The organism is Citrobacter sp. Cpo074 (genome assembly GCF_030332745.1).
GTDB classification, from domain to species: domain Bacteria; phylum Pseudomonadota; class Gammaproteobacteria; order Enterobacterales; family Enterobacteriaceae; genus Citrobacter; species Citrobacter portucalensis.
In genome coordinates this window covers 1265209-1495894 of record NZ_JAOWHG010000027.1, presented here as the reverse complement: position 1 = coordinate 1495894, position 230686 = coordinate 1265209, and the positions used below count along the sequence as shown (strand labels likewise).

Annotated in this window: 198 protein-coding genes, 8 tRNA genes and 2 pseudogenes (1 of these 208 cut by a window edge); 85 read left to right on the top strand and 123 right to left on the bottom strand. The window is 52.4% G+C overall.

Annotation, left to right across the window (positions count from 1 at the left end; translation table 11 throughout):
- Both ybaL and fsr read right to left on the bottom strand, forming a co-directional pair.
- Nucleotides 1-1634, bottom strand: the 5' portion of a protein-coding gene (ybaL, locus tag OGX83_RS11785; protein ID WP_048214776.1) for a YbaL family putative K(+) efflux transporter. The gene continues 46 nt to the left of window position 1, outside the view; only the first 1634 of its 1680 coding nucleotides appear in the window; its start codon is at nt 1632-1634; its stop codon lies off the left edge, out of view.
- 225 nt (nt 1635-1859) lie between these two features.
- The gene (gene fsr, locus OGX83_RS11780; protein ID WP_003021788.1) at nt 1860-3080 is read right to left on the bottom strand and encodes a fosmidomycin MFS transporter; all 1221 of its coding nucleotides are present in this window, start codon (nt 3078-3080) and stop codon (nt 1860-1862) included.
- A 174-nt stretch (nt 3081-3254) separates the two neighbouring features.
- On the opposite strand from fsr, the gene ushA reads away from it, so the two are divergent.
- The gene (ushA, locus tag OGX83_RS11775; protein ID WP_057067773.1) at nt 3255-4907 is read left to right on the top strand and encodes a bifunctional UDP-sugar hydrolase/5'-nucleotidase UshA; all 1653 of its coding nucleotides are present in this window, start codon (nt 3255-3257) and stop codon (nt 4905-4907) included.
- 181 nt (nt 4908-5088) lie between these two features.
- Here the strand turns inward: ushA and ybaK are convergent, their stop codons facing one another.
- The 10 genes from ybaK to OGX83_RS11725 form a co-directional block, all read right to left on the bottom strand.
- Nucleotides 5089-5568 (bottom strand): Cys-tRNA(Pro)/Cys-tRNA(Cys) deacylase YbaK, encoded by a 480-nt coding sequence (gene ybaK, locus OGX83_RS11770; protein ID WP_286588080.1) that lies wholly within the window; start codon nt 5566-5568, stop codon nt 5089-5091.
- A gap of 201 nt (nt 5569-5769) precedes the next feature.
- Nucleotides 5770-6564 carry a TraB/GumN family protein gene (locus tag OGX83_RS11765; protein WP_003831057.1) on the bottom strand — a complete coding sequence of 265 codons (795 nt, stop codon included), beginning with the start codon at nt 6562-6564 and terminating at the stop codon, nt 5770-5772.
- Between the two features lie 153 nt (nt 6565-6717).
- Nucleotides 6718-9219: a copper-exporting P-type ATPase CopA gene (gene copA, locus OGX83_RS11760; RefSeq protein WP_032942557.1), complete on the bottom strand. Its 2502-nt coding sequence runs from the start codon at nt 9217-9219 to the stop codon at nt 6718-6720.
- A gap of 147 nt (nt 9220-9366) precedes the next feature.
- Nucleotides 9367-10137: a heme ABC transporter ATP-binding protein gene (locus OGX83_RS11755; protein ID WP_008783976.1), complete on the bottom strand. Its 771-nt coding sequence runs from the start codon at nt 10135-10137 to the stop codon at nt 9367-9369.
- Nucleotides 10134-11126 carry a FecCD family ABC transporter permease gene (locus tag OGX83_RS11750; protein WP_048235958.1) on the bottom strand — a complete coding sequence of 331 codons (993 nt, stop codon included), beginning with the start codon at nt 11124-11126 and terminating at the stop codon, nt 10134-10136. Before OGX83_RS11750 ends, OGX83_RS11755 begins: the two co-directional genes overlap by 4 nt.
- 51 nt (nt 11127-11177) lie before the next feature.
- A complete protein-coding gene (gene chuY / locus OGX83_RS11745) occupies nt 11178-11801 on the bottom strand; it encodes an anaerobilin reductase (protein ID WP_032942560.1) in 624 nt (207 codons plus the stop codon).
- Nucleotides 11801-12295, bottom strand: coding sequence for a heme utilization cystosolic carrier protein HutX (hutX, locus tag OGX83_RS11740; protein ID WP_032942563.1), 495 nt, complete (start codon nt 12293-12295; stop codon nt 11801-11803). Before hutX ends, chuY begins: the two co-directional genes overlap by 1 nt.
- A gap of 12 nt (nt 12296-12307) precedes the next feature.
- The gene (gene hutW, locus OGX83_RS11735; RefSeq protein ID WP_008783980.1) at nt 12308-13645 is read right to left on the bottom strand and encodes a heme anaerobic degradation radical SAM methyltransferase ChuW/HutW; all 1338 of its coding nucleotides are present in this window, start codon (nt 13643-13645) and stop codon (nt 12308-12310) included.
- Between the two features lie 18 nt (nt 13646-13663).
- The gene (locus tag OGX83_RS11730) at nt 13664-14488 is read right to left on the bottom strand and encodes a heme/hemin ABC transporter substrate-binding protein (protein WP_032942568.1); all 825 of its coding nucleotides are present in this window, start codon (nt 14486-14488) and stop codon (nt 13664-13666) included.
- Between the two features lie 2 nt (nt 14489-14490).
- Nucleotides 14491-16635, bottom strand: coding sequence for a TonB-dependent receptor plug domain-containing protein (locus tag OGX83_RS11725; RefSeq protein ID WP_100272827.1), 2145 nt, complete (start codon nt 16633-16635; stop codon nt 14491-14493).
- Nucleotides 16636-16925: 290 nt separating this feature from the next.
- Between OGX83_RS11725 and cueR the strand changes: the two genes are divergently transcribed.
- The gene (cueR, locus tag OGX83_RS11720; protein WP_008783984.1) at nt 16926-17336 is read left to right on the top strand and encodes a Cu(I)-responsive transcriptional regulator; all 411 of its coding nucleotides are present in this window, start codon (nt 16926-16928) and stop codon (nt 17334-17336) included.
- On the opposite strand, the gene OGX83_RS11715 is transcribed toward cueR, so the two are convergent.
- From OGX83_RS11715 to OGX83_RS11700, 4 genes are read right to left on the bottom strand one after another with little or no spacing between them, the layout of a single operon-like run.
- Nucleotides 17333-18049, bottom strand: coding sequence for a DUF3142 domain-containing protein (locus OGX83_RS11715; RefSeq protein WP_048235953.1), 717 nt, complete (start codon nt 18047-18049; stop codon nt 17333-17335). The two genes, cueR and OGX83_RS11715, sit on opposite strands and share 4 nt — an antisense overlap.
- The gene (locus OGX83_RS11710; RefSeq protein WP_286588078.1) at nt 18019-20163 is read right to left on the bottom strand and encodes a PA5441 family protein; all 2145 of its coding nucleotides are present in this window, start codon (nt 20161-20163) and stop codon (nt 18019-18021) included. The genes OGX83_RS11715 and OGX83_RS11710 overlap by 31 nt, the downstream gene beginning before the upstream one ends.
- A gap of 19 nt (nt 20164-20182) precedes the next feature.
- Entirely contained in the window at nt 20183-20641 is a 459-nt protein-coding gene (locus OGX83_RS11705; RefSeq protein ID WP_032942572.1) for an NfeD family protein, read from the bottom strand.
- Nucleotides 20638-21555, bottom strand: coding sequence for an SPFH domain-containing protein (locus OGX83_RS11700; protein WP_003831073.1), 918 nt, complete (start codon nt 21553-21555; stop codon nt 20638-20640). Before OGX83_RS11700 ends, OGX83_RS11705 begins: the two co-directional genes overlap by 4 nt.
- A 133-nt stretch (nt 21556-21688) precedes the next feature.
- Between OGX83_RS11700 and fetA the strand changes: the two genes are divergently transcribed.
- On the top strand, nt 21689-22366 hold the full coding sequence (gene fetA / locus OGX83_RS11695; RefSeq protein WP_008783988.1) for an iron efflux ABC transporter ATP-binding subunit FetA: 678 nt from the start codon (nt 21689-21691) through the stop codon (nt 22364-22366).
- Nucleotides 22353-23132, top strand: coding sequence for an iron efflux ABC transporter permease subunit FetB (gene fetB / locus OGX83_RS11690; protein ID WP_008783989.1), 780 nt, complete (start codon nt 22353-22355; stop codon nt 23130-23132). Before fetA ends, fetB begins: the two co-directional genes overlap by 14 nt.
- 105 nt (nt 23133-23237) lie before the next feature.
- Here fetB and OGX83_RS11685 read toward each other — a convergent pair whose 3' ends face one another.
- From OGX83_RS11685 to tesA, 3 genes are read right to left on the bottom strand one after another with little or no spacing between them, the layout of a single operon-like run.
- Nucleotides 23238-24092, bottom strand: a complete 855-nt coding sequence (locus OGX83_RS11685; RefSeq protein ID WP_286588076.1) for a co-chaperone YbbN — start codon at nt 24090-24092, stop codon at nt 23238-23240.
- A gap of 58 nt (nt 24093-24150) precedes the next feature.
- The gene (locus OGX83_RS11680; protein WP_003835790.1) at nt 24151-24921 is read right to left on the bottom strand and encodes an SDR family oxidoreductase; all 771 of its coding nucleotides are present in this window, start codon (nt 24919-24921) and stop codon (nt 24151-24153) included.
- A 28-nt stretch (nt 24922-24949) separates the two neighbouring features.
- Nucleotides 24950-25573 (bottom strand): multifunctional acyl-CoA thioesterase I/protease I/lysophospholipase L1, encoded by a 624-nt coding sequence (gene tesA, locus OGX83_RS11675; protein WP_032932667.1) that lies wholly within the window; start codon nt 25571-25573, stop codon nt 24950-24952.
- Between tesA and ybbA the strand changes: the two genes are divergently transcribed.
- From ybbA to OGX83_RS11645, 6 genes are all read left to right on the top strand, one after another.
- Nucleotides 25544-26230, top strand: coding sequence for a putative ABC transporter ATP-binding protein YbbA (gene ybbA, locus OGX83_RS11670; protein WP_008783992.1), 687 nt, complete (start codon nt 25544-25546; stop codon nt 26228-26230). The genes tesA and ybbA overlap by 30 nt on opposite strands.
- Nucleotides 26227-28641, top strand: coding sequence for a putative ABC transporter permease subunit YbbP (gene ybbP, locus OGX83_RS11665; RefSeq protein ID WP_286588075.1), 2415 nt, complete (start codon nt 26227-26229; stop codon nt 28639-28641). The genes ybbA and ybbP overlap by 4 nt, the downstream gene beginning before the upstream one ends.
- A 186-nt stretch (nt 28642-28827) precedes the next feature.
- A complete protein-coding gene (locus tag OGX83_RS11660) occupies nt 28828-29961 on the top strand; it encodes a porin (protein WP_008783995.1) in 1134 nt (377 codons plus the stop codon).
- 261 nt (nt 29962-30222) lie between these two features.
- Nucleotides 30223-31053: a MetQ/NlpA family ABC transporter substrate-binding protein gene (locus tag OGX83_RS11655; RefSeq protein ID WP_032942580.1), complete on the top strand. Its 831-nt coding sequence runs from the start codon at nt 30223-30225 to the stop codon at nt 31051-31053.
- 63 nt (nt 31054-31116) lie between these two features.
- Nucleotides 31117-32133 carry a virulence-associated ABC transporter ATP-binding protein SfbB gene (sfbB, locus tag OGX83_RS11650; RefSeq protein ID WP_032942581.1) on the top strand — a complete coding sequence of 339 codons (1017 nt, stop codon included), beginning with the start codon at nt 31117-31119 and terminating at the stop codon, nt 32131-32133.
- Nucleotides 32126-32785, top strand: a complete 660-nt coding sequence (locus OGX83_RS11645) for a methionine ABC transporter permease (RefSeq protein ID WP_003831085.1) — start codon at nt 32126-32128, stop codon at nt 32783-32785. Before sfbB ends, OGX83_RS11645 begins: the two co-directional genes overlap by 8 nt.
- Here the strand turns inward: OGX83_RS11645 and mnmH are convergent, their stop codons facing one another.
- From mnmH to ppiB, 5 genes are all read right to left on the bottom strand, one after another.
- A complete protein-coding gene (gene mnmH / locus OGX83_RS11640; RefSeq protein ID WP_252430777.1) occupies nt 32786-33871 on the bottom strand; it encodes a tRNA 2-selenouridine(34) synthase MnmH in 1086 nt (361 codons plus the stop codon).
- A gap of 96 nt (nt 33872-33967) precedes the next feature.
- Complete coding sequence (gene purK, locus OGX83_RS11635; RefSeq protein ID WP_149607762.1) at nt 33968-35035, bottom strand: 5-(carboxyamino)imidazole ribonucleotide synthase; 1068 nt, start codon at nt 35033-35035, stop codon at nt 33968-33970.
- The gene (purE, locus tag OGX83_RS11630) at nt 35032-35541 is read right to left on the bottom strand and encodes a 5-(carboxyamino)imidazole ribonucleotide mutase (protein WP_008784000.1); all 510 of its coding nucleotides are present in this window, start codon (nt 35539-35541) and stop codon (nt 35032-35034) included. Before purE ends, purK begins: the two co-directional genes overlap by 4 nt.
- Nucleotides 35542-35779: 238 nt before the next feature.
- Nucleotides 35780-36502 (bottom strand): UDP-2,3-diacylglucosamine diphosphatase, encoded by a 723-nt coding sequence (gene lpxH / locus OGX83_RS11625; RefSeq protein ID WP_060682629.1) that lies wholly within the window; start codon nt 36500-36502, stop codon nt 35780-35782.
- A 2-nt stretch (nt 36503-36504) separates the two neighbouring features.
- A complete protein-coding gene (gene ppiB / locus OGX83_RS11620; RefSeq protein WP_003021875.1) occupies nt 36505-36999 on the bottom strand; it encodes a peptidylprolyl isomerase B in 495 nt (164 codons plus the stop codon).
- A gap of 173 nt (nt 37000-37172) precedes the next feature.
- Here ppiB and cysS point away from each other — a divergent pair, with 173 nt between their 5' ends.
- The gene (cysS, locus tag OGX83_RS11615; RefSeq protein WP_003831109.1) at nt 37173-38558 is read left to right on the top strand and encodes a cysteine--tRNA ligase; all 1386 of its coding nucleotides are present in this window, start codon (nt 37173-37175) and stop codon (nt 38556-38558) included.
- Nucleotides 38559-38635: 77 nt separating this feature from the next.
- Here the strand turns inward: cysS and OGX83_RS11610 are convergent, their stop codons facing one another.
- The 3 genes from OGX83_RS11610 to folD form a co-directional block, all read right to left on the bottom strand.
- Complete coding sequence (locus OGX83_RS11610; RefSeq protein ID WP_048214760.1) at nt 38636-39160, bottom strand: metal-dependent hydrolase; 525 nt, start codon at nt 39158-39160, stop codon at nt 38636-38638.
- 125 nt (nt 39161-39285) lie between these two features.
- Nucleotides 39286-39498, bottom strand: a complete 213-nt coding sequence (ybcJ, locus tag OGX83_RS11605) for a ribosome-associated protein YbcJ (protein ID WP_003831111.1) — start codon at nt 39496-39498, stop codon at nt 39286-39288.
- A gap of 1 nt (nt 39499) precedes the next feature.
- The gene (folD, locus tag OGX83_RS11600; protein WP_003831112.1) at nt 39500-40366 is read right to left on the bottom strand and encodes a bifunctional methylenetetrahydrofolate dehydrogenase/methenyltetrahydrofolate cyclohydrolase FolD; all 867 of its coding nucleotides are present in this window, start codon (nt 40364-40366) and stop codon (nt 39500-39502) included.
- A 575-nt stretch (nt 40367-40941) separates the two neighbouring features.
- Between folD and fimA the strand changes: the two genes are divergently transcribed.
- From fimA to sfmF, 6 genes are all read left to right on the top strand, one after another.
- A complete protein-coding gene (fimA, locus tag OGX83_RS11595; protein ID WP_286588072.1) occupies nt 40942-41496 on the top strand; it encodes a type 1 fimbrial major subunit FimA in 555 nt (184 codons plus the stop codon).
- 77 nt (nt 41497-41573) lie between these two features.
- Nucleotides 41574-42107: a type 1 fimbrial protein subunit FimI gene (gene fimI, locus OGX83_RS11590; protein WP_032942585.1), complete on the top strand. Its 534-nt coding sequence runs from the start codon at nt 41574-41576 to the stop codon at nt 42105-42107.
- A gap of 41 nt (nt 42108-42148) precedes the next feature.
- Entirely contained in the window at nt 42149-42841 is a 693-nt protein-coding gene (gene fimC / locus OGX83_RS11585; RefSeq protein WP_008784004.1) for a type 1 fimbria chaperone FimC, read from the top strand.
- A gap of 7 nt (nt 42842-42848) precedes the next feature.
- Nucleotides 42849-45470, top strand: a complete 2622-nt coding sequence (locus OGX83_RS11580; RefSeq protein ID WP_057067808.1) for a fimbrial biogenesis usher protein — start codon at nt 42849-42851, stop codon at nt 45468-45470.
- Nucleotides 45471-45474: 4 nt separating this feature from the next.
- On the top strand, nt 45475-46482 hold the full coding sequence (fimH, locus tag OGX83_RS11575) for a type 1 fimbria D-mannose specific adhesin FimH (RefSeq protein ID WP_218659490.1): 1008 nt from the start codon (nt 45475-45477) through the stop codon (nt 46480-46482).
- Nucleotides 46483-46516: 34 nt separating this feature from the next.
- Nucleotides 46517-47011, top strand: coding sequence for a fimbria assembly protein (gene sfmF, locus OGX83_RS11570; protein ID WP_187392937.1), 495 nt, complete (start codon nt 46517-46519; stop codon nt 47009-47011).
- A gap of 49 nt (nt 47012-47060) precedes the next feature.
- Here the strand turns inward: sfmF and fimZ are convergent, their stop codons facing one another.
- The 3 genes from fimZ to fimW all read right to left on the bottom strand — a co-directional run bounded on the left by fimZ (nt 47061) and on the right by fimW (nt 49982).
- Complete coding sequence (gene fimZ / locus OGX83_RS11565) at nt 47061-47693, bottom strand: fimbria biosynthesis transcriptional regulator FimZ (protein ID WP_003831119.1); 633 nt, start codon at nt 47691-47693, stop codon at nt 47061-47063.
- Between the two features lie 586 nt (nt 47694-48279).
- A complete protein-coding gene (gene fimY / locus OGX83_RS11560) occupies nt 48280-49002 on the bottom strand; it encodes a fimbria biosynthesis regulator FimY (protein WP_220709063.1) in 723 nt (240 codons plus the stop codon).
- Nucleotides 49003-49388: 386 nt separating this feature from the next.
- Nucleotides 49389-49982 (bottom strand): fimbria biosynthesis transcriptional regulator FimW, encoded by a 594-nt coding sequence (fimW, locus tag OGX83_RS11555; protein ID WP_008784010.1) that lies wholly within the window; start codon nt 49980-49982, stop codon nt 49389-49391.
- Nucleotides 49983-50016: 34 nt separating this feature from the next.
- Between fimW and OGX83_RS11550 the strand changes: the two genes are divergently transcribed.
- Complete coding sequence (locus tag OGX83_RS11550) at nt 50017-50196, top strand: hypothetical protein (RefSeq protein ID WP_048235938.1); 180 nt, start codon at nt 50017-50019, stop codon at nt 50194-50196.
- A 39-nt stretch (nt 50197-50235) separates the two neighbouring features.
- Nucleotides 50236-50312, top strand: a tRNA-Arg gene (locus tag OGX83_RS11545).
- A 37-nt stretch (nt 50313-50349) separates the two neighbouring features.
- Here OGX83_RS11545 and torS read toward each other — a convergent pair.
- Entirely contained in the window at nt 50350-53115 is a 2766-nt protein-coding gene (gene torS, locus OGX83_RS11540; protein WP_286588069.1) for a TMAO reductase system sensor histidine kinase/response regulator TorS, read from the bottom strand.
- 82 nt (nt 53116-53197) lie between these two features.
- Between torS and torT the strand changes: the two genes are divergently transcribed.
- Nucleotides 53198-54229, top strand: a complete 1032-nt coding sequence (gene torT / locus OGX83_RS11535) for a TMAO reductase system periplasmic protein TorT (protein ID WP_286588067.1) — start codon at nt 53198-53200, stop codon at nt 54227-54229.
- On the opposite strand, the gene torR is transcribed toward torT, so the two are convergent.
- A complete protein-coding gene (gene torR, locus OGX83_RS11530; RefSeq protein WP_020996565.1) occupies nt 54202-54894 on the bottom strand; it encodes a two-component system response regulator TorR in 693 nt (230 codons plus the stop codon). The genes torT and torR overlap by 28 nt on opposite strands.
- Before the next feature lie 131 nt (nt 54895-55025).
- Here torR and torC point away from each other — a divergent pair, with 131 nt between their 5' ends.
- From torC to torD, 3 genes are read left to right on the top strand one after another with little or no spacing between them, the layout of a single operon-like run.
- On the top strand, nt 55026-56204 hold the full coding sequence (gene torC, locus OGX83_RS11525) for a pentaheme c-type cytochrome TorC (RefSeq protein WP_003831126.1): 1179 nt from the start codon (nt 55026-55028) through the stop codon (nt 56202-56204).
- Nucleotides 56194-58734, top strand: coding sequence for a trimethylamine-N-oxide reductase TorA (gene torA, locus OGX83_RS11520; RefSeq protein WP_286588065.1), 2541 nt, complete (start codon nt 56194-56196; stop codon nt 58732-58734). The genes torC and torA overlap by 11 nt, the downstream gene beginning before the upstream one ends.
- Nucleotides 58731-59345, top strand: a complete 615-nt coding sequence (gene torD, locus OGX83_RS11515) for a molecular chaperone TorD (protein WP_111465964.1) — start codon at nt 58731-58733, stop codon at nt 59343-59345. The genes torA and torD overlap by 4 nt, the downstream gene beginning before the upstream one ends.
- A 55-nt stretch (nt 59346-59400) precedes the next feature.
- Here torD and uspF read toward each other — a convergent pair whose 3' ends face one another.
- Nucleotides 59401-59829 (bottom strand): universal stress protein UspF, encoded by a 429-nt coding sequence (gene uspF, locus OGX83_RS11510; RefSeq protein WP_003831130.1) that lies wholly within the window; start codon nt 59827-59829, stop codon nt 59401-59403.
- Between the two features lie 527 nt (nt 59830-60356).
- Here uspF and OGX83_RS11505 point away from each other — a divergent pair.
- Together OGX83_RS11505 and OGX83_RS11500 are read left to right on the top strand one after the other, a co-directional pair.
- Nucleotides 60357-61451 carry a NapC/NirT family cytochrome c gene (locus OGX83_RS11505; protein WP_048235934.1) on the top strand — a complete coding sequence of 365 codons (1095 nt, stop codon included), beginning with the start codon at nt 60357-60359 and terminating at the stop codon, nt 61449-61451.
- Between the two features lie 20 nt (nt 61452-61471).
- A complete protein-coding gene (locus OGX83_RS11500) occupies nt 61472-63916 on the top strand; it encodes a trimethylamine-N-oxide reductase 2 (protein WP_032942601.1) in 2445 nt (814 codons plus the stop codon).
- 69 nt (nt 63917-63985) lie between these two features.
- Here OGX83_RS11500 and OGX83_RS11495 read toward each other — a convergent pair whose 3' ends face one another.
- The 5 genes from OGX83_RS11495 to cusR form a co-directional block, all read right to left on the bottom strand.
- On the bottom strand, nt 63986-64789 hold the full coding sequence (locus OGX83_RS11495; RefSeq protein ID WP_286566674.1) for an MBL fold metallo-hydrolase: 804 nt from the start codon (nt 64787-64789) through the stop codon (nt 63986-63988).
- Between the two features lie 83 nt (nt 64790-64872).
- The gene (locus tag OGX83_RS11490) at nt 64873-65376 is read right to left on the bottom strand and encodes a hypothetical protein (RefSeq protein ID WP_008784020.1); all 504 of its coding nucleotides are present in this window, start codon (nt 65374-65376) and stop codon (nt 64873-64875) included.
- 372 nt (nt 65377-65748) lie between these two features.
- Nucleotides 65749-66075, bottom strand: coding sequence for a PcoE/SilE family metal-binding protein (locus OGX83_RS11485; protein ID WP_020996562.1), 327 nt, complete (start codon nt 66073-66075; stop codon nt 65749-65751).
- Between the two features lie 125 nt (nt 66076-66200).
- The gene (locus OGX83_RS11480) at nt 66201-67652 is read right to left on the bottom strand and encodes a Cu(+)/Ag(+) sensor histidine kinase (RefSeq protein ID WP_003831136.1); all 1452 of its coding nucleotides are present in this window, start codon (nt 67650-67652) and stop codon (nt 66201-66203) included.
- On the bottom strand, nt 67642-68325 hold the full coding sequence (gene cusR, locus OGX83_RS11475; protein WP_003831137.1) for a copper response regulator transcription factor CusR: 684 nt from the start codon (nt 68323-68325) through the stop codon (nt 67642-67644). Before cusR ends, OGX83_RS11480 begins: the two co-directional genes overlap by 11 nt.
- 195 nt (nt 68326-68520) lie before the next feature.
- On the opposite strand from cusR, the gene OGX83_RS11470 reads away from it, so the two are divergent.
- The 4 genes from OGX83_RS11470 (at nt 68521) to OGX83_RS11455 (ending at nt 74807) form a co-directional block, all read left to right on the top strand.
- Nucleotides 68521-69903, top strand: a complete 1383-nt coding sequence (locus OGX83_RS11470; protein WP_008784022.1) for an efflux transporter outer membrane subunit — start codon at nt 68521-68523, stop codon at nt 69901-69903.
- Nucleotides 69904-69935: 32 nt separating this feature from the next.
- Nucleotides 69936-70283, top strand: coding sequence for a cation efflux system protein CusF (cusF, locus tag OGX83_RS11465; protein ID WP_008784023.1), 348 nt, complete (start codon nt 69936-69938; stop codon nt 70281-70283).
- Between the two features lie 76 nt (nt 70284-70359).
- Entirely contained in the window at nt 70360-71652 is a 1293-nt protein-coding gene (locus tag OGX83_RS11460; RefSeq protein ID WP_008784024.1) for an efflux RND transporter periplasmic adaptor subunit, read from the top strand.
- An 11-nt stretch (nt 71653-71663) separates the two neighbouring features.
- Complete coding sequence (locus OGX83_RS11455) at nt 71664-74807, top strand: CusA/CzcA family heavy metal efflux RND transporter (RefSeq protein WP_137377129.1); 3144 nt, start codon at nt 71664-71666, stop codon at nt 74805-74807.
- A gap of 52 nt (nt 74808-74859) precedes the next feature.
- Here OGX83_RS11455 and rclR read toward each other — a convergent pair whose 3' ends face one another.
- The gene (rclR, locus tag OGX83_RS11450) at nt 74860-75714 is read right to left on the bottom strand and encodes a reactive chlorine-specific transcriptional regulator RclR (protein ID WP_252430753.1); all 855 of its coding nucleotides are present in this window, start codon (nt 75712-75714) and stop codon (nt 74860-74862) included.
- A 238-nt stretch (nt 75715-75952) separates the two neighbouring features.
- Here rclR and rclA point away from each other — a divergent pair, with 238 nt between their 5' ends.
- The 6 genes from rclA (at nt 75953) to OGX83_RS11420 (ending at nt 80990) form a co-directional block, all read left to right on the top strand.
- Entirely contained in the window at nt 75953-77278 is a 1326-nt protein-coding gene (gene rclA / locus OGX83_RS11445) for a reactive chlorine resistance oxidoreductase RclA (protein ID WP_137377131.1), read from the top strand.
- 172 nt (nt 77279-77450) lie between these two features.
- Nucleotides 77451-77681: a reactive chlorine resistance periplasmic protein RclB gene (gene rclB, locus OGX83_RS11440; RefSeq protein WP_032944326.1), complete on the top strand. Its 231-nt coding sequence runs from the start codon at nt 77451-77453 to the stop codon at nt 77679-77681.
- Nucleotides 77682-77692: 11 nt separating this feature from the next.
- Nucleotides 77693-78253, top strand: a complete 561-nt coding sequence (rclC, locus tag OGX83_RS11435) for a reactive chlorine resistance membrane protein RclC (protein ID WP_008784029.1) — start codon at nt 77693-77695, stop codon at nt 78251-78253.
- A gap of 570 nt (nt 78254-78823) precedes the next feature.
- Entirely contained in the window at nt 78824-79519 is a 696-nt protein-coding gene (locus OGX83_RS11430) for a flagellar brake protein (RefSeq protein ID WP_286588063.1), read from the top strand.
- A 21-nt stretch (nt 79520-79540) separates the two neighbouring features.
- The gene (locus tag OGX83_RS11425; protein WP_003831148.1) at nt 79541-80122 is read left to right on the top strand and encodes a helix-turn-helix transcriptional regulator; all 582 of its coding nucleotides are present in this window, start codon (nt 79541-79543) and stop codon (nt 80120-80122) included.
- A gap of 100 nt (nt 80123-80222) precedes the next feature.
- Nucleotides 80223-80990, top strand: a complete 768-nt coding sequence (locus OGX83_RS11420) for a putative bifunctional diguanylate cyclase/phosphodiesterase (protein WP_003831149.1) — start codon at nt 80223-80225, stop codon at nt 80988-80990.
- A gap of 144 nt (nt 80991-81134) precedes the next feature.
- Here the strand turns inward: OGX83_RS11420 and OGX83_RS11415 are convergent, their stop codons facing one another.
- From OGX83_RS11415 to OGX83_RS11405, 3 genes are all read right to left on the bottom strand, one after another.
- Entirely contained in the window at nt 81135-90479 is a 9345-nt protein-coding gene (locus OGX83_RS11415; RefSeq protein WP_286588061.1) for an autotransporter outer membrane beta-barrel domain-containing protein, read from the bottom strand.
- Between the two features lie 196 nt (nt 90480-90675).
- Nucleotides 90676-91254 carry a helix-turn-helix transcriptional regulator gene (locus tag OGX83_RS11410; RefSeq protein WP_008784033.1) on the bottom strand — a complete coding sequence of 193 codons (579 nt, stop codon included), beginning with the start codon at nt 91252-91254 and terminating at the stop codon, nt 90676-90678.
- Nucleotides 91255-91871: 617 nt separating this feature from the next.
- Nucleotides 91872-93047: a coiled-coil domain-containing protein gene (locus tag OGX83_RS11405; protein ID WP_219987799.1), complete on the bottom strand. Its 1176-nt coding sequence runs from the start codon at nt 93045-93047 to the stop codon at nt 91872-91874.
- 299 nt (nt 93048-93346) lie between these two features.
- Between OGX83_RS11405 and OGX83_RS11400 the strand changes: the two genes are divergently transcribed.
- From OGX83_RS11400 to OGX83_RS11375, 6 genes are all read left to right on the top strand, one after another.
- Nucleotides 93347-94432 carry a YncE family protein gene (locus OGX83_RS11400; RefSeq protein WP_060682617.1) on the top strand — a complete coding sequence of 362 codons (1086 nt, stop codon included), beginning with the start codon at nt 93347-93349 and terminating at the stop codon, nt 94430-94432.
- Nucleotides 94433-94578: 146 nt separating this feature from the next.
- Nucleotides 94579-95973: a phenylalanine transporter gene (gene pheP / locus OGX83_RS11395; protein ID WP_286588058.1), complete on the top strand. Its 1395-nt coding sequence runs from the start codon at nt 94579-94581 to the stop codon at nt 95971-95973.
- 180 nt (nt 95974-96153) lie between these two features.
- Nucleotides 96154-97395, top strand: coding sequence for an MFS transporter (locus tag OGX83_RS11390; protein ID WP_286588056.1), 1242 nt, complete (start codon nt 96154-96156; stop codon nt 97393-97395).
- A gap of 15 nt (nt 97396-97410) precedes the next feature.
- A complete protein-coding gene (locus OGX83_RS11385) occupies nt 97411-98439 on the top strand; it encodes a sugar phosphate isomerase/epimerase family protein (protein ID WP_286588053.1) in 1029 nt (342 codons plus the stop codon).
- A complete protein-coding gene (locus tag OGX83_RS11380) occupies nt 98436-99587 on the top strand; it encodes a Gfo/Idh/MocA family protein (RefSeq protein WP_286588051.1) in 1152 nt (383 codons plus the stop codon). Before OGX83_RS11385 ends, OGX83_RS11380 begins: the two co-directional genes overlap by 4 nt.
- A gap of 77 nt (nt 99588-99664) precedes the next feature.
- On the top strand, nt 99665-100645 hold the full coding sequence (locus tag OGX83_RS11375) for a LacI family DNA-binding transcriptional regulator (RefSeq protein WP_003831159.1): 981 nt from the start codon (nt 99665-99667) through the stop codon (nt 100643-100645).
- A gap of 3 nt (nt 100646-100648) precedes the next feature.
- Here the strand turns inward: OGX83_RS11375 and OGX83_RS11370 are convergent, their stop codons facing one another.
- From OGX83_RS11370 to OGX83_RS11355, 4 genes are all read right to left on the bottom strand, one after another.
- Nucleotides 100649-101893 carry a mechanosensitive ion channel family protein gene (locus OGX83_RS11370; protein WP_111465953.1) on the bottom strand — a complete coding sequence of 415 codons (1245 nt, stop codon included), beginning with the start codon at nt 101891-101893 and terminating at the stop codon, nt 100649-100651.
- 65 nt (nt 101894-101958) lie between these two features.
- A complete protein-coding gene (gene nfsB, locus OGX83_RS11365; RefSeq protein WP_003831162.1) occupies nt 101959-102612 on the bottom strand; it encodes an oxygen-insensitive NAD(P)H nitroreductase in 654 nt (217 codons plus the stop codon).
- Between the two features lie 119 nt (nt 102613-102731).
- Complete coding sequence (locus tag OGX83_RS11360; RefSeq protein ID WP_008784040.1) at nt 102732-103100, bottom strand: MmcQ/YjbR family DNA-binding protein; 369 nt, start codon at nt 103098-103100, stop codon at nt 102732-102734.
- Nucleotides 103100-103681, bottom strand: a complete 582-nt coding sequence (locus tag OGX83_RS11355) for a TetR/AcrR family transcriptional regulator (RefSeq protein ID WP_071445801.1) — start codon at nt 103679-103681, stop codon at nt 103100-103102. Before OGX83_RS11355 ends, OGX83_RS11360 begins: the two co-directional genes overlap by 1 nt.
- A gap of 190 nt (nt 103682-103871) precedes the next feature.
- Between OGX83_RS11355 and OGX83_RS11350 the strand changes: the two genes are divergently transcribed.
- Together OGX83_RS11350 and OGX83_RS11345 are read left to right on the top strand one after the other, a co-directional pair.
- Nucleotides 103872-104984: an MBL fold metallo-hydrolase gene (locus OGX83_RS11350; protein WP_008784042.1), complete on the top strand. Its 1113-nt coding sequence runs from the start codon at nt 103872-103874 to the stop codon at nt 104982-104984.
- A gap of 17 nt (nt 104985-105001) precedes the next feature.
- Complete coding sequence (locus OGX83_RS11345) at nt 105002-105343, top strand: RamA family antibiotic efflux transcriptional regulator (RefSeq protein ID WP_003021996.1); 342 nt, start codon at nt 105002-105004, stop codon at nt 105341-105343.
- Nucleotides 105344-105364: 21 nt separating this feature from the next.
- Here OGX83_RS11345 and OGX83_RS11340 read toward each other — a convergent pair whose 3' ends face one another.
- Both OGX83_RS11340 and OGX83_RS11335 read right to left on the bottom strand, forming a co-directional pair.
- A complete protein-coding gene (locus tag OGX83_RS11340) occupies nt 105365-105613 on the bottom strand; it encodes a DUF1158 domain-containing protein (protein WP_008784044.1) in 249 nt (82 codons plus the stop codon).
- A gap of 67 nt (nt 105614-105680) precedes the next feature.
- On the bottom strand, nt 105681-106799 hold the full coding sequence (locus tag OGX83_RS11335; protein ID WP_286588049.1) for a YbdK family carboxylate-amine ligase: 1119 nt from the start codon (nt 106797-106799) through the stop codon (nt 105681-105683).
- Between the two features lie 142 nt (nt 106800-106941).
- Between OGX83_RS11335 and OGX83_RS11330 the strand changes: the two are divergent.
- Nucleotides 106942-107631: pseudogene (locus tag OGX83_RS11330) on the top strand (GNAT family N-acetyltransferase); the annotation flags it as partial.
- Complete coding sequence (locus OGX83_RS11325; protein WP_353622191.1) at nt 107623-108639, top strand: alpha/beta hydrolase; 1017 nt, start codon at nt 107623-107625, stop codon at nt 108637-108639. The pseudogene OGX83_RS11330 and the gene OGX83_RS11325, both read left to right, overlap by 9 nt.
- Here the strand turns inward: OGX83_RS11325 and entD are convergent.
- Complete coding sequence (gene entD / locus OGX83_RS11320; RefSeq protein ID WP_286588153.1) at nt 108629-109282, bottom strand: enterobactin synthase subunit EntD; 654 nt, start codon at nt 109280-109282, stop codon at nt 108629-108631. The genes OGX83_RS11325 and entD overlap by 11 nt on opposite strands.
- A 48-nt stretch (nt 109283-109330) precedes the next feature.
- Nucleotides 109331-111604, bottom strand: coding sequence for a TonB-dependent siderophore receptor (locus tag OGX83_RS11315; protein ID WP_286588047.1), 2274 nt, complete (start codon nt 111602-111604; stop codon nt 109331-109333).
- Nucleotides 111605-111857: 253 nt separating this feature from the next.
- Here OGX83_RS11315 and fes point away from each other — a divergent pair, with 253 nt between their 5' ends.
- The 4 genes from fes (at nt 111858) to wzz(fepE) (ending at nt 118574) form a co-directional block, all read left to right on the top strand.
- On the top strand, nt 111858-113075 hold the full coding sequence (fes, locus tag OGX83_RS11310; protein WP_286574338.1) for an enterochelin esterase: 1218 nt from the start codon (nt 111858-111860) through the stop codon (nt 113073-113075).
- A 30-nt stretch (nt 113076-113105) separates the two neighbouring features.
- Nucleotides 113106-113324 (top strand): MbtH family protein, encoded by a 219-nt coding sequence (locus tag OGX83_RS11305; RefSeq protein ID WP_032941816.1) that lies wholly within the window; start codon nt 113106-113108, stop codon nt 113322-113324.
- Nucleotides 113321-117211, top strand: coding sequence for an enterobactin non-ribosomal peptide synthetase EntF (gene entF / locus OGX83_RS11300; RefSeq protein ID WP_286588045.1), 3891 nt, complete (start codon nt 113321-113323; stop codon nt 117209-117211). The genes OGX83_RS11305 and entF overlap by 4 nt, the downstream gene beginning before the upstream one ends.
- Before the next feature lie 229 nt (nt 117212-117440).
- Nucleotides 117441-118574: an LPS O-antigen length regulator Wzz(fepE) gene (wzz(fepE), locus tag OGX83_RS11295; protein WP_286588043.1), complete on the top strand. Its 1134-nt coding sequence runs from the start codon at nt 117441-117443 to the stop codon at nt 118572-118574.
- Between the two features lie 46 nt (nt 118575-118620).
- On the opposite strand, the gene fepC is transcribed toward wzz(fepE), so the two are convergent.
- The 3 genes from fepC to fepD are packed head-to-tail and all read right to left on the bottom strand — an operon-like array spanning nt 118621 to nt 121411.
- The gene (gene fepC, locus OGX83_RS11290; protein ID WP_286588040.1) at nt 118621-119418 is read right to left on the bottom strand and encodes an iron-enterobactin ABC transporter ATP-binding protein; all 798 of its coding nucleotides are present in this window, start codon (nt 119416-119418) and stop codon (nt 118621-118623) included.
- A complete protein-coding gene (gene fepG / locus OGX83_RS11285) occupies nt 119415-120407 on the bottom strand; it encodes an iron-enterobactin ABC transporter permease (protein ID WP_008784056.1) in 993 nt (330 codons plus the stop codon). The genes fepC and fepG overlap by 4 nt, the downstream gene beginning before the upstream one ends.
- A complete protein-coding gene (fepD, locus tag OGX83_RS11280) occupies nt 120404-121411 on the bottom strand; it encodes a Fe(3+)-siderophore ABC transporter permease (protein WP_032942654.1) in 1008 nt (335 codons plus the stop codon). The genes fepG and fepD overlap by 4 nt, the downstream gene beginning before the upstream one ends.
- A 109-nt stretch (nt 121412-121520) precedes the next feature.
- Between fepD and entS the strand changes: the two genes are divergently transcribed.
- A complete protein-coding gene (gene entS, locus OGX83_RS11275) occupies nt 121521-122756 on the top strand; it encodes an enterobactin transporter EntS (RefSeq protein ID WP_111465939.1) in 1236 nt (411 codons plus the stop codon).
- Between the two features lie 61 nt (nt 122757-122817).
- On the opposite strand, the gene fepB is transcribed toward entS, so the two are convergent.
- Nucleotides 122818-123774, bottom strand: a complete 957-nt coding sequence (gene fepB / locus OGX83_RS11270) for a Fe2+-enterobactin ABC transporter substrate-binding protein (RefSeq protein ID WP_079934792.1) — start codon at nt 123772-123774, stop codon at nt 122818-122820.
- 187 nt (nt 123775-123961) lie between these two features.
- Here fepB and entC point away from each other — a divergent pair, with 187 nt between their 5' ends.
- Genes entC through entH form a run of 5 tightly spaced genes read left to right on the top strand, consistent with a single transcriptional unit; the run spans nt 123962 to nt 128821 of the window.
- Nucleotides 123962-125137 (top strand): isochorismate synthase EntC, encoded by a 1176-nt coding sequence (entC, locus tag OGX83_RS11265; RefSeq protein ID WP_048235908.1) that lies wholly within the window; start codon nt 123962-123964, stop codon nt 125135-125137.
- A gap of 31 nt (nt 125138-125168) precedes the next feature.
- Nucleotides 125169-126779, top strand: coding sequence for a (2,3-dihydroxybenzoyl)adenylate synthase EntE (gene entE / locus OGX83_RS11260; RefSeq protein ID WP_286588038.1), 1611 nt, complete (start codon nt 125169-125171; stop codon nt 126777-126779).
- A gap of 13 nt (nt 126780-126792) precedes the next feature.
- A complete protein-coding gene (locus OGX83_RS11255) occupies nt 126793-127650 on the top strand; it encodes an isochorismatase (protein ID WP_003831197.1) in 858 nt (285 codons plus the stop codon).
- On the top strand, nt 127650-128405 hold the full coding sequence (gene entA, locus OGX83_RS11250) for a 2,3-dihydro-2,3-dihydroxybenzoate dehydrogenase EntA (protein WP_137377145.1): 756 nt from the start codon (nt 127650-127652) through the stop codon (nt 128403-128405). Before OGX83_RS11255 ends, entA begins: the two co-directional genes overlap by 1 nt.
- 2 nt (nt 128406-128407) lie before the next feature.
- On the top strand, nt 128408-128821 hold the full coding sequence (gene entH, locus OGX83_RS11245) for a proofreading thioesterase EntH (protein ID WP_286574469.1): 414 nt from the start codon (nt 128408-128410) through the stop codon (nt 128819-128821).
- 38 nt (nt 128822-128859) lie between these two features.
- On the opposite strand, the gene OGX83_RS11240 is transcribed toward entH, so the two are convergent.
- Nucleotides 128860-133275 carry an autotransporter outer membrane beta-barrel domain-containing protein gene (locus OGX83_RS11240; protein ID WP_286588036.1) on the bottom strand — a complete coding sequence of 1472 codons (4416 nt, stop codon included), beginning with the start codon at nt 133273-133275 and terminating at the stop codon, nt 128860-128862.
- A 494-nt stretch (nt 133276-133769) separates the two neighbouring features.
- On the opposite strand from OGX83_RS11240, the gene cstA reads away from it, so the two are divergent.
- Both cstA and OGX83_RS11230 read left to right on the top strand, forming a co-directional pair.
- Nucleotides 133770-135875: a pyruvate/proton symporter CstA gene (cstA, locus tag OGX83_RS11235; protein WP_008784063.1), complete on the top strand. Its 2106-nt coding sequence runs from the start codon at nt 133770-133772 to the stop codon at nt 135873-135875.
- 63 nt (nt 135876-135938) lie between these two features.
- On the top strand, nt 135939-136136 hold the full coding sequence (locus OGX83_RS11230) for a YbdD/YjiX family protein (protein WP_003022064.1): 198 nt from the start codon (nt 135939-135941) through the stop codon (nt 136134-136136).
- A gap of 110 nt (nt 136137-136246) precedes the next feature.
- Here the strand turns inward: OGX83_RS11230 and OGX83_RS11225 are convergent, their stop codons facing one another.
- Nucleotides 136247-137335 (bottom strand): oxidoreductase, encoded by a 1089-nt coding sequence (locus OGX83_RS11225; protein WP_267445195.1) that lies wholly within the window; start codon nt 137333-137335, stop codon nt 136247-136249.
- Nucleotides 137336-137467: 132 nt separating this feature from the next.
- Here OGX83_RS11225 and OGX83_RS11220 point away from each other — a divergent pair, with 132 nt between their 5' ends.
- Nucleotides 137468-138628: a pyridoxal phosphate-dependent aminotransferase gene (locus OGX83_RS11220; protein ID WP_128611424.1), complete on the top strand. Its 1161-nt coding sequence runs from the start codon at nt 137468-137470 to the stop codon at nt 138626-138628.
- On the opposite strand, the gene OGX83_RS11215 is transcribed toward OGX83_RS11220, so the two are convergent.
- From OGX83_RS11215 to dsbG, 4 genes and pseudogenes are all read right to left on the bottom strand, one after another.
- Nucleotides 138629-139246: an IbrB-like domain-containing protein gene (locus OGX83_RS11215; protein WP_032942666.1), complete on the bottom strand. Its 618-nt coding sequence runs from the start codon at nt 139244-139246 to the stop codon at nt 138629-138631. It abuts the gene before it with no gap.
- Nucleotides 139231-140454, bottom strand: a pseudogene (locus OGX83_RS11210) (phosphoadenosine phosphosulfate reductase). Before OGX83_RS11210 ends, OGX83_RS11215 begins: the two are co-directional and overlap by 16 nt.
- Nucleotides 140455-140619: 165 nt before the next feature.
- The gene (gene citR / locus OGX83_RS11205; RefSeq protein ID WP_167820329.1) at nt 140620-141522 is read right to left on the bottom strand and encodes a DNA-binding transcriptional repressor CitR; all 903 of its coding nucleotides are present in this window, start codon (nt 141520-141522) and stop codon (nt 140620-140622) included.
- Nucleotides 141523-141725: 203 nt separating this feature from the next.
- Nucleotides 141726-142472 carry a thiol:disulfide interchange protein DsbG gene (gene dsbG / locus OGX83_RS11200; RefSeq protein ID WP_208744566.1) on the bottom strand — a complete coding sequence of 249 codons (747 nt, stop codon included), beginning with the start codon at nt 142470-142472 and terminating at the stop codon, nt 141726-141728.
- Nucleotides 142473-142846: 374 nt separating this feature from the next.
- On the opposite strand from dsbG, the gene ahpC reads away from it, so the two are divergent.
- From ahpC to OGX83_RS11170, 6 genes are all read left to right on the top strand, one after another.
- Nucleotides 142847-143410 (top strand): alkyl hydroperoxide reductase subunit C, encoded by a 564-nt coding sequence (ahpC, locus tag OGX83_RS11195; protein WP_002894394.1) that lies wholly within the window; start codon nt 142847-142849, stop codon nt 143408-143410.
- Nucleotides 143411-143564: 154 nt separating this feature from the next.
- Nucleotides 143565-145130, top strand: coding sequence for an alkyl hydroperoxide reductase subunit F (gene ahpF, locus OGX83_RS11190; RefSeq protein ID WP_286588033.1), 1566 nt, complete (start codon nt 143565-143567; stop codon nt 145128-145130).
- Nucleotides 145131-145353: 223 nt separating this feature from the next.
- On the top strand, nt 145354-145908 hold the full coding sequence (locus OGX83_RS11185; protein ID WP_174770574.1) for a TorD/DmsD family molecular chaperone: 555 nt from the start codon (nt 145354-145356) through the stop codon (nt 145906-145908).
- Nucleotides 145905-148175 carry a molybdopterin-dependent oxidoreductase gene (locus OGX83_RS11180; protein ID WP_286588030.1) on the top strand — a complete coding sequence of 757 codons (2271 nt, stop codon included), beginning with the start codon at nt 145905-145907 and terminating at the stop codon, nt 148173-148175. Before OGX83_RS11185 ends, OGX83_RS11180 begins: the two co-directional genes overlap by 4 nt.
- Entirely contained in the window at nt 148172-148729 is a 558-nt protein-coding gene (locus OGX83_RS11175) for a 4Fe-4S dicluster domain-containing protein (protein WP_286588028.1), read from the top strand. Before OGX83_RS11180 ends, OGX83_RS11175 begins: the two co-directional genes overlap by 4 nt.
- Nucleotides 148729-149496, top strand: coding sequence for a dimethyl sulfoxide reductase anchor subunit family protein (locus OGX83_RS11170; protein WP_286588026.1), 768 nt, complete (start codon nt 148729-148731; stop codon nt 149494-149496). The genes OGX83_RS11175 and OGX83_RS11170 overlap by 1 nt, the downstream gene beginning before the upstream one ends.
- A gap of 69 nt (nt 149497-149565) precedes the next feature.
- On the opposite strand, the gene uspG is transcribed toward OGX83_RS11170, so the two are convergent.
- Nucleotides 149566-149994, bottom strand: coding sequence for a universal stress protein UspG (uspG, locus tag OGX83_RS11165; RefSeq protein ID WP_003022101.1), 429 nt, complete (start codon nt 149992-149994; stop codon nt 149566-149568).
- 183 nt (nt 149995-150177) lie between these two features.
- On the bottom strand, nt 150178-150588 hold the full coding sequence (gene rnk, locus OGX83_RS11160) for a nucleoside diphosphate kinase regulator (protein WP_003831264.1): 411 nt from the start codon (nt 150586-150588) through the stop codon (nt 150178-150180).
- Between the two features lie 275 nt (nt 150589-150863).
- On the opposite strand from rnk, the gene OGX83_RS11155 reads away from it, so the two are divergent.
- Complete coding sequence (locus OGX83_RS11155; protein WP_003831266.1) at nt 150864-151694, top strand: alpha/beta fold hydrolase; 831 nt, start codon at nt 150864-150866, stop codon at nt 151692-151694.
- 96 nt (nt 151695-151790) lie between these two features.
- Nucleotides 151791-152414, top strand: a complete 624-nt coding sequence (locus OGX83_RS11150; RefSeq protein WP_032942675.1) for a flavin reductase family protein — start codon at nt 151791-151793, stop codon at nt 152412-152414.
- 41 nt (nt 152415-152455) lie between these two features.
- Here OGX83_RS11150 and rna read toward each other — a convergent pair whose 3' ends face one another.
- The 8 genes from rna to citC form a co-directional block, all read right to left on the bottom strand.
- Nucleotides 152456-153262 carry a ribonuclease I gene (gene rna / locus OGX83_RS11145; RefSeq protein WP_286588025.1) on the bottom strand — a complete coding sequence of 269 codons (807 nt, stop codon included), beginning with the start codon at nt 153260-153262 and terminating at the stop codon, nt 152456-152458.
- Nucleotides 153263-153372: 110 nt separating this feature from the next.
- Nucleotides 153373-154836: a citrate/succinate antiporter CitT gene (citT, locus tag OGX83_RS11140; protein WP_003831271.1), complete on the bottom strand. Its 1464-nt coding sequence runs from the start codon at nt 154834-154836 to the stop codon at nt 153373-153375.
- Nucleotides 154837-154861: 25 nt separating this feature from the next.
- Nucleotides 154862-155767: a triphosphoribosyl-dephospho-CoA synthase CitG gene (gene citG, locus OGX83_RS11135; RefSeq protein WP_003831272.1), complete on the bottom strand. Its 906-nt coding sequence runs from the start codon at nt 155765-155767 to the stop codon at nt 154862-154864.
- Nucleotides 155736-156290 carry a citrate lyase holo-[acyl-carrier protein] synthase gene (gene citX / locus OGX83_RS11130; protein ID WP_003831273.1) on the bottom strand — a complete coding sequence of 185 codons (555 nt, stop codon included), beginning with the start codon at nt 156288-156290 and terminating at the stop codon, nt 155736-155738. Before citX ends, citG begins: the two co-directional genes overlap by 32 nt.
- Nucleotides 156291-156293: 3 nt before the next feature.
- Nucleotides 156294-157826, bottom strand: coding sequence for a citrate lyase subunit alpha (gene citF / locus OGX83_RS11125; RefSeq protein WP_003831274.1), 1533 nt, complete (start codon nt 157824-157826; stop codon nt 156294-156296).
- 9 nt (nt 157827-157835) lie between these two features.
- Complete coding sequence (locus OGX83_RS11120; RefSeq protein ID WP_003831275.1) at nt 157836-158744, bottom strand: aldolase/citrate lyase family protein; 909 nt, start codon at nt 158742-158744, stop codon at nt 157836-157838.
- Nucleotides 158741-159037, bottom strand: a complete 297-nt coding sequence (gene citD / locus OGX83_RS11115; protein WP_003831276.1) for a citrate lyase acyl carrier protein — start codon at nt 159035-159037, stop codon at nt 158741-158743. Before citD ends, OGX83_RS11120 begins: the two co-directional genes overlap by 4 nt.
- Nucleotides 159034-160110, bottom strand: a complete 1077-nt coding sequence (gene citC, locus OGX83_RS11110; RefSeq protein WP_003831277.1) for a [citrate (pro-3S)-lyase] ligase — start codon at nt 160108-160110, stop codon at nt 159034-159036. Before citC ends, citD begins: the two co-directional genes overlap by 4 nt.
- A 391-nt stretch (nt 160111-160501) precedes the next feature.
- On the opposite strand from citC, the gene dpiB reads away from it, so the two are divergent.
- Both dpiB and dpiA read left to right on the top strand, forming a co-directional pair.
- Nucleotides 160502-162163 (top strand): sensor histidine kinase DpiB, encoded by a 1662-nt coding sequence (dpiB, locus tag OGX83_RS11105; RefSeq protein WP_008784080.1) that lies wholly within the window; start codon nt 160502-160504, stop codon nt 162161-162163.
- Complete coding sequence (gene dpiA, locus OGX83_RS11100) at nt 162132-162812, top strand: two-component response regulator DpiA (RefSeq protein ID WP_003831279.1); 681 nt, start codon at nt 162132-162134, stop codon at nt 162810-162812. Before dpiB ends, dpiA begins: the two co-directional genes overlap by 32 nt.
- 116 nt (nt 162813-162928) lie before the next feature.
- Here dpiA and dcuC read toward each other — a convergent pair whose 3' ends face one another.
- Nucleotides 162929-164314 (bottom strand): anaerobic C4-dicarboxylate transporter DcuC, encoded by a 1386-nt coding sequence (gene dcuC / locus OGX83_RS11095; RefSeq protein ID WP_003022136.1) that lies wholly within the window; start codon nt 164312-164314, stop codon nt 162929-162931.
- Nucleotides 164315-164776: 462 nt separating this feature from the next.
- On the opposite strand from dcuC, the gene pagP reads away from it, so the two are divergent.
- Nucleotides 164777-165340, top strand: a complete 564-nt coding sequence (pagP, locus tag OGX83_RS11090) for a lipid IV(A) palmitoyltransferase PagP (protein WP_003831280.1) — start codon at nt 164777-164779, stop codon at nt 165338-165340.
- A gap of 189 nt (nt 165341-165529) precedes the next feature.
- Nucleotides 165530-165739 carry a transcription antiterminator/RNA stability regulator CspE gene (gene cspE / locus OGX83_RS11085; RefSeq protein ID WP_000034825.1) on the top strand — a complete coding sequence of 70 codons (210 nt, stop codon included), beginning with the start codon at nt 165530-165532 and terminating at the stop codon, nt 165737-165739.
- A gap of 52 nt (nt 165740-165791) precedes the next feature.
- Here the strand turns inward: cspE and crcB are convergent, their stop codons facing one another.
- Nucleotides 165792-166175 (bottom strand): fluoride efflux transporter CrcB, encoded by a 384-nt coding sequence (gene crcB, locus OGX83_RS11080; protein WP_003831281.1) that lies wholly within the window; start codon nt 166173-166175, stop codon nt 165792-165794.
- 90 nt (nt 166176-166265) lie between these two features.
- Here crcB and OGX83_RS11075 point away from each other — a divergent pair, with 90 nt between their 5' ends.
- Nucleotides 166266-167054, top strand: coding sequence for a deaminated glutathione amidase (locus tag OGX83_RS11075; protein WP_103015082.1), 789 nt, complete (start codon nt 166266-166268; stop codon nt 167052-167054).
- Nucleotides 167055-167182: 128 nt separating this feature from the next.
- Complete coding sequence (gene tatE, locus OGX83_RS11070; RefSeq protein ID WP_003022699.1) at nt 167183-167386, top strand: twin-arginine translocase subunit TatE; 204 nt, start codon at nt 167183-167185, stop codon at nt 167384-167386.
- 98 nt (nt 167387-167484) lie between these two features.
- On the opposite strand, the gene lipA is transcribed toward tatE, so the two are convergent.
- The 10 genes from lipA to OGX83_RS11020 all read right to left on the bottom strand — a co-directional run bounded on the left by lipA (nt 167485) and on the right by OGX83_RS11020 (nt 176958).
- On the bottom strand, nt 167485-168450 hold the full coding sequence (gene lipA / locus OGX83_RS11065; protein ID WP_003022702.1) for a lipoyl synthase: 966 nt from the start codon (nt 168448-168450) through the stop codon (nt 167485-167487).
- A 206-nt stretch (nt 168451-168656) separates the two neighbouring features.
- On the bottom strand, nt 168657-169298 hold the full coding sequence (gene lipB / locus OGX83_RS11060; protein ID WP_003831286.1) for a lipoyl(octanoyl) transferase LipB: 642 nt from the start codon (nt 169296-169298) through the stop codon (nt 168657-168659).
- Between the two features lie 114 nt (nt 169299-169412).
- A complete protein-coding gene (ybeD, locus tag OGX83_RS11055; protein ID WP_003022706.1) occupies nt 169413-169676 on the bottom strand; it encodes a DUF493 family protein YbeD in 264 nt (87 codons plus the stop codon).
- 106 nt (nt 169677-169782) lie between these two features.
- Nucleotides 169783-170994 carry a D-alanyl-D-alanine carboxypeptidase DacA gene (dacA, locus tag OGX83_RS11050; protein ID WP_003022711.1) on the bottom strand — a complete coding sequence of 404 codons (1212 nt, stop codon included), beginning with the start codon at nt 170992-170994 and terminating at the stop codon, nt 169783-169785.
- A gap of 142 nt (nt 170995-171136) precedes the next feature.
- Nucleotides 171137-172246, bottom strand: a complete 1110-nt coding sequence (gene rlpA / locus OGX83_RS11045; protein ID WP_153753551.1) for an endolytic peptidoglycan transglycosylase RlpA — start codon at nt 172244-172246, stop codon at nt 171137-171139.
- Nucleotides 172247-172256: 10 nt separating this feature from the next.
- Nucleotides 172257-173369 (bottom strand): peptidoglycan glycosyltransferase MrdB, encoded by a 1113-nt coding sequence (gene mrdB / locus OGX83_RS11040; protein ID WP_003022718.1) that lies wholly within the window; start codon nt 173367-173369, stop codon nt 172257-172259.
- A gap of 2 nt (nt 173370-173371) precedes the next feature.
- Entirely contained in the window at nt 173372-175273 is a 1902-nt protein-coding gene (gene mrdA / locus OGX83_RS11035) for a peptidoglycan DD-transpeptidase MrdA (protein ID WP_003831292.1), read from the bottom strand.
- A 30-nt stretch (nt 175274-175303) separates the two neighbouring features.
- On the bottom strand, nt 175304-175771 hold the full coding sequence (rlmH, locus tag OGX83_RS11030) for a 23S rRNA (pseudouridine(1915)-N(3))-methyltransferase RlmH (RefSeq protein WP_003022725.1): 468 nt from the start codon (nt 175769-175771) through the stop codon (nt 175304-175306).
- Nucleotides 175772-175774: 3 nt separating this feature from the next.
- Complete coding sequence (gene rsfS, locus OGX83_RS11025; RefSeq protein ID WP_003022728.1) at nt 175775-176092, bottom strand: ribosome silencing factor; 318 nt, start codon at nt 176090-176092, stop codon at nt 175775-175777.
- A gap of 254 nt (nt 176093-176346) precedes the next feature.
- Nucleotides 176347-176958 (bottom strand): adenosylcobalamin/alpha-ribazole phosphatase, encoded by a 612-nt coding sequence (locus OGX83_RS11020; protein ID WP_286588022.1) that lies wholly within the window; start codon nt 176956-176958, stop codon nt 176347-176349.
- Nucleotides 176959-177054: 96 nt separating this feature from the next.
- On the opposite strand from OGX83_RS11020, the gene cobD reads away from it, so the two are divergent.
- Nucleotides 177055-178149: a threonine-phosphate decarboxylase CobD gene (gene cobD / locus OGX83_RS11015; RefSeq protein WP_008784087.1), complete on the top strand. Its 1095-nt coding sequence runs from the start codon at nt 177055-177057 to the stop codon at nt 178147-178149.
- On the opposite strand, the gene nadD is transcribed toward cobD, so the two are convergent.
- From nadD to leuS, 4 genes are read right to left on the bottom strand one after another with little or no spacing between them, the layout of a single operon-like run.
- A complete protein-coding gene (gene nadD, locus OGX83_RS11010; protein ID WP_100247219.1) occupies nt 178124-178765 on the bottom strand; it encodes a nicotinate-nucleotide adenylyltransferase in 642 nt (213 codons plus the stop codon). The two genes, cobD and nadD, sit on opposite strands and share 26 nt — an antisense overlap.
- Nucleotide 178766: 1 nt before the next feature.
- On the bottom strand, nt 178767-179798 hold the full coding sequence (gene holA, locus OGX83_RS11005) for a DNA polymerase III subunit delta (RefSeq protein ID WP_286588021.1): 1032 nt from the start codon (nt 179796-179798) through the stop codon (nt 178767-178769).
- Nucleotides 179798-180397: an LPS assembly lipoprotein LptE gene (gene lptE, locus OGX83_RS11000; RefSeq protein ID WP_286588020.1), complete on the bottom strand. Its 600-nt coding sequence runs from the start codon at nt 180395-180397 to the stop codon at nt 179798-179800. The genes holA and lptE overlap by 1 nt, the downstream gene beginning before the upstream one ends.
- A 14-nt stretch (nt 180398-180411) precedes the next feature.
- A complete protein-coding gene (leuS, locus tag OGX83_RS10995) occupies nt 180412-182994 on the bottom strand; it encodes a leucine--tRNA ligase (protein WP_125362501.1) in 2583 nt (860 codons plus the stop codon).
- Between the two features lie 235 nt (nt 182995-183229).
- On the opposite strand from leuS, the gene OGX83_RS10990 reads away from it, so the two are divergent.
- Nucleotides 183230-183712, top strand: a complete 483-nt coding sequence (locus OGX83_RS10990) for a zinc ribbon-containing protein (protein WP_003022748.1) — start codon at nt 183230-183232, stop codon at nt 183710-183712.
- A gap of 96 nt (nt 183713-183808) precedes the next feature.
- Here the strand turns inward: OGX83_RS10990 and rihA are convergent, their stop codons facing one another.
- The 10 genes from rihA to miaB form a co-directional block, all read right to left on the bottom strand.
- On the bottom strand, nt 183809-184744 hold the full coding sequence (gene rihA, locus OGX83_RS10985) for a pyrimidine-specific ribonucleoside hydrolase RihA (RefSeq protein WP_128611436.1): 936 nt from the start codon (nt 184742-184744) through the stop codon (nt 183809-183811).
- Nucleotides 184745-184860: 116 nt separating this feature from the next.
- Complete coding sequence (gene gltL / locus OGX83_RS10980) at nt 184861-185586, bottom strand: glutamate/aspartate ABC transporter ATP-binding protein GltL (protein WP_003022754.1); 726 nt, start codon at nt 185584-185586, stop codon at nt 184861-184863.
- Nucleotides 185586-186260: a glutamate/aspartate ABC transporter permease GltK gene (gltK, locus tag OGX83_RS10975; RefSeq protein WP_038638772.1), complete on the bottom strand. Its 675-nt coding sequence runs from the start codon at nt 186258-186260 to the stop codon at nt 185586-185588. The genes gltL and gltK overlap by 1 nt, the downstream gene beginning before the upstream one ends.
- Nucleotides 186260-187000 carry a glutamate/aspartate ABC transporter permease GltJ gene (gltJ, locus tag OGX83_RS10970; RefSeq protein ID WP_003831316.1) on the bottom strand — a complete coding sequence of 247 codons (741 nt, stop codon included), beginning with the start codon at nt 186998-187000 and terminating at the stop codon, nt 186260-186262. The genes gltK and gltJ overlap by 1 nt, the downstream gene beginning before the upstream one ends.
- A gap of 159 nt (nt 187001-187159) precedes the next feature.
- Complete coding sequence (gltI, locus tag OGX83_RS10965; protein ID WP_003022762.1) at nt 187160-188068, bottom strand: glutamate/aspartate ABC transporter substrate-binding protein GltI; 909 nt, start codon at nt 188066-188068, stop codon at nt 187160-187162.
- Between the two features lie 412 nt (nt 188069-188480).
- A complete protein-coding gene (lnt, locus tag OGX83_RS10960) occupies nt 188481-190019 on the bottom strand; it encodes an apolipoprotein N-acyltransferase (protein ID WP_071445754.1) in 1539 nt (512 codons plus the stop codon).
- 24 nt (nt 190020-190043) lie between these two features.
- On the bottom strand, nt 190044-190922 hold the full coding sequence (corC, locus tag OGX83_RS10955; RefSeq protein WP_003022770.1) for a CNNM family magnesium/cobalt transport protein CorC: 879 nt from the start codon (nt 190920-190922) through the stop codon (nt 190044-190046).
- 158 nt (nt 190923-191080) lie between these two features.
- The gene (ybeY, locus tag OGX83_RS10950; RefSeq protein WP_048214688.1) at nt 191081-191554 is read right to left on the bottom strand and encodes an rRNA maturation RNase YbeY; all 474 of its coding nucleotides are present in this window, start codon (nt 191552-191554) and stop codon (nt 191081-191083) included.
- The gene (locus tag OGX83_RS10945; protein ID WP_003022776.1) at nt 191551-192597 is read right to left on the bottom strand and encodes a PhoH family protein; all 1047 of its coding nucleotides are present in this window, start codon (nt 192595-192597) and stop codon (nt 191551-191553) included. The genes ybeY and OGX83_RS10945 overlap by 4 nt, the downstream gene beginning before the upstream one ends.
- A gap of 206 nt (nt 192598-192803) precedes the next feature.
- The gene (gene miaB / locus OGX83_RS10940; RefSeq protein ID WP_003022779.1) at nt 192804-194234 is read right to left on the bottom strand and encodes a tRNA (N6-isopentenyl adenosine(37)-C2)-methylthiotransferase MiaB; all 1431 of its coding nucleotides are present in this window, start codon (nt 194232-194234) and stop codon (nt 192804-192806) included.
- Nucleotides 194235-194379: 145 nt separating this feature from the next.
- Between miaB and ubiF the strand changes: the two genes are divergently transcribed.
- Nucleotides 194380-195555, top strand: coding sequence for a 3-demethoxyubiquinol 3-hydroxylase (gene ubiF, locus OGX83_RS10935; RefSeq protein ID WP_250671181.1), 1176 nt, complete (start codon nt 194380-194382; stop codon nt 195553-195555).
- A gap of 104 nt (nt 195556-195659) precedes the next feature.
- Here the strand turns inward: ubiF and OGX83_RS10930 are convergent.
- The 12 genes from OGX83_RS10930 to nagB form a co-directional block, all read right to left on the bottom strand.
- Nucleotides 195660-195734: transfer RNA gene (locus OGX83_RS10930), tRNA-Gln, on the bottom strand.
- Between the two features lie 35 nt (nt 195735-195769).
- Nucleotides 195770-195844 (bottom strand) — tRNA-Gln (locus tag OGX83_RS10925).
- A 43-nt stretch (nt 195845-195887) separates the two neighbouring features.
- A tRNA-Met gene (locus OGX83_RS10920) sits at nt 195888-195964 on the bottom strand.
- 21 nt (nt 195965-195985) lie between these two features.
- Nucleotides 195986-196060: transfer RNA gene (locus OGX83_RS10915), tRNA-Gln, on the bottom strand.
- A 38-nt stretch (nt 196061-196098) separates the two neighbouring features.
- A tRNA-Gln gene (locus OGX83_RS10910) sits at nt 196099-196173 on the bottom strand.
- Nucleotides 196174-196196: 23 nt separating this feature from the next.
- A tRNA-Leu gene (locus OGX83_RS10905) sits at nt 196197-196281 on the bottom strand.
- Between the two features lie 8 nt (nt 196282-196289).
- A tRNA-Met gene (locus OGX83_RS10900) sits at nt 196290-196366 on the bottom strand.
- 223 nt (nt 196367-196589) lie between these two features.
- The gene (asnB, locus tag OGX83_RS10895; RefSeq protein ID WP_003831332.1) at nt 196590-198254 is read right to left on the bottom strand and encodes an asparagine synthase B; all 1665 of its coding nucleotides are present in this window, start codon (nt 198252-198254) and stop codon (nt 196590-196592) included.
- A gap of 251 nt (nt 198255-198505) precedes the next feature.
- Nucleotides 198506-199258: a ribonucleotide monophosphatase NagD gene (nagD, locus tag OGX83_RS10890; protein ID WP_003022792.1), complete on the bottom strand. Its 753-nt coding sequence runs from the start codon at nt 199256-199258 to the stop codon at nt 198506-198508.
- 151 nt (nt 199259-199409) lie between these two features.
- On the bottom strand, nt 199410-200630 hold the full coding sequence (nagC, locus tag OGX83_RS10885; protein ID WP_048235883.1) for a DNA-binding transcriptional regulator NagC: 1221 nt from the start codon (nt 200628-200630) through the stop codon (nt 199410-199412).
- A gap of 8 nt (nt 200631-200638) precedes the next feature.
- A complete protein-coding gene (gene nagA / locus OGX83_RS10880) occupies nt 200639-201787 on the bottom strand; it encodes an N-acetylglucosamine-6-phosphate deacetylase (protein WP_003831339.1) in 1149 nt (382 codons plus the stop codon).
- A gap of 61 nt (nt 201788-201848) precedes the next feature.
- A complete protein-coding gene (gene nagB, locus OGX83_RS10875; protein WP_003022803.1) occupies nt 201849-202649 on the bottom strand; it encodes a glucosamine-6-phosphate deaminase in 801 nt (266 codons plus the stop codon).
- A 342-nt stretch (nt 202650-202991) separates the two neighbouring features.
- Here nagB and nagE point away from each other — a divergent pair, with 342 nt between their 5' ends.
- From nagE to OGX83_RS10855, 4 genes are all read left to right on the top strand, one after another.
- Nucleotides 202992-204941: a PTS N-acetyl glucosamine transporter subunit IIABC gene (gene nagE, locus OGX83_RS10870; RefSeq protein ID WP_048235881.1), complete on the top strand. Its 1950-nt coding sequence runs from the start codon at nt 202992-202994 to the stop codon at nt 204939-204941.
- A gap of 187 nt (nt 204942-205128) precedes the next feature.
- Nucleotides 205129-206796, top strand: coding sequence for a glutamine--tRNA ligase (gene glnS, locus OGX83_RS10865; protein WP_008784103.1), 1668 nt, complete (start codon nt 205129-205131; stop codon nt 206794-206796).
- A gap of 436 nt (nt 206797-207232) precedes the next feature.
- The gene (gene chiP, locus OGX83_RS10860; RefSeq protein WP_286588019.1) at nt 207233-208639 is read left to right on the top strand and encodes a chitoporin ChiP; all 1407 of its coding nucleotides are present in this window, start codon (nt 207233-207235) and stop codon (nt 208637-208639) included.
- Between the two features lie 49 nt (nt 208640-208688).
- Nucleotides 208689-209021: a ChiQ/YbfN family lipoprotein gene (locus OGX83_RS10855; protein WP_008784106.1), complete on the top strand. Its 333-nt coding sequence runs from the start codon at nt 208689-208691 to the stop codon at nt 209019-209021.
- A gap of 50 nt (nt 209022-209071) precedes the next feature.
- Here the strand turns inward: OGX83_RS10855 and OGX83_RS10850 are convergent, their stop codons facing one another.
- The 9 genes from OGX83_RS10850 to ybfF form a co-directional block, all read right to left on the bottom strand.
- Nucleotides 209072-210367: an MFS transporter gene (locus OGX83_RS10850; protein ID WP_286588018.1), complete on the bottom strand. Its 1296-nt coding sequence runs from the start codon at nt 210365-210367 to the stop codon at nt 209072-209074.
- 53 nt (nt 210368-210420) lie between these two features.
- The gene (gene tcuB, locus OGX83_RS10845; protein ID WP_103284882.1) at nt 210421-211560 is read right to left on the bottom strand and encodes a tricarballylate utilization 4Fe-4S protein TcuB; all 1140 of its coding nucleotides are present in this window, start codon (nt 211558-211560) and stop codon (nt 210421-210423) included.
- A complete protein-coding gene (gene tcuA / locus OGX83_RS10840) occupies nt 211547-212950 on the bottom strand; it encodes an FAD-dependent tricarballylate dehydrogenase TcuA (protein WP_057067715.1) in 1404 nt (467 codons plus the stop codon). Before tcuA ends, tcuB begins: the two co-directional genes overlap by 14 nt.
- A 97-nt stretch (nt 212951-213047) precedes the next feature.
- A complete protein-coding gene (gene tcuR, locus OGX83_RS10835) occupies nt 213048-213974 on the bottom strand; it encodes a tricarballylate utilization LysR family transcriptional regulator TcuR (protein ID WP_286588017.1) in 927 nt (308 codons plus the stop codon).
- A 128-nt stretch (nt 213975-214102) separates the two neighbouring features.
- Complete coding sequence (fur, locus tag OGX83_RS10830; RefSeq protein ID WP_003022836.1) at nt 214103-214549, bottom strand: ferric iron uptake transcriptional regulator; 447 nt, start codon at nt 214547-214549, stop codon at nt 214103-214105.
- The gene (locus OGX83_RS10825) at nt 214542-214628 is read right to left on the bottom strand and encodes a ryhB-regulated fur leader peptide (RefSeq protein WP_100247215.1); all 87 of its coding nucleotides are present in this window, start codon (nt 214626-214628) and stop codon (nt 214542-214544) included. The genes fur and OGX83_RS10825 overlap by 8 nt, the downstream gene beginning before the upstream one ends.
- Before the next feature lie 210 nt (nt 214629-214838).
- Entirely contained in the window at nt 214839-215369 is a 531-nt protein-coding gene (fldA, locus tag OGX83_RS10820; RefSeq protein ID WP_003022839.1) for a flavodoxin FldA, read from the bottom strand.
- 155 nt (nt 215370-215524) lie between these two features.
- A complete protein-coding gene (gene ybfE, locus OGX83_RS10815) occupies nt 215525-215812 on the bottom strand; it encodes a LexA regulated protein (protein WP_003831362.1) in 288 nt (95 codons plus the stop codon).
- A 128-nt stretch (nt 215813-215940) separates the two neighbouring features.
- Nucleotides 215941-216714, bottom strand: coding sequence for an esterase (gene ybfF, locus OGX83_RS10810; RefSeq protein WP_286588016.1), 774 nt, complete (start codon nt 216712-216714; stop codon nt 215941-215943).
- Nucleotides 216715-216908: 194 nt separating this feature from the next.
- Between ybfF and seqA the strand changes: the two genes are divergently transcribed.
- Together seqA and pgm are read left to right on the top strand one after the other, a co-directional pair.
- Complete coding sequence (seqA, locus tag OGX83_RS10805) at nt 216909-217451, top strand: replication initiation negative regulator SeqA (protein ID WP_048214679.1); 543 nt, start codon at nt 216909-216911, stop codon at nt 217449-217451.
- Between the two features lie 24 nt (nt 217452-217475).
- Nucleotides 217476-219116, top strand: coding sequence for a phosphoglucomutase (alpha-D-glucose-1,6-bisphosphate-dependent) (gene pgm / locus OGX83_RS10800; protein ID WP_008784117.1), 1641 nt, complete (start codon nt 217476-217478; stop codon nt 219114-219116).
- Nucleotides 219117-219212: 96 nt separating this feature from the next.
- On the opposite strand, the gene kdpE is transcribed toward pgm, so the two are convergent.
- From kdpE to kdpF, 6 genes are read right to left on the bottom strand one after another with little or no spacing between them, the layout of a single operon-like run.
- Nucleotides 219213-219890, bottom strand: a complete 678-nt coding sequence (kdpE, locus tag OGX83_RS10795; protein ID WP_048226088.1) for a two-component system response regulator KdpE — start codon at nt 219888-219890, stop codon at nt 219213-219215.
- Nucleotides 219887-222571 carry a two-component system sensor histidine kinase KdpD gene (gene kdpD, locus OGX83_RS10790; protein WP_258882477.1) on the bottom strand — a complete coding sequence of 895 codons (2685 nt, stop codon included), beginning with the start codon at nt 222569-222571 and terminating at the stop codon, nt 219887-219889. Before kdpD ends, kdpE begins: the two co-directional genes overlap by 4 nt.
- Before the next feature lie 10 nt (nt 222572-222581).
- Nucleotides 222582-223148: a potassium-transporting ATPase subunit KdpC gene (kdpC, locus tag OGX83_RS10785; protein WP_048226085.1), complete on the bottom strand. Its 567-nt coding sequence runs from the start codon at nt 223146-223148 to the stop codon at nt 222582-222584.
- A gap of 8 nt (nt 223149-223156) precedes the next feature.
- Nucleotides 223157-225205: a potassium-transporting ATPase subunit KdpB gene (kdpB, locus tag OGX83_RS10780; RefSeq protein WP_020996545.1), complete on the bottom strand. Its 2049-nt coding sequence runs from the start codon at nt 225203-225205 to the stop codon at nt 223157-223159.
- 20 nt (nt 225206-225225) lie between these two features.
- Nucleotides 225226-226905, bottom strand: coding sequence for a potassium-transporting ATPase subunit KdpA (kdpA, locus tag OGX83_RS10775; protein WP_032942710.1), 1680 nt, complete (start codon nt 226903-226905; stop codon nt 225226-225228).
- A complete protein-coding gene (gene kdpF / locus OGX83_RS10770) occupies nt 226905-226994 on the bottom strand; it encodes a K(+)-transporting ATPase subunit F (protein ID WP_001670793.1) in 90 nt (29 codons plus the stop codon). The genes kdpA and kdpF overlap by 1 nt, the downstream gene beginning before the upstream one ends.
- A gap of 308 nt (nt 226995-227302) precedes the next feature.
- Between kdpF and OGX83_RS10765 the strand changes: the two genes are divergently transcribed.
- The 4 genes from OGX83_RS10765 to OGX83_RS10750 all read left to right on the top strand — a co-directional run bounded on the left by OGX83_RS10765 (nt 227303) and on the right by OGX83_RS10750 (nt 230663).
- Nucleotides 227303-227509, top strand: coding sequence for a YbfA family protein (locus OGX83_RS10765; protein WP_003022870.1), 207 nt, complete (start codon nt 227303-227305; stop codon nt 227507-227509).
- 97 nt (nt 227510-227606) lie between these two features.
- Complete coding sequence (locus tag OGX83_RS10760) at nt 227607-228161, top strand: DUF1722 domain-containing protein (protein WP_122973777.1); 555 nt, start codon at nt 227607-227609, stop codon at nt 228159-228161.
- Between the two features lie 18 nt (nt 228162-228179).
- The gene (gene phrB / locus OGX83_RS10755) at nt 228180-229598 is read left to right on the top strand and encodes a deoxyribodipyrimidine photo-lyase (protein WP_286588015.1); all 1419 of its coding nucleotides are present in this window, start codon (nt 228180-228182) and stop codon (nt 229596-229598) included.
- 162 nt (nt 229599-229760) lie between these two features.
- Nucleotides 229761-230663 (top strand): Rpn family recombination-promoting nuclease/putative transposase, encoded by a 903-nt coding sequence (locus OGX83_RS10750; RefSeq protein ID WP_234692219.1) that lies wholly within the window; start codon nt 229761-229763, stop codon nt 230661-230663.
- The last annotated feature ends 23 nt before the right edge of the window (nt 230664-230686 follow it).

Sequence of the window (230686 nt, the reverse complement as noted above, 5' to 3'; positions counted from 1 at the left end):
TCCAGCATGGTGCGGGCGATTTCACGCTCACCCATGACGACCTGGTTGGCGCCGCGTTCGGTAATATATTCCACCTCATCGTCATAATGTGCGCGGGCGATAATCTCAATCGACGGGCATTTCTCACGTGCAGAAGCGACAATTTCACCCGCTTCATAACCATTGGGGATGGTCAACAGCAGCCAGCGCGCGCAATCCAGATGCGCCAGATTCATAATCTCTTCGTTGGCGGCATTTCCCAGTACCGCGCGGATCCCACGCTCGCGCAGTTCATCCACCCGGGTACGCGAGGTTTCGATCACCACCAGCGGGATCCCTGCAGCCATCAATTTCTCACCCAGCAGGCTGCCGACGCGACCAAAGCCAACCAGCAAGGCATGATTGCAGATATCCACCGGAATTTGCTTCTCTTCTTCGATAGCCTCTTCCAGCGTCTGCTCCTCCAGCGTTTCTGTTTTGGCGAGGTATTTTTCTAACACCGCAAACAGCACCGGGTTGAGCATGATGGACAGGATTGCCCCCGCCAGCACCAGATTCTGTCCGGCCTGTGGCAGCAGGTTCAACGCCATTCCCAGACCCGCCAGGATAAAGGCAAATTCACCAATCTGCGCGAGGCTGGTGGCAATGGTGAGCGCCGTGCGTTGGGAGTGACCAAACAGGCGCACCAGGAAATAGGCGGCAAGGGATTTACCAAAGATGATAATCGCCAGCGTGCCCAGTACCGCCAACGGCTGCTGGATCAGAACTAACGGATCGAACAGCATCCCGACGGAGACGAAGAACAGCACGGCGAACGCATCGCGCAGCGGCAGAGTATCATGCGCCGCACGGTGGCTTAGTTCAGATTCATTCAGCACCATACCGGCGAAGAACGCGCCCAGCGCAAAGGAGACATCGAACAGCTCTACTGCGCCAAAGGCGATACCTAAGGCGAGGGCGAGGACAGAGAGGGTAAACAGTTCGCGTGAACCGGTTGCGGCGCTGCGGGCCATAATCCACGGTACCAGGCGACGACCCACCAGCATCATAATCGCGATAAACGCCACCACCTTACCGATGGTAATGCCCATATCGACGGCCAGCGAGGCGAAGCCGACGTCTTCTTTTTCCAGCATCCCGGCGACGGCTGGCAGGAGAACCAGCGTCAGCACCATCATCAGATCTTCGACAATCAACCAGCCAATGGCAATTTGCCCGCGCTGGCTGTCAATGAGCTGTCGTTCTTCAAGCGCACGCAGTAGCACCACGGTACTGGCGGTTGAAAGACACAGACCAAAGACGATACCCACCATCAGTGACCAGCCCAATATGGCGGAAAGCGCCATACCCAGCAGCGTTGCCACCGCTATCTGGGCAATCGCGCCGGGAATGGCGATAGACTTTACCGCCATCAAATCCTTCAACGAAAAGTGCAGCCCCACGCCAAACATCAGCAGAATAACGCCAAGCTCGGCCAGCTCAGGCGCGAGCTTAGTATCAGCAACAAAACCAGGTGTAAATGGACCGGCCAGAACGCCCGCTAACAGATATCCCACCAGAGGAGAAATACGCAGTTTATTGGCAATCATGCCTAATATAAAAGCGAGCACAAGGCCGCCGACAATGGTGGTGATAAGCGGGGTGGCGTGATGCATTCCGTCTCCTTTGGTTGCTGTGATAATCCTAAAAACCCAAACTACGAGTAATAGTTTATGACAATTTTAATGTTTATGTTTATGAATAATTGTTGAATTTTGAAGAAAACGGGATTTTAAGCGTAAAAAAGCACGGATCGGAAAAGTACGGTGATATGTGAGAGGTAAAGGCTGATGGCTACTGCAAGTAATGACGGCCAAAATTTACTTTTGGCCGTCAGAAAATCAGGCTTTGTGTCGGTTATCAGGTAAGAATATGGTCAGTATCCCCAGAAGTGGCAGGAAAGCACATATTTTGTAGACCAAATCGATGCTGGTATGGTCGGCTATCAGCCCTAGCACCGCGGCTCCCAAGCCGCCCATGCCGAAGGCAAACCCGAAAAATAGCCCAGAAACCATGCCGATACGCCCAGGAAGCAGCTCCTGCGCGTAGACCAAAATAGCAGAAAACGCCGATGCGAGGATAAAACCAATGATCACGGTTAAAATCCCGGTCCATTCCAGCGTTGCGTAGGGTAAAACGAGGGTAAATGGCGCAACGCCGAGGATAGAGCCCCAAATAACATATTTTCTGCCAATTTTATCGCCTAATGGTCCGCCAATCACCGTCCCGGCCGCGACGGCAAACAGGAAGGCAAACAGATGAAACTGGGCGTTTTGTACCGATAATCCGAATTTTTGCATCAGATAAAAGGTGTAATAGCTGCTGATGCTCGCCATATAGAAGTATTTGGAGAAAATCAGCACCAGCAGGATGCTTACCGCCAGCACCACTTTATTGCGCGGTAACGGATTTACGATGGCGACTTTCGGTTTTCCTTTACTCATCCGATGCTGCGCGGCATACCAACGGCTGATTTGTGCCAGGACGACAATCGCTAATAACGCAGCCAGAACAAACCAGGCCACATTACCCTTACCATATGGCGCGATGATGACAGCTGCCAGCAAGGGTCCCAGAGAGCTGCCGAAGTTGCCGCCAACCTGGAAAATTGACTGCGCCAGGCCGTGACGACCGCCGGAGGCCATGCGCGCCACGCGGGACGATTCCGGATGAAATACCGAAGAGCCGGTGCCAACCAGCGCCGCGGCGAGCAGCACCATATGGAAACTACCGGCCATGGCCAGCAAAACAAGCCCACTCAGCGTGAAGCACATCCCAATGGGCAGCGACCACGGCATCGGGTATTTGTCCGTCCAGTAACCCACCACCGGTTGCAGCAGCGAGGAAGCAAGCTGGAAGGTTAGGGTGATCATCCCGATCTGCATGAACGTTAGCGAGAACTCTGACTGCAATAGCGGATAAATCGCCAGGATCAGCGACTGAATCATATCGTTTAGCAGATGGGAGAGGCTGATCGCTCCTAAAATGCCAAATGAGGTGCGTGCTTTAGCAACCGACGCTGACGCGCCAGCCACAGGCTGGGTTGGTTCACTTATTGCCATAGAAAGTCACTTCTGTTTGGGTTGCGATTATGAGGGTAATCTATTTTGTTATTATTACCTGACTAACATACCTGCGGAAGGTGTTTGAAGGAAGTCTCATTTCTGAAAACATTTTCGACTATTATTTCATATCATTGTAATTTCAGTCGTTGATTTTGGCTCAGGGAGAGAAATATGAAGTTTTTAAAACGGGGCGTGGCGCTGGCGCTATTAGCCGCATTTACGCTGGCAGGTCAGCCTGCACAAGCGTACGAAAAAGATAAAACCTACAAAATTACCATTCTGCATACCAACGATCATCACGGTCACTTCTGGCGCAGCGAATACGGAGAATACGGACTGGCGGCGCAAAAAACGCTGGTGGACGGTATTCGTAAAGAGGTGGCAGAGGAAGGGGGCAGCGTACTGCTGCTTTCCGGTGGCGACATTAATACCGGTGTACCGGAGTCCGATCTGCAGGATGCGGAACCTGATTTTCGTGGGATGAACCTGATTGGCTATGACGCGATGGCGGTCGGAAACCACGAGTTTGATAATCCCATGACCGTACTGCGCCAGCAGGAAAAATGGTCCAAATTCCCGTTTCTCTCGGCCAATATCTATCAGAAAAGCACCGGCGAGCGTTTGTTTAAGCCGTGGGCCATCTTTAAGCGGCAGGATTTAAAAATTGCCGTACTCGGTTTAACCACCGACGATACGGCAAAAATAGGCAACCCCGAGTTCTTTACCGATATTGAGTTCCGTAAACCTGCTGATGAAGCCAAACTGGTTATCCAGGAACTGAATATGGGTGAAAAGCCAGACATCATTATCGCGACCACCCATATGGGACATTATGACAACGGCAACCACGGCTCGAATGCCCCTGGCGATGTCGAAATGGCGCGTAGCCTGCCGGCGGGATCGCTGGCGATGATTGTCGGTGGTCACTCGCAGGATCCGGTGTGTATGGCTTCAGAGAACAAGAAGCAGGTTGATTACGTACCAGGTACGCCGTGTGCGCCAGACAAGCAAAATGGGATCTGGATTGTGCAGGCGCACGAGTGGGGGAAATATGTGGGCCGGGCGGACTTTGAGTTCCGTAACGGCGAAATGAAAATGGTCAACTACCAGCTCATTCCCGTCAACCTGAAGAAAAAAGTGACCTGGGACAACGGTAAAAGTGAGCGCGTACTCTACACCCCGGAAATAGCTGAAAATCAGCAAATGCTTTCGCTGCTGACGCCGTTCCAGAATAAAGGTAAAGCGCAGCTCGACGTGAAAATAGGTAGCGTCAATGCGCGCCTCGAAGGCGACCGAAGCAAAGTCCGTTTCGTGCAGACCAACATGGGACATTTGCTGCTGGCTGCGCAAATGGCGCGAACCAGCGCTGATTTTGGCGTGATGAGCGGCGGTGGCATCCGTGATTCCATCGAAGGCGGCGATATCACTTATAAGAGCGTGCTGAAAGTACAGCCGTTCGGAAACATCGTGGTGTATGCCGACATGAGCGGGAAAGAGGTGATTGACTATCTGACCGCCGTGGCGCAAATGAAGCCGGACTCCGGGGCCTATCCGCAGTTTGCTAACGTCAGCTTTGTGGCGAAAGACGGCAAGCTTAACGATTTGAAAATCAAAGGCGAACCCGTTGACCCAGCCAAAAACTATCGTATGGCAACGCTAAGCTTCAACGCAACCGGCGGCGATGGCTATCCGCGAATTGATAACAAACCAGGCTATGTGAATACCGGGTTTATTGATGCAGAAGTGCTGAAAGAGTTCGTGCAGAAGAACTCACCGCTGGATGCCAGTGTGTATGAGCCGAAGGGTGAAGTTACCTGGCAGTAATAGGGCTATTTTGTTCGCCATTTTGAACGCGGGCAGTGCTCGGAATCCTCACGTACTACATGTACGCTCCGGTTCCTGCGCGCTGGCCGAGTCCAAACTGCCTTCACCAATAACGCCCTGTTGAGTATTCGGTTTGTAGGCCTTAAAGCTGCGCGCCATCAGGCAATCAGTCTATAACCGCTTAATCGCGACGAGCGATGTCGGCGAATTTCGCATCCAGAATTTTCGCCAGGTCGCCCGCTGCCAGTTCGATATCCAGCCCGCGTTTGCCGCCGGAAACATAAATGGTGTCAAACGTCTGGGCAGGGGCATCAATGAGCGTTGGCAATCTCTTTTTTTGTCCTAATGGGCTGATCCCCCCCACCAGATAACCGGTGGTTCGTTGCGCAACCATTGGATCGGCCATATCGACCTTTTTAGCCCCCAGCGCCTTAGCGACCTTTTTGAGATCCAATTGACCGGCTACAGGCGTGACCGCAACCGCCAGATGCTTCATATCGCCATTCACGGCAACCAGCAGCGTTTTGTAGACCTGGTCCGGATTCAGACCTAACTTGCGTACCACTTCATCACCAAAGTTCGTCTCGGACGGGTCGTGATCGTAGGTGTGAATCTGGAAAGAAATTTTGTTTTTTTCGAGTAATTTAACGGCGGGTGTCATAGCAATTTTCCTGGACCAGACAAAATACGACTCAAGCATACGCCTGATGTCTGTCTAAAAAATAGTACCATCTTGCGCAATAGTATTGGCAGGATGATGACTTTGAGCGACAATCGAACTACACCGATGCTTTAAGCATTGGGATCATAATAATGATGAAATTCCTCTTTGACGGGCCAATAGAAATATTGGCCATTTTTTTTACCGTAACATCTCCGGCAAATTTCCCTCTCCGTACAGATGCAACGCGCCAACGGCCACGACGTAATGACCAGCAGGCATCGCCCTGAGCCGATCGCGCCAGGCTGTGTTGCGTTGATGCATCAATACGTCATACAACGACTGGCTAAAGGTATTGGGAAGCGTCAGTTCGCTATTGCGTGGCGGTGTTTTAAGCCACCAGCCCATCATCTGTTGCAACAATCTGGCATTGGTATGCCAGTGCGTCAGAGTATCGTCCAACAGAGCCAGTCCGTTATCAGGCAACTGACATAACAGCTCGATTTGACTGGATGCGCCCTCCAGTTCGATAACGGGTTTATGCGCTTGTTTTGCCGCTTTCAGCAATTGGTAATCAATCCCGTATTCTGCCCGTAGACCCAACTGCTGTGCCTGTGTCGCCTGTAATACCATGGCGATTTGCCACAACGGCTGAGTAGATAACAGCGATGGGGAAATACCCAGTTCGTTGGTGACTTTACGCAGGTTTTCTAACTGCTCCGGGCTGATACGTTCTTCGAGTGCGGCAAATGTAGGAAGGTTAGCAAACGGCGCGTCGTCACCGGAAACATCCGCTTCGACAATCAGCGCGTCGGCATGGTTGAGTTTTTTGAGTAATTTGGCAGGCAGAGGTGCCATATCGCGACTGCCCATGTGAATACTGCCAATCAGATGAAAATGGCGGTTGCCGGGCAATGAAATGTCGATGGCAGGCCAGGTATAGTGGTTGCCGCGTAGCGCGGTGAAAAATGTTTTTACCCGGTATAACAGATCCATACGACCTCCCTAAGTAGACTTTCATGCTAGCGCGAGGTCCGGGAAGGTGCAATGCGCGAATTGCCGGATGGCGACGCGAAATCGTCTTATCCAGCCTACAATGTTACCTGCACTTTGTAGGCCGGATAAGCGTGAGCGCCATGCGGCAGAGGGTTACTCTTTCGGTTTGAAGCGCAGCAGTCGGTTAGCGTTGCTCACCACAGTAATGGAGGAGAGCGCCATCGCCGCCCCGGCAACGACCGGATTCAGCAGTGTTCCGGTGAACGGCCACAGGATCCCCGCGGCAACGGGAATACCGATGCTGTTATAAATAAACGCGCCGACCAGGTTCTGCTTCATATTACGCAACGTTGCCCGGGAGATAGACAGTGCATCCGCAACACCCATCAGGCTATGGCGCATCAGCGTAATCGCGGCGGTTTCAATCGCTACATCGCTGCCGCCACCCATGGCAATCCCTACATCGGCCTGAGCCAGCGCAGGTGCATCGTTGATACCGTCACCCACCATGGCAACCTGACGCCCCTGGCTTTGCAGACGTTTAATCGCCTCGGCTTTACCGTCCGGCAGAACACCGGCAATCACCTCATCAATACCGGCTTCTTTGGCAATAGCGTTAGCCGTGGTCGGGTTGTCACCGGTAAGCATCACCAGACGATATCCGTTGCGGTGCAGGCGCTGAAGTGCTGCCACGCTGTCGCTACGCAGCGGATCACGCACCGCTAACAGAGCAGCCGCTTTACCATCAATCGCCAACAGGACCGGGGTTGAACCCTGGGATGCCTGAGCGGTGATTTCAGCTTCCATTTCAGTGGTATCTACCTGTTGCTCATTGAGCAGCGCCTGGTTGCCCAGCAGCAGCGTATGACCTTCCGTTTCACCGCTTACGCCTAAACCGCGCAGCGTACGGAAACCATTGACCTGTGGCAGCGTAACATCACCGGCTTTGTCCAGTATCGCTCTGGCCAGCGGGTGGCTGGATCCCTGTTCAAGGGCTGCTGCCAGACGAATTGCCAGTGCTTCATCGGTGTTGCCAAACGTTTTGATGGCGACAACCTGCGGTTTACCTTCAGTCAATGTCCCGGTTTTATCAAATACGACGGTGTCGAGCGTACTGGCACGCTGCAGCGCATCGGCATCACGTACCAGAACCCCAAACTCAGCGGCACGACCCACACCAGAAATAATCGACATTGGTGTTGCCAGGCCCAGCGCACAAGGGCAGGCAATAATCAGTACGGTAGTGGCAATCACCAGCGTATAAACAATTTGTGGTGCCGGCCCGAAGAAATACCAGATTGCCGCACTCACCAGCGCAATGACGACGACGACCGGAACGAACACTGAGGAGATACGGTCGGCTAGTTTGCCAATCTCCGGTTTACTGCTTTGCGCCTGGCGCACCATACGAATAATGCGTGAAAGCGTGGTGTGGCTGCCAACGGCACTGGCGCGGAATAGCACGCTGCCGTCCTGTACGACCGTACCGGCGTGGACGCTATCGCCTTCGCCTTTTTGTTGCGGAATAGGCTCTCCGGTCAGCATGGCTTCATCCAGCCAGGCTTCGCCCTGAGTGATTTCGCCATCTACCGGAACGCGGTCACCGGTGGTCAGGCGCAGCAACATTCCCGCCTGAACGTCTGCCAGCGGCACGTTCTTTTCACCTTCGTCAGTAACAACACGCGCGGTCGGCGGCGTCAGATCGAGTAATTTTTCCAGTGCTTTGGACGAACGCTGGCGAGCCCGCGCTTCCAGCATGTGCCCGAGGTTAATCAGACCGATAATCATCGCACTGGCTTCATAATAGAGGTGTCGCGCTTCCATCGGGAACCATTGCGGCCAGAGGTTGACGCTCATGGAATAAAGCCATGCCACCCCCGTACCCAGCGCCACCAGCGTATCCATAGTCGCGGTGCCGTTCATCAGGCTTTTCCACGCGTTGCGGTAAAAATGACCGCCCGCGAAAACCATCACGGCAAGCGTTGCCAGACCAATCGTCAGCCACAGGCTGCGGTTGTCGGCAGTGACCATCATGTTTTCGCCAATCATTCCCCATACCATGACAGGGATACCCAGCAGCAGCGCGACGGCCGCCTGCCAGCGAAAACGTTTCATGGTTGCTACGGCGGTTTCTTGCTGACGCTCGCGGCGCTTAACATCATCTTCAATGGCTTCTGCGCCGTAGCCCGCTTTTTCCACCGCTTTCACTAACTGGTCGGCGGACGCACTGCCCATTACCAGCGCAGTACGTTCCGCCAGGTTTACCCGTGCCTGCGTGACACCCGGTACGCTTTGCAGAGCATCTTGTACGCGGATAACACAGCTGGCGCAGCTCATGCCGTTTAACAGCAACTGTTGGCTGTCATCATCAGCCGTAGCTGCCGGAAGCTCGGAAGGGACCGCTGCCAGTGCTTCCGACGGGATTGATGACTCCGTCAGCGGTTTAGCCTTTGGGTGGCTTAACTCCGCGCCGTAACCGGCTTGTTTAATGGTTTCAATCAGCGCTTCAGCACTGGCGCTCCCGGTGATGTGCGCTTCAGTCACAGTGACATCCGCTTGCTCAACGTCCGGGCGTTGCTCCAGACTTTCTTTAACGCGTTTTACGCAGTGACCACAGGACAAGCCGTCTAGGGTTAGATCGATTGTTTGAGACATAACCAACTCCTTTATTGCAGGATTAACTGACTGTGATAAAGGTTAAACCTTCCATCTAGGGGAAGGTCAAGGGAGTTTTTAGAAAAGGTGCAAAAAGGGCGTAAAGGAAGAAAAACGGGAACGTCAGGTCAGCTCGTTCCCGGTCTGTTATTGATTGAGAACGATAAGCGGCGTTCGATGCTGCGGTTCATTCATCACCGTGAGATCGGCGCCGTACAGTGCATTTAGTGACGATTGCTGCAGAACATCCTGCGGACGACCGTTATCAACTATCCTGCCGCGTTCCATCAATACAACGCGGTCAGCATAGCGCGCCGCAAGGTTGAGATCGTGCAGGACGCAGCAGACGCTGAACTGTCGTTCACCTACCAGACGACGCAGCAGACGAAAAAGATGCTGTTGGTGGTGAATATCCAGGGCGGAGGTGGGTTCATCGAGAAACAACCATTTGGGCCTGGGTTCGGGCTCCCAAAGTTGAACCAGCAGACGCGCCAGCTGTACCCGCTGTTGTTCTCCTCCCGACAGGTGCCGGTAATCGCGCGCGGCCAGCGCCTGGCAGTCACACAACGTCATGATGTGCTCCGTTTCATCGCCCGTGTTGCGCGTACGATACGGATGCCTGCCCATGCGGATGACCTCCTGCACGCTAAACGGGAAGGCCATATGACTGTTCTGGCGCATCACAGCACGGGTTTTTGCCAGCTCGGTGATTGGCCACTCGTTCAGCGGCTTGCCAAACAAGCTACAACGCCCGCTGTGGGGCTGCAGATAGCCCGTAAGCTGGCGGAGTAACGTCGATTTTCCGGCCCCATTCGGGCCAAGAATCGCGATGATTTCTCCATCAGGTAGCGTCAGGGAAACGTCATCGGTCAGTCGTCTGCCCTGAATGTGGTAGACCAGATTTTCAGCGACGATCATGACATCCTCCGGCTACGCAGTATTAACCACAGGAAATACGGTCCACCGATCAGGCTGGTTAACAGACCAACGGGCATTTCGGCAGGCTGAACAAGTGTGCGGGCCAGCGTGTCGGCAATCAGAAGTAAACAGGCACCGGCCAACGTAGAGCAAGGAATCAACCAGCGATGATCGGCGCCGGTAGTCATTCTGATCAGATGCGGGATCACCAGGCCAATAAAGCCAATCACGCCGCTGACGGAAACGGCAGCGCCAACCAGGAGCGAGCTGAGCAACAGTAACTGCTGGCGCTTACGTTTGACGTTTACGCCGAGGTAATGCGCCTCTTCATCACCCAACTGCAGCAAATTAAGCGTTCCCGCCATACAGACGGTGACTGCAATGGCTGGAAGAACAAACGTGCTGGCAACCAGCAGCGTTGGCCACTGGGCCTGGCCGAGATTCCCCATCATCCACAGCGTAAGTTGACGTAGCTGCTGTTCGTCGCCCACATAGCTCAGCACACCAATAGCCGAACCGCACAGAGCATTGATAGCGATACCTGCTAACAGTAGTTGCATCATTCCGCCGTGGTTATGACGCTGACTTATCAGGAAAATAATCGTGCAGACCACCATGCTGCCCGCGACGGCAAAAATCATCTGCTCATACAACACCAGCACTACGGGGAATGAAAATGGGATAACTATCGCGATGCCGACCATCAGCGCGGAGCCGCTGCTGACGCCAAGCAGGCCGGGATCGGCCATTGGATTGCGAAAAAGTCCCTGCATAATGACCCCTGCCGTAGCCAGCGCAGCACCGACCAAAACGGCCAGCAGTACGCGGGGCAGGCGGATGTTCAACCAGATATCTCGGTATTCGTCGTTGAACAGGGCGCTGAAGCTAATGTTCAACGCCCCCTGGCTGGCACCGAACAGCATCAGAGCGACCAGCAAGAGAGAAAGGCCCGTCAGAATGCTGACGGAAGAAAGCGAGTCCTTAAGCACGCAACGCTCCATAACGTCTTTGCGGCGCGAAGTTTCCGCGCCGCGAGGGGTTTACGCGGGTTTCAGTCCCGGCTCAACTAAACTGTAAATCTGGTTATTGAGTGTCGGCGCCGTGGCCAGTTCGTGAATGTGCCTGGCAACATCCGCGCGCATCACAAAGCCATGACACTCCTCGGCCTGTATGCGTTGCGCCAGACCTGTGGCTTCACCATTCAGCAAACCGCCGGGGCGGAGAATGGCGTAGTCCAGTAGACTGGTTTGTAGCCAGCTTTCAGCCAACGATTTTTCCCGTACGGCCTGGCCAAATGCGGCCCTGGCGCGTGGGGACAAAAAGGGCCAACTGTCGCCACAGCCCAGAGAGGTAACCAGAATCATGCGTTTGATCTCAGCTTTTTCTGCTTCATCAATGACGGTTCTGTGCGCCAGATAATCCTGGGCACCGCCCATGGAGGAGATCACCGTGGCATGCTGACCCGCTGCACGACAGGCGCAGGCGGTGACCTGGCTGTCGCAGGCGTCGCCAATAAAGACCTGCACACCTTTTTCCTGCAGCCCGGCAGCAACCTGGGGATTGCGAACGACAGCAATCAACGGACGATGCTCCGCCAGTGCGAGCTCCAGCGTTTTCGCGCCGACGCCGCTTCCACCTGCACCAAAAATAAGCCATGGAGCCATCAGGCATGTTCCTTTAAAGATGAGGACAACGTGTGAAAGGCGCTGACCTGTTCGGCCAGCAGCTGTCGATGCTCATCGCGACCGAGGAAAATTTTGAACATAGCGCTACCCGCCTGGTTGAAGAAGAGAATGGACGCAGTGTCCATTCCCATAAATTTGCGTTCAATCAGGGCAATATGCGTGCAGTTTTCTGCCTTGATATGACCGGTCATGCCTTTTTTGCCGCGCAGGTTGAAGTAACCGTGGCGGTGGAATCCGGAAGGTAATTCGCCGGTGAATTCCAGAATGACATCAGCAGTATGGACCAGGGTGGTGACTTTGCCCCATTCGCAGACGGTTTCCCAGACGGTATCAAATTGACTGCCGGAAACCAGCGTTGGGGAAGGGAGGTTTTTCACTACCTCCAGCAATGTAGTGTTGTACTGGGCTGCGATAGCTTCCAGCGTACCGTCCGGCTCAGTTTTCAAAAAATCCTGTAAAGAGACATGGCTCATTATTCACTCCTTTTATGGTTGCTCTACCGCAATGCGCGGCGCGTTAAGTTCCTGAATCAGTTCATCAAGAGACTGCAAAATATTGCTCGCCCAAAAACGCCCTTCATTGGTCAGGCGTACACAGGTGCTGGCATCTCGCGTCAGTCCTGCGTGATGCCATTGGGTCAGTAGCGGGGCCAGTTTTTGTGCATGAGGGGTCAGCTCATCCAGCGGAATGCGGGCCGTCTCAATACCGGCCTGGAGAGTGTGTCGCCACTGGAAACCACGCTCGGCGGTGCGCATCATCATCATTAGCGGTTTTTTTCCGGCGGCGATAGATTCATGCCATGTATTCAGGTTGCGCTCGACCATCCAGGAATAGCCATTGACTGACCCTCCTGCGCCAGAGCCGAATGCCAGACAGTCTGCACCCTGTTTAATCAGCAGGTTGTACAGATTGCGTTCCCGTGTGGTACGCGCCCAGTGGCTGTTGCTGATGCAGCGCCAGCCCGCGCTGTCCATGAAATCGCAGCCCTGAAGATAGAGATCGCGGCGTTCGGCGGGAGAGGGAACGGTTGTGCGCCCGGTTTCAACCGCTTTGCCAAGCGGTGTATTAGGGATCAGATTCAGCGCATAAAGATCTACGCCGTCGAGGCCGATGTCGCGGGCAATCGCCAGATCCTCGCCCCACAGTTTTGCGTCTTGTCCTGGCAGACCAAACAGCAGATCGCACACCACGGCGGCACGATCTCGTTTTACCAGTCCCTGCATAAAGGCCGTCGCGGTCGGGCCGTCCGAAGTACGCGCCATTTTCTTGCGGATTCGGCTGTTAAAAGACTGAATACCGATTGAAAATCTATTGGCGCCAGCGTCAAGGCAGGCATCAATTCGCGCATCGTCAAAATTGAGCACCCGTCCCTCAATGGTGATTTCGCAGTCCGGCGCCAACGGTAGCTTGTCACGCAGCGCGGTAATGATTCTGGCCAGGTCCTGTGCAGACAGCGCAGAAGGCGTACCGCCGCCAAAATAGACGGCGTGAATGGGGGCCGACTGATGTAATGCGCTATCAGCTTCCATCTCTATTTCGCGCAACAGCGCGTTGGTGTAGAGGGCGCAGTTGTCTTCTTCAAATCGGTTTTGATAAAAACCGCAGAAAGTACAATGTGTTGCACAAAAAGGAATATGCAAGTACACCAGCCGTTTACGCGGTGGGGTTGGCTGGTTGATGACCTCCTGCCAGGTCTGTGACAATAGCTCTTTGGCAACCGGGATCGCCCCACGCCAGGGCATCGTGGCGCGGCGATCCTTAAATGGCTGACTTCCCTCGAGCGCAAAATGCGCGGTGAGATCCAGCGAATGTTCAGTTTTCATTCTTCTTAATAAATCCAGTTAGTGAGGCCAGAATTGCTGGTGCAGGGCTTCAACCGCATCGGCGACGCGTGGTCCCATTCCCAGAATCAGCGCCTGGTCTACCGCCACAATGCGCTGGTTTTTCCAGGCCGCAGTGTGGGTAATACCGGCAATCGCGCTCAGGCGAGCCAGACCGCCATCGACCATTTGCGACGTCACCACGATCACCTCCGGGTTGGCGGCGATCAGTGACTCCGCGCTGTAGCTTTTATACTGCGCATGGGTGGCGACATTTTGTGCGCCTGCGAGGGTCATAATGGCATCGGCAACGCTGCCTTTTCCGGCGATCTGAGGTGCGCTGCCGCCAGCAGAGAGAATGAACATGGCTTTGACCGGCGCGTTTTTCGCCGCCACGCTGTGCTTAATACGCTCCAGACGTTGCTGCAGGCGATTGACTAGCGCCTCACCTTGGTCAGGAATGTGCAGTGTTGTAGCCAGTTCTCGAATGTTGGCGTACATCTGTTCGACGGTGGCCGGTACGCGCGGCAACGTCACGACGTTAACCTTTTGCGCCCGCAACTGATCCAACACGATTTGGGGACCTGCATCCTGCCAGGTGATAAAACTGTCCGGATGGAGCGACAAAATGCCCTCGCTGCTTAACTGCTTCCAGTAGCCGATATGCGGGAGTGCGGCAGTTTCGGGCGGATACGAGGTGGTTTCATCAACGCCAACCACCCGGTTGCCGACGCCCATGGCGTATACCAGTTCACTAAGCGAGCCGCCCGCCACCACCAGGCGGTCGGCGGACTGGGCACTGAAAACGCAGGCGAGGCTCAGTAAGCCAATCATGAGTTTTTTCATCGTCAGAAATTCCACGCAAAGCCAACGGCGGCATTGAAACCAGCATCTGGAATAGATTCATGTGCGGTTCTGTAACGCTTATCGGTCAGGTTGTTGAGCGCGAGGTTGACCTGATACTGGTCCTGCGGACCGAACTCGGTGTTGAATGCGAGGTTAAGTGTGGCCCAGCCTGGGTAGTTGATTTCCGTGGTGCCGGTATTATCTTTAGCGCTGGACGCCGCGCGGATAAAGGCATCGGACGTCACGTTAGCGACATTCATCAACCAGGTATGTTTCAGGCCGACACGCCCGGTCAGCGTGGGTTCGCCGGTATCCCAGGTTTTTAGGGTATTGCCTTCGTACTGACGGCGAATGAGATTACCGCTCAGGTAAGGTGAAACCGCCCAGCCGTTGTATTCTGCGGTGAGTTCCATGCCCCAGGTTTTGGCCCGATCGATGTTTTCGTAGTAGTAATAGCCGCCCCGTGAAGAGGTGGTATTACCGCTGCAAACGGGTTGGCCTGAACAGGCCAGGCTGGCGATATAGTCTTTGGCTTCGGAGTAATAAATGGCGCCGTCAATCAGCCACATATTCCCTTTATACCGTGCGCCCAGCTCATAGTTATTCGAGTGTTCCGCCTTCAGGTTTGGGTTGCCGTAGGTCACGCTTCCGCCTGCGGACGTCTGCATAAACAGCTGAGTCAGCGTGGGGAAAACATAGCCCTGGGCATATGCTGCCCGGAGTTCAAGATCTTTAAAACCGGAATAGCGTAGGCTGGTTGAGGTCACCAGTTCATCATCGTGTACTGAATTTCCCCCGGTGGAATGCCAGGTGCTGCCGCTGCTTTGCAGGGTTTGCGTATCGTTGCGATTGAGCTTCGAAGACAGCCAGTACTGGCGTGCGCCTACGGTCCAGGTCCAGTCATCGGCAAAGCGCCAGTCGTTTTGCGCGAACAATGAGGTGTTGCTTTGCTCCGCTTCGTTGTATGACAGGGTGCGGGTTTGCGTATCGAAGAAGCCGGTAGCTGCGGTCTGGCGCGTACTGCCGTCCGTGTCCTGTTTGATTTTGTCATGCTGATATTGAGTGCCAATCACCAGCTCGTTGTTCGCGGGAAGGGAGAAATTGCCCTGCAGCGTTACCCCCTGGGTATACTGTTTGTCGTTGGTATTGGTTTGATTGTTTATCGTCAGCGCTTTAATCGCCGGGCTGGGGATTACCTGAGTCGTTTTGACCCGGTTTTCAAATTTGCGCTCTATTGTCTGGGTGTATGCGTCAACATGGATTTTCTTCAGGTAATCCCCGCCAGCCGCGTAGTCGTAGAAAAGACCGATTTTCTCGCGTTCCAGCTTAGGTATTTTGACGCTAAAGTCGTCGAACTGGCCCTCTGGATCGTCAAACCAGGTTTGAGTAGACAGTTTGTAACGATCGAGGGAGAGTCCGATTTTATGGCGATCGAAATTGTAGCCAAGCCACACGCCCTGGCCGTTATTACGGAAATTGGTGTCGGGCAATCTCCCGTCAGGCGTATCGCGGTCCCCCTGGTCGGAGTAGCTGCCATTGATGCGGTAGTCAAAGTTTCCGATGCTGCCCCAGGCTGCTGCTGACTCTTCCCATCCTGCCGTTGCGGAGTTATAAACGGCCTTAACGCTGCCGCCGAGAGGCTTATCGCCGCCTTTTTTCGTAATAAAGTTTACGACACCGCCAATCGCCTGCGAACCGTAAAGGACAGAGTAGGGGCCTTTTACTACTTCAATCCGTTCCAGCGCGGATTCGTCAATCAGCAAACCGGCTCCGTAGTTTTGCCCGGCGCGCTGGTAGCTGACGACCTGGCCGTCGATCAAAATCAGCACCCGCGAAGAGGCTTCGCCACGGATACGAATTTGTTTCCGGCCAGCGAGGGCGTTATCGGTGACTTCGACACCGGGAATATCTTGTAAATCATCAGCAATAGAAACGCTGGTGGAGTTTTGCAGCGTCTGGCGATCGATAACCTGAATAGTTGCCGGGCTATCCCAGAGACTACTTTCAGAGCGGTTAGCCGTGACGATCACCGTATCATCGTCGGGCGTTGAAGCGTGTGTTGTAGAGGTAGCTGCAGAAGCAGCGCCGGACATGCATAATGTCAGGGCTGAAAGAATAAATGGCCTTTGGTTAATCCGTGGCAACATAAGAGAACCTTTATTAAATGTAAATGATCATCATTATCATTCGCATTTGTATATAAAAATGTTTCCCTTTGTTCAATATGAAAGATGCATAACCAATATATCTTTTGATTTGAGTCAATTTTGTACGGTCAATAAATACTGAAATGTGATCTGTGTCGGGTATAACAATGTGAATAGAAAGGATTTATTCATCTCTTTGTTGGCTTAAAATGTGCAGAGTTCTCGGGTAAATGATTACGGCAATCTGGGCTATAATGTGGCTTAGCACCAACAAGCACCGCGGGGGAAATGTGAATATTAGCGATGTTGCGAAAAAAACCGGTTTAACCAGCAAAGCCATTCGCTTTTATGAAGAGAAAGGGCTGGTGACGCCGCCGCTGCGTAGTGACAATGGCTATCGCACTTACAACCAACAGCATCTGAATGAACTGACGTTGCTGCGTCAGGCGCGGCAGGTTGGATTTAATCTGGAAGAGTGCGGCGAGCTGGTAAACCTGTTTAACGATCCGGCGCGTCACAGCGCGGATGTGAAAAAGCGCACCCTGGAAAAGGTGGCGGATATTGAGCGGCATATCAGTGAGCTGCAGGCCATGCGCTTGCATTTACTGGCGCTGGCGGACAGTTGCCCGGGTGATGACAGCGCTGAATGTCCGATTATGGATAATCTCTCCGGCTGCTGCCATCACAAAGCGAAGGCTTAACGGCGAGAAGGATTAAGCATAAACACCACCGTACCGCGGTACCACGGAGATTTCTCAAGCTGCGCTTCAGCCAGTGGATCTCGGCTACCGTTTTGCACCAGTCCCAGCTTAAATGGAATGCGCAGGCGGCTCAGCGCGGGTAGATACGCCTGATAATTCGTCACCGTGCGACGCCCCTGATAGCTTTGCACCACCAGTTCATCGACCGCCAACGCGTTCAGCGTAGCGACGTCGCCCGTTTTTGCCCAATCCAGTAGTCCGGTTACGCCTAGCGCAAACTCGGCCGGGAGCTGTTGGCGCAGTTGCTGCAGAAAGCGGGCGTAGTCGGTCAGTTGATGGGTCGCTGCGTCAAAATCAACCTGCAGGCCGACGACGTTATTCCCGGCGGTCTGCCAGCGCTGCATCAACCGTATGATACGCGCCGGGATCTCTTCCGGTACGTCGAGAGTGGTAAAGCGTACGGTCAGCCAGATTGAGGGAAAAGACAGACGACTGACCGGCAGTCCGAGGCGCTGGAACACCACGTTACCGGAACGAACCAGTACCTCGCCCTGGTGCAGATAAACCGTTTGCGCGTCTTTCAGCTCGTAACTTGCTTTCACCCCAGACCACAGCCAGAAGGCTGAATGTTCACGGGCGGCGACGATATCCGCCGCCTGTGCCTGGCCGAGAAGCAGTGCGGTTACCAGTAATATTTGAGTTTTTGCGCCCACGGGCTTCCCGGATACTGCGTTTTCAGTTGGGTGAACCAGCCCTTACGCTGCAATTTGTCCACGTCTTCTCCGCCACATTCGTTAGCGCCTGATGGCGCATAGCACATGATGGCGCGATACAGCGCGAAGCTCTTATCTTCGACTTCCGCGGTGGGTGAGGTGATTACCTGCTGATAGTAGCTCTGCCTGTCGAACTGGCCGAACGGTTTCTTACGCGAAATAGCTGATTCAAGCACGTCGTTGCCAGCGCTGTTTTTCCACAGATCGACATGTGTTTGCGTGGTGCGGAAGAATTCGCCAAGGCAGTTCAGCGCGTGAGCATCATCCGCTTTTTTGCTCAATACCGTTACCGTTTCATTGAGGCTGCGGCACGTATAACCCGCCTGCGCCGTGTCGCCATTCCAGTCGAATATGCTCAGGTTAACGTCAGCAAACGCTTCGCCAATGACCGGTGATGTAATCGCGCTGGCCAGTTTTCTGTCAGTAAGCCAGTCGCCAAAACGATTCTCTGTAAGATCCCGCACCAGCAGCGTATGCAACGCAATGGTACGCTCTTCGTTATTCGGGCCATGAACGGCCTGCTGGCGCAGCAGTTCTGGCGTGGCCTGCGTTTTCAGCACCTGCGAACGAAAGCGCAGGTTGGTCACCGCGCTATTCGGTGCGAAAACCGCTGCCACGTCGCCGCTATACACCAGCGTGGCGGCAAGCTTAGCCTGTACATATTGCTGCTGTTCGTTATCCTGGCTGAGTTTTAACAACTGCTGCCAGAAATTGCGCGCCTCGGCCCATTTTTTCTGGCCCATCAACGCTTCGCCGTACAGCACCTGTTCGCTGAAGGCGAGGGTATCGTGAGCGGCAAGTTTCTGCGCTGGCGTAACTGCCTGAATAATTGCCGCGTAGTTGCCCGTTGCCAGCCACAGATTCAGTTGCAGATCGCGCCATAGCGGCAGTTTTTGGCTTTGTTCAAACACCGGTTTGCTGGCGTCGAGCTGTGCCTGCGTCAGCGTCGGTTTGTTATTGTTATCCAGGCGCAGCGCGCGTAGTAGTTCGATATAGCTGACTCGCGGCGCGTCGGGGAAGGGCTCAACGACGGACTGGTCGTAGAACGCCATGCCATAGACATTATCGTATTCGATGACATTTTCGCGCAGTTGCCGTGCGTCTGCCGACTGCTTCAGCGTCTGTTCATACAACCCGGCCAGCTGCGGCCATGACTGTAAATACCAGTTGATGCGACGCAACATGCCTCGTGAAGAGTCAGCGTAGAGTCCTTGGGGAAAACGCTGCAGATAGGCCTGCGCCAACTCTTGAGCCTGAGTGGCATCCTCGCGGTTAATTTTCGCAATATCAAAATCGCCGTACTCGCCCACGCTGTTCTGACTGCTCTTGTTCAACGCCGTGCGCATCAGCATGTATTGCGCGGTCTCTGCTAACCACGGACGGTCGCTTGTAGCAAGCTGAGTGAAATCCCGTTCGGCACTGGCATAATCACCGGCATAGAAACTGGCGGCTGCTGCCAGATAGCTTTTATAGGGCAGAGCTTGAGAATCTGCCGGGAAGGTGGCAAGAGAAGACTCAATTTGCTCGCGGGTTGCCCCAGAAAGCAGTCCTGTACGCGCCTGGGCTAAAGCCTGACGCTGTTCCGTTGTTAATGTGGAATCGGCCAACAGCGCGGCAAAAAAGGCGCTAACGCTCCCGGCGTTATTCGAAACATGACGGTTCTCTAGCTCAGCGTCATTGATGTTTATTTCGTCGGCGCTAATGTTCAGCTCAGCCATCTGTCGCGAGAGAGGGCTGTCCGCGGCGGATACCTGAGCAGCCGCTGTATGCGGGGCTGCCTCATCCCATTGCGGGTGATAGGCAAAATAGAAATCGCGGGAGCGAGTGATGTCTGCGGGCATCGACTGTACGGGCAGAACAAATGATTTTTCCTGGCTCAGCAGCCGCAGCAGGTTGTCGCGGCTGTCGTTTTCAGGGTTAAAGGTCGGCGTTCCCTTCAGCAGGCAGCTGTCGTCGCTCCATTTGCAGTCTTCCATATCGAACGAAGCGAATGCCTGCGGGGCGGCGGTCAGCAATGTGCAAAGGGCAAAGGCAAGGGGTGTCTTCCTGACCATAGTCTTATTTCCTGTCTTTTTAGTGTGATACCGCTTTTATAATCAGGGTGATTCCCTCAACGGCAATGACTTCAACCTGCGTTCCGGCGCTCAAATCGTCACGGGCGCTAACGGGCCAGGAACTGTCGCCGACGCGCATATGTCCGCGACCATTGACCAGGTTAGTTTCCAGAGTAAATCGACGGCCAACTAACTGTTGTCCACGTTGGTTAAGATGGCTGTCGGCCGGCTGCTGCTCCTGAACGCGTCTTGCCAGCCACTTCCACCACAGCCAGGCCGCCAGCAGGGTGAGGGCGGCGAACATCGCCCCCTGCCACGCCCAGTCTAGCGGAACGAGCCAGACGACCAGACCGGTAATCACCGCTGCCACGCCGCTCCACAGCAGATAACCGTTGCCGCCCAGCATCTCGGCGGCCAGTAACAGACCACCGAGGCTGAGCCAGAAGATATGCGGGTGCACCAGAATCATCGCTATCATGATTTTTTCCGCTCGCTGGCGCTGTCCTTAACCAGTTCGGCGATCCCGGCAATGGAGCCCATCAGGCTGCTGGCATCCAGCGGCATCATCACCACTTTGCTGTTATTCGACGAGCCGATATGCTGCAGCGCTTCAGTGTATTTCTGAGCCACGAAGTAGTTCACGGCCTGAATATCCCCGGCGGCAATGGCTTCAGACACCATCTGTGTTGCGCGGGCTTCTGCCTCTGCGGAACGTTCACGCGCTTCAGCCTGTAAAAATGCGGACTGACGTTCACCTTCCGCGATGAGGATTTTCGACTGCTTCTCACCTTCGGCCTTGACGATTTCCGCCTGGCGGATCCCTTCGGCTTCCAGAATGTAGGCGCGCTTGGTACGTTCGGCTTTCATCTGCGCGTTCATGGCGTCAATCAGTTCCGCCGGTGGACGCACGTCACGAATCTCAATACGGGTGATTTTGATGCCCCAGGGATTGGTGGCCTCATCAACAATATGCAGCAGGCGCGTGTTGATGTTGTCACGCTGGGAGAGCATTTCATCGAGCTCCATCGAGCCGAGAACAGTACGAATGTTGGTCATGGTCAGGTTGATGATCGCCAGTTCCAGGTTGCTGACTTCATATGCGGCTTTCGGCGCGTCGATCACCTGAATAAAGCACACAGCATCAATCGAGACGTTGGCGTTATCTTTGGAGATGACTTCCTGAGAGGGGATATCAAGCACCTGTTCCATCATATTGATCTTACGACCAATGCGGTCCATGAACGGTACAACAAGGCTTAAACCCGGTTGCAGGGTTTTGGTGTAACGGCCAAAACGCTCTACCGTCCACTGATATCCCTGCGGGACGATTTTGACGCCTGCGCCGACGATCACCAGCGCGACAAAAATAAGAATAGGAATAAAAATGAGCATTGATGAAACCTCCTGTTGTGCTGTCCTTTACTGCCTCATTAGTCAAATTATACCCGATTTATCAAGGTAGGCTCCCCTATAATAAATTACAGGGATAGACTATCTGCACGAAAGATGTAAAAAGGGATTGGTAATGGAAGAAAGCAGCATTCTGCTTCAGTTAAAAAATGTCGCATGGCAGGCAGGGGCGACGCAGGTTCTTAATAACATCTGTTTTGATCTCCGCGCCGGAGAATTTAAGCTGATTACCGGCCAGTCCGGCTGCGGTAAAAGTACGTTACTCAAGATAGTCGCGTCGTTAATTAGCCCGAGTTCTGGTGAAATCCTTTTTGAGGGTAAGGAGATATCAACGCTTAAGCCTGAAGCTTATCGCCAGCAGGTCTCTTATTGCGCGCAAACGCCCGCTTTGTTTGGTGACACCGTTTACGACAATCTCATTTTCCCCTGGCAAATTCGCGACAAACGTCCGGATCCGGATGTGTTTCTGGCCGATCTGGCCCGCTTTGAGTTACCCGAGACGATCCTCAAAAAAAATATCAATGAGCTATCCGGCGGCGAAAAGCAGCGCGTCTCGTTAATTCGTAATTTGCAGTTTCTGCCGAAAATTCTGCTGCTTGATGAAATCACCAGCGCGCTGGATGAATCCAACAAGCGTAATGTGAACGAATTAATTCACCACTATGTTCGCGATAAGAATATTGCTGTGCTGTGGGTGACGCATGACAAAGATGAAATTGATCATGCGGATAACGTCATAACCCTTCAACCGCACGCCGGTGAAATGCAGGAAGTCAGCAATGAACGAGCATAATATTACCAATGAATCCCTGGCGTTAGCGATGATGCTGGTGGTGGTCGCGATACTGATCAGCAACAAAGAAAAGCTGGCGCTGGAAAAAGATATTCTCTGGAGCGTTTGCCGGGCAGTGGTTCAGCTTATTATCGTGGGCTACGTGCTGAAATATATTTTCGGCGTCAACCATAGCATTCTGACCTTATTGATGGTGCTGTTTATCTGCTTTAACGCGGCCTATAACGCGCAAAAACGCAGTAAATATATTGATAAAGCTTTTCTCTCGTCGTTTATTGCTATTACGGTGGGAGCGGGGCTAACGCTTTCGGTGCTGGTTCTTTCAGGCTCTATCGAGTTCACGCCGATGCAGGTCATCCCGATCTCCGGCATGATTGCAGGCAATGCGATGGTGGCGGTGGGGCTGTGTTACAACAATTTGGGGCAGCGGTTTAACAGCGAGCAGCAGCAAATTCAGGAAAAACTCAGCCTCGGCGCAACGCCGAAGGTGGCTTCTGCACCGCTTATTCGCGACAGCATTCGCGCCTCGCTGATCCCGACGATTGATTCAGCGAAGACCGTAGGGCTGGTGAGTTTACCGGGAATGATGTCAGGACTGATCTTTGCAGGTATTGACCCGGTAAAAGCAATTAAGTATCAGATTATGGTGACGTTTATGCTGCTTTCGACCGCCAGCCTGTCGACCATTATCGCCTGCTACTTAACCTATCGAAAATTCTATAACTCACGTCACCAATTAGTGGTAACGCCATTAAAGAAACCGTAATGTGATGCCGTATGGCGGCTACCGCCATATCCGGCCGACGGGAATGAGGTGTTGGTTGTGTTTGTAGGCCCGATAAGCGTAGCGCCATCGGGCATGATGAACCAATTAGTACAACAGCGCGTACAGCTGACGGCGATACTTCGAGGCCAGCGCATCACCGGTACCCAGTGCGGCAAGGATCTCCTGGAAAGTCTTACGTGCCTGACCATCGGCAGCCGTAAGATCTTTCTTCAGGTGGCTGAACAGTAATTCCAGCGATTCCTCGTTACGTCCGACCTGGTGCAATTGAATAGCCAACTGCGTTGCCAGCGCGGCATCCTGCGGGTTGCTGGCAACCTGTTGCTGCAACTGTTGGATTTCCGGCGTATCCGCCGCCTGCTTCAGCAGTTCAATCTGTGCGACCAGCCCCTGATAACGGGTATCCTGATCCTGCAATGGAATTGTTTTCAGCACAGCTTCGGCTTCATCAGAACGGTTCAGGGCGATTTGCGTTTCCGCCAGCAGCAGACCGATTTCGCTGCTCAGGTTGGAGAGCTGCCAGGCTTCTTTCAGCAGCGGCAGCGCATCCGCGTGATTACCGGCTTCGATGAATTCGATAGCCTGGCGTGCTTTCAGCTCTTCTTCGCTCGGCAGCACTTTCTCCAGCAGCGCGCGAATAACCTCTTCCGGTTGCGGGCCCTGGAATCCATCTACCGGCTGACCGTTCTGGAACAGATAAACCGTAGGGATCGCGCGCAGACCAAACTGGGAGGCGATCATCTGCTCGGCGTCGCAGTCCAGCTTAGCGAGAATAAACTGACCGTTATACTGGGCGGCAAGGTTCTCCAGTACCGGCGTTAATTGCAGACAATGCTGGCTGCGCTCAGACCAAAAATAGAACAGGACCGGCGTGGTCATCGACTGTTCGAGGGTCTGCTGTAGGTTCGATTCGTTAATGTTAACAATATTCTGTGTGGACATGGAGTTACTCTCTTTTGTCGATTTCTTGTTACATGGGGGCTGACGCGCGAGCTTCAACTCAACCCTGTAAAATTTTGTCCATTATGCGGCCTGGCAACAGGCGTTTAAGCAGCATCACTGCCCAGGTCACCAGCGTAACCGGATAACGTAGCTTTGGTTTATCGCTCTCAAACGCATGACGCACTTTAGCGACAACCGCTTCTGGTCCCAGCGTAAAACGCGCGGCAATGCCGGGATTTTCAACGGGAGCATCGCTCTGGGTCTGGTTGACGTTTTCGGTAAAGCGGGTACGGATGGGGCCGGGTTCAATCAGGCTGACCTTAATCCCGCTGTGGCGCAGTTCCATACGCAGTGCGTCGGACCAGGCTTCCAGTGCATATTTGCTGGCGGCATAGGCGCCGCGTCCCGGCGTTGAGATCAATCCCATCACCGATGAGGTCATCACAATGCGCCCTTCGCCGTGGGGTAACATGGCAGGTAACAGGCGCATGGTAAGCTGATGTGCGCCAAAGAAGTTGGCGGAAAACTGCTGTTCCATCTGTTCGCGGCTGATGGTGGGCAGGGGACCATAGACACCGTATCCGGCGTTGTTAAAGATCCCATATAAACGATTATCGGTCAGGGCGATCACTTCATCGGCGGCACGATCCACGCTTTCGGGTGAATCCAGATCCAGCAACACGCCAGTGAATCCCATGCTGTTCATACGCGCGACATCGTCAGGTTTGCGACAGCCTGCCAGAATTTGAAAACCCTGGCGCTTTAGCTCAAGCGCGCTTTCCAGGCCGATTCCGCTGGAACATCCTGTTATTAAGACCGATTTTTGCATAACTTTACCTGTCAGGATCTCCGTTGTTTTATGAGTCGTGATTTACTAGAGGTGTGAGATGTTGCGCCATCCAGTCGGCGATAAACGGCTGGGCGTCACGGTTAGGATGAATACCATCATCCTGCATCCACTGGGGTTTCAGATAAACCTCTTCCATGAAAAATGGCAGCAGAGGGATATCAAACTCTTTGGCGAGCTTTGGATAAATCGCGCTAAAGGTTTCATTATAACGGCGACCGTAGTTTGCCGGCAGACGAATTTGCATCAGCAGTGGTTCGGCATTTGCCGCTTTTACGTCCTGCAGAATCGTGCGCAGGGTTTGTTCGGTTTGCGCAGGCGCGAAGCCGCGCAGGCCGTCGTTGCCGCCAAGTTCGACCAGCACCCAGCGCGGCTGGTGCTGCTTGAGTAATGCAGGCAGACGGGCCAGACCTTGCTGCGAGGTGTCGCCGCTAATGCTGGCATTCACCACCGGCGTTTTGGTTTGCCATTTATCATTAAGTAGCGCAGGCCACGCGGCGCTGGCGGACATTCGGTATCCGGCGCTCAGGCTGTCACCCAGAATTAATAACGTGTCCGCTGCGGCGGCGCGGAAAGTTAACAGGACCAGGAACAGGAAAGGCCAATGCCAGCGGAAAACATTGTTGAAGTTCATCATCTTAAGAAATCCGTCGGTCAGGGTGATCATGAGCTATCCATCCTTACCGGAGTTGAACTGGTTGTCAAACGCGCCGAGACCATTGCGTTGATTGGCGAGTCGGGATCGGGGAAATCTACGCTGCTGGCGATTCTCGCCGGGCTTGACGATGGCACCAGCGGTGAAGTCAGCCTGGTGGGGCAGGCGCTGCACACCATGGACGAAGAAGCCCGGGCGCAGCTGCGGGCGCGACACGTGGGTTTTGTCTTCCAGTCATTCATGTTAATTCCGACCCTCAACGCGCTGGAAAACGTCGAACTGCCCGCGCTGTTGCGCGGCGAAAATAGCGGAAAAAGCCGCGACGGGGCAAAAACGCTGCTCGAGCAACTTGGGCTGGGAAAACGTCTCGATCATCTTCCGGCCCAGCTTTCCGGCGGGGAGCAGCAGCGCGTGGCGCTGGCGCGAGCGTTTAACGGTCGCCCTGACGTGCTGTTTGCCGATGAACCAACGGGCAACCTCGATCGCCAGACCGGAGACAAAATAGCCGACCTGTTGTTTTCTCTGAACCGGGAACACGGCACCACCCTGATTCTGGTGACGCATGACCCGCAGTTGGCGGCGCGTTGCGACAGGCGCTTACGTCTGGTGAATGGACAGTTGCAGGAGGAGGCATGATTGCACGCTGGTTCTGGCGCGAATGGCGCTCGCCTTCACTACTGATTGTCTGGCTGGCACTGAGCCTGGCGGTAGCCTGTGTGCTGGCGCTGGGCAATATCAGCGATCGTATGGAAAAAGGGCTGAGCCAGCAAAGCCGTGAGTTTATGGCGGGCGATCGGTCGCTACAAAGTTCGCGTACCGTGCCGAAAGCGTGGATTGACGAGGCGCGACAGCGTGGCCTGAAGGTGGGCGAACAGCTCACCTTTGCCACCATGACTTTTGCCCGGGATACGCCGCAGCTGGCGAACGTCAAAGCGGTAGATGATGTGTATCCGATGTACGGCACACTGCAAACCAACCCGCCGGGACTGAAACCGCAGCCGGGCTCGGTGCTGCTGGCCCCACGTCTGATGGCGCTACTCAACTTAAAAGTCGGTGATTCCATCGACGTTGGCGATGCCACGCTGCGTATTGCCGGGGAGGTGGTGCAGGAGCCGGACTCTGGTTTTAATCCGTTCCAGATAGCACCGCGTCTGATGATGAACATGGCGGATGTCGAAAAAACGGCGGCGGTCCAGCCGGGAAGCCGCGTGACCTGGCGCTATAAATTTGGCGGGACGCCATCGCAACTGGAAGCCTATGAAAAGTGGCTGCTGCCACAGTTAAAGCCTGAACAGCGCTGGTATGGGCTGGAGCAGGATGAAGGGGCGCTGGGGAAATCACTTGAGCGTTCGCAACAGTTCTTGCTGCTTTCGGCGCTGTTAACGCTGTTGCTGGCGGTCGCCGCGGTTGCCGTGGCTATGAGCCATTATTGCCGCAGCCGTTACGATCTGGTGGCTATTCTGAAAACGCTCGGTGCGGGCAGAGCGCAACTGCGCAGGCTGATTGTTGGTCAATGGCTGATGGTGCTGGCGCTGTCTGGCGTGACCGGCGGGCTGTTCGGACTGTTATTCGAGCGCGTGCTGGTGCTGCTGCTCAAGCCGGTTCTGCCTGGAGAACTACCGCCTGCCAGCCCCTGGCCGTGGCTATGGGCACTAGGCACCATGACGGTGATTTCGCTATTTGTGGGGTTACGCCCTTACCGCCTGCTGCTGGCGACGCAGCCGCTGCGGGTGCTGCGCCGTGACGTGGTGGCAAACGTCTGGCCCCTGAAGTTTTATTTGCCAGTGGTCGTGATAGTCGTGATTGCACTGCTTGCTGGACTGATGGGCGGAAGTCCACTGCTGTGGGCGGTACTGGCTGGTGCGGTGGTACTGGCGCTGTTGTGCGGGGTGCTCGGCTGGATGCTGCTCAACGTGCTGCGTGGTCTGACGCTCTCCTCACTGCCGCTGCGTTTGGCGGTCAGTCGACTGTTACGCCAGCCGTGGTCAACGCTCAGCCAGCTATCGGCATTTTCGCTTTCCTTTATGCTGCTGGCGTTGTTACTGGTGCTGCGCGGCGATCTGCTCGACCGCTGGCAGCAGCAAATGCCACCGGAAAGCCCGAACTATTTCCTGATCAACATTGCCACCGAGCAGGTGGTTCCGCTGAAGGCTTTCTTGTCTGAGCATCAGGTGATCCCGGAATCGTTCTATCCGATTGTGCGGGCGCGTCTGACGGCGATCAATGAGAAGCCGACCGAAGGCAATCAGGATGAGGCGCTGAACCGCGAGCTTAACCTGACCTGGCAGGATACCCGACCGGATCATAACCCGATAACCGCCGGAAGCTGGCCGCCAAAAGCGGGCGAAGTGTCGATGGAAGAGGGGTTAGCGAAACGGCTGAACGTCAAACTCGGCGATCGGGTGACTTTTATGGGCGATACCCAGGATTTCAGCGCCACGGTCAGCAGTCTGCGCAAAGTGGACTGGGAAAGCCTGCGGCCCAACTTCTTCTTTATCTTCCCCTCCGGCGCGCTGGATGCTCAGCCGCAAAGCTGGTTAACCAGCTTTCGCTGGGAGAACGGCAACGGCATGCTAACGCAGCTTAACCGCGAATTCCCGACCATCAGCCTGCTGGATATTGGCGCCATCCTCAAACAGGTGAGCCAGGTGCTGGATCAGGTGAGCCGCGCACTGGAGGTGATGGTGGTACTGGTCACAGCCTGTGGCATGCTGCTGCTATTGGCGCAGGTCCAGGTCGGTATGCGTCAGCGTCATCAGGAGTTGGTGGTCTGGCGCACGCTGGGAGCAGGTAAGAAGCTGCTGCGTACCACGCTGTGGTGCGAGTTCGCCATGCTCGGGATGGTTGCCGGACTGGTGGCGGCCATCGGTGCGGAAACAGCGTTGGCGGTACTGCAAACCAAAGTGTTTGATTTCCCGTGGGAGCCAGACTGGCGACTGTGGGTAGTATTACCATTTAGTGGAGCATTGCTGCTCTCTTTATGCGGCGGATGGCTCGGTTCACGTCTGCTAAAAGGTAAAGCGCTGTTCCGTCAGTTCAGTAGTTAATTCATATTCGTGATGATTACGCACCGGTTTTAAAATCGGTGCGTCTTTTTTTCTATGTAGCACAAATTGATAACTCCTTGATATTTAACAGCACAGAACAATAAAAACCCAACAACACGAGAGTATTAATAAACGTTAATATTTGTGTGCTGAATAATTGGCAGGCTATCTATCAAGGTATAAATAATGACTATAAAAAAAACAGCGCTGGCGGTATCGATCGGCGCAGCAGTGGCATTAACGACTTTCGCTTCACAGGCGGAAATCACGGTCCTGAAACAAGATCCGCAGGCGGGCAACCCGCTGAGCCGTCTTAACTTCACCGTCGGCGGCAGTATTCGTCCGCAGTTCCAGAATATGGCCGGTGACGATGGTAAGAATGGCTACAAACGTAATGGCTTCGATGGCGGTACACGTTTCCGCTTCGCCGCTGACTACTATCTGTTTGATGATATCAGTTGGGTGAGCTACTACGAGCTGGGCGTTAACTTCCCGGCGATGTTCAACTGGGATAACCACTATGCTGACGGTGCCAACGATACCACGCGTCGTATGCTGTACACCGGTCTGAAGAGTGCAACCTGGGGTACGCTGACCTTCGGTCAACAAAACAGCATTTACTATGATGTAGTCGGTGCGAAAACGGATATCTGGGACTATGACATGATCGGTCAGGCGCCAGGTAACGGTATTAATGGCGACTATGATGGTTCCTATCGTACGCGTAAATCACTGAAGTATAAGAATACCGTTGGTGATGTGGATCTCTACGCCTCTTATCTGTTCAGTGATGATTACAACCCGAACAACGGTCTGCGCTACAAGCGTAAAGGCGGCGGCTCACTGGGTGTGGATTATCACATTACCGATGACCTGACCTGGGGTACGGCGTGGAACTACACTCGCGCGGAAATGCGTGGCAACACCAGCAAAACCTACGATCAAAACATCGTCGGTACCGCGCTGAGCTGGAAACCGGACAACTGGACCTTCTCGATGGGCGGCGGTTGGTATCAAAACTTCATGACCACCAAAAAAGTCTCTGTTAACGACTACTTTGCCGGTGACGCCTGGGGTCTGGAATACTTCGCCGGTTACACCTTCCCGGTGGGTCAATATGCGCTGAAATCCGTTCAGCCGTACTTTATGGGCGACCGTATTGAGTACGTGAATGGCCGTAACTACCTGCGTACCGACAACGGCGTGGGGATCAGCTTCCAGCTGGATTACGGTTTCCGTGTTGACTACGAACACGTCTTTACCTCCAGCACCGACAATCTGGGTGACATGAACCTGGTTCGTCTGCGTTACGACTTCTAATCGAACGCCTGCCGCCCGATACGCTTGCGCTTATCGGGCCTAAGAAAGCTGTTGTAGGCCGGATAAGGCACTTGTGCCGACATCCGGCTTTTTCATACCTTCTTTCATTTAAAAACATACTCTGCAACATCATGAAATAATTTCAAGGACAGCAGGTTGTGATCTGTGTCATGTTAACAATCAGCCTGTTAACGGGCCAACAAGAACAACGTCGCAAGAACGGCGTGAGACATGACACCACAACGTTAAAATGGAGAGAATATGGGATTGCGTCAGAGTTTACGCGTCGCGACCGGGGCGCTGTTACTGGCCTGTGGATTACAGTTTGCTCATGCGAACAGTGACCCGCACACAATCGTGTTTGGCGTCGCGCCTGGGCCATACGGTGATATGGTGAAACAGGCCATTGCCCCCACGCTGAAAGAGAAAGGCTATAAGGTAGTGGTGCGCGAATTCAGCGATTACGTGCAGCCAAACATGGCGCTCTCCAACGGTAGCATTGATGCTAACCTGTTCCAGCATTCGCTCTATTTTGACAAATTCACTGCCGATAAAGGCCTGAAGCTGAGCAAGCTGATTGTGGTCCCGACGGCCGGGATGGGGTTTTACTCACATAAAATCAAAAGCCTGGATGAGTTGAAAAAAGGAGATGTGATCACGCTCTCCAACGATCCCACCAACCTGGCTCGCGGTCTGCGTTTCCTGCAGTCTATTGGCCTTATCACCATCAAAGACAATATTGATCCAACTAAAGCCTCCGAGCGCGATATCGCCAGCAATCCGAAAGGACTGGTGTTTAAACCGCTGGAAGCGGCACAGCTGCCGCGTACGCTGGACGGTGTGACCGGTGCGCTGGTCAACGGTAACTTTGCCGTGGCGGCAAAAATGGATCTCGCCAGCGCCATCAAGCAGGAACACCTGGACGAAAATCTGAAAAATATCATCGCGGTACGCAGTGAAGATGCGGATAAACCGTTCGCAAAAGATATTGTTGAGGCGGTGAAATCTCCGGCGTATCGCGCGGTGATCGACGATCCGCAAAATATCTACAGCGCCTTCCAGAAACCGGAATGGATGTCGGCAGCCCAATAATCGCTGCGCACAAGGGTTAACAGGGGCAGCGACGACTGCCCTTTTCGCATTTCTGAGGTGGCTATGATTGAGATTGAGAAAGTTTGCGTGGATTTTAGCGCAGGCCGTGGACCATCAACCCGGGCGGTTGATGACGTTAGCTTGCGCATTGGCGCAGGTGAGATATTTGGCATTGTCGGGACCAGCGGCGCGGGGAAAAGTACGCTGCTGCGCACCCTGAACGCCTTAACGCGTCCGAGCCAGGGAAGCGTGAAGGTGAACGGCGTAGAAATTTCCGCGCTGGAAGGGGGGCATCTACGTAAAGCCCGTCAGCGTATCGGTATGATTTTTCAACATTTTAACCTGATGCATACCCGTACCGTGGCGCAAAACGTCGCCTTTAGTCTGAAGGCTGCCGGATGGGAGCGCAGTAAAATTGGTCCGCGCGTGAGCGAAATCCTGGCGCTGGTGGGGTTGTCAGACAAGGCGAACCGCTTTCCGGTTCAGCTCAGCGGTGGGCAAAAGCAGCGTGTGGGTATTGCCCGCGCGATTGCCAATCATCCGGATGTGTTGCTGTGTGATGAACCTACTTCCGCCTTAGATCTCGAAACCTCAGCCACGATTCTGGCATTGCTTAAGCAGATCAACCAACAGTTGGGGATCACGATCGTGCTGATCACTCACGAGATGAACGTGATCAAATCGATTTGCGATCGCGTGGCGGTGATGTCCGGTGGCAAGGTGGTGGAGTCTGGTGAGGTGTTTGACGTTTTTGCTCATCCGCAGCACGCGTTTACGCAGCAGCTGGTGTCGCATACCCTCAATTTGACGCTGCCCGAGCGTCTGCGCCAGCATCTGCCCGGCCAGTTGCTAAAAATTCTGTTCATCGGCGATTCGGCGGAACAGCCGGTGTTGTCAGAAGTCGCGGTTAAATTTGGCGTGGCGGTGAACATTCTGCACGGCAAAATTGAATATATTGGCGAACGTGCGCTGGGGATTCTGGTCGTGCAGCTGACCGCGCCGCATAACCCTTCAGCGGTGGAAGTCGCCGTGGAACATATTCGTCAACGTACTGCACAGGTGGAGGTGATTCGTGGATGATTTATTGCCGGATTTGACGCTGGCGTTTAATGAAACCTTCCAGATGCTGAGCATCTCTACGGTGCTGGCAATTATTGGTGGTCTGCCGCTCGGTTTTCTGATTTTCGTCACCGACCGGCATTTATTCTGGCAAAACCGTTTTGTGTATCTGCTCAGCTCCGTGCTGGTGAATATCATTCGTTCGGTACCGTTTGTGATCCTGTTGGTTCTGCTGCTGCCGCTAACCCAGTTTTTGCTCGGGAATACCATTGGCCCTATTGCGGCGTCGGTCCCGCTCTCGGTGGCGGCAATCGCTTTCTATGCCCGTCTGGTTGATAGCGCGTTACGTGAAGTCGATAAAGGCATTATTGAAGCGGCGGAAGCGTTTGGTGCCAGCCCGATGCGCATCATCTGCACCGTTCTGTTACCTGAAGCGAGCGCGGGTCTGCTGCGTGGGTTGACGATAACGCTGGTGAGTCTGATCGGTTACTCCGCGATGGCCGGGATCGTTGGCGGCGGTGGAGTCGGCGACCTGGCGATTCGCTTTGGTTATTACCGCTACGAAACCCAGGTCATGATCGTCACCGTGGTGGCGCTGATTATTTTGGTGCAGGTCGTTCAGGTGCTGGGGGACTGGCTGGCAAAACGCGCAGATAAGCGCGACAGACACTGATCACTGTGCGTTAAGCCACTCGGCAACGTCCTGCCATGTGCCGCGAAAAACGATTTTCGCGGCTTTCTTTTCCAGCTGATAACGATACATCGGGTCGTAATACTCATTGAGCAACGGCACCAGCCAGCCCATATGGACGTCGGTGCTGCCCGTTGCCTGCTGTTCGCGCAGAGCCTCGTCGAGCAGGGTGGTCAGCTCGGCAAAACGTTGTAAACCCAGACGACGGCGGATAGCAAACAGGCCGTGGTGCAGATACTCGCTGTACTCCTGCCAGCCCTGGCTCTCGCCATAAGCGTGGGTAAAATCGTGGTGCATCTTCACGAAATACTCTTCGCGTAGTCGCTCCAGACGACGCTCAAAAGGATCGTCCACCACCGCAATTGATGCCTGGGTCATGCGCTCGCGCAGGCATTCGGGCAGATGATTAGCCCCGATCATGCGGCCTTCATCTTCCAGTACCCACAGACGTAAATCCTGACGGCTATCGGTTTTAAGCATTTCAACCGCCAGCAGGTTTTCAAAACTCGCCTGACTCAATTGAGGTTCAACGGTGCGCCCAAACGAGGAGCCGCGATGGTGCGCCAGACCTTCGAGATCCACACCGTTTGGCTGCTGTTGCACCAGCTGCGTTTTACCGTTCCCGGTACAGCCGCCAATTAAGACGATCGGCTTTTGCACTAATTCTTCAGTCAGCTGTATCACTGCCTGGCGCAGGGCTTTGTAACCGCCTTTAATCAGCGGATAGTCAATACCGGACTCATGCAGCCACTGCTGCACAATATGCGAACGCTGACCGCCGCGCGCGCAGCATAAATAGCCTGCAGGATTTTGACGGCAGGCGTCCTGCCAGGCCCGCATTCTCTGTTGGCGGGTCTCACCCGAGACCAGTTGATGGCCGAGCGCGAGGGCTGCTTCGGGTCCCTGACGTTTATAACAGGTCCCAACGGCGGCACGTTCGTCATCGTTCATTAAGGGAAGGTTGATTGCGCCCGGCATTGCGCCCTGCTGAAATTCCACGGGGGCGCGTACATCGATTAAAGGCGTACCGGCAAGCAAAATTGCGCGGTAGTCCGTTCCATCGTTCATGTTTGATCCTGAAAATACAAAACAGCAATGGAGGGGATTTTACGCGCCAGAGGAGGGGCCGGGGAAGGATAAAATCAACTCCCCGGCATTATTGGCTTATTTCAGCTTTGACTGCGCCCAGATAATACCGCTGGCATATTCCGGCGGCAGCAGGGGGATAAGCGCTTCCAGCGTTGCGCTAAGGCGCGCGGTATCGCTGTCGCTCAGGTTCAGGTGACCCACCTTACGCCCTTCACGCACCTCTTTGTCATACCAGTGCAGATGCACCAGCGGCAGCTTCAGCCAGTCGTAGTTCAGGTCGCTACCAATCAGGTTTACCATCACCGAAGGGTGGTTCACCACCGGCGTCGGTAACGGCAGGTCGGTAATGGCACGTAGATGCAGCTCAAACTGGCTGATGCTGGCGCCGTTTTGCGTCCAGTGGCCACTGTTGTGCACGCGCGGAGCCAGTTCGTTAATCAGCAGACCTTCCGGGGTGATGAAACACTCCATCGCCATCACGCCGACATAGCCCAGCTCCTGCATGATGGCAGAGAGCATTGCTTCAGCCTGTTCCTGCTGTCTGGCGTTAGCCTGCGGGAATACCACGCTGGTGCGCAGAATGCCGTCCTGATGGAGGTTATGGGTCAGCGGATAGAAAACGGTGCTGCCGTCGTGCGCACGAGCGCCAACCAGGGAGACTTCACCGGAGAAGTTGATTCCTCGCTCGACGATGCACTCGCCGTAGCAGTCGTCCGGCAGTTGCTCAGTTTCATTTGCGCGCAAGCGCCACTGACCACGTCCGTCGTAGCCGCCGACGCGACGTTTCACGATCGCCAGCTCGCCAAGTTTGTCGAATATCGCAGACCATTCGCTTTTATCTGCCAGCAGCTGCCACGGCGCGGTCGCCAGACCGAGCTTGTCAAAAAGCTGCTTTTGCGTCAGACGGTCGGCAATAATCGGGAAGACGTCGCGGTTAACAAACGCCGGGTGGCGTGCCAGTTCGCGGGTGAGTGCCGTTTCCGGCCAGCGCTCAATCTCAGCGGTGATCACGCTTTGCTGAAAAGGGACCGCAGCCGGTTCAGCGTCCAGCCCGACGGGCCAGACCGCTATGCCCAGTGGCTCACCGGCCTGGCGCAGCATGCGCCCTAGCTGTCCGTTGCCAAGTACGCAGACCTGCTTCATGCGACACCTCGCGGGTCCGGGTTCTCCAGCACCTCATCGGTTTGCGCTTTGCGCCAGTCATGCAGACGCTGATGCAGTTCTTTATCGTGTGTAGCCAGAATTTGTGCTGCCAGCAGGGCCGCATTTGCCGCGCCCGCTTTGCCGATAGCCAGCGTGCCGACCGGAATACCGCGCGGCATTTGAACGATAGAGTAGAGGCTATCTACGCCGCTCAGCGCTGCGCTTTGCACCGGGACGCCGAGGACAGGCACCAGCGTTTTCGCCGCAATCATGCCAGGCAAATGCGCTGCGCCACCGGCTCCGGCAATAATCACCTGATAACCGTTCTCTTCAGCGCTTTCGGCGAAGCTAAACAGTTTGTCTGGGGTGCGGTGGGCGGAGACGACTTCAACATGATGCGGAACGTCCAGGATTTCGAAGATTTCGGCGGCGAACTGCATGGTAGCCCAGTCGCTTTTGGACCCCATCACGATGGCGACACGCGCCGGATTATTGCGGGAAGACATGCGTCTGAAAACTCCTGTGGTGCACTACACTCGACTTTTGAGGCCACAGAGAATAGCATAATTCACCGCCAAGGAAAACGATTGCGCGCTTTGCACTTCACTCTTCAAGCTGCCTCTTTGTTGGCTGCATCTGCTCACCCCAGTCACTTACTTTTGTAAGCTCCAGGGGACTCACAGATTTGCCGCCTCGATGCAACTCGAATAATTTTGTGTAAAGAGGAACTGAGTATCTGCAGAATTAAAACGGAAAGGCGATCAGTTCAACGTCGTCAGGGGTGACTTTGATCATCGAACCTTCGGTGTGCCATGCGCCTAAAACTACGCGGAAAGCGGGTTGCTCATTGGCCGTAAGCTCGTGGACGGCAGGGCGGTGGGTATGGCCGTGAATTAACCACTGAACCTGATGTTTTTCCATCTCGCTAATCACGGCCTGCTGATTCACATCCATGATTTCCAGCGATTTGGTGGTGTTGGCTGCTTTGCTGTTGGCACGCATTTTCGCAGCGATTCGCTGGCGAACGAACAGCGGCAGAGCGAGGAACAGCTTCTGTAACCAGGGTTGATGCACTTTGGCGCGAAATGCCTGATAGCCTGCGTCGTCGGTGCATAAGGTGTCGCCATGCATGATCAGCACCTTGCGGCCATACAGGTCGAGCACTTTTTCTTCGGGAAGCAAGGTCATGCCGCTCGCACGGGCAAAACGTTTACCGAGCAGAAAATCACGATTGCCGTGAATAAAAAAGCAGGGAACGCCGGAATCAGTCAGTGATTTTATCGCCGCGGCCATTTCACGATGCAGCGGATTAGGATCGTCGTCGCCAATCCAGGCTTCAAACAGGTCGCCAAGAATGTATAGCGCATCGGCCTTTCGCGCATCACCGGCTAAAAAACGCAGAAAACCGGCGGTAATCGCCGGTTCTTCTGTGCAGAGGTGAAGATCTGCAATAAACAGTGTCGCCACGATTACTCGCTGACGGTCACGTTTTCGATGATAACGTCTTCTTTTGGCACATCCTGATGCATACCGCTGCGACCAGTGGAAACGCCTTTGATTTTATCAACCACGTCCATGCCTTCAACAACTTCAGCGAACACGCAGTAACCCCAACCCTGCATGCTTTCGCCGGAGAAGTTCAGGAAGTCGTTGTCTGCAACGTTGATGAAGAACTGTGCGGTTGCGGAGTGCGGAGCCTGAGTACGCGCCATCGCCAGCGTACCACGGGTGTTTTTCAGACCGTTGTTCGCTTCGTTTTTGATCGCTTCTTTCGTGGCTTTTTGCTTCATGCCTGGCTCGAAACCGCCGCCCTGGATCATGAAACCGTTAATAACACGGTGGAAAATGGTGTTGTTGTAAAAACCTTCGCGGCAGTAGTCCAGGAAGTTTTTAACTGTTTCAGGCGCTTTATCATCAAACGTTTTGATTACGATATCGCCGTGATTAGTGTGGAAAGTAACCATTTTTGCATCCTGTTCCGATAGATTGGTGCTTCGACCCCGTCAAGGGTCAGAGTTAGGGGTGTGTTATAGCATAACCGCAAGCTGCGATCACCTCGCAAAGTGTGCTGCTTCCGGTCTAAATTATGGGTATTATACAGACTTTACTATCCACACACGTCTACACGGAATCTTCGATGTTAAAAATCTTTAATACACTGACGCGCCAAAAAGAGGAATTCAAACCTATTCATGCCGGGGAAGTCGGCATGTACGTGTGTGGTATTACCGTTTACGATCTCTGTCATATTGGCCACGGACGTACCTTCGTTTCTTTCGACGTCGTTGCGCGTTATTTGCGCTTCCTCGGCTATAAGCTGAAGTATGTGCGCAACATTACCGATATCGATGACAAAATCATCAAGCGCGCGAATGAAAACGGCGAGAGCTTTGTGGCGTTGGTCGACAGAATGATCGCGGAAATGCACAGCGATTTCGATGCGCTGAATATTCTGCGCCCGGATCTGGAGCCGCGTGCTACGCACCATATCGCTGAAATTATCGAAATCACTGAACAGCTGATTGCCAAAGGTCACGCTTACGTTGCTGATAACGGCGACGTGATGTTCGACGTGCCGACTGACCCGAACTACGGCCAGCTGTCGCGCCAGGATCTGGATCAGCTGCAGGCAGGCGCACGCGTTGACGTGGTTGATGTGAAACGCAACCCGATGGACTTCGTGCTGTGGAAAATGTCCAAAGAAGGCGAGCCGAGCTGGCCATCTCCGTGGGGCGCGGGCCGTCCGGGCTGGCACATCGAATGTTCGGCGATGAACTGCAAACAACTGGGCAACCATTTCGATATTCACGGCGGCGGTTCGGACCTGATGTTCCCGCACCATGAAAACGAAATCGCTCAGTCCACCTGTGCGCATGACGGTGAGTACGTTAATTACTGGATGCATTCCGGGATGGTGATGGTTGACCGCGAGAAAATGTCCAAATCGCTGGGCAACTTCTTTACCGTTCGCGACGTGCTGAAATACTACGACGCCGAAACCATCCGCTACTTCCTGATGTCTGGTCATTACCGTAGCCAGTTAAACTACAGCGAAGAGAACCTCAAGCAGGCGCGTTCTGCGCTGGAGCGTCTGTATACCGCGCTGCGTGGCACCGACAAATCCGTTGCTCCAGCCGGTGGCGAAGCCTTTGAAGCGCGCTTTATTGAAGCGATGGACGACGACTTCAACACCCCGGAAGCCTACTCCGTATTGTTTGATATGGCACGTGAGGTAAACCGTCTGAAGGGTGAAGATATGGCGGCGGCTAACGGCATGGCTGCGCATCTGCGTAAGCTTTCCAGCGTACTGGGCCTGCTGGAACAGGATCCAGAAGCGTTCCTGCAAAGCGGTGCGCAGGCGGATGACGGTGAAGTCGCTGAAATTGAAGCGTTAATCCAACAGCGTCTGGATGCGCGTAAGGCGAAAGACTGGGCGGCAGCTGACGCCGCGCGTGACCGTCTCAACGAGATGGGCATCGTGCTGGAAGACGGCCCGCAGGGTACCACCTGGCGTCGTAAGTAACTCTGTAATGCCCGGTGGCGCTTACGCTTACCGGGCCGTGTAGGCCGGATAAGACGCAGCGCGTCGCATCCGGCAGATTAATATTTCCGATACCACCACAGCACACCCATCATTACGATTCCCGGCAGCCATACCCACATCAACTCCGACATGATCACCTGGTGCCCGTATGGCGTGGCGTAGCGTGACAGCGCGAACGGCGCGACTTTAATCACCTGCCACGGCGCGAAAAAGCGTTCATCCGACCACGGCCACAGCCAGCCGACGCCTTTGCCGCCGGTGGTGACAGAATCCAGCAGACTGTGAGACAGCAGTGAAACCGTCAGGAATAGCCAGCAGCGAATCAATCCCGCCTTAAACCATCGTCGGCCAATCAAGACGCAGAGCAGCGGTACCACGAAGGCGAACAGCAGTGAGTGGGTAAAACCCCGGTGACCAAACACATTGCCGTAGGCGACGCCGAACTTAAATGACAACACGTCAGCATCTGGCAGCATGGCCAGAACGACGCCAGCAAACAGTAATCGTGGGGGGATGACTTTGAGTCCGAGACCTAACCCTAAACAGAGCGGAACGGCCGCGTGGGTAACGATAGTGGGCATGATGATCGCTTCGTGAGGAAAAACAACATGCTATCAGTTCACTGTGAAGTGGGGATGAAGTCATTATCTGAAAACGAGAGGGGGAAGTGGCCGGATACGGTGTTAACCTCATCCGGCACTTAGGGTCACGCCACGACGTTAATGCTGTGGCCTTCAAAGCTGACGGTCTGTCCGGCAACGATTTTGCAGCGTTTACGCGTTTCAACAACGCCATCGACCTTCACTAACCCTTCGCCAATAGCAATTTTTGCCTGGGCGCCGCTTTCGCTCCAGCCTTCCAGCTTCAGCAAATCGCAGAGTTCAACGTGTGGGTGTTTACCCAGTGAAAATGTGGCCATCTTAAACGTCCTTTACATCATGATATTCAACACACGCCTGCAGCGTGTTTTCGATAAGTGTGGCGACCGTCATTGGGCCTACGCCGCCGGGGACCGGCGTGATATATGACGCTCGTGCGGCCGCATCGTCAAAGACCACATCGCCAACAACCTTACCATTCTCCAGACGGTTGATGCCGACATCAATCACAATCGCACCTTCTTTGATCCACTCACCAGGAATAAAGCCCGGTTTACCGACGGCAACAATCAGCAGGTCAGCATTTTCTACGTGGCGGCGCAGATCTTTAGTGAATCGGTGGGTGACGGTGGTGGTGCAGCCAGCCAGCAGTAGCTCCATACTCATTGGGCGACCGACAATATTCGAGGCACCGATGACCACGGCATTCAGACCGTAGGTATCGATGTTGTAACGCTCAAGCAGGGTAACGATACCGCGCGGAGTACATGGGCGCAGACGCGGCGCGCGCTGGCACAGGCGACCGACGTTATACGGGTGGAAACCGTCAACGTCTTTATCCGGTGCAATCCGTTCCAGCACTTTCACGTTGTCGATACCCGCCGGCAACGGCAGTTGTACCAGGATACCGTCGATGGTGGTATCTGCATTGAGCGTATCGATCAGCTCAAGAAGCTCCGCCTCGCTGGTGGTTTCAGGCAGGTCATAGGAGCGGGAGACAAACCCCACTTCGTCACAGGCTTTGCGTTTACTCGCAACATAAATCTGCGAAGCCGGGTTGCTACCTACCAGCACAACAGCCAGGCCTGGGGCGCGTAATCCAGCCGCTAAACGCGCCTGAACTTTTTGAGCAACCTCAGAGCGCACCTGCTGCGCAATCGTTTTACCGTCAATAATCTTTGCTGCCATCAGAGAGAGAATTCCGTCTGTTACGTTAAACCGAAGGGGATGTCACTATTTTGTCAGAAGCGGGGCGTGCTGTCAGTTTTCGTTTGCGTTTTTACGTGCGATAACGGGTGCCATGGTCAGAGCATGGGATCAGCACAGAGGCTGAAGTCCCCCGGGTAATTAATGAGCATGCGAATTAAAATTAACGTGAATGAAACAATTCATCACCCTGGTGTTTTCAGGGGTAATGCGCCATAAACCAGTCTGTTACGTACCTTTATGGGAGCATTTAAGTAATATTCACCCAGATTTTTCTTAGGTCCCAATAAGAATTGGCCAGGGTCAATAAAAGGATTTGCAGGTATTTTTCATTAATTGAAATGTTTAATTTAACCCTGTGACGAATAGTCATATTCGCGAAGATTAATTAGTGAATCAAATACTCAGGAGAGTTGGGGTAAAAGGTTAGCTAATTCTCTTGCGATATATATCTTTACAGGATGCAGAGATAATTAGCCTGACATTTAATGTCGATAATGATTCAAACGGATCCCGCAGGACGCCGGAGCCGGATGTGTGTAATTCAAGGGAAATCCATGAAACGTAAATTAATGACCTCTTCTGTTATTGCCAGCCTGATGTTAGTTGCAGGTGCAGCGGTTGCAGCCGATCCGGTAAGCGTTAGCGGCGGTACTGTGCATTTTGAAGGTGAACTGGTCAATGCAGCCTGTGCAGTCAGTACTCAGTCATCCGATCAGGTTGTCACCTTAGGCCAGTATCGTACCGCCAGTTTTACCGCAGTTGGCGATACAACGGCGCAAATTCCGTTCTCAATCGTGCTAAACGACTGTGACCCGAAAGTTGCCGCAACCGCAGCCGTGGCTTTCTCTGGTCAATCCGATAGTACCAACAACAACCTGCTGGCTGTCACTTCTGCAGATAACGGTACTACTGCCAGCGGTGTCGGGATTGAAATCCTGGACAATACGTCCACCGCGCTGAAGCCGGATGGAGCCACCTTCTCTACAGCTCAGGCGCTGGTAGAAGGGACCAACACCCTGCGTTTCTCTGCGCGTTACAAAGCCACAGCCACCAGCGCTACGCCGGGTCAGGCAAATGCCGACGCGACGTTCATCATGAAGTACGAATAAGCCGTTCTGATTTGCGCAAGGATGACGTTCGCCTCACTGGATGAGGCAATTTCCGGGGATGATGAAGGATGCGGCAGATGATAGGGAAAGGCGTGGCGCTGGCGGGAATGCTGTGCGTACTGCCTGTGTTTGCACATACGGTAATACTGGAAAGTGGCCGCCTTCACTTACGGGGGCAGCTCGTCAATGGTGCCTGTACGGTCGCTACCGACAGCCAAAATTTGCGGGTGCAAATGGGGCAGTATCGCACCAATGCTTTCTCCGGGACGGGAAGCTTTGCCTCGACCAGCGTGCCGTTTTCACTGCGCTTAACGTCATGCAGCTCCGATGTTTACGACCACGTTGGGATTGCGTTTGCAGGTGTGACACCAGCAGAAGATCCGCAGGTTTTTCTTGCCAGTGGTGATGCGTCTGCGGCTTCGGGGATCGGTCTGGCGTTATTTGATGAGCGCCAACGGCAAATTATTCCGAATGCGCTGCCGCTTCATTATGCACCGATTATAACGCAAGAGATGACGTTTCATTTCACTGCTCGTTATCGGGCTGTCTCGGAAAATATAACGCCGGGAACGCTTCGTTCAGACGTGTGGTTTACGTTGGTTTATCCCTGATTAATTTCCCAACGATAATCACACCAAAGGTATTTGTAGCTATGTTTAATTATCTAAAATCAGGTTTTATCCTTTTACTGGCCTTATTTTCTGCTGCCAGTGTTCAGGCTGCCGGCGGTATTGCATTAGGCGCTACCCGCGTTATTTATCCAGCTGATGCCAAACAAACGTCCCTGTCTATTAGCAATAGTGATACCAAAGAACGTTACCTGGTCAATTCATGGATCGAGAATAGCGCAGGCGTTAAAGAAAAATCGTTTGTGGTTACGCCTCCGCTGTTCGTCAGCGAACCCAAAAGCGAAAACACGCTGCGTATCATCTATGCAGGTGTTCCGCTGCCCAAAGACCGTGAATCGCTGTTCTGGATGAATGTGAAAGCCATTCCGTCAGTCAATAAAAACAGCCTTGAGGGTAAAAACGTTCTGCAACTGGCGATTCTGTCCCGCATCAAGCTTTTTGTCCGTCCGAATAATCTGCCGCAAATTCCGGAAGATGCGCCCGGGATGCTGAAATTCTCCCGTACCGGCAACCACCTGAAAATCAATAATCCGTCAGCGTATTACGTCACCTTGGTCAATCTCAACGTGGGGAAAACGAAGGTTGATAACGTGATGGTCGCGCCGAAAAGTGATGCGCAGGTCCTGCTACCAACGGGCGTTCAGGGCAACGTCACGTTCCAGACGGTCAATGATTATGGCGCCGTGACCCCGGCCCAAACGGTTAGCGTGCGTTGAGATAACGATGAATAAGACAACGTATTTTCCTGGCCTGTTACCGGGGGTTACGCCACCGCTGGCGGGGGTGGCGTTGTCCACGCTGGCGGCGCTTTTTCCCTCTTTAAGCCATGGGGAAAGCTATTTTAATCCGGCCTTTTTATCTGCGGATACGGCAACCGTGGCGGATTTATCACGTTTTGAAAAAGGCAATCATCAGCCTGAAGGCGTTTATCGCGTGGATATCTGGCGCAACGATGAGTTTGTTGCCACTCAGGATATTCGTTTTACGACCAGCGCGGGAAAAGCCGGGGAGAAGTCTGGTGGGCTGATGCCGTGTTTTGGACTCGACTGGGTGAAGCGCCTTGGCGTCAATATCACCGCATTTCCGGCACTCAGTAAGGATCCGAACGATACCTGCATCAATCTACCTGAGGCGATTCCTGGCAGTGAGATTGCATTTGATTTTTCTACCCTGCGCTTAAACGTCAGCCTGCCGCAGGCGTCAATGTTAAACAGCGCGCGTGGCTATATTCCGCCGGAGGAGTGGGATGAAGGGATCCCGGCTGCGCTGGTCAACTACAGCTTTACCGGCAGCCGCGGCAGTGACACTGACAGCTATTTCTTAAGTATGCTCAGTGGCCTGAACTATGGCCCCTGGCGCTTGAGAAATAACGGCGCATGGAGCTATTCCAAAGGTGACGGATACCACTCACAAAGCTGGAAAAATATCGGTACATGGCTTCAGCGCGCGATTATCCCGCTGAAGGGTGAACTGGTGATGGGCGACAGCAACACCGGCAACGACGTTTTTGACAGCGTCGGGTTTCGCGGGGCGCGGCTCTATTCCTCAGACAGTATGTATCCCGACAGCTTACAGGGCTACGCGCCAACCGTTCGCGGCATTGCGCGTACCGCAGCGAAACTGACCATTCGTCAGAATGGCTATGTGATTTATCAAAGCTATGTTTCACCAGGCGCTTTTTCGATAACCGATCTCAACCCGACGTCATCCAGCGGTGACCTTGAGGTGACAGTGGACGAAAAAGACGGCAGCCAGCAGCGCTATACGGTGCCGTACTCCACGGTTCCCTTGTTACAACGAGAAGGGCGTTTCAAATACGACGTGGTTGCCGGGGATTTTCGCAGCGGCAATAGCCAGCAATCTTCACCGTTCTTTTTCCAGGGAACATTAATTGCCGGGTTACCAGAAGGCTACACCGCTTATGGCGGTACGCAGCTGGCCTCACGTTACACCGCGGTAGTTTTAGGCACCGGCCGAAACCTGGGGGACTGGGGGGCGGTTTCTGTGGATTTAACCCATGCGCGCAGTCAACTGGCGGATGACAGTACGCATCAGGGGCAGTCTTTGCGTTTTCTGTATGCAAAATCGCTGAACAACTTTGGTACAAACTTCCAACTGTTGGGATATCGCTACTCAACGCGCGGCTTCTATACCCTCGACGATGTCGCGTATCGCAGCATGGAAGGGTATGAGTATGAATACGACAGCGAAGGCAATCGCCACGACGTGCCCGATGTGAAGAGTTACCACAACCTGAGTTACAGCAAAAAGGGCCGCTTCCAGATTAACATTTCGCAGAACCTGGGAGACTACGGCTCGCTGTATGTTTCGGGGAGTCAGCAAACGTACTGGAATACCTCAGACACCAATACCTGGTATCAGGTGGGCTATGCCAGCGGCTGGCAGGGAATTAGCTATTCACTCTCCTGGTCGTGGAATGAATCGGTAGGCATCTCCGACACCGACCGTATTCTGGCATTCAATATGTCAGTGCCGTTCAGCCTGCTAAGCGGACGGCGCTACTCGCGTGATAACGCGCTCGATCGCACCTACGCCACTTTTAATGCCAACCGCAACAGCAACGGACAAAACAGCTGGCAGAGCGGGATCGGCGGTACGTTACTGGATGGACGCAACCTTAGCTACAGCGTGAATCAGGGGCACAGCAGCACCAACGGTTACAGCGGAAACGCCAGCGCCAACTGGCAGGCGGCTTATGGCACGCTGGGTGTGGGATACAACTACGATCGCGATCAGCATGATTATAACTGGCAGCTCTCCGGCGGCGTGGTGGGGCATGCGGACGGTATTACGCTCAGTCAGCCGCTGGGGGACACCAATGTGCTGGTTAAAGCACCTGGCGCGCAGGGTGTGCGGATAGAAAACCAGACCGGCGTGCAAACCGACTGGCGCGGATACGCGGTGATGCCGTATGCCACCGTTTATCGCTATAACCGCGTCGCGTTAGATACCAATTCAATGAACAACAATACCGATGTGGAAAATAACGTTAGCAGCGTCGTGCCAACGCAAGGAGCATTGGTGCGAGCCGCGTTTGATACACGTATCGGTGTGCGGGCGCTGATAACCGCGAAATATGCAGGTAAACCTGTGCCATTTGGATCCGTTGTGCGTGAAAACACCAGCGGCGTGACCAGTATGGTGGGCGAAGACGGGCAAATCTACCTGAGCGGCTTGCCGCTAAAAGGTGAATTGCTGATCCAATGGGGGGAAAGCGCTAACGCTCGCTGCGTGGCGCACTATGCCTTGCCTGAGGAGAGTTTGAAACAGGCGGTGACGCTCACGAACGTGACGTGCGAATCTCCAACGGCACGACAGGAATAATACGATGAAACGACAAACAGGTTTGTTACTGGGAAGCGCTTTACTGCTGATGGCTCATTCGTCCTGGGCGACGGTCTGCCAAAACTCGAATGGCACACCAACGGATGTTTTTTACGATCTGTCGAACGTCTTTAACAGCAGCAATAATCAGCCGGGGCAGGTGGTGACGTTACCGGAAAAATCGGGCTGGGTTGGCGTTAATGCCACCTGTCCGGCTGGGACAACGGTGAATTACACCTATCGAAGCTATGTCACTGAACTTCCGGTTCAAAGTGCCGAGGGTGGTTTTCAGTATCTGAAGCTCAATGACTACCTGCTGGGGGCCATGAGCATCACCGACAGCTATGCCGGGTTGTTTTATCCTCCGCGTAATTATATCCGCATGGGGACTCACCCCAACGTATCGAAACAGCAGCCTTTTGGCGTAATGGATTCAAAGCTGGTGTTTAAACTCAAAGTGATTCGCTCGTTTATTAACATGGTGCCGATCCCGCGCCAGACCATGTTCAGAGTCTATGTCACGACCAATACTGGAGATGCGCTAAGCACACCGGTTTATACTATCAGCTACAGCGGTAAGGTGGAGGTTCCACAAAACTGTGAGGTGAACGCAGGGCAGATTGTCGAGTTTGATTTTGGCGATATTGGCGCATCGTTGTTCAGCAAGGCGGGGGCAGGAAACCGTCCCGAAGGCATTAATCCGCAGACCAAAACGGTGGCGATAAAATGCACCAACGTCGCCGCTCAGGCCTACTTAACCATGCGGGTAGAGGCCGAGAAAGCCTCCGGGCAAATGATGGTATCGGACAATCCTGACTTAGGGTTCATTGTCGCCGACAAAACCGGTAGACCGCTGACGCCCAATAATCTGTCCAGCACGATCCCATTTCAACTGGATGATAACGCCGCGGCAAACGTGAGTATTCGGACATGGCCGGTCAGCGTGACGGGGAATAAACCTACCGAAGGGCCTTTTACTGCCCGTGGCTATCTGCGAGTAGATTATGACTAACAAGCAAACGCCAACTTCATGGGTGCTTCTGGTGATGCTGCCCATACTGACATTCAGCTCGTTGTGCCATGCGGCCTCATCGCTGGGCGAAATCAATATTGAACTGCGCGGAAACGTGGTGGACTTTACCTGTGCGGTGATTGCCAGCGACAGCAATAAGTCGGTTGAATTGGGCACCTGGCCAACAAAGCAGTTACAGACCAGCGGGGATACTACCCAACCAGTCGCGTTTACGCTGAAGCTGGAAGGCTGCCCGCCGGGATCCGCGTCAATAACGTTTTCTGGTACTCCGGCCCCGGGTACGACGTTGCTGGCGCTTGATGACGCGGTGATGGCGCAAAAGGTGGCGATCGAACTGCATGACAGTGACCGTACGCGATTACCGCTCGAGCAGGCCAGCCAAACCGTAGGGATTGATGAGAACGGCAATGCCACGCTGACCTTTTTCGCCAACTATATCGCGTTAGCAGACGGGGTTCAGCCAGGCCTCGCCAGGGCCGATGCCACATTTATGATTAACTATAACTAATCAATGCGCGGATAAAACACTCCCGAACGAAGTCTCGCCGGGAGTGCTATTACATTAATTCATGCATTTTTGCGTAATCGATCAGCTCAACGATAGTGTGCAAGCCGAGTTTGGCGTAGATGTTAGCTTTGTGAGCACTAATCGTTTTATTGCTGAGTAACAGCTGCTCAGCAATTTCCTTATTAGAGAGGCCATTTGCCAGATAACGCAAAACCGTAACTTCGCGATTAGAGAGCGGCATGTCATTCAATACACCTTTTTTCATATTTATATTGTTAATGAAGTTAAGAGTATCTGAAGGGAAAAAAGAATATCCCGATAAAATCATTTTTACCGCATTGTAGATATCATTCAAATCCTTTCGTTTACTGACAAAACCATTTGCACCGGCCCGGATAGCACGCCCGGCATAAAAAGACTCCGATTTGGAGGAGAGAAACAGCACCCGAGTATTCTCCTGCAGAGACTTTATTCTCTTGAGTAATGTAAATCCATCTGAACCAGGTAGTTCAATATCCAGAATGACAAGATCGACAGGGTAAGTGCGCAGGTGCTCTATTGCCGTACGGCTGTCATCGGTCTTCAACACAACCTGGATATTACTGTTTTTTTCAAGTAGTACTTCTATCGACATTCTGACAATAGGGTGTTCGTCCATAATGATAACGGATGCTGGTTTCATTGTTGTATGCCTCAAACTGTATGCGTATCTTGATAATTTTATAAAACATCAGGCGTTATAATATTGTCAAATAGCCAAGGGTTGTTCTGAGGGAGAGTCGAATAAATATTATTTCATCCTTGTTTATTCGGTTGCTCTTCTACAGAACAATGAATTTGTGGAAAATCCATTTCACACTGGGAAAACTAACAATTAATCAGAAAACTATGGGGATTATACCTGCTCTGTTCTTTCGGAAAAGGCTTACAACATTCAGGTTGTTAATGTCAGTTAGGATGTTCTAAAAGATCCAGATGTGTTAATGACTATTGGCATTATTTTACTGCTGTTTGAATTATGGCAGACTGAAAAAAATTTTTAAATGGTAAAAACAATACAATAAACTAATTGTTTAGGATTTGTTAAGGTGGGAATGACGCTATTTGTGCTGATATGCACAGAATCAGTATGGTTTACTGGGGTGGTGGAAGTTAGCATAATACCAGGAATAGTTGTAAATATTAAATAGTTGTGAAATTTAGATCTTTTATCTCATATAAAAATAAGTAATTTCCTAAAAAATCTTATGGCACATAGGGTTAGGGTGTTAAATTAAATGAGCAGAGGTAACGCTGAGGCGATGTATCAGGTGCAAAAAACGCTGCCGGTTTGCTAAGCCCAGACGCGCAATCAGCTGGTTCAGGCGATAGATGATACGGTGGTAGGGGCGAGCTTGTAACAAAGCAATCTCTTTTAAGGAGTTACCTTGTAAGAGTAATTCTACCATCTCCCAATCGAGTTGGTTTATGTGCCTGGAGTGAATATAGTTAAGGACTGGTGACAATAAAGCGCGGCGCATCTCCGGGAGGCGCAGGCTACGTGACAAGATATAAAATGGACCGGACAGAGAAATAAAAGGGATTAGGTCTTCATCGTGGCGGGAAAGCAATATGAAGATTTGGATGTTATTCCGCGGTTTAATTAGCTGGCGCAGATACTCCAGAACATCAAAATAAGAGATTGTTAAACCTTCCATATCAACCACTAACTGACTAATTACCGACTCTCGCAGGCTGACTTTGGCCGATTCAATGGTCTGGAAGATCGCGGTACGTGCTCCTGAAAATAAATGTCGACCCAGCGCATAGGCCAGATAGTAATCTGTCGTAATAATCGCCTGAGATATAGTGTCACTCGGTAATGTGTATTCGAGTTTTTGCGTCAGATACTCAAGTTGGTCAAATACCTGTGATGTGTAGTGAGGATATTGCCAGGTACAGTTAGTGTTTCGTATACGGCGATATCGATCCCGGCGTTTTGCGCTGTGCATCCTTTTCCATTCCATTTCTGTTGCGGCAGGTCTGGATAAATTGCCGACTATAAACATCCCTGACCCAAATTTTCTCCAGCGTAAAGGCGAGTTTCCTTGTGCTGTTGGGTTTCAATGCTTCAGCAATCATCAGACTGGCAATTGCGTATCCCATCAGAATAATCTGCCGGAAGTTTTCTGATGTCTTACTCAATGCCCAAAAAGTCGTTTTATCCAGTTCAACCTCTCTATGGGATTAGATAAAATATTACCGGGTGTGTCTTTCTGTTACCCCGGAAATAGTAAGCCAGGATTATTCTGGCAGCATGGAGATAGGTACAGTAGGTGCCGATACTTAATTGGTGATGAGATTTTTCTCAATAAAAAATCAGGCAGAGAGATGCCACCTAATTTTGTAGAAAGTTCAGATGCGCCCGGATGTATCTTAAGAATTGCTGATCGTTTTTCACATGCAGCTTTTTCATAATGCTGCGACGGGTGGCTTTGGCCTGAATTTCGCTTACCGAGAGCAAGTGGGCCGTTTCGGCTAAGGTATAGCCGCTGGCGAGAAACATTAAGAACTGACGTTCTTCGATAGAAAAGTTGCGAGTGGTGCAGTAATGGCAGATAGTTGCGGGCACGTTGTTGCGCAGCGCACGTTTTTGCAGGATGAGGACTAATTTTTTAGTCATTTCCTCAACGTCATCTTCCCGATAGATCAGTGGCAACATGTACAGGCAGGGCCGGAACATCAGCTTATCTTTATCGTTTCTGTTGCAGATGACTACCCGGTGTTGGCGGCGGGTATGGACCGGAATCTGATAGCAATCGGCGCTGAGCCAATCTTCATCCAGGGAAATAAACGCGATGTCAGCGCGATCGATATCCTCGACAGGCAAAAAGCAAATCTCCTGATGCCACTGGTTTGCCAAATGGGAGATGATAATTTTTAGTCCATGTTCGAAGTGACTGTTTTCTTCCTTGATGGCGATACTTAACATTAAAGAGTTCCTGAACCGCTGGAGGGGTAAGGGAATGTTAAGCAAAATCATAAATATTCTAAATACATGTATCCCTAAATCTGGCGTTTCGTGGGCTGAGTTGTTACCAGGCGATTTCCTGGATACCCTTGAACCAGCAGAAAAAATCAACATTCGTTCACTTCGCCAGCAACTGAAACAAAAGGCATTGACTCAGCAGGCGCTGACCGTATAATTCACGCGTTTCATCTGCATGAAGTAATCACTTCGCAATGCGCCCTTAGCTCAGTTGGATAGAGCAACGGCCTTCTAAGCCGTAGGTCGTAGGTTCGAATCCTACAGGGCGTACCATTCAAAATCAGTCCCTATGCTCAGCTTCAACGTACCGTTACGCGCGGGACGGTTTTTCTTTTTCCAGCCAACGTTCTACCTCATAAAGACTTTGTTGGATCTCCTCTCTGAGTGAAAAATCACCCAACGGCTGCTGTTCAAGTGCTGCACACATCGTGCTGGCTGAGCGCATTCCCATGCTGGCGCAGCTGCTTTTTAGCTGATGCATCAGACGTTTTATCTGCTCGTCGTCATGTGCTGCGCGGGCAGCGTCAATCTCATCTAATACAGGAAGAGTGTGTTGCTTAAAGAGCGCTAACCATTCGTGCACCTTTTGCCACCCCATAACCTGGATATCTCCAGCCAATTGCTGAAAATCTAACCGTTTGTTGTCATTTTCTGATGCAGGCGGGAGAGTCGCACTACCGTGCAGATAATGCGTAATAAGTCGACTGAGTTCATCCCGGGGGACTGGTTTTTGAATAATGCCAAGGAACAGGGTGCTGGTTCTTTGGCTTAGCGTTTCGTCGATGACGTGCGCGCTAAAGCCGATCCGGCTAAGTGCCGGATAGTCGTGGGCTAACTGCTGTGCCAGCGTGATCCCGTCGATATCAGGAAGATCGAAATCAACCAGAGCAGCATCGTAGCGAGTATCTTCCTGCAATATTTTTAGCGCCTCAGCGGCGCTGCTGGCAGCAGTAACCTGTGCGCCATTGAGGATGAGCATTTCAGTACTGATACGTTGTGTAAGAGGATTATCCTCGATAAGCAATAAGCGTAAGCCCTGTAACGATATGGAGCGTTGTGCGGGTTTCATGATGGACATCGTGGTTGCCCGCAATGGCAGACGCAACTGGAAACAACTCCCGACGCCGGGTGTGCTGGTGACGCTCAGCTCTCCCTGCATTGCCTGAGCGAGACTGGCGCTGATGGTTAGTCCGAGTCCGGTTCCACCTCGTTTACTGCTTACCTGAACAAACGGCTGAAAAATATCGTGCTGGCGGGCAGGGTCAATACCACATCCCGTATCTTCAACCTCGATGTACCAGTTTTTGCCCTCACATCGGCTACGCAGGATGATGTGTCCCCGATCGGTAAAGCGTAGTGCGTTGTTTAATAAATTAGTAATGATTTGCCGAATGCGGCGCGGATCGCCACGCAGGGAAGCGGGAACGTCATCGGCAAAATCCGCAACCAGCACGACCGGGCGACCAGCAACGCGGCTGTTCATGAGTTGAAGCGTACTTTCCAGCAAGGGTTTGGGTTCAAAAGGCTCATCGCCTATCGCCACATTTTTTCCACCGGCTTCGATGGCGGAATAGTCCAGGATATCGTTGAGGATGGTCAGCAAAGACTCGCCCGAGTCGGTGATTGCGCGTAGATTTTCCCGATGCTGTGCCAGGGCGGGATTGTCTGAGAGCAACTGCGCAGTGCCGAGGATACCATACAGCGGGGTGCGTATTTCATGGCTCATGGCGGCAAGAAACGCCGATTTTGCCTGGTTAGCTTTTTCAGCTTCTGCACGGGCCTGTCGGTGTTCAGATACCATAGAACGCAGCTCGGCGGTGCGAGCTTTAACCTGTGCAGCCAGATGTTCGCGATGGCTATTGAGGGCGTGAACACTGCCGCGAAAGGCATCCATCAACCGCCCGATGGTATCCAGTTCACGAACGCCTGCGGTTTCCGGGAATGGGGAGTCAATATCCCCCTCAAGCAGACGCTGTAACGCCTGGGTTTGCTGTGCCAGTGGTCGAGTGACTGAGCGATAAACCACACGCCAAAGTATAAGAATCAGCAAACATAATGACACGCCACCTAACAGCAGCAGCAAGTGTTGCCCGCGCTGGCTGGCCTGTTTGAGATGTGCCAGGCCGCTTTGATTACGCTGGCCGATGGTTTCCACCAACTGGCTGACTTCGCTACTGAAACGGGTAAATTGCTCGATATTATTCTGCGATAAGATCTGCAATTGGGTCGTGATGTCATTATCCTGGCGATACAGGGACAGCAGCTCAACATAACGGCTAATCGTATTGACGGTGTTGGCCACCTGAGTGCGCACCACGGGATCTTCAATACGTATTTGTCGGCGCTGAAGTACTCTGACGGCGGCATTCAACTGGTTTTCCAGCGCAGCCAGGTTATTCTGCGCCTGGTTATTCCCCAGATTCATCACCATTTGCTGCACGCGTAGCGCACTCAGGCGCAGTTCATTCATCTGGTTATAATATTCCAGATCGATATCGATGAGCCTGTCCAGCGCGTGTTCAGCGGCCTGCCCCTGATGGCTCTCAATCAAATCATAAATGCTGGCCTGTGTCGCTCCCGCCGACGTGGCGGCATTACTGGCCTGACCGCGTGCCATTTCGGCAACGTCAGCGGTGGCCTCAATAATTTGCTGGCTGAGTTGTTGCTGTTGAGCACGTAATTTCAGGCGTTCGCCAACCATCTCCCCCTGATGGCTTAACGACCGGGCGATTTCTTTCTCCTGCTGTTCAATGGCAGAAGTATCAAAGCCCTGTTCACGAAGGGTTTTGAGTAATGTGGTTATTTTCAGGCTCTGGGCAGTTAGCATTCTCCCCTGAGCCAGCCACATATTTTCATTGTCTGCGGTGGTCAGATTTTGTGCGGAAAACAGTTCCCAGGCGCTGGCTTCGCTGAGCTGGCGCGCCATATCCATGGTTGGAATTAGCGCCTGGGTATTGGCCTGCTCAACCTGGCTGACAAAACGCAGGTTATACCAGCCTGTCAGCGTACTGATGAGAGTCAGTGCCGCCATCAGCGCAAAGCCTATCCACAGTCGTTTGGTCAGAGATAAATTCACTGTCTGGTCGCCACAGATTAAAAAGGTTGAGTCCAAAAGAGGAAAGCAACTAGGATAAAGCCTTATCAATGTTGAGGCTATCATGCGCGTATTGGTTTTCCTGTTAATCACGCTTTTTCCCGGTTTGAGTCATGCGGCCGGGTCCGCATTGCTGCGCTGGCAGGATACGCAGCAGGCAGTCCCGGAACTGCAATCGGACGTTACTGCAAACAAAGTCTGGAAACTGTGCGCGCTGTATCCCAGCCTGAAAGACTCCTATTGGCTTTCAGTGAATTACGGCATGCTTGAGGCGGCGAGAAAATACGGAGTAAGTCTGAAGGTGTTAGAGGCGGGAGGGTATCGTCAGTTCTCCACGCAAAAAACACAAATCGCCCAGTGCCAGCAATGGGGAGCAGATGCCATATTGCTGGGTAGCAGCACGACGACTTTCCCGGATCTTTCCGCGCAGGTAGGCGCGTTGCCGGTCATTGAGGTAGTGAATGCGATAGACGATCCGACGGTGAAAGCACGGGTCGGTGTTCCGTGGTTCCAGATGGGGTATCAGCCGGGCCGCTATCTGGTCAAGTGGAGCGGCGGCAAACCGTTAAAGGTTCTGCTATTGCCAGGACCTGATGACGCCGGAGGCAGCCGCGAAATGGTGGCAGGATTCCGTCAGGCGATTGCCGGTAGTCAGGTGAACATCGTGGATGTGGCGTTGGGGGATAATGATATTGAAGTTCAGCGCAACCTGTTGCAGGAGATGCTTGAGCGTCACCCGGATGTCGATGTGGTTGCCGGTACGGCAATTGCTGCGGAAGCGGCGATGGGAGAGAAACGGAATCCGGGGACGCCGCTAACCGTGGTCTCTTTTTACCTGTCGCATCAGGTGTATCGCGGACTTAAACGCGAAAGAATCATTATGGCTGCCAGCGATCAGATGGTCTGGCAAGGTGAACTGGCGATTCAACAGGCGATCAGGGTGCTACAAGGGCAACCGGTACCGGAAAATATCAGTCCGCCGATCCTGGTGCTCACCCCGAAAAATGCCGACAGCCAGCATGTTCAACGCTCGCTGTCTCCTGGCGGGTTCCGTCCGGTTTATCTGTATCAGTACACGTCGGCCGCTAAAAAATAACCTTCGCCGTGCTGTGTCACCAGTAAATCAGCCCGTAGCTTGTGGCGCAAACGGCGGATCAGTACATCTACGGTGCGTAAGTCTGGATTGTCTACCCGTCGTGCCGAAAGCATACGCAGTAAACGTTCGCGGCTGAGAATTTCTCCCGGATTGGTGACAAAGGCGACCAGCATTTCATACTCGGCGCGGGTGAGTTTGATCGTCTCATCGCCCAGCTCCAGGGTATGCCGGGAGACATTCAGACAGTATCCGGCAAACTGATAGCAGTTATCTTTGGTCTCCGGCTGTGCCTGGCGGGCAAGATCGATACGCCAGAGCAAATTTTTAACCCGAACCACCAGTTCACGTAGCTCCAGCGGCTTGGTGACATAATCATCAGCGCCCATTTCCAGGCCAACGATCCGGTCAATTTGATCGCTACGACCTGTCACCAGAATGATCCCCACCGTTGAGCGTTCGCGCAGGGCGCGGGTCAGCATTAAGCCATTTTCGTCCGGGAGGTTGATATCCAACAGAATGAGATCGACAGGATGTTGTGACATGATTTCACGCAGACCAGCTCCGCTGGCAGTGACAGAGACATGATAACCTTCCTGTTCAAAATATGCCTGTAACCTCGCCTGGGTGACGGGTTCATCTTCAACAATGACAATGTGATGCGGCATCCTGATGGTGTTCTCTTTCTGTTCATATCTGTTCACATTGTGCCGTAAGCCATTCATCCTGACCAGTGTTGCTGTTCACATTTGAGAAATAAGATCTTCTGTAACTAAACCATATAATTACAGGGGCTATTATGCGGAAACTTTGGAGGGCGCTACTCAGACCGAGCGCACGTTGGTCAGTGTTGGCGCTGGTCGTCATCGGGATTGTGGTCGGTATCGCGCTGATCGTTTTGCCGCACGTTGGCATCAAATTAACCAGCTCTACCGAGTTTTGCGTGAGCTGCCACAGCATGCAGCCGGTTTATGAAGAATATAAACAGTCCGCGCATTTTCAGAATGCCTCCGGGGTGCGCGCAGAATGTCATGACTGCCACATTCCATCCGATATTCCAGGCATGGTGAAACGTAAGCTGGAGGCCAGCAACGATATTTACCAAACCTTTGTTGCCCACTCTATTGATACTCCAGAGAAATTCGAAGCCAAACGCGCTGAGCTGGCGGAGCGCGAATGGGCGCGAATGAAGGAGAACAACTCCGCGACCTGTCGTTCTTGTCATGACTATGATGCGATGGACCACGCGAAACAACATCCTGAAGCTGCGCGCCAGATGAAGATTGCGGCCAAGGACAACCAATCCTGTATCGACTGCCATAAAGGTATTGCGCACCAGCTTCCCGATATGAGCAGCGGTTTCCGCAAGCAGTTTGATGAGTTACGCGCCAGGGCGAACGACGATGGCGAGACGCTCTACTCTCTGGACATCAAGCCTATTTATGCCGCTAAGGGTGATAAAGAACCTGCTGGCTCACTGCTACCCGCCTCTGAAGTAAAAGTGTTAAAGCGTGATGGTGATTGGCTGCAAATTGAAATTGTGGGCTGGACCGAGAGTAATGGGCGTCAGCGCGTGTTGGCGCAACTGCCGGGCAAGCGCATTTTTGTGGCTTCCATTCGTGGCGACATCCAGCAGCACGTGAAGACGCTGGAGCAAACCACCGTTGCGGAAACGAATACGCCATGGAGTAAATTGCAGGCCACTGCCTGGATGCAGAAGGGCGATATGGTCAACGATATCAAACCTATCTGGGCTTATGCCGACTCGCTCTATAACGGAACCTGTAACCAATGCCACGGTGCACCAGAGAAAGAACACTTTGATGCTAACGGTTGGATTGGCACGTTGAACGGCATGATTGGATTTACCAGTCTGGATAAACGTGAAGAACGTACCTTGCTGAAATATTTGCAGATGAATGCCTCTGACACTACGGATAAGCCGCATGGCGATAAGGGAGAAAGCAATGAAAAATAACGATCTCTTTCAGGCATCGCGCCGACGTTTTTTGCTGCAACTGGGCGGCTTGACCGTAGCTGGTATGTTAGGGCCTTCGCTGCTCACGCCGCGTAGCGCTAATGCCGCAGAGGTGCAGGGGGCAGGCGTCAAAGAGGGGATTCTGACCGGTTCTCACTGGGGGGCGATTCGTGCCACCGTGGTTGACGGTCGTTTCATTGAAGCCAGGCCGTTCGAGCGCGATAAATACCCGTCAAAAATGATCGCCGGACTCCCGGATCACGTACACGGTGGAGCGCGTATTCGCTATCCCATGGTCCGCGTGGACTGGTTGCGTAAACACCATCAGAGCGATACCTCGCAACGTGGAGATAACCGCTTTGTGCGCGTTTCGTGGGATGAAGCGCTGGATTTCTTCTATCAGGAGCTGGAGCGCATTCAGAAGACTTATGGTCCGAGCGCGCTGCTAACGGCCAGCGGCTGGCAATCGACCGGGATGTTCCACAATGCTTCCGGGATGCTGGCGCGTGCCATTGCGCTGCATGGCAACAGCGTGAGTACGGGGGGCGACTATTCCACCGGTGCTGCTCAGGTCATTCTGCCGCGCGTGGTGGGATCAATGGAGGTATATGAACAGCAGACCTCCTGGCCACTGGTACTCGAAAACAGCAAAACCATTGTGCTGTGGGGTTCTGACCTCATCAAAAACCAGCAGGCGAACTGGTGGTGTCCAGATCATGATGTCTACGAATACTACGAGCAACTGAAGGAAAAAGTGGCGCGGGGCGAGATTTCGGTCATCAGCGTTGACCCGGTCGTCACCTCGACTCATGACTACCTTGGCCGCGACAAGGTTAAGCACATCGCCGTGAATCCGCAGGCTGATGTGCCGCTACAGCTGGCGCTGGCACACACGCTGTATACCGAGAAGCTCTACGATAAGCATTTCCTCGAGAACTACTGCGTTGGGTTTGAACAATTTCTGCCTTATCTGCTGGGAGAAAGTGACGGACAGCCTAAAGATGCCCAGTGGGCGGAAAAAATCTGCGGGATTGATGCTGAGACAATCCGTGAACTTGCGCGGCAGATGGCGGGCGGCAGAACGCAAATTATTGCTGGCTGGTGCGTGCAGCGTATGCAGCACGGGGAACAGTGGGCGTGGATGATCGTGGTGCTGGCCTCAATGCTCGGGCAAATTGGCTTACCCGGGGGGGGATTTGGCTTTGGCTGGCACTACAACGGCGCGGGCACCCCAGGGCGTAAAGGCGTTATCCTGAGCGGATTTTCTGGTTCCACCACCGTTCCACCGGTACATGACAGCACCGATTATAAGGGCTACAGCAGTACCATCCCGATCGCGCGTTTTATCGATGCGATTCTGGAGCCGGGCAAGAGCATCAACTGGAACGGTAAAACCGTCAAGCTGCCACCGTTGAAGATGTGCGTTTTTGCCGGGACCAACCCTTTCCATCGTCACCAGCAGATCAACCGTATTATTGAGGGCTGGCGCAAGCTGGAAACCGTTATCGCCATCGACAATCAGTGGACTTCGACCTGTCGATTCGCCGATATCGTATTACCGGCGACGACCCAGTTTGAACGTAACGATCTCGACCAATATGGCAACCACTCCAACCGCGGCATTATCGCTATGAAGCAGCTGGTGCAGCCGCAGTTTGAAGCGCGTAATGATTTCGATATTTTCCGCGATCTTTGCCGCCGCTTTAACCGTGAAGAAGCGTTCACAGAAGGGTTGGATGAGATGGGCTGGTTGAAGCGCATCTGGCAGGAAGGAAGCCAGCAAGGGAAGGGACGCGGTGTTCATCTTCCGGCTTTCGACGTTTTCTGGAATCAGCAAGAGTACGTTGAATTCGAACATCCGCAGATGTTTGTCCGTCATCAGGCCTTCCGCGAAGATCCCGACCTTGAGCCTCTGGGGACGCCGAGCGGTTTGATCGAGATCTATTCGAAAACTATTGCCGATATGCAATATGACGATTGTCAGGGGCATCCAATGTGGTTTGAGAAAATCGAACGTTCACACGGTGGGCCTGGATCGCAACGTTGGCCGCTGCATCTGCAATCCGTCCACCCGGATTTCCGTCTGCATTCACAGCTCTGCGAGTCCGAAGCGCTGCGTAAGCATTACGCGGTAGGTGGCAAAGAGCCGGTGTTTATTAACCCGCAGGATGCCAGCGCCAGGGGGATCCGCAACGGCGATATAGTTCGTGTATTTAATGCGCGTGGACAAGTGCTGGCCGGCGCGGTTGTCTCCGATCTCTACTCGCCGGGCGTGGCGCGCATCCATGAAGGTGCCTGGTACGATCCTGATAACGGTGGAGAAAGCGGAGCGCTGTGTAAATACGGTAATCCGAACGTGTTAACCCTAGATATCGGCACGTCTCAGCTGGCGCAGGCGACCAGTGCGCATACTACGCTGGTGGAAATTGAGAAATATACCGGTAAGGTGGATAACGTGACGGCGTTCAGCGGCCCGATAAAAATGGTGGCGCAGTGCGAATATGTCCCGGCACAGAAGGTGACGTCATGATGAAACACACCTCCCTGACGACAGAACAGATGGCCTGTGTTTATGCATGGTTGGCGCAAATGTTTTCCCGGGAGCGTGACGGTGAGGGATTAGCGCAATTGCAGTCCAGCGAAATGACGGAGTGGTTCACCGTGCTCAAAGGTGAACCGTCGCTTGAGGCCGATGTTCTTTTGCTGGAAGCGAAAATTGCCGCGCTCAAGGTACGTGAAGACGCTACCCTGGAACTGGCGGCTGATTTTTGCAGCCTGTTCCTGATGTCGGATAAACACGCCGCGTTACCCTATGCGTCGGCTCATCTTGAAGAAGGGCCAAACTACGGGGTCATTAAACAACTGTTATCTGATGCGGGCATGCAGGTAAGCGATACGTTTAGCGAATCAGCCGATCATCTGGCGATTTTTATCGAACTGCTGAGCCATCTGCATTTTTCTCTTGGTGAGCCAGGGGTTAGCCGTCAGCGTATTGATGCGTTGCGCAGAGAAACGCTGGCGGGGCTGTTACGCTGGTTACCGGAGTTCACTGCTAAATGCCGCCGATATGATGACTTTGGTTTCTACGCTGCGCTGAGCCAGCTGCTGCTGGCATTTGTCAGGCTGGATCATCAGAACTGAGTGATAGCCTGAGCCACAGAAAAACGGGAGCATATTCGCTCCCGTTTTAACCCTATCACCGCACAACCAGCACCGGGCATTTCGCGTGGCGGACTACGGCTGCCGCCGTTGAACCCAGTAAATAAGTGCTAAACCCCGGTTTGTGTGAGGCGATGACGATAAGCTCGGCGTCAACCGCCTCCGCCAGCTTGAGGATCTGATCCTTCGGCGGGCCGTAAACGACGTGGGTCTGAGTCCTGCCGGCAGGAATATTGAACTGCTTAATAATTTCTTCGAGTTTTTCGCTGGCCTTAGCCTGCAGACCACTTCTGTCCGGAAATTCGGTAGAGTAGGCCAGTCCCAGCGAGGCATAGAACGGAACGGTAGGAATAACGGCTAAAAAGTGGACCTTCGCGGTTTTGGCATGCGCCTGGACCTGCGGCACAACATGACGAGTGAGATCGGCTTCAGAGATATCAATGGGCACCAGAATTGAGCGATACATATTCACTACCTCCTGTTTGTTTTACCTCTACCCTGAGTGTAGCGAAAGTTGTTTCTGTATAATAAGTGACCAGATCAAGGATGTGTGCATCAGTGCGCGTCATGAAGCAGTATGTACTGTAAGCCTATCTTGAATGTATTTCTCAGCAAAACCAAAAGAGATGTCCCCTCGTTAATGCTTGCCATCTCGAAATAGAAAAGGGTGCTTTTTTATATTTTTCATTGTATATTTAATTATATAACGATGGCCGTTAAGGGGGTAATTTCAACAGCGTTATGAACTCCGTAATTTTTTATTCTGACATCATCTTACTTTACAGATGTATAAACTTGGCAAGTGGTTTAAAAATCTGTTTTTAAAGAAAAAACAATAATTACATTTCGTTCTCACTAATTATGCGAGCCTCTTCAAACTTACCCATTTGCTGATTCTCATTTCTCTCCGCGCTTGATGAATATCAATAAATAGCTGCTTTAGGATATTTATTGTCTACCTCTAAAAGGGTATTCGTCTGATGGAATTAAAAGATGAGAAAAATAAATAAAACTATCCTATGGACGATGCTGCTGTGCATTGTTCTTGGTGCAGTTATTGTTTTGGCAGGGCAATGGACATTACATAAAACCTCGAGTACAGAATTCTGTTTGTCTTGCCATACGATGCAGGCGCCCTACGAAGAATATACAGGCTCGGTTCACTTCCAGAATCAGAAAGGTATTCGCGCAGAGTGCGCGGACTGTCATATCCCGGAGGGCGGTTTGGATTTTCTGGTGGCTAAGCTGCGGGCCTCAAAAGATGTTTATCATCAGTTCATAACCAAAAAAATCGATACCCCGGAAAAATTTGAAGAACACCGTCTGGAGATGGCGCAAACCGTTTGGGCACAGCTCAAGGCTAATGATTCTGCGACCTGCCGTAGCTGCCACAGTATGGACGCCATGGATCTTGCCGCACAAAGCGCGGATGCTCAGAAGATGCACAAAATGGGCATCGCGGAAAAGCAAACCTGTATTGATTGCCATAAAGGCGTCGCCCATTTCCCACCTGAAATAAAAATGGATGACAGTGCGCTTAAAGGACTTGAAGCGCAGTCAGCCTCCACCCCAGCTTCAGCAACTGAACTTTATGCTGTAAGCAACACCGCGCTTGGCGATCTGGGAACTGTTTACCCGGCAACCAAAATGCAGGTCCTGAAAACAACGGACAATGCGCGACTGGTCGAGATTCGCGGTAGCCAGATGCAAGGAAGTGAACAGGTTATTTACTACGCAGCAGGGCAGCGTTTGATTCTTGCCAGCCTGAGTGAAAAAGGTCAACAGTCGCTGAAGATCCTCTCCGACTGGAAAAAAGATGACTACGGCAATGCGTGGCGAGATGTCGTGCTGCAGGGCGAATGGAGCGGTTCCGCACTCGCCAGCCGTGAACCTATGTGGGATTACGCGCGCAAACTCGACAATGTTTACTGCGCGGGCTGTCATGCGCCAATTCCGGCGAATCACTTCACGCTTAACGCCTGGCCTTCAGTAGCCAAAGGGATGGGGGCCCGCACCAATATCAGTGAAACCGAACTGGATATCCTGAGCCGTTACTTCCAGTACAACGCTAAAGACATGAATAAATAAGCGATCAATCAGGAGAAATCATGAAACTCACAAGACGTGACTTTATTAAGACGGCTGGCGCGGCAACCGGGACAATGGCGATTTCTTCGGTGATCCCAATGCCAGCCTGGGCCGAAGGCCAGAATGGCGGAGCAATCCTGACGGCAGCACGTTGGGGTGCGGTATACGTGGAAGTAAAAGATGGAAAAGTGGTTTCCTCAAAAGGTGCGTTGCCGAAAACGGTGCCGAACTCATTACAGCAAACCGCGCCAGATCAGGTTCATACCAATATCCGCGTGAAGTATCCGATGGTGCGCAAAAGCTATCTGGAAAACCCGGGTAAAGCGGATGGCAAACGCGGTAACGATCCCTTTGTGCGGGTCAGCTGGGAACAGGCGCTGAAGCTCATTCATGAACAGCACAGCCGGATCCGCAGCAGCTATGGTCCCGCTTCGATATTTGCCGGTTCTTATGGCTGGCGATCCAGCGGCGTTCTGCATAAGGCGCAAACCTTACTGCAACGCTATATGAGCATGGCCGGTGGCTACGCTGGGCATACCGGAGATTATTCAACCGGTGCCGCGCAGGTGATCATGCCATACGTTGTGGGATCGGTTGAGGTTTATGAGCAGCAAACCACCTGGCCGATGGTGCTTGAGCACAGTCAGGTCGTGGTGCTGTGGGGGATGAACCCGCTCAACACCCTTAAGATTGCCTGGAGCAGCACGGATGAACAAGGGATCGAATACTTTAATCTGCTGAAGAAATCAGGGAAAAGCGTCATCGCCATCGATCCGATGCGTTCTGAAACCATCGAGTTCTTTGGTGATAATGCGACCTGGATTGCGCCACATATGGGGACCGACGTGGCAATGATGTTAGGGATCGCCCATACGCTGGTGAAGAAAAACCTTCACGACAAAGCCTTCCTGGAAAAATACACTACCGGATATCCGCAGTTTGAAGAGTACCTGCTCGGCAAGAGCGATAAAGTAGAGAAAACCGCCGAATGGGCATCTGGCGTGTGTGGCGTGCCTGCTGAGCAACTGGAAAAGCTGGCGGAAATTTTCTCCAGCAACAAAACCATGCTCATGGCAGGTTGGGGGATTCAGCGCCAGCAATACGGTGAGCAAAAACACTGGATGCTGGTGACTCTGGCGGCGATGCTGGGGCAAATTGGTACCGAAGGCGGCGGCTTCGGGTTCTCTTATCACTATTCCAACGGCGGTAATCCAACGCGTATCGGTGGGGTTTTACCGGCGATCTCCGCCAAAATTGAGGGTGGGTCATCGGCAGGTAATGACTGGGCGGTTTCCGATGCGGTGACCAGCCTGCCGGTAGCGCGAATTGTCGAAGCGCTGGAAAACCCAGGCGGCAAATATCAACATAACGGTAAAGAGCAAACCTTCCCGGATATCAAAATGATCTGGTGGGCGGGCGGCGCTAACTTTACCCATCATCAGGATACCAACCGCTTAATCAAAGCCTGGCAGAAGCCTGAACTGGTTGTCATCTCTGAATGCTACTGGACCGCTGCGGCCAAACACGCAGATATCGTTCTGCCAATCACCACTTCGTTTGAGCGTAACGATCTGACCATGACCGGTGATTACAGTAACCAGCATCTGGTACCGATGAAGCAGGTCATTGAGCCGCAGTTTGAAGCGCGTAGTGATTTTGACGTATTTGCCGATCTGGCTGAGATGCTTAAGCCGGGGGGGAAAGCTGTCTACACCGAAGGCAAAGACGAAATGGCGTGGCTGAAGCAGTTCTATGACGTCGCGCAAAAAGCCGCCCGCGCCCAGCGTGTTGCCATGCCTCAGTTCAACGCGTTCTGGCAGCAGAATAAGCTGATCGAAATGCGTGAGAATGAAAAGAATAACAAATATGTGCGCTACGCGGATTTCCGCAGCGATCCGGTGATGAACGCACTCGGAACGCCGAGCGGCAAGATTGAAATCTACTCGAAAACGATTGAAGGCTATCAGTATAAAGACTGTCCGCCGCATGCGTCCTGGATTGAACCGGATGAATGGAAAGGAACTGCGGATAAAGATCAGCTGCAGCTACTGACGGCGCACCCGGCACATCGTCTGCATAGCCAGCTGAACTACGCGTCGCTACGTAAAGAGTACGCGATTGCCAATCGTGAACCGGTGACGATTCATCCGGATGACGCAAAAGCCAGAGGGATTGCCGAGGGCGATCTGGTCCGCGTATGGAATGCTCGTGGACAGGTTCTGGTTGGGGCGCACGTCAGCGACGGCATCAAACCGGGTATCATCTGTATTCATGAAGGCGCATGGCCGGATATTGAAAACGGTATCTGTAAAAATGGCGGCGCGAACGTGCTGACGGCGGATATCCCGACTTCAAGACTGGCGAATGGTTGTGCCGGGAATACCAGCCTGGTATACGCAGAAAAATACACCGGTGAAGCGCCAAAACTCACCGTCTTTGATGAGCCAGCAATTGTCACCATGTAATGATGACTGATAAACGGGGGCCGTAAGGCTCCCGTTTTTTATTGCTGTTTGGGCAACGTTTTACTGTTGTTACTCAGCCAGCACTATCACATCTCCCGTTGCCGGGGCGTCAGTTCCCGGTAGCCACAATCGCCCCCACGAACCGGTGCAATGACAGCCGAGCAGTTTTTCGGGTTGCTGTTGCTGAATAAATTGTCGGGTCCGCCATAGCTTAGCGGGGGAGGCGGCGCGTAAATGAAAGCCACCGACCAGGGCATAAATTTTGTTAACCCCGGTGATTTTCTGGCAATGGCGTACGATGTTTTCTATTCCCCGATGCCCGCAACCGGTAATGATGACTAACCCGCGTGCAGATTTATAGATCAATACGCCTTCGTCACTGATGTAATCTGGCTGGAGTGTTTTCTCGCTAATCACGCCATAGGACTGTGGCGTGGGGACACTGATTTCCCCGGACCACAAAAAACGATCGCTGATAGCCAGCGGCTCGCGGGTGTATTCCATTATGAATCGAGAGTAGTTGTTATCACGCGAGAGTTTTTTAATTTTTCGTGGTATTCCCGCAACCGTTATCGATGCGTAACGCTCGCAGGCCAGTTGAGGATGGCAAATGATACGGCTGTTATCCGCAAGCCACGGCACGCCGCCGCAGTGATCATAATGACCGTGCGACAGTACTACGGCGGTTAATTGGGTCAGGTCTACGCCCATTTGCGTAGCGTTGTGCATGAAGCTGCCATCCGGCCCGGTATCAAACAATATTGTGGTTGTTTCATCCTGAACTAACAGACTTAATCCAGGCTTGGCCAGTATTGATTTTTCTGCGCCAGCAGCGCGTCGGTTTTCAAGCAGCACTGTGAGGGTTAAAGCCATGCCTGACTCCCGTATTAAAACGGCATACTGTAATGCATCGCTTTTGAGAGCGCTGTGATCGCAGCGCTCTTTAGCGTTATCCGTTATTCACGCACAATTTTGCCTGCGTTTCCTGCATCGCTGTCATTCCAGCTACCGTGACCATTTGTTTTAATCGTATAGGTGGCATAGCCGACACGGAAGGTCATCGTATCCTTATAGGTATTTACGTCACGCACTTCATTACCATTGACGTAAACGCCGGAATCTTCGACGTGAATATCAACGCTGCGTTGACCATTGGCAAATTTGGCCACGTAATTTCCGCTGAATTTGCCATCAATACCGGCATTATCGTGGTTATCCGTGTTAGTGGTATTTTGCTGTTTTTCACCATGATGATGACGATTCTGCTGGCCGTTGCTGTTCTCAATAAAGCCATGATCGCGGTTCCACTGATAGGATTTATTCACATCGCAGCCATTGAGTTCACTCATCTGCGTACAACCTGAACGTTCATACTTTTTCTGCATTGCCGGGGTAATTGCACATGCTGTTGTGGCAGTTGTCAGGCCAAGGACCAGGAGGGTTAGCAGTCGTTTATTCATTTTTTACTCACTATCATCATTAAATTTATTTATAGGAATGCGAACTTTTTGACTGTCATGTTTACGACGACGGCAGTCTCCCATTAAATATTAATGAAGCATACCAGGGGGAATCCTAATTTATAATTAGGGTGGGGTGGTGAATGCTGTAATACGCAACATAATAAGCTGTTTATTTACTTATTTTATACAATCCGGGTAGAGAGCTAAGATGTATTTACTTTTAGAAGAAGGATTTAATGAATTATTAATATTGACATTAACGATGAAGTGGGACGCGGGCTTGTATATAAACAGGCCCGCGTGGGGAGAGTAGTCCACAATATTCAAACTTCGCGTATTTATGGATGTCGTTGTCAATATAGTTCGTCTTTACCCCTGAGTGGAGATCTGCGCGCGGTGCTGCTCGGCCTGTACCTCATGAGCAAATGAATGGCCGTTGTTTACCGATTGGTGAACAACCATCGCTTTTTCATGTTCATTCATTTGTGAAAATGATTGCGCATTGGTTGATGTTGACGATGAATTATTTGCCTGCGCGGCGTGTGCTTGTGCCATTTGTTGATGTGCAGGAGCGTCGCTGTTATTCATCATTTCATGAGCCATTGCGGCCTGCTGATGCATTTTGGGTGTTTCTGCCGCATTAACGCCCGCTGAAATAAAAAACGCGATAGCTAAAAAAGAGGACATCTTATTCATCATATTTCTCCTGTTTGGGTTTACGGAAGAAAGTATAATTAATAGGGGCTGTCAGTGGCGTGACAGGATTATGACGGTTGTGTCAGACAACAGGTGATGACGGGTATAAGCGTCATCACCATAAATTAAATCGCGTGCTTGGGCAGCGTCAGAATAAAGCGAGTGGCATGAGGGTCGGAAGTCACCGAGACTTTTCCTTGATGGGCAGTCACAATTGATTTCACAATCGCCAGACCAATGCCGCTGCCTTCGCCCTTACGCTGTCGTGAAGGGTCCACTCGATAAAAGCGGTCAAAGAGTCGCGGAAGATGTTGCGGGGGAATGGGGTTTCCGGGATTCTCAACGACTATCTGCACCTGGCCATCCGCCTCTTTCACCCGCACGGTTACCGACTCGCCTTTTGGCGTATAGCGCATGGCATTTGACAGCAGATTACTCATTGCCCGGCGTAACATTAATGGGTCGCCTGAAACCCAGCATGCGCGTCCTTCAAACCGTAAACCAACCTCACGCTCTTCAGCCCAGGCTTCGAAAAAGTCGAATACTTTACCGACCTCATCAGCCAGATTGAGCGCTTTTTTTTCTGGGATCAGCTGATTGTTATCCGCCTGCGCCAGAAACAGCATATCACTCACCATCTTCGACATACGGCCAAACTCTTCGAGATTGGAATACAGCACATCTTCCAGCTCTTTTTGGCTGCGGGTCTGGCTGAGCGCAATCTCCGTTTGAGTGACAAGGTTAGTTATTGGCGTGCGGATCTCATGGGCAATATCCGCTGAGAAGTTCGACTGCCGTTTAAATACGTCCTCGATGCGTTCGATCATGTGATTAAACGAACTCACCAGCTGTTCCAGTTCAATAGGAACAGCTTGCGGATCGAGGCGTACATCGAGATCTTTCGAGGTGATATTTTGGATGCGACGACTGACGTTACGAATTGGTTCATGACCTTTGTATACAGCGAACAACACGATAAAAACAATCATCATGCTAATCAGCGATGCTGTCATAATCAGCTTGTTTTTCAGATCGTTAATATAGTGCAGATGAAAGTCGATCGATAATGCCAGATACAGCGTATACGCTGGTTTTCCATCGGCAAGCTGTCCTACCGGCAGGCGAATCATTCGCCAGTTAGACGATGTTTTCTGTCCGTGGATATGTTTGGAGGTTTGCAGTGTGGGGCCTGAGATAATAAAAACATCGCTGGCATGAGCATTTTTATCCGGCCTTGCACTGGCGATAAACTGCCGGAGATCCGGCGCATTGGGCGAATGGAAAATGGCCTTCTGGTTGCTATCTTCCAGAGAAATAATGACGTTCGAATAACCCGCCACCACATTTTTTAGCGTTTCCAGGCGGCGTGATTCTGGCTCGTTGGGTTGGTTAATAATCCTCTCCAGCGTGGCGCTAATCTCTTGTAAGTCGTTGATGTCCTGCTCGGCGAAGTGGACTTTCACGGAGTGGATCATTATCCATGCAAAGGCGAAAAATGAAGCAATTGTCGCCAGGCTGATAAAAAAGGTCAGTCGTGTCGCCAGTGAAAAAGGGCGCCGCCATCGTTTACTGGTCATCAGGAACCTCAAGCATATATCCCACACCGCGCACGGTCTGAATCAGTTTCGGCTCAAAATCGTTATCAATTTTGGCGCGCAGACGCTTAACGGCGACGTCGATGGCATTAGTATCGCTGTCAAAATTCATATCCCAGACCTGGGAGGCGATCAGCGAGCGGGGTAAAACTTCCCCCTGATGGCGCAGGAAAAACTCAAGCAGCGTAAACTCTTTGCTGGTCAGGGTGATGCGCGTACCGCTGCGGGTGACTTTCCTGCTGACCAGATCGACCATTAAATCTGCGACCTGAAACTGGCTTTCAACAATCACCGCAGCGCCCCGGCGCAGCAGCGTTCTGACCCGTGCCAGCAGTTCGGCGAAGGCAAACGGTTTAACCAGGTAATCATCAGCACCCAATTCCAGACCTTTAACCCGATGTTCAATGGTACCCAGTGCGGTGAGGAGAAGAATGGGCATTCCTTTGTTGGCGGAACGCAGCATCCGCACGATATCCCAACCGTTTACATCCGGCAGCATGATGTCGAGTATGAGCAGGTCGTAATCGCCGGTCATCGCCAGGTGATACCCGTTCAGGCCGTTATCCGCTAAATCCACAACAAAACCCGCTTCCGTCAGGCCTTTCGTCAGGTATTCACCGGTTTTTTTCTCATCTTCGACTATCAAAACCTTCATCGCATTCTCCTTCTCGCACTGGTTGTGCGGACTTTCAATTCTAGGGAAGCGGGATCGGATAGCAATCTGTTATTGGGAAAATGACAGTTTTGTCATTTTCCTGTCACCGGTTAAACAGAGTCACTTCGTTAAAGTACAAGACTATAAATTCCTACTTATTTTAGGGACATCAGTCCGGTCAGGACGAGAAGAACTATGAGCAAATTTAAGCTTCTTACTCTCAGCGCTATATTCGTGCTCGCTGGTTGTTCATTGGCGCCGGACTATCAGCGCCCGGCCTTGCCGGTGCCACAGCAATTTTCTTTAAGCCAGAATTCCCTGGTGTCGGCTCCTGGTGAATACCAGGACACGGGGTGGCGAACCTTTTTTGTTGACGACCAGGTGAAGGCGTTGATTGGTGAGGCGCTGATCAATAACCGCGATTTACGCATGGCGACGCTGAAGGTTCAGGAAGCGCGAGCGCAGTATGGCGTCACGGACGCTGACCGTTATCCGCAAATCACGGCAGGCTCCAGCGGTACCTACAGCGGTAAATTAAAAGGTGATAGCAGCACCGATCGTGAATTCGAGGCCGGGCTGAATCTCAGTTTCGACCTGGATTTCTTTGGGCGGCTTAAAAATATGAGTGAAGCCGAACGGCAGAACTTCTTCGCCAGCGAAGAGGCGCGTCGGGCGGTACATATCTTATTAATTTCCAACGTGTCACAAAGTTATTTCAACCAGCGTCTGGCTTACGCGCAGTTGCAAGTTGCCGAAGAAACGCTGCAAAACTATCAGCGCTCTTACGCTTTTGTAGAGAAGCAACTGATAACCGGTAGCACCAACGTACTGGCGTTGGAACAAGCGCGCGGCGTGATTGAAAGTACGCGTAGCGAAATTGCCAAGCGTAAAGGTGAGTTGGCACAGGCCAATAACGCGCTGCAACTGTTGCTGGGTACATACGGGAAATTACCCGATGACCAGGCGCGCAGCCGTGGGGATATTAAACCGGTAACGCTGCCGCCATCGCTTTCGTCGCAAATACTGTTGCAGCGCCCGGATATTATGGAAGCTGAGCACGGATTATTGGCGGCAAATGCCAATATCGGTGCTGCGCGGGCGGCATTTTTTCCGTCGATAACGTTGACCAGTTCCGTGTCCAGTAGCAGTAGCGATCTTTCCAATTTATTTAATGCCTCCAGCGGCATGTGGAATTTTGTCCCCAAAATAGATATTCCAATCTTCAACGCCGGACGTAATCAGTCCAATCTCGACCTGGCAGAAATTCGCCAGCAACAGTCAGTAGTGAATTACGAACAAAAAATTCAGAACGCGTTTAAAGAAGTGGCGGATGCACTGGTGTTACGCCAAAGTATTGCCGATCAAATTAGTGGGCAGCAGCGTTATCTGGATTCATTGCAAATCACACTACAGCGCGCCAGAGCACTTTATCAGAATGGCGCAGTTAGCTATATCGAAGTATTAGACGCAGAACGTTCTTTATTCGCTACGCGGCAATCGCTGCTCGATCTTAATTACGCCCAACAGGTTAATGAAATTAAACTGTTTGCTGCCTTAGGCGGCGGTTGGGTGGAGTAATCCTTAATATTAACTTTTCAGGAGCATGATGTATGAATACTACCGCCAAAGCCGTACTGTTTAGCCTTTTCTCTGTGGTTATGTTTAACGCCCAGGCCAATGAAAATCAGCATGGCGAGATGATGAATATGCAGCCAGCGGCTCAACAGGAACAACTCATTAGCGCTACCGGGGTGATTGAAGCTGTTGATATGGAGAGTAAAAAAATCACGATCAAACATGACCCTATTCCAGCGGTGAACTGGCCGGCCATGACGATGCGCTTTACGCTGGTTGCTGATACGAAGGCTGATGATATTAAGCCAGGCGATAAGGTCGCGTTTACGTTTGTTCAGCAGGGAAATCTCTCTGTGTTACGCGATATTCACATCAGTAAATAACGTTCTCGCTGGTCTCTTTTATTCTTGCCCGGGTTTTTGCGAACGCGGGCGAGACTATCGCGCAATGGAAATCACTATGGCGTCTTTAAATATTAAAAATACCGCGCTTATTCTCGGTAGCATGATTGCCGGCGGGATTATTTCTGTCGGTGTTTATACTTATTATTCATCGGCAAAAATATCGTCTGTAGCCGGGCCAGTTCAGCAAAAAGAAGCCAGAAAAGTGTTGTTCTGGTATGACCCCATGTATCCGAACACGCGCTTTGATAAACCGGGTAAATCGCCGTTTATGGATATGGATCTGATCCCGAAATATGCCGATGAAGAGACCGCGAACGCGTCATCGCCTGGCGTGCGCATCGATCCTACACAGACCCAGAACCTGGGGCTGAAAACAGAGCCAGTGCGTCGTGGACCACTGCACTACGCGCAAACGTTCCCGGCCAACGTTAGTTATAACGAATACCAGTTTGTTATTGTCCAGGCACGCTCTGCGGGCTTTATCGAGAAGGTTTACCCGCTGACCGTGGGGGACAAAATTAAGAAGGGTTCGCCGCTGATCGACCTGACTATTCCTGATTGGGTTGAGGCGCAGAGCGAATATTTATTGCTGCGGGAAACGGGTGGTAGCGCGACGCAGGTGGAAGGGATTCTGGAGAGATTACGTCTGGCTGGAATGCCTGAAGCAGATATCCAGCGCTTAAAATCGACGCGTAAAATTCAGACTCGCTTTACCCTGAAAGCGCCTATCGATGGGGTGATCACCGCATTCGATTTGCGTACCGGTATGAACATTTCCAAAGACAATGTGGTCGCGAAAATTCAGGGTATGGACCCGGTATGGGTTAGCGCGTCGGTCCCGGAATCTATCGCCTGGCTGATTAAAGATGCCTCGCAATTTACCATCACCGTGCCCGCCTGGCCGGATAAGCCTTTCACCATCAGCAAGTGGAGCATCTTACCAAGCGTTGATGCTACCACGCGTACGCTCCAGCTCCGTTTACAGGTCGATAACCCCGACGAGGCGCTCAAGCCCGGGATGAATGCTTACCTGCAACTGAAAACACAAAGCGAGCCAATGCTGCTGATCCCGTCTAAAGCACTGATTGATACGGGTACCGAGCAGCGGGTCATCACCGTTGATAACGAAGGCCGATTTGTGCCGAAACAGGTTGCGGTATTCCATGAATCCCAGGGGCTGACGGCTATCCGCTCCGGCCTGACCGAAGGCGAAAAAGTGGTGTCCAGTGGCCTGTTCCTGATTGATTCCGAAGCGAATATCTCTGGCGCACTGGACCGTATGCGCGCCCAGAACAGTAAGGCGCAAGACGCAGCCGCCATGCCAGCCCAGGCGACCCATTCACACTGAGGACATGATAAATGATTGAATGGATTATCCGTCGTTCGGTGGCAAACCGTTTTCTGGTGATGATGGGGGCGCTGTTTCTTAGCGTCTGGGGAACCTGGACCATCATCAATACGCCGGTTGATGCGCTGCCCGATCTCTCTGATGTTCAGGTGATCGTCAAAACCAGTTATCCGGGGCAGGCGCCGCAACTTGTTGAAAATCAGGTGACCTACCCGCTGACCACCACCATGCTGTCGGTACCGGGTGCGAAAACCGTGCGCGGTTTCTCGCAGTTTGGTGATTCCTACGTGTACGTCATTTTCGAAGATGGTACCGATCCTTACTGGGCGCGCTCGCGCGTACTGGAGTATCTCAACCAGGTTCAGGGAAAATTACCGGCTGGCGTTAGCGCGGAAATGGGACCGGACGCCACGGGCGTCGGCTGGATATTTGAGTACGCGCTGGTGGATCGCAGTGGGAAACATGATCTGGCGGAATTACGCTCTCTTCAGGACTGGTTTTTAAAGTATGAGTTAAAAACGATTCCTAACGTGGCGGAGGTCGCTTCGGTAGGCGGCGTGGTTAAACAGTATCAGGTCGTTATCGATCCGATGAAGCTGACGCAATATGGCATCAGCCTGGCGGACGTGAAATCGGCGCTGGATACGTCGAATCAGGAAGCGGGCGGCTCATCTGTTGAGATGGCTGAAGCGGAATATATGGTCCGCGCCAGTGGATATCTGCAAACGCTTGATGATTTCAATAACATCGTCCTGAAAACAGGGGCCGACGGTGTACCTGTTTACCTGCGCGATGTGGCGCGCGTACAGATTGGACCGGAAATGCGCCGTGGGATCGCCGAACTGAATGGCGAAGGCGAAGTCGCGGGCGGGGTGGTTATCCTGCGTTCCGGTAAAAATGCGCGTGAGGTGATCTCTGCCGTTAAAGCCAAACTCGACACGCTGAAAAGCAGCCTGCCGGAAGGCGTAGAGGTAGTTACAACATACGATCGCAGTCAGCTCATCGATCGCGCCATTGATAACCTCAGCTACAAGCTGCTGGAAGAGTTTATCGTCGTGGCGCTGGTGTGCGCACTGTTCCTGTGGCATCTGCGTTCGGCGCTGGTGGCGATTATTTCCCTGCCGCTGGGGCTGTGTATCGCGTTTATCGTGATGCATTTCCAGGGTTTGAACGCCAACATCATGTCGCTAGGGGGAATTGCCATTGCCGTCGGGGCGATGGTTGATGCCGCAATCGTGATGATTGAAAACGCCCATAAGCGGCTGGAAGAGTGGGGGCATCAGCATCCGAATGAAAAGCTCGATAACGCAACGCGCTGGAAGGTTATTACTGACGCCTCGGTAGAAGTCGGCCCGGCATTGTTCATCAGCCTGTTGATCATCACGTTGTCGTTTATCCCCATTTTCACGCTTGAGGGGCAAGAAGGGCGACTGTTTGGCCCGCTGGCGTTCACCAAAACGTATGCCATGGCAGGGGCGGCATTTCTGGCGATTGTGGTTATTCCGATCCTGATGGGATTCTGGATCCGTGGAAAAATACCGGCCGAAAGTAGCAACCCGCTTAACCGTTTTCTGATCCGTATTTACCATCCGTTGTTGCTGAAGGTGTTGCATTGGCCCAAGACCACCATTCTGGTGGCGGTGCTTTCAATATTGACGGTTGTCTACCCGCTGAATAAAGTCGGTGGTGAATTCCTGCCGCAGATTAACGAAGGCGATCTGCTGTATATGCCTTCGACATTGCCGGGGATCTCAGCGGCGCAGGCAGCGGATATGCTGCAGAAAACCGACAAGCTGATCATGACCGTTCCGGAAGTGGCGCGCGTGTTTGGTAAAACCGGTAAGGCAGAAACCGCAACAGACTCCGCGCCGCTGGAAATGGTTGAAACGACGATCCAACTGAAGCCGCAGGACCAGTGGCGTCCGGGGATGACGATGGACAAAATCATCGCCGAGCTGGACAAAACCGTACGCTTGCCGGGGCTGGCGAATCTGTGGGTTCCGCCGATTCGTAACCGTATCGACATGCTCTCTACGGGGATCAAAAGCCCAATTGGCATTAAGGTGTCGGGTAATGTTCTGGCAGATATCGACGCCACGGCGGAGCAAATTGAAGAGGTGGCCAGAACCGTGCCGGGTGTCTCTTCGGCGCTGGCCGAGCGTCTGGTGGGCGGACGCTATCTCAACGTAGATATTAATCGTGAAAAAGCGGCCCGGTACGGCATGACCGTAGGTGCTGTGCAGCTGTTTGTCACTTCAGCAGTAGGAGGGGCAATGGTGGGCGAAACGGTGGAAGGGATTGCACGCTATCCTATCAACCTGCGCTATGCGCAGAGCTATCGTGATAGCCCGGAAGCATTGCGTAATCTGCCGATTCTGACGCCCATGAAACAGCAAATTACGCTGGCGGATGTCGCCGATGTGACGGTGGTTTCGGGGCCTTCGATGCTGAAAACCGAAGATGCGCGACCAACCAGTTGGATTTACATCGACGCCCGAGATCGTGACATGGTCTCAGTGGTGAACGATCTGAAAAAGGCTATTGCTGAAAAGGTCCAGTTAAAGCCGGGGACCAGTGTGGCGTTTTCAGGGCAATTCGAGCTGCTTGAGCGCGCCAGCCATAAGCTCAAGTTGATGGTGCCAATGACGCTGATGATTATCTTCGTCTTGCTTTATCTGGCCTTCCGTCGCTTTGGCGAAGCGCTGCTGATTATCACCAGTGTGCCTTTTGCGCTGGTGGGCGGTATCTGGTTCCTTTACTGGATGGGGTTCCATATGTCGGTTGCAACCGGAACCGGATTTATCGCCCTGGCAGGTGTTGCTGCGGAGTTTGGCGTGGTGATGCTGATGTACTTGCGCCACGCTATTGAAGCCGAACCCGCGCTGGAAAATCCGCAAACCTTTACGGCGGACAAGCTGGATGAAGCGTTATATCACGGTGCTGTGCTGCGCGTGCGGCCAAAAGCGATGACTGTGGCGGTGATTATCGCGGGTCTGTTACCTATCTTGTGGGGGACGGGAGCAGGCTCAGAAGTCATGAGCCGCATAGCCGCGCCGATGATTGGCGGCATGATCACCGCACCATTGCTGTCGCTATTCATTATTCCGGCTGCGTATAAGCTGATGTGGCTGCACAGACACCGCGGTCAAAAATAATACTCTAAAGCGCGCGCCTGCATTCGGATTTGTTGCCGAAGCAGGCGCCGCGTTATACCTCCAGTGCCTTCACGCGTTTGCGGTACTCACCCGGCGTGCAGCCAAATTCCCGTAAAAAGACTTTATGGAATGACGATTCGCTGGCGTAGCCTACCGACTCGGCCACCACAACCAATGGCTGCGACCCGCGAGACAGCATCTGGGCAGCGAATTGCAGGCGTAAAGTGGTTAATACTGCGAGCGGCGTGGAGTTTGAGACTTCACGAAATAGCTGCGCGAAGCTGGCCCGCGACATATGTGCACGTTTCGCCAATTCTTCGACGGTCCAGGCAAACGCCGGTGACTCCAGCATCATGAAGACGACAGCCCCTAGTTTGGGATGAAGCAGTAGATTCAACACGTTTTGAACGGGGGTCGCCCTGGTTAACCATTCGCGAACGGCTAAGGCGAACAGTGTGGCGCATTGTTGACTGCAGACTACACTGGAACCTGGCAGAGTACTCATGGATTCCTGTTGCATCAACGCAATCATGGCCTTGAGCCAATGGCTGACAGGGCTATTTTCATCAGGTGCCAGAACCAATACTTCCGGTAACGCAGTTAAAAAATAGCGTGAGGAAGCGTGCAATCGAAGGCTGCCACAAACAATGTGTGTTTGTTCATCGCCAGACTGGCAGAGCCGATGTGCGGAGTTTTGCGGCAGGATCACGATAGTACCGGGCCGCAGAGTAAAAGATGTCCCATCGGGCATGTCCAGTTGGGCTGCCCCTTGTGTGACCGTATGCCAGCGGATAATGGACAATTCACCTGCTGCGTGAGGCAGTTGCCAGTCCCTGCTCAGTAGGCAGTTTTGGTCAATTGAGCCTTGTGGGTCGTTAAGCATCAGTAATCGGCTAAGGGCATCCATGGAGACTCCTGAACATTTTTTTGTTGTCGTTTATTGAAACGATATTATCTCTTTATTTCATTATTATATTAATACCTTCAAAGTGTTAGTGTAATAATTCATTCTCGAAATGTTAGTCATCTTTAAGGCTAATTTAGACGATCTGACAGTTATCTGCGAGTTGTGGATACATTGTTTCGGCAGAGTTAGAGCTATATTTCAGTTCATCAAACGAACAGTGACTTGGCGGAGAGACAGCATGAATCAGTATCAGGCGATTATTATTGGATTTGGCAAAGCGGGTAAAACGCTGGCGGCAACACTGGCCAAAACGGGTTGGCGGGTAGCGATTATTGAACAGTCAAACACCATGTATGGCGGGACATGCATCAACATCGGCTGTATCCCAACCAAAACCCTGGTACATGATGCTGAGCTTCAGCATGACTTTGCCGAAGCAATGCAACGCAAGGCCTCTGTTGTCAGTTTTCTGCGCGATAAAAATTTCCATAATCTTGCCGATCTGGAAAACGTGGATGTGATTGAAGGTCGTGCTGAATTCGTTGATAACCATACTGTGCGAGTCGTGCAGTCAACAGGCGAGATTGAGCTGAGCGGCGAGAAAATCTTTATTAATACTGGCGCCCAGTCAACGATTCCAAACGTTGAGGGATTAACCACGACACCTGGCGTATTTGACAGCACCGGGCTGTTGAATTTGACGCAACGTCCAGAGCGTCTGGGCATTTTGGGCGGTGGGTATATCGGCGTTGAATTCGCATCGATGTTTGCCAACTTTGGTAGCAAAGTCACTATTTATGAAGCAGCTCCGCAGTTTTTGCCTCGTGAAGACCGGGATATTGCTGACGCTATCGCCAACATTTTACGCGACAAAGGCGTCGAGCTGATCCTCAATGCCAACGTGCAGTCGGTCTCCTCGCATGATGGTGCAGTACAGCTGCACATGCCGGAGGGTGCCCAGACGGTGGATGCGCTGTTGGTAGCATCAGGTCGCAAACCGGCGACAGAAAACCTGCAATTGCAGAAAGCGGGTGTGGATGTAAACGATCGTGGTGCCATTGTTGTGAATAAATATTTGCGTACATCGGCAGATAACATTTGGGCAATGGGCGATGTCACTGGTGGATTACAATTTACCTATATCTCACTGGATGACTTCCGTATTGTGCGTGACAACCTGCTAGGCGAGGGGTTACGTAACACGGGCGATCGCCAAAACGTACCGTATTCCGTCTTTATGACGCCGCCGCTTTCCCGCGTCGGAATGACTGAAGAACAGGCTCGCGCCAGCGGTGCGGCGGTGCAAGTCGTGACGTTGCCGGTAGCGGCTATCCCGCGTGCACGTGTGATGAATGATACGCGTGGTGTTCTTAAAGCGGTGGTGGATAGCGAAACGAAACAAATATTAGGCGTGTCGCTGCTGTGCGTGGATTCTCATGAAATGATTAATATCATCAAGACGGTTATGGATGCGGGGTTACCTTATACCACATTGCGTGACCAGATATTTACCCATCCAAGTATGAGCGAATCATTAAACGATCTCTTTTCTCTCATAAAATGATAATAGCGTAGTCTGCATATTTGCCCCACCCGTGTGGGGCTTTTTTTTATTTGTTTTTTATATTCCTGATACTAATTGACAGTTATTCTGGCGTTACGGATGAAATAAAATAAGGTGGCATGTTTTATTATATTCCCACTGAAATAACTCGTTAATGGAAATAGAAATGAACATGTTTAAAACTACGTTACTAATGACTGCGTTACTGACTGCTCCGGTGACATTTTCCGCGTTAGCGCAAACCGAGGTTGCCCACGTTAGCGTATCAGCCGTGTCTGGATCTCCTTCCGTGGTGGAAGATGCCATTGCGAAACTGGCGCAGGAAAAGAATGCTACTTCCTGGAAAATTACCTCAATGCGCATTGATAGCAGTACTCACGCAACGGCAATTTTGTACAAGTAAGGAGAGCCGGGATGGAAAAGTATCTTCGTATATTGGGCAAAGGCGATAGAGTTGGATTAACCTTGATTCGCCTGAGTATCGCGATTGTTTTTATCTGGATTGGTTTATTAAAATTTGTACCTTACGAAGCCGACAGCATTACGCCGTTTGTCGCCAATAGTCCGGTAATGTCATTTTTTTATGAGCATCCAGAAGAATACAAACAACATTTAACCCACGAAGGTGAATTCAAACCGCAGGCTCGTGAATGGCAGACAGCGAATAACACGTATACGTTCTCAAATGGCCTGGGCGTAGTCGAAGTTCTTATCGCTTTGCTGGTGCTGGCTAATCCTGTTAGCCGTTGGTTGGGATTAATTGGCGGCGTTCTGGCATTTGCCACACCAATTGTTACCTTATCATTTTTAATAACCACACCAGAAGCATGGGTAATGCCTCTGGGTGATTTACACCACGGATTTCCGTACTTGTCAGGCGCCGGGCGGTTGGTGTTAAAAGATACGTTAATGTTGGCGGGAGCAGTGATGATTATCGCAGATTCATCCCGATCAATAATTAAGCAGCGGTATTGAATTTTTAACGTTGTGCCCTCTGTAAGATAGCAAGCCACTATAGTTCGATTCGGTACTTACCGGGCCAGCAGGATGCTGGCTTTTTTTCTGACTTAAGGTAAATTTATTAAGCTATATAAATTGCAATTATTCAATTTAGAAGCATAACGAGTCAGGGCTATATTTTTAGTTAATGATAGAGTGCAGTAAACATCTTCTCTTATCCCCCGCGATAGCACGCCAACCCGCATGTTGCTTAGCCCCTCCATCATGATAGCTTTATTTTTTTTCTGTACAATTCTTGCTATTTGTTATCTCAAAACCTCATTTTAAAAATTTTGTTATTCGCTTTTGTTATAGCCAGTACGCAAGTTCGCGTGGTTTTAGGCCTGGCTTGAGCTAGAATTAATCCTGATTAAATGTTTTTACGTATCAATAACTGACTAAAGATAGTTAAAAACTTAATTTTTAACCAACTGTTTGACATGGAATCCACTATGGTAATTAAGCACCAGGGGTGGATGCTGATCTCGCGTTTTGTGAGTAACCAAAGGCGGGACATATCTTAAATATGGAAATAAGGGTTTTAGAATGAGCTTTGGCTTAGCAAAGGAAGACAAGTTTGAAATCATCGCTATCCTTCGTGAAGAGCTTCATAAGAAAACGAAACTGGAAATCCTGTGTGGAGACAGTAGCGTTATCACGCAGTTAGAGAAGATTGATTTCGAACGGTTTGTCATCTCCGGACACGGAGACATTGTTCCTGAAAAGGTCCAATACTTTATCCTGCACAGTGAAAGCGGGATTGTAAAATTTAGTGCCAGGTTCGAACAAACCTCGTCAGCAGGTGCGGAAGCAGGATTATCCTACTTCATCCCGGATATGATTTTCTTTGCCCAGCAGAGACAAAATCAGCGTTTTTCATTCCTGAAGGATTATGACTTTTTCTGTTTTGGTCGTTACAAAAACGGAGAAAACTACTCTCTCAAGATTAAAAATATCTCGCAGGGTGGTTGTGCGTTAATCGTTAAAGATGTAAACGCCCGTTTTCTTTATAAAGATGCGGTGATTAAAAATGCATCTCTGGATTTCGATACATTTGGCAGTTTACAACTGGACTTAAAAGTGATCGATGTCGTCCCGATCAATGAATTTGATGAGGATAACCAGTTGTATTCTTGTCATCAGATTTCATGTGAGTTCGACTTTAAAAATCGTCGTGAAGAGACTGAAGTCGAGAAAATCATTATTAAATTTTTAATGAGTAACAAGATTAGAAGCTTATAAGGAACGGTGAACAGGATGTTGATGTGTGGCAGTGATAATTTTGTGGGCAATGGTATGTTTGCCTACCTGACCAGCAAACATGTACCGATACAAACATTCCAGTTTGAGGATATGTTGCATCAGTCATCATTATGCCAGCATCAAACCATGGTTTTTAATATCATTGATAATGAACAAGCGTGTTCAGACATTGTTCAGTTTTTGAATAAAAACCGATTCAAATTTTATAATAACGTCGTGGTGATTGTTGCTGATAGTTTGGTGGCGAAATTATGCGTAGAGTTATTATATGTCGAAAAAACAATAGTTTTGACTGAAAAATCTTCACTGCGCGATTTTGGTCAATTGGCGAAATTATCAGTCGGGAAATGGAACCCCCGACTGTATCGTTCGCAGAAGAGATTAACCGAAAGAGAACAGCAGATCCTGAACTTACTGGTAAGTGGTTATACAGCCAAAGAAATTTCTGAGTTAGTTAGCCTGAACTATAAAACGATTCAGGCACATAAGATGAGAGTCGTCGCCAAACTTGGCCTGACCAATACCTCTGATTTAAATAAGTTAATTGTCAGATTTACCCATCGTATGTCTTTTTTACCCTAACCTGACCATTCTTTTCTGATGTAATACACCTAATAGTAGATACAATTTGGGAGTGATTTTGACTGGTTTTTAATTTTATGATTTGTAGAGGGAGAGGGGAATGTTTAATTCCAATGAGGTGCTAACTGCGCTTGAAAAGGCTTTGAATACCAGTCAACTTTATATGGTTTATCAGCCTATTTTCAATTTGCATGCCCAGCGTATAAGCGGATTTGAAGCATTAATGCGTTGGAATAGTCCTCAGATGGGTATGATCTCTCCCGATGTTTTTATTACCTTACTGGAAGATAGCGGCAATATTATTTCCATTGAAGATATGGTTACTCACTCTCCGTGGGATGTTGCAACTTCCTGGCCTGACCCCATTGTATTATCCGTCAATATTTCCGCGCTTGAATTCTGCGATCCTCTGCTACCCCAACGCGTCAGACAAAATCTTGCCACTTCCGGACTGCCGGTCCATCGATGCCAAATAGAGGTCACGGAAACGTCACCGCTGTGTGACAGCCAGATTGCGGCTAAAAATATGACGGAATTAAAGGCGATAGGGGTCAAGCTTGCACTTGATGATTTTGGAACCGGCCATGCTAATCTTAATTACCTGTTGAAATATCCTTTTGACACTTTAAAAATTGATAAGGAATTTGTCACCGGTATTGAGCCCGACACCCGATCAACGAAGATTGTTGAGGGTATTATTTCACTGGCGCATAATTTTGGCATTGAAGTTCTTGCCGAAGGGGTGGAAACCCAGTCCCAGCTGGAGCGGTTGATGCAGATTGGTTGTGACAAAATTCAAGGCTTTTTCATTTCTCCCCCGGTGCTGGCAGAAGAAATCCCTTCACTCTTAGCACAATATAATCGTTAATCCCTCCTTTTCACGTTTCCCAACCCCTTGGTTGTTCCGCGTTGCTGTTAAGTCTGTAGGCCTGATAAGCGTAGCGCATCAGGCGGCTTTGAACGGCAAAAAAAAGCCCCCTGCAGAACAGGGGGCTGGTGAGTTTATGTCAGCTTAGAACGATTTCTTAAAGCCGATAGAGGCATTGACCGGCGCTTCTACCTGCGATTTACTGCCGCCGTTGCTGAATTGCGTACCCAGCTCACCGTAGACCTGCAGGTTTCTGTCGATGGACCATGACAGGCCGGCTGCAACTTCAGTGCTGGAGTACTGCTGTGAAGATTCCAGCGTGGTGGTGGCTACCGCATTGGTAAAGTGCGTTTTGTCTTTTGAACCCAGACCCTGCCAGACGTTTACCCTGCCATACGGCTGGAATTTGCCATGGTTGGTGTCATAGTCAGCGACCAGACGCACGCCCAGACGCGCGGTAAAGGAATCCGCAGTATCCATTTTCACTTTCGTTGGGGTCACACCATCCAGCGTGCTGTTATCAAAGTCGCTGTACTGGTAGATCAACTGAGCCTGAGGTTCCAGACTCCATGCGCTGGCACCTAAACGGAACGATTTACCTACCTCTGTCGACGCCGTCAGCGTGTTGCCTCTGACCGTATACGAGCCGTTGTTACCGGTCGCCTCCAGGCGGGATTTATGGTTACCGTACTGCAGGACGTTATCAACATACATACCGTCACCCGAGAACCAGGTAGCATAGCCGCCGACGTAAAATGCGTTGTCGTCGATGTTACCGCCTTTGCCATCGCTGCCTGTCTTCGTGCCTTTCACGTTGCTGTCGATATCAAGGATGCTGGTATACATCCCGGCTTTCCAGCTTTCGTTAGCATACATATCAACGCCGACCTGAATGCCCATGGTATGGGAGCTGGTTTGTGTACCGGCCGCGTCATCCAGTTTGGTTTTACCGGAGTAGCCAATCATTCTTGCCCACGCGCGATTGTCTTCATCAATGCCCGGTTTAACCTCGTCACCCATACGTTGGTGCATGTTACCCAACAGGCTAAGATCACCCTGACGTACGACGCTGGCGAGGCCAGAATACAGCATGGTTTCTGGACGGTATTCACTTCTCAGATACCAGTTTTCACCCTGGCCCTGAGCATTACCCGCATGCAGTTGGTACTCAAACGCACCTGCAGCCATACGATCGGCGGCAAGATGGAAGGCATCCCGCGACGTTTGTGCGGTGGTGGTTGCGCCATTGAGCGCTGTCACCACTTCGATACCATCCCCAATGGTCGGCGCGCCGAGACCAGAACCATCGACATCCAGCAGCGTGCTACCGCTGGCTTTACCGCCATCGATAATCAGACGGTCGGCAATGCCTGAGCCGCTACCATTCTGGATAGCCGCCATGTTGATAGTCCCTTTTTCGCCGGTGTAATCCCCTTTGACGGTTAAGGTTGTGCCAGTCTGCTGACCGATGAGCGAGACATCGCCACCGTTGCTCAGGCCCGCTACCGTTTGGTTGTAACCCTGAGTGTTCAACGTGGTGTCTGCGACCACATAGTGGTGCGATGCGCTACTCAGGGTGTTGGCATTACCCGCTTGCAACACGCCGTTGGCGATCAACGTCGCGCCGCTGTAGCTGTTTTCGCCTTGCAGCTCGGTAATGCCGCTACCGGTTTGATGCAACTGGCCTTTACCACTGATATTGCCGGTCAGCGCCAGGGTATCGCCACGATTGACGTTGAGTACGCCGTTATCAACGACATCCCCCTGAATGCTGCCGATATCACCGCCGTTACCCAGCTGTAAAACGCCTTGTTCGATGGTGGTGCCACCGGTGTAGGTGTTATCCAGCGTCAGGGTGAGGGAGCCTTTACCGGTTTTGGTCAGTTGACCGTTACCTTCGACTTCAGTCAGCAGAGAAACGTCATGCCCGTTGGTGTCGAATGTCCCGCCGCCGGATTCCAGCGTCACCTGACGGGCAGTATCAAACGCTTCGCCATACTTCAGCGTACCGCCATTAAAGGTAATTCCCGTATCTGCCGCACCCAGGTTGGTATCGCCCGCTACCTGCAGCGTCCCGGAGGTGATGGTCGTTCCACCGCTGTAGGTGTTGTCGCCTGCGAGGATGAGGGTACCGAGATCGCCTTTATTCAGGCCGCCGGTACCGCGGATAACGCTGTCGATAGTCGCGGTGTAGTTGGCGCCGTCTACTGTGCCATCGCCAACGCGAATCAGGGTATTGGCCGTATCGGTGGTAATGGCTTCGCCACCCACGCGATAACCATCGGTGGCGAACTGCGCGCCGCTGATGATGACGTCGCCTTTGCTGTTATCGACGGTCACGTTGCCTGCTTCACCCTGGAAGACGGCAAACGCGGCATCGGTAAACGGTGCGTTCAGCGCGCCTTCCGGCGTTGATTCATCGGTAGTCCAGTTGTCGTTACCCTGGCTGGATTGCCAGATACCGTCGCCGCCGTTGATGACGCCGTTGTTTTTCAGCTCGCCATTCTCACCGCCGGTGCCGTCCCAGAAGCGCAGCGTTAGTCCTGCGTGGTTGACCAGGTTGACCTGATTTTTCACCGATGTCTGCACGTACAGGCTGTCAGCCGCTTCCGGCGCGTTAGCAATATCCATCACATTGTTGGTCAATGTGCCGGTGTAGTTGATGACGCGATAGACGCCGACATCAAAGCTGCCGCCCGGTGAGGTTTCAATGTTGAGCTTACCATCGAGCGTCAGATCGCCGTTTACGTCAATCAAGTCGTTGAAAGCACCGCCCGGGGTGTAAGCCTGACCAAACTGATAATCCAGCTGTGCGTTATCACTGAGCGTCAGCGAACCGGTAGTCAGTTTACCCACGCTGTTGATAGCTGCACCCGCAGTAATATGCGCGTCGTCCAGCACATCAACCGCGCCGCCAATAATCCCGTTACCGCCGAGCGTTGCCCCGGATTTCACTGTCACCTGGCCGGTAGCCGCAGACTGATTACCGTTGACCAGCAGCACGCCTTCATTGACGTCCGTGGTGCCGGTGTAAGTATTGTCGCCGGTCAGCGTTAACGTACCGTCACCGATTTTCACCAGGCTACCGTCGTTGCCGCTGATAATGCCGCTGATGGTGTCATCAAGATGCAGATTACCCAGCGACAGCTCTTTATTGCCCAGTTCGACATTACCCGCACCGGACAAGGAGCCGATCGATGTTGCGCTGTCGACTGCGCTGATATCGACCTTACCGCCCGCCAGGTTTTTAACGACGGTATTTTCTGCCATCGCCTGGTCAGCGAAGGTCATCAGTCCGCTGTTGTTCACGGTGGCATTACCGCCGCTGGCGTCTTCTTCCAGCGCCAGAGTACTGTCTTTTGACACGTTAACCGTCGCGTTGCCCGCGGTGGCGTTGTTGGTTAACACCGCTTTCGCCGTGCCCGTCAGGTTCAGCATTGCGCTCGCTGCGGTGACGTTATCTGCCAGCGTTAACAGGCTGTCGGCGATGTTCATAGTCAGGGATTTCAGGCTGGTATCTGTCCCGCTGACATTGAGCGTCGCGCCCTTATTGACGTTCACGGTGCTGCTTTCGTTACTGCCAAAGGCTCCGGTTTTGCTGACGTTGACCGTCACATTGTTGGCGTTTCCGGTACCAGCAATTTCTGTGTCGCCTTTGTAGCTGTTTGCGCGGTCGAGCGACAAGGTGCTGCCCGCATCGCTAGAGCTGCTGGTGACTTTCAGTTTACCGTCGCCAGTAATCTCACCGGTTGGCGTGAAGTGGTGCGAATTGAGATCGAACACCGCTGCGTTCTCATTCGCTCCCAGCTCGATGGTGCGATTGCTGGTCAGGTCCGCGCCCAGTTGCAGCGTTGAACCGTTATTGATTGCCAGGTCAGTTCCGCTCTGGCCGAGATTGCTGTCGGAGGAGATCTGCAACGTGCCGCCATCAATGCGCGTGCCGCCGCGATACTCGTTATCGCCGCTGAGGATCAGACGGCCAAGGTCGGTTTTCACCAGCGTCAGCTTGTCAGCAGTACTGGCTTCGCGGATAACAGACTCAATGGTCGCGGTATAGTTTTGCCCCGCGCCACCGGCGCCAACGCGCAGCAGCAGTTCGCCTGTTCCCGGCGTCTGGCCTGCGTGGGTCGCGTTTTCAGTGGTGGCATACGCGTTAAGCGCATCGCCTTTAACGACATAGCCATCGGCATCAAACTGTGCCCCGGAGAAGTTAACTTCTCCCGCGGCGTTGTCCACGGTAACTGTACCGCCTTTGGTGGTGAAGACGGCGAAGGACTTCTGTGCCCAAGGGGCGTTACCTTCACCGGTTGCGGTGGTCCAGTTGTTATCACCCTGGCTGCCGATTGCCATCCATTTGCCATCGCCACCGTCAATTTTGCTGTCGCCTTCAATACCCGACGCGCCGTGGCTCTGATTGACGGTTGCGCCGTCCCAGAACTGCAGGGTAACGCCGTTGGCGTTCACCAGGTTGACCTGTTTGTCGATGGAGGTCTGGACAAAAATATTGCTCTTATCCTGACTGTCCGGTATTGCGCCTAATTCCAGCGTCTGGTTATCCAGCGTGCCGCCGTAGTTATAGATACGGTACACGCCCGGTCCGAAGTTACCGCCCTGTGAAGTGGTGACATCCAGAGTCCCGTCCAGTTGCAGATCGCCCGCAACATTAATCAGATCGTTTAGCGCGCCGCCTGGCGTATAGGCCTGACCCAGTTCGAAAGCGGAAGTCGTTTTGCTACCAAGCTGCAGATTACCGTTAATGGATAACGTACCCGCACCACCGTCACCGGCGCTGAGGGTCGTGGCATCGTTCATCAGCACGTTGCCGCCGATTGTGCCATTACCGCCAAGTGTGGACGTGCCGCTAACGGTGGTGGCACCGCGCGCCGCGCTTTGATCGCCATTCACCAGCAGCGTGCCGTTGGTAACGGTGGTGTCGCCGGTGTAGATGTTGTTACCGTTCAGACGGGTAATGCCGCCGCCGATTTGCTGCAGCGCGCCAATACCGGAGATCACGCCGTTGAGCAGCACGGTGTTGGCGCGATTAATCGCCAATATGCCGTTGTCGATAATGTCTGACACGGCGCTGACTTCGCCTGTATTTCCGCCGTCACCCAACTGCAGCGTACCGGTTTGAGCGATAGTGGTAGAGCCGGTGTAGGTATTGTTAGCTGTGAAGATCGTGGTACCGCCCGCCGCACGTTCGAACTTCCCGTCACCGCTGATGATACCGCGATAAATTTGCGCCGCTGAAGCATCACCCTGGGTATCGAAGATAACCCGGCTGCCTGTGCCCTGGGTCGTAACATTGTAATCGCCAATGCTTGCTGCAGTACTGGTCGGCTCGACGTGGTCGCCGGTGCTCAGGGTTGCGCCATTGTTTACGGCAATGGTTTTGCTTGCCAGTGTCAGGTTTTCTACGACCCGGACATCTGCGTTTGAGCCGCTGATAGTCAGCGAATCCCAGCCGGTGCCGATGTTGGTGCCAGTGGTCAGGTTGTCGCTAGCCAGCGTACCAATCTTCGCACCTTTTGTATCGGTGAAGGTGAGGGCGTTGCCGCTACCTGCTTCAGTAGTGATGTGGCGTGTTTTATCCAGCGTCACATTGCCGATGTTGGCTTTATTGTTACCGCCAGTACCGGCGAAATTCACTTCACCCGCATAGGAGCCACTACGCCAGTTAAAGATGTCCGCACCTTCGCCGGTATTGATTACGCCGCTGGTTACACCGCCGCTGATATCAATGGTGTCATTGCCTTTGCCGGACTGAATGGCCACGGCCGTGTCGTTGATGGCCTGCAGGGTTCCCGTGTTGGTAATGGTTTTACTGCTGTCGCCGCTGGCGTCAATAACCGGTGAGGTGGTGCTGGCAGAGATAATCTTGCCGCTGTTGGTCAAGGCGCTGACGTTTTTCGCGATGATCGCCGAACCGCCTGCGTCGTTATGCACGTTAATGTCGGCATTGGTGGTGACATTACCGTTGGTATTAGCGCGGATACCGCTGCCTTCGCTGTTCAGCACCTCAATGGTGTAGCCTTTGCCGATGGTCAGATCGCCCGATACCGAGCTGCCATCGCGTTTTTCAAAGGCAAAGCCGGTACCTTTCCCGTTGACGTTGAGGATATTTCCAGCGCTGTCTTTATCGGTCATGGTCAACGCCACGCTGGTGCGGATGCCTGCGCCATCGTTGGAGTTTATGGTGACGTTTCGTAACAGGATATTGTTATTGTTAGCATCGTTTTGAATGCCAGCACCGTCACCCTTTGCACTGATCTCCACATTTTGCGCGGACAGAGCGCCAGCGCCTTCGGCCAGACGAATACCGTCAGCGGTGCCATCGGTAGTAATACTGTCGCCAGAAATACCGTTAATCAGCAGGCTGGCTCCTTGGGTGAGCAGAACCCCAGCAGTACCATCATCAACCTGAACTTTGCCCAGCTTATTAATCTGCGCGCTGGTACCTGAAGCCCTAACACCGATGCCGTTGCTGACATGCAGGGCGCTGGAGGAGTTATTGGTTAAGCTCCCGTCTTTTTGAACATCAACGCCGATGCTGTCGACGCTGGCCAGATCGATAATCGAGTTGGTATCCAGGATCAGGTTGCCCTGATTCCTCGCCACATAGGCGATAACCTCATTGCCGCTAGCTTCAGAGGTAATCTTCGCGTTGGAGGTGAGGGTGGTGCTAGTCGGATTACCCTGCGTGTCACCATTCAACTGGTGAGCCTGACCATCCACAACCCCGGCAATGGTTCTTTCGCCGGTTAAATTGATGGTCGTTTTATCGCTGATAGTTCCTTTCGCGCCGCCTTCGATAACCAGCGCCGCTGAGTCGCTACCCTTAACGGTAAACGTAGCTTCACCGGTATCTACGCTACTGCCAGCGCCGGTGGCGAGAACGCCCACGGAATTCTTACCGCTGAGGGTAAGATCAAGGTTGGAGCCAGCCTGACCATTCGGCGGTGTGGTATTCCCGGCCAGCAATGCGCCATTGGCGATACGGAAAATGGTGGTGCGATCCTGACCATTGTCATTCATCACCGCCTGACCAATGTTGGCGGTAGCGCCTTTACCAAACAGGTAATAACCAATCTGATCGGTGCTGTTAAATGTCGGGCTACTCAGACTGTCAACGTTAGCGATGGCGTTATCACGTACGTGCACACCGATGTTACCGGCTTTATCCAGCGTAATGTTGGAGTAGACGTTGACCACTGCCTGGCCGTTAGCGCCGCCTTCTGCCCAGATAGCGTAGTTACGGTTACCGACACCGCCTTCACCGTCCACCACGATAGAGCCTGAAGCGCTGGTGGTGACTTCGGCATTTTTGTTATTGGCGCTAACGTGGATCCCCACGTTGTTGGTGCCATTTACGTTAATCTTGCCGTCGTTGCGGATTTCCTGATTATTTTCCGCGCCGCTGTCGCGTACGGAGATGCCGTAGTTCTTACTGCTGCCCCCGCCAGAACCTCCATTGATCACGATATTGCCGGTATTGAGGACGTTGCCCGTGGCATTCCCGACCAGAATCCCCGCGGTGTTGCGTATGCCGGTTCCCAGCGTGATCAGACCGTTGTTAATCACCTCTTTGGCACTCTTGGTCATGATCCCGGCGCTCAGACTAGAGCCGCCAGCCATCGTGACATCTTTAGACGGATCGCTTGCGTCGCGACCAAGATAAATTGAGGCATCCTGAGCGTTAGTGAAAGTGGCATTCCCGGCAACTTCTACGCCATAAGCGGTGCCTTTGGCAAAGGATGCACCGTTTTTGCGCCCGTCCACGACGTTGATATCGCCGTTGTTGACGCCTTGCGATTCGTCAGACAGTTGCATGCCAATAGCCAGCGTCAGCGAAGAATCTGGCTCATCCTTACTCCAGGGATCTGCTGCCGACGCGGTACCAAAGTTATCGGTGGTGATCGCCTGGTTAATGGTGCCGTTGTTTGCTATCTGGCTGGCGCCTTGCCCCTGCATGCCAAATGCGCCATAGCTGTTGACGTTTTGATTGCCGTCTTTGTCGATAAACAGCCCGGAGTTGATGATCCCGTTGTTGGTTGCCGTTGCGTCTTTTGCCAGCATGCCAATCGCCAGACTCTGCCCGGTAGACGTGCGTAATGCGTTCAGCTCGCCAAGGTTAGTGATAACCCCGCCATTAAGGGATTTCATGACACCGTTAATACTGCCGTCAACGGCAATAATCGCATCTTTGTTCAGGGTGCCGGAGGTGCCTGCACCGTTGGCGTAAATAGCATGCAGCTCACCGCGGCCAGCGGTCGCGTTATTGCTATGCGACAAGCCGTCGGTCCAGACGTCGTAATCCCAGGTAAGCACGTCTGAAGACTTGCTGGAGTTGATCAAGCCATCAATCAGCTCCGCGTATTTTGTCTGCGCGGCGGTGACGGTTGTGATATCACCGTTTTCAACATCCAGCCACAACTGCAGTTGGCTGACCTTTTGCCCTTCAGGGTTTTCTGCTGCGTCGCTGCTTTTACCCAACAGCCAGTCGTTAAAATCGGCCAGCTCCTGCGTGCTGGTAATGTTAAATGTGCGCGTACCCGTTTCGACTACTTTACCGTCTGCATCATAGCCGTAGGACATGAGTGTTACATCATCGCCAAACACGGAGGTTTGCGCTGAACCGGCGAACGTTTTTTCAGGGATAACTGGGGCGGCGTTAAATTTTATATAGTTATCGGATTGCCAGTTAACCTGGCTACCTGCGTCCTGAGCCTCCAGCAAGGAGGAGTCTTTAGCCAGCAACTCGATAGTATTGGCTTTGTCACGGACATTGAGCGTGTCGTTGCCAATATCCAGATTGGCTATGGAGCCATTTGTCGCCAGCGCGATGCCAAATTGTTTATAGATTTTAGACAACGTTGGATCGTAGGTGTTTAATACCGAATCGCCGATCTGTGATTCGGTAAGAAAACTACTTAACTCTTGGGTATCAAAGACTTTAATTGATGCCGGCTCACCAGGAAATGCCGGGTCGTTAATAGAGAATTCTGTACTCTGTGAAGGCGTCGACGACCGGTTGTACGTCAGGTATTCCGCCAGCTCTTCAGCATTAGTAATCGTTTTTACGCTCTGGTCAGGGCTGGTGGCCTTAAGAGTGATTTTGCCGGTTTGCAGCAGCTCTCTGATGGTCGTTGATTCAACAACGCCACTTTGACCCGGACTGATCGTTGGGATCGCACCGCTGATATTGAGCGCCTGACCAGCAGTGATATCTTTATATAAGAATCCGTAGTCGTGGATACCCGCATAATCCCCAACGGAAATACCTGCCTGGTAGTCGGTGAAAATATTGTGATCACCGATATCGATAATCGGATCAGCGGAAACCTGCATTGAAGCAGCGCTTAATGCACCCGCTGCTAATACCGCAACCGTTTTACGCGAGCTGCTTTTTTTCTTTCCTTTGGTTAATTCAGAAACGACCACCCAGATACCGAGCGCCGCGTTCCAAATAATGCTGTAAACTTTGTTCATATATAACCCTCGTCTACATTCCTGTTATGCATGTGTTAATACATTGAGTTGTTGGCTATGGTTGGCACGCGGATGTGCTACCCGGTAATAGATTTTTGGGAATAGGGTTTCCTTCCGTGCGATGCGGAATTAAAAAGCGAGTCGAAAGAAAACTTTTTTAAATAATAACCGTGATAATTGTCCTTAAATAAGTCAGTTACGGCTGGCTATAGTGAGAAATGGTGTACTTGAGCCGGGTGTTATTTTTGCCGAGTTTTCTGGCAATATTGCTTTTGTACGCCCCGATGGTTTTTTCACTTTTTTGTGATGCCCCGGCGATTTGTGTCAGTGACCATCCTCGTGCAAGCATCATCATTACGTTGAATTCGTTTGCTGTGATCTTGTTGTGTAATGCTTTGATATTTTGTTGGTTATTGTTTTTTGTGATACGTGTAACGGCATGGTGTAGCCGATCAAGACTGGCATCTTGATCAAGAAACAGCATGTTCTTCCCACAAACGGTTTGAAAAAGAGTAAAAGTAGCTTCATCTGCCAAAACAATAATTTTGGTGACAGGTCGTAAAGCCATGTTGCGGATAATCCTGGCATATTTTAAAAAATCTGATTTGTCAGGATTAATGATGATGCAATCCGTTTCATAAGGAAGCATTTTGACAGCAGAGAGCGTCTGGGAGGAGTAATACGCGATATCAATATATAATGATGAGCCACGTAGGATTTCTCGCATGCCTAGCCAAGGGTAAATTGAGTCACCCAAAAAAATAGCCTTTGACATAACGATCTCCTTGAAATTTTGGTGCAAGCAGCCGCCTCTTTTTGTAGGTTAAAAAAGAGTTTCTTGCGACGCGTGAAATGTTAATTAAATCTCGTATTACGTTCTGTGCTGTGAACGTATCCTTATTAATTCCAGATTAAACAGATATTCTCTGTATTTATTAGAATCATTAACTATTCTTAAAGTAGATATTACACTTTGTTAAAATTTAAGATAAATCGTTTATTTCAGCTCTGCGTAAATGATTGATAGATTTCGCTTATGAATCGCATGAATAATGATTGAGTGGTTTCTGTAAAGACAGGGTATTCCTATCTGTTTTGGAGGGGATTTATATGAAAAACATTATATTTCAGATGGATACCCGTTTTTCTTAATGGGCTTACTGGTTGGTAGGAGAATTCTTAATCAAGACCAGGACAAAGAGAAGGGGCGTCGAGGGGAAGATAGAAATATCGCTAAATTTGCAGTTATCGACCTGAAACTCGAGTATCCAGGTTGATAATTCTTAGCGTTGTGATGTTTTTAGGGAATTATCCTATTTTTAGCTTTTTGTGCTTAATTTTAAAAACTCACTTGAAGAGGTTATTTTTTCTGATTGCTATTGCTGATAGGGCTTAGCCTGCCAACAGTTCCTGTTCAACCTGATGTACCTGCTGTTCCAGTGTATTGCGGATTTCCGTAAGCGCCCGTTGTTGATCGGAGAAGTAGGCTTCTTTATCTGTCACGGAGGTGGCAAGCCGCCAGGCGTTTTCGGCTTCCAGTTCGGTAATCTCTTTGAGCAGCGCGTTAATTTGTTCTCTGAGCTGCTGTATTTTGCTGCGTAAATGCTGCAAATCGTTCAATCGGTCACTGGCCATCATCGGTTCGAGGCCGCTTTGCAATTGAGTCAGTAGCGCCCGGACGGTGGCAAGATCGGCATTTTGGCGCGCCTGGTTAAGCTGCACCATCATCTGATGCGCTTTCTCTTTCAGATCATCGGCTACCACGTCCGGGTGGCAAAGACGGCTTGCCTGACGCCACAGGCGTTTTAACTCATTACGTTCATCAGAGGAAAGCCGCTGGTCACGGCTAAAACGATGCTGTGCATCCTGCTGCTGCTCCTGATATTCATCATATTCATGGCTGGCCTCTTCCTGTGCCTGACGGGTTGCGCTGTCGTCCTGGCGAGAAAAGTCGTTTTCCAGCTCACGAATCTCCGCCAGCAGGGCGGTAATCAGTTCAGTTTGCTGCTGAATACGTTGGCGTGTTTCCACCGATTCGCGCGAATCTGAATTCTGGTTCATCCAGTGCTGCTTGAGCCTGGCCAGTTGATCAACAGCCTGGGAAATATAGTGCTGACAGGATTGATAGTCTTTTTCCCGGCGTTTTCGCTCCGCTTCCTGTTTGCGCAGGGCACTGGCGGCGAGCTGTTTACGCAGTTCGAGAATGCGGCTCATCAGCGGTCCAAGACGAAGGTGATACAGATCGTTGAAATCATCGAGGATTTGAATGCGCGTGTTGCGCTTATCGATCAGGTCACGCAGCTGTGTTTCGAGTGCTTTGAGTTCCAGCTTACTGGCGGCAATGGCGGGATCCTGCCACGTAGAGACTGCCCGTTGAGATTGCAGCCAGGCCGAGATTTCACGCAGGGCATCACCAAAGCGTCGTTCTTCGATCGCCTGCACAATGGTGCCTGGTACGACTGACAAAGGCTCATTTTTAAGATGCGCCACCTGCTGGAAAATAATCTCCTCATCTTCCAGTTCAATAGCGCTTTTGACGATTTCCAGTCGTTTGATGATCTTATTCATGACAGTCGTTGCCTGGCCTGGCTAAAAAACGAGTGGCTGAAGTACAACAGGTTCACCCGTTTGAAAATGTTAGAAAAACAGTAAAGCGCATTCTGTGGCCTGCGATGCCTTTTCGTCCAGAATAATTCACTGTAATTATGAAAAACCGGAAGTCGCGCGCACCTGTCTGCATCTTCAAACCTCTGTTTCATGTTTTTTACTCTCGGGTAATTATTCTTGATTCAGTAAAGATAATGCGTATAGTTCTCATTCTCTTTTGTTATTAACTCCCTGTATTACTTCTGGTAAGGATCCCGACAATGAAAAAAACAACATCCGCGCTGGCATTGCTGATTGCTGCGGCGTTAAGCGGTTGTGCGGCGCATACCACGCCAGCCAGCAACGCCAGCGTTACGGAAAAAACAGCGCAACCTGCCGTCAGTGATGTGCAACAACGCGCGCTGGCGGATGGGTTATATGAAATGGCGCTTAGCCCGGCAGGGGATGCGTTGTACGTTGCCAGCGCCGAAGGATTTAAAGATGTGCAGGGCGGCGTGGTTTACAAGCTGGATCCAAAAACGCTTAAAACGCTCGGCTTGAGTCATACCGATATGAAAAACTTTGGTATGGCTATCTCGCCGGACGGTAAAACAGTGTATGTCACCAACTCACTGGATGGTGGCCTGAGCGCGCTGAATACCGCTGACGGCAAAGTGAAAAATCGCGTACTGTTCCCGGAACGTAACCCAGAAGGTTTCCCGTATGGTGCGCGCCAGGTGCTGCTGCATAACGGTTTGCTCTATATTGGTGCCGTGGCGGATCCGGCGGTGATTTGGGTGGTTGACGCTGAAACCCTGAAGCTAAAAACCCGCATTAAAAATACGGGTAAATGGATGACCGGACTGCATTATTCAGAAGTGACGCAGCGAATTTATGCAGCTAACGGCGGCGGTGAAATTCTTGTTATCAACCCGCGTAATCAGCGCGTAGAAAAACGCTGGCAACCGCTGGGAGAACAACCTGCGCTGTTGCTGAATATGACGGAGGACGCACAAACGGGTCGCCTGTTTGTCACCGACAACTCGAAAGCGAAGACTACCCTGGTGCTGGATATCCATACTGGTAAGCTGCTGAAAAAATTGGATGTGGGTGATTCGCTGGCAGTGAAATTTAACGCAAAACGCAACGAAATCTATATTACCCAGCGTGATTCAGGGAAATTGCTCAGCCTGAATGCGACCGATTACAGCGTGAAGAAAAGCTGGGATTTACCACCTAACCCTAACAGCTTGCTGCTCTCGGCGGATGGGCAAACCCTGTTTGTCACCGTGAAACAGAAATTTAATAAAGACCACTCTACATCTGCGCCAGATAACGTGGTACGTATTGACCTGAATAAACAATAACAGCTCGCCTTCTTTCTATTGTTTTTCTCCCGAGCCTCGGTGCGTTGGGCAAGGAAGCCCGGCGTATCCAATCGATTGCGCCTTGCGACAACCAGGTTGAAATGTTAAAAGAAGCCCCTTCAATAAAAACCACACAGGGGAAGGGCGTGAAAAACGCGTCAACTGCATCTGACACCAGCGTGTCTGATGCCGCGTCGACGAACGAGCCGACGCTTCAACGAGGGTTGCAAAACCGCCATATTCAGTTAATTGCGCTGGGCGGCGCAATTGGTACCGGCCTGTTTTTGGGCATTGGCCCGGCTATTCAGATAGCGGGACCTGCGGTGTTACTGGGTTACGGCGTTGCCGGGATCATCGCTTTTTTGATTATGCGTCAACTGGGCGAAATGGTGGTCGAAGAACCCGTTTCCGGATCGTTTGCCCATTTTGCCTATAAATACTGGGGACCGTTCGCGGGTTTTCTGTCCGGCTGGAACTACTGGGTGATGTTTGTGCTGGTCGGCATGGCAGAACTGACAGCGGCAGGGATCTACATGCAGTACTGGTTGCCCGATGTTCCAACCTGGATTTGGGCCGCGGCATTCTTCGTGATCATCAACGCCGTCAATCTGGTCAACGTACGTCTGTATGGCGAAACGGAATTCTGGTTTGCGCTGATTAAAGTACTGGCCATTATCGGCATGATTGGTTTTGGCGTGTGGATGCTGTTTTCCGGTAACGGCGGGGAACATGCAAGCATCGATAACTTGTGGCGTTACAACGGCTTTTTTGCTACCGGCTGGAACGGATTAATTCTGTCGCTGGCAGTGATTATGTTCTCCTTTGGCGGGCTGGAGCTTATCGGGATTACTGCCGCGGAAGCGCAGGATCCACAGAAAAGCATTCCAAAGGCGGTAAACCAGGTGGTGTACCGTATTCTGCTGTTTTACATCGGTTCTCTGGTGGTGCTGTTGGCGCTGTACCCGTGGGTGGAAGTGAAATCCAATAGCAGCCCGTTTGTGATGATTTTCCATAATCTCGACAGCAACGTAGTGGCTTCTGCACTGAACTTTGTCATCCTGGTGGCTTCGCTGTCGGTGTATAACAGTGGCGTCTACTCTAACAGCCGCATGCTGTTTGGTCTTTCGGTTCAGGGTAACGCGCCGAAGTTCTTAACCCGCGTCAGCCGTCGCGGCGTACCGGTGAACTCACTGATCCTTTCCGGTGCTATTACGTCGCTGGTGGTACTCATCAACTATGTGCTGCCGCAAAAGGCCTTTAGCCTGCTGATGGCGCTGGTGGTGGCGACGCTGCTGCTGAACTGGATTATGATCTGCCTGGCACATCTGCGATTCCGGGCGGCGATGCGTCGTAAGGGACGTGACACGCAGTTTAAAGCGCTGCTGTATCCGGCAGGGAACTACCTGTGTATTGCTTTCCTTGGCATGATTCTGGTGCTGATGTGTACGATGGATGAGATGCGCCTGTCAGCTATCCTGCTACCGGTGTGGATCCTGTTCCTGTTTGTTGCCTTCAAACTGCTGCGTCGTAAGTCCCGCTAAGTTTCTACCGATCTTGTTATTACCGATCCCATCGTCAGGATGGGATCGGATCCTCACTCAACGTTTATCGTGACCGTTCTCGCAATTTTGCTGCTGCTGACAGGATCTTTATTTTGTAATCGATTACTTTTCTATTGAATCTAATTTGTAATCGATTACTTTTTAAGGGTGGGGCAAAAAATGGTGTCAACAACCGAAAGTAGTGGAAAACAGAGCGTACAGTACCGGCTGCTGGTGCCCCGGCTGTCGCTAATGATGTTCTTACAGTTCTTTATCTGGGGAAGTTGGTCCGTCACGCTGGGGCTGGTGATGAGCCAGCACAACATGTCGCTGTTGATTGGCGATGCGTTTTCAGCCGGGCCCATTGCCTCTATTCTGTCGCCATTCGTCTTAGGGATGCTGGTAGACCGCTTTTTTGCCTCGCAAAAGGTGATGGCGGTGATGCACCTTGCTGGCGCGGCAATCCTGTGGTTTGTTCCGCAGGCATTGGTGGCGCAAAACGGTGCACTGTTGATTGGTCTGCTGTTTGGCTACACGCTGTGCTACATGCCAACGCTGGCGCTTACCAACAATATTGCTTTTCATAGCCTGTCGGATAAGGACAAAACCTTCCCGGTAGTGCGGGTGTTTGGCACCATTGGCTGGATTGTCGCGGGGATCTTTATCGGTGTAACCGGAATTTCGGACACCATCGGTATCTTTACGCTGGCGGCGATTATCTCTGTGATTCTGGCGCTCTACAGCCTGACGCTGCCCAACACGCCTGCACCGGCGAAAGGACTGCCGGTAAAAGTTCGCGATCTGTTTTGTGCGGATGCTTTTGCCTTACTCAAGGTCCGTCACTTTTTTGTCTTCTCGCTCTGCGCGACGCTTATCTCTGTACCGTTGGGAACCTATTACGCGTATACCGCGTCGTTTCTTGCTGATGCGGGCGTCGGCGACGTCAGTACGGCGATGTCGTTTGGTCAGATGTCTGAAATATTCTTCATGCTGGTGATCCCGTTCCTGTTCAGACGTTTGGGCGTGAAATACATGCTGTTAATCGGGATGTGCGCCTGGTTCGTGCGTTATGCCTTCTTTGCCCTCGGCATCAGCGAAGAGGGCCGATTCCTGCTGTATCTCGGCATTCTGCTGCACGGCGTGTGCTACGACTTCTTCTTCGTAGTCGGCTTTATTTACACCGATCGTATCGCCGGGGAAAAAGTAAAAGGTCAGGCGCAAAGCATGATCGTCATGTTTACCTATGGGATCGGTATGCTGCTGGGCTCGCAAATTTCAGGCGCACTTTACAACCGGCTGGTGGCGGGGCAAACCGTGCCTCAGGCGTGGACCATGTTCTGGTGGATCCCGGCAGTCGCTGCCGCAGTGATTGCCCTGATTTTCCTTTTCTCTTTCAAGTATGACGACAAAGAGCAGGCGTAATTTTCAGGAGGGGTTATGAAAACCATCAAGGGGCCTGGCATTTTTCTGGCGCAATTTATCGGGGATCGCCCGCCATTTAACACCCTGGATGGCGTGGCAAAATGGGCGGCGGAGCTGGGCTATAAGGCATTACAAATCCCGTGTAATCACAAGTCGCTGTTTGATGTCGAACAAGCTGCTGTAAGTCAGGCCTATTGTGATGATATTCGCGGGATGCTGGCCGGATATGGGGTGGTGATTAGCGAATTATCTACCCATCTTGAAGGTCAACTGGTTGCCGTCCATCCGGCTTACGATGACGCTTTTGACGGATTTGCTCCGCCGTCTGTACGCGCTAATCCGCAGGCCAGACAGGCGTGGGCCATCGAAACCTTACACCAGGCCGCTGCGGCTTCGCAAAGACTGGGGCTGACGGCACATGCCACGTTTTCAGGTTCGCTCGCCTGGCCTTTCTTTTATCCGTGGCCACCGCATAATCGTCAGCGCTTTGAAGAGGCTTTTCTGGAGCTGGCGCGCCGCTGGAGACCGATTCTCGATCGCTTTGATCATCATGGAGTGGATGTTTGCTTTGAGATCCATCCCGGCGAAGATCTGCACGATGGCGTGACGTTCGAGCGATTTCTTGCGCTGGTTGATAATCATCCTCGCTGCAACATTCTCTATGACCCGAGCCATCTGTTATTGCAGCAGATGGATTATCTTGGGTTTATCGATGTCTATCACTCGCGTATTAAAGCGTTCCACGTCAAGGACGCTGAGTACCACGCCAGTAGCCGCAGCGGTGTCTATGGCGGTTATCAGCCGTGGCTCGATCGCGCCGGGCGCTTCCGTTCTTTGGGGGACGGGCAGGTCGATTTCAAAACGATCTTCAGCAAGCTCACACAATATGATTTCCCTGGCTGGGCGGTGCTGGAATGGGAGTGTTGCCTGAAAGACGCGCAAACCGGGGCGCGTGAGGGGAGTGATTTTATACGCCGCCATATTATTCCGGTTTCTGCACGTGCATTTGATGATTTCGCCGCTGGCGATGAGGTACGCAAATGATACAGGTTGGCATTATTGGCAGCGGATTTATTGGGCCTGCACATATTGAGGCGTTGCGTCGACTCGGCGGTGTGAACGTGGTGGCGCTCTGTGATAGCTCGCTGGCGGTTGCCCTGGAACGCGCAGATGCTCTTCATATTCCTCATGCATACGGCAGCGTTGAAGCGCTGCTGGCGCATCCCGGACTACAGGTAGTGCATAACTGTACGCCGAATCATCTGCATGCCGACATCAATCGGCAGATTTTACGCGCGGGTATGCACGTGTTTTCAGAAAAGCCGCTGTGTATGACGCCGGATGAGGCTCGTGAACTGGAAACGCTGGCACAGCAGGCTGGAGTGGTGCACGGCGTGAGCTTTGTCTATCGCCAGTTTGCAATGGTGCAGCAGGCGGCCAGTATGGTCAGAAGCGGCAGCGTGGGCAGTCTGTTTGCCGTACAGGGGAGCTATCTGCAGGACTGGATGCTGTTGGAGACTGACTACAACTGGCGGGTCGATGCCGCACAAGGCGGCGATTCACGGGCGGTAGCGGATATCGGTTCGCACTGGTGTGATACGGTGCAATTCGTGACTGGAAAACGTATTGTCGAGGTGATGGCCGATTTGGCTATCGTCTGGCCGGTACGTAAAGCCAGCATTGCCAGTAACGCTACGTTTGGCCAGCAAACGGCTGATGTGCAATTTGAGGAAAAAGCGGTTACGACAGAAGATCGTGGGTCGGTGCTGGTACGTTTTGATGATGGCAGCAAAGGCTGCTTTAGCGTTTCGCAGGTGAGTGCCGGGCGCAAGAATCACCTGAGCTTTGAAATTAACGGTAGCCACTGTTCACTGCACTGGGATCAGGAAACGCCGCAACAGCTTTGGGTCGGGCACCGTCAGCAGGCGAACCAGATCCTGACGGACGACCCAGGATTGATGAATGCGGATGTTGCTGCCAGTGCGCACTTTCCGGGTGGGCATATTGAGGGCTGGCCGGATGCGTTCAAGAATATGATGCAGCAGTTTTATCAGGCGGTGTTGGCAGGCAAAATGCCCGCGACGGCGGAGCGTAGATTTGCGTCTTTTTCTGACGGTGCGGATGTGATGTATATTATTGATGCAATTATAAAAAGCCATCAGCAGCAGCGTTGGATATCAGTACAGCGCTAAACACGCATCCGGTTCGCCAGTCGGCGATTTTATGGTAGCCTCAACGCAAAGCGTAAACCGCAGGATGTGTCGTCGTTATGTCTATTCAAAAAATCGCCCAGCTTGCCGGTGTGTCGGTGGCGACGGTATCGCGTGTGCTGAATCACAGTGATACCGTCAAAGCCAAAAATCGTGAGCGCGTGCTACAGGCTATTAAAGAAAGCAATTATCAGCCCAATCTGCTGGCGCGTCAGCTGCGTACGGCACGTAGTTCGATGATTCTGGTGATGGTTTCCAACATCGCCAATCCTTTTTGTGCAGAGGTTGTTAAAGGCATTGAAGAGGAGGCGGAGAAGAATGGCTATCGCATTTTACTGTGTAATTCCGGCTCGGATACAGCCCGATCAAAATCGGCGTTGAAGCTCCTGTCGGGGAAAATAGTCGATGGCATTATCACCATGGATGCATTCTCCAAATTACCGGAACTGACTACGCTGATTGGCGATGCGCCCTGGGTTCAGTGCGCGGAATATGCTGACAAAGGCGCGGTTTCCTGCGTGGGGATTAACGATGTTGACGCCGCACAGTCGGTAATATCTCACCTGGTGGATAAGGGCTACCGACGAATTGCCTTAATCAATCATGACCTGAGTTATAAATATGCTCGTTTGCGCGAACGCGGCTATAAAGCGGCGCTGCATGCGCTGTCGCTTGAATATCAGGCTGTGGAATATGCCAGTGAATTAAGTTCCAGTGCAGGAATTGCGGCGATGAAAACACTACTTGCCGCAGAGGTGAAACCCGACGCGGTGTTTGCCGTATCGGACACGCTAGCCGCTGGTGCGATGCGCGCTATTTTCGATGCCGGATTACAGATCCCGCAGGATATCGCCGTTGTTGGTTTCGACGGTACGGAACTGGCAGAAATGGTTTCTCCACAGCTTTCGACCATTGAGCAACCCTCACGGGATATAGGCCGCAAAGCGGTAGGATTATTGCTGAATAAAATAGAAAATCCTGACGCGCAGACGGAAAGGGTGATGATGGACTGGCGCTATATTTCACGCGCCAGTACCTGAGCTTTATCGCTGAAACGCGCCAGACAGCGCACGAATATCGTTTCCGGTAGGCGACTGATGAATGCGCAAGCCAAACTCTTCGACTACGGCAAATATATGGTCGAAGATATCAGCCTGAATACTTTCATATTCCAGCCAGACCACCGTATTGGTAAAGGCATAAATTTCGATCGGTAAACCATGATCGTCCGGCGCAAGCTGGCGCACCATTAACGTCATATCTTTGCGAATACGCGGATGATGACGCAAATACTCGTTCAGATAAGCGCGGAAGGTGCCAATATTGGTCATCCGGCGGTGATTCAACACCGATTCAGGCGCATCTAACTGCTGATTCCACTCGTCAATTTCCTGGTGACGTGCGGTTAAATACGGTTTCAGCAGGTGGGCTTTATGCAGACGCTGGCGCTCATCCTCATCAAGAAAATGGATGCTGGTGGCATCGATGCTGATGCTGCGTTTTATTCTCCGCCCACCGGAAGCCGACATTCCACTCCAGTTTTTAAAAGAGTCTGAGACCAGTGACCAGGTTGGGATAGTGGTGATGGTGTTATCCCAGTTGCGCACTTTCACGGTGGTTAAGCCAATATCGATAACCGCGCCATCTGCACCATATTTCGGCATTTCCAGCCAGTCACCCAACTTCAACATATCGTTGGCTGAAAGTTGTATTCCGGCAACCAGTCCGAGGATTGGATCTTTAAACACCAGCATTAACACGGCGGCCATGGCACCCAGACCGCTTATCAGTATTGCCGGTGACTGACCAATCAGCAGGGAAATCATCAATATTCCGACGAGAATTGCGCTGATGAGTTTGATGCCCTGGAATATGCCTTTTAGCGGCAATTGCGACGCAGCAGGGAGTTTTTGCGACAGATTGAGAATAACGTCCAGCAGGGAAAACAGGGACAGCAGGGCGTACATCATGATCCACAGCTGTGCGCAGTTCACCAATATTTCTGCGGCTTCGCTGCCTTTCTGTAGCCAGAGTGCGGCCTGTATATTGACAATGATACCCTGCAGGGTGAATGCCAGCCGGTGAAATAACTTGTTCTGCGTGATGATTTGTAGCCACAGGCGGGAGCTGGCGCTGGCGCGCTTTTCAAATGCGCGTAATACCACCCAGTGCAAAATAACGTGAACAATAATGGCGGTGATAAAAATAATGCCAAAAATCATCACCAATGAGGTGGTGTGATTTATTTCAATGCCGAGTTCTTCTACCTGAGATATCAATTCCTGCATAACGTCTCCTTAATAAACAGCGGTCTATGATGACCGCTGTGCGGAGCTTATGCAAATGCGGAGGATTAGACTTCCGTCAGCGTCGTTTCCAGCGGCAGACGAGATTTCGGCAGCGCGGCGTTGAAATCTTCTACGCTGTGATGACCCACAGGAACCACCACTACGCTGGTGAAACCTTTTTCTTTCAGGCCAAATTCTGCATCCATGACAGCTGAATCAAAGCCTTCGATCGGCACAGCATCCAGGCCCATCGCCGCAACGCCCAGCAGGAAGTTACCGACGTTCAGGTACACCTGTTTTGCCATCCAGTGGTTGTCATCTTTCAGTTCTTTGCGATGCATGTCGGCAAAGAAGGTGCGGCCTTTGTGGTTTGCGGCTTTCGCTTCAGGCGTGGCGAAACGACCATCGCTTTCTTCTTGATCCACCACGCGTTCCAGCCATGCATCATCCATCGCCGTTTTGGCGCAGAACACCACAACGTGGGAAGCATCCAGCATTTTACGTTCGTTGAATACAAAGCCGCCGGCTGCGGATTTAGCCACACGCGCCTTACCTTCGTCAGTGCTGGCGACGATAAAGTGCCATGGCTGAGAGTTGGTGCTGGACGGGCTAAACTGCAGCAGCGTTTTTAATTTTTCGGCCTGCTCAGCGGTCAGTTTTTTATTCGGATCGAATGCCTTAGTGGAGTAACGTTTTAAGGCGACAGAAACAATATCCATAACTACTCCTGGTGATTTTCCATACCCTGCGGGTGCGTTTTGTTTCAGCAGGGTACAGGGTTAGCAGGAAAAAGATAAGACAGGAAAATGCAAAAACACTTATCGGGGTTAGCGATAAATCAACCTGGACGCAGGCGTTTTTGATCCCGTTTCGGCAAGCCGTCGACGACGCGGTGCCAGGAATCATTCACCAGCTCTGCCAGTAATGACTCGGTAATATCGTCACCAGGATAGACCGAGATCCAGTGCTTTTTATTCATGTGATAGCCGGGCTTAATGCTGGGGTAGATCTGCTGGTTTAACAGTGATTTTTGCGGATCGGATTTCAGGTTAATAAGTGGCCGTCCGCGAAGCTCCGTGACCAGCATAAAAATTTTACCGCCAACCTTGAAGACATCGTATTCCGGGCCGAAAGGCCAGCAGTGTTCGGTAAAAGGTAGTTCGAGCGCAAGGCGTTTCGCACAGGCAGGAAGGGTCTGGCCGTCCATTATTGTTCCTCGCGGGTCAGGGCGCGCCACATGGCTTCAAACCCCATCGAAATATATTCATTTGCGCGGGCAGCGTCGCGGGCGGCGAACTCCATGGTGGTTTCTGCCAGAGAAAGGAATAGCCCGTCGCCAAAGGCGCGATATTCGTCAGACATAAACTCGGGTCGTACGGAACGATGACAAAGATCGCGCAGTTCCGGGAACATATCGTCAGCCTGTTGTTCGGTTTCCTTGCTTATTTTCTCGCTGACGGCCAACTGACGAATCGTGCGATGCCCGCAGGTGTGGTTCAGGCCCCAGCTAATGTAGCTGTTCCAGATGTAGTGAGTCATGGTTTTGGCATCAGTCACTGAACGATCCAGGTTTGCCATCATCGACTGACAAAGGTCTTGCTTCAAAAAGAGGTAAAGCTCGTTGATCAAATCATCTTTGGTCGCGAAATAGCGAAACAACGTTCCCTCCGCAACCCCTGCATTACGGGCTATCACGGCGGTCGAAGCCGCAACACCTGATTGTGCAAATGCTGTGGTTGCAGCTTCCAGTAATGCCAGTTTTTTGTCTTCACTCTTCGGACGAGCCACTACACTTTACCCTTAAGTCTGTAAAAAACATGATTGAATCACGGCGTTTGCTGCGCCGCAACGGCGAATGTCAAAGATTGAAAATCATCTTGACGGAGAACTTTCGATTTCTATAATGAGTGCTTACTCACTCATAATCAAGAGTCAGTCGCGCAAACCAGCGGAAAGGGGGCGCGTTTAAGGTCAGGATATGAAGCGTCTCACAGTTTGTGTGGTTGTTATTATGCTTATTGCTGCAGCTGCAAGTTTACCGTTTGTACTCAATGCCGGGTTTGGTCAGGCGCCGCAAGGGGCACAACTGAGTCAGGTTGAACAGTCACCGCACTATCGTGATGGACAGTTTCATAACCAGGTGCCGACACCGGGCTATACCGGCAACAAAGGCATGCTGGCGGCCTGGTGGGAGTTTCTGGTCGCTAAGCGTGAAAATGCACGACCAGCACAACCGTTACCTATGGTCGCGACCGATCTCGCCGGGCTTTCGCCGCAGCAGGATACCCTGGTCTGGCTGGGCCATTCTTCGTGGTATTTACAGCTGGCGGGTCAACGTATCCTGATTGATCCGGTTTTCAGCAATTATGCCGCACCGTTCTCGTTCCTGAACAAGGCCTTTGCCGGTGATTATCCGTGGACCGCACAGACGATGCCGGAGATAGACCTGCTCATCATCTCGCACGATCACTATGACCATCTGGATCTCGCCACTATCAAGGCGCTAATGCCGAAAATTAAGCGGGTGATTACGCCGCTTGGCGTCGGGTCGCATCTGCGTTACTGGGGGATGCGCAGCGAGATAATCGAAGAACGGGACTGGAATCAGTCCGTCAGAGTGACGGATTCGCTGATCGTTCATGTGCTGCCCGCCCGTCATTTCTCGGGGCGCGGTATCAAACGCAACCAAACGCTATGGGCGAGCTTCATGTTCGAAACGCCGGAGCAGAACGTTTATTACAGCGGCGATTCCGGCTATGGACCGCATTTTAAAGCCATCGGCGAGCAGTTTGGCTCTGTCGATTTGGCGATTATGGAGAACGGTCAGTATGACCAGGACTGGAAGTTTATTCACATGATGCCGGAAGAGACGGCGCAGGCTGCGGCAGATCTGCATGCGAAAGCCGTGTTGCCAGGGCATGCCGGCCGTTTCGTTCTGGCGAAACATACCTGGGATGATCCTTACAAACGACTGGCGCTTGCCAGCCGTCATCAGGATTACCGACTGCTGACGCCAATGCTGGGTGAACCGGTAATACTGTCCGAACCGGACCAACCGTTTACGGCCTGGTGGCAACAGGTGACTCAATGAATACAGGGGAGAGCATGATGACGATTTCTGCTCAGGTAATTGATACGATTGTTGAATGGATTGATGATAATTTGAATCAACCATTGCGCATTGATGATATTGCACGCCATGCGGGATATTCCAAATGGCACCTGCAGCGTCTTTTTATGCAGTACAAAGGCGAAAGTCTTGGGCGTTACATCCGCGAGCGCAAGCTGCTGTTGGCGGCGCGCGATCTACGCGATACCGATCAGAAAGTGTACGACATCTGTTTGAAATACGGATTCGATTCGCAGCAGACCTTTACGCGTATTTTCACCCGTACGTTCAGCCAGCCGCCGGGAGCTTATCGCAAAGAAAATCATAGCCGAACGCATTAACAGCAGAGGGTTCTCGCGGGCCTAATCCGCCAGCGAGAACCAGCGCCGCCAGATGAAGCGCAGCACCAAATATTCAATCACGCCCAGCAGTAAAAACCACAGGCAAAACAGCAAAGTATAAAACTGATTGAGATCCATCAGATGAAAAATGGCGACGAGTTTTTGCGCCAGTACCAGGCCAAGTGAGGGGGCGGGTAGCAGCAGGCAAGACAAAAAAGCCAGTAGCAGGATCCCTGCGACAGTCATCAGTGATTCAAGCGGGTGTTTCATAACATTGTTAAACTTGAGTTAAAAAGCTATTGTCCGGGATCTCAGCGGGTAACGCAAATACCCACGCTTACAACCCCGCCCAAATCTCACAATGTTTTTTCACCAGGCCACTCAGTGACCCGCCTTCGGCGACAAAGTCACGCATGTTTTGTGCTTCATCATGACCATTTTTAACCTGCAGATGTATAGCTTCAATCGCGCTGGTTGCGCCTACTTTATCTGCAGAAGTAGCGATATTCTCCAGGAGTTGCAATGTGTCTTCTGACAGGCGGCAACCGTCGCCGGTATTGACGTCGGTGACGATTCCCGCCATACCAAAGCGACAGGCCTGAAAACGATTGAATTTATACAACAGGTAATCACGCTCCTGGTGCTTGAATGGACGTTTGGTGAGTAACCAGTGGGCGGTAGCCTGAATAAGTCCTGCCATATTGACCGCATGATCAAGGGTCAGCGGCGTATCCATGACCCGAACCTCTACCGTGCCAAAGTGCGGGCTGGGGCGGATATCCCAGTGTAAATCTTTAATGCTATCAATCATGCTGGTGTAAGCCAGTCGACGGAATAGCCCCTCGAATTCCTGCCAGTTATTCACCCATGGCATCGGGCCATTATCGGGAAATCCGGAGAAAATATTCAGGCGCGCGCAGGCAAACCGCGTGTCAGACGTCTGCATATAAGGTGAGGCGGCCGAGAGCGCAATAAAATGGGGAACAAATCGCGACAGGCCGTGTAGCAGGTAAATGGCATCATCGCCGTTTGCGCAGCCGATATGCACATGCTGGCCAAACACCGTCGCTTGCTGGATAAGATAGCCAAAATTTTCCAGGTTGCGCCGATAGCGTTCGTCATCGCAGACTTCCTGACGTTGCCATTTTTGAAATGGATGTGTGCCACCGCCACAAATGGCGAGGTGATGCTCTGCAGCAACTCGCATAATTATCTGCCGCATAGCGGACAATTCAGCATCAGCCTGGTCGATATTGCGGCAAACTCCGGTCGCCATCTCCAGCATACTTTCGGTGATATCGTGCTTCACTTCTCCGGCGGTGAGCTGCGGTTTTACGGCATCAATCAGCCGGGAAGAATCCTGACTCAGGTCGTAACCTGGCGGATTGACCACCTGCATTTCCAGTTCAATGCCTAACGTAAAAGGGTCGGAAACATGAAAATCAGGTAGTGGCATAAGGCTCTCTTCCGCGTTGATTTTTAATCAGTATAGAAGGACTGCTGATTTTCTGTTCGTCGTCAAAATCACCCTTGCGACGCTTTGAAGGTGTAATGGCCAGTGTTATAACTATTTTTTACTTCGCTACTGGGGTTGAATCGTGCCGGAAATAAATCTTTATGGGCAGACCGTCGGCGATGTCGTGCCGGACTGGAATGGCGCTGCCGTACTGCCACGGGAAACGCTGATAGGGCAATATTGTCGACTGGTTCCCCTGGATGCCGACAGCCATGCCGCCGATCTGTTTGATGCCTACGCGCAGGCACCGGACGATCGCGACTGGACCTGGCTTGCAAGCTCTCGCCCCACAAGCGTCGAGGCCGCAGTTTGCTGGGTGCAGGGGAAAGTTACTGATGCATCTCTGGTTCCCTATGCCGTCATTGAACAGCGTTCAGGACGAGCTGTCGGACTGGTGTGCTTTATGGCGATTGAACGAGAGCACGGTTCGGTCGAAATTGGTCATGTGACCTGGTCACCGCGTATGAAAAATACGGTTCTCGGCACCGAAAGCATCTGGCTGCTGTTACGCCAGGCATTTGCGTTGGGCTATCGTCGCGTGGAGTGGAAATGCGATTCTCTGAACACCGCTTCTCGACGGGCAGCGGAACGCCTTGGGTTTATCTTCGAAGGTCGCTTTCGCCAGAAGATTGTGCGCAAGGGGCGTAATCGCGACAGCGACTGGTTATCAATGATTGATAGCGAATGGCCCCAGTGTGACGCCGTGTTACAGCGCTGGTTGGCCGCAGAGAACTTTGATGAAAACGGACGGCAACGCCAGTCGATGGCAGAGTGCTTTTCCTGTGAGACAGCCAACGTTGAGACTGTGCAGACGCAACAGCAAGATTATCAACAGCGCTGGCAACAGGAACATGGCTCGCTGACGCAAACACCGCCCGCGCTTCTGGCTGATTTACTCACAGCACAACCTCGCAATCCCAACCTTTGCTACGACACGTTCAGCTCAAGAGCAGGGTTAGCAGCACTGACAAAAGCAAATGTGTCCACCTCAGAACCGATGGCGGCGATTATCAATACGGAAGTGGATACCGGAGAGCGTCGCATCCCTGTACGGATTTATCGCCCGGCACTGACCGGAGAGCCGAAGGTGGTGGTGTTTATCCATGGCGGTGGGCATCTGAGCGGTTCGGTGGACGTGTATGACCCGGTTGCCCGTCATCTGGCGATGGCGACAGGAAATATCGTTGTGTCGGTTGATTATCGACTTGCGCCAGAAAACCCGTATCCGGCTGGTCTTTCCGATGCTAAAGCCGTAATAGAAAACGTCTGGTCGCTGCTCGACAGTCAGCATATTCCTTACACTCGCCAACTCACGCTTATCGGCGACAGCGGTGGCGGCGCATTTAGTGCGACGTTGGCGGCCTACTTTTCCCGCGAGCAGCCAGGATTTATTCATCGCCTGGTGCTGATTTATCCGAGCCTGGACTACACGCTGAACTGGCCATCGGTGCAGGAGAACGGTACCGGAAAGCTACTGGATGAAAGCAAAATACGCTGGTATTTTCAGCAATATTTCCGCAATGAAGAAGATCGTAAACAGACGTCTCCGCTTTACCTGCCGTTGAGCCAGGATTTTCCACCCACTCTGGTAGTCAGTGGTGGGTTGGATCCTTTACGGGATGAGAATTTTGCTTTTGTCGCCAGACTGCAAGCTGAGGGGATACCCGTACAGCATGTTCACTTTCCTGGGATGACGCATGCTTATCTGATGCTGGAGGATAAAGTCCCGCAGGAAGCAAAAGCCACCTATCTGGCGATTGGTGACTTTGTTAAAAAGTAACGTCGCACAGAGTAATGACATGGTAATCGCGTTGAAACCAATGCACGTTAATTTCCTGATTGGCGAGGTTAGGCGAAAATGATGGCATGATTTGCAATGTTAATTGCTGATTCGTGAGTGCGGTAATTTTTGCGCTGGTGAAACCTGGTAACCCGGATGCCTGAGTGGAAAACGCCTTATACAGGCTCTCCTTGGCGCTGAATGCCAGAGTTAAGGCGAGTGGAAAGGGCAATTCAGAATGATGCAAAATCGGTCGTTCGTGGTTATCGATAATACCGTCAGCCAGCTCAACTGCGGTTTGCCGCGTAAAAATAGCTTCTATATCCAGCCCAACGGGATGCGTCGATACTACCGCCAGCGCAGTTGATGCACTGTGGCTGATGCTGCCAAACAACTTTTGTGGCCACAGCGGTTGTCGCTGCCCGCCGATGCCAGGTACAGTTTTGATACTGTATTCACGTAATGCATGTACTGCGGCAATACGCCCTGCTAAGTGCTCAGCTTTACGCTTACGTCCACAGGATTGAAGCTGAGAATGGTGGGGGAGCCAGAGCAGGTCGTGCTCATGGAAGCTGTCGGGATCGAACTCGACCATGTGCAGCGTGTGGTCTGCGAAAGTGAGCGGTGTGTGCGTGGCGTGCATCATAGTTATGATTTCCCTCTCCCCGCAGCGAGGAGAGGGAAAGCGTTATCAGAAGTGGGTGTTTACGCTCATGAACCACGTCCGGCCCGGTTCGTTATAGGTATTCGCGCCAGCGCCTGCCATATAGTTCCCGGTTACAATATCGCCCGTGGTCTGGGCATTACCTTCACGCCACAGACGTTTGTCGAAGACGTTATCCACGCCGCCGGTCAGGCTGACGTTTTTCGTCACATCCCAGGTCGCGCTCAGGCCGACGATGCTGTACGGGCTGACTTCACTCGCCGAACTACCGGTTACCGGTTTACCCTGGTAATCGTATTTCTTCGGCTGCTGTTTGCCGTACCAGGTGAAGGTGGACTGCAGCGACAAATCTTCGCGTGCCTGCCAGCTCAGAGTCGAGTTCAGCGTGTACTCAGGAATAATCGACAGGCGTTCGCCGGTCTCTTTATTCTTACTTTGCAGCATGTAGGTAATGTTGTTGGTCCAGTTAACGGTTTCGCTAACCGGCACGTTCAACGTACCTTCCAGACCCTCAACCACCGCTTTAGGAATGTTTTCCCACTGGTAGATATCGGTGTAAGTCGTCTTCCCTTTGTTGGTGATAGATGTTCTATCGAACGGTACCGTACCCGCTTCAATCTTGTTGCGGTAATCGTTGCGGAACCAGGTTACCCCAGCCAGCCAACCGTCACGCTTGAACTCAAGACCAATCTCTTTGTTGATACTGGTTTCAGCCTTCAGGTCATCGTTGCCCATCATGTAGCAACCAATGCCCGTCGCGGAACCGGTGGCGTAGCAACCCTGGCCTTTACTGTACAGAATGTAGTTCGGGTTGAGCTGGTACAGGCTTGGTGCTTTATAGGCGCGCGCAATTCCCATCTTCAGCGTGAAGTCATCACCCAGACCCTGTGACAGGTTCAGAGATGGGCTCCAGTTGTCGCCAACGATGCTGTGGTGGTCGAAACGCAGACCCGGCGTCAGCATGGTGCTGTCGGTCAGTTCCATGTTGTTTTCAGCAAACAGGGAGAAAATCTCTGCGTCTGAGTACGGGCTACGGTTGGTGCTGCTCGAACCGGGGATATCGCCGCCCATAAAGGTCTGCGAATTGGACAACATGTCCTTCATGCGTTGCTGGTTCCATTCAGTACCCAGCGTCAGGTTTTGGTTCACCAGCAGATCAAACGGAATGCTGATTTCACTGTGCAGCATGACGTCATTCAGGTCGGCATCGACATATTTTTGTGACGCATTCGGGTCGAAGATCCCTTCCGTACCACCTGCCAGGCCTTCTGGTGTACGGGAGTTACGCGTATGTTCATACTGCACCCAGTTGCTGGTGGTGACGCCGTTATCCCAACCGCCGTTCCAGGTCAAAGAGTAATTCTGGCGGTAAAGACGGTTGGTCTCTTTCCCGTAGTTATCTTTCACCAGTTGGTTGGTGTTGGTGTTTTGGGTGTCACCCGCATACAGGTTGCCCTGACGGCTATAACCGGCTTCCAGTTCCAGTGACTGGAGCGGGGCGAAATCCCAGCGCACCACGCCGTTAATGTCTTTGTTGATCACCCCTTCACGACCGGCCGGTAAGGTGTTGGCGTAAGTGCCGGTACGTTCTGACTGATGGCCCTGGTTGATGTCCCATGCGTCGGCCTGGGTTTTATCAAGATTACCGTACAGGCGGAAGCTGAAATCCCCGCCCATTGGACCATTCAGGCTAAAGTTGGTGCGCTTGGTCGATCCTTCGTCTTTGTGTTCCGGCGCGTTGAAATAGGTATTCCAGGAACCATGCCACTCATCGCCGCCTTTCTTGGTGATGATGTTCACCACACCGCCAGCTGCGCCATTGCCATAGCGTGCTGCGGCAGGACCGCGCAGCACTTCAATACGTTCAATCATTTCCGGAGCAACCCAGGCGGTATCGCCGCGGGTATCACGCTCGCCGCGCCAGCCCTGGCGTACGGAGTTACGGCTGGTAACCGGTTTACCGTCGATCAAAATCAGGGTGTTTTCTGGCCCCATGCCGCGAATATCGATCTGACGGTTGTTGCCGCGCTGTCCGCTGGTTGAGTTACCGGTCAGGTTAACGCCAGGCATGGTACGGATGATTTCCGACACATCGCGAGCGGGAGGATTCTTACGAATTTCATCAGCGGTAATGGTTGATACGCCCGGTGCCTGCAGGTTCTGCTGGGCGGCGGTAACGACGATGGTGTCTTCATGAGAGACAGCGACGCTATCGGTTTGATCTTCTGCCATTGCTGGCAGGGCTACCCCGTAAATCCCTAAATTGACCAATAAGGCCAGTGAATGAATCTTGTTGTTCATTGTATGTCCTGCTGTTCTTTTAGCCACGAGTACCAATGTGCCGTGGTGCGGCATTTGGCCTGATGTCGCCCGCATCTGCGTAAACGATCCATTCCAGAAAAAGTACGCAGCGCCAGGTCGGTTTATAAGTGGTGAAAAACTGTACGCGCTTCCCACAGCGCGACAATACGCTATTGCAAATGCAAATAGTTATCAATAATATTATCAATATATTTCACGCTAGATCATAAAATTTCACAATAAACATGGGGTTATGGTTGTGACGACGTTAAAGATGGGAAGCGAGGCGTGGTGGCAGTCAAAAAAAGGCCCGGAGTGGGAGCGTGAAGACAACGGAAATTATCGGGTAACCTTCTGGTGGCGTGATCCGCAGGGAACGGAGAAAGAGTCAGCCATTCATCACGTTTGGGTTTATATCACCGGCGTCACCGACCACCATCAAAATGCTACCCCTCAGTCGATGCGACGCATTGATGGAACAAATGTTTGGTGCTGGAGTGTTTCCCTCAGCGCCAACTGGCGTGGCAGTTACTGTTTTATCCCAACAGAGCGCAACGATATCTTTTCCTCGCTTGTGGCAGGCGAAGCGCCTGACCGAAACGTGCTGCGTGAAGGCTGGCGGCAATTGCTGCCACAGGCCATTGCTGATCCCCTTAATCCGCAGAGCTGGCGGGGCGGTCGTGGCCACGCGGTGTCTGCGCTGGAAATGCCGGAGGCACCCGTACAGCCCGGATGGGATCAACCTGAACCCCCCAAATCCCCCGCAGTGTGCCTGCAATGGCATAGCGCCAGGCTCGGCAATACGCGTCGCGTATGGGTGTTTACCACCGGTGATGCTCAACCCGAAACGCGTCCGTTGGCTATCCTGCTGGACGGACAGTTTTGGGCACAGAGTATGCCGGTCTGGCCTGCGTTGACTTCACTCACGCATCGCGGACACCTTCCTTCTGCCGTTTATCTCCTGATTGATGCCATTGATACGGCTCACCGCAGCCATGAGCTACCGTGTAATGCGGATTTTTGGTTGGCGGTGCAGGAGGAGCTATTACCACTGGTGAAGACAACGACCGCGTTTAGTGACGATCCGCAGCGCACCGTGGTGGCTGGGCAAAGTTTTGGCGGGTTGTCTGCGCTGTATGCCGGGCTGAACTGGCCCGCGCGCTTTGGCTGTGTGCTTAGCCAGTCCGGTTCTTACTGGTGGCCGCATCGCGGTGGTCATCAGGACGGGGCGATCGTCGAGCAACTGAAAAGCGGGAAGGTGAGTGCTCAGGGGCTGCGTATTGTCCTGGAAGCGGGGATCCGCGAGCCCATTATTTATCGCGCTAATCAGGCGTTATATGCCCAGTTACCTTCTGCACCACAGTCTATTTTCTGGCGTCAGGTTGATGGCGGACACGATGCGCTTTGCTGGCGCGGCGGTCTGATGCAAGGGCTAATGACGCTCTGGCAACCGCTTACCGACACGATTTAACCGGACGATGTTCCACGACAGGAGTTGAGTATGGAATTCAGTAACCCCTTCGATAATCCGCAGGGCCAGTTTTACATTCTGCAAAATCCCCAGCGTCAGTTTAGCCTTTGGCCGCAGCAGTGCTCGCTTCCTGCTGGCTGGCAAATTGCTTGCGAACCCCAATCCCAGGAAGCCTGCCAGCAATGGCTGGAAGCAAACTGGACCACGCTTACGACCGCGAACTACGTCGATGTGCAGGAGGCTCCATGACTCAGCGTTTACCTTTAGTGGCGGCTCAGCCGGGGATCTGGATGGCGGAAAAACTCTCCGCATTGCCCTCGGCGTGGAGCGTGGCGCACTACGTAGAGTTAACTGGCGAACTGGACGCGTCGTTGCTGGCGAAAGCCGTTGTGGCGGGCCTGGAGCAGGCCGATACCCTGCGGATGCGGTTTAGCGAAGATAACGGTGAGGTCTGGCAATGGGTGGATTCTGCGCTCGCCTTTGCGCAACCTGAAATTATCGACTTGCGCGCAAAATCCAATCCACATGAGGCGGCGCGTGCGTTGATGCAGGCAGACCTGCAGCAGGACATACGTGCTGATGGCAATAAGCCGCTGGTTTTTCACCTGCTTATACAGGTGGGAGAAAAGCGTTGGTATTGGTATCAGCGCTACCATCATTTGCTGGTCGATGGCTTCAGTTTTCCGGCCATTACCCGCCAGATAGCCGCAATTTATCGCGCATGGCTACACGGCGAGCCTACGCCAGACTCGCCTTTTACGCCGTTCGCCGAGGTGGTGGAAGAGTATCAACAGTACCGTCAAAGCGATGCCTGGCAACGAGACGGCGCTTTCTGGAGCGAGCAGCGAAAGCAACTTCCACCTCCTGCTTCGCTGTCGAACAATCCGTTGCCGGGACGATCGGCCAGCGCGGATATTATTCGTATGAAGTTAACCGCGCCTGAAGGGGCGTTTCGTCGGCTTGCGGCACGTATGCCTGACGTTCAGCGTGCGGATCTGGCCCTCGCGCTGGTGGCATTGTGGCTGGGACGTTTATGCAGCCGAATGGATTATGCCGCCGGGTTTATCTTTATGCGGCGCATGGGGTCGGCGGCGTTGACCTCCACTGGACCGGTTTTAAACGTACTGCCATTTGGTGTGAGGCTGGATGCGGCAGAAAGCTTGCCTGCGCTTGCACAACGACTGGCCGGACAGTTGAAGAAAATGCGTCGGCATCAACGTTATGATGCCGAACAAATCGTTCGCGACAGCGGGCGTGCAGCAGGTGCCGAGCCGCTGTTTGGCCCGGTGCTGAACGTGAAAATATTCGACTATCAGCTGAATATTCCCGGCGTTCAGGCGCAAACCCACACGTTGGCGACAGGGCCGGTGAACGATCTTGAACTGGCGTTATTCCCGGATGAAAACGGTGGGCTGAGTATTGAAATTCTGGCCAATAAACAGCGCTACGATGCAGAAACGCTGACGCAGCATGCCTCGCGTTTAATCGGGCTTATCGAGCAGTTTGCCGACAATCCGGCGCTATGCTGCGGCGACGCCGGGATGCTGTTGCCAACAGAACATGAGCGGCTGGCGAAGATTAATCACACCACCGTGGAGATCCCGTCCACTACGCTGAGCGCGCTGGTGGTACAGCAGGCCGATAAAACGCCGGATGCCCCGGCGTTGGCCGATGCCCGCTATCAGTTTAGCTATCGCGAAATGCGCCAGCAGGTCGTGGCGCTGGCGAGCCTTTTGCGTGCACGCGGCGTCAAGCCTGGCGACAGCGTCGCCGTGGCATTACCGCGTTCCGTGTTCCTGACGCTGGCGCTGCACGGTATCGTTGAAGCCGGTGCAGCCTGGCTGCCGTTGGATACCGGATACCCGGACGATCGCCTGCGGATGATGCTCGAAGACGCGAAGCCAAAATTGTTGATCGCGACCAATGAGCAACTGGCGCGCTTTAGCGATATTCCTGGGCTGGAAAGTCTGTGCTATGACTCGCCCCTGCCAGCAGAAGATGCTGCTCCGCTGGCGCTATCTCAGCCCAATCATACTGCCTATATCATTTTTACTTCCGGTTCTACCGGTAGACCAAAAGGGGTGATGGTTGGGCAAACCGCCATCGTTAACCGTCTGCTGTGGATGCAAAATCACTATCCGCTGACCGCGGATGATGTGGTGGCGCAGAAAACACCGTGCAGTTTTGACGTCTCGGTATGGGAGTTTTTCTGGCCGTTTATTGCCGGGGCAAAGCTGGTAATGGCAGAGCCTGAGGCGCACCGCGATCCGCTGGCGATGCAGCAGTTCTTTGCCCAATATGGGGTGACGACCACGCACTTTGTTCCCTCTATGTTGGCCGCTTTTGTCGCTTCACTGACGCCGGAAACCGCGCGGGAGAGTTGTGCCTCGCTGAAACGGGTATTTTGCAGCGGCGAAGCCTTGCCTGCAGATTTATGCCGTGAGTGGGAACAGTTAACTCATGCGCCACTGCACAATTTGTACGGACCAACGGAAGCAGCGGTTGATGTGAGCTGGTATCCGGCCTGGGGGGAAGACCTTGCTGCTGTAACCGGCAACAGCGTGCCGATTGGCTATCCGGTATGGAATACCGGTTTACGTATCCTGGATGCCATGATGCGCCCGGTGCCTTTCGGCGTGGCTGGTGATTTATATCTGACGGGGATCCAACTGGCGCAAGGTTATCTGGGCCGTCCGGATCTGACAGCAAGCCGCTTTATCGCCGATCCGTTTAACGTTGGCGAACGCATGTACCGTACCGGGGATGTGGCTCGCTGGCTGGAAAATGGCGCGGTGGAATACCTCGGGCGCAGCGATGACCAGCTTAAAATTCGCGGACAACGCATTGAGCTCGGCGAGATTGACCGGGTGATGCAGCAGTTGCCTGATGTCGAGCATGCCGTTGCCCACGCCTGCGTATTCAACCAGGCGGCGGCGACAGGCGGCGATGCGCGTCAACTGGTGGGGTATCTGGTGTCACAATCGGGTTTACCGCTGGATACGTCCGCGTTGCGGGAAAAGCTGCGTGAAAAACTGCCTGCGCATATGGTGCCGACGGTTTTGTTGCAGCTGGCGGAGCTACCGCTTAGCGCGAACGGTAAACTGGATCGTAAAGCGCTGCCGATGCCGCAGTTGACGTCGCGTACTTCCGGGCGCGCACCGCGAGCAGGGACTGAAACCACCATCGCGCAGTCTTTTGCGGCTTTGCTGGGTTGCGAGGTTAATGACGTGGCGGCAGACTTCTTTGCGCTTGGCGGACATTCGTTGCTGGCGATGAAGCTGGCGGCACAGTTGAGCCGGGTTTTTGAGCGTCAGGTGACGCCGGGGCAGATTATGGTGGCCTCTACCGTTGAACAACTGAGTGCTCTACTGGAGAGCACTGATGATGAGCAGTCGCAACATATGGGATTTGAGGCACTGTTGCCGCTGCGTGAAAGTCACGGCCCAACGCTGTTCTGTTTCCATCCGGCGTCGGGTTTTGCCTGGCAGTTTAGCGTGCTATCGCGATATCTCAGCCCGCAGTGGTCGATTATAGGTATTCAGTCGCCGCGCCCGGATGGCCCTATGCAGACGGCGGAAAATCTTGATGCGGTATGCGAACATCACCTGGCAACATTGCTCTGTCAACAGCCTCACGGACCTTACTATTTATTAGGTTATTCGCTGGGCGGCACGCTGGCACAGGGGATCGCCGCGCGCTTACATGCCAGAGGAGAGACGGTTGCATTCCTCGGGCTGTTGGATACCTGGCCGCCAGAAACGCAAAACTGGCAAGAAAAAGAGGCTAATGGGTTGGATCCAGCGGTACTGGCAGAGATCGAGCGTGAACGCGAAGCGTTTCTGGCGGCGCAGCAGGGGAATGCGTCAGAGGCTTTATTTAACGCAATCGAAGGCAACTATGCCGATGCGGTTCGCCTGCTCACCACGGCACACAGCGTGCCGTTTGCAGGTCACGCTACGCTGTTCGTTGCTGAGCGCACGTTAGTACCGGGTGTCAGTCCTGAACGCAGCTGGTCGCCGTGGATATCCAGTCTGGATGTTTACCGCCAGGATTGCGCGCATGTTGATATTATTTCCCCTGCCTCATTTGAGGCGATAGGGCCTGTAATAAATGCACTGATTAATAAATCTGTGTAACAAGACGAATATTGCTATCGCGGTGATCGAACAATTCCATAATGTAAATAACATGTTATGGAATTGTTCTTTTTTATGCAATGCAAGGTGATGAAAGGGGTGAATAAATTCCGAATATAATTTTTGGTAGGGCGACAAGCACAAAGATTGTTTCGGATAATTCTGACTAGCTGGTAGACTTCTCCCACAGGAATGTTTTTCTTTTAGGAAAGTTTTCAGGTCACGCAACATGTCATCATTAAATATAAAGCAAGATAACGTTTCGGAATTTACTGGGTATCCTCAGCCAACGGCAAACGCAAATGAAATCGATTTAGTGAATCTAATCGAAATCTTATGGCGTGCAAGAACGAAAATTATAGCGACCGTTTTCGCCTTTGCTTGTGTGGGTATTCTGGTCTCTTTTCTGCTGCCACAAAAATGGACCAGTCAGGCCATCGTGACGCCGGCGGAAGCGGTTCAATGGCAGGGATTAGAGAATACGCTGACCAAATTGCGCGTGCTGGATATGGATATTAGCGTTAGCCGTGGTGATGTGTTTAACCTGTTTATCAAAAAATTCCAGTCGCCGTCATTGTTAGAAGACTATCTGCGCTCTTCGCCTTACGTAATGGATCAATTGAAAGGTGCTGATATCGACGAAATGGAGTTGCATCAGGCAATTGTCAGGCTCAGTGAGAAAATGAAAGCGGTTGATACTAACCTGGGTAAGAAGAACGAAACTTCGCTGTATACCTCATGGACACTGAGTTTTACCGCACCTCAGGCCGAAGAAGCCCAGTCAGTGCTGAAGGGATATATCCAGTATATTTCTGCCCTTGTGGTGAAAGAAACGCTGGAAGATATTCGCAATAAATTGTCCATCAAAACCAGTTATGAAAAAGAAAGACTGGAGATGGATCGCGTCAGGCTCAAAAACCAGTTGGAAGCAAATATCCAGCGACTGAGCTACTCGCTGGAGATCGCCAATGCCGCCGGGATTAAAAAGCCGGTCTACAGTAATGGCCAGGCGGTGAAGGATGACCCCGATTTCTCTATTTCACTGGGTGCTGACGGCATCGAACGTAAATTAGAAATAGAAAAATCAGTAACGGATGTTGCTGAAATTAACGGTGAATTACGTAATCGCCAGTACCACGTTGAGCAACTGTTAGCGATGAATGTGGGTGACGTAACATTTACGCCGTTTAAATATCAACTTTCACCTTCGCTGCCGGTGAAAAAAGACGGTCCGGCTAAATCAATGATCGTTATTCTGGCCGCATTACTGGGGGGAATGGTGGCGTGTGGTGGTGTTCTGTTGAACCATGCCATGATGTCGCGTAAGCAAAAAATGACGTTTATTGATCAGCAACTGGTGTGATGAATTGTCGTATGGCGGCAAGCTGGCCGCCATACTGTAACGCGTGTTATTTGTTGCGTCCAAGTGGCACCACTAACGGCGTTCCGGCAACCGGATCGTCGATAATCATACAGCGCAGTCCATAGATTTTTTCAATAAGCTGCGCGGTGACGATCTCCTTCGGTACACCCTCGGCAATAATTTTTCCGTCACGCAGCGCGATCAGGTGTGTTGCATAGCGACAGGCCTGATTCAGGTCGTGCAAAACGGCGGCCAGCGTGTAACCTTTTTCCCGGTTTAGCTCACTCAGCAGTTCCAGCAGATCGATCTGATGACTGATATCCAGCCAGGTGGTGGGTTCATCGAGCAGCATAATCGACGTTTCCTGCGCCAGCACCATCGCAATCCATGCACGCTGACGTTGTCCGCCGGAAAGGGTATCCACACTTTGTGATGCCAGGTGGGTGATACCCGTCGCCTGCATGGCGTTTGAGACCGCAATTTCATCCTCTTGCCGCCAGCGGGTAAACAGCGGCTGGTGTGGGTAGCGTCCGCGAGCAACCAGCTCCTGTACCGTAATATCTCCCTGCGTGGTGGCGTTTTGCGCCAGCAAACCTATTCTGCGGGCGACTTCTTTGCTGGCATAGTGCTGAATATGCTCGCCATCGAGCCAGACCTTGCCGTGCGCGGGCGTCATCAGACGACTCAGCGTGCGCAGTAGTGTTGATTTCCCGCAGCCGTTTGGCCCGATAATCGCGGTGAAATGGCCGTCGGGAATCGATACATTGAGGTTTTCAGCCACGGTAAACTTGCCATAACCCAACGTTAACTGGTCGCCACGCAAACGGGCTACTGATTCGATCATTTTTTGCGGGACTCCTGAATTAACAAGACGATAAGATAAATACCGCCGAGGCTTACGGTGACAACGCCCACCGGAAGCTGATAAGGCATAAACAGCTGTTGGGCGCATAAATCCGCCATCAGCAACAGCAACGCGCCGCACAGCGCCGACAGGGTTAATCCCCAGCGCGATGTACCGCTTATACGTCGCGCGATATGCGGCGCGACAAGAGCAATAAACGAGATAGGACCGGCCAGCGCGGTGGCGGCAGCGGTCAGTACCACCGCAACCAGCATCATCATCAGACGTGAGCGCTCAACGCTGACGCCAAGCGCACAGGCGCTGTCATCACCCATTTCCAGTAAGCGCATCCGGCGTACCAGCAGCGCGGCGCACACCAGCATGATGATAATCAGCGGGGCAGAAGGCCAGGTTTTGGCCCAGGTCAGGCCATTGAGCGATCCGGCGTTCCACAGCCCGGCCGTCAGCGCGGTTTCTAATGATGCTTTCAGCAGTAGCCAGGTGTTGAACGCCACCAGCATGGCGCGAATGCCGATACCGATAATAATCAGCCGGAAGGTGTCGATCCCATTGCGCCAGGCGAGCGCCCAGACCACCAGAGAAGTCAGAATCCCACCCAGCATGGCCGCCAGCGCGATAGCGGTGAGATGCTGTCCGAACAGCACCATTGCCACCAGCACACCGCTCCAGGCTCCGGTATTGAAACCCATCACATCCGGGCTGCCCAGCGGGTTGCGCATCAGCGACTGAAATATTGCGCCGCTCACGCCGAGAGCCGCGCCAATTAATAGCGCCATGAGCACGCGTGGCAAACGCCATTCGGTCACCACCAGCGTAATACTGCGCGGCGCATCGCCGAGCAGGGCGGCAATAATTTGCTGGGTTTCCAGCGTAACAACGCCGCTACGCAGGCTCCACAAACCAATGACGAGACAACCTGCAACCAGCAGCAGGCTGCTGATTATCAGGCGGCGGGAGAGGTGCATCATGCGCCACCCCCACGCGATTTACGGCGTACCAGAAAGATAAGCACCGGTGCACCGATAAACGCACTGACTACCGACACGCGCAGCTCGCCGGGGACAATCAGGCGACCGATTATATCGGCAATCAGTAACAGAGTAGGCGTTGCCAGTAGGGTTACGGGCAGTGACCAGCGGTGATCCGCCCCCACCAGCCAGCGCGCCATGTGCGGCATCATCAGGCCGATAAAGGCGATAGGACCAACAATCGCGGTCGCACTGCCGCACAGTACGGTAATAACCAGCAGGCCAATAAATTGCGTGCGAGCGACTTTACTGCCAAGCGCGGTAGCGGTGTCGCTGCCGAGACTCAGGCTATTCAGAGCGCGACTGAGAAACAGTGCGACAGCCGCGGCAATCAGTACCGGTACCAGCACAACTTTCAGCGTTTGCAGGCTGCGGATATCCAGTGAGCCGGCTTGCCAGAAACGCAGCTGATCGTAAACGTCCGGGTTGAGCAGGGCGATGCCGGTGGATAATCCTTCCAGCACCGCGCCCAGCGCGACGCCCGCCAGGGTCAGACGTACCGGGCTTAACTGCCCGCCGCCCTGACTACCGGTAAAAGCTACGATCAGCGATGCAGCCAGCGCACCGCAAAAGGCCATCAGCAGCTGTTCTTGCGCAGAGGAAAAGCCGAACAGCGCGGCCCCCAGCACAATAGCGAAGCTGGCGCCGGAGTTGACACCCAGAATGCCGGGATCGGCGAGAGGGTTACGCGTGAGCGTTTGCATTAGTGCGCCAGCCAGGCCCAGCGCACCACCGGCGAGCAGCCCCGCCAGCGTGCGCGGCAGGCGCGCGTCCAGCACGATGGTGCAATCAGCACTTTGACAACTGCCGGTGAGCGCATCCAGCACCACGGAGGCAGGTAGCGACTTGGCGCCAATAACCAGACTTAATACCGTGGTGAGAACAAGTAATAACAATAGTCCGGGCACGGCGAAGGCGCGTGTCGCGGAAACAGAGCATGACATATCAACTTCCCTGATAATGATAGTAATTATCGTTATCGATCTTATTTGGATATGTTAGCATGTGCAGCCATCGAATGGATATTGAAAAAGTACCTGGTAAGGCTCTGTAATGAATCGACAATCCTGGCTGCTCAATCTCAGCCTGTTAAAGACCCACCCAGCATTTCGCGCTGTCTTCCTCGCCCGTTTTATTTCCATTGTCTCTCTGGGGCTACTCGGCGTGGCGGTTCCGGTACAGATCCAGATGATGACCCAGTCGACCTGGCAGGTGGGTTTGTCGGTGACGTTGACCGGTAGCGCAATGTTTATTGGCCTGATGGTGGGCGGAGTGCTGGCCGACCGCTATGAGCGTAAAAAAGTGATCCTGCTGGCGCGTGGAACCTGTGGTATTGGCTTTATTGGCCTGTGTCTGAATGCGCTGCTGCCCGAACCGTCGTTGCTGGCGATTTATCTGCTTGGCTTATGGGATGGTTTCTTTGCCTCTCTGGGCGTGACCGCATTGCTGGCTGCGACGCCAGCGCTGGTTGGGCGCGAGAATTTGATGCAGGCCGGGGCGATTACCATGCTGACGGTGCGTCTGGGATCGGTAATTTCACCGATGCTTGGCGGGGTGCTGCTCGCGACTGGCGGCGTGGCCTGGAACTACGGACTGGCGGCGGCGGGAACCTTCATTACCTTACTACCGTTGCTGAGCCTTCCTGCGTTGCCGCCTCCGCCGCAGCCGCGCGAGCATCCGCTGAAATCGCTGCTGGCAGCATTTCGCTTTCTGCTTGCCAGCCCGCTGATTGGCGGCATTGCGCTGCTCGGTGGTCTGTTAACCATGGCGAGCGCCGTGCGTGTGCTGTATCCGGCATTGGCGATTAACTGGCACATGTCGAGTGCGCAAATTGGCCTGCTGTATGCGGCTATTCCGCTGGGGGCAGCCGTGGGCGCATTGACCAGCGGACAACTGGCGCACAGCGTTCGCCCGGGACTGATTATGCTGGCATCGACCGTGGCTTCATTTCTGGCTATCGGCCTGTTTGGCTTGATGCCCGTCTGGCAGCTTGGTGTGGTTTGTCTGGCGCTGTTTGGCTGGTTGAGTGCGGTCAGCTCTTTGTTGCAGTACACCCTGTTACAGACGCAGACGCCGGAAGCGATGCTCGGACGAATTAACGGTTTGTGGACGGCGCAAAACGTCACCGGCGATGCGATTGGCGCGGCGTTGTTAGGTGGTCTGGGCGCGATGATGACGCCGGTTGCTTCGGCAAGCGTGAGTGGATTTGGGCTGGTGATTGTCGGTCTGTTACTGCTGCTGTTGTTGGGAGAAGTGCGCCGATTCCGGCAGGTCCCTGTGAATGCCTGATCGCATTGTGCTCTATGGTTTGTAGGCCGGATAAGGCGTGAGCCGCATCCGGCGCTGAACATTAAAACAGAGCCGACAGACGTTGCAGCAGCAGCGTAGCGCTGTAGTAGTCGAGACGGAAGGTTTCCGTACCCAGGGCGTAAACGCGTTTATTCTGCACGGCTGGCAGATGCGCCAGAAGCGGATTGGCGTAAATAGCGTCGGCATCTTTGCTGTCGCCAGCAAACAGGAACAGCGCTTCGCCGTTCAGGCCTGCCGCCAGGTTCTCACCGCCAAGCTGGATGATATCGTGGCGTTTGCCCTGACTCTGGCTGGTGTGCAAGTTGGCAGGCAGCGTTGCCAGCGTGAACCCTAACTGCTCCATCAGCTTGCCTTGCGCTGACTCAGGCGTCCACAGGTTGGCGCTGTGCGCCGCGGCGGTATATACCAGCGCGCTGACCGGCTGTGGTGGCAGGGTAATATGTTGCTTAACCGCCTGAAGTTGCTTATCAAACTCGGCAATTCGCGCAGCTGCCTGTTGCTCCTGACCGGTAATTTCACCTAACTGGGTCAGCAGCGACTGCCAGCTTTTATCGTCGTAATTAATGATGAGCGTTGGCGCAATGGTGGACAGCTGATCGTATAGCGCGAGGGCAGAATCTCCCCCAGTAGCGCTTACCAGAATCAGATCCGGCATTTGAGCTGCGACGGCTTCGGCGCTCGGTTCGCCGATATACAGGCGGCTCAGTTTGCGTTCTTTTGCTACTTCGCTCCACTGACGTAAAAAGCCCTGCGCATCGCCGATGCGATTGTTCGGCGTAGTGGCACCGCTGGCAATGACCGGGGCATCAATCGCCAGCAGCGAGCCGGTGAGGGTCACGCTGGTGGACACAATTCGCTGCGGCTTATGCTCAAGCGTATGCGTGCCGCGGCTGTCAGTAACCTGACGCGGCCAGTCGGCGGCGTGACCTGAAGAAATTCCTGAAAGAGATAAACCTGCCAGTAAGAGCACGGTGCGGCAAAAAGAGGGGAGACTCACGAATTGGCTTCCTGTTATCAGTATGGGTAATGCTTCTCATTTTCATTGTTAGCGAGCAAGGATGCAAGCCAAAGTCGCACATTGTGCTACCACAAGAGTTGACATACCGCCGCTTTACTTTTAGGTTAGCGACCGAAAATATAAATGATAATCATTATTAGAGCCTTTATCATTTTTGGAGGATGATATGGATACGTCACTGGCCGAGGAAAAAACGCAGACTATGCCGACGCTCGCTCCCGACAGTTTTTTCTTTATGTCGCCGTACCGTAGTTTTACGACGTCAGGATGCTTCGCCCGCTATGCGGAACCGGCAATTGATGGCGATTCGCCAGACAGCCCTTTCCAACAGAAAATGAACGCACTGTTTGCTGATGCCAAATCGCAGGGCATCGCGAACCCTGTCATGGTCGGGGCGATTCCCTTTGATACCCGCCAGCCATCATCGCTGTTTATTCCCCAATCATGGCAGAGCTTCTCTCGTACGGCGAAGCAGCAATCATCACGTTACTTTACCGCGCATCAGTCGCTGAACGTCGTTGAACGTAAATCGATCCCGGAACAGGACTTTTTTGAAGATATGGTCGCCCGGGCGGCTGCGCTGACGTCCACTCCGGAAGTCGACAAAGTGGTGTTGTCACGCCTGATCGATATCACCGCCGATGCCAACATTGACAGCGGTGCGCTGCTGGAGCGTCTGGTGGCGCAAAATCCAGCGAGCTACAACTTCCATGTGCCGATTGAAGACGGCGGCGTATTGATTGGTGCCAGTCCGGAACTGCTACTGCGCAAAGAAGGCGATCGTTTCAGTTCTCTGCCGCTGGCTGGCTCTGCACGTCGTCAGCCTGATGATGTGCTGGATCGCGAAGCAGGGATCCGCCTGCTGGCGTCTGAGAAGGACCGCCATGAGCACGAACTGGTGACGCAGGCGATGAAAACGGTATTGCGCGATCGCAGCCGTGAACTGCAACTGCCTTCTTCTCCGCAGTTGGTTACCACGCCGACGCTCTGGCACCTCGGCACGCCTTTTGAAGGTAAAGCCAACCCGCAGGAAAACGCCCTGACGCTGGCGTGCCTGCTGCATCCGACGCCTGCGCTAAGCGGCTTCCCACATCAGGTTGCGCGCAAGCTTATCGCCGAGCTGGAGCCGTTCGATCGCGAATTGTTCGGCGGTATTGTCGGCTGGTGTGATGCCGAAGGTAACGGTGAGTGGGTGGTGACGATCCGCTGCGCGAAGCTGCTGCGCAATCAGGTACGTTTCTTTGCCGGGGCAGGAATTGTTCCAGCCTCTTCCCCGGTTGCGGAATGGCGTGAAACGGGGGCCAAGCTCTCCACGATGTTGAATGTTTTTGGACTGCATTAAGAGCCTTGTGGACTGGCTTTAAGGAGCAATAATGAGTATTCCTTTCACCCGCTGGCCGGAAGAGTTTGCCCGCAGGTATCGTGAAAAAGGTTACTGGCAGGATTTGCCGCTGACCGACATTCTGACCCGTCACGCCGACAGCGACCATACGGCGATTATTGATGGTGAATGCCATCTGAGCTATCGCCAGCTGAATCAGGTCGCTGACAATCTTGCCTGCAGTTTGCGTTGCCAGGGGATCAAACCCGGCGAAACCGCGCTGGTACAACTGGGCAATGTGGCTGAGCTGTATATCACCTTCTTTGCGCTGCTCAAGCTGGGCGTAGCTCCAGTGCTGGCGCTGTTCAGCCATCAGCGTAACGAACTCAACGCCTACGCCAAACAGATTGAGCCGGCACTGCTGATTGCCGATCGCCAGCATACGCTGTTTAGCGGCGACGATTTTCTTAACGCTTTTGTGGCTGAACACAATTCAGTGCGCGTGGTGTTACTGCGCAACGATGAAGGTGAACACAATCTGCAAACGGCGATAAACCAGCCTGCGACAGATTTTTCCGCCACGCCATCGCCTGCTGATGAGGTGGCGTACTTCCAGCTTTCTGGCGGGACGACCGGGACGCCAAAGCTGATTCCTCGCACTCATAACGATTACTACTACAGCGTGCGTCGCAGCAATGAGATTTGCCGCTTCACCGGGGAAACGCGTTATTTATGCGCAATCCCGGCGGCGCATAACTACGCCATGAGTTCGCCAGGCGCGCTGGGCGTATTCCTGGCTGGCGGCACCGTGGTGCTGGCGGCTGACCCGAGTGCCACTCTGTGTTTCCCGCTGATTGAACAGCATCAGGTTAACGTCACGGCGCTGGTGCCACCTGCAGTGAGCCTGTGGTTGCAGGCGATTGTGGAGTGGGGCAGTAATGCGCAACTGGCTTCGCTGAAACTGCTTCAGGTCGGTGGCGCGAGACTTTCCGCCGCGCTTGCGACACGTATTCCAGCCGAGATTGGCTGTCAGTTGCAGCAGGTCTTCGGCATGGCGGAAGGGCTGGTGAACTATACCCGTCTGGACGACAGTCCTGAGCGCATCATCAATACCCAGGGTCGCCCGATGTGTCCCGATGATGAAGTTTGGGTAGCAGACGCTGACGGCAACCCTTTAGCCCAGGGAGAGACCGGACGCCTGATGACGCGTGGTCCGTACACCTTCCGCGGTTATTTCAAAAGTCCTGAGCATAATGCCAGCGCCTTTGACGCCAACGGCTTTTACTGTTCCGGCGATCTGATCGCTATCGATCCGGATGGTTACATCACCGTTCAGGGGCGTGAAAAGGATCAGATCAATCGCGGCGGGGAGAAGATCGCCGCTGAAGAGATTGAAAACCTGCTGCTGCGCCATCCAATGGTGATCCATGCCGCGCTGGTCAGTATGGAAGACGAACTGATGGGTGAGAAAAGCTGTGCCTGGCTGGTGGTGAAAGAGCCGCTGCGCGCGGTGCAGGTGCGCCGTTTTCTACGCGAACAGGGCATAGCGGAATTCAAATTACCCGATCGTGTTGAGTGCGTTGAGTCATTACCGCTGACTCCAGTGGGGAAGGTAGATAAAAAACAATTACGTCAGTGGCTGGCATCACGTTCACTGGCCTGAAGGAGAAATAGAAATGGCAATTCCTAAACTGCAGGCTTATGCGCTACCAACGGCGCTCGATGTTCCGGTGAACAAAGTCGACTGGGCATTTGACCCTGAACGCGCCGCGCTGCTGATCCACGACATGCAGGATTATTTTATCGGCTTTTGGGGCGATAACTGCCCGATGATGGAGCAGGTCGTCGCGAACATCGCCGCGCTGCGCCAGTACTGCAAAGAGCATAACATTCCGGTGTATTACACCGCTCAGCCGAAAGAACAGAGTGATGAAGACCGCGCTCTGCTCAATGATATGTGGGGACCGGGCCTGACGCGTTCCCCGGAACAACAAAAGATCGTTGAGGCGCTGGCGCCGGATGAAGCGGATACCATTCTGGTGAAATGGCGTTATAGCGCATTTCATCGTTCCCCGCTGGAACAGATGCTCAAGGAAACCGGGCGTAATCAACTGATCATTACCGGGGTGTATGCGCATATCGGCTGTATGACCACCGCAACGGACGCCTTCATGCGTGATATCAAGCCGTTTATGGTTGCCGATGCGCTGGCGGACTTTAGCCGTGACGAACACCTGATGTCGCTGAAATACGTGGCGGGACGTTCCGGGCGTGTGGTAATGACCCAGGAATTATTGCCGACACCGGTCCCGACCAGTAAAGATGCGTTGCGCAGCGTTATTCTGCCGTTGCTGGATGAGTCTGAAGAGCCGATGGATGATGAAAACCTGATCGACTACGGGCTGGATTCCGTGCGCATGATGGCGCTGGCGGCGCGCTGGCGTAAGGTTCATGGTGACATTGATTTCGTGATGCTGGCGAAAAAACCGACCATTGACGCATGGTGGGCACTGCTCTCCCGTGAGGTGAAGTAATGGCTGGATTTGATTTTGCCGGGAAAACCGTCTGGGTAACCGGCGCGGGTAAAGGGATTGGCTACACCACGGCGTTGGCATTTGCGAATGCTGGCGCTGAGGTGACAGGATTCGATCGCGAATTTCCTCAGGATAACTACCCGTTTGCGACCGAAGTGCTGGATGTGGCGAATGCCGGACAGGTAGCTGAAGTGTGCCAGCGCGTCCTCAAAGCGCGCGAGCGTTTAGATGTGTTGGTCAATGCCGCAGGTATTTTGCGTATGGGGGCCACCGATGCGCTGAGCGCAGAGGAGTGGCAGCAGACGTTTGCGGTTAACGTTGGTGGGGCGTTCAATCTGTTTCAGCAGACGATGGCGCAGTTTCGTCGCCAGCAGGGCGGGGCGATCGTGACCGTCGCGTCGGATGCGGCGCACACGCCGCGTATCGGCATGAGTGCTTACGGCGCGTCAAAAGCCGCGTTGAAAAGTCTGGCGCTGACCGTCGGACTTGAACTGGCGGGCAGCGGTGTGCGCTGTAATGTGGTGTCGCCAGGCTCGACCGACACCGATATGCAGCGCACGCTGTGGGTTAGCGATGACGCGGAGCAACAGCGCATTCGTGGATTTGGCGAGCAGTTTAAACTCGGGATTCCGCTGGGGAAAATCGCCCGGCCGCAAGAGATCACCAACACTATTTTATTCCTCGCTTCCGATCTGGCCAGCCACATTACGTTACAGGATATCGTGGTGGACGGCGGTTCCACGCTGGGGGCATGACGATGATCTGGAAGCGTCATTTAACGCTGGATGAACTCAATGCCACCAGTCAGAACACGATGGTGGCGCATTTAGGCATAGTCTATACCCGGCTGTGTGATGATGTGCTGGAAGCCGAAATGCCAGTGGATAGCCGTACGCATCAGCCATTTGGCCTGCTGCACGGCGGCGCATCCGCGGCCCTGGCGGAAACGCTGGGTTCAATGGCGGGTTATCTGATGACCCGCGACGGGCAGTGCGTGGTGGGGACGGAACTCAACGCCACGCATCATCGGGCGGTATCGCAAGGGAAAGTGCGCGGCGTTTGCCAGCCGCTGCACCTTGGGCGTCAAAATCAAAGCTGGGAAATCGTCATCTTTGATGAGCAGGGACGACGCTGCTGCACCTGCCGTTTAGGCACTGCGGTGATGGGGTGAAGATAAGCGCGTCGTTTAGACGCGCTTCGTGACACCAGTTACCAGCTATAGCGCAGATTAAAACTCCCGTTGAGATCGCGGTAGTCGTTATTACCTTTCTGACCCGCCGCCTGGACGCTGACGTTCCACTGGCTATTGAGATTCGCCTGAATTCCCACTTTTAGCTCGCTGCGATCGGCAGGAAGATCCTGTTTTACCGTTGCGTTATCAAATGATACGGCCAGATCGTCGGTGGAGTGTAGCCAGTTAATCTCTGCGAATGGCCGGACGGTTGCATCGACGAATGAAAGCTGGCTATCAATTCGCAGACCAAGACGTGTGGTCCAGCTATCGCCATTTTGCCCGTCTATGCGTGTACCATTTGTCTCAACGCTATCTGCCTCGTAGCGTTGCCAGATAACCTGCGCCTGTGGCGTCAGGCTTACTGTGTTAGCGCTGCTCAAGTTAATGTTGTAGCGGTAACCGCTTTCCAGCGAAATCGCGTGAGCCAGGGAGTCGTAATGCGTTGAACCGGCATTGCCATTCTCGACGCTGTTATTGTAGAAGCCATACTGATACCACGTATCAACATACCAGCCGCGATGTTGCCGGGCATCAGAGAACCAGGTGGCATACGCGCCAAGATTGTAACCGTCGATATCGCCTGTGGCTGTAAACTGACTGCCATCCGCGCCACGATTTCCGGTGCTGTCGGTACTGCCGTCAAGGTAACTGGCCATCAGGCCAAACGTGATGCTTTGTTGTTCATCGCGCCAGATAGCAATATCGCTGCCAAGCTGAAACTGGGTGTAATCGCTGTCCATGTCGATATTGCCGTTGACAGCTGATGTGTCCGTTTTTCCGCCTTTAATTCGCGCCCAGACGCTTCCTTCGGCCGAGCGGTACTGGCTCCCTTCACGATCGAACAGCGTTTGCATCTGCAGGTTACGCGCCAGCCATTGGTTGCCCAAATAGGCGCCGATGTCGGCGCGATATTGTGGATTCGATGGGGTTACGTCGCTGCCGCTGTCGTCAGGATCAACCGGTGTGACGTCGCTGCCGCCGTCATCAGGATCAACCGGTGTCACGTCGCTGCCGCCATCGTCAGGATCAACTGGCGTCACGTCGCTGCCGCCGTCGTCAGGGTCGACAGGTGTCACGTCGCTGCCGCCGTCATCAGGATCAACTGGCGTCACGTCGCTGCCGCCATCGTCAGGATCGATCGGAGTGACGTCATCATCCGGGTCATCAGGCGTTTCTGCTTTGGAACGCAAATACCAGCTTTCGTTATCTTCATACAGACGATACTCATACAGCCCGATTTGAATCTGATTGCCAAGAGAAAATGCGTCATCCGATGATATCCCTCCGACGTCGACAATCTCGATACCTTGATCGGTATATGCACCCACGCCATCCACATTATTGATGTAGAGCGTGGTGCTGCCGTTAACATTACCCGAGACAATGAGCTGGTCGGTTGGTGAATTATCATCGCCTAAACTGGCGTTAAGTGAGAGCTGACCGCCGTTGCCCGTGTAGTCGCCGTTGATGATTAACGCATTCCCGGGAGTCGGACTACTGCTGCGGATTACACCTTGATTGGTTACGTTACCATTAACGATAAACTGGCTATCTGGCGTTGTACGATCACCAAAGCTTAGCAGGCCGACGTTGTTCACAGCACCGTTGATTACCCCGTTACCGCCGAGAGTGGCTCCAGCTTCAACATCGATGCTCTGCTTGCTCCCTTCAGAGCCAATAGCGCCAGAACTAGTCAACCACAGCGTTCCCTGCTGAATGTCTGTGATTCCGCTCCAGGTATTCTTTGCGGTAAGGGTGAGCGTGCCGTCTCCTTTTTTGGTCAGACTTTTACCGTCCCATCCCGTGGTGGCGTTGGGTGAGGTATCTGCCAGCAACCCATTGACGGTAAATGTCTGGCCCGCGTTCAGGGTGAACGTACCGTGTGCAGGCGTAGAGACCGCGGCGGAGTCTCCGGCGTACCAACTGAGCCCCACGCCCAATTCATATTGGGTATTATCAAGGGCATTAACCTGACCAGAAATCGCGATATAGTCGGGCAGGGTATCCGGATCGGTTGAGATCGAAGCGAAATCGCTCACGATTGCGGAGTTGGCATCAATTAGCGTAACCGTGTCGATGTCTGCCAGTTGATTGTCTGAGGTCAGCGCGTTGAGATCCAGCGCATTACCCGAATTGCTGATGTGTAGATCGCCGCCAGGATTAACCTGTCCGCCGGTAATTAGCGGGTTAGCAGACTGACTGGCCAGCGCCGCGGCGCTTAAATCGACGCTGAGAATACTGCTTTCTTTCAGCGTGACCTCGTCAGCATGCACGGTGCTGTAAGTTCCGGCTGTGTGGTCTGCCGCCAGCTCAAGGGTTCCTGCGTTGGTCAGCGTCGTGAGCGTGGAATCATCGGTAACCCGCCACTGGCTCTGCTCGGCAAGGTTAAGATTGAGGATTGAATCAATCCCCTGAGCGTTGAAGCTTTCATTAACCGAGGTTGCTCCGGCGAAATAAGAACCCGCGTCCATATTGAGGTTGATATATCCCCAGCCGCTGTTAACGATGTCGCCGGTTATGGTCATTTTTCCTGAGCCACTTACCGTCCCGCCAGGTAGAACATTCCCGCCCGAGGAAACTTTCGGGTTCCAGATGGCAACGCCGCCGTCGGCGATGATGGTGGTATCGCCCGTCAGATTCACGATACCGCCTTCTTGCACCACCACGCCGTAACCACTGCCGTTAGCGCCGGTCATATCAATGGTCAGATTCTCACCATTGATGATGCCTGCATGGGTAAAATCCCCATCGCCGATGGCCCAAAGACCGTAAGGATTTTTACCGCTCATGATGATATCCGTATTGGATATATTGATCGTCGCGCCACTGTATTGGGCTGATGCGCCATAGCCGTTAACCGCGTAGATAGTGTTTCGCTGCTCTGCGGAACCGTTGAAATTTATGGTTGTCGGTGCGCTGTAAGGGGTGTTGGCCACAATACCGTTGGTCGTGTGGCCTGTGGAATTTCTTCCATCAATGCTGCTGCCTTCACCAATGTTGGAGACGGCGGCATGCATGCTGCTCATTAGTGTAAGAGCGGTGGACTGCGCGGTCGTGACGGTCAGATTTCTGGCATTGAATTCACTGTATCCTCGGCCGGTCAGGTAAATTGTTGATGCAGTCCCGTTTGCGCTAATGGCGCTGTCTGACCCTAAATCAACCACGCCGCCTTCTATTCGAAGCCCTTCCGTCTTCTGGCCGGTGACGTCAATGGTGAGGTGGTTGGCCTTTACTGTTCCGATGGCATCATCTTTACTGGTTGCCGAATAATCCTCAACAATCATCCCGTATCCTTCGGAGAAACCGTGCACGGTGATGGTGGAATCATTGCCAAAATCCACGTTGCCGCTGATGTCCGCGCCTGTACCGTTTGCGAGCTCGTTAGAGGTTGTGGAAAGGGTGATATCAAGGTTATCTGCCGTAAAATAACTTTGTGAACCAGAAACAAGTCCATATGCCGTACCTCCAGGCGTTGAGAGCGTAATTGCGCTGTTCTTGCCCAGATTAATTTGGCTGTATTGCCCCTCCTGGATACCATAAATCGTGGTGCCTGTTCCTGTCTCTGATACGGTGAAATCAATGTTCAGCCCGTTCGCGTTAACCTGGGTGTTTTTTCCAAGATAGAGCGCGCTGCCGCCGGCTGTGCCGCTGGTTAATTCTATGCGGCTGTCATCCCCAAAATTGAGCGTGGTACCATTTGCCCAGTATGTGTCGATACCTACAGCCTTACCGGTTGCATCGGTGTTAACCTGGATTAATCCAGCGTTCATGGTTAACGTATTATTGTCGTCATAGAAATAGACACCCGTCGCATTACCATTTTGGGATTCGGTGATAATTTTACTCTTGTTGCCGAAGTTCAGCGTGGTGTTTTCTGTATGAACGTTAATTCCGTAAGCATCTTTTTTACTGATGGTGTTAATTGATATATTCTCGGCGTCTATATTTGTGCCTGGACTGGTGTTGTTAATATAAAGACCTGTGGTTGATGCTGCTTTCGCCGTTCCTGTGTCTGTAACGTTAATCTGTGTACCGGTACCTAAATTATTATTGGCGCTGTTATCAAGTTTTACCCCAATAGAACCACTATCACCGGTAACGTTAATGGTGGTTTTACCATTAATCTGTACGCCTTGCCCCCCTGAGGACAGACTTTCGATACCCGTGGTTCCATCGACAGATGTCACGGTATCGCCATCATTTAAGTTGATGGTTTCACCGCTAAGCGGGCCGTAGTCGCTGGCATGAACGCAATTTGCCATTAATCCAACTGCCGATAACACCAGGCATGCGACGGTTGCGCGAACCCGTTGATCGCCCTGCGAGAGTTCTGACGTCACCACAAACATATTTCTCGCGATATTCCAGACGATGCGATAGCATTTATTCATAATTTATATCCTTATACGGCCATCCTGAACAACCTGGCGCTGAAAAATTCTGCTGAATTAATTTTTTTTATGTGGGGTATTTTGTCATTAAAACTGGTGCTGCAGGTATATTCTTTGTTTTGAAATTGGTGATTAAGGTGAAATAAAGCACTTACTGCATACAAAATCAGGATGGTCTGAATCTCTAAGAGCAATAACTGTTAAGCTGAGAAATTCAGGTTAATATTGTTAATTAATATCCTTATTAATAATAAAAATATTAAGTGGCACGCTCAGCATCATGCTGAGAGGAGAATTGGATATAACATAGAGGTGTTGGCACATACTGCGCAATTTTTTCAGTTGTCTCTGCGTTGATAGTGATCAAGTTAACAATACAATGTAAAAAATCAGTGATACTTCGGGTTTGCATGGTTGTCAGGTTGTTAAATTCAGAAAAGATGTTATAGAAACAAAATGTAACATCTCTCTGGATCGGACAACGGATAACAACTATGAACAAATCAGGGAAGTACCTCGTCTGGACAGTGCTCTCCGTTATGGGAGCATTTGCCCTCGGCTATATCGCATTAAATCGTGGTGAACAGATCAACGCGTTGTGGATAGTCGTGGCGTCGGTCTGTGTCTACCTTATCGCTTACCGTTTCTACGGCCTGTACATCGCGAAAAATGTACTGGCGCTTGACCCGACGCGTATGACGCCAGCCGTGCGCCATAACGACGGTCTGGATTATGTTCCCACCGATAAAAAAGTGCTGTTTGGTCACCATTTTGCGGCGATTGCCGGAGCGGGTCCGTTAGTTGGACCGGTGCTGGCGGCGCAAATGGGCTATCTGCCGGGGATGATCTGGCTGCTCGCCGGGGTGGTACTGGCGGGTGCGGTGCAGGACTTCATGGTGCTGTTTGTTTCTACCCGTCGCGATGGTCGTTCCCTTGGCGAACTGGTGAAAGAAGAGATGGGCCCAACGGCGGGCGTTATTGCGCTGGTGGCCTGTTTTATGATCATGGTGATTATTCTCGCAGTACTGGCGATGATCGTCGTGAAAGCGCTGACCCACAGTCCGTGGGGAACCTACACCGTAGCGTTCACCATCCCGCTGGCGATCTTCATGGGGATTTACCTGCGCTATCTGCGCCCGGGCCGCATTGGCGAAGTGTCGGTCATCGGTCTGGTGTTCCTGGTGTTTGCCATTATTTCCGGCGGCTGGGTGGCTGAAAGCCCGACCTGGGCACCGTACTTTGACTTTACCGGCGTACAGCTGACGTGGATGCTGGTGGGCTACGGTTTTGTTGCCGCCGTCCTGCCTGTGTGGCTGCTGCTGGCCCCGCGTGATTACCTCTCTACCTTCCTGAAAATCGGCACCATTGTTGGTCTGGCGGTAGGGATTCTGATCATGCGTCCGACGCTGACCATGCCTGCGCTGACCAAGTTTGTTGACGGTACTGGCCCGGTCTGGACCGGTAACTTGTTCCCGTTCCTGTTTATTACCATTGCCTGTGGTGCGGTTTCTGGCTTCCATGCGCTGATCTCCTCCGGAACCACGCCGAAGATGCTGGCGAATGAAGGGCAGGCCTGCTTTATCGGCTACGGCGGAATGCTGATGGAATCCTTTGTCGCCATTATGGCGCTGGTTTCCGCGTGCATCATCGATCCGGGCGTGTACTTTGCGATGAACAGCCCGATGGCGGTGCTGGCTCCTGCGGGCACGGTTGACGTAGTGGCTTCTGCGGCACAGGTAGTCAGCAGTTGGGGCTTTGCCATTACGCCAGACACCCTGCATCAAATCGCCAATGAAGTGGGTGAGCAATCCATCATCTCCCGCGCAGGTGGTGCGCCGACGCTGGCCGTCGGGATGGCGTACATTCTGCACGGCGCGCTGGGTGGCATGATGGATGTGGCGTTCTGGTATCACTTCGCCATTCTGTTTGAAGCATTGTTTATTCTGACGGCGGTAGATGCCGGTACACGCGCCGCGCGCTTTATGCTGCAGGACTTGCTGGGCGTGGTATCACCGAGCCTGAAACGTACCGATTCGCTGCCTGCAAACCTGCTGGCTACAGCGCTGTGCGTGCTGGCCTGGGGTTACTTCTTACACCAGGGCGTGGTGGATCCTCTGGGTGGTATTAATACCCTGTGGCCGCTGTTTGGTATCGCTAACCAGATGCTGGCCGGTATGGCGTTGATGCTCTGTGCTGTGGTGCTGTTCAAGATGAAACGCCAGCGCTACGCGTGGGTGGCACTGGTCCCAACCGCCTGGCTGCTGATTTGTACCCTGACCGCTGGCTGGCAGAAAGCGTTTAGCCCGGATGCGAAAATCGGCTTCCTGGCTATCGCCAACAAGTTCCAGGCGATGATCGACAGCGGTAACATTCCGGCGCAGTACACCCAGTCGCAGCTGACGCAACTGGTGTTTAACAACCGCCTGGATGCGGGTCTCACCATCTTCTTCATGGTCGTCGTTGTGGTGCTGGGTCTGTTCTCCATCAAAACTGCGCTGGCAGCATTGAAAGAGGACAAACCAACTTCGAAAGAGACACCGTACGAGCCAATGCCTGAGAATGTTGAAGAGATCGTGGCGCAGGCGAAAGGCGCGCACTAATATTCTCTTAACCAACCAGCCCTCTCCTGAACGGGGAGGGCGTTTGTACGACAGGGAAACACTATGTTTGAAACACTCGCCAAAGCCGGGAAGTATTTAGGTCAAACCGCCCGATTAATGATAGGTGTGCCGGATTACGACAATTATGTTGAACATATGCGCGTCACGCATCCGGACCAGACGCCAATGACCTACGAAGAATTTTTCCGCGAGCGCCAGGATGCGCGATATGGCGGGAAAGGTGGCGCGAAGTGCTGTTGATTTTTTGCCGGATGGTGCTGACGCTTATCCGGCCTACAACATCGTATTGGCGTAATTTGTCGTCGTAGGCCTGATAAGGCGAAGCCGCCATCAGGCAACCCGCACCATAATCACACCGTAAACGACTCCACCTTTTCGAATGCTGCGCGCAGTGTCTCCGGCTTTAACGTTACCGGCAGGGCGTGAATGGACTCCACCGGGCGCAGAGTGTGCGCAATCACTTTGTCGATTTCGGCGCGGTTATTGATGTCCACTTCCAGTTGAGCTAATCGGGTTGGCAGGTTGAATCGCTGATAAGCGGTAATTAACTGCGCCAACACGTCATCTTGTCCCAGCAGCGCGCTCTGCACCAGGATGCCGTACGCCACTTTGGTGCCGTGTAAAAACTTCTCGGTTTGTGGGAGGACGGTCAGGCCATTGTGAACAGAATGCGCCGCCGCCACGCGTGTGTAGCGCTCACCCAGACCACCAACCATGCCGCCTCCGGCAATAATCGCATCCACCACATCGCAAAACGTGCGGCTTAGCGTGCCTTGTTGTTTGTCTGCCAGCGCCTGCTCGCTGCTTTCCAGCAGGACGTCGCGGATGGTCTGCGCGGCTTGAATACCCAGACGTACTGTCAATGGCAGTGTTTCCGGCTGAGGTGCGAGCACGACGGCTTCATACCACTTTGCCAGCGTGTCGCCGATCCCCGCCAGTAAGTATTCTTCTGGCGCATTGAGAACGATCTCGGGTTCGACCAGCACGAGGAAGTTCGCGTCAGGGAAAATTTCGAAATGTAGTGCCTGGCCCGCATCGTTATACCAGACAGAGAGCGGCGTCCAGGCAGCGCAGGTCGCCGCGATAGTAGGAATACCGACAAACGGCAGATCCAGACGACGGGCCAACGCTTTAGCGGTGTCGAGTAATGTACCGCCACCCACGCCAATCACCACACTGCGATCCTCTCCCGACTCTTTTGCCAGTTGAGCAACATCGGTTTCGCTGCAATGTCCCGTAAACAGCAGGCGTTTAGCCTCGGCAAGATGAAAAGCCTCTGGCAGGTAAGGGCGGGCCGCTTCGATGGCGCGTTCACCATAAACCCACACGGCGCGTGAAAGTTGGTCGGCAGTGAAAAAATCGTTCAGTCTCGACAGGCTGCCAGGATGGGAAAAATAGTTGGCTGGGCCGGTGACGACGCGAATTTCGGTATTACTCATGTTGTGTTGTCCTTTTGGCTGTCCTGTCCAGGCAGGTTATTTTTATATAGACGTCTGAACGTCTTGATTGCCAAATACTAGCATCGTGCTATAGTGGCTTCAACCACAACATCACACGCTGGGATAACAATAATGAGTAATAACCCGCTGATTCCGCAAAGCAAACTGCCTAATCTGGGCACCACTATCTTCACGCAAATGAGTGCGCTGGCGCAGCAGCATCAGGCCATTAACCTCTCGCAGGGGTTTCCTGATTTTGACGGTCCACTCTTTTTGCAAGAGCGTCTGGCGTATCACGTCGCGCATGGCGCAAACCAGTATGCGCCGATGACCGGCGTGCAGCCGCTGCGCGAAGCCATCGCGGATAAAACGGCAGACCTGTACGGCTATAAACCTGACGCGAATAGTGAAGTGACTATCACGGCGGGGGCAACGGAAGCATTGTATGCCGCGATCACTGCGCTGGTGCGCCCTGGTGATGAGGTGATTTGTTTTGACCCGAGCTACGACAGCTATGCGCCTGCGGTTGAATTATCCGGCGGTGTGGTTAAACGTATCGCCCTGCAACCACCGGCTTTTCGCGTCGACTGGCAGGCGTTTGGTGCCTTACTCAGCGACCGTACCCGCTTGGTTATCCTGAACACGCCACATAACCCTTCAGCCACTGTGTGGCATCACGCCGATTTTGACGCGCTGTGGCAGGCGATTAAAGAACGCGAGATCTTTGTCATCAGCGACGAAGTTTATGAGCATATCTGTTTCGCCAAACAGGGGCATGCCAGCGTGCTGGCACATTCAGAGCTGCGGGAACGCGCTGTTGCTGTTTCATCGTTTGGTAAGACCTACCATATGACTGGCTGGAAGGTCGGATACTGCGTTGCGCCAGCCGCCATTAGCGCTGAGCTACGAAAAGTTCACCAGTATCTGACGTTTTCCGTCAACACGCCGGCTCAGCTCGCACTGGCGGATATGCTACGAGAAGATCCGGCACACTATCGCGAACTGCCCGCGTTTTATCAGAAAAAACGCGACGTGTTAGTGAACGCGCTGCGTGACAGCCGACTGGAAATTCTGCCGTGTGAAGGCACATACTTTTTACTGGTCGATTACAGCGCCGTTTCCTCGCTTAACGACGTGGAGTTTTGCCAGTGGCTGACCACTGAAGTGGGCGTTGCGGCAATTCCGCTGTCGGTGTTCTGCGCCGATCCTTTCCCGCATAAACTGATTCGCCTCTGTTTTGCCAAGCAAGAATCGACGCTGTTAGCGGCAGCCGAGCGTCTGGTTTCGTTGTAGCTATTTCACAGTCCAGGCTTTGGAGAATCGACGGTCAGCAAACAACGCTTGCAGGCCGTTGATTTGCTTCAGGCGTAACACCTCGTCGCTGTCCATACCAAGATCCTTGCCAATTCTTTCTTCACTCCATCCCAGTTGCGATAGCTCGCGGACAATCTCGGACATGGCGTGGATTTGATGACGCCCGCGGGCGCGGTTGTGGCGAATGGTTGCCGCCATACGCTCATGGCGTTCGCGTTCTAAACAGGCAACCGGCAGATATCCTTTCAGCCTGGGCCTTAGAGAGGCTTTGGCTTTACCTAACTCGTGGCGGTGGAAACCGTCGACAATTTCGTACTCTTCAGCCGTTGAGTGAACCACTACAATGGGCTGCGTAAACCCGTCAGCTTCGAGGGACTTCAGCAGCAGCTTTTTCTCCGGTGGCGCAACGTTATTGGGGTTGTAGTCATTGGGTGAAATATGATCATTTTTAACCCAAAGAACGCAATCTACGGGCTCCTCGCGAAAGGGACTGACGCTGTGTATTGCCTTTCTGAATTCATTTATGGCTTCAATTCTCTCTGGTTCTGATAAACCAGAAAGAAAGCCGAGGAGTTCCTGAGTTAATCGCTGTTGCATAAGAGTCCCCATTCCTGGCGTTTTGTTTTCATGCGCTCATTGTAGCGTTGATAGTTTTTGGGTTTCGTTGGACTAAATGAGAGAGCCCGGCACCAATAGTCGTTATTCAGCAGGACCTTACAGATACGCCGCCATGACGGAATATCCACTGAACCAATATCTCTTTCCTGGGTTTGTGGGATATTCTCCATGCCTTTTTTCTTATACCACTGTAAATAGACGGCGATTTTATTGCGGTAATGTTCGGCGGTCGTTTCCGGCATACTCTTCAATAACAGCATGGCGTATTCCTGCCAGCTTAAATGTTCGGGTTTTAATATTTTGCGGTGACCGTAAAAATGGTTGTCCTGACCAGCATATATCCCGCCACTTTTTACCCCGCTGACGCGGGAGCACATCATTGCCCAGCGTTCAGGCTCAATAACATGGTAAAGCCACAGCCCCTGGCGTTGTTCTGGTCCAAAGGGTTCGCAGATACGCATGTATCGCGTGGGAACCCCCGCCTGATACATCAGGTTGTACAGGGGATTACACGGGAGCATTGACTTCGCAAACCACGTCCAGATGTCAGCAGTTTTCCAGTCATAAATCGGATAAATATACCAGGTATGCCCGCCAGGGGCGCTGGTGGTCCAGGGTTTGTCATCGGCAAAACGCTGTTTTTTCGAGTTCGCAATGGCGACGAAACGATTATATGACTCATCGGCGCGTATCCCGACCATCATGGCGGCCGGTCGTTTCTGCGAAAATCATTCAGCGAACTCACGAACAAATTGCTCGAAAGTCATACCGGGTTGATAGAAAGAGAAAAACTCGGGATCGGTAATGGCATCTGCGGGCGGTTGGCGCACCCATTGAGTACCCGGTTCCCAGCATTGCCATTCAGGCTGAAATTGTGACAGTGAATTTTGTGTCGTCAGCGGCAATGCAACCCAATAAAATTCTTCGATGACATCGGAATAATTCTCGCGTAGCGCCTGGACATAGTCGATAGTGCAGGAAAACTGAGCCTCCCAGTCGATAAATAAGACGTTTATTTTTTTCTGTAACTGGCGGGCAATGGCGGCGGTCAGATGTAACATCAACCCCGAATCTTTACCTCCAGAGAAAGAAACGCAGACACGCGGTAGAGTCTCAAGCGTCCAGGTAATGCGTTCCTGTGCTGCTTGCAGAACATTTTTATCCAACGGTATTTTATAAACAGACATATCAAATCCATATCGAATTTTTATTATTTGCAGCCATAATAAATGTCCGTAATAAGATAGGCTTTTTCTTGCGACATGCAATATTTAAATATATTCATTATTTGCATGCTATTTTGTTATTGTATATTTTATATGAATTATAATGTGCTTTTAATCATGTTATCCTTAACTATCCAAGGATAGTTTGCTTATGTATTCTGCGAAGGCTTTGTTATTCAATGATGCCCGGTTATACATTATGAATAATTTTACTTTTGGTAATTCAAAATCGGTTTTAATTTCTTTAAATTTCAATGCTGGCTGATAAATTTCATAAATTTGTCTGGGGATTACACCAATAATATCCGTACTGGCGATAACGTTAGCAATCGAGAGTAAGGAGTCGCTACTAAAACCTACTTTATGGAATGCCATCGATTCGCTTGCACGGGAACGATAATCTTTAATGCCCTGATCTTCAGAGGAAAAATATGTAAATTGCTCTTGTTGAATTTGTTCGAGTGTGCTCGTTTCATTTATTCTGGGATGGTTGCCACTGCACACTAAAACACAGTCAATAGTCTTGAAATGAGTACATACAATAGAACGATTGTGAACTGGCGTTGTTGTAATCACCAGATCGGCTTTACGATAGGCAAGGATGTTTTCGGCCGTTTCTGCTGACATTAATATATCATGATGCTCAATTTCAATATCTGAATTTTCTCTGAGGCTATTAATTAAAGATGTCACATTCAGGTTGGTTGTAATTTGTGGACTGTAGATGACGAATTTATTTTTCAGGCTGGAACCGTGCATGATATTGATGGTTTGTTCCAGATTATTGAGATTTTTTTCAAGGTGAAGATGAAGGTTTACCCCTGTGACCGTAGGCGTAATGCCTTTGCCTGAGCGAATAAACAAGGGGTCGTTAAACTGTGTACGCAGTCGCTGTAATGACTGGCTGACGGCTGAAGGGGTGATATACAGTGTTGCCGCAGCTTTACTGATGCTCAAATGTTGATAAATACATTCAAAAATTACCAACAGGTTAAGATCGAATTTTTTGAGGTCATAGAGGTTAGCCATGCATACCTTCCTGTGATGGTAATGTATAGGATAATTCAATTGTTGAATAATTTAAATTCTAATCATTCTTAGAATTTATGTTTATGGCTTAATGAATAATTAACTTAAACTAAAATAACACAGATTGCTTGATGGTTACGATAAAAATACATTTTAAAGAGTGATTGAAATGAGAACCATAACAATCACTCATTCTGTTACCTTTATTTATTTCCCATAATAATATTTAATTTATCTTTATCGGGTAATCCCACTTCCTGTTGTAACGTATCGTCTTTGCTCATGTAGTAGATCGCGGGCGTCACATTAGCACCTAAATCATCCATGAGTTTTTGGTTGATATTCAGTACTTTCATCTGTTCTGGATGGACAGACGTGGGTATTTCCAGCTTCATTCTCCCGCCGGATGCTTCATAGTCATGCCAGGTTTTGGCCGGATCTTTGGATGCCAGGATTGCAGCAGCGGTTGCCGGGCTTTCGGGCTTGATCACGCCAACCAGCAGCGTACGCAGCTGAACTTTACCGGAATCTACCCATGGGCGCGCCTGCTGCCAGAACTGTTTACAATAAGGACAGAAGGGATCGGCAAACACGTAAACGATGACCGGGGCTTCTTTTTTCCCGTCCAGAATCCACGACGCTTTTTCCATTCGCTGCCACATCTCACGTCCGGCAGGGGCATAGATCTCTTTTTCTATGAGCGCATTACTGAGGTTTTCGCCTTTTTCATTATACATGTAGCCGGAGATGGCATGTTTACCGTCAGGCGTGACATAGATAGTGACCCCCATGTCCTGGTATTTTCCCAGATAGCCTTTCATTCCACCCGGTGCGTCGAAGGGCTTCAGGATGGTAATTCCCTGTTTCTCAATGGCTTTAACAGGGGCAGGGAGCTCCTCTGCGTGCACGATAGCGGGGAGAAGAGTTAAGAGTAAGGTGCGTTTAAACATTGATTTTCCTTATAAAATCAGCAGGAAAGTGGGCTTAATTGCAAAACCTATCACAGCCATAGGTAAGATCGACGGTCTGTCGATTGCCCTTTCTTTAGTTGGGTGATGTAATCCCCATCGCTGTTACGACCTTTGTTAAGGTAATGTAGAGCGCAACACATAGCCAGCCCTGCTGGCACTGACGTTACCTGCGGGTAGCTCGGGTAATGAGGCTCCCTGCAAAGGGGGCCTTTTTTACTTTTATCTTTAGGTTCACAACATAAGTTTGAGTGGGTTGTTAGTTAACGCTTATTGATTTGATAAAGGAAACGCATTAGCCCTGCGAAGAGATTTTCGTTAACTTATCTCTCAACGAAAACACGGAGGAAGTACAGATGTCTTTGATTAATACCAAAATTAAACCTTTCAAAAACCAGGCGTTCAAAAACGGTGAGTTCATCGAAGTAACCGAGAAAGATACCGAAGGTCGCTGGAGCGTCTTCTTCTTCTACCCGGCTGACTTTACTTTCGTATGCCCGACCGAGCTGGGCGATGTGGCTGACCACTATGAAGAACTGCAGAAACTGGGCGTAGATGTGTATTCCGTGTCTACCGACACCCACTTCACCCACAAAGCATGGCACAGCAGCTCTGAAACCATCGCGAAAATCAAATACGCGATGATCGGCGACCCGACTGGCGCCCTGACCCGTAACTTCGACAACATGCGTGAAGATGAAGGTCTGGCTGACCGCGCAACCTTCGTTGTTGACCCGCAGGGTATCATCCAGGCAATCGAAGTTACCGCTGAAGGTATCGGCCGTGATGCGTCTGACCTGCTGCGTAAAATCAAAGCAGCACAGTACGTCGCTTCCCACCCAGGTGAAGTTTGCCCGGCAAAATGGAAAGAAGGTGAAGCAACCTTAGCGCCATCTCTGGACCTGGTTGGTAAAATCTAAGTCGCATAGTTTGTAGGCCGGATAAACGTAGTGCATCCGGCATTCCACAGGCGCAAATTTGCGCCTGTTTCATTCCAGCACCATGACGCAAGTTGCATTAATGCAGTCCCGCAAAATCGGCTTGCATGATGATGTTTTCAGAGAGGGAAGAAGAATGCTCGACACAAATATGAAAACCCAGCTCAGGGCTTACCTTGAGAAACTGACCAAACCTGTTGAGCTGATTGCGACGCTGGATGACAGCGCTAAATCGGCAGAAATCAAGGAACTGCTGACTGAAATTGCTGAACTGTCAGAAAAAGTCACCTTCAAAGAAGACAATACTCTGGCGGTGCGTAAGCCATCGTTCCTGATTACCAATCCCGGTTCTCACCAGGGACCGCGTTTTGCCGGTTCTCCGCTGGGTCATGAGTTTACCTCTCTGGTGCTGGCGCTGTTGTGGACCGGTGGTCATCCGTCAAAAGAGGCGCAGACGTTGCTGGAGCAGATCCGCGATCTCGAGGGTGATTTTGAATTTGAAACCTATTATTCACTTTCCTGCCATAACTGCCCGGACGTGGTGCAGGCGCTGAACCTGATGGCGGTGCTGAACCCACGTATCAAACATACGGCGATTGACGGCGGTACTTTCCAGAACGAAATCACCGATCGTAACGTGATGGGCGTTCCGGCGGTATTTATGAACGGCAAAGAGTTCGGTCAGGGGCGTATGACGTTGACTGAGATCGTAGCGAAAGTGGATACCGGCGCAGAAAAACGTGCGGCTGAAGAGCTGAATAAGCGCGATGCTTATGACGTGCTGATTGTCGGTTCTGGTCCTGCAGGTGCGGCGGCAGCGGTGTACTCCGCACGTAAAGGCATTCGCACCGGTCTGATGGGCGAACGTTTTGGCGGTCAGGTCCTTGATACTGTTGATATTGAAAACTATATCTCAGTACCGAAAACTGAAGGTCAGAAACTGGCAGGCGCGCTGAAAGCACACGTTGATGATTATGATGTCGATGTGATTGACAGCCAGAGCGCGAGCAAACTCATTCCAGCAGCGCAGGAAGGCGGTTTGCATCAGATTGAAACGGCCTCCGGCGCGGTGCTGAAAGCACGTAGCATTATCATCGCCACCGGCGCGAAATGGCGCAACATGAGCGTTTCGGGTGAAGATCAGTATCGCACCAAAGGCGTAACCTACTGCCCGCACTGTGATGGCCCGCTGTTTAAAGGCAAGCGTGTTGCGGTGATTGGCGGCGGTAACTCCGGCGTTGAAGCGGCTATCGACCTGGCAGGTATTGTTGAACATGTGACGTTGCTGGAGTTTGCCCCTGAAATGAAGGCCGACCAGGTGCTGCAAAATAAGCTTCGCAGTCTGAAAAACGTCGACATCATTCTGAATGCGCAAACGACAGAAGTGAAAGGCGATGGCAGCAAAGTTACTGGCCTGGAGTATCGTGACCGTGTGAGCGGCGATGTTCACAATGTGGAACTGGCAGGTATCTTTGTTCAGATTGGTCTGCTGCCGAACACCAACTGGCTCGAAGGCGCCGTTGAACGTAACCGTATGGGTGAAATCATCATCGATGCCAAGTGCGAAACCAGCGTGAAAGGCGTTTTCGCTGCCGGTGACTGCACCACCGTACCGTATAAGCAGATTATCATCGCGACCGGTGAAGGCGCGAAGGCCTCGTTGAGTTCGTTTGATTATCTGATTCGCACGACAGTAGCATAAAAAAAGTAAGACTCACCTGCAATGCCAAAACCGCCAGTCATCCGCTGGCGGTTTTTTATTTCCATACACTTAAATTGTCAATTCTTGAAACAATAAACCGTTTAAAACATTCACTTAATTAGCCTGATCATTATTTTCATCAAAGAAAGAGAGGGCGTTATCTTTATTATATTAACCTGCATTATTTTTTTATTTGTTGTGTGAATAAATGGTTGGTTAATTCATGGGTGAAATATATGAAACCCTGACGATCTTTGAATCGACAGGGTTATTGTTACGTGATTTTTTTATCTCTCACGATAGTTACACGCTGAAAGCGGCTTATTCAGCTTTAGATACAAATGCTTCAACGCTAACAGAGCAGGAGTGGTTGGAGGCGGAGTACGACTTCAATGCACTATTTGTTGGGCCGCAGACGCTAAAAGCCCCGCCGTTCGCTTCGGTATACCTTGAAGAAGATGCCCTCGTAATGGGTAAATCAACCTTAAGCATTCGGGAATTCATGGCAAATATAGGTCTATCTATAAACCATGTAAATAATATCCCGGATGATCATATTTCCTGCGTATTGGAATTAGCAGTTTTATTATCGGCTAATGCCAGGATATCAGCAGAATACCAGATCGTTATGACTCGATATGTAATTGAGTATATAGCGATGTGGGTGCCCGAGTATATAGAAAAAATACATATAAATGCACAAACCGTTACGTTGAAAAACGTCGCGGAAAGGTTGTCTTTTTGGCTTGATGAATTAAACACGAGAGTATCAATATGAGTAATGAACCGGGAGTTCTGAACAGACGTTCATTTTTGAAAGGGTTGATTGCCCTTGGAACGGTGGCTGCCCTGCCAGGGGGATTGCTGACTTCACGCTGTGCATTTGCGCAACCGCCAATTCCGTTTAATCCCAAAACCTACAAAATCTATCGTAACGCCTGTCCACGTAACTGCTATGACACTTGTAGCCTGAAAACCTGGGTGAAGGATGACGTCATCACCTTTGTGGAAGGCGCGCCTGAATCAACGTTTACGCATGGAACTCCGTGTGTGAAGGGATTGAGCTATCCACGTAGGGTATACAGCCCGGACCGCATTAAATATCCGATGGTTCAGGATGTTCGCGGCAGCGGTAACTGGCGTCGTATCTCCTGGGATGAAGCAATGCAGCGCATTGCGACCAAGATGCTGGAGATTAAAAAGAAAGATGGTTCAATGTTGGGTCTGGCGCTGACCAAGTACTCAGGCAAATTTGGTGTATTGAACTATGCCGTTGAAGGGATGATGTCTTCACTGGGTTACACCACCCGTTTTGCCGGAACACCTTGCTGGCCAGCCGGTATCGACGCGCAAAACTACGACATGGGCGACATGTGGTGTAACGACCCGGAAGATATGGTGAAAGCCAAATACATTATTATCTGGGGCGCTAACCCGGCCTGGTGCTCTATGCACACCATGAAGTACATCTATCAGGCGCGGGAAAAAGGCGCAAAAGTGGTCGTTATCGATCCACTGTTAACCCAAACCGCTGCGAAAGCCGATCTCTATTTACGCGTTCGCCCAGGATCAGATGGCGCTCTGGCGCTGGGCATGGCACGCCACCTGGTGGACAAAGGATTGGTTGATCAGGATTTCGTTAACAACTATTCCCATGGTTATGCTGAATTTGAAGAGTATTTGCGTAATAACGTTACCATAGAGTGGGCATCTGAGATTTGCGGGCTGTCGGCGGATGTTATTCGCCAGTTGGCGGAAGAATTTACCGCGGTTAACCCTGCTACCGTGTGGATTGGCTACGGCATGCAGCGCCATGTCAACGGCGGCGCTAACGTACGGGCGATCGATGCCTTTGTGGCAATGACCGGCAATATTGGCATTGAGGGCGGTGGCGCTCGCTACGGTCATTTGCATACCTGGGGCTTTAACTACAATGCCATGTTGCAGAAGCCACCGGTAGGCTCTATCGGGATGCCGGGGGCGGCGGGCACAACCAGCGAGTTTGGTTCTGCGGGGGAAGTCGCACAGTATTCCGATCGCTCGTTGAATATCAACCAGACCGCAAAGGGAATTCTGGAAGCCAATGAGCCGCCTGTCCGAATGCTTTGGGTTGCCTGTAAGAACCCGTTTGCTCAGGATTTTGATCGCAGCAAGATGGAAAAAGCATTCGAAAAACTGGAAATGGTGGTGTGCGCCGACCAATTCTTTAACGAGACCGTCCAGCATGCCGATATCGTTTTGCCTGTCACCACAGCCTTTGAAGAGTGGAACGTAGACGCCTCATATTGGCACTACTGGCTCTCAATCAACCAGCCTGCAATTAAGCCAATGTATGAGGCAAAATGCGATCTGGAAATCGCCGTTTTACTTTCCCGCACAATCAACAAGCTGGAGCCGGGTTCTTGCACATTCCCGCAGGAGTTCGATCATAAGCGCTGGCTGGACCAGGAGTTCAATGACGGAATGGCCAAAATGTTTGGTATCTCCTCCTGGGATGATTTACTGGAAGGGCCGAAAAAAGCCATTCTGCCAAGTTCTGCGGCCTGGTATGACCGTAAGTTTAAAACGCCCTCTGGAAAGTTTGAGTTCAAATCTGAGCTGTGTGAGAAAAATGGTCATACGGCGCTGCCGGAATACAAACCGGAGGCAAAAAGTACGTTGCCATTCCACCTGTTTACGCCGCATGTCCAGTTCGGTATCCATTCCCAATTCATCAACCTTGACTGGATGCAGGTCTTCTATCCTGAACCGTTTGTTTATATGCACCCGGTTTCCGCCGGGAAAAGAGGCATCGCTGAAAATGACCTGGTGAAAGTGTTTAACACCGCAGGTGAGGTGGAGTTACGTGCGAAGGTAACCGCTAACGTTCCGGAGGATTTCCTGGTGATGTACGAGGCTTGGTTCCCGAAACGGAAATACAACGTTCAAAACGTAGTGGCGGATACTCCAGCCGATATGGGCTTGATGAAAACTGGTGCGCCAGGTGCGGCCATCCATAGTCAGTTTGCAGACATCATTTTGATCGATAAAGGAGCAGCGGCATGAGGCGCGCGTTTTTAGTTAATAGCGATAAGTGTATCGGCTGCCGTGGCTGTGCGATGGCGTGTAAGAGTTTTAACCAGCTGGAGCCAGAACGTTTCTGGCGCTACGTCTACCCGCTGGATAAAGAAATTTATCCGCATGAAGAGCGAGCGTTCTACTCGCTGGCCTGTAACCACTGCGAAAATCCGGCCTGCCTGGCGGCTTGTCCGGTAGAGGCGTACACCAAACGTGAGGATGGCGTTGTAGTGCATAACCCGGAACGTTGTATCGGATGCAAAAACTGTATTCGCAACTGTCCATACGGTGCGCCGCGCTTTAATGAAGAGACGAAAAAAGCGGAAAAATGCAGCATGTGCTATGAGCGTCTTGATGTTGGCATGCAGCCGGCGTGCGTGAATGCCTGTCCGGTAGGTGCGCTGACGCTTATCGATCTGGATGCCGATCCTATACCTGATAATGCGGTGCAGTATCCGCTGGGATTCCCGCGTATGCCGCAGCTTAATCCTGGCACGCGTTTTATCCTTGCGCGTCAACCAAAGCAGCCGGAGGCCAAGTAATGGAAAAGTATGAACTTCCTCTGGTCATTTTTACCGTATTAAGCCAAATGTCGGTTGGGATCACGCTCATTCTGACGCTGCGTGTGCTGCAAGGAAAACTGGAGAGCAAGCGCCTGTACTGGCTGGTAAGTGGACTGGTTCTGGCGGCGGCGTCCGTGGCGGCGATATTACACCTTGCGCATCCGGATCGCGCCTACGATGCCTTGATCAACCTGCAGCACGCCTGGCTGAGCCGAGAGATTCTGGGCGCCACTTTATACGGTGCAGCTGTCGGGGTGACGTTTTTGGCAAAAGGGCACAAAGCACCAGCTGTTCTGGCCTCTGTTCTCGGTATCGCACTGGTGGCGGTACAGGGGATGACCTATGCCGCCCCGGCAATGGTGGCGATTGCCAACGGTCTGACAATGCTGTTGTTCTTCATCACGGTGTGGGTGATGGGGTGTGCTGCGATTCCACTGCTTAACCTCGCACCTGCCGTTGCTGCATTGCGCCAGGGGATTGTCGTGTGTATGGCAGTCATGATCGCCGCACCCATTATCTGGCTAAGCGGTGGCACCATCATGCAGATGACGGCGCATGCCTGGCTGACGTCGCCACTTTATCTGGCGAGTCTGGTGTGTCTGGCGGTGGCCTTTGTGCTTAGCCGTCAGGGCGAGCGTCGCGCAAAAGCGCTTTTCGTCCTGCTGTTTGTTGGCATATTCCTGAGCCGTCTGACGTTTTTTGGCGATACGATCAGCTCCATCGTGAATATCGGCCATTTGTATTAATCGTGAGGTAATAAAAACCCCTGTCAGGCGTTAACCTGGCAGGGGTTTTCTTTAGCAAATCAGTGGCTGTTAACGAACAACCAGCACTGGCAAAGTCGCGTGTCGAACAACGCTGGAAGCGTTTGAGCCAAGCAGATGGGTGCTGATTGATGGGTTACGCGACCCAATGACAACGACATCCGCATTCAACTCTTCACCCAATTCGTTGACCACGTCACGTACGCTGCCAAAGCGGACGTGTTGCTTAATACGGGAAGGATCGATGCTGAAGTGACCGACCATCGTTTGCAGACGGGTTTCCGCTTCGTGTTGCAGATGCTCTTCAAAACGACGGACATCGGCTGCAAAGCGGTGCAGGCTTAAGCTCGCTGAGCCTGGCAGCACATGCAGTAGATGGATAACCCCTTTATCCTGGGCCAGAAATTCTGCATGGCGAATAGCCTTGTCGCTCAGTTCCATTTCGAATACATCAACTGGCATTATGATTGTGTTGTACATAAACATTCTCCTTGTCATTACATGAACACATAACAGCATAGTATTAAAAATGATTCTGTCAGTCACGACACAGATTTATGTTTTGCGAACAGGAAAGAAAGCGAGGAGCAGGGAGATCTAACCGGAAAGAGGATGCGGATGCATCCCCTGTAAGATAAAGCGAGTGGCTTTGATAAGACAGAGTTAGCGCAGGTAGTCGCCTGCAGCTTCAGGCTGGTACTCAAGCTCGATAACTTCGAGGTGTGTTGAGGTCCCGCCAGGCAGTTCCCAGTGAATGGTATCACCAACGCGCAGCCCCAGAAGTGCAGCGCCGACAGGTGCCATTACCGAAAGCTGTGTGTTGCTGTCAGTCATAGTGGCCGGATACACCAGGGTACGCACACGGACTTCGCCATCACTCAGATTGCGGAATTTCACGCGGCTGTTCATGGTCACGACGTCGTGCGGCATGGTTTCTGGAGAACACATTTGGGCACGATCCAGCTCGGCGTTAAGGGCGTCGGCAATCGGTAAACCAGCAAACGCAGGTTGCTCCAACAGGCGGTCAATGCGTTCCGCATCGAGGTCGTTAATGATGATAGTTGGTCTGGACATTTATTACTCCATGTCGTCGAAACTGCGGGTGCGCAGGTAAATAATCCCAAAAGAAAACCCTCACCGTCAGGCGGCAAGGGTTTAGCTTTTATGATGATACTGAGACTTACCCCATGTTTGAAGTGATTTAGTTCACATTCAGGTAAATCATCAATTTTGTCGCGTATGGTGTGATTTTAGCCGAAAAACGTGATCGTTCTCCAATTTGCATTATGCTTTTTAAGCGCTCGCTGCGGGCGCGTCAAACAACTCAGTGTTCCGCGACAGGAGATCTCATGAGCCAGTACGACAAACTTACCTTGAAAGACGGCAGCTATTTGCATTTTAAAGACTGGGGAAGTGGACAACCTATTGTGTTTAGTCACGGTTGGCCGCTGACGGCAGACGCGTTTGAAGATCAGATGCTGTTCCTTGGATCGAAAGGATTTCGTGTGATCGCCCATGACAGGCGCGGACATGGGCGTTCGGCCCAACCCTGGGATGGACATCATATGGATCAGTATGCTGACGACCTGGCTGAACTTACCGCGCATCTCAATCTTAAAGATGCCGTACATGTTGGGCACTCTACCGGCGGTGGGGAAGTGGCTCGTTATATTGGCCGGCATGGGACGCAGCGGGTGGCAAAAGCGGTGTTAATTGGCGCGGTGACGCCTATTATGATCAAGACTGACTTTAACCCAAATGGCGTGCCGAAAGAGGTATTCGATGGCATCCGTGAGGGGGTTGTGAACGATCGCGCCGCCTTTTTCTATGAGCTGACCGCTGCATTCTATGGTTACAATCGTCCTGGCGCGAAAGAGTCGAAAGCTGTACGGGAAAGTTTTGTTGAACAGGGCTTACAAGGGTCCATCAAAGCGTTGTACGACTGCATTCATGCGTTTTCGGAAACAGATCTGCGTGAAGACCTCAAAAAGATGACCATCCCGACGCTGGTGATCCACGGTGATGACGATCAGATTGTCCCGTTTGAAACCTGCGGAAAAGTCGCGGCGGAAATACTGCCGGACTCGCAGTTGAAGGTATATGTCGGCGGCTCGCATGGCATTTGCACCACCCATAAGCAACAGATCAACGGTGACCTGCTCAACTTTATTCAGTCGTAATCGTTGGCAGATTGTTCTACGCTGATCTTCTTTTTCCAGGGGGATGAGCGAAGCATAATTTGTGCTGCGCTGACGTTAACTTCAACAGGGAACGCTATGTATTTCTATCAACCGTCACAGGGACACGGCTTACCGCATGATCCGCTAAATGCCATCATTGGACCGCGCCCGATTGGCTGGATTGCGTCGCGTGACAGCAACGGTCGGCACAATCTGGCACCATACAGTTTCTTTAACTGTTTTAACTATCATCCGCCGATTATCGGTTTCGCCAGCAGCGGCTGGAAAGACAGCGTGCAGAATATTATCGAAACCGGTGAATTTGTCTGGAACCTGACGACTCTTGAGCTGGCCACTGCGATGAACGAAACGTCAGCCAGCTTGCCGCACGGTGAGGACGAGTTTTTTGCCGCCGGGCTTAGCAAGGCAGATAGCCGGATAGTCAACGTGCCGCGCGTGGCGCAAAGCCCGGTCAATTTTGAGTGTCGCTTATCGCAAAGCCTGCAACTGACTACCGCTGATGGCTCACCGGTTGATACCTGGCTGGTGTTGGGAGAAGTGGTAGGCATTCACATAGATGAAACGCTCCTGGAAGACGGCATCTATCAGACGGCGAAAGCGAAGCCGGTACTGCGTGCAGGTGGGCCAACGGCGTATTATTCGATCAGTGAAACACATCGTTTTGATTTAGTTCGCCCGGACGCCCGTGCAAAACGCTAAGTTTACGGACCGACGCCAGCTCGCAGCGTCGGTCGCAAGTTTCAGTATCCCACTTTGTCGATAATAAACTGTTTACCGCAGCTACCCGGATGCGGTTGCGGTAAGAATGACTGGGCAGATAACGTCTGGTTGATGTTGTCGGCTTTCAGGGATAACTGGATCTCAGTGAGATACGCTGGATTGCCGTGGCAGCTTAGCTTCACCGCTTTGACGTTCTCTTTGCCCCAGCTTTTGGCAACGGCGGCGTCAAATGCGTTACGGTTGACGGTTTTGCCGTAGTTTTCCGCCAGGAATTTGCCCACCTCGCTGTCCTTAACCTCATTATTCAGCCGTACCATCGTGCCGAAGTACGCGTCGGGATCAAAACCGAAACACGCGCCATGTTTGGCATACTCGTAACGTTCCAGACAGGATCTTCCACCAGCACCAGGCATTACGGCGCTGAGTTTTGCCGCGCTTTCCAGCGACAGCCCGGTTTCGGGGGCCGCGCATTTACGGCTGGCGCGCGCTTCAGGCAGGTTAGGAATAGGGCGAGTCGCGCAGCCAAAACGCATCCAACGGCGATTGTCTACTCCACGGGCGGCAATGGATTTAGGCAGGCTGGGCCATAAACCGTGAACGGTCAGGAAATCAGCTTTGTCTGCGCTCTCTTTTTGCAAACGACATTCGTCAGGCTCCTGACGATTACGCTCGTGTTGGCTCTGACAAAATCCGGTTTGCCAGGAGAGAGCCAGCACGTAGCTGTCAAAATCAGCGTACTGTTTTGCCTGAAGTTCATCGGCCTGAGCTGCAGAAACTGGTAGCAGGAGTGCTGCCAGCAACGAAGAATAACGCCATGTTGATGTCATGATGATTTCGGACACTTATATAAATTCTGAATATCATCTATTTAATCATAAAAAATGCCAGTCAGGTTTAGCTGACTGGCATCATTTTCATCAAGCGTGAACGGGAATGATTAGCTCCACATTGCCAGAATCGGCCAGCCGACCAGCAGAAGCATAGCGATGTAGATAACGCCGAAGATAGCACCCAGACGCCAGTAGTCTTTGGACTTCACATAACCACAGCCGTAGATGATAACGCCTGGGCCTGTTGCATATGGAGTCAGACAGCCCATGATACCGATGGACAGTACCAGCAGGATACACAGGTGTTCCATCGGCACGCCCGGGATGCCTTTACCTACAGCCAAAATAACCGGCAGCATGGTGGCCGTGTGTGCAGAAAGGCTGGCAAACAGGTAGTGAGCAAAATAGAACACCAGCACCAGTACGATCACGGTCGCGTTAGGCGAGAAGCCTTCCAGATGCGTGCTCATGGTGTTGGCGAACCAGTCGATGAAACCTGAACGGGTTAAACCATTCGCCATAACGACCAGCGTGGCGAGGTTAACCAGAGTGTTCCATGCGCTGTTATAACGGGTAATGTCTTTCCACGGTACAACGTGCAGCGCCAGCATCAGGGAAACAGCCAGCAGGCCCACTGCGGTTGCATCAATCAGTTTACCACCGAAGACCCACAGACCCAGACTGAGCAATACCAGACCGATCAGCGTTATCTCTTTACGGGTCAGTTTACCCATGCCTTTCAGTTCATCACCGGCCCAAGCGGCAACTTCAGCACTGTGAGTAACTTCTGGTTTGTACAGAACGTATGACAGCCACGGAGCAACGATCAGCAAAATAATACCGACCGGCAGGAAGCTGAGGAACCACTGCAACCAGCTGATTTGAATACCGGCAATTTTGTTGACGAATTCCAGACCCAGCACGTTAGGCGCAGCGCCGGTCACGAACATCGAGGAACTCAGGCTGGTACTGATGACCATCATCCACATCAAATATCCACCGATACGGCGCGCGGAAGGATCGTTCGGGAATGATTTAAACAACGGCGGCAGGTTTTTGATAACCGGGAATACGGTGCCACCGGTACGCGCGGTGTTAGATGGAGTAAACGGTGCCAGCAGAATGTCGATGATAACAATCGCATAACCCAGCGTCAGGGTACGTTTACCCATGAATTTCACCAGGAACAGCGCGATACGACGACCCAGACCGGTGACTTCATAACCCAGTGCGAAGATAAACGCACCAAACACCAACCACACGGTGGTGCTGGAGAAGCCCGCCAGACCCCATTTCAGCGCTTGCTTACCCGCTTTAAACGCCGGGTCGGCCAGTTCTGAAGCATCAAACAGCAGATAGTTGCTGCCGATAACGCAGATCGTTACGGCGATAAAGCTGATCGCTGTTGCCGGAATTGGCTCCAGGATCATACCGACGATCATCGCCACAAACACGGCAAAGTAGTGCCAGGCCTGTGGAGGCATTCCATCAGGGACGGGGATTAGAAACATGACACCCATGACGACCAGGGGGGCCAATAACTTCCATATTTTATCTTTTGCTAAAGACATGTGTGTGATTCTCCGGAAAGGATCTTTAATTGTGATAATGATGAACTTGTGAAATCTGAGCTAAGAACCAGGTGACGATCAGCAGATCGGCGCAGCCTCCGGGACTGAGGTTGCGTTCAATGCACTGTTGGTCGAACTGGTGTAGATATTCGAGATCGGCAGGGGTACGAATCCCCCCTTGCTGCATCAGGGCGGTGGCCTGCTGCTGTAGCCAACGCAGACCTTCTGCGCCGCCACGTGAAGCCACGTTGGTGTCGCCGTTGATAGACATCAGCAGCAATAATGTGTCGAGTAACGCCAGTTCAGGGTCGCGGCCCTGAGTCAGCAGTGCGCGGTAGTGCGGCAGGGCATGCTGGATGACTAGCGGATATCCCGCTTCGGCTTCGCCCCGTGCGCCGGTTAATCCCAATTGCTGATAAAGACGTTGGCCAGCCGTGAGTTGTTGATTGTTCTGGCGCAGTTCGCGCTCGGTCAGGCCACGGCAAAATGTTGCTGCCGTAGAGCAAATGGTTTCAGCGGTAACAGTGAGTTGGAGCTGGTGCAGGCGGCCAATGGCGGCGCACAGCAGTCCCAGTGAAAAGATACTCCCTTTATGGGTGTTCACCCCGGCGGTGGCGCGGAACATATCGGCTTCGCAGGCCATGCCCAGCGGGCGCAGTCCTTTCAATACATCCTCAGGCGACAGCTGTGCGCTAAACGCCCCATATTCAATAAAACGTGGCAGCCATGACTGAATCGCTTCAGCGCTGCGATGAAAATCTTCCAGCGCCATATCTTTATGCGCGCCGTTGTTAATACGATCTACCAGACCGGGTTTGGGCGACAAGTTGACTTCAGTCAACATGGCGCGCCACGCAAGCGTTGCGTAAGCATCAGGCAGATCCAGAGGGAGGACTGCGTTATTGGTTGATGTTGCGGGAATCGGCATCATGCAGCAGTGCCTCCATCTGAGTGAGTAAGTCGGAAAGCGCGTGGGTTTTACCCCGCGCACAGTCGGCAGCACTTTGCTCGCACAGCAGACAGCGGCGGGCAGGGAGTGCGAAATGACGCCGGGACAGAATTTCCCCTTCAGGGGTCAGGACATCGATATCCCATAGCCGTCCCAGCGGGTGTGAATGCTCAAGTTCAATTGTGGCGAGCTTGAGGTCGTGGGCCGGAGCCTCAATAGACAAAAGACCTTCTGGACCGCTGGCAGAAACCAGCGCTGTTTGCTCCCTGACAATCCAGGTGGATTGTTTCGCCAACGCGAGCAAGGCGGTTACGCCGTGATTAAAGATACGACGGGTTAATTCGCTGTCTTTAATCGGTCCCGGTGCGACGACGGTAAACGAGACCAGCGGCGCAGAGTGGCGTGTCAGCCACTCCTGTTGCCTTGCCTGTCTCTCATCGCGGCTGGCTAGCAGCTCGGGAATGGAAACCGCGTGTTGGGTGGCGTATTCAGGGAGCAGGTGCATGGTTTATTCCTTCACCTGATGCACAACGTCAATCACTGAACCATCGCGGTAACGCACAACGGCAATCACGCGGTCAGTGAATTCGATAGCGCGTGGCTGACCGGTGAGCTGCTGTGCACGTTCGCGCAGCCATTCAATGGACACCACTTTCATACCGGCTTCTTTCAGACGTTCTGCCAGTTCCGGACGTGCAGGGTTGACGGCGATACCGTGGTCAGTGACCAGAATGTCAACGCTGGAGCCTGGGGTTACGCAGGTCAGCACGTTATCAACCAGGGTCGGGATGCGTCCGCGAACCAGCGGCGCGACGATGATAGACAGCGCAGCGGCAACCGCGGTATCGCAGTGACCGCCGGATGCGCCGCGCAGTACGCCGTCAGAACCGGTCAGTACGTTAACGTTGAAGCTGGTATCAACTTCCAGCGCGCTGAGCACCACGACGTCCAGACGATCGACGGATGCGCCTTTTGAGCCCCAGTTGGCATACTGGTTGGCACTGATCTCAATGTGGTTTGGATTGCGGGCCAGCGATTCCGCGGCGTTACGGTCAAAACTCTGAACGTCCAGCAGTTTGCGAATCAGGCCTTTTTCGTGCAGGTCAACGATGGTAGCGGTAATGCCGCCCAGCGCGAAGTCGGCACGGATATCGCGGCTGCGCATTTTGTCTTCCAGGAAACGCGTAACGGCCAGAGAAGCGCCACCGGTTCCTGTCTGCAGTGAGAAGCCTTCGTTGAAGTAGCCGGAATTAGCAATGACCTCAGCCGCGCTACGGGCGATTAACAGTTCACGCGGGTTGGTGGTCATGCGGGTCGCATCGGCACCAATTTTGTCCGCATCGCCGACCTGATCGATCTGCACGATCAGATCTACCTGATCCTGCGTAATGCTGGCCGGGTTATGCGGATAGGTCAGCAGCTGTTCAGTCAGCAGGACAACCTGTTTCGCGTTTTCGGCGTCTACACGGGCATAGCCCAGTGAGCCGCAGCACGCTTTGCCGGTATAACCGTTGGCGTTGCCAAACTGGTCGCAGGACGGCACGCCGAGGAACGCCACATCAATGCTGAGCTCGCCACTTTGCACCAGGTGCACACGGCCACCGTGGGAGTGAATTTGTACCGGTTCGGCTAGCAGGCCACGTGAGATTTCTTCCGCCAGCGGGCCACGCAGACCGGAGGTATAAATGCGGCTGACCACGCCCTGACGGATGTGCTCAACCAGCGGAGCATGGCAGTCGCTCAGAGAGCTGGAGGCCAGCGTCAGATTTTTAAAGCCCATATTGGCGATGGCGTCCATCACCAGGTTAATCGTCAGATCGCCACCACGAAAAGCGTGGTGGAAAGAGATAGTCATACCATCCTGTAAACCTGAACGACGAATAGCGTCTTCCAGGTTAGTGCACAGCTTTTTGTCGCGCGGTTTTTGCGCCTGCAATTCTACTTTTGCGGTGCTCTGATAAGCGGAAAGCTCACTTTCTGCATGACGGCTCCAGGTCGCCACGCGATCCTGGCGTTGAGACTGTTCGATTTTCTGCGTCATTTTTTTGCCTTATTCTTCGCGAATGCCGGAAAGTTCTGCACGGGAGATAACCAGAAGGGCGCGCTCGATAACCGGGCTGTCGACCATTTTGCCGTTCAGGGAAACTACGCCACGACCTTCGCGAGCAGCGGCTTCAGCGGCTTCCACAACCAGACGGGCGTGAGCCAGTTCTTTGCGCGTTGGGGCGTACAGGTTGTGCAGGAGTTCGATCTGGCGCGGGTTGATGAGCGATTTGCCGTCAAAACCCAGTTGCTTGATATGTGCGGCTTCGTGCAGGAAACCCGCTTCGTTGTTGGCATCGGAATACACGGTGTCGAACGCCTGAATACCGGCAGAACGTGCAGCCTGCAAAATAGAGCAGCGGGCAAACAGCAGTTCAGTACCTTCCGGTGAGCGCTCAGTGCGCAGGTTACGTACATAGTCTTCCGCACCCAGGGCAATACCGATCAGACGTTCGGAAGCATGGGCAATTTCTACCGCGCGGGTAATGCCTAACGGCGATTCGATGGCGGCTAACAGACCGGTGCTGCCTGGCTCACGGCCACAGGCGTTTTCGATACGCAGAATTTCGCTTTCGATGTCGATGACATCCTGCGCGGTATCGGTCTTCGGTAAACGTACGATGTCAGCACCGCCACGTACCACGGCTTCAAGGTCGTTGATGCCCCATTCGGAGTCGAGGGCGTTTACACGCACGATGGTTTCAACGTCGTGATACAGCGGATGCTGCAGCGCGTGGTACACCATGCGGCGAGCGGTATCTTTTTCACGCAACGCGACGGAGTCTTCCAGGTCGAACATCAGTGCATCTGCCGGGTAGATGAACGAGTTGCTGACCATGGCGGCATTGGCGCCCGGTACGAACAACATGCTGCGGCGAGTACGGGTTTTACGTTGTTGCAAAGATTCGGAAATCACTGGCAATCCTCCCATGGCAGTGCCGGAATACCGCCAGCGCGGGCCAGTAGTGCTTCCAGTCGCGCACGTAAAATGCAGTCCAGTGCGCCTTTATCATCAACATTCAATTGCACGCCGCGTACGTTGTAGCGGGACAGAACGTCCAGAATGGTGGCCCGGATGGCATCACCGAACTGCTTTTCGACGCTACTGTTAACCTGCAGGTCAATATCCTGCGAATCGAGTGGGGCGATGCGAATCATCACATCACCAGACTCGAGTGTGCCTGCGACGGCTGCCTGGTTTATTTTCATTTTTCACCTGTTGCTAATGCGGGGGTATTTTGGCGGACTGCCGCACCCGATGAGGCTCGCTCAACCATGCTTTGCAGATACTGCAGCGTGGCGTCAGGGACCAGGGATGCGATAGCCGTGAGATCTTTTTTAACCAGCAGCTTGCGCACCCAGGAGGCGGAAATCGGCATCTCCTGAAAGCACAGCCGCTCAATTTCCACCAGTTCAATCGGCGGGGCGGGAAGCGTTGGGGTCTCCAGCCAGTAGCGCATATCGTTGTTGTACTGGGAGGTGACGGTGCAATACGGCTCAGTACCGACGAAGCGGTGCGTGACTCCGAGAGCCGGAGCCAGATACTGGCGGAAGATTTTCAGGTCTATTTCGGTGTAGCAGTGGTTAATAACGCTCTGCTCTTTGATGAAGTAACACGGGAACGTGGCGCGGGAAATGATGTACTCCGAACCGCGATGCACGGTTAAACGTGGAATGTCTTTTGTTCCTTTAAGCACCAGATCCAGGCGGTCTTCATACGGAAAACGTGAGGTATCTTCTTTCACCAAAAACAGATGCAGCCAGTCACATTGCGCGGCCGCCTGTTGGATCAGAAAACGGTGTCCGTTGGTGAAGGGGTTGGCGTTCATGACGATACAGCCAATTTTTTTCCCATCATGACGCTGTTTTGCCAGTGATTCGGCGTAGCGTTTCAGACGTGTGGTGCTGTTTTCCATCAATACCATAATGCCGGGAACGCTGGTGAGCGTAGAAAAACCGCACTGTTTAAACAGCGATTCGTACTCGGTTTTGGTATAGATGAAGAGGTGCGTACAATGGCGTTCATAGGCAAGGTTGATTAACTCAGTCGCCAGCGTCAGCGCTAAACCCTCGCCGCGGACAGATTCACAGATTGCGACACACTTAATAATATTCCCAGCGATACCACCGCAGGCAATCAGACGGTCGTCACGGGTGACGGTGATAAATACTTCGACGGTCGTATCTACGCTCAAATCATTCTCTTTCAGAAATTGCGCGATAGCCGCCATCTTTTTATTTTCTGAGCGTTTAACTTGCGTGAATATATTATTACCGAACATAGTGAATAGAGCCCCGATGCTATATTTGTTACTGGGTTTCTGTTTTTGTTGCTCTGTTTAGCAACCTGATAACGTTTTGTTTGCAATTGAAGGGAATGGTTTTTTATTACGGAGTATTTCTTTTTTTCCCTGCTGCATACATCGTAAGGGGTATTTTGGAGGTAATTTTTGATTTATTTCACAATAAGTTAGAAGGTTTTAATGTGTTTTATGGTTTTAAGTTTTTTAATTAATTTAACCCTAAAATAAGGTGTGGTTTTAATTTGTTTAATTGATTTAAGGTGGGGAATCTGCAACGATCTTGTTTTATACCATAACGTGTAAATAGAACATTTTAATTACAACTACAATGAGAAATTAGTTTTAGTTAACGTCGGTGAGGAAAAATGTGATGGCAGAACAGAAAAATAAAACACGGTTTCCTTTTTTCCGCAGTCTGGCGTTTCCTTTACGTATCTTTCTGCTCATTCTGGTCGTTTCTGTTTTTATCATTGCCGCCCTGGCACAATACTTCACCGCCAGCTTTGAAGATTATCTGGCAACGCATGTCCGCGATATGGCAATGAATCAGGCCAAAATCATCGCCTCTAACGACAGTATCATCACGGCGGTTAAGCATCGTGATTACAAGCGGTTGGCGACGATTGCCGACAAACTGCAGAGCGGAACTGACTTCGACTATGTGGTTATCGGGGATACCAACTCCATTCGTCTATATCATCCGAACCCGGAAAAGATTGGCTATCCGATGCAGTTCACCAAACCCGGTGCGCTGGAAAAAGGCGAGAGCTACTTTATTACCGGTAAAGGGTCCATCGGGATGGCAATGCGCGCTAAAACGCCCATCTTTGATGACGATGGCAAAATCATTGGCGTAGTCTCAATTGGTTATCTGATCAGCAAAATCGATAGCTGGCGATCGGACTTCTTACTTCCGATGGCCGGCGTGTTTATCCTCCTGTTGCTGGTACTTATGCTGCTCTCCTGGTTTTTCGCTGCCCATATTCGTCGGCAGATGTTGGGTATGGAACCGAAACAAATTGCGCGTGTGGTACGTCAGCAGGAAGCGTTGTTCAGCTCGGTATATGAAGGATTGATTGCCGTGGATCCTGATGGATATATCACCGCAATAAATCGCAGTGCGAGGAAAATGCTGGGGCTGTCTTCACCTGGGAGAAAGTGGCTTGGAAAACCGGTGAGTGAGGTGGTTCAGCCAGCGGACTTTTTCACCCAACAGATTGCGGAAAAACGACAGGACGCGATGGTCAACTTTAATGGACTGAGCGTTATCGCCAACCGTGAGGCGATTCGCTCCGGTGACGAACTGCTTGGGGCAATCATCAGTTTTCGTAGTAAAGATGAAATTGCTACTCTTAATGCGCAGTTAACGCAAATCAAACAGTATGTAGAGAGCCTGAGGACGCTGCGTCATGAGCATCTGAACTGGATGTCGACTATCAATGGTCTGCTGCAAATGAAAGAGTATGACAAGGTTCTGGCCATGGTGCAGGGGGAATCCCAGGCGCAACAGCAACTGATTGACAGTCTGCGCGGCGCGTTTGCCGATCGTCAGGTAGCCGGTCTGTTGTTTGGCAAGGTGCAGCGCGCGCGGGAACTGGGTCTCACCATGACTATTGTTCCGGGCAGCCAACTGCATCAACTCCCCGAGGGGCTGGATAGCACAGAGTTTGCAGCAATTGTTGGCAATCTGCTTGATAATGCATTTGAAGCGAGCTTGCGCACCCAGCAAGGCAACAAGGTCGTCGAACTCTATTTGAGCGATGAAGGGGATGACGTGATCATCGAAGTTGCCGATCAGGGATGCGGTGTGCCGGAAGCATTGCGTGAAAAAATATTTGAACAGGGTGTGAGCACCCGTACCGATGAACCAGGTGAACATGGCATCGGTTTGTATCTTATTGCAAGTTATGTGAGGCGCTGTGACGGGGTGATTACGCTCGAAGATAACTCCCCCTGCGGCACCTTATTTTCTTTATTTCTTCCGAAAGTGAAAAAAAACAATGACGGAACCATTAACGCTATTGATCGTTGAGGATGAAACGCTACTGGCGGAAATGCATGCTGAATATATCCGCCATATACCCGGCTTCAGCCAGATTTGGCTGGCGGGTAATCTTGCGCAGGCGAGGATGATGATTGAGCGTTTTAAGCCCGGTTTGATTCTGCTCGATAACTACTTGCCGGACGGCAAGGGAATTACCTTATTGCATGAGCTAACCCAGGCGCGTTATCCGGGCGGTGTGGTGTTTACCACGGCGGCCAGCGACATGGAAACAGTCTCCGAAGCTGTGCGCAGCGGCGCGTTTGATTACCTGGTCAAACCCATTGCCTACGAGCGGCTGGGGCAGACCCTGACGCGTTATCAACAGCGGCGACGCATGTTGGCCGGTAATGATAGCGCCAGTCAAAAGCAGATAGATGAGATGTTTAATGCCTACGCGCGGGGCGAGCCGAAAGGGGATTTACCGACCGGGATTGATGCCTTAACGCTGAATGCAGTGCTGAAATTATTTGCCGATCCGACGGTACACCATACAGCAGAAACGATCGCCCAGGCGCTCACTATCAGCCGAACGACTTCCAGACGCTACCTGGAGTACTGTGCCAGCCGACATTTGATTATTGCGGAGATTATTCACGGTAAGGTGGGTAGGCCGCAGCGTATCTATCACGGCGGCTAAATGCTGATTTCTGACGTAGGCCGGATAAGATGCTTTAGCATCGACATCCGGCAACGTTGCAGTCGAAATGCCGGATGCGGCGTGAATGCCTCATCCGGCCTACATTTCTCTGAGTATCAGCCGCCAACGACGGCTGAAGAAGAACCTGGTACCATCACTTCAGTTGCGATAATCACAACCAACAACCCAACCAGAACCGGAACCGAGGTACGTTTCACCACTTCGAACGGAGAAATCTTCGCCATACCAGCAACAGCAACCACCACGCCGGAGACCGGGGAGATTGTGCGTCCAAGGTTTGACGCCTGCAGCATCGGGATAACAAGGTAAGCTGGGTTAATGCCGGAGGAATGCGCCAGCTTAGGGATCATCTCAACGAAGGCATAGAACGGAGCGTTACCAGAACCCGTAGTCATTGCCGCCAGCATAGTCAGGATCACCAGCACCATCATCAGAATAATGCTCGCTGAACCAAACGAGGTGGCGATAGAAATCAGACTCTGAATAAAGCCGATTGTGCTCAGACCCTGGGCAAATACACCCGCAGCGACTAACAACATCACCACGTTAGCAAAGGCATCCGCCATGCCACGGTAAGCGACTTCCAGACCAGAGAAAACCTTTTGGGTGTTGAACCCACGTACGAACTCCAGAATAGCCGCGATGAGCATGCACAGAACCAGAATCGTAATGATATGCAGCTGTGGACCCCATTTACCATCAAAAATCAGGACGCCAACAATCGGGGTAAACGGCAGAATGGCGTAAAATGACGGGGCAGTCGTGGTGATTTCAGCCACATCTAACATTTCATGAGAAATGTTCTCTTTTTTATCCAGAAAACGCTGCCAGAAAAAGTGGGCAATCGCCATAGCAATGATGGCGGCAATGGAAATTGGCAGCGTGGTTTTAAAGGCGAAATCGATCAGCGGCATTTCCGCAGCTTTTGCCGCCAGCACCACATCACCGGATGTTGGTGAAAGAATAATTGCAGCAGGGGAGGCACAAATGGCCGCTGCGGCGCCACGGCTGATCCCAACGTTAACCATGACCGGGAATAGTGTTGCCATCAGCAATACACCCAGACCGGTTGCTGAAGAAACCGCCAGTGACATCAGGCAGGCGACAAAATAGGCGGCAATCATTAGCAGGTAAGGAGAGTTGATGTATTGCAGAGGCTTGGAGGCCAGCTTAACGACCATATCGTTCGCGCCAATATGGGTCATATAAGCGGCAAAACCACACAGCATCATGATCATCATGCCGAGATCGCCACCACGGCTCATCAGCAAAATTTTAATATATTCAACAATGTCTGTTGCCGTATAGCCCGTTGATGCCGCGCTGGACGGCAAAACTTTATGTCCCATCAGCGCACTGATAATCAGCAAAACCAGACCACCAACAAACAGTACGCCTGTCGCGGAATAACCTTTAATGATGTAGCGCGCTACACCCACAATAACCACAACCCCAATAAGGAGTTCAATAAATGTCAACATCGTTTCCCCTGTCGCATTGCTGCCCAGAAAGTAAAAAAACTAAAAAAAGTAAAAAGTGGTGACAGAATGTGCCTAATAAACCGATAACTCTTGCTGATTAAAATCAATAAAAATACGGATTCAAGCGATGGTTAAGCCGTTTTTTCAGCATCGCGGTTTAAAAAAGAATCTCACAATAAGAAACTGTGAAGCGCAGCGCTGATGTGTGTGTTTTGTGGCAATGATGAATATTAATTGTTAATTTATTGTGATGATATTTAACTTTTTTCGCAGGAAAGAACAATTTATTGGCAATAAAGAGAAAATAGTTCCTATTAGATGGCTCAATAAACTCATGGATAATTATCTTAAAAATTATAGGCTGAGGATTATTCTGATTTTTTAGCTGCGCATTTTTGTTAAGCTAACATTAAGGTTGGGTTTGCTACAATTAATAATAAATCCCAGGATGGTAATTAAGTTGTGATTGTCGCTAAACGATATTTTCTCATTTTTTCATTTCTTTTTATTCAGTTAGCTTTCATTCCCCAGGGCGCTGCTGAAGATAAAGGCTGGTTCGCTACTTTTAAAGACAACGTCAGTGAAACCTGGCAGCAGCCAGAACATTATGATCTGTACGTGCCGGCTATTACCTGGCATGCTCGTTTTGCTTATGATAAAGAAAAAACGGATCGCTACAATGAACGCCCATGGGGGGCGGGCTTTGGTCAATCCCGTTGGGATGATAAAGGTAACTGGCACGGGCTTTATATAATGGCCTTTAAGGATTCCTACAATAAATGGGAACCTATTGGTGGTTATGGCTGGGAAAAAACCTGGCGACCGCTGGCAGATGAAAATTTCCATACCGGACTTGGCTTTACCGCCGGTTTTACCGCGCGAGATAACTGGAACTACATTCCGGTTCCCGTGCTGTTACCGCTGGCATCGATAGGGTATGGTCCGGCAACGTTCCAGATGACCTACATTCCGGGAACGTACAACAACGGTAACGTCTACTTTGCATGGATGCGTTTCCAGTTTTGATGGACTACCTGTATTGTCAGTTGGATTATTAAAAAGTCTTTTAAAAACAGTGTGATATTAACTTCAACTGAAAAATAACGCGACATTTATCACTTTTTGATAAAGTTCGACTGGACAAAGTCCACCACAATTGTTGTACTGATACCCGACACAGCATTTGTGTCTATTTTTCATGTAAAGGTAATTTTGATGTCTAAGATTAAAGGTAACGTTAAGTGGTTTAATGAGTCCAAAGGATTCGGTTTCATTACTCCGGAAGATGGCAGCAAAGACGTGTTCGTACACTTCTCTGCAATCCAGACCAATGGTTTTAAAACTCTGGCTGAAGGTCAGCGTGTAGAGTTCGAAATCACTAACGGTGCCAAAGGCCCTTCTGCTGCAAACGTAATCGCTCTGTAAGCATACGACAGCAAGCATTCAAAACCCGCTTAATTGCGGGTTTTTTTTCGCTTCAGTGCGCGGGAGAGGCCGAAACCAGCCAGAATGCCAGGGCGGTCATCGCAAATGATCCCAACAGATTAACCAGTACATTCACCATAGCCCAACCAAAGCGTCCTTCCTGTAGCAAAAACACCACCTCAGCTGAGAAAGTGGAAAACGTTGTCAGTCCCCCGCAAAAGCCAGTGGTAATCAGTACCTTCCACATTGGATCAATGTTTGTCATGCGATTAAACCATGCCAGACCCATACCAATGATAAATGCGCCAAGTAAGTTTGCAGCCAGCGTGCCGAATGGGATGGCCTGATGTAGCGGGTTAAACCTCATGCTCAACATCCATCTTGCTACACTACCTGTACCACCACCGATAAAAACCGCTAAAAGGAGTTGTAACACTGCATAATCCTGCTATTTGATTGTATATAGGATGAGTGTAACGCTGAATAATCGTGGTTGGCGAGCCTAACAACGTTTTCTGGAGGGAATATGTTCGTTGCAGCAGGGCAATTTGCCGTGGGACCTTCATGGGAAAAAAATGCAGAAACCTGCGTCTTATTGATGTCACAGGCTGCAGGAGAGGGGGCGTCGCTGCTGGTATTACCGGAGGCGCTTCTGGCCCGTGACGATCTGGACCCAGACCTGTCAGTGAAATCAGCTCAACTGCTGGAGGGCGGGTTTTTGACGCGCTTGCTGCGAGAAAGCGCGCAAAACGAGATGACGACAATCCTGACGATTCATGTTCCTTCTGTGCCAGGCCGGGCGTTTAACATGCTGGTGGCGCTACGGGCAGGTCAGGTCGTGGCCCATTACGCTAAATTACATCTCTATGATGCCTTTTCGATTCAGGAGTCACGTAATGTTGATGCAGGGGACGCCATAGCGCCGCTGCTGGACGTAGACGGGTTAAAAGTAGGGTTAATGACCTGTTATGATCTGCGCTTTCCTGAGCTGGCGCTGGCGCACGCATTGCAGGGAGCGGAAATTCTTGTCTTACCCGCAGCCTGGGTTCGGGGATCGCTTAAAGAGCATCACTGGGCTACGCTTTTGGCGGCAAGAGCGTTAGATGCGACGTGTTACTTGATTGCGGCGGGAGAGTGCGGTAACAAGAATATCGGCCAAAGCAGGGTCATCGACCCCTTTGGTGTGACCATTGCTGCTGCGGCAGAAACGCCCGCGCTAATTATGGCCGAGGTTTCCGCCGAGCGGGTGAGGCAGGTTAGGGCACAACTCCCGGTGTTGAGTAACCGACGCTTTGCGCCACCGCAATTATTATGACGTTTTTTTAAACAAGGCTTGATTCACCTTGTTACAGATTGCTATTGTGTGCGCGCGTCGAAAGGCCGTTAATATTCTCAGGTTAATATGGCGCTTTATGCAGCCTGGTTTAAGTCAAGAAGGTATCTATGGGTGAGATTAGTATTACCAAACTGCTGGTGGTTGCCGCACTGGTTGTTCTGCTGTTTGGTACCAAGAAGTTACGTACACTGGGTGGAGACCTGGGAACGGCAATCAAGGGCTTCAAGAAAGCAATGAACGACGATAATGCCGATGCTAAGAAAGATGCTGATGGTAGCGTTCAGGCTGAGAAGCTTTCTCATAAAGAGTAATGTCAGGAGCATGATGCTCATACTGCATACTCTGCATGAAAAAAAACCGGCAATTTGCCGGTTTTTTTATTGCTGATATGTAAGTGAGTATTACACGATTACTTCACTTCCAGCCCTTTGGCCTGCATGTCAGCATGGTAAGAAGAGCGAACGAATGGACCGCAGGCTGCATGGGTAAAGCCCATTGCCATAGCTTCGGCTTTCATCTCATCGAACTCATCCGGGCTCACATAGCGTTGAACCGGCAGGTGATGGCGGCTTGGCTGTAAATACTGCCCCAGCGTCAACATAGTTACACCATGACTGCGCAGGTCACGCATGACCTCAATGATTTCCGCATTGGTTTCGCCCAGACCGACCATCAGACCTGATTTAGTCGGAATCTCCGGGTGCGCTTCCTTGAAACGTTCCAGAAGCTTCAGTGACCAGTTGTAGTCAGCCCCGGGGCGTACATTGCGATAAATACGTGGTACGTTTTCGAGGTTGTGGTTAAACACATCCGGCGGGGTGGCCGTGAGGATATCCAGCGCACGATCCATACGACCACGGAAGTCAGGCACCAGCGTTTCGATTTTAATCGACGGGCTTTTCTCACGAATAGCGGTGATGCAGTCAGCAAAGTGCTGAGCACCGCCGTCACGCAGATCGTCGCGGTCAACTGAGGTAATGACGACATAGCGCAGCGCCATGTCAGCAATCGTCTGAGCAAGTTTTAACGGCTCGTTAGCATCAGGAGCAACCGGACGGCCATGGGCAACGTCACAGAATGGGCAACGGCGGGTACAGATTGCGCCGAGGATCATAAAGGTTGCAGTTCCGTGATTGAAACATTCAGCCAGGTTAGGGCAGGAAGCTTCTTCGCAGACAGAGTGCAGGCCATTTTTGCGCATTGCCGCTTTGATGCCCTGGATGCGAGTGGAGTCCGCTGGCAGTTTTATTTTCATCCATTCCGGTTTACGCAGCAGGGCTTCACGCTCTGTTGCCACATTTTTTACCGGGATAAGAGCCATCTTATCGGCATCGCGGTATTTAACACCGCGTTCCATCACAATGGGTTTACTCATAGCTTGCGTGTTCCAGTTGCGAATTACGAAGGAAAGCGTTTCAATTCAAGGGAATGTTGCATTTATCAACTATTTTTGAATTAGTGATACGCAGTATATCATTGAAACGGGCCAGAAAGCAGCCTGACAGGCTGGCAAAATGTAAAATAGTTGTTGTTTTGTGCCATTTGCCACAACATATGCCGTGGCAAAGTATGCGCTTAATTTCAGTCCGCGATGTACTCGTGCGGTGGGTTACCCAACAGAGCCAGAATGTTGGCCAGCAGCCTTGGGCGAATGCTCTCGGTCGTGGCTGTGCTATCCCACTGCGATACCTTCGCCATTTCCATTCCGGCATAACCACAAGGATTGATACGCAGGAAAGGCGACAAGTCCATATCCACATTGAGCGCTAAGCCGTGAAATGAACAACCTTTACGAATACGTAACCCCAAAGAGCAGATTTTCTTCTCTCCAACGTATACGCCTGGTGCATCGGCTCGCGGGTGGGCGTCAATACCGATTTCCGCAAGGGTATTCACAACGGTTTGCTCCAGCAGCGTAACCAGTTCGCGAACGCCAAGTTTACGACGCTTCAGGTTCAACAGCACATACATGACCTGCTGGCCCGGCCCGTGATAAGTCACCTGACCGCCACGATCGCTCTGGATCACCGGAATATCTCCCGGCATCAGTACGTGCTCTGCTTTACCTGCCTGACCCTGGGTAAAAACAGGATAATGCTCTACCAGCCAGATTTCGTCATAACTGTTTTCATCGCGGGTATCGGTGAATTCGTGCATGGCCAGAGAAACTGGCTCGTAAGGTTGAAGACCGAGCTGGCGGACAAGAATTTTATCCTGATACAAAACGGCATCTCCGTAGATACTCACATAGAGTAGAGAATATAAAAGAGGGGGGAAAGTATATCACAGGGGGGAGGGGTTACCCGAGCGGGGATGCAGCGGGTAACCAACAGGTTTTTACAGTACCATGCGTACGATATCGATATTGCCTAATTCTTCGTACAGCGTTTCAACCTGCTCAATGTGTGTAGCAGTAATAGTGATTGAGACCGAGTGGTAGTTGCCTTTGCTGCTCGGTTTTACCGTCGGAGAGTAATCACCTGGCGCATGGCGCTGTACCACTTCAACCACCTGATCAACCAGCTCAGGCAACGCCTGCCCCATTACTTTGTAAGTAAATGGAGTAGGGAATTCAAGCAGTTCGTTAAGTTTGGTTTTCATGTCAGCTCCGGCGTTACATCAATAAATAATAACTCCCACAGCGCGTGGGAGTTATCTGGATACCTAGTATATGGGGACGTAAATCACACTTTCAAGTGTTCGATTTTTAGCCAAACCAGTGATGGAACATTAATTTAATGTAATCAATGATTTTCCCAAAGAAGTTGCCTTCAGGGATTTCCTGCAGGACTACCAGCGGGCGCTGCTCAATGGTTTTGCCATCCAGCTGGAAGTTGATGGTGCCGACAACCTGGTTTTTCTGCAGTGGTGCGTGCAGTTCCGTGGTGTTCAGCACATAGCTTGCTTTCAGATCTTTCATGCGGCCGCGCGGAATAGTCAGGTAGACATCTTTATCTACGCCTAACGATGCACGATCGGTATTACCAAACCAGGCGGGCTCTGAAGCAAACTCTTTACCGACTTTCAGTGGGTTCACGGTTTCAAAGAAACGGAAGCCCCAGGTCAGCAGTTTTTTACTTTCGGTTTCACGACCTTTATAGGTGCGGCCACCCATGACGGCGGAGATCAGACGCATCTGACCTTCGGTTGCGGATGCAACGAGGTTATAGCCAGCCTTGTCGGTATGACCGGTTTTGATACCGTCGACATTCAGGCTGTTATCCCACAGCAGGCCGTTACGGTTTAACTGACGGATGCCGTTAAAGGTGAACTCTTTTTCTTTATAGATAGAGTATTCGTTAGGCACGTCGCGAATCAGCGCCTGACCAATCATCGCCATGTCGCGAGCCGAGCTGTATTGACCGTCAGCATCGAGACCATGAACGGTCTGGAAGTGGGTGTTTTTCAGGCCCAGCGCGTTCACATAGCTGTTCATCAGACCGACGAAAGCATCCTGGCTACCGGCTGCGAAGTCCGCCATTGCCACGCACGCGTCATTCCCGGATTGCAGGTTGATACCACGGATAAGCTGAGAAACAGGAACCTGCATTCCTGGCTTCAGGAACATCAGCGATGAACCTTTAAAGACCGGGTTACCTGTAGCCCAGGCGTCATTGCCGACGGTGACCAGATCGGTTTCTTTGAATTTCCCGGCTTTCATCGCCTGGCCGATGACGTAGCTGGTCATCATTTTGGTCAGACTGGCGGGGTCGCGGCGAGTGTCGGCGTTCTGTTCTGCCAGAACTTTACCTGAATTGTAATCAATCAGGATATATGACTCCGCATCGATCTGCGGAACACCCGGGATCATGGTTTTAATATTCAGGTCATCGGCATGGGCAGCAGAGAGAGAAGCTGCGCAGAGAGCCGCGGTGAGCGCCATACGCTGCACGAAACGAGCGGAAAAAGTGGTCTTCATGGTCTGAACTACGACGTCCGTGATGAAATTAAAAAAAGTGCCCTACTATAGCAAATGCAAAACGGGCAGGCATCTGACTTTCCGCGTGACTTTGTTAATGTCATTTACAGAAACTGACAGTTCAGATACCTGATTTACGTTATTACACGCCGGTGATGAAGGACTGTAATTGCGCCTCGGCTTGAAGACGCTGCTGCAATGTGGAGGCTTCAGCTTTGCTGGCGAACGGCCCCATCTGGATACGCCAGACTGCGCCGTTTTGTACCACCCGACCTGGGACGCCAAATTGCTGGCTTAAACGTTTTTGATACTGCTGCGCACGCGACTGCTCGCTGACTGCGCCAACCTGAACCACGTAGCGTCCGTTGGCTACTGCCGCTGGCGCAGGTGCAGCGACGGCGGCTGGTGTTGCTGCTGGTGCGGTTGGCGTTACCGGTGCGGTGGTGGTCGGTTGCGGAGCCGGAGTCGGCTCGCTACCTTCCAGCACGCCTGCTGCGAGCGTGGTCGGCGCACCGAGGAATCCACTGCTGTTCACTGGCGCACCGGTTGTATCATCGCTTTTCAACGTGGAATTGCTGATCGGACGAATATCGCCTTGCGGCTGACCTGCATCCGATGGCGCAGGCATGCTGCCCATACTGCCACCGCCGCTTAAATCAGGACGCGCGGGCAGGGCATAGGTTTGTTTCGCTACCGTGGTACAAGCCATTCCCGGCCCGGACAAGGAACCATCCTGGGCGACGATGATCGGGTCGATACGTACTTTGGTATTGTTGGAGGTATTCAGACGGTCGGCTGCTGCACGTGAAAGTGAAATCACGCGATCGTTGCCATAAGGGCCGCGATCGTTAATGCGCACGACAATCATCCTGCCGTTTGCCAGGTTAGTTATTCTGGCATAGCTTGGGACTGGCAGCGTCGGATGCGCTGCGGTTAACTGCATCGGGTCGAACGCTTCACCAGACGCGGTTAAGTTGCTTCCGGGTTCCGCATCATAAATAGCGGCAAGCCCTGCCTGGCTAAAGCGGGAAGGGTCCTGGACGATTTTGTAGCTCTTACCATCACGCTGATAGTCCTGATTCGCCGTTGGGTTCAGGGGTTCAAAGCGCGGATCGGCCCCGCTGATTTCAACAATCGGACCATTACACACCGCAGGCTGCGGCGCGACAGCACCCTGTTGCTGACCATCATCACTCGAACACGCCGCGAGCATTCCTGCTGCGATGCAGATACCAAGCCACTGCTTACGCATTGCGTACCCCTTACACGCTTTTCGACAACATTTTTCTATGGGTATGGATCGACATAACAATCCCGAACCCAGCCATCAGCACGATAAGTGCCGAGCCTCCGTAACTGACCAGTGGGAGAGGAACGCCAACCACGGGCAGAATACCGCTCACCATACCAATATTTACGAAGACATAAACGAATAATATCAACATTAAACCACCCGCCATGACGCGACCAAAGGTGGTTTGCGCGTGGGCAGCGATCCATAATCCGCGCATAATCAGCAAAATGTACAGCGCCAGCAGAATTAAGATCCCTACCAGACCCAGTTCTTCCGCTAATACCGCGAAGATAAAATCTGTATGGCGTTCGGGTAAAAACTCAAGCTGCGACTGCGTACCGTGTAGCCAGCCCTTACCACGTAGACCGCCGGAGCCAATAGCAATTTTAGACTGAATGATGTGATAACCCGCACCCAGCGGATCGGTTTCCGGATCGAGTAACATCATGACGCGCTGACGTTGATAATCATGCATCAGGAAGAACCACAGTATCGGGATAAACGCCGCAACCAGGACTACCGCAACACCGATTAAACGCCAGCTCAAACCAGAAAGGAACAGAACAAACAGACCGGAAAGAGCGACCAGTATTGAAGTTCCGAGGTCTGGCTGGGCGGCCACCAGCAGGGTGGGCATAAATATCAGCACCAACGCAATGGCGGTATTTTTTAGCGATGGCGGGCAAACATCACGGTTGATGAAGCGCGCGACCATCAGCGGCACGGCAATCTTGGCGATTTCGGATGGCTGAAAACGCACAATCCCCAAATCCAGCCAGCGCTGCGCACCTTTGGAGATAGCGCCGAAGGCATCTACTGCCACCAACAAAATGATGCAAAAGATGTAGAGATAGGGAGCCCAGCCTTCATAAACTCGGGGCGGGATTTGCGCCATCACCACCATGATGACCAGGCCCATTGCGATCTGACCGACCTTGCGCTCCATCATGCCAATATCCTGGCCGCTGGCGCTCCAGATGACCAGCGAGCTGTAAACCAGCAGCGCCAGCAAAATAAGCAACATCGTGGGATCGATGTGGATTTTGTCCCAGAATGTTTTTTTGTTCGGATTATCCGTCACGATTATTGGTCCTCCGCTGCTGCAACCGCGGGGTTTTCTGCAGGCAGATTGGTGTTATTGTCGCCCAACATAATGTGGTCAAGGATCTGGCGCATAATGGTACCCACAGCCGGGCCCGCGCCACCGTTCTCAAGAATTATGGCGACAGCAACCTGGGGCTTATCATAGGGTGCGAAGGCCGTCATCAGCTTGTGGTCACGTAAGCGCTCGGCGATCTTATGTGCGTTATAGGTTTCATTGGCTTTCAGGCCAAAGACCTGTGCAGTACCGGATTTCGCCGCAATTTTGTAAGGTGCGCCAGCGAAATATTTGTGTGCAGTACCGTTAGGACGGTTGGCTACACCGTACATGCCGTCTTTTGCGATTTCCCAATAACCGGAATGAATGTCACCAACGGGTGGTTCGTGCGGCTGAATCCACGGCACTTGCTTGCCGTTTTCTGCCGTACTCATCAGCAGATGCGGAACTTTTACCAAACCGTCGTTGATAAGGATCATCAGCGCTTTACTCATCTGGATAGGGGTTGCTGTCCAGTAACCCTGACCGATGCCGACCGGAATGGTATCACCCTGGTACCATGGCTTTTTGAACCGTTTTTGCTTCCACTCGCGGGTTGGCATGTTTCCGGCGCGCTCTTCGGCAAGATCGATACCCGTATATTGACCGTAGCCAAACTTGCTCATCCACTCTGAAAGGCGGTCTATCCCCATATCATAGGCGATTTGATAGAAAAACGTATCCGCCGACTCTTCCAGAGAACGGGTGATGTTCAGATGGCCGTGCCCCCATTTTTTCCAGTCGCGGTAACGTTTTTCAGAGCCCGGTAATTGCCACCAACCCGGATCGAACAGACCAGTATTGCGGGTGATGACGCCTGCACTTAATGCAGAAACCGCGACGTAAGGTTTAACCGTCGAAGCAGGAGGGTAGACACCCTGAGTTGCGCGGTTAACCAATGGGGTATTCGGGTCATTGAGCAACCCGGAGTAATCTTTACTCGAGATACCATCGACAAACAGGTTCGGGTCGTAGCTCGGCATGGACACCAGTGCGAGAACGCCACCGGTACGCGGGTCGGTGACTACCACCGCGGCACGACTGCCCGCCAGCAGCGTTTCGATGTACTGCTGGAGTTTCAGGTCAAGGGTGAGATAGATATCGTGCCCGGCCTGCGGCGCCACTTCTTTCAGTTGGCGAATGACGCGGCCACGGTTGTTCACTTCAACTTCTTCATAACCCGTCTGGCCGTGAAGTACGTCTTCATAGTAGCGTTCAATACCCAATTTACCGATGTCGTGCGTCGCCGCGTAGTTGGCCAGCTTGCCGTCTTTGTCCAGGCGGTCCACGTCTTTATCGTTGATCTTCGATACGTAGCCAATGACGTGGGTCAGCGCAGAGCCGTAGGGGTAATAGCGGCGTTTATAGCCTTTAACTTCGACGCCGGGAAAGCGATATTGATTAACGGCGAACCGTGCCACCTGCACTTCACTGAGGTTAGTTTTTACCGGAATGGAGGTGAAGCGGTGTGAACGGGCGCGCTCTTTTTTAAAGGCGGCAATGTCGTCGTCCGTCAGGTCTACGACGTTACGCAGCGCGTCGAGGGTATCCTGAACGTTGTCGACCTTTTCCGGCATCATTTCTATCTGATAAATGGTGCGGTTAAGGGCGAGTGGAATTCCGTTACGGTCATAAATGATGCCGCGACTGGGGGCGATAGGCACCAGTTTGATGCGGTTTTCGTTCGAGCGGGTCTGATAATCAGTAAAGCGAACGATTTGCAGATTATAAAGGTTGGCGATCAGCACGCCGGTGAGCAGCAAAATCCCCAAAAAAGCGACCAGCGCCCGGCGCACAAACAGCGCGGACTCAGCCGAATAGTCGCGAAAAGAATTCTGTAGTTTCATCCGCTGCTTAATCTACTCAAGAATCAATGATCACTCACGGTGATAAGGATGGTTGGTGGTGATGCTCCACGCCCTGTACAGACTCTCCGCGACCAGAACCCGAACAAGAGGGTGAGGAAGGGTTAACGCAGAGAGTGACCAGCTTTGTTCCGCTGCCGCTTTACAGGCAGGGGAGAGACCTTCCGGCCCGCCAATCAACAGACTGACGTCACGACCGTCCAGTTTCCAGCGTTCCAGTTCAGTCGCCAGCTGCGGCGTGTCCCAGGGTTTACCAGGGATATCAAGGGTGACGATGCGGTTTTTGCCTGCGGCAGCCAGCATCTGCTCACCCTCTTTGTCGAGAATGCGTTTAATATCCGCGTTCTTGCCGCGTTTCCCTGCCGGGATTTCGATCAGCTCAAAGGGCATATCTTTCGGAAACCGACGGAGATACTCCGTAAACCCGGTTTGCACCCAGTCAGGCATCTTCGTACCCACAGCGACAAGTTGCAGCTTCACGCATTAACTCCAGAGTTTTTCCAGTTCATACAGGCGACGGCTTTCTTCCTGCATCACGTGGACAATCACATCACCGAGGTCAACGACGATCCAGTCTGCAACGTTCTCGCCTTCTACGCCGAGCGGCAGCAGGCCAGCTGTGCGGGACTCCTGAACAACGTGGTCTGCGATAGACATTACATGACGGCTGGACGTGCCGGTGCAGATAATCATGCAATCAGTGATGCTGGATTTGCCCTGAACGTCTAAGGCGATGATGTCTTGACCTTTCAGGTCATCAATTTTGTCGATTACAAAATCCTGAAGTGCTTTACCCTGCAAGTGTTCCCCCTGGGTGAAAAGAGTTAAAAACGTCTGTTAGTATACCTGAACCAGAGGCGATATCGGGACAAATGTCTCCGAAAGCGCTTTTGAAGTGCGCTATCATCCCACCCCACGCCGCAGAATGCATCGCCATTTTTGTAAAACAATTTCTGCAAAGCTCTGAAGGGCGGGAAAAGTCAGGTTGCGGAGAATAACAGCCTGTCATGGGGTGTCAATGGGAGAGAAGCCCTTCGGCAGAAAAAACAGGGCTTTCACTCCCCGTCGTGCCATACAGCCCGGCTGTTGAGCACTTTCAGAACCGCAAAATCGTCGCAAAAGTCAATTGCGCTCCAGCAACCTTGTTCGACGCGAAAATGCCACATTGCTGCAGCCGGCATGGACAGCAGACGGGCGATCAACACGCTCAGAACACCCTGATGGCTCACCACCAGTAGGTTTTGGCACGTTTTGTAATCAGCGAGCTGAGCAATAAAGCGTTCCACGCGCAGGGAAAACGCCTGAAAACCTTCACCATTGGTTGGCGTCGCATTCTGCCAGTCGTTACACCACACGGCGTAGTTTTCGGCGTCTTCTCGCGCCAGATCGCGATGATGGCGCATTTCCCAGTCACCAAAAAACATCTCATTGAGCTCAGGCATGTTGCGCACAGGAACCTCGCGATCGCCTAAGATCAACTGCGTTGTATGGCGGGCACGTTCCAACTCGCTGCACAGAACGTTGTCGACAGGCACATTGCGTAACAGCGTACCCAGTGTTTGCGCCTGAGCGATACCCCGTTCCGTTAGCGGTGTGGGGGCGTGGCCGCTGTATAAACCAGCGACATTGGCTTCAGTTTCTCCATGACGTACTAACCAGAGTCTCATTTTTTCCTCTTGAGGTTATTCGCACAAAACATGATGTTTGCCCTGATTGCGCAGAGATTTTTCACTAAAATACCTTTTTTTGCGTGGAGCGGCACGATGTCTTTATTGAAGAGCGCGCATGGTGGCAATACCCGAGAAGCCGCCGAACTGTTGGGCATCTCGCCTGAACAATTGTTGGATTTTAGCGCGAATATTAATCCGCTGGGTATGCCGGCAAGTTTAAAACGCGCGATCGTCGACAACCTGGACTGCGCGGAGCGTTACCCGGATGTTGATTACGCTAAATTGCATGCGGCGCTGGCGGAGCATCATCAGATTCCTGCCTCATGGATACTTGCCGGAAACGGCGAGACTGAGTCGATTTTCACTTTGGTGCAAGGACTTAAACCACGTCATGCGATGATCGTGACGCCCGGGTTTGCTGAATATCGTCGGGCGCTGCAATGGGGAGACTGTACGATCCATGAGTTTGCGCTGCGCGAAGACGATGGCTGGCAGCTTACCGATGCAATCCTCGATACGTTAACCTCAGAGCTGGACTGCCTGTTTCTCTGTACGCCCAACAATCCCACTGGCTTGCTGCCCGATAACCGCCTGCTGCGCGAAATAGCCGCGCGTTGTGAGTTGCTTGGGATCAATCTGATCCTTGATGAAGCGTTTATCGATTTTATTGCCGGGGAGCAGGGGTTTATTCCGCTGCTTCGGGATAACCCGCATATTTGGGTGCTGCGCTCGCTAACCAAGTTCTATGCGATACCGGGGCTGCGGTTAGGGTATCTGGTCAACAGTAATGAACAGGCTGTTGCACAGATGCGCCGTCGACAAATGCCGTGGTCAATTAACGCATTTGCTGCACTGGCAGGCGAGATTATTTTACACGACAGCGCATATCAGCAGGCAACATGGAAGTGGCTGGAGCAAGAGGGCGCGAGGTTTGATCGGCAGTTGAAAGAACTGCCCGGCCTGACGGTGTATCCTGGCAGGGCAAATTATCGCTTATTGCGCTGCGATCGGGCGGATTTTGATCTGCAACGCGCAATGCTGGAACAACATGTCTTGATTCGCAGTTGTGCTAATTATCCGGGGCTGGATGCGCGCTATTATCGGGTAGCCGTTCGCAGCCAGGAAGAGAATAACCGCCTGTTGGCGGCTCTACGCAAGGTGCTTAGCGGTACAACCCCTGCTGATTGATATAGTCAAGCACTGCTGCTGGCATCAGGTCGTCGCACGGCTCGCCTTTTTCCAGACGCTCACGGATGAGCGTGGCGGAGATGTTAAACCACGGCGTTTCAGCCAGATAAATTTTCCCGCAAGGCAAGTTGTGCAGGTCATCTGGCGAATGGGTCAGATGATCCTCCAGCCACTGCTGGTGCTTTTCCTGCGCCATTTCGAGCGGATAGCCCGGACGTCGGCAGACAATGAGGTGGGTGTTACCCAGAATCGTGTCGTAGTCATGCCAGGACGGAAAGGTAAGCAGTGAGTCCTGGCCAATAATAAACGCTAATGGCACGTCCGGTCCTTGCTCCTCGCGCCACTCTTTGAGCGTTTGCGCGGTGTAGGAGGCGGTATCGCGTTTCAGTTCGCGTTCATCAAGGGAGAACAGCGGCTTATCGGCAATGGCCAGTTCAACCATGCGTTGACGTTGTTCGCCGGACGCTTCGGGTTGCGCACGATGCGGCGGCACATTATTGGGCATGATAATAACCCGGGAAAGGCCAATCAGATTCGCCAGAATTTCAACCGGTTTAAGATGACCATAATGTACCGGATCAAAGGTGCCACCGAACAGAGCCTGCAATGATTTCATATCAACCATCAATAAAAACATCGGCCAGCGATTTATGGCAGAGCAACAGGGAAAGCCCCTCAAGTTCCGCCCACACTGACTGACCATAGTCTTGTTTAAGCGTAATTTCAGTACGCGTTAACAGCGTTACAGCCTGACGCAACTGCGCAGGATTCAGCCGGTTTAGCGCGTCTCCCATCATACCCCGGCGATTTTGCCACACCCGGTGTTTATCAAACAACGTGCGCAAAGGCGTATGGGCTGACTGCCGTTTTAAGTTGACCAACAGCAGTAATTCACGCTGTATCGTGCGCAGCAAAATAACCGGCTCACTGCCTTCCAGGCGTAACTGTTGCAGAATGTGCAGCGCGCGTTTGCTTTTGCCCATCAGCAGCGCATCCACCCAATGGAACGGGGTAAAGTGCGCGGCATCGTTAACGGCTTTCTCCACGCGAGGCAGCGTTAGTTTGCCATCAGGCCAAAGCAATGCTAGCCGTTCCAGCGCTTGCGCCAGTGCTAACAGATTACCTTCATAGCAATAGCACAACAGCTGATTGGCTGCGTCATCCAGTTGTAGATTGTTAAGCTTCGCTCTGGCGGCGACCCAACGAGGAAGCTGTGCTTGCTCCGGCGTCTGGCAGCTTACCTGCACCGCATTATTGGCAAGTCCGGTATACCATGCGGCGTTTTCCTGCGCTTTAGTCAGTTTGTTGCCGCGAACAATCAGCAGCAGGTCGTCATGTAGCAGTGCGACGAGTGAAGCGAGCTGTTCGTTAATGGCGGCATTGGGGCCATTTTCTGGCAACTGCAGGAGCAGGGTTTGACGGCTAGCAAACAGGCTCATCGCCTGGCAGAGTGAAAAAATCTCTCCCCAGTCGGTGCTATTGTCCAGGGTGAAAGCGTGGTGTTCTTCGAATCCTTGCGTTGCAGCTGCCTGACGGATAGCGTCCTGGCTTTCCTGCAATAAGAGAGGATCGTTACCTAAGAGCAAATACGCCGCGCGCAGCCCTTCATTGAGCTGTGCGCGGAGTTGTTCAGGGTACAACTTGAGCATCAGTTACCCAGCGTGGTGGAAACACGCGCCGGAGATGATGCAGGCTCTGCGGCTTTTGTCGCCGCTGGCTTAGCATCATCATCAGCATTGGATGACAGAGTATCGGCCAGATGTACGCTTGGCAGCTTACGAATTAACTGTTCAGCCGCTTTGTCATACATCTCTTTAACGATCATCTCTTGCTCGTTATCCTTCGCCAGTGCAGCCTGTGGGTTGTCAAAGAACGAACGATAAACTTTGGCGCTGATTGGATAAATATCATGACCTGGGATCAGCACGGATGCACTCACGGACATCACCATCTGGTATTCAGCCGTTTGACCGTTCTGGAATACCGACGCCGTATCCTGCGAAATGCTGACCGCGCCAAGACGTAAGGACGTCACATCTTTACGCATTGAGCCGTCTTCAAGCAGCGTAACGCCATTCAGGCGCAGCTGATTACGAACCGCGCGGCTTAATGGGCCGTTCGGATCACCAGAGTTCAGGATCATGGTTTTCATTGAGGGTGGAACCTGCGTAGTACTACGCAGATGCCAACCGCACCCGGCGGTGACAAGCACCGCCAGAGATAACAACAATGTTGTCAGAAGTCGCACGCTTCCTCCCGCGCTTAGCCAACGACCAGATTGAGGAGTTTACCTGGTACATAAATCACTTTACGTACGGTAACGCCATCAAGATATTTTGCCACCAGGTGCTCCTGGCCAGCACGTTCACGAACCTGTTCTTCTGTCGCATTTACCGGAACGGTAATTTTGCCACGGACCTTACCGTTCACCTGAACAACAACCAGCGTCGAGTCTTCAACCATTGCGGCTTCGTCCGCCACCGGCCACGGTGCGTTGTCGATATCGCCTTCGCCTTTCAGTGCTTCCCACATCGTGAAGCAAACGTGTGGGGTGAACGGGTTCAGCATGCGAACGACGGCCAGTAACGCTTCCTGCATCAGGGCTCTGTCTTGTTCGTCTTCCTGCGGTGCTTTCGCCAGCTTGTTCATCAGCTCCATAATCGCCGCAATTGCGGTGTTAAAGGTCTGACGACGACCGATATCATCGGTAACTTTAGCAATGGTTTTATGTACGTCGCGACGCAGCGCTTTTTGGTCTTCGCTCAACGCATCAACGTTCAGGGCAGCAACATCGCCTTTGGAAGTATGTTCGTAAACCAGCTTCCATACACGTTTCAGGAAGCGGTTCGCCCCTTCAACGCCGGATTCCTGCCATTCCAGCGTCATATCAGCCGGAGAAGCGAACATCATGAACAGACGTACCGTGTCAGCGCCGTAACGTTCAACCATGACCTGCGGGTCGATACCGTTATTTTTCGACTTGGACATTTTGCTCATGCCGGTATAGACCAGTTCATGGCCTTCTGCGTCCTGAGCTTTGACGATACGACCTTTTTCGTCGCGCTCAACGATGGCATCAACCGGAGAAACCCAGTTACGCTCGCCGTTTGCACCAACGTAATAGAACGCATCAGCCAACACCATACCCTGGCACAGCAGCTGTTTGGCCGGTTCGTCAGAGTTGACCATGCCCGCATCGCGCATCAGCTTGTGGAAGAAGCGGAAGTAGAGCAGGTGCATGATGGCGTGTTCAATACCACCAATGTAGATATCAACTGGCAGCCAGTAGTTTGCAGCTTCTGGATCCAGCATCCCTTCGTTGTACTGCGGGCAGGTGTAGCGCGCGTAGTACCAGGAGGATTCCATAAAGGTATCGAAGGTGTCGGTTTCGCGCAGCGCAGGCATGCCGTTAACGGTGGTTTTTGCCCACTCCGGATCGGCTTTGATTGGGCTGGTGATGCCGTCCATAACCACGTCTTCCGGCAGAATAACCGGTAATTGATCTTCTGGCGTCGGCAGTACGGTACCGTCTTCCAACGTCACCATCGGAATTGGCGCACCCCAGTAACGCTGACGGGAAACACCCCAGTCACGCAGACGGTAGTTCACTTTACGCTCACCCACGCCTTTCGCTACCAGCTTGTCAGCAATGGCGTTGAAGGCAGCTTCGAAGTCGAGGCCGTCAAACTCGCCGGAGTTAAACAGCACGCCTTTTTCGGTCAGAGCTTGTTCGGACAGATCCGGCTCTGCGCCTTCAGCGGTCAGAATTACTGGCTTGATGGTCAGGCCATATTTTGTCGCAAACTCGTAATCGCGCTGATCGTGGCCCGGAACGGCCATGACTGCGCCCGTACCGTATTCCATCAGGACGAAGTTTGCTGCCCAAACGGGGATTTCTTCGCCAGTCAGCGGGTGAACAGCTTTAAAGCCCGTGTCGACGCCTCTCTTCTCCATGGTTGCCATTTCGGCTTCAGCAACCTTGGTGTTGCGGCATTCGTCAATGAAGGCGGCCAGTTCTGGGTTATTTGCAGCAGCTTTCTGCGCCAGCGGGTGACCTGCGGCAACGGCCAGATAGGTCGCACCCATAAAGGTGTCCGGGCGGGTGGTGTAAACGGTCAGCGTGTTGTCGTAACCGTTCACATCGAAGGTGATTTCCACGCCTTCAGAACGGCCAATCCAGTTGCGCTGCATCGTTTTCACGGTGTCAGGCCAGTGATCCAGGTTATCCAGGTCACGCAGCAGTTCGTCAGCGTAAGCGGTAATTTTGATGAACCACTGTGGGATCTCTTTACGCTCGACTTTGGTATCGCAACGCCAGCAGCAGCCGTCGATAACCTGTTCGTTCGCCAGTACGGTCTGGTCGTTCGGGCACCAGTTGACCGCAGACGTTTTCTTGTACACCAGGCCTTTTTTGTACAGCTCGGTGAAGAATTTCTGTTCCCAACGGTAGTATTCCGGGGTGCAGGTCGCCAGCTCACGGCTCCAGTCGTAACCGAAACCCAGCATTTTGAGCTGGTTTTTCATGTATGCGATGTTGTCGTACGTCCACGGTGCTGGCGCGGTATTGTTTTTAACCGCAGCGCCTTCTGCAGGCAGACCGAACGCATCCCAGCCAATTGGCTGCAGTACGTTTTTGCCCAGCATGCGCTGGTAGCGGGCGATCACGTCACCGATGGTGTAGTTACGTACGTGGCCCATGTGTAGTCGACCAGAAGGATAGGGAAGCATAGACAGGCAGTAATACTTCTCTTTGCTCTCGTCTTCGGTAACTTCAAATGTGCGCTTCTCATCCCAGTGAAGCTGTACTTTGGATTCTATCTCTTCCGGGCGGTATTGCTCTTGCATGGCAGCCAGTGGTCCTGTTTTCAATACAGCTACAAACGTAGCTCTAGATGTGGTGTTTCAGATCCGCATAGCATAGCCCAAACGCCCGCGCCAAAACAGCCTTTCGCGCATTCAGCGTTGAATTCCCGCAAGGATAATTCTTGCACGAATTTACACACTCTGTGGACAGTCTTGCAAAGCGTAGCGTAAATAACGTCTATTATTATAGACAGTTAACGACCCAGGAGGCGAAGTGATGAACAAGGTTGCTCAATATTACCGTGAACTGGTGGCTTCACTGAGCGAACGTCTGCGTAATGGCGAACGCGATATTGATGCGTTGGTGGAGCAAGCGCGTCAACGAGTTATGCAGACCGGGGAGTTAACGCGAACCGAGGTGGAAGAGCTCACCCGGGCCGTCAGACGTGACCTGGAAGAGTTTGCTCTGAGCTATGAAGAAAGTCTCGATGAGGAGACAGACAGCGTCTTTATGCGGGTTATCAAGGAGAGTATCTGGCAGGAACTGGCCGATATTACCGATAAAACGCAGCTCGAATGGCGCGAGGTGTTCCAGGACCTCAGTCATCACGGGGTTTATCACAGCGGTGAGGTGGTCGGATTAGGTAATCTGGTCTGTGAGAAGTGCCACTTCCATTTAGCGGTTTACACCCCGGATGTGCTGCCGCTGTGTCCGAAATGCGGGCACGATCAGTTTCAGCGCCGACCGTTTGAGCCGTGATCGCTTATTGCCGGATGGCGACGCAAAGCGTCTTATCCGGCCTACAAATTGCACGATTTTGTAGGCCGGATAAGCGTTAGCGCCATCCGGCGTGTATTAGGCGTAAAACTTCAGCCGTTCTGCCAGCAAATCGACAAACCCTTGACGATCCACGTCTACCATTACGGTGGCGTTTGGCTTATTGCCGCTCAGGAAGTAGTAATCCACCACGGTCATTCCCTGGGTATATTTACCCTGAGTTTCCACGCCGACCCAGCGTTCAACGGTGGTAAACAGTTCAGGTTTCAGCAGCCAGGCAATGGTGCATGGATCATGCAGTGGCGCGCCGATGAATCCCCATTTTTCATCTTTATGATACTCAAAGAAGAAGTCGAGTAGTTCAGCAACGATCGTCGAAACAGGGTTGCCGATAGCGCGGAACCGCTCGGTATCTTCGCGATGTATTTGCGCTTTATGCGTGACGTCCAGACCAGCCATCACCACTGGAATGCCAGACTGGAATACGATCTCCGCGGCTTCAGGATCCACGAAAATATTGAACTCGGCGGCGGGCGTCCAGTTTCCGAGGCCCATCGCACCACCCATAATTACGATACGGGCGATTTTGGCGTGCAGCTCAGGATGGCTATTCAGGAGCAATGCGACGTTAGTTTGCGGCCCGGTGGAGACAATCGTCATCGGTTCCGGGCTTTCACGCAGGGTTTTCGCCATCAGTTCCACGGCGGTACAGTCTTGTGGCGCAAAAGCGGGTTCCGGCAGCGCCGGGCCATCCAGCCCACTCTCGCCGTGAACGTTATCGGCGATAATCAGATCGCGCATCAGTGGCTTCACTGCGCCACCAGCTACTGGTATATCCGTACGGTTGAGCAACGTTAACATGCGCAACACGTTACGCAGTGTTTTGTCTGGTGTCTGGTTACCGGCTGATGAGGTTATCGCTTTCACATCCAGTTCTGGTGAGGCGAGGGCGAGCACAATTGCGATAGCGTCGTCATGACCCGGATCGCAATCAAACAGGATAGGAAGTGCCATTGTTGCTCCTTGTAAGTGGGACTTTGTGACAAGGTTAACGCTGGGCTGTATGTGTTTCGAGAGGCGAAGGGATAAAGCGTGAGGTGGCGCGCACATGGAGGTGCGCGCCAGCAAGATTAGTGCAGTATTTTCGCGAGGAAGTCTTTGGCGCGGTCCGATTTCGGATTAGCGAAGAACTCTTCTTTCGGTGAGTCTTCAACAATTTTCCCTTCATCCATGAAGATCACCCGGTTCGCCACTTTACGCGCAAAGCCCATTTCGTGGGTTACCACCATCATGGTCATCCCTTCATTGGCCAGTTCAACCATAACGTCCAGTACTTCGTTGATCATTTCAGGATCAAGCGCCGACGTTGGTTCGTCAAACAGCATGGCGATAGGATCCATGCACAGCGCCCGGGCGATAGCGACACGCTGTTGCTGGCCCCCTGAGAGCTGAGCTGGAAACTTTTCCGCATGTGCTGACAGACCAACGCGTTCCAGTAACTTTTGCGCTTTGTCGCGGGCCGGCTTTTTATCGCGCTTGAGCACTTTTACCTGCGCCAGAGTCAGGTTCTCAATGATCGACAGGTGAGGGAACAGTTCAAAGTGCTGGAACACCATACCAACGCGAGAGCGCAGTTTGGCCAGATCGGTTTTTTTATCATTCACCACGGTACCATCAACGGTGATGACGCCTTGTTGTACCGGCTCCAGCCCGTTCACCGTTTTGATAAGCGTTGATTTACCTGAACCTGACGGGCCGCAGACCACAACCACTTCCCCTTTTTTCACTTCCGTGGAGCAGTCGGTCAGCACCTGAAAGTGACCATACCATTTAGAAACATTTTTCAGGGTAATCATTAAACTGTCCTTTTCTTCAAATAGCTGACCAACAACGATGCGCTCAGACTGAATACAAAATAAACGGCGCCAGCAAACAGGATCATTTCAACCTGCGTGCCGTCACGCTCGCCAATGGTGGAGGCGGTACGGAAGAAGTCTGCCAGACTTAATACGTAGACCAGCGAGGTATCCTGGAAGAGTACGATGCCCTGGGTTAGCAGCAGCGGTACCATCGCGCGGAATGCCTGCGGCAGAATAATGAGCTTCATCGACTGCCAGTGGGTCATCCCTAGCGCCAACGCGGCGCTGGATTGCCCACGAGAAATACTCTGGATACCGGCACGGATAATCTCGGAATAGTACGCGGCTTCAAACATCGAAAACGCGACCATTGCTGAGATCAGGCGAATATCGGTTTTTGGCGACAGACCCAGTACGTTTTGCAGGAAGCCGGGCACAATCAGGTAGAACCACAGCAGCACCATGACCAGCGGAATAGAACGAAATACGTTGACGTAGCCTTTCGCAAACCAGGCTATCGGCGCGAAGCTGGACAGACGCATGACGGCCAGGATAGTTCCCCATACGATACCAATGACGACCGCCGTGACGGTAATTTTCAGCGTGATCATCAGCCCATCCAGCAGATACGGCAGGGAAGGGACAATAGAACTCCAGTCAAATTCGTACATTATTTGCCTCCCAAATTGCCAGGCAGGCGGATTTTACGTTCAACGAGATTCATCACCAGCATGATGACGGCGTTAATCAGGACGTAAGCCAGAGTGATAGCGGTAAACGATTCCCATGCGTGGGCGGAGTAATCCAGCAGTTTGCCCGCCTGTGCCGCCATATCGACCAGGCCGATGGTGGAGGCGATCGCGGAGTTCTTCACCAGGTTCATCATCTCTGAGGTCATTGGCGGAACAATCACGCGGTATGCGTTTGGCAGCAGAACATAACGATAAGCCTGAGGCAACGTCAGCCCCATCGCCAGTGCGGCGTTTTTCTGCCCACGAGGCAGAGACTGAATAGCGGCGCGAACCTGTTCGCAGACGCGCGCGGCGGTAAACAGCCCTAGACAAAGCATCGATGAAAGGAAGAACTGGATGTTGGGATCCAACTCAGCCTTGAACCACATCCCAATGTTTTCCGGCAGCAGTTCAGGAATAACCAGATACCAGGTAAAAAACTGGACGATGAGCGGAACGTTACGAAACAGCTCAACGTACAGCGTGCCGATCCCAGAAAGGAAACGATTTGGAACGGTACGTAAGATGCCGAATAAAGAGCCTATGAGGAAAGCGATAATCCATGCGGTGATGGATAACGCGACAGTGACCTGGAAACCACTCCAGAGCCAGCCGAGATAGGTGGTGTTGCCGAACGGGGCTTGTTGTAAAAAAATACCCCAGTTCCAGTCTATAGACATAAATCTACTCCAGAAAAAAAAGGGTAGCAGCGCTACCCTCGAAGATTGTTATTCGGCGTTTTGCGGTTTTCAGGCCTGATGGGGAACGACCATCAGGCTTATAGTCTGTCCGTGCCGAGTAACAATCGAGAGGGAGGGGAAGCCTCCCATTTATTTTAGTTAGTTAAGCGCTTTATCATTCGGTTCTTTGAACAGGGCTTTCATCTCGTCTGACAGTTCGAAATTCATGTTCAGGTTCTTCGGCGGAATTGGATTTTTAAACCACTTATCAAACCATTTCTCAGCTTCGCCTGAGGTTTGCGCCTTGGCGATAGTGTCGTCCATCAGCTTTTTGAACTCAGGATCATCTTTGCGCAACATACAGCCGTAGGCTTCCTGAGACTGTGGCTTGCCGACGATCTCCCAGTTGTCTGGTTTCTTCGCTTTCGCGCGCTCGCCAGCCAGCAGGGCGTCATCCATCATAAAGGCAACGGCGCGACCGCTTTCCAGAGTACGGAAAGAGTCACCGTGGTCTTTCGCGCTGATGATGCGCATATCCATTTTTTGTTCTTCATTCAGCTTGTGCAGCAGAACTTCGGAGGTGGTACCTGAAGTCACGACTACGGCTTTACCTTTCAGATCGGCGAAATCTTTAACGTCGCCGCCTTTTTTCGCCAGCAGACGGGTGCCGACAACGAAAATGGTGTCAGAGAAAGCCGCTTGTTTTTGGCGCTCGACGTTGTTGGTGGTGGATCCACATTCAAAATCGAAGGTGCCGTTTTGCAGCAGCGGGATACGGTTTTGTGAAGTAATCGGGATCAGTTTTACCTGCAGATCAGGCTTGTTCAGCTTTTTCTTCACGGCTTCAACGATCGCGTTGGAGTAATCCTGTGAATAACCGACCACTTTTTGCTGATTATCGTAGTAAGAAAACGGTACTGATGATTCACGGTGGCCGACAACGATCACGCCATTTTTGGCGATCTTATCCAGCGTGCTGCCTGCCGCTGGTGCTGCGTCTTCTGCGTGCGCCAGACCGGCGGACATTCCCATGACCAGCATGGCAGTGGCGAGCTTACGTAATTGCATATCCAACTCCTTTATCGTCTGCGCCAGGGACGCATTGATACCCATTGTGATGTTGTTATTGTTTGCTACTAAAACGTGCAGTCTTGTATGTGTTTGTTAACATTTAGTTTGGATGAATGTAAAGAATTTGCTGTGTTATTGTTTATTTTTGCGAAGTGCGCCGCACCATTTGGGGGCAAAAATATCTTGTTGCACTTTTCAGGTGCTACCGGCGCTCAACTTTGGTGCGACCAGGTTGCACATTCAGCCAAAACAGCGTTTGCCTTGTAGAACAAAGCAATAGACGTGCCAGAATGGTCTTTTGGAGGGGGGAAGTAGGCCTGATAAGCGTAGCGCCATCAGGCACGATGCTGCACAACTGCCGGATGGCGGCGTACCGCCTTATCCGGCCTGCATTTGATGGGGCGCTGTTTTACTTACGACGTTGGCGCAGACTCATTACCACTGCGCCAAAGCCAAACAGCGCGGTTAGCAGCCAGAGCGGCCAGTTTCCGGTACGGGCATAAGGGGTTAAGCCCGTCGTTGGCGTCACGCTGGTGGTCAGCACCTGACGGGTAAACTGCGGGATCATCGCCTGAACTTCGCCCTGTGGACCAATCACCGCCGTAATACCGTTGTTGGTGCTACGCAGCAGAGGTCGCGCCAGCTCCAGGGAACGCATACGCGCCATCTGGAAGTGCTGCCACGGGCCAATAGATTTACCAAACCATGCATCGTTAGAGATAGTCAGCAGGTAGTCCGTATCCGGGCGGAAGTTATCCCGTACCTGTTCGCCAAGAATGATTTCGTAGCAGATGGCAGCGGTCAGCTTAAAGCCGTGTGCATGCAACTGTGGCTGTACATAAGGACCGCGGCTGAACGAAGACATTGGCAGATCAAAGAATGGCGCTAGCGGGCGCAGGATAGATTCCAGCGGGACAAATTCGCCAAACGGTACCAGATGGTTTTTGTTGTAGCGGTTGCTGGAGTCGTAGCTGTATGGGCTGTCTTTACCCAGTGTGATGATGGTGTTGTAGGTGTCGTAACGATTCTGCTTGTTCAGACGCGCGTCTACAATACCGGTAATCAGCGTGCTGTTTTTCGATTTCAGCAGGTCATCCATCATGCTCAGAAAACGCTGCTGGTTAATTTCCAGGTCCGGAATAGCGGATTCTGGCCAGATGATGAGCTGTGATTTGCCCATCTCAGGCTGGGTGGCGTCGAGATAAATCTTCAGGGTGTTGAGTAACTGGCCTTCATCCCATTTGAGCGACTGCGGGATGTCACCCTGCACCATCGAGACCTGGGTGGTTTTTTCCGGCTCCAGCGTGTACCACTGGATATAACGTAGCGGGAAGGGCAGAGCGAAAAGCACCACGGCGGCAGCCAGCGGCTTCCAGTTACGCGTTACCAGTGCAAGTGCCAGCAGGCCGCTAACCATCATCAGCAGGAAGTTTATCGCCTCAACGCCCATTACCGGCGCCAGCCCTTTTAACGGACCGTCGATCTGGCTGTAGCCGAATTGCAACCACGGAAAACCGGTCAGTACCCAGCCGCGTAGAAATTCAGTGATTTGCCAGACTACCGGCGCGGCAATCGCTACACGTATCCAGGTAGTTTTCGGCCACAGACGCGCCAAAACGCCGGCAAACAGGCCAGTGTAGAGGGAAAGGTAAGCAGCAAGCAGAACCACGAGGAAGACGTTAACGGGGCCCGGCATACCGCCAAACTGCGCGATACTGACGTAAACCCAGTTGATGCCTGAGCCAAACAGTCCCAGTCCCCAGAAGTAGCCGATAGCGGCAGACTGGAGCGGACGGCGGTTGAAGGTGAGAGCCTGCAGACCCATCAGCGAAACAATCGCAGCGGGCCAGATGTCATACGGTGAGAAAGCCAGTGTCCCGCAGGCACCGAATAATAACGCCAGCAGCAGGCGAATGCGCTGGCGTTCAATTAAAGGGGCAAATGCCATGTAGTCTTAGATCCAGTTTCGGGTTTATTCGTCCAGTTTGGGCTGGGGTGAGTCGTCCGGAATTCTGACATGAACCTGAATAATACGACGGCTGTCGGCCATTGCCACTTTGAACTGGTAACCATCAATGTCGATGGTCTCTCCGCGCGCGGGCAGATGACCGAAGGCCTGCATGACCAACCCGCCAATGGTATCCACTTCTTCATCGCTGAAATGCGTGCCGAAAGCTTCGTTGAAGTCTTCAATCGGCGCCAGCGCACGAATAGTCCAGGTGTGGCGACTGAGCTGACGGAAATCAATATCGTCTTCTTCGTCGTACTCATCTTCAATTTCACCGACAATCAGTTCAAGGATGTCCTCAATGGTCACCAGACCTGAGACACCGCCAAACTCGTCGATGACGATAGCCATATGATAACGCTGGGAGCGGAACTCTTTCAGCATGCGGTCAACCCGCTTGCTTTCAGGGACGACAACCGCCTGGCGTAACACTTTCTCCATGCTGAAGGCTTCGGCATCGCTACGCATAAATGGCAGCAGATCTTTGGCCATCAGAATCCCTTCGATGTGATCCTTGTCTTCGCTAATTACCGGGAAACGCGAGTGGGCAGACTCGATAATGACATCGAGGCATTCGTCCAGAGTTTGGTTGCGTTTCAGGGTAATCATCTGGGAGCGAGGGATCATGATGTCGCGAACGCGTTGGTCCGCAATATCCATTACCCCTTCGAGCATATCGCGCGTATCTTCATCGATAAGGTCGTTTTGCCCGGAATCACGGATCAGCTCCAACAGTTCGTCGCGGTTTTTTGGTTCACCGTGGAAAAGTTGGCTCAGTAACAGGGAAAAAAATCCCTTTTTGCTGTTTAAGGTGTCACTACTGTGTGAATTGTCGTCGCTCATGGCGTCGTATGGGTTCTCATGTTAGTTAATACAAAGCGCGTCATGCGTTTACTCAGCTGTTGACGGCATGTTTTGCCTGATGGCGCTACGCTAATCAGGCCTACGAAAGGCATGAATGTAGGCCGGATTAGGCGCAAGCGCCGCCATCCGGCAAGCTACTATTCTGCAATCTTCTCGGCAATGTACGGATCCTCATAGCCCAGAGCAAGCATAATCTCTGTTTCGAGGGATTCCATCTCTTCCGCTTCATCGTCTTCAATATGGTCGTAGCCGAGTAAATGCAGGCTACCGTGCACCACCATGTGCGCCCAGTGGGCCTCAAGCGGTTTGCCTTGCTCCTGCGCTTCTTTCTCAACCACCTGACGGCAGATGATCAAATCGCCCAGCAGCGGCATCTCAATGCCCGGCGGAGCCTCAAACGGGAAAGAGAGCACGTTGGTGGATTTATCTTTCCCGCGATAGGTCAGGTTCAGGTCGTGGCTTTCCGCGTCATCGACCAGACGAATCGTCACTTCAGACTCTTCCTGAAACTGCGGGATCACCGCATCCAGCCAGCCCTGAAACTGACTTTCTGTTGGCAGACCGGATTCGTCTTCACATGCCAGCTGTAAATCGAGGATAACCTGACTCATTTTTGTTCCTGCTCCTGAGCTTCGCGCTTGCGTTCTGCAGCCTGCTCGGCTTTGCGTTTCTGTTCTGCTTCTTCCCAGGCTTCATACGCCGTGACGATACGGGCAACCACCGGGTGGCGCACCACGTCTTCGCTATGGAAGAAATTAAAACTAATTTCGTCGACTTCAGCCAACACTTCAATGGCATGACGCAGACCGGATTTGGTGCTACGCGGCAGGTCAATCTGGGTGATATCGCCAGTGATGACCGCTTTGGAGTTAAAGCCGATACGGGTCAGGAACATTTTCATCTGTTCGATGGTGGTGTTCTGGCTTTCATCAAGAATGATGAACGCATCGTTCAACGTACGACCGCGCATGTAGGCCAGGGGCGCAACTTCAATGACGTTACGCTCAATCAGCTTTTCAACCTTTTCAAAGCCGAGCATTTCGAAAAGCGCGTCATACAGCGGTCGTAAATACGGATCGACTTTCTGGCTGAGATCTCCTGGCAGGAATCCCAGTTTTTCGCCCGCTTCCACTGCCGGACGGGTCAGCAGAATGCGACGGATCTCCTGACGCTCAAGCGCATCAACCGCAGCGGCAACCGCGAGATACGTTTTACCCGTACCCGCAGGGCCAACGCCAAATGTAATGTCGTGGTCGAGGATATTCGCAATGTACTGTGCCTGGTTCGGCGTGCGCGGCTTAATTACTCCACGCTTGGTTTTGATGTTCACCGCTTTGCCAAATTCAGGCACGCTGTCTGCGCTTTGCTCAAGCACACGCGCTTCTTTGATCGCCAGATGAATTTGTTCAGGCTCGATGTCCTGCGTCTGACCGCGCATTGGGGCGGTATCGACGTACAGGCTACGTAAAATATCTGCCGCAGCGGTGACGCAAATTGGACGACCGGTCAGTTTAAAGTGGTTATCACGGCGGTTAATTTCGATGCCGAGGCGACGTTCCAGCTGTTTGATGTTGTCATCAAATGGGCCGCAAAGGCTCAACAGGCGGGCGTTGTCTGCGGGTTCAAGGGTGATTTCGCGAGTGTCTATGTTCAAACTGTTCCTCTTATGCATGTCTCGCCGGACGCTGAACATTTACCGGCATCTAAGGAAATTATTCACGCCATGGGGGAAAGGCGCAAGCATTGCAGCAAATATGGGGATGATAGGGCAGATTACAAGACCCGCCGGGACAGCGAGCCCAGGATTGTAGGCCCGATAAGTGTAGCAGTATCGGGCCTTTTTTACGTTTTTCAGCAGGATTAAGGCTGATAAATACCGACGCCCAGATCGTTTTCTTTGCGGGTACGCGCAATGACCGATTCAGGGGATTCTGCGATACGCAGACCCATTTCGTCCTCGGTACGCACCACTTTACCGCGCAGGGAGTTAGTCCAGACATCGGTAATTTCTACGTCTACGAACTTACCGACCATATCCGGGGTGCCTTCAAAGTTCACCACACGGTTATTTTCGGTACGGCCTGACAGTTCCATGATGCTCTTACGCGATGTGCCTTCAACCAGAATGCGCTGGGTCGTGCCGACCATACGGCGGCTCCAGGCCATAGCTTGCTGGTTGATACGCTCCTGTAGAATGTACAGACGCTGTTTCTTCTCTTCTTCCGGTACGTCGTCAACCATATCGGCGGCAGGGGTGCCAGGACGCGCAGAGAAAATAAAGCTGTAGCTCATGTCAAAATTGACGTCAGCAATCAGCTTCATGGTCTGCTCGAAATCCTGCGTGGTCTCACCCGGGAAGCCAACGATGAAGTCGGAGCTAATCTGGATATCCGGACGCGCAGCGCGCAGTTTGCGGATGATCGCTTTGTATTCCAGCGCGGTATGGGTACGCCCCATCAGGTTCAGTACGCGGTCTGAACCGCTCTGTACCGGCAGATGCAGGAAGCTCACCAACTCTGGCGTATCGCGATAAACTTCAACGATATCATCGGTGAATTCGATCGGATGGCTGGTGGTGAAGCGGATACGATCAATACCGTCGATCGCTGCGACCAGACGTAACAGATCGGCAAAAGATCCGATCGTGCCGTCGTAGTTCTCACCACGCCAGGCGTTCACGTTTTGCCCCAGCAGGTTCACTTCACGCACGCCTTGGGCTGCAAGCTGGGCGATTTCAAACAGAATATCATCCGCCGGACGGCTGACTTCCTCACCGCGGGTGTAGGGCACCACGCAGTAAGTACAATATTTATTACAACCTTCCATGATGGACACAAACGCGCTTGGACCTTCAGCACGCGGTTCTGGCAGGCGGTCGAACTTTTCGATCTCCGGGAAACTGATATCAACCACCGGGCTACGGGTCGTGCTTCCACGCACTTTGTTGATCATTTCCGGCAGGCGGTGCAGCGTTTGCGGCCCAAAAATAATATCGACGTAATGCGCGCGCTGGCGAATATGATCGCCTTCCTGAGACGCAACACAGCCACCGACCCCAATGATGAGCTTGGGGTTTTTCTCTTTTAACAGTTTCCAGCGGCCCAGTTGATGGAACACTTTTTCCTGAGCCTTCTCACGGATTGAGCAGGTATTCAGCAGCAGCACATCCGCTTCTTCCGCCACGTCAGTCAGTTGATACCCATGAGTGGCATCCAGCAGATCGGCCATCTTCGATGAATCGTATTCGTTCATCTGACAGCCCCAGGTTTTAATATGGAGTTTTTTGGTCATCGACTTGCTCTTGCGAAATTGTGGCTGAAATGCAGGGCGCATAGTGTACTGCTTTGGCGCGGTTGTGACCAGTATGACGGATGTCAGCCTCAAGGGGTAAAAAATCCTGTAAACTTACACAATACATGTAACTGGATAATTGACCATGACAAATCAACCAACGGAAATTGCCATTGTCGGCGGGGGGATGGTCGGCGGCGCGCTGGCGCTTGGACTGGCGCAGCATGGATTTACGGTAACGGTCATTGAGCATGCCGTTCCCGCGCCGTTTGTGGCTGACGGACAGCCTGATGTCAGAATTTCTGCCATTAGTTCCGCGTCGGTGTCGTTGCTAAAAGGGCTGGGCGTCTGGGATACGGTGCAGGGGATGCGCAGCCATCCTTATCGTCGACTGGAAACGTGGGAGTGGGAAAATGCCCATGTGATGTTTGATGCCGCCGAGCTTAAGCTGCCTCTGTTGGGCTATATGGTGGAAAACACGGTCCTGCAACAGGCGCTCTGGCAGGCGCTGGAAGCTCACCCCAAAGTCACGCTGCGCGTACCGACGTCCCTGATTTCTTTGCATCAACATAACGATCGACATGAGCTTGAGCTGGCAGGTGGCGAAACCATCAGCGCGAAGCTGGTCATCGGCGCCGATGGTGCCAACTCTCAGGTGCGAAAAATGGCCGGGATTGGTATCCATGCCTGGCAGTACGCGCAGTCCTGTATGTTGATAACCGTGCAATGCGAAAATTCACCGGGAGACAGCACCTGGCAGCAATTTACGCCTGACGGCCCGCGCGCGTTTTTACCGCTGTTTGATAACTGGGCCTCGTTGGTGTGGTACGACTCACCGGCTCGCATCCGCCAATTGCAAGCGCTGAATATGCCGCAATTGCAGTCGGAGATTGCTAAACATTTTCCATCGCGACTCGGTAAGGTGATGCCAGTGGCTGCGGGGGCGTTCCCGCTTACGCGTCGTCATGCGCTGCAATATGTGCAACCGGGGCTGGCGCTGGTAGGTGATGCCGCGCATACCATTCATCCGCTGGCGGGGCAGGGCGTTAATCTGGGCTTTCGTGATGTCGATGCGTTGATTGATGTGCTGGTGAACGCGCGCAGCTACGGTGAATCCTGGGCCAGTCAGCCGGTGCTCAAGCGCTATCAGAATCGCCGTATGACTGACAATTTCATCATGCAAAGCGGTATGGATCTGTTCTATGCCGGATTCAGCAATAACCTGCAGCCGCTGCGCATCATGCGTAATCTCGGGCTCATGGCCGCAGAGCGCGCTGGCGTACTGAAACGTCAGGCACTGAAGTATGCGTTAGGGTTGTAATTCAGGCAGGCCTACGGGGAAAATACGTAGGCCTGATAAGCGGAGCGCCATCAGGCGATAAATGCAGAAAAGCAAAAAGCTCGCCGAAGCGAGCTTTTTTAATATGGCTGGGGTACGAGGATTCGAACCTCGGAATGCTGGTATCAGAAACCAGAGCCTTACCGCTTGGCGATACCCCAACGGGTGCACCCACAGAGTGGACGACTTTTTAATATGGCTGGGGTACGAGGATTCGAACCTCGGAATGCTGGTATCAGAAACCAGAGCCTTACCGCTTGGCGATACCCCAACAATTTTTTGGATTTACCGAACGAGTCGATACGTCCTTAATATGGTGGCTACGACGGGATTCGAACCTGTGACCCCATCATTATGAGTGATGTGCTCTAACCAGCTGAGCTACGTAGCCAAATACTAACATTTTCTTCGATGGCTGGGGTACCTGGATTCGAACCAGGGAATGCCGGTATCAAAAACCGGTGCCTTACCGCTTGGCGATACCCCAATGACCGTTGCGGTGAACCGCTATATCGAAGAAAAAAATGGCTGGGGTACCTGGATTCGAACCAGGGAATGCCGGTATCAAAAACCGGTGCCTTACCGCTTGGCGATACCCCATCCGTGCAACGCTTACGGGTGAATGGTGCGGGAGGCGAGACTTGAACTCGCACACCTTGCGGCGCCAGAACCTAAATCTGGTGCGTCTACCAATTTCGCCACTCCCGCAAAAAAGATGGTGGCTACGACGGGATTCGAACCTGTGACCCCATCATTATGAGTGATGTGCTCTAACCAGCTGAGCTACGTAGCCATCTTTTTTTCGCGTAACCTTATCGGCGTTGCGGGGCGCATTATGCGTATTGAGCCTTGAAGCGTCAACCCCTTTTTCATTGAAAATAGCTGGAATGTGACTGTTTGGTTAGGTTGCGAACAGCATGACGCAATATTCGGCAATTATTAGTTATTAATTGTTTTTTTGCACAGAAAACAAACATAAAAAAAGAGCCCCGCAGGGCTCTTATCTAAGGATTAACTTATTTATAAGCGGACTGGTGTACGCCAACGGCACGGCCAGATGGATCGTTCATGGTTTTAAACGCCTCATCCCATTCGATCGCCTTGGCAGAAGAACAGGCAACCGACGGCCCGCCAGGCACGCATTCGGCAGCGCTTGCTACCGGGAACAACTCTTCGAAAATCTCACGGTACAAATACGCTTCTTTTGACGATGGCGTGTTGTACGGGAAACGGAAGCTGGCGGTTTCCAGTTGTTGGTCTGAAACTTGTTCTGCAGCCACCTCTTTCAGCGTGTCAATCCAGCTGTAACCGACACCGTCAGAGAACTGCTCTTTCTGACGCCATGCGACGCTTGCCGGCAGGTAGGACTCAAAACATTCGCGCAGAACGTGTTTTTCCATTTTGCCGTTGCCGCACATTTTGTCCTGCGGGTTGATGCGCATCGCCACATCAAGGAATTTCTTATCCAGGAAGGGCACGCGAGCTTCTACACCCCAGGCCGACATGGCTTTGTTGGCACGGGCGCAGTCGAACATATGCAGCGCTTGCAGCTTGCGCACGGTTTCTTCGTGCAGTTCTTTTGCATCTGGCGCTTTGTGGAAATAGAGATAGCCGCCAAACACTTCGTCCGAACCTTCACCCGACAACACCATTTTAATGCCCATCGCTTTAATTTTACGCGACATTAAGTACATTGGCGTCGAGGCGCGAATCGTCGTGACATCGTAAGTTTCGATGTGGTAAATCACGTCGCGGATCGCATCCAGACCTTCCTGCACGGTGAAGTGGATCTCATGGTGCACGGTCCCCAGATGGTTCGCCACCTCTTGCGCAGCTTTCAGATCCGGAGCGCCTTCCAGGCCGACGGCGAAGGAGTGCAGCTGTGGCCACCAGGCTTCGCTACGTTCCTGATCTTCAACACGGCGTGCCGCGTATTTTTTAGTTATCGCGGAAATGACGGATGAATCCAGACCGCCGGACAGCAGTACGCCATAAGGAACATCTGACATCAGGTGGCTTTTCACCGCATCTTCCAGCGCCTGGCGCAGCTCGTTTTTATCGGTAACGTTGTCTTTGACTGCATCGTATTCAAACCAGTCGCGCTGGTAGTACTGACGAATTTCACCGTCTTTACTCCACAAATAGCTACCGGCCGGGAATTCTTTGATTGTGCGGCAGACAGGAACCAGCGCTTTCATTTCAGACGCAACGTAGAAGTTACCGTGCTCGTCGTAACCCATATACAGCGGGATGATCCCGATATGATCACGACCGATCAGGTAGGCGTCCTGCTCGCTGTCGTACAGGGCAAAAGCAAACATGCCTTGCAGGTCATCGAGGAACGCGGGTCCTTTTTCCTGATACAGCGCGAGGATAACTTCGCAGTCGGAACCGGTCTGGAACTGGTAGCGATCGCCGTATTCAGCACGCAGTGTCTGGTGGTTATAAATTTCACCGTTAACCGCCAGGATATGTGTCTTCTTCATGTTGTACAGCGGCTGAGCACCGGCATTGACGTCGACGATGGACAGACGTTCGTGCGCCAGAATGGCGTTATCACAGGCGTAAATACCTGACCAGTCCGGGCCGCGGTGGCGCATCAGACGAGACAGTTCCAGGGCTTTTTTACGCAGTTCAACTGCGTCAGTTTTAATATCGAATACGCCAAAAATAGAACACATAACCTTCTCCGTTAACCTGTTGCGTGATGCTTTTTATGTTTGCTTGATAAAGAAAATGCCGCAAAGCTGGAGAGGGCGCAAGCGAATTACGGGTCAGAAAATAAAAAACGCAATGGTCATTGTGGATTGATGAAAAAAGAATATGTAATGAGCGCTATTATTGATGAATCAGCAGTGAAATGGTGATTTTATTGAATGGATGTCTTTTTCAGGCCGGATAACTTGCAGATGTTGTTATCCGGCTAAAGAGATTAAATGACGTCTATTTCAGCAACGGACGGGTAAATCCAGCTTGGTCTGAACGGCATGTTGTCAATATCATCAAGCTTGGAAACGCCAGACAGTACCAGGATAGTTTCCAGACCCGCCTGAAAACCTGCCAGAATATCGGTACGCAGGTTGTCACCAACGATAACGGTTTCTTCCGAGTGTGCCTGCATTTTGTTGAGCGCCGCGCGAATAATCCACGGGCTGGGTTTGCCGACATAAAACGGTTTACGGCCTGAGATCTTCTCAATACCGGCACAGAGTGCTCCACAGGCGGGATAAAAGCCGCGACCGTGGGTATCCGGGTTAGTGGCGATAAAACGAGCGCCGTTGGCGACAAAATACGCCGCTTTATGCATCATGTCCCAGTTATAGGAACGTGTCTCGCCAACAATCACAAAATCGGGGTTCACGTCGGTAATGGTAAATCCAGCTTTATACAGTTCGTGTATTAACGCGCCTTCACCCACCACGTAGGCCTTTTTTCCTTCCTGGCGACGAAGAAAATCAGCGGTAGCCATCGCGGAAGTATAAAAGACGCTATCAGGGACATTCACACCCGCGGTGGCGAAGCGGTTTGCCAGATCTTGCCCGGTCTGCGAAGGGTAGTTAGTCAGCAGGACTAACGGCAGGCCTTTTTCCAGGATCCCAGTCAGAAATTCTGCCGCACCCGGTACAGCAACATTGTCGTGCATCAGCACGCCGTCGATATCACAAATTACATTCTTAATGGCCATGGACAATCCGACATTAAAAAAAGAAGGCATTACTATACACAAAATACACTACATCATTCGAGTTGCATCAAGGCGGCAAGTCTGCGAACCCCTGGAGCTTACTGAAGTAAGTGACCGGGGTGAGCAGATGCAGCTCGAAGGATGACGTGTATTAGTTTTCCAGCAAACGTTGCAGCAGTGTACCGTTGAGCATTGCGCGCTTCACCAGCGCAAAGGCGCCAATGGCGGAGCGGTGATCCAGCGTGGACCGAACCACCGGTAAATTATGGCGAAACGCCTTTAACGCCTGCGTGTTGATACAGCTTTCTATTGCAGGCAGCAGCACCTTATCCGCCTCGGTAATTTCGCCCGCAATGACGATTTTTTGCGGGTTAAACAGGTTGATGGCAATGGCGATAGTTTTACCCAGGTGGCGACCAACGTGCTCAATAACTTCTGCTGCCAGATTATCGCCTTTATTTGCTGCCTTACAGATGGCTTTGATGCTGCAATCATCCAGCGTGAGTCGACTTGGATAACCCTGCTTCAGTAAGTTTTGCACGCGATGTTCAATAGAAGCATTGGCGGCAATGGTTTCCAGGCAGCCGAAATTACCGCAGTGACAGCGCTCACCCAGCGGCTCTACCTGAATATGACCAATCTCGCCGACGTTGCCATTGCGACCGATGAAAATTCGGCCATTGGAGATGATACCCGCGCCGGTTCCGCGGTGCACTCGCACCAAAATGGAGTCTTCGCAATCCTGGCTTGCCCCGAAATAGTGCTCAGCCAGCGCCAGGCTGCGAATATCATGACCAACAAAGCAGGTGACTTTGAAGCGTTTTTCGAGCGCTTCGACCAGTCCCCAGTTTTCGACCTGAATGTGTGGCATATAGCGGATGACACCGCTTTCAGGGTCGACAAGGCCTGGCAGGATGACAGAAATTGCGATCAGCTCACGGATTTTCCGCTGGCAGCTCTCAATAAAGATGGCAATGGTGTTGAGCAGCGCATATTCCAGCGTTTCCTGGGTGCGCTCCGGGAGGGGGTAATGCTCTTCAGCAACCACTTTACTGCTCATATCATAGAGTGTGAGCGTCGTATCATGGCGACCCAGGCGTACGCCGATGGCATGGAAATTGCGGGTTTCTGTGACGATAGAGATAGCGCGGCGGCCCCCGGTGGAGGCCTGCTGATCGACTTCTTTGATCAGCCCGCGTTCGATCAACTGACGCGTAATTTTGGTTACGCTGGCGGGGGCAAGCTGGCTTTGCTCGGCAATTTGAATTCGCGAGATTGGCCCATGCTGGTCAATCAGGCGATAAACCGCCGCGCTGTTAAGCTGTTTTACGAGATCAACATTACCTATTTGAGCTTGTCCGCCTGGTGTCATTCTTTCTCTTACTCAGTAACGACCTCGTTGCCATTAACGATGGTCTTGATAATTTTAAAGTCGTGCGTGAACGCAGTCAGGTTGGCTACTTTGCCTGGCGCGATGCTGCCGAGTTGTTTGTCGACGCCGATGGCGCGAGCAGGGTAGAGCGTTGCCATGCGTAAGACTTCGTCGAGGGCGATATTTGCATGCTCGACCAGATTGCGTACGCCTTCAATCATGGTTAATGATGAACCGCTCAACGTGCCGTTCTCATCAACACACAGTCCATTGCGGTAGTATATTGTTTTACCAGCGAAAATGAACTGTTCAATGTTTGCACCTGCTGGCGCGGTCGCGTCAGTAACCAGGCACAGCTTGTCGCCTTTCAGGCGCTTAGCATTACGAATGTTAACGTAGTCAACGTGCAGGCCATCGGCGATGATACCGCAGTAGATATCGGCTTCATCCAAAATAGCGCCCGCCAGACCGGGTTCGCGGCCGGTAATGTACGGCATCGCGTTGAACAGGTGCGTTGCAAAGGTAATACCTGCACGGAATCCGATTTTTGCTTCTTTTACCGTTGCATTGGAATGACCCGCAGAAACCACGATACCCGCATTCACCAGTTTGGTGATGACCTCTACCGGGACCATTTCTGGTGCCAGTGTGACTTTGGTGATCACATCCGCATTATCGCACAGGAAATCAACCAGTGCAGCGTCCGGCTGACGGACAAATCCCGGATTATGGGTGCCTTTTTTAACAAGATTCAGCCACGGGCCTTCAAGATGAAGTCCTAATGCCTGATTCGGGTGTTTCGCCAGGTATTCACGCATCACGCGAACACCTTGTTTCATCAGGTCATCGCTGGTGGTGATAAGCGTTGGCAAATAGTTGGTGCAGCCAGATTTTTCATTGGCTTTTTGCATGATTTCCAGCGTTTCAACGGTTACGGCTTCTGCCGTATCGTTAAACTGCACGCCACCGCAGCCGTTCAGCTGTACATCAATAAAACCGGGGGAAACAATGGCCCCATTCAGTGAGCGCTGTTCAATCCCTGACGGTAATTCAGCCAGTGGGCAAACGCTGTCGATCAGGCCATTGGCGACAACAATCGCATGGTCATCAAGAATTTCGTGACCGGTAAAGATCCGGCCCTGGGTTAAAGCATACATTCCGACCCCCGATTTCAAAAAAATGCCGCCCTGCAACTTATCGACAGGGCGGAGACATCAATTACAGACCTTTAATATTTTCCGCTTCTAACTCGTTGAAGTATTTCAGCGTCTTCACTTTCAGTTCCATGGTGGAAGGCTCATCGCAGACCACAACGGCTTTTGGATGCAACTGCAGGCAGCTGATGGTCCACATGTGGTTAACGTTGCCTTCAACGGCGGCTTGCAGCGCCTGTGCTTTCTGGTGGCCCAGAACCAGGATCATCACTTCTTCAGCATCCAGCAGGGTGCCCACGCCAACGGTCAGCGCATATTTAGGCACCTGGCTTACGTCGCCGTCAAAGAAGCGTGAGTTAGCAACACGTGTGTCGTGAGTCAGCGTTTTAATGCGGGTACGGGAAGCCAAAGAGGAAGCTGGCTCGTTGAACGCGATGTGACCATCGTTGCCTACACCGCCCATAAACAGGTGGATTTTACCGTAAGAACGGATTTTTTCTTCATACTGACGGCATTCTGCATCAATATCCGGCGCGTTACCATTGAGGAGGTTGATGTTTTCTGCTGGAATATCAACGTGATCAAAGAAATTGCGGTGCATAAAGCTGTGGTAGCTTTCCGGATGCTCTTTCGGCAGGCCAACATATTCGTCCATGTTGAACGTAACAACATGCTTGAAGCTCACCTGGCCCGCTTTGTGCATTTCAACCAATGCTTTATAAGCTGTCAGCGGAGTACCACCAGTCGGCAGGCCCAGAACGAACGGACGATCTGCCGTTGGTTTGAACGCGTTAATACGGTTAACGATATGGCGAGCAGCCCATTTGCCGACTTGTTCAGCGGTATTCAGGGGGATCAGTCTCATTCTTCACCTCAAAAGTAAAAGTAAGCAGTTGGCGGATTGAGTCTCTGTGCAGTAATAAGCGTAACCTGGTTTTGCATCGGTAAGGATCAATCCGTTTCGATTTTTTGAATGATAAAATAAGTTTTCGTAGTTAGCCAGTGAAAGGGAGGGTTAATAACGATATTTGGTGACTGAAATCACAAAAAACACGCGTTTAATTTGCGATACGAATTAATTTTTCACACACTCTGAATGTAGATGAATGGTTAATATCGTTGTTCCAGAATCTTGCTGTCAGGAATGGTCGCACAATAAAAATATGGCTTCAAAGAAGCCTAATCGGGGTCTCGTAGGGGGAATAAAATGAATATTTTAGGTTTTTTCCAGCGGCTGGGTAGGGCGTTACAGCTCCCCATCGCTGTGCTGCCAGTCGCGGCACTGCTGCTGCGATTCGGCCAACCAGATTTACTTAACGTACCCTTCATCGCGCAAGCGGGTGGGGCTATCTTTGATAACCTCGCGTTAATTTTTGCGATCGGTGTTGCTTCCAGCTGGTCAAAAGACAGCGCAGGTGCAGCAGCGCTGGCAGGTGCGGTCGGTTATTTCATATTGACCAAAGCAATGGTTACCATTAACCCTGCAATCAATATGGGCGTGCTGGCTGGTATCATCACCGGTCTGGTCGGCGGTGCCGTGTATAACCGCTGGTCTGGTATCAAACTGCCTGACTTCCTGAGCTTCTTTGGCGGCAAACGCTTTGTGCCGATCGCCACTGGCTTCTTCTGTCTGGTGCTGGCTGCTATCTTCGGTTACGTATGGCCGCCGGTACAGAACGCCATCCATGCGGGTGGTGAGTGGATCGTGGGCGCTGGTGCGCTGGGTTCCGGTATCTTTGGTTTCATCAACCGTCTGCTGATCCCAACCGGTCTGCATCAGGTGCTGAACACCATCGCCTGGTTCCAGATTGGCGAATTTACTAACGCTGCAGGTACCGTATTCCACGGTGACATCAACCGCTTCTACGCGGGTGACGGCACTGCGGGTATGTTCATGTCTGGCTTCTTCCCAATCATGATGTTTGGTCTGCCGGGTGCGGCGCTGGCAATGTACTTCGCGGCTCCGAAAGCACGTCGTCCGATGGTTGGCGGTATGCTGCTGTCCGTTGCGATCACCGCGTTCCTGACCGGTGTTACCGAGCCGCTGGAATTCCTGTTCATGTTCCTGGCTCCACTGCTGTACCTCCTGCACGCACTGTTAACGGGTATCAGCCTGTTCGTTGCAACACTGCTGGGGATCCACGCAGGCTTCTCCTTCTCCGCAGGTGCTATCGACTACGTGTTGATGTACAACCTGCCAGCAGCAAGTAAGAACGTCTGGATGCTGGTGGTGATGGGGCTGGTGTTCTTCGTTATCTACTTTGTGCTGTTCAGCGCGGTTATCCGTATGTTTAACCTGAAAACGCCGGGCCGCGAAGATAAAGAAGACGATATCGTTACTGAAGAAGCCAACAGCAACACTGAAGAAGGTTTGGCTCAACTGGCAACCAACTACATTGCAGCGGTTGGCGGTACTGATAACCTGAAAGCGATTGATGCCTGTATCACTCGTCTGCGTCTGACCGTTGCCGACTCCGGTCGCGTAAACGATGCGATGTGTAAGCGTTTAGGTGCATCTGGAGTAGTTAAGCTGAACAAGCAAACTATCCAGGTCATCGTGGGTGCGAAAGCCGAATCCATCGGCGACGAAATGAAGAAAGTTGTCGCGCGTGGCCCGGTGGCAGCAGCATCTGGTGAAAGTGCACCAGCAGCAGCGGCCCCAGTAGCAAAACCGCAGGCTGTAGCGAATGCAGTCACCGTTGAAGCGCTGGTTTCTCCTATTACTGGTGACGTAGTTGCGCTGGAACAGGTTCCTGATGAAGCCTTCGCCAGCAAAGCAGTAGGCGACGGCGTGGCAGTGAAACCAACGGATAAAATCGTGGTTGCTCCGGCTGCGGGCACCATCGTGAAAATCTTCAACACTAACCATGCGTTCTGCCTGGAAACTGTTAAAGGCGCGGAAATCGTGGTCCATATGGGCATCGATACCGTAGCGCTGGAAGGCAAAGGCTTTAAGCGTCTGGTTGAAGAAGGTGCGGAAGTTACGGCAGGCCAACCGATTCTGGAAATGGATCTGGAGTTCCTGAACGCTAACGCACGTTCGATGATAAGCCCGGTTGTGTGCAGCAACAGCGATGATTTCGGCGCTCTGGTTATTAAAGCCGAAGGTCATGTGGTTGCCGGTCAAACACCACTGTATGAGATTAAAGGTAAATAACTGCTCCTGAGTAAAGTGAGTTAAGTGCCTTAAGCGGCGGGGGATATTCCTCCGCCGCTTTTTTTTGCAGCAAATGCCCTCATATATCCTGTTGAAACACCTTTTTTGTGCAACTAATAGTTGTCTCCTGACGTCGCTTATAAGATCATACTCCGTTATACGTTGTTTACGCTTTGAGGAATCCACGATGAGTGAGGCTGAAGCCCGCCCGAGTAACTTTATTCGTCAGATCATCGATGAAGATCTGGCCAGTGGTAAGCACACCACTATCCATACCCGTTTTCCGCCGGAGCCAAATGGCTATCTGCACATTGGCCACGCGAAATCCATTTGTCTGAACTTTGGCATTGCGCAAGATTACCAGGGCCAGTGCAACCTGCGTTTTGATGATACGAACCCGGTTAAAGAAGATATCGAGTACGTTGAGTCGATTAAAAACGACGTTGAATGGTTAGGTTTCCACTGGACTGGCGATATTCGCTACTCTTCGGATTACTTCGATCAGCTTCACGCCTATGCGGTAGAGCTCATTAATAAAGGCCTGGCGTACGTTGACGAACTGTCAGCGGACGAAATCCGTGAATACCGCGGCACGCTGACTCAGCCTGGCAAAAATAGCCCGTACCGCGATCGTAGCGTCGAAGAGAACCTGGCGCTGTTCGAAAAAATGCGTACCGGTGGCTTTGAAGAAGGTAAAGCCTGCCTGCGCGCGAAAATCGATATGGCGTCGCCGTTTATCGTGATGCGCGATCCGGTGCTGTACCGCATTAAGTTCGCCGAACACCACCAGACCGGCAACAAGTGGTGCATCTACCCGATGTACGACTTTACCCACTGCATCAGCGATGCGCTGGAAGGCATTACGCATTCCCTGTGTACGCTGGAGTTCCAGGATAACCGTCGTCTGTACGACTGGGTTCTGGACAACATCACCATTCCGGTTCATCCGCGTCAGTACGAATTCTCGCGCCTGAATCTGGAATATACCGTGATGTCCAAGCGCAAGCTGAACCTGCTGGTGACCGACAAGCACGTTGAAGGCTGGGACGATCCGCGTATGCCGACGATTTCTGGCCTGCGTCGTCGCGGTTACACCGCTGCCGCGATCCGTGAGTTCTGCAAACGCATTGGCGTGACCAAGCAAGACAACACCATTGAGATCGCTTCTCTGGAATCCTGTATCCGCGAAGATCTGAACGAAAACGCCCCGCGCGCGATGGCGGTTATCGATCCGGTTAAACTGGTTATCGAAAACTATCCGCAGGGCGAAAGCGAATTGGTCACCATGCCTAACCATCCGAACAAACCGGAAATGGGCAGCCGCGAAGTGCCATTTAGCGGTGAAATTTGGATCGATCGCGCAGACTTCCGTGAAGAAGCGAACAAGCAGTACAAGCGTCTGGTGATGGGCAAAGAAGTACGTCTGCGTAATGCTTATGTGATCAAAGCCGAACGTGTTGAGAAAGATGCGGAAGGGAATATCACCACCATTTTCTGCACCTACGATGCCGACACCCTGAGCAAAGACCCGGCCGATGGTCGTAAAGTCAAAGGCGTTATTCACTGGGTGAGCGCGTCCCATGCGCTGCCGATTGAAATCCGCTTGTACGATCGTCTGTTTAGCGTGCCAAATCCAGGCGCGGCGGAAGACTTCCTGTCCGTTATTAACCCGGAATCGCTGGTCATTAAGCAGGGTTACGGTGAGCCGTCGCTGAAGGCAGCGGTTGCAGGTAAAGCGTTCCAGTTTGAGCGTGAAGGTTACTTCTGCCTGGACAGTCGTTATGCAACGGCTGACAAGCTGGTGTTTAACCGTACCGTTGGTCTACGTGATACGTGGGCTAAAGCGGGCGAATAAGCCGCAACACATCCTCTCTAAACGCCGCTTCATGCGGCGTTTTTTTTCGCAAAAAAAACGTGTTCCAGGCTCCGTTTGCGGAGCGAATTAATTACATATCCGTAATAATGGGCTGGGCGAATGTTTTTACGTTTAAATAACTTACCTCAATATGAAATGGGCTGAAACCGATTTCATCTCCATGGAAAACAAGCGATTTTTTAATTTTTTCAACGCTTTTTTATCTTCCGATGAAAATGTAACAGAAAGCAATCAAATATGTGCGGTTGCTCATACTATTACATACTCGTTACAGAAAGAGATTGATAATTCGCGTCGCGAAAAATAGTCTATTCATTGTAGTCACTGAGGTTTTCTTAGCGCTACTTTTTTATTTTTTGTTTTTTCGCTGTCCGCTTTTGTCGGCAGCATTTTATACGTCAAAGAGGATTAACATATGCGTACGTTTAGTGGCAAACGTAGTACGCTGGCGCTGGCTATCGCCGGTATCACAGCAATGTCGGGTTTTTTTGTCGCTCCGCAGGTACACGCCGAAGGATTTATTGATGACTCAACCTTAACAGGTGGCATCTATTACTGGCAGCGTGAGCGTGACCGTAAAGATGTGACCGATCATGACAAATATAAAACCAACCTTTCTCACTCCACCTGGAACGCTAACCTCGACTTCCAGTCCGGTTATGCGGCCGATATGTTTGGTATTGATATCGCGGCATTTACCGCTATTGAAATGAACGAAAGTAGCGAAAGCGGCCATCCAAACGAAATCGCATTCTCTTCCAAAAATAAAGGCTATGACGAGGATTACTCCGGCGATAAGAGCGGGATTAGCCTTTATAAAGCAGCAGCTAAATTTAAATACGGCCCAACCTGGGCGCGCGCTGGTTACATTCAACCAACCGGGCAGACTCTGCTGGCACCGCACTGGAGTTTTATGCCAGGTACCTATCAGGGAGCTGAAGCCGGTGCCAACTTCGATTACGGTGATGCTGGCGCACTGAGTTTCTCCTATATGTGGGCTAACGAATATAAAGCACCGTGGCACACCGAAGTCGATAAATTCTATCAGGCTGATAAAAAGACCAGCGTTGATTACCTGCACTCAATTGGCGCGAAATATGACTTCAAAAATAACCTGTTGCTGGAAGCGGCATTTGGTCAGTCTGAAGGTTACGTCGATCAGTACTTCGCAAAAGCCAGCTACAAATTCGATTTAGGCGGTAACCCATTTACCACCAGCTACCAGTTCTACGGTGCACGCGACAAGGTTGATGATCGTACCGTGAACGATATTTATGATGGCACTGCCTGGTTGCAGGCGTTGACCTTTGGCTACAAAGTGGCAGAAGTCGTCGACCTTCGTCTGGAAGGGACCTGGGTTAAAGCGGACGGCCAGCAGGGTTACTTCCTGCAGCGTATGACCCCAACCTACGCCTCTTCAAACGGTCGTCTGGATGTCTGGTGGGATAACCGTTCTGACTTCAACGCCAACGGTGAAAAGGCAGTCTTCTTCGGCGCAATGTATGACCTGAAGAACTGGAATCTGCCGGGCTGGGCGGTAGGCGCGTCCTACGTTTACGCATGGGATGCTAAGCCATCAACCTGGCAGCTCAACCCGGATGCGTACTACGACAAAAACCGGACTATCGAAGAATCTTCTTACAGCCTGGATGCGGTCTACACCCTGCAGGAAGGTCGTGCGAAGGGCACCATGTTTAAGCTGCACTTCACTCAGTACGACAACCATTCAGACATTCCGAGCTGGGGCGGTGGCTACGGCAACATGTTCCAGGATGAGCGCGACGTGAAGTTCATCGTTATTGCTCCGTTCACCATCTTCTAATGCCAACAGCGGCAGGCCGGGTGCCTGCCGCCTCGTTGAGGAAAGTGCTATGAAAAAACTGATACTCATCGCCGTTATGGCATCAGGGCTGGTGGCGTGTGCGCAATCTCCTGCGCCGAAAGAGGACAGCCGTCTGAAAGAAGCCTACAGCGCGTGTATTAATACCGCGCAGGGATCGCCGGAGAAAATTGAAGCCTGCCAAAGCGTGTTGAATGTGCTGAAGAAAGAAAAACAGCACCAACAGTTTGCCAATGAAGAAAGCGTACGCGTGCTGGATTATCAGCAGTGTATCCAGGCCACGCGCACGGGTAACGGTCAGTCCGTCAATGCTGATTGTGACAAGGTCTGGCAGGAAATACGCAGTAAGAATACTGCGCAGTAAATCGAAAAATGAAAATACAACGGGCGGAGAATTCTCCGCCCGTTTGCATGTCAGAGTTTCTGTTCGGCCGGTTGATAATGACGACTCAGGCGGACAAACAACATTGCCGTGGCGGCGAGTCCGCAAAGTGCCGCGCACATCAGCCACCATCCCGGCGAGCTTTTATCTCCGGTTAGCTGGACCAGCGCCGTGGATATGACGGGTGTCAGACCGCCAAAAATCGCCGTAGCCAGACTGAAGGCCAGTGAAAAACCCACCGTACGGACATAGACAGGCATCACCTCGGTGAGTGCCGCGACCATTGCCCCATTGTACATACCAAAAAAGAACGAGAACCAAAGCAGGACCAACGTCATGCGCATAAAATCTGGCGCGGCGGTGAGCCAGTGCATGACCGGCCAGGTGGTGAGCAGTGCGAGTAGGGTAATCCCCATCAACACCGGACGACGACCAATTCGGTCAGAAATCGCTCCGCCAATCGGCAGCCAGATAAAGTTAGAAATACCGACCAGCATGGTGACGATCAGGCTGTCGCGAGCGCTCAGATGGAGTACAGCCCTGCCATAGGTCGGGGTATAGACGGTAATAAAGTAAAACGTCGTTGTGGTCATCGCCACCAGCAGTGTACCCGCTGAGATCAGACGCCAGTTTTTGATGATAGTGGTGAAAATTTCCCTGGTGTCGGGACGGTGTGTACGTTGTAAAAATGCGTCCGTTTCCTGAAGCGAGCGGCGCAGGACGAAGATCAACGGAATAATCATACAACCAATAAAGAACGGAATGCGCCAGCCCCATTCAGAGATTTCATCGTGCCCCAGTGTGGCATTCAGGCCGTAGCCAATCAGCGCTGCCACCACAATGGCAACCTGTTGGCTGGCAGACTGCCAGCTGGTGTAGAAACCTTTATTGCCAGGCGTGGCGATTTCAGAAAGATAAACCGAAACGCCGCCCAACTCTACGCCCGCAGAGAAGCCCTGCAATAATCGACCGACTAATACCAGCACAGGAGCCAGCAGGCCAATACTTTGATAACCGGGAACCAGAGCAATCAACAGGGTCCCGCAGCCCATGATCGCCAGCGTCACCATCAGTCCTTTGCGGCGACCAATTCTGTCGATATAAGCACCCAGCACGATTGCGCCAACGGGCCGCATTAAAAAACCCGAACCGAAAACCGCAAAGGTCAACATGAGCCCGGCAAACTCACTCTCCGCGGGGAAGAAAGTCTTTGCGATATAGGTGGCGTAAAACCCGAACAGAAAAAAGTCGAACTGTTCGAGAAAATTACCGCTGGTTACCCGCAGTATTGCGCCGAAAGTTCCGGTGCGCGATGGTTGTTGTGTCATTGGGTTTGCTCCACTGTCTTATCATAATATTTATAGAGGTAAGAGTTTGCGGGTTAGTCGCCTGAGACTCCCGCCTGTTTGCCGCGCCGTTTCTCAATCGCCCACTTGAGTAAGGCTGCGCAGCGGTAAAATCCGTGGGCAAATTTTCCGTAAGGAATGGTCAGAAAAAGCGCCATGACCACGCCGAGATGAATGGCCAGTAAAATAGCCATCCATGAGGTATCTCTTCCCGCCAGCAGCGCCAGACCGGTCAGACTGGTCAGCAGCAGCAGCAAAATAAAACCGCGATCCATCGGTTTTTGCCGGGCGTCGCCGTGTAGCGGTGAGCGCCTGAGATTAAGCCATAGCAAGCCAGCCGGACCGACAACCAGGCCAATGCCACCCAACGTGCCCAGCATGACCGGAACGCTGAAGAACGGGTAGGGTGCTTCTATGCCTGCAAAGTAGTGATAGCCCGTTGCCACCACGGTGGCGGCAAAGCAGAGCATAAAACCATAGAAGGTAAAGTGGTGGAAACGGCGACGCATCAGGGTGAAAGCATCATCCGCTTCGTTACAACCTTTGCCATGGCCTCCATCGAGATACTTCAGCGTCAGCGCATTGTGCGAGGCTTCAGCAATCTCGGCGGAACGCGGCATGCCCGGAGAAATCTCGCGCCAGAAGCGGATCACGCCTGCCATCAGCAAACCGATCGCCAGAACAAAGACCGAACCAAACATCCAGGCCAGCAGGTTATGCGGGAAAATTTGATAGAAATCCCCGGCCAGCGGAGGATGGAATAGTGAACCTTTCAAACCTATAGCGAGGAGTAAAAACAGGATCAGACCGAATACCAGCGCCAGCGTCACGGTTACGCCTGCGCGACGATATAGCGCTCCAAAAGCGGCGGGCTGCGCGTAATGCTGATAGGTTTCGAGCCGGACTTCCGCCATCGCCTTCGGCACGTTTATGGCAAATTCATGAGGCGGGGCATACTGACACGCGTGCAGGCAAGCGCCGCAGTTATGGCACAAGTTTGCCAGATAATTGATATCCGCTTTACCGAATTCCAGACGTTGCGTCATGGCCGGGAATACGGCGCAAAAGCCTTCACAATAGCGACAGGCATTGCACACCTGCATCACACGTTCAACTTCCGCTTCCGGTTCGGTGATAATTTGCGCTTTGATGATCAGTTTCTCAAGCTGCTTCATGACGTGTCTCCTTACGTGCGGCCAGCGCGGCTTCTTTTCCGGCAATGCGGCCAAAGGTCGTGCCGATCGACATCCCCACGCCTGCGGTGTAACCCTTGCCCAGCACGTTGCCCGCCATCATCTCTCCGGCGACGAACAGGTTACGGCTTGGAAGCCCTGCAAAATGCACAGCGGCGCGTTCGTTCACTTTTAACCCAAGATAAGTGAAGGTGATTCCTGGCCGCAGGGCGTAGCCGTAGTAAGGCGGTTGATCCAGCGGTCGCGCCCAATGCGTTTTCTCGGGTAGCAAATCTTTAGTGGCGCAGTTATCCAGAACGGTATGGTCGAACTGACCTGGCTGGCAGGCGTTGTTGTACTCTGTCACGGTGTGGGTAAAGCGTTCGGCATCCAGTCCTAACTGAAAGGCCAGTTCAGCCAGCGTATTGGCCTGCGTGCCAGGAAAGACCGGAGGCATGAAGTGTCCGATAGCTTTACTGTCGATGATGGAGTAGCCAATCTGTCCTGGCTGTTGAGCGACCAGACGTCCCCAGATGGCGTAGCGTTTCGGCCAGAAATCTTCGCCTTCATCATAAAAACGCTCAGCGTCCCGGTTCACCACAATACCGAGCGAAACGCAGTCCACGCGGGTGCAAATCCCGCCGTCATATAATGGCGCTCTGGCATCAATTGCCACACAGTGTGACTGGGAGGGATCGCCGATAATGTCTGCGCCAGCATCCATCATAAATTTGAGCAGTACGCCCTGATTAAAACGCGTGCCGCGAATCAGAAAGTTATCCGCAGGCCACTCGCCGTGCTCGTTCTCTCCCCAGGCTTCTCGCAGCCACTCCCGGTTAGATTCGAATCCGCCAGCGGCAAGTACGCAGGATTTCGCTGTGATACGCTCGTTGCCTGACAGCGCCGCCACGAACTCGCCATTGTGCAGTTCAAGCGTCTGTACCGGTGTGTTGTAGCGGATTTGTACGCCCAGCTTTTCTGCGCTGCGGTAATAGGCATTCACAAGGGCTTTTCCGCCCCCCATAAAAAAGGCGTTGGTCCGCGCCACGTGCAAAGCGCCAGAGAGAGGAGGCTGAAAGTTAACGCCGTGCTGGCGCATCCAGTCGCGGCATTGGGAAGAGGTACGGATCACCAGACGCGCCAGGGCTTCGTTGGTATTTCCTTCCGTGACGCGGCGCAGATCCTGCCAGAACTCCTCTTCCGGATAGCTTTCCACCAGCACATCCTGCGGCGCATCATGCATACAGCGCAGATTACGCGTGTGTTGGGAGTTTCCCCCTCGCCATTCCCGGGGAGCCGCTTCGAGCAGAAGTACCGAAGCTCCTTGCTCCCGGGCGGACAAGGCAGCGCATAACGCGGCATTGCCACCACCAATCACCAGAACATCAACCATCGTATACTCCATTACCATTTAACCATTTGTTAAATTTGTAATTGAAATGTATACGCACAGCTTGTGCGGGCGCTATGACGTGGTGCTAAACGGTACTTTAGTTATTGTAAAGGATGGCGCCAGGCCAGCTTCCTGCTTCCACCAGTTGATGCATCACTTTCGTCAGCACCACGCGGGCCGCGAGGCCTGCCGGGGTGAGTTCATCGTCTGAGAGACTCACCAGAAAGTTGGGGCGGCTAAGTATTGGATTGTGGACGCCGATCACTCTTAGCGTCTCTTTATCTAGATGGGAAATTGCCGCGCCGGGCTGGAGAGTGGCACCAATGCCACTGCGCACGGCGCGCATGAGTAGCGCCAGACCATCAATTTCCGTGGCGATCTCAATGTTCAGCGCGTGTTCCTGACAAATCGCTTCCAGCCGGCCGCGCAGACCGTGGCCCGGGCTTGGCATTATCAATGGGATACTTGCCAGCTGGGCTGGAGCAATATTGTCATCGGCAATATCAGCCAGTAGGGCATGGGTCCCAATCAAAAACAGCCGTTCTTCGAGAATCGGTCTGGCACTCCAGCGCAGGATCTTTTCTTTTTGAAACACCACAGCCAGATCAATCTGGCGGGTATTAATCATCCGTTCCAGATTACCAGAGAGACTTTCCACCACGTGCAGACGGACATCACTGTAGCTTTCCCGCATGGCGTTGATAAACGGCATTCCGAGAACGGAAGCGGTACTGGGAGCCATGCCGACGCTGACGTGCCCGGAAAGCCGGGACTCGCGTGCGGCGAGGATCGCGTCGTCTGCGTGACGAAGCGCCAGCTGCGCCTGGGAGTAAAAAGCCAGCCCGGCGCTGGTGGGCGTCACGCCTCGCGAGGTGCGCTGCAGCAGGCGAATAGCGAGTTCGCTTTCCAGACGCGACATTTGCTGGCTGAGTGCCGAAACCCCGATATTGAGATCGAGTGCCGCGCTACCCATGCTGCCGGTTTCTACAATGCGCACAAAATAGCGTAGCTGGCGTAGTTCCATTTCGATTCTCCGGAAGGGGCAATTGATTTTTACATTAAAGCAACACAGGAGCGGAGGGAAGGGGAAAAGGGCAGGTAATGCCCATAAAAAAAGCCAACCGAAAGGTTGGCTTTTCATAAAGCATTACATTATTTGCCGTCGTGGGCATGCTCATCTTCGCGGCAATCGCCTTCAGCGCAGTGGCCGTAGAGATAGAGACTATGGTTGGTTAAACGAATACCATGTTTAGCCGCAATCTCACGCTGGCGCGCTTCGATGGAATCATCGCTGAACTCGACCACTTTGCCGCAGTCGAGGCAAATGAGGTGATCGTGATGATGCTGTTGAGTCAGTTCGAAGACGGATTTACCACCTTCAAAATTATGGCGGGTCACGATACCGGCATCATCAAACTGGTTCAGCACACGATACACGGTCGCCAGACCAATCTCTTCACCCATATCGATCAGGCGTTTGTATAAATCTTCCGCACTGACGTGATGGTTATCCGGTTCCTGAAGAACTTCCAGAATTTTTAAACGAGGAAGCGTTACTTTCAGGCCAGCCTTCTTTAATGCGGTATTGTTGTCAGTCATGCGGAATCTGTCCTGTAGCTAAACGATTCACTTCATTAACAGAAGTGACAGAAATTGCACTTGAGATAATGCGTATCATTATAGAACTGCCATGGCTAAATGAAAACTGCAAGTCTCTGGCATATATTGTTAATCAAAACGTGGTATCGCCGACAAACACACTGTGCAACACCCGATTGGCATCCAGCCATTGTACAGGGTCAGACGAAAAAGTTACAAATTTGTAGCAATTATTTTGATTGGTTTTATCTATTGATGCGGCGCAGATAGAAATCTACGCCGCACGAAATCAGGCATTAATGATTTCGTCGAGGTGCAGCTCTTCAGAGATCTGCTTAACCCATTTTTCTACGCGTTCTGCTGTCAGTTCTGGCTGGCGATCTTCATCGATAGCCAGACCGACAAAGTGGTCGTCGTCAGCCAGGCCTTTAGACGCTTCAAAGTGATAACCCGCAGTCGGCCAGTGACCAACGATGGTTGCGCCGCGCGGTTCGATGATGTCGCGAATGGTCCCTAACGCATCGCAGAAATATTCTGCGTAATCTTCCTGGTCGCCGCAACCGAACAATGCAACCAGTTTGCCATTAAAATCAATGTCTTCGAGGGTAGGGAAGAAGTCGTCCCAGTCACACTGCGCTTCACCGTAGTACCAGGTTGGGATGCCGAGCAGCAGAATGTCATAACCTTCGAGGTCTTCTTTGCTGCTTTTTGCAATGTCATGAACATCGGCAACGTCTTTACCAAGCTGTTTTTGAATCATTTTTGCGATGTTTTCGGTATTACCGGTGTCGCTGCCGAAAAAGATGCCAGTGATTGCCATGAGTTAAATAACCTCTTGAAACTTATTGAAATGGTGGTGGCGCATTGCCCACGGATAAGGGCAATCATAGCAGAACAGTCAGGCATGCGGAAACAGCAAACACGCAGGACTGCACTCTGTGCTACACGATTTATGATTTAGAGCAGAAATTCAGACTATGCCTGACCGCGCAATGTGCTGAGTTGGGTCATCAGCATCTCTTCGATGAGTTCACTGCGACTCATGTTGCGCGCCTCGGCCAGCTCGTTCAGAGCGTCAACGGCATCAGCGTTCAGTTTCAGTTCGACACGCTTAAGCCCGCGAACTTTGTCACGCTTAAGCTGATTACGTTTATTAATACGTAACTGTTCATCACGCGAGAGCGGATTAGTTTTGGGTCGTCCCGGGCGACGCTCCTGCGCGAACAGATCTAATGTCGTACGGTCCGTTTGTTCTTTGGCCATGATCTTGGTGACTTCGGGGAAACAATCAGCCAGGCGTCTGCCCGGATGGATAGCGCGCCATAATACATCAGCAGGGGTGACACGCCAACGCCCACGCGCGTAATCGCGCGCAGACGCTGAGTTTTTAATCAGTTAGCCTGTTCGTTCAGATAACGACGGATGGCGCGCAGCACCGCCTCCGGTTTTTCCGCATGCACCCAATGACCGGCTCCTGCAATAACATGCGCCCGAGCCTGTGGGAATTGTGTCAGCAGTTGTTCGCGATACGCTTCGGTAACATACGGTGAGTTGCCGCCAGGGATAAACAGCGCCGGGTGCTCCCATGCAGGAATGGTTTCCCAACCGACGATATGAGGATACTGATCCCACAGCACGGGAACGTTAAAACGCCACTCGCCGTCGACGAAAGATTTCAGCAGAAACTGGATTACGCCTTCCTCATGCAGATGCTGACGCATGACGCTGGCCGCCTGCTGACGCGAAGTGGCCTGGGCATCGGTTACGGCATTAATAGCGGTAAAGATCGCATCGTGACGGCGAACATGATAGTCGACCGGAGCAATATCAATGGCCACCAGTCGATCGATACGATCAGGAGCCAGTGCGGTTAACGCCATGACGGCTTTTCCCCCCATCGAGTGACCAATAAAGGTCGCCTTTTCTATTTGCTGAGCGTCCAACGTATCCAGCAAATCTTGCGCCATGGCCGGATAATTCATCTCAGGGGAGCGAGGGGAGAGGCCATGATTTCGCATATCAACCTGGATGATATCGTGATCGACCAACAGATCGCGCGCCAGGATCCCCAGGTTATCAAGACTGCCAAACAGGCCGTGAACCAGGACGATGGGAGAATTATTGTGCAGATTTTGCGCAGATTGCGCTCGGATATTCAATTTCATGGCAAAGTTCTTTTTTTCACACTCACGGGTTAGGGTATCATGTTGACCATTCTGCCACATGGCTGCAACAACTACGGTTACTCTGAGTTTTGCTGGCCACCAGGCTTGACGCTATCCGCTGTTGGGATTTGCCTTTACACTACGTGTGTTTACCCCGACAACTTGTATTCAGCTAAACACTGCACTGGATTAAGATGAAAACGATTGAAGTTGATGATGAACTCTATAGCTATATTGCCAGCCACACCAAGCATATTGGCGAGAGCGCATCCGACATTTTACGGCGTATGTTGAAATTTTCCGCCGCATCACAGCCTGTCACTCCGGTAGTCAAAGAAGTCCGCGCTGTGCAACCTGTCGTGGAAGCTAAGCCGGTTAACCCCGTAAAAGATAAAGTGCGCGCGATGCGTGAACTGCTGCTGTCCGACGAATACGCGGAACAGAAGAAAGCAGTAAATCGCTTTATGCTGGTGCTGTCTACACTCTATTCACTGGATCAAAACGCGTTCGCCGAAGCAACGGAATCGTTGCATGGCCGTACGCGCGTTTATTTTGCAGCGGATGAACAGACGCTGCTGAAAAATGGTAATCAAACCAAACCGAAACACGTGCCAGGCACGCCGTACTGGGTGATCACCAACACCAATACCGGCCGTAAATGCAGCATGGTTGAACACATCATGCAGTCAATGCAATTCCCTGCGGAATTGATTGAAAAGGTTTGCGGAACAATTTAATCCTTGCATTAGAAGGACCAGGCAATGGCAATCCACAACCGTGCAGGTCAACCTGCGCAACAGAGTGATTTGATTAACGTCGCCCAACTGACGGCACAGTACTATGTACTAAAACCAACAGCAGGGAACGCTGAGCACGCCGTTAAGTTCGGTACGTCCGGACATCGCGGCAGTGCAGGTCGTCATAGTTTTAACGAGCCGCATATTCTGGCTATCGCTCAGGCGATTGCTGAAGAACGTGCGAAAAACGGGATTACTGGCCCGTGCTATGTGGGCAAGGATACCCACGCGCTGTCTGAACCGGCTTTTATCTCTGTACTGGAAGTGCTGGCGGCGAACGGCGTTGACGTCATCGTGCAGGAAAATAACGGCTTTACGCCAACCCCTGCTGTGTCGAATGCTATCCTGGTCCACAACAAAAAAGGCGGCCCGCTGGCTGACGGCATTGTGATCACGCCGTCCCACAACCCGCCGGAAGATGGCGGCATTAAATACAACCCGCCAAACGGTGGTCCGGCAGATACCAACGTCACCAAAGTGGTGGAAGACAGAGCCAACGCGCTGCTGGCTGACGGTCTGCAAGGCGTGAAGCGCATGTCGCTGGACGCTGCGCTGGCATCTGGTCATGTAACAGAGCAGGATCTGGTTCAGCCGTTTGTTGAAGGACTGGCTGACATCGTCGACATGGCGGCGATCCAAAAAGCGGGTCTGACGCTGGGTGTCGATCCGCTGGGCGGTTCCGGTATCGAATACTGGAAGCGTATTGCTAAGCACTACAACCTGAACCTGACTATCGTTAACGATCACGTTGATCAGACTTTCCGCTTTATGCATCTCGACAAAGATGGCGCTATCCGCATGGACTGCTCCTCCGAGTGCGCGATGGCGGGCCTGCTGGCGCTGCGCGACAAGTTCGATCTGGCCTTTGCCAACGACCCAGACTACGACCGTCACGGTATCGTCACCCCGGCAGGGCTGATGAACCCGAACCACTATCTGGCGGTGGCGATCAACTACCTGTTCCAGCATCGTCCGCAGTGGGGCAAAGACGTTGCCGTTGGTAAGACGCTGGTGTCCTCGGCGATGATTGACCGCGTGGTGAATGATTTAGGGCGTAAACTGGTCGAAGTGCCGGTTGGCTTTAAATGGTTTGTTGACGGTCTGTTCGACGGCAGCTTTGGCTTTGGTGGTGAAGAGAGCGCGGGGGCATCTTTCCTGCGTTTCGACGGTACACCGTGGTCGACCGACAAAGACGGCATCATCATGTGCCTGTTGGCGGCAGAAATTACCGCAGTGACCGGTAAAAATCCGCAGGAGCACTACAACGAACTGGCTGCCCGCTTTGGTGCGCCGAGCTACAACCGCCTGCAGGCAAGTGCGACCTCCGCGCAGAAAGCGGCGCTGTCTAAGCTGTCTCCGGAAATGGTGAGTGCCAGCACGCTGGCGGGCGACCCGATCACCGCACGTCTGACGGCGGCACCGGGCAACGGTGCTTCTATCGGCGGTCTGAAAGTGATGACTGACAACGGCTGGTTTGCCGCTCGTCCGTCCGGCACCGAAGACGCTTATAAAATCTATTGCGAGAGCTTCCTCGGTGAAGAACACCGCAAGCAGATCGAAAAAGAAGCGGTTGAGATCGTCAGCGAAGTGCTGAAAAACGCGTAAACCGTAGGCCGGATAAGACACTAGCGTCGCTATCCGGCATGAATTAAAAAGCCGGATAGCTTTGCGCTGATCCGGCTTTTTTTATTCGGCTTAGATTCACGGCATAAACCGATAACCAATCCCGGTTTCGGTCAGAAAATGACGCGGACGCGCCGGGTCCTGTTCCAGCTTCTGGCGCAGGTGTCCCATGTAAATTCGCAGATAGTGACTGTGTTCGACGGCGTTCGGTCCCCAAACCTGATTTAGCAACTGGCGTTGCGTTAGTACCTTTCCGGCATTATTCAGCAGTACCGCTAACAGGCGAAACTCAATCGGCGTCAGATGAATCTCTTCATCACCACGATGTACGAGGCGGGCGGCGATATCTACTTTTACGTTGGAAAAATGCACCACCGGCTCGGGAGACGCGCCGCTGGCGTGGCGGCGCAATGCCACGCGTAATCGCGCCTGTAGCTCGCCAATACCAAAGGGTTTACTGAGATAGTCATCGGCACCGGCATCCAGAGCGGCGATTTTATCGCTTTCTTCGCTGCGGGCTGAGAGCACAATTACCGGTATCGCGCTCCATTGTCGCAGGTCACGAATAAAATCAATGCCGTCACCGTCCGGCAGACCGAGATCGAGAATGATGAGATCGGGTTTTCGCGTGGCGGCTTCCAGCAGACCACGTTGCAGCGTTTCCGCTTCATATACACGCAGACCATCGGCTTCCAGCGCGGTGCGCAGAAAGCGACGGATAGCCTGTTCATCTTCAACAATCAGTACGTTCGTCACATATCCTCATGAAAATCTTCAAGTTCAGGGGGGATTTCCTGGGGCAGTGTAACACGGAAACATGCTCCTCCCTGTGCGCGATTGTGGACGGAAATCGTACCGCCGTGCACGTCCACAATGGCCTGACAGATTGCCAGCCCCAGCCCAACGCCCGGTACCGATGACTCTTTGTTTCCCCGGGAAAACTTGTCAAAAACTCGTTGCTCCATACCCGATGGAATGCCGGGACCATTATCCCAGACGTCCAGTTGCAGGTGCTCGCCATCGATGCTGGCATCAATACCGATTTGCGCCGCTGGACCTGCGTATTTAACGGCGTTTTCCAGCAGGTTAATCAGCACCCGTTCAAAGAGTGGGCCATCGACGTGGATCAGCGTCAACGGTGCTGGTAGCGACAAATTAATAGGAGCAGAGAGTCCTGGCTCCAGCATCTGCAGGGCGCTGCCGACCACCTCTTCCAGTGTTAACCACTCCTTCTTAAGATTAAAGCCGCCAGACTGAATTCGCGCCATATCCAGCAGGTTATTAACCAGTCGGGTCGTATTCAGGACGTGCTGGCGAATCTCACTGGCCTGGCGCGCGTGCGGCGATCCTTCGCTTGCCAGATCCAACGTTAAGATCTCTGCCTGACCAAACAGCACCGTTAGCGGCGTACGTAAATCGTGGGAAAGGGCGGCGAGCAGCGCGTTGCGAATGCTTTCGCGCTCGCTGGCAAACCGGGCTTGCTCTTCGCTGGCAGTCAGCGTCAGACGCTCCAGCGCACTGGCGACCAGTAAAGTGAAAGTTTCCAGCAGGCGTTGCTGTTCGGGGATCATCAGCTGGCGTAAATTTCCTGGTTCCACAACCAGCAGCCCATGCGTTTTGTCAGCGCTTTTTAACGGTAAAATTTGATACGGCACACCTGGCAACGTGTCAGTACCTGCGCCAGCCGGTTGCCCTTTATCAAAGCTCCATTGGGCAATGGCATCATCCCACGGCGTCATGCCCTGTTGATGGGTGAGAGGGGCCAGCTTACCGTTCTCACCGGGCAGTAAAACCTGGCTGCGGGCCTGGAACGTTGAGGCAATAAATTGTTCGCTGGTGGCGGCGATATCTTGCTGACTACGCCCAACGGCCAGCGCTTTCGACATCTCATACAAATGGCGCGTACGTTGTTCACGATAACGGGCCACCCGCGCCTGATAACGCACTCCGGCGGTCAGATTACCAATAACCAGCCCTACCGTTAGCATCACGGCGAAGGTGAGCAGGTACTGGACATCGGAAACGGCCAGCGTGCCACGCGGAGCAATAAAGAAGAGATCGAAGCTGGCGACGTTAATAAAAGTTGCCAGCACCGACGGCCAGCGTCCGTAAAAGAGGGCGATAACCACCACGCCCAATAAATAGATCATCACCAGGTTGGCGGCGTCAAAGGCCATCAACCACTGCATGGCAATCAACGTAATGATGGCGCACAGCGCGACGGCAACCACACAACCCTGAATTTGTACCCGCCATTTATCCTTAAAGGTGCGGTTATCTGCAGTTTGTAGCACAGGGCGCGAAGGTGGCTCATCGAGTGCAACAATCATCAGGTCGAGATCCGGTGCGCGATGGGCCAGTTTGTCAGCAAAGGAATCACTGCGCCACCAGCGTCGCGTAGTCGGACGTCCGAGGACAATTTTTCCCAGATTATGCTCACGAGCGTAGCGGATTACAGCCTTGTCTTCAGCGGGATCGGAAAGGGTGGCGGTTTCTGCACCCAGCTCCTGGGCTAACCGCAGAGCGCTTAGGATTGCCCGGCGCTGTTTTTCGGGCAGTCGGTGCAGCGCTGGCGTTTCGACATACACTGCATGCCAGACGCTGCCGAGGCGCGCTGCCAGACGCGCGGCAGCACGCACCAGCTTTTCGCTGCCGGTATTGTGTCCAATGCACAGTAAAATGGCGTCACGGGTATGCCAGACTTTTTCTTCCCCCGGACGCCCTCGCCAGGCACGCATCTGATCGTCAACCCGATCGGCCGTGCGGCGCAGGGCCAGCTCACGTAGCGCGATCAAGTTCCCTTTGCGAAAGAAATGCTCGATGGCTCTTTCCGCCTGACCGGCGATATAGACCTTGCCTTCGTTCAGGCGTTGGCGCAAATCGTCGGGGGGAAGATCGACCAGCACCACATCGTCGGCGGCATCGAAAAAAGGATCGGGGACGGTTTCGCGAACCTGAATGCCTGTGACGCCGCTGACCACATCATTGAGGCTTTCCAGATGCTGCACGTTGACGGTAGTAAAAACGTCAATGCCGGCTTCGAGCAGTTCTTCAATATCTTGCCAACGCTTAGGGTGGCGTGAGCCAGGCGCATTACTGTGCGCCAGTTCATCCATCAAAATGAGCGCCGGACGGCGGGCCAGCGCCGCGTCGAGATCGAACTCGCTGATATGACGACCATGGCGCGCCTGTCTCTTTAGCGGCAGGATGCTGAGACCGTCCAGCAGCGCGGCGGTCTCTTTGCGTCCGTGGGTTTCCACCACGCCAATCAGCACATCTAACCCCTGCGCCCGCAGCCGCTGGGCCTCTGCCAGCATGGCCCAGGTTTTACCGACGCCTGCACACGCGCCGAAGAAAATTTTCAGTTTTCCGCGGTGCGGGGCAGCGGTCTGCTCCAGCAGGCGATCGGGGTCGGGGCGTAAGGGTTCGTTATGCATGTCCTTTTTCTCAGTGCTTATCCAGCGCTAAATTAAGTTCTACCAGGTTCACCACCGGCTGGCCGATAAAACTGACCAACGGCTTTTGCGTGTATTGTGCAACCAGGCGCGTGACTTCTTCAACGCTGAGGTTGCGAGCCTGCGCCACGCGGGGGATTTGCCAGGCCACCGCGGCGGGTGTCAGGTTGTTGTCCAGCCCGCTGGCAGAAGCCGTTACCAGCTCTACCGGAACGGCAGGATTTGCCTGCGGGTTGGCGGCACGCAGCGCGGCTATCCGGCTTTGCAGCTGTTTATCCAGTTCCGGGTTGCTGGCTGCCAGATTGCTGCCGCCTGAAGCCATTGGATTATAGGGCATTTCTGCTGTAGCAGACGGGCGTCCCTGAAAATAACCGGCCGCGGTAAAATGTTGCCCAATGAGCGCAGAGCCGCGAACGACCTGACCTTCACGCAGAAGCGAGCCGTTAGCCTGGTGGGGAAACCACCACTGCCCCAACGCGGTGGTCAACAACGGGTAAGCCCCGCCGGTGATAAGCATCAGGAAAATCAATGTTGATAATGCAGGACGTAATCCACTCATCTGAAACCTCACACCAGACCCAGCAGGGTCAGCAGTAAATCAATTGCTTTGATACCGATAAACGGCACAACCAGACCACCCAGACCATAGATCCACAAATTACGGCGCAGCATTGCGGATGCGGATAACGGTTTGTAGCTCACGCCTTTAAGCGCCAGCGGGATCAGAAAGACGATAACCAGCGCATTAAAGATAACCGCGCTGAGGATCGCCGAATCCGGCGAATGCAGCCCCATCACGTTAAGTGCATTGAGCTGCGGGTAGGTGGCGGCGAACGCGGCCGGGATAATGGCGAAATACTTCGCCACGTCGTTGGCAATACTGAAGGTGGTCAGCGAACCACGCGTCATCAGCATCTGTTTACCAATGTGCACCACCTCAATCAGCTTGGTGGGGTTAGAGTCGAGATCCACCATGTTGCCTGCTTCCTTCGCCGCCTGGGTCCCGGAGTTCATGGCGACTGCCACGTCGGCTTGCGCCAGCGCCGGGGCGTCATTGGTTCCGTCGCCGGTCATCGCTACCAGACGACCTTCCGCCTGATACTGACGAATCAGCGCCAGCTTGGCTTCCGGCGTGGCTTCAGCTAAGAAGTCATCTACCCCGGCTTCTGCCGCAATCGCGGCGGCGGTTAAACGGTTATCGCCGGTGATCATCACCGTTTTGATGCCCATTTTACGCAGTTGGGCAAAACGTTCCTTGATTCCGCCTTTTACGATATCTTTCAGGGCAATCACGCCCAGCACGCGGGAGCCTTCGGCAACCACCAGCGGCGTAGCGCCAAGGCGTGCGACGTTTTCGACCTTCTGCTCCACGTCGGCAGGGAAGTGGCCGCCGTTGGCTTCAACGTGACGACGAATAGCATCGACCGACCCTTTGCGGATCATACGGTTGTCGATGTTGATCCCGCTCATTCGGCTTTGGGCGGTAAACGGTACAAAGGTGGCGTGCAGCGATTGCACGTCGCGAATACGCAGATTAAAGCGCTGTTTAGCCAGAATCACGATGCTGCGGCCTTCTGGGGTTTCATCGGCCAGCGATGAAAGCTGCGCGGCGTCGGCCAGCGTTTTTTCGTCCACGCCCTGGGCGGGCAGGAAATCTGAAGCCTGGCGGTTACCCAGCGTAATGGTGCCGGTTTTGTCCAGCAGCAGTACGTCCACGTCACCCGCAGCTTCTACTGCACGTCCGCTGGTGGCGATGACGTTCGCGCCCAGCATGCGGCTCATCCCGGCGACGCCAATTGCGGAGAGTAGCCCGCCGATGGTGGTGGGGATCAGACACACCAGCAGGGCAACCAGTACCGTGACGCTAACCGCGCTACCACCCCAGGCGGAAAATGGCCACAGCGTGGCGGTCGCCAGCAGAAAAACGATGGTCAGGGCTATCAACAGGATCGTCAGGGCGATTTCATTCGGCGTTTTACGCCGCTGCGCGCCTTCAACCATGGCGATCATTCGGTCGAGGAACGTTTCACCAGGGTTTACGCTACATTCAATCACCAGCCAGTCGGAGAGGATGCGGGTCCCGCCGGTGACGGAGGCGAAATCACCACCGGATTCACGAATGACCGGCGCGGATTCACCGGTAATGGCGCTTTCATCCACCGATGCGCCACCTTCGATGACTTCGCCGTCACACGGGATAATATCGCCCGCTTCTACTAACACGATATCTCCTTTGCGCAAATCCTCCGCCGGAACGTGATCCATGGCAGCACCGTATTTCGGTTCGCGGAGTTTGCGAGCAAAAGCGGTTTTCTTCACTCCTTTCAGACTGTTAGCCTGAGCCTTACTGCGTCCTTCCGCCAGCGCTTCGGCAAAGTTGGCGAACAGAACGGTGACCCACAGCCACAGACTTATCGCGCCGGTAAACCACGGATTGCCTTGCATATGGCCTGTGGCCATTGCCAACGTTAACAGGGTTGTCAGCAGACTGCCCAGCCAGACGATAAACATCACCGGATTGCGCCACTGGGTATGTGGGCTTAATTTTTTCACGGCGTCCATCAGCGCCTGTGCGACCAGAGAGGGTTCGAACAGCGCCAGTTGCTTGCGACTCATAGTCATGTGCTCCGCATCACTCAGTGTAATGACAGGTATTCTGCGACCGGGCCAAGCGCCAGGGCAGGAACAAAGGTGAGGGCGCCAACCAGTAACACCGTACCGATTAACAACCCGACAAACAGTGCACCGTGAGTAGGCAGCGTGCCTGGACTTGCTGGCTGGATCTTTTTACTGACCAGCGATCCGGCAATTGCCATCACGGGAATGATCACGCCGAAACGGCCGAAGAACATGCACAGGGCCAGCAGACAGTTCCAGAACGGGCTGTTGGCGCTTAATCCGGCGAAGGCGCTGCCGTTGTTGTTCGCGGCAGACGATACGGCGTACAACACCTCACTAAAGCCATGTGGACCAGGATTGAGCATGGCGCTGCGTCCGGCGTCGCTCATCATCGCTATCGCCGTACCGAGCAGCACCAGCGCAGGGGTGACCAGAATCGCCAGTGCGGTCATTTTCATTTCGCGCACGTCTATTTTCTTACCCAGATATTCCGGCGTGCGACCAATCATCAGGCCCGCGATAAACACCGCCAACAACACGAACAGCAGCATGCCGTACAGGCCCGAACCGACACCACCGAAGACCACTTCGCCAATCTGCATTAGCCACATCGGCACCATCCCGCCCAGCGCGGTGAAGGAGTCATGCATCGCATCGACAGCGCCGCAAGATGCCGCTGTCGTCACGACGGAAAAAAGACTCGTAGCCAGCACGCCAAAGCGGCTTTCTTTGCCTTCCATGTTGATATTACTGTCTGCACCGAATGCCATCAGGTGCGGGTTGCCTTGAACTTCGGCCCACATCACCACGGCTACGCAGACTACAAATATCAACGACATGGCCCACAGCAGGGTCCGCCCCTGGCGACGATCGCCAACCACATCACCAAAGGCAAAACACAGCGCGGTAGGAATTAAGAAAATGGCCAGCATCTGTACCAGATTGGTCAACGCGGTAGGGTTTTCAAACGGATGTGATGAGTTAGCGTTAAAGAAACCGCCCCCGTTAGTGCCAAGCATCTTAATCGCTTCCTGTGAGGCGACGGGCCCCATCGGCAGCAGCTGTTTCACCCCTTCAAGGGTAGTAATGGGCTGATAGGGCAACACGTTTTGCAGCACACCTTGCTGAATGAAGAACAACGCAATGAGCAATGCAATGGGGAGCAGGATCCACAGCGTAATGCGAACCAGATCGACCCAGGCGTTGCCCAGCGTGTTCATACTCTGGCGAGTAAAGGCACGGGCCAGGGCAAAAATCACCGCAATCCCGGTTGCCGCTGACAGGAAGTTCTGCACGGTCAGCCCGACCATCTGGCTGAAGTAGCTTAAGGTGGTTTCGCCAGCATAGGATTGCCAGTTGGTGTTGGTGACAAAACTTACCGCCGTGTTGAGCGCCAAATCCCACGAAAGCCCAGGTAGCTGTTGCGGATTTAGCGGCAGCAGGTTTTGCGCCATCAGCATTGAAAACAGGACCAGCAACCCCAGCACATTGAGCGCGAGGATCGCCAACAGATACTGCCGCCAGTTCATCTCCTGCTGCGAGATGCCCAGACCGCGCCAGAGCAGATGTTCCACGCCAGCCAGGCCCGGCAGGGACGTATTATTGATCAGCCGAGCCAAGCCAAAACCCAGCGGTCTGGCGATGATAAACAGTACCAGCAAGAAACTGGCAATGAGTAAAAATCCTTGGGCCGCCATCAGAACGCCTCCGCATTAATCAGGGCATACACCAGATAACCTAATAATAAAAAGACCAGCACAATGCCGGTTATCACGCCTGCACTCACGGTGCACCTCCAGTGGCATAAATGTGATAACCAGAGCGTAGATTTTTGCTTGCAAAGATTTCGCAAAAATCAGTGGGAGGGGTGTAAAAAAAGTATAAAAATGGCAAAGACCATTATTTAACTAATGATTAGTATTAATTTAACTTTTATGTAACTTAATTACGGTTTTTAGCTAAACGGAGCATCAATAGATAAAAATAAGTGGTCGGATGAGTAGCAAAATTACACACAAGGCGGTATTATTTTCATCAGTTAACAAAGTTTATTTTTCCGGTGCGATTCACCGAACAGATATATGGGAGAGGATTATGGACTTTTATAAAGAATATCCAGCACACATTGTTTTCTTGCGCCGTACCTTTGCCGTTGTGGCGGGCGTGCTGGCGCTGCCGGTCATGTTGTTCTGGAAAGACCGCGCCCGTTTTTACAGCTATCTGCACCGCGTCTGGTCCAAAACTAGTGATAAACCGGTGTGGATGGAGCAGGCTGAAAAAGCCACCTGCGACTTCTATTAAGTTGTCGTTATTGTTCAAGAAAACCGCCAACAGCAATGTGGCGGTTTTTTTATACGCCGACGTCTACACTTATCTGAGTAACGGATAAGGAGTGGCGATGAGCACGAGAATTCCTGTTGGTATCCGCACCTGTCTGACCACAGAAGCGAGTGAGGCACCTCAGTTCGACGAAAATACATTAATACGTGTTTACGCTTTGCATGAATTGCACCGCCTGCGTCAGCGAAAATTAACGCGGGGCGCATTAATTGACTATCATACCCGCTACAAACTGGTACTACTGGCGCATTCCCAGCCAGAGTATCGGGAGCTTGGCCCCTTCGTTGCCGCAATCCATGAATGGCAAGATCTCGATGCTTTTTTTACCGAGTATCGCCTACGATTGACCCATCTGTTATTAAATCCTGCTACCCGGCGTAACCATACCAATGTATTGATGCACGTACAGGGCTATTTCCGTAATCAGCTCGATCTGCATCAACGTCAGGAATTGACCTCGATAATCGATAACTATCGACGCGAGGCGCAGCCGCTACTTGCACCCTTAATGCTCCTCAAACACTATATGGCTGAGCACCCGAACACCTGGTTGTCCGGGCAACGTTATTTTGAACTCTGGCCTGCGATTTGGCGTTTACAGGGCAATGATTAATTTTTATCAGGGAGTGTTATGACCACGCATCTGGTCTGGTTTCGGCGTGATTTACGCCTGCATGACAATCTCGCGCTGGCGGCGGCTTGTCGGGATCGTTCTGCACATGTACTCGCGCTCTATATCTCCACGCCTGAACAGTGGAAGGCGCATGATATGGCCCCACGTCAGGCGACATTGGTTAACGCGCAGTTGAACGCGTTGCAAACGGCGCTGGCAGAAAAGGGCATCCCGCTTCTGTTTCATGAAGTCGGTGATTTTGCGACCAGTGTGGAAACCGTCAAAAACGTCTGCGTACAGCATGGCGTCAGTCGAATATTTTATAACTATCAATATGAAATAAACGAACGCCAGCGTGATGCTGCCGTTGAAAAGTCAATACCTCAGGTGGTGTGCGAAGGGTTTGACGACAGCGTGATCCTGCCTCCGGGGGCGGTCATGACCGGTAATCACGAGATGTATAAAGTCTTTACGCCGTTTAAAAATGCCTGGCTGAAGCGGATAAAAGACGGGATCCCAGAATGTGTCAGTGCGCCGAAGGTGAGAGAAAGCGGTGCTCTTGACTCTCCATTAACATCCATCACGCTGAGCTACCCGCAGCAGGATTTTGATTCGCAGCAATTTCCGGCAGAAGAAAAATTGGCCATCGCGCAATTACGCCATTTTTGCCAGCAGGCTGCCGGAGAATATGAGCAGCAGCGTGACTTTCCGGCGATTGATGGAACCAGTCGATTATCCGCGAGCCTGGCGACAGGTGGACTATCACCGCGCCAGTGCCTGAATCGACTGCTCGTGGAGCAGCCGCAGGCGCTTGAGGATGGGACAGGCAGCGTTTGGTTGAATGAGCTTATCTGGCGCGAATTTTATCGTCATCTGATGACTTACCATCCGGCGCTGTGTCGGTATCAACCTTTTATTCGCTGGACCGATCGCGTGCAATGGCAGAATAATCCGGCGCATTTGCAGGCCTGGAAAACAGGGCATACGGGCTACCCCATTGTGGATGCGGCCATGCGTCAGCTCAACGCCACGGGCTGGATGCATAATCGTTTACGCATGATTACCGCCAGTTTTTTAGTGAAAGACCTGCTGATCGACTGGCGTAAAGGCGAACAATATTTCATGTCGCAACTGATCGATGGCGACCTGGCGGCCAATAACGGCGGCTGGCAGTGGGCTGCCTCAACCGGAACCGACGCTGCGCCGTATTTCCGTATCTTTAACCCCACGACGCAGGGCGAAAAATTCGACCGTGACGGTGAGTTTATCCGCCAGTGGGTGCCGGAACTGCGCGACGTGCCGGGTAAAGCCATTCATGAACCGTGGTCGTGGGCTGAAAAAGCGCAGGTAACACTGAGTTATCCTCGCCCGATTGTGGATCATAAACAGGCAAGGCTGGCGACGCTGGCGGCATATGAGGCGGCACGTAAGGGATAAGCACGCAGCGGATTTCTGCGTAATACCTTCCAGCAGAATGAATATGTTGCAGTGGGGGGGCATTTAGCGCTGAAGCGTGTACGCAAGGCTGCTAATGCCTTGATGAAGATGTTTTCCGCCAGCAGTAAAGTGCCGTCATCTTCATTCAGGTGACGGAATTTGATGACAACACCAACGACATCTACACCGCACGATGCGGTATTTAAAACGTTTTTACATCATCCAGAAACAGCTCGGGACTTCCTCGAAATTCATCTACCCGCAGATCTGCAAACGCTTTGCGATTTAAATACGCTGAAGCTGGAGTCAGAAAGCTTTATTGAAGCGGATTTACGTACCCGCTACTCCGACGTGCTCTGGTCTGTGCATACGCACGATGGTGAAGGTTATGTATACGTGGTTATAGAACACCAGAGTTCATCCGATCCGCATATGGCTTTTCGTCTGCTGCGTTACGCAATAGCGGCGATGCAGCGTCATTTGGATGCCGGGCACAAAGAACTGCCGATTGTGATACCCATGCTGTTTTATCATGGCTGTCGAAGTCCGTATCCGTACTCACTGTGCTGGCTTGATGCGTTTACCGATCCTGTAACGGCACGGCAACTTTATGCCAGCGCATTTCCATTGGTGGATATCACAGTGGTGCCCGATGACGAAATCATGGCTCACAGGCGAATGGCACTGCTGGAACTAATGCAAAAACATATCCGTCAGCGGGATTTGATGGGGCTGGTAGATCAACTGGCCACGCTGTTACTTACAGGGTGCGCTAATGACACGCAACTACAGGCGATGTTTAATTACATCCTGCAATCCGGCGATGAATCTCGCTTTAATGAATTTATACAAGAGATGGCGCAACGGATCCCCCAACATAAGGAGAAGCTGATGACGATTGCCGAGCGGTTACGCTTAGATGGATTACAGGAAGGGTTGCAGCGAGGCAAACGAGAAGCCGCATTACGTATAGCGCAAACTATGTTGGAGCAGGGAATAGATCGCAACATGGTGCTTCTGGTTACAGGTCTTTCTGAAGAGGAGTTGACTGCCAGTCATGCGTAATTCCTGAAAAAAGCCCGAATCAG

Excerpts from the sequence above, each read along its gene's own strand:
- fsr (WP_003021788.1), bottom strand. The coding sequence starts at position 3,080 with ATGGCAATAAGTGAACCAACCCAGCCTGTGGCTGGCGCGTCAGCGTCG.
- ushA (WP_057067773.1), top strand. The coding sequence starts at position 3,255 with ATGAAGTTTTTAAAACGGGGCGTGGCGCTGGCGCTATTAGCCGCATTT.
- ybaK (WP_286588080.1), bottom strand. The coding sequence starts at position 5,568 with ATGACACCCGCCGTTAAATTACTCGAAAAAAACAAAATTTCTTTCCAG.
- OGX83_RS11765 (WP_003831057.1), bottom strand. The coding sequence starts at position 6,564 with ATGGATCTGTTATACCGGGTAAAAACATTTTTCACCGCGCTACGCGGC.
- copA (WP_032942557.1), bottom strand. The coding sequence starts at position 9,219 with ATGTCTCAAACAATCGATCTAACCCTAGACGGCTTGTCCTGTGGTCAC.
- OGX83_RS11755 (WP_008783976.1), bottom strand. The coding sequence starts at position 10,137 with ATGATCGTCGCTGAAAATCTGGTCTACCACATTCAGGGCAGACGACTG.
- chuY (WP_032942560.1), bottom strand. The coding sequence starts at position 11,801 with ATGGCTCCATGGCTTATTTTTGGTGCAGGTGGAAGCGGCGTCGGCGCG.
- hutX (WP_032942563.1), bottom strand. The coding sequence starts at position 12,295 with ATGAGCCATGTCTCTTTACAGGATTTTTTGAAAACTGAGCCGGACGGT.
- hutW (WP_008783980.1), bottom strand. The coding sequence starts at position 13,645 with ATGAAAACTGAACATTCGCTGGATCTCACCGCGCATTTTGCGCTCGAG.
- OGX83_RS11730 (WP_032942568.1), bottom strand. The coding sequence starts at position 14,488 with ATGAAAAAACTCATGATTGGCTTACTGAGCCTCGCCTGCGTTTTCAGT.
- OGX83_RS11725 (WP_100272827.1), bottom strand. The coding sequence starts at position 16,635 with ATGTTGCCACGGATTAACCAAAGGCCATTTATTCTTTCAGCCCTGACA.
- OGX83_RS11710 (WP_286588078.1), bottom strand. The coding sequence starts at position 20,163 with ATGGTCAGGAAGACACCCCTTGCCTTTGCCCTTTGCACATTGCTGACC.
- OGX83_RS11705 (WP_032942572.1), bottom strand. The coding sequence starts at position 20,641 with ATGATAGCGATGATTCTGGTGCACCCGCATATCTTCTGGCTCAGCCTC.
- OGX83_RS11700 (WP_003831073.1), bottom strand. The coding sequence starts at position 21,555 with ATGCTCATTTTTATTCCTATTCTTATTTTTGTCGCGCTGGTGATCGTC.
- fetA (WP_008783988.1), top strand. The coding sequence starts at position 21,689 with ATGGAAGAAAGCAGCATTCTGCTTCAGTTAAAAAATGTCGCATGGCAG.
- fetB (WP_008783989.1), top strand. The coding sequence starts at position 22,353 with ATGAACGAGCATAATATTACCAATGAATCCCTGGCGTTAGCGATGATG.
- OGX83_RS11685 (WP_286588076.1), bottom strand. The coding sequence starts at position 24,092 with ATGTCCACACAGAATATTGTTAACATTAACGAATCGAACCTACAGCAG.
- OGX83_RS11680 (WP_003835790.1), bottom strand. The coding sequence starts at position 24,921 with ATGCAAAAATCGGTCTTAATAACAGGATGTTCCAGCGGAATCGGCCTG.
- ybbA (WP_008783992.1), top strand. The coding sequence starts at position 25,544 with ATGCCAGCGGAAAACATTGTTGAAGTTCATCATCTTAAGAAATCCGTC.
- tesA (WP_032932667.1), bottom strand. The coding sequence starts at position 25,573 with ATGAACTTCAACAATGTTTTCCGCTGGCATTGGCCTTTCCTGTTCCTG.
- ybbP (WP_286588075.1), top strand. The coding sequence starts at position 26,227 with ATGATTGCACGCTGGTTCTGGCGCGAATGGCGCTCGCCTTCACTACTG.
- OGX83_RS11660 (WP_008783995.1), top strand. The coding sequence starts at position 28,828 with ATGACTATAAAAAAAACAGCGCTGGCGGTATCGATCGGCGCAGCAGTG.
- OGX83_RS11655 (WP_032942580.1), top strand. The coding sequence starts at position 30,223 with ATGGGATTGCGTCAGAGTTTACGCGTCGCGACCGGGGCGCTGTTACTG.
- sfbB (WP_032942581.1), top strand. The coding sequence starts at position 31,117 with ATGATTGAGATTGAGAAAGTTTGCGTGGATTTTAGCGCAGGCCGTGGA.
- mnmH (WP_252430777.1), bottom strand. The coding sequence starts at position 33,871 with ATGAACGATGGAACGGACTACCGCGCAATTTTGCTTGCCGGTACGCCT.
- purK (WP_149607762.1), bottom strand. The coding sequence starts at position 35,035 with ATGAAGCAGGTCTGCGTACTTGGCAACGGACAGCTAGGGCGCATGCTG.
- purE (WP_008784000.1), bottom strand. The coding sequence starts at position 35,541 with ATGTCTTCCCGCAATAATCCGGCGCGTGTCGCCATCGTGATGGGGTCC.
- ppiB (WP_003021875.1), bottom strand. The coding sequence starts at position 36,999 with ATGGTTACTTTCCACACTAATCACGGCGATATCGTAATCAAAACGTTT.
- cysS (WP_003831109.1), top strand. The coding sequence starts at position 37,173 with ATGTTAAAAATCTTTAATACACTGACGCGCCAAAAAGAGGAATTCAAA.
- OGX83_RS11610 (WP_048214760.1), bottom strand. The coding sequence starts at position 39,160 with ATGCCCACTATCGTTACCCACGCGGCCGTTCCGCTCTGTTTAGGGTTA.
- ybcJ (WP_003831111.1), bottom strand. The coding sequence starts at position 39,498 with ATGGCCACATTTTCACTGGGTAAACACCCACACGTTGAACTCTGCGAT.
- folD (WP_003831112.1), bottom strand. The coding sequence starts at position 40,366 with ATGGCAGCAAAGATTATTGACGGTAAAACGATTGCGCAGCAGGTGCGC.
- fimA (WP_286588072.1), top strand. The coding sequence starts at position 40,942 with ATGAAACGTAAATTAATGACCTCTTCTGTTATTGCCAGCCTGATGTTA.
- fimI (WP_032942585.1), top strand. The coding sequence starts at position 41,574 with ATGATAGGGAAAGGCGTGGCGCTGGCGGGAATGCTGTGCGTACTGCCT.
- fimC (WP_008784004.1), top strand. The coding sequence starts at position 42,149 with ATGTTTAATTATCTAAAATCAGGTTTTATCCTTTTACTGGCCTTATTT.
- OGX83_RS11580 (WP_057067808.1), top strand. The coding sequence starts at position 42,849 with ATGAATAAGACAACGTATTTTCCTGGCCTGTTACCGGGGGTTACGCCA.
- fimH (WP_218659490.1), top strand. The coding sequence starts at position 45,475 with ATGAAACGACAAACAGGTTTGTTACTGGGAAGCGCTTTACTGCTGATG.
- sfmF (WP_187392937.1), top strand. The coding sequence starts at position 46,517 with ATGCTGCCCATACTGACATTCAGCTCGTTGTGCCATGCGGCCTCATCG.
- fimZ (WP_003831119.1), bottom strand. The coding sequence starts at position 47,693 with ATGAAACCAGCATCCGTTATCATTATGGACGAACACCCTATTGTCAGA.
- fimY (WP_220709063.1), bottom strand. The coding sequence starts at position 49,002 with ATGCACAGCGCAAAACGCCGGGATCGATATCGCCGTATACGAAACACT.
- fimW (WP_008784010.1), bottom strand. The coding sequence starts at position 49,982 with ATGTTAAGTATCGCCATCAAGGAAGAAAACAGTCACTTCGAACATGGA.
- OGX83_RS11550 (WP_048235938.1), top strand. The coding sequence starts at position 50,017 with ATGTTAAGCAAAATCATAAATATTCTAAATACATGTATCCCTAAATCT.
- torT (WP_286588067.1), top strand. The coding sequence starts at position 53,198 with ATGCGCGTATTGGTTTTCCTGTTAATCACGCTTTTTCCCGGTTTGAGT.
- torR (WP_020996565.1), bottom strand. The coding sequence starts at position 54,894 with ATGCCGCATCACATTGTCATTGTTGAAGATGAACCCGTCACCCAGGCG.
- torC (WP_003831126.1), top strand. The coding sequence starts at position 55,026 with ATGCGGAAACTTTGGAGGGCGCTACTCAGACCGAGCGCACGTTGGTCA.
- torA (WP_286588065.1), top strand. The coding sequence starts at position 56,194 with ATGAAAAATAACGATCTCTTTCAGGCATCGCGCCGACGTTTTTTGCTG.
- torD (WP_111465964.1), top strand. The coding sequence starts at position 58,731 with ATGATGAAACACACCTCCCTGACGACAGAACAGATGGCCTGTGTTTAT.
- uspF (WP_003831130.1), bottom strand. The coding sequence starts at position 59,829 with ATGTATCGCTCAATTCTGGTGCCCATTGATATCTCTGAAGCCGATCTC.
- OGX83_RS11505 (WP_048235934.1), top strand. The coding sequence starts at position 60,357 with ATGAGAAAAATAAATAAAACTATCCTATGGACGATGCTGCTGTGCATT.
- OGX83_RS11500 (WP_032942601.1), top strand. The coding sequence starts at position 61,472 with ATGAAACTCACAAGACGTGACTTTATTAAGACGGCTGGCGCGGCAACC.
- OGX83_RS11495 (WP_286566674.1), bottom strand. The coding sequence starts at position 64,789 with ATGGCTTTAACCCTCACAGTGCTGCTTGAAAACCGACGCGCTGCTGGC.
- OGX83_RS11490 (WP_008784020.1), bottom strand. The coding sequence starts at position 65,376 with ATGAATAAACGACTGCTAACCCTCCTGGTCCTTGGCCTGACAACTGCC.
- OGX83_RS11485 (WP_020996562.1), bottom strand. The coding sequence starts at position 66,075 with ATGAATAAGATGTCCTCTTTTTTAGCTATCGCGTTTTTTATTTCAGCG.
- OGX83_RS11480 (WP_003831136.1), bottom strand. The coding sequence starts at position 67,652 with ATGACCAGTAAACGATGGCGGCGCCCTTTTTCACTGGCGACACGACTG.
- cusR (WP_003831137.1), bottom strand. The coding sequence starts at position 68,325 with ATGAAGGTTTTGATAGTCGAAGATGAGAAAAAAACCGGTGAATACCTG.
- OGX83_RS11470 (WP_008784022.1), top strand. The coding sequence starts at position 68,521 with ATGAGCAAATTTAAGCTTCTTACTCTCAGCGCTATATTCGTGCTCGCT.
- cusF (WP_008784023.1), top strand. The coding sequence starts at position 69,936 with ATGAATACTACCGCCAAAGCCGTACTGTTTAGCCTTTTCTCTGTGGTT.
- OGX83_RS11460 (WP_008784024.1), top strand. The coding sequence starts at position 70,360 with ATGGCGTCTTTAAATATTAAAAATACCGCGCTTATTCTCGGTAGCATG.
- OGX83_RS11455 (WP_137377129.1), top strand. The coding sequence starts at position 71,664 with ATGATTGAATGGATTATCCGTCGTTCGGTGGCAAACCGTTTTCTGGTG.
- rclR (WP_252430753.1), bottom strand. The coding sequence starts at position 75,714 with ATGGATGCCCTTAGCCGATTACTGATGCTTAACGACCCACAAGGCTCA.
- rclA (WP_137377131.1), top strand. The coding sequence starts at position 75,953 with ATGAATCAGTATCAGGCGATTATTATTGGATTTGGCAAAGCGGGTAAA.
- rclB (WP_032944326.1), top strand. The coding sequence starts at position 77,451 with ATGTTTAAAACTACGTTACTAATGACTGCGTTACTGACTGCTCCGGTG.
- rclC (WP_008784029.1), top strand. The coding sequence starts at position 77,693 with ATGGAAAAGTATCTTCGTATATTGGGCAAAGGCGATAGAGTTGGATTA.
- OGX83_RS11430 (WP_286588063.1), top strand. The coding sequence starts at position 78,824 with ATGAGCTTTGGCTTAGCAAAGGAAGACAAGTTTGAAATCATCGCTATC.
- OGX83_RS11425 (WP_003831148.1), top strand. The coding sequence starts at position 79,541 with ATGTGTGGCAGTGATAATTTTGTGGGCAATGGTATGTTTGCCTACCTG.
- OGX83_RS11420 (WP_003831149.1), top strand. The coding sequence starts at position 80,223 with ATGTTTAATTCCAATGAGGTGCTAACTGCGCTTGAAAAGGCTTTGAAT.
- OGX83_RS11415 (WP_286588061.1), bottom strand. The coding sequence starts at position 90,479 with ATGAACAAAGTTTACAGCATTATTTGGAACGCGGCGCTCGGTATCTGG.
- OGX83_RS11410 (WP_008784033.1), bottom strand. The coding sequence starts at position 91,254 with ATGTCAAAGGCTATTTTTTTGGGTGACTCAATTTACCCTTGGCTAGGC.
- OGX83_RS11405 (WP_219987799.1), bottom strand. The coding sequence starts at position 93,047 with ATGAATAAGATCATCAAACGACTGGAAATCGTCAAAAGCGCTATTGAA.
- OGX83_RS11400 (WP_060682617.1), top strand. The coding sequence starts at position 93,347 with ATGAAAAAAACAACATCCGCGCTGGCATTGCTGATTGCTGCGGCGTTA.
- OGX83_RS11390 (WP_286588056.1), top strand. The coding sequence starts at position 96,154 with ATGGTGTCAACAACCGAAAGTAGTGGAAAACAGAGCGTACAGTACCGG.
- OGX83_RS11385 (WP_286588053.1), top strand. The coding sequence starts at position 97,411 with ATGAAAACCATCAAGGGGCCTGGCATTTTTCTGGCGCAATTTATCGGG.
- OGX83_RS11380 (WP_286588051.1), top strand. The coding sequence starts at position 98,436 with ATGATACAGGTTGGCATTATTGGCAGCGGATTTATTGGGCCTGCACAT.
- OGX83_RS11375 (WP_003831159.1), top strand. The coding sequence starts at position 99,665 with ATGTCTATTCAAAAAATCGCCCAGCTTGCCGGTGTGTCGGTGGCGACG.
- OGX83_RS11370 (WP_111465953.1), bottom strand. The coding sequence starts at position 101,893 with ATGCAGGAATTGATATCTCAGGTAGAAGAACTCGGCATTGAAATAAAT.
- nfsB (WP_003831162.1), bottom strand. The coding sequence starts at position 102,612 with ATGGATATTGTTTCTGTCGCCTTAAAACGTTACTCCACTAAGGCATTC.
- OGX83_RS11360 (WP_008784040.1), bottom strand. The coding sequence starts at position 103,100 with ATGGACGGCCAGACCCTTCCTGCCTGTGCGAAACGCCTTGCGCTCGAA.
- OGX83_RS11350 (WP_008784042.1), top strand. The coding sequence starts at position 103,872 with ATGAAGCGTCTCACAGTTTGTGTGGTTGTTATTATGCTTATTGCTGCA.
- OGX83_RS11345 (WP_003021996.1), top strand. The coding sequence starts at position 105,002 with ATGACGATTTCTGCTCAGGTAATTGATACGATTGTTGAATGGATTGAT.
- OGX83_RS11340 (WP_008784044.1), bottom strand. The coding sequence starts at position 105,613 with ATGAAACACCCGCTTGAATCACTGATGACTGTCGCAGGGATCCTGCTA.
- OGX83_RS11335 (WP_286588049.1), bottom strand. The coding sequence starts at position 106,799 with ATGCCACTACCTGATTTTCATGTTTCCGACCCTTTTACGTTAGGCATT.
- OGX83_RS11325 (WP_353622191.1), top strand. The coding sequence starts at position 107,623 with ATGGCAGAGTGCTTTTCCTGTGAGACAGCCAACGTTGAGACTGTGCAG.
- entD (WP_286588153.1), bottom strand. The coding sequence starts at position 109,282 with ATGCACGCCACGCACACACCGCTCACTTTCGCAGACCACACGCTGCAC.
- OGX83_RS11315 (WP_286588047.1), bottom strand. The coding sequence starts at position 111,604 with ATGAACAACAAGATTCATTCACTGGCCTTATTGGTCAATTTAGGGATT.
- fes (WP_286574338.1), top strand. The coding sequence starts at position 111,858 with ATGGTTGTGACGACGTTAAAGATGGGAAGCGAGGCGTGGTGGCAGTCA.
- OGX83_RS11305 (WP_032941816.1), top strand. The coding sequence starts at position 113,106 with ATGGAATTCAGTAACCCCTTCGATAATCCGCAGGGCCAGTTTTACATT.
- entF (WP_286588045.1), top strand. The coding sequence starts at position 113,321 with ATGACTCAGCGTTTACCTTTAGTGGCGGCTCAGCCGGGGATCTGGATG.
- fepC (WP_286588040.1), bottom strand. The coding sequence starts at position 119,418 with ATGATCGAATCAGTAGCCCGTTTGCGTGGCGACCAGTTAACGTTGGGT.
- fepG (WP_008784056.1), bottom strand. The coding sequence starts at position 120,407 with ATGATGCACCTCTCCCGCCGCCTGATAATCAGCAGCCTGCTGCTGGTT.
- fepD (WP_032942654.1), bottom strand. The coding sequence starts at position 121,411 with ATGTCATGCTCTGTTTCCGCGACACGCGCCTTCGCCGTGCCCGGACTA.
- entS (WP_111465939.1), top strand. The coding sequence starts at position 121,521 with ATGAATCGACAATCCTGGCTGCTCAATCTCAGCCTGTTAAAGACCCAC.
- entC (WP_048235908.1), top strand. The coding sequence starts at position 123,962 with ATGGATACGTCACTGGCCGAGGAAAAAACGCAGACTATGCCGACGCTC.
- entE (WP_286588038.1), top strand. The coding sequence starts at position 125,169 with ATGAGTATTCCTTTCACCCGCTGGCCGGAAGAGTTTGCCCGCAGGTAT.
- OGX83_RS11255 (WP_003831197.1), top strand. The coding sequence starts at position 126,793 with ATGGCAATTCCTAAACTGCAGGCTTATGCGCTACCAACGGCGCTCGAT.
- entA (WP_137377145.1), top strand. The coding sequence starts at position 127,650 with ATGGCTGGATTTGATTTTGCCGGGAAAACCGTCTGGGTAACCGGCGCG.
- entH (WP_286574469.1), top strand. The coding sequence starts at position 128,408 with ATGATCTGGAAGCGTCATTTAACGCTGGATGAACTCAATGCCACCAGT.
- OGX83_RS11240 (WP_286588036.1), bottom strand. The coding sequence starts at position 133,275 with ATGAATAAATGCTATCGCATCGTCTGGAATATCGCGAGAAATATGTTT.
- cstA (WP_008784063.1), top strand. The coding sequence starts at position 133,770 with ATGAACAAATCAGGGAAGTACCTCGTCTGGACAGTGCTCTCCGTTATG.
- OGX83_RS11230 (WP_003022064.1), top strand. The coding sequence starts at position 135,939 with ATGTTTGAAACACTCGCCAAAGCCGGGAAGTATTTAGGTCAAACCGCC.
- OGX83_RS11225 (WP_267445195.1), bottom strand. The coding sequence starts at position 137,335 with ATGAGTAATACCGAAATTCGCGTCGTCACCGGCCCAGCCAACTATTTT.
- OGX83_RS11220 (WP_128611424.1), top strand. The coding sequence starts at position 137,468 with ATGAGTAATAACCCGCTGATTCCGCAAAGCAAACTGCCTAATCTGGGC.
- OGX83_RS11215 (WP_032942666.1), bottom strand. The coding sequence starts at position 139,246 with ATGCAACAGCGATTAACTCAGGAACTCCTCGGCTTTCTTTCTGGTTTA.
- citR (WP_167820329.1), bottom strand. The coding sequence starts at position 141,522 with ATGGCTAACCTCTATGACCTCAAAAAATTCGATCTTAACCTGTTGGTA.
- dsbG (WP_208744566.1), bottom strand. The coding sequence starts at position 142,472 with ATGTTTAAACGCACCTTACTCTTAACTCTTCTCCCCGCTATCGTGCAC.
- ahpC (WP_002894394.1), top strand. The coding sequence starts at position 142,847 with ATGTCTTTGATTAATACCAAAATTAAACCTTTCAAAAACCAGGCGTTC.
- ahpF (WP_286588033.1), top strand. The coding sequence starts at position 143,565 with ATGCTCGACACAAATATGAAAACCCAGCTCAGGGCTTACCTTGAGAAA.
- OGX83_RS11185 (WP_174770574.1), top strand. The coding sequence starts at position 145,354 with ATGGGTGAAATATATGAAACCCTGACGATCTTTGAATCGACAGGGTTA.
- OGX83_RS11180 (WP_286588030.1), top strand. The coding sequence starts at position 145,905 with ATGAGTAATGAACCGGGAGTTCTGAACAGACGTTCATTTTTGAAAGGG.
- OGX83_RS11175 (WP_286588028.1), top strand. The coding sequence starts at position 148,172 with ATGAGGCGCGCGTTTTTAGTTAATAGCGATAAGTGTATCGGCTGCCGT.
- OGX83_RS11170 (WP_286588026.1), top strand. The coding sequence starts at position 148,729 with ATGGAAAAGTATGAACTTCCTCTGGTCATTTTTACCGTATTAAGCCAA.
- uspG (WP_003022101.1), bottom strand. The coding sequence starts at position 149,994 with ATGTACAACACAATCATAATGCCAGTTGATGTATTCGAAATGGAACTG.
- rnk (WP_003831264.1), bottom strand. The coding sequence starts at position 150,588 with ATGTCCAGACCAACTATCATCATTAACGACCTCGATGCGGAACGCATT.
- OGX83_RS11155 (WP_003831266.1), top strand. The coding sequence starts at position 150,864 with ATGAGCCAGTACGACAAACTTACCTTGAAAGACGGCAGCTATTTGCAT.
- OGX83_RS11150 (WP_032942675.1), top strand. The coding sequence starts at position 151,791 with ATGTATTTCTATCAACCGTCACAGGGACACGGCTTACCGCATGATCCG.
- rna (WP_286588025.1), bottom strand. The coding sequence starts at position 153,262 with ATGACATCAACATGGCGTTATTCTTCGTTGCTGGCAGCACTCCTGCTA.
- citT (WP_003831271.1), bottom strand. The coding sequence starts at position 154,836 with ATGTCTTTAGCAAAAGATAAAATATGGAAGTTATTGGCCCCCCTGGTC.
- citG (WP_003831272.1), bottom strand. The coding sequence starts at position 155,767 with ATGATGCCGATTCCCGCAACATCAACCAATAACGCAGTCCTCCCTCTG.
- citX (WP_003831273.1), bottom strand. The coding sequence starts at position 156,290 with ATGCACCTGCTCCCTGAATACGCCACCCAACACGCGGTTTCCATTCCC.
- citF (WP_003831274.1), bottom strand. The coding sequence starts at position 157,826 with ATGACGCAGAAAATCGAACAGTCTCAACGCCAGGATCGCGTGGCGACC.
- citD (WP_003831276.1), bottom strand. The coding sequence starts at position 159,037 with ATGAAAATAAACCAGGCAGCCGTCGCAGGCACACTCGAGTCTGGTGAT.
- citC (WP_003831277.1), bottom strand. The coding sequence starts at position 160,110 with ATGTTCGGTAATAATATATTCACGCAAGTTAAACGCTCAGAAAATAAA.
- dpiB (WP_008784080.1), top strand. The coding sequence starts at position 160,502 with ATGGCAGAACAGAAAAATAAAACACGGTTTCCTTTTTTCCGCAGTCTG.
- dpiA (WP_003831279.1), top strand. The coding sequence starts at position 162,132 with ATGACGGAACCATTAACGCTATTGATCGTTGAGGATGAAACGCTACTG.
- dcuC (WP_003022136.1), bottom strand. The coding sequence starts at position 164,314 with ATGTTGACATTTATTGAACTCCTTATTGGGGTTGTGGTTATTGTGGGT.
- cspE (WP_000034825.1), top strand. The coding sequence starts at position 165,530 with ATGTCTAAGATTAAAGGTAACGTTAAGTGGTTTAATGAGTCCAAAGGA.
- OGX83_RS11075 (WP_103015082.1), top strand. The coding sequence starts at position 166,266 with ATGTTCGTTGCAGCAGGGCAATTTGCCGTGGGACCTTCATGGGAAAAA.
- tatE (WP_003022699.1), top strand. The coding sequence starts at position 167,183 with ATGGGTGAGATTAGTATTACCAAACTGCTGGTGGTTGCCGCACTGGTT.
- lipA (WP_003022702.1), bottom strand. The coding sequence starts at position 168,450 with ATGAGTAAACCCATTGTGATGGAACGCGGTGTTAAATACCGCGATGCC.
- ybeD (WP_003022706.1), bottom strand. The coding sequence starts at position 169,676 with ATGAAAACCAAACTTAACGAACTGCTTGAATTCCCTACTCCATTTACT.
- dacA (WP_003022711.1), bottom strand. The coding sequence starts at position 170,994 with ATGAAGACCACTTTTTCCGCTCGTTTCGTGCAGCGTATGGCGCTCACC.
- rlpA (WP_153753551.1), bottom strand. The coding sequence starts at position 172,246 with ATGCGTAAGCAGTGGCTTGGTATCTGCATCGCAGCAGGAATGCTCGCG.
- mrdA (WP_003831292.1), bottom strand. The coding sequence starts at position 175,273 with ATGAAACTACAGAATTCTTTTCGCGACTATTCGGCTGAGTCCGCGCTG.
- OGX83_RS11020 (WP_286588022.1), bottom strand. The coding sequence starts at position 176,958 with ATGAGACTCTGGTTAGTACGTCATGGAGAAACTGAAGCCAATGTCGCT.
- cobD (WP_008784087.1), top strand. The coding sequence starts at position 177,055 with ATGTCTTTATTGAAGAGCGCGCATGGTGGCAATACCCGAGAAGCCGCC.
- nadD (WP_100247219.1), bottom strand. The coding sequence starts at position 178,765 with ATGAAATCATTGCAGGCTCTGTTCGGTGGCACCTTTGATCCGGTACAT.
- holA (WP_286588021.1), bottom strand. The coding sequence starts at position 179,798 with ATGCTCAAGTTGTACCCTGAACAACTCCGCGCACAGCTCAATGAAGGG.
- leuS (WP_125362501.1), bottom strand. The coding sequence starts at position 182,994 with ATGCAAGAGCAATACCGCCCGGAAGAGATAGAATCCAAAGTACAGCTT.
- OGX83_RS10990 (WP_003022748.1), top strand. The coding sequence starts at position 183,230 with ATGAACAAGGTTGCTCAATATTACCGTGAACTGGTGGCTTCACTGAGC.
- rihA (WP_128611436.1), bottom strand. The coding sequence starts at position 184,744 with ATGGCACTTCCTATCCTGTTTGATTGCGATCCGGGTCATGACGACGCT.
- gltL (WP_003022754.1), bottom strand. The coding sequence starts at position 185,586 with ATGATTACCCTGAAAAATGTTTCTAAATGGTATGGTCACTTTCAGGTG.
- gltK (WP_038638772.1), bottom strand. The coding sequence starts at position 186,260 with ATGTACGAATTTGACTGGAGTTCTATTGTCCCTTCCCTGCCGTATCTG.
- gltJ (WP_003831316.1), bottom strand. The coding sequence starts at position 187,000 with ATGTCTATAGACTGGAACTGGGGTATTTTTTTACAACAAGCCCCGTTC.
- gltI (WP_003022762.1), bottom strand. The coding sequence starts at position 188,068 with ATGCAATTACGTAAGCTCGCCACTGCCATGCTGGTCATGGGAATGTCC.
- lnt (WP_071445754.1), bottom strand. The coding sequence starts at position 190,019 with ATGGCATTTGCCCCTTTAATTGAACGCCAGCGCATTCGCCTGCTGCTG.
- corC (WP_003022770.1), bottom strand. The coding sequence starts at position 190,922 with ATGAGCGACGACAATTCACACAGTAGTGACACCTTAAACAGCAAAAAG.
- ybeY (WP_048214688.1), bottom strand. The coding sequence starts at position 191,554 with ATGAGTCAGGTTATCCTCGATTTACAGCTGGCATGTGAAGACGAATCC.
- miaB (WP_003022779.1), bottom strand. The coding sequence starts at position 194,234 with ATGACCAAAAAACTCCATATTAAAACCTGGGGCTGTCAGATGAACGAA.
- ubiF (WP_250671181.1), top strand. The coding sequence starts at position 194,380 with ATGACAAATCAACCAACGGAAATTGCCATTGTCGGCGGGGGGATGGTC.
- asnB (WP_003831332.1), bottom strand. The coding sequence starts at position 198,254 with ATGTGTTCTATTTTTGGCGTATTCGATATTAAAACTGACGCAGTTGAA.
- nagD (WP_003022792.1), bottom strand. The coding sequence starts at position 199,258 with ATGGCCATTAAGAATGTAATTTGTGATATCGACGGCGTGCTGATGCAC.
- nagC (WP_048235883.1), bottom strand. The coding sequence starts at position 200,630 with ATGACACCAGGCGGACAAGCTCAAATAGGTAATGTTGATCTCGTAAAA.
- nagA (WP_003831339.1), bottom strand. The coding sequence starts at position 201,787 with ATGTATGCTTTAACCCAGGGCCGGATCTTTACCGGTCACGAAATTCTT.
- nagB (WP_003022803.1), bottom strand. The coding sequence starts at position 202,649 with ATGAGACTGATCCCCCTGAATACCGCTGAACAAGTCGGCAAATGGGCT.
- nagE (WP_048235881.1), top strand. The coding sequence starts at position 202,992 with ATGAATATTTTAGGTTTTTTCCAGCGGCTGGGTAGGGCGTTACAGCTC.
- glnS (WP_008784103.1), top strand. The coding sequence starts at position 205,129 with ATGAGTGAGGCTGAAGCCCGCCCGAGTAACTTTATTCGTCAGATCATC.
- chiP (WP_286588019.1), top strand. The coding sequence starts at position 207,233 with ATGCGTACGTTTAGTGGCAAACGTAGTACGCTGGCGCTGGCTATCGCC.
- OGX83_RS10855 (WP_008784106.1), top strand. The coding sequence starts at position 208,689 with ATGAAAAAACTGATACTCATCGCCGTTATGGCATCAGGGCTGGTGGCG.
- OGX83_RS10850 (WP_286588018.1), bottom strand. The coding sequence starts at position 210,367 with ATGACACAACAACCATCGCGCACCGGAACTTTCGGCGCAATACTGCGG.
- tcuB (WP_103284882.1), bottom strand. The coding sequence starts at position 211,560 with ATGAAGCAGCTTGAGAAACTGATCATCAAAGCGCAAATTATCACCGAA.
- tcuA (WP_057067715.1), bottom strand. The coding sequence starts at position 212,950 with ATGGTTGATGTTCTGGTGATTGGTGGTGGCAATGCCGCGTTATGCGCT.
- tcuR (WP_286588017.1), bottom strand. The coding sequence starts at position 213,974 with ATGGAACTACGCCAGCTACGCTATTTTGTGCGCATTGTAGAAACCGGC.
- fur (WP_003022836.1), bottom strand. The coding sequence starts at position 214,549 with ATGACTGACAACAATACCGCATTAAAGAAGGCTGGCCTGAAAGTAACG.
- OGX83_RS10825 (WP_100247215.1), bottom strand. The coding sequence starts at position 214,628 with ATGATACGCATTATCTCAAGTGCAATTTCTGTCACTTCTGTTAATGAA.
- fldA (WP_003022839.1), bottom strand. The coding sequence starts at position 215,369 with ATGGCAATCACTGGCATCTTTTTCGGCAGCGACACCGGTAATACCGAA.
- ybfE (WP_003831362.1), bottom strand. The coding sequence starts at position 215,812 with ATGGCCAAAGAACAAACGGACCGTACGACATTAGATCTGTTCGCGCAG.
- ybfF (WP_286588016.1), bottom strand. The coding sequence starts at position 216,714 with ATGAAATTGAATATCCGAGCGCAATCTGCGCAAAATCTGCACAATAAT.
- seqA (WP_048214679.1), top strand. The coding sequence starts at position 216,909 with ATGAAAACGATTGAAGTTGATGATGAACTCTATAGCTATATTGCCAGC.
- pgm (WP_008784117.1), top strand. The coding sequence starts at position 217,476 with ATGGCAATCCACAACCGTGCAGGTCAACCTGCGCAACAGAGTGATTTG.
- kdpD (WP_258882477.1), bottom strand. The coding sequence starts at position 222,571 with ATGCATAACGAACCCTTACGCCCCGACCCCGATCGCCTGCTGGAGCAG.
- kdpC (WP_048226085.1), bottom strand. The coding sequence starts at position 223,148 with ATGAGTGGATTACGTCCTGCATTATCAACATTGATTTTCCTGATGCTT.
- kdpB (WP_020996545.1), bottom strand. The coding sequence starts at position 225,205 with ATGAGTCGCAAGCAACTGGCGCTGTTCGAACCCTCTCTGGTCGCACAG.
- kdpA (WP_032942710.1), bottom strand. The coding sequence starts at position 226,905 with ATGGCGGCCCAAGGATTTTTACTCATTGCCAGTTTCTTGCTGGTACTG.
- OGX83_RS10765 (WP_003022870.1), top strand. The coding sequence starts at position 227,303 with ATGGACTTTTATAAAGAATATCCAGCACACATTGTTTTCTTGCGCCGT.
- OGX83_RS10760 (WP_122973777.1), top strand. The coding sequence starts at position 227,607 with ATGAGCACGAGAATTCCTGTTGGTATCCGCACCTGTCTGACCACAGAA.
- phrB (WP_286588015.1), top strand. The coding sequence starts at position 228,180 with ATGACCACGCATCTGGTCTGGTTTCGGCGTGATTTACGCCTGCATGAC.
- OGX83_RS10750 (WP_234692219.1), top strand. The coding sequence starts at position 229,761 with ATGACAACACCAACGACATCTACACCGCACGATGCGGTATTTAAAACG.